We start from the raw sequence: 230,686 nt of genomic DNA, 5'->3' as shown, positions 1-230,686 counted from the left end.
CTCTATCTGTTCTGAAGTTGAAAAATATAACAACATCATCATTTTGAATGGTGGTTACTGGTTGTTCATTCTCATCAACCATAATTATTGGTTTTATGAATTCGTCAGTTACACCTTCATTATAACTTTTTTGAATACTTTCTTCGGCATTTTTTGATAACGAGCCTTCCGCTTTGGTAAGAGCGTTATAAGCAAGTTGAACTCTTTCCCAACGTTTGTCACGATCCATTGCGTAGTAGCGACCTGTTATTGAAGCCAATTTACCCGTAGTCTGATTCATATGATCTTCAATAGACTTGATAAAAAACTTCCCAGACTTAGGGTCGCAATCTCGACCATCAGTAAAGGCATGAAGAAACACATTTTCCAATCCGTAATTATTAGCAGCAGATAATAATCCTTTTAAATGATTTATATGTGAGTGAATTCCACCATCAGATACAAGACCAAGGAAATGCACATTTTTACCGTTTGCTTTGGCGTATTCAAAAGCATTTAATAATTCTTGTTCTTGAGCCAAAGTACCTTCGGTAACTGCTTTGTTGATCTTTGCTAAGTTTTGGTAAACAATTCTACCTGCACCTAAATTCATATGACCAACTTCCGAATTTCCCATTTGCCCTTCAGGAAGACCAACATGTTCTCCATCAGTTCTTAATTCCGCATTTGGAAATTTTTCATATAACGAATTTATAAAAGGTGTTTTAGCATTATAGATGGCAGAAACTTTTGGGTCTTGAGTAATTCCCCAACCATCAAGAATCATTAAAATTACTTTTTTGTTCATTTGTATAAAATTGAAGCGTAAAAGTACTAAAGATTTTTGGTGATCCCTTAAAAAATAACGAAACCGATTAAGCATTTCAGTGATTGAATTTGCTAATTGGTTTTCAATATTATACTCGTTTAAGAATTAATATTTAGTAAATAATCTTTGAGGTTTGTGTTTTCATCTAAGTTCATTTTCTTTTTAATTCTGTAACGGGCTGATTGAACGGATCTTGGGTCGATATGTAAGATGTTTGCTATTTCTTTAGTTTGTAAACGAAGTTTAATGAAAATACAATGCCTTAACTCGATATCGGATAAATTAGGATATAATGATTTTAATTTATCAAGGTATCCTGAGTGAATGGCATCGAAATGATTTTTTAGACTGCTCCAGTTTTCACTAGTATCTAAATTAAAATCAATATTCCCGATAATTTTTTGAATTTCTTTATTTACAATGGAGAGACTTTTGTTTTGGATGCTAAACCCTAACTCCTTTTTTATTTCCTTTAAAAAGTTCTTATTGTTAATTGAGTTTAACGAGATGTCCATAATTTCAGCATCTTTAAATTGATTCTGTTTTTCAAGAATGTCGTTCTTAGTGTTTGCTGCCGTTAATTTTTTACGATTTAAAATAAGAGCATATGCTAATACAGAGGTAAGAGAAAGAAATATGAAAAGAAGAAAAATCAAATATACACTATGACTGTTTTTTTCTTGTTTCATAAGTTCATATTGAAATTCTTTTTTCTCTAATTCATGTTTATAACTAAGGTTTTTTAGTCTTAAATCTAGGGTTGAATTTTTGATTGAGCGTTCTTTAATAAGAGTAGGGAGAGCTTCTTGAGTATTCAGTCCAAACAATTCCAAATTAAATATAAGGTCTTCTGATTTTTCTGTCCCTTGATGAACAGAAGCACTAATGATATTTTCACCTCTTCGTAAATCTTCAGGAGTGATGAAAATAGTGTGTAAAAAAGCTTCTGATTGCCCAGAAACTATGAGTCCACTTGCTTTGGTATCATGATGAATTTTACCGATTGGCATATCTTTCCTGAATATTTCTTTCCCATTTAAATACAAAACAATTCCATCATCTTTTTCAATATTTACTTGATACAAAACAAAATCGTGTGGATTGTCTATTTGAAAACCTTTAGAAAAATAGGCAGTGATTCTTTTATTATCAGGGTCTTTTCCAAAATCAATTACAGTTGTTACCGCTTTATCGCCATAGCCAAGTCCTGAAATTCCTTTTTTCCAGGTAGAGGTAATACGACTAGAATTTATCCAACCATTTTTTGGGGGAATCGCTTTATCGTAAAAACGCCATTCATCTCCTGACTTTATTATTTTTTCTTGTGAGAAAATGGGATTATTTAAACAAAAAAAAGATAAAATTAAGAATAATTTAAAATTGACGTATTTCTGGGTCATAGTAGCGCAATGTTTAATGTTTCCTAGTGTTTTCGGCAAATATAGTAGGTTAATCTATTAGTTTTTGTTAAATGTAGTAGCGAAATAGTAGTATGAATTGTTATTTTTTTCTTAATGGATTCTCACTTTAGCAGTCATTAATTAATTTACACATATATGAGAAAAAAAATCCTACTACTATGGATGTTATTTGTGGGGATAACACAATTAACATTTGCCCAGTCGGGTAATATTTCTGGTACGGTTGTCGAAAAGGGGGCAGGACCTTTACCAGGGGTAAGTATTTTGGTGAAGGGGACACAACGTGGAACCGAAACTGATTTTGATGGTAAATATATCATCAAAGCAAATAAAGGAGATGTTTTACAGTTTACTTATATGGGGTTTGCCTCTGTAGAGAAAACTGTAGGGAGTACATCTACAATTGATGTTACTATGACTGAAGATGCAAATATGCTGAACGAAGTAGTTGTAGTGGCGTTTGGAACAACTACAAAAGAGGAGTTTACTGGATCAGCAAGTATCGTTGGGGCTGAAGATTTAGCGACAAGGGTAGCTACTTCACCAATTGCAGCGATAGAAGGTAAAGCAACTGGAGTTCAGTTTTTATCTGGATCTGGAGCGCCTGGTTCTTCTCCAAGTGTTGTAATTAGAGGTGTGGGTACGTTAAATGGTTCTACTGATCCTTTATACATTGTTGACGGAATTCAATTCGAGGGAGGGTTAAGTTTACTTAACCAAGATGACATTGAATCTATGACAGTTTTAAAAGATGCTGCTTCTACTTCATTATATGGATCACGTGCAGCAAATGGTGTAATTATTATTACAACGAAATCTGGAAAGAAAGGTAGATTACAAGTAAATGCATCAACACAATATGGTATTATTACAAGAGCTATCGATACTTATGAAACTGTAGGGGCAGGTAATTATTATGAATTAATGTGGGAAGCGTATAAAAACTCACTTACTGTAGCAAACCCAGAACAAGTTGCTGCTGAAACAATTTATAATAGATTAGGATACAATCCTTTCAATGTGCCAAATGATCAAATTGTTGGTGTAGATGGAAGATTAAATCCAAACGCAAGAATTAAGTACCAAAGTTTAGATTGGTTTAAAGAATTAGAGAGAACAGGTTCTCGTGTAAATCACTCTTTAAGTATTGCTGGAGGAGGAGAGAATCACAAAGTATTCTTCTCAAGTTCGTACTTAGAAGAAAAAGGATATGTAATTGAAAGTAATTTTGAACGTATTACAAACAGATTAAATGCAGATTTCGATGTTGCTGATTGGTTAAAAGTTGGAGGGAATGTAGGTATGACATTGACTAAGTCTAGTGGGCCTGGAAGTACTGGTACTTCAATAGCTAATCCTTTTAATTGGATTCAAGATTTAGCACCAATTTATCCTGTATACTTAGAAGATAGTAATGGTAATTTTGTGTTAGATTCGAATGGTCAACGTCAATATGATTTAGGTGAAGGGCATCCTGATTTGAATTTAGGGACAAGACCTTATAATCCTGGAAGACATGGGATTGCCGAGTTAATTTTAGATGATGTTAGTAGAAAAAGAAATAATTTAAGTTTTAGACAATATGCTGAGGTTAAATTACTTGAAGGTCTAACAGCTAAGGTTACTTATGGTCAGGATATTCAAGATTATATCTTCAAGAATTATGATAATCATATTGTAGGAGACGGTCAGCCTACTGGTCGTTTAAGAGAAGATAGAACAAGAAGAACTGTTGAAAATTTTAATCAGATATTAACTTTTGATAGAAAGTTTGATTTACATAAATTCAATGTGGTTCTAGGGCATGAAAGCTTTGATAGACATTTTACTCAGTTAGATGGTAGAGCAAATACGCAAACAGCAACAGGTATTTATGAGTTTGCTAATTTCTCTGCAGGAGATAACGTAGATGGGTTTAGTACAGATAGAAGATTAGAAGGTTATTTTGGAAGGCTTAATTATAGCTTCGATGATAGATATTATTTAAGTGGATCTTTTAGACGTGATGGAACATCAGTGTTTAGTTCTGACGTTAGATGGGGGAACTTTTTCTCACTAGGAGGGTCTTGGCGTATTGATCAAGAAAACTTTATGAGTGATGTTTCTTTTATCAATAACTTAAAGTTAAGAGCGTCATATGGAGAGGTTGGAAATGATGACTTAAATAACTTTTATATTTATCAGGCATTATACGAAATCATACCGAATGCAGGTAACCCTGGTATCTTTTGGGCGAGTACAGGTAATGAGCAGTTAACTTGGGAAAATCAAGTAAGCTGGGATGTTGCTTTAGATTTTGGGTTATTTGATAATACCCTTGAGGGAAGTGTTGAATTCTACAGAAAAACATCTAAAGATTTATTATTTAATAAGCCAATACCTTTTTCAGAAGGTTTAAATGAAGCACCTCAAAACGTTGGTGATATTTATAATCAAGGTTTAGAAGTGAGCTTAACAGGTCATTTCTTTAAGCAAAATGAATTTAATTGGGATGTTACTATTCAGGCTTCTACTTTTAAAAATGAAATTACTGCTTTAGATAGTCCAGTAACAAATGGAACTAAACGTTGGGAAGTTGGAAGATCTAGATATGATTATTTTATTCATCATTATGCGGGAGTTGATCCTGATAATGGAGATGCTTTATATTATATGTTTGAGGAGGATTTAGATTCAGGTCAAATGGTCCCAGTTAAAAATGATGATGGAAGTCACAAGACTACCAACGACTTTCAAGCGGCTAACAGAGCCTTCACGGGAGATTCGAGTATTCCTGATTTAATTGGATCTGTTCAGAATAGATTGAGCTATAAAGGATTTGGCCTTGACTTTTTAATAACCTTCGGAATTGGAGGAAAAGCGTTAGATAACGGATATTCTAATTTAATGAGTTCGACTGGATATGGTAATGCATTGCATGTTGATGCAAATAATGCGTGGAGAAACCCAGGAGATATCACAGATGTTCCAAGGTTAGAAATTGGAAATCCAAATCAAACTGTTTGGAATTCTACAAGGTTCTTAACAGATGCATCTTACTGGACATTAAGAAACGTGAATCTTTCATATGATTTAGACGCAGAGTTAACTGATAAATTAGGTGTTAACAGATTAAGGCTATTTATGTCTGGAGAAAACTTATTCGTAAGTGCAAAAAGGAGAGGAATGAATCCTCAACAAACTTTATCAGGAGTTCAGTCAGGTAATACTTTCAATCCAAATAGAGTAGTATCGTTTGGGGTAAACCTTGCTTTTTAGGAACTAATTATTAAAACAAAACAACGAAATTATGTTACGAAAAATAAGTGCAGTAATTTTAATGTGTTCACTATTGGTTAATGTTTCATGTAGTGAAGACTTTTTAGATACAAAGCCAACAGACTCTATTTCAGATAAAGATGCATTCGCCAGTGTAGAGAATATGTTTTTGGTACTAAATGGGTTGCATAGACAAATGTTCGCGCAATCACCATTAGATGGAGCTTCTGGTAGTAGAGCTGGTCAACAATATTTTCAGCCAATGTTTGATGTGTATTGTGGAGATTTAATTCACTCGTCTCGAGGGAATGGCTGGATGAGATCTGGTTTACAATGGTTGGATCATACCAATGCTAATACAACTACGGTTAGAAACCTTTGGTATCAACGTTATCATTTTATAGCTGCAGCAAATAATTTGATTAATAAAACAGCTGAAAATGGATTTCCAGAAGGTGACGCCGATGTTGCAAATATTTTAGGTCAGGCCTATGCTTATAGAGCTTGGGCGTATCATCAGTTGGTAACAACGTATGCTAAAGGATATTTAATTGGTAATCCTTCTACAGATTTAGGAGTGCCTTTATTATTAGAAGCGGGTGCACCTTATACAAGTGAACCAAGATCGACTGTTGAGGTTATTTATGATCAGATTGAAGAGGATATTAATAAATCAATAGCTTATTTTCAAAATGCTTCAGCACCTCACGACAAGTCACATTTATCTTTAAATGCTGCTTATGGTATTAAGGCGAGAGTAGCTCTTTCAAAAGGAGATTGGGCGATTGCCGCAGATGCTGCTGCAAGAGCTAGAGATGGTTTTCCAATTATGAGTGAAGCTGCATGGAAGTCAGGTTTCAACACTGTTGAACTTTCAGAAGTTATTTGGGGAGGACGAGTAATTGATGCAGAAACTACTTATTATCGTTCATACTTCTATTACATATGTCCTACTTTTAACGGAAGTCAAAACAGAAGTAATCCAAAGACAGTAAATATTGAAAGATTCAACCAAATACCTGCTACTGATTATCGTAAGGAAGCTTTCCTTCCTTTGGCACCAAATACAAACAGTGCAGCTTCAAATGGTCAAGGAGGAAGTTATTTAACAGATCCTAATTATGACAATGCAACTGATTTTAATCAGGCAAAAGCTGATATTATTGCTCGTTATGGTATGACTTCACGTCACAATACACATCCATACATGCATGTGAAGTTTTTACAAAAGAATCCAGGTACAATTGATCCAGATGATGTAATTTATATGCGTTCTTCTGAAATGTATTTAATTGAAGCAGAAGCAAAAGCAATGTTAGGTGATATTGCAGGAGCTCAAGAGGCGCTGAGACCATTAGGAGAAGCTCGTGATAGTGCTTATGACGTGACTGCATTCAATACTCAAGATAGTTTTATTGAGCACATAAAATTCCAACGTTATGTAGAGCTTTACGGAGAAGGGTTTAGCTGGCATGACCATATTCGTTGGGATGTTGGAATCGATTTAACAAATTCTGGAGCGGCACAAGTACTATATCAAAATGGATTTATTCAAGGAAAACCATCGGTTAACGATGCTTGGATTTGGAAAATCCCACAAGCTGAAATAGATGCTAACCCAAATATTTCTGAAGCAGATCAAAACTAGATTTCATTATATATTGTAATTATTTATCGATGCTAGAAGTTTTTTTAGCATCGATTTTTTTTAAAAGAAATACAAGTATAGCATTGCAACACTTACCATTGAAATAACAATAAAAGCGAGCGCATTTTGAATTCTATTTTCTCTACGCATTTTCTCACGAATCCTTAATAACTGCTTTCTTGTAGCTTTTTTTGTAAAGTGTAAAGGTTTGTGTTTGTTATTGAGATATTTTTCGAGTTTTTCAAAAACAACTTTACGTTTTCTTTTATTATTCTTTAATGTAGCAATCATTGAAGCTGCTCCTCCCATAGCGTTTAATTTTAGAGTTAATACTTATTAGTCGCTTAGGTTGAAATATTGTTACATTAAATAAATTTTACCGAGTCTTAATTTTTGTAGAAGCCGATAAAGTAAATGGCTAGAATAAAGAAAGTAACAAAGAATACCGTTTTTAAGATGAAATTTCGTTTGTTTTCCTTTTTAATTGGTTTTCTTTTCTTTACTAATACATTTTTTCTACATATTACAGATGTGCTACTTAATCCCCAAAATATTGACTTGTTATTAATAGAGACACCTATAAACCCTGATTTGTGTAAGGGGATCTAGGGTGCTGTAAATCATGGTTTTTACTGATGAGTTTTTAACGTTTTTGGAGATTGAAATTAGCTTTTGATTTATATTTTTAACATAATTATTTTAAACCGGTTAAAATAATTTTCTCTAGAATTAATTTCGGGAGACGTCTTATTCGTTTACGTAAATAGCGAGTGAAAACTTTAATTAAATTAACTATTTATGAATTTTTTTTCAAAAAACGCATTAATCGTATGCATGATTGGTGCTCTGATGGTTGGTTCTATACACCTTAACTCAGAGCAAATTACCACAGGACAAGTAAAAGAATTAAATGTTCAAACTACGAACATGGAGGTTGCTGAAAAGGCAGGAACTCCTTTCTTAATGTTAACTTTTAGAATGGGAATGGCTGCTTATCGCTATTACCAGTGGCAAGGTGAAATTCCTTATCATAAGGAAGACAATGCATATATTGCCATGAATGAAGAAATTAAAAAAGAACTTATAGATGAAAGACTAGCGATGCTAGACTAAAAGTTTTAAGGGAGGTGTTTTAACACCTCTCTTTATCGCTTTAATCAAGTAATTTTATCAATCTTGTATGAAAAAAATATATTACTACTTCTTACTACTGGTGTTTTCTTCTTATTGGTTAATAACTTTTTTTTTCAATGCACCTGATAATTATATAAAAATTCAGTTTTTTCAGGAAGGGGATGTTTTTAGTAAGTTTTTTTATCAGAAATGGGGTTTTTTTGCTCCCCCACCTCAATTCAATGAAAAGTTATATTGTTTAGTTTTAAATAAAAAGGACAGCACAAAAGTTAAATCTTTTGAATTAATGCAATCAATCATAGAAGAAAAGGTGGCACGAGCTCCATTTAACAATAAAGCTGATATTTTAGATTATATACTTTCAAATTCGTGTATATCCATTAATAATCAAATAGTAGAGTTAAAGGAAAGGGTAGAGTATTTAGAAAAGAAAAAAAGGCTAGAGGTTCATGAAAAGGATAGTATTATAAACCGTGGTTTGGAAGTAACTTCTTATTACAAAGTCTTGAAGAATTATGTTCAGGAAGTTGCTAGAAAAAATAAGGTAAACAAAGAAGATTACTTGGTTTCTTTTATGATAACGAATATCCCAATTCCTAAGTTTGTTGATCGTAACAAGGATAGTGTTCATGTTGAGGAGTCTTTAGTTTATAGGAGTAAACCTTTTGATATTTAGGGCTCATAGTTCAAACTACACTTTATTTTTCAAAATATTTTTTTCATGACTTTAAAAAAAAGAATAGATAACCTAATAGGAAGGTTATCTGATAATCATAATTTTTCGTTTTATTCGAGCGTATTAAGAATTTTCGTGTGTTTTTATCTAGCGAAAGATATTATACTAAACAGTCAATTTCATGTAGCCTTGTTTAAAGGAGGAGATCATTTAATGCAAAGAGAAGCTCCTTGGCTTGGGCTTTTAGGGATATCAAATCAATTAATATCTGATAATATAGGTGTTTTTAATATTATATATTTGCTGTTAATTGTATTCCTATTCTTTGGGGTAGGAAAAAACTTTGTAGCTCTTTTACTGTTTTTCTTTTTAGATGCTTCTCAATCACTTACATCTGTTATTCTAAATGGAGGCGATAACTATTTGAAGTTTATTCTGCTTTATCTTGTTTTTATGAATTCTTATGAATATTTCTCCATTAGTAAACAACGTTTTAAATCTTCGGAAATAAACAAGTTAAATACTTTTTTGTCGAATTTGGCAGGATATTCTATATGTATTCATTTGTGTTTGATATATTTTGTTTCTGCAATGCATAAAATTCATACAGATGTATGGTTTAATGGGGTGGCTACTTACTATACGTTTTCTTCCGAACGATTTGGTGGTACAAATACAATTAATCAATGGATGTCAAAAAATGGTTTTATAGTCACTTTAACAACCTACGGAACAATTATTGTCGAGTTGTTTTATCCAGTGCTAGTTTGGTTTAAGGAAACCAAGCTGATCTTTATATTTTCAGCTATTTCTTTACATCTAGGTATTGCAATTATAATGATGTTATATGATTTTCAAATTTTATTTATTGTTGTTCAGGGAATGTTCATTAGCAATGAATTTTGGCTTTCAAAAATAAAAGTACTTAAAGAGAAAAAGTGGGTGCAAAAGTTGTTTAATTCTAAAAAAGAAACACCTGTGATACCGACCGAATAATGGTTTATAAAAATAGGTCTTATGAAAGTTGTCTTATTCGATGGAGTGTGTAATTTGTGTAACACTACAATTACTTATATAATAAAAAGAGATATAGAAAATAAATTCAAATTCGCATCATTGCAATCTAAATACGCTAACGAAAAGACAAAAAATCGTTTTGTTAATGAGTTGTCAACTATTGTGCTAATCGATGATGAAAAAGAATATGTTAAGTCAACAGCTGTCTTAAGAATATTTAAAGAGTTGAAAGGCTATAAATGGGTGAGAATACTTCTATTTGTACCAGTTCCAATAAGAGATTTTTTTTATAAGCTTGTAGCTTCAAATCGATATACTTTATTCGGGAAACGGAAAAGTTGTATGATGCCTTCGAAAGAATTGAATGAAAAATTTATCAATTAAAAAAACCAGAACAATACTAGTTCTGGTTTTTTTAAAGTTTTATTTATACTTTCTTATCGCCTCTTGAATCTTTTCAATTCTATTTTCAGGATCCGGGTGGGTACTTTGGAATTCTGGAACTCTATTAGGTCCTGCCGCCGCTTTTAATATTTCCATTACATTAATTAAATAATTCGGATTATAACCAGCTTCTAACATTAAGCGAACTCCTAACTCATCACTTTCTAACTCATCGCCTCTACCATTTTTTAAAAGTGTTTGTTGGCCAATACTGTTAGCAAGAGATCCTAAATCAGCACCAACAGAAGCTCCCATGGTAAGTAGTTTCCAGAAATTGGCTTCTGTTATTCGTTCATTTGAATGTTTTCCTAAGACATGTCCAATTTCATGCCCTAGCACACCAGCAAGCATATCTTCATTCAATCGTCCAGATTGATCTGTTAATTTTGAAAATAACGCATAAGTGATAAAAATTTGCCCTCCTGGTAGCGCAAAAGCATTAATAGCTCTATCGTCTCTTAATAAATGAAAGTCGTATTGATATCCTGACCTTTTCGCTATAGAGTTATTAACCAACCTTTGACCAATTTTGTCAACAATTTCTTGGTATCGATTATCGGGAAATAAACCACCATGTTGTTGCGCCATTGATGGAGCCTGTTGAAGTCCAATGGCAATTTCTTGCTTTGGAGTTAAACTTATCGATTGGGTTTTTCCAGTATATGGGTTTTCTGTTTGTTGACTGCACTTTCGCAAATAGGCAAAGGCAACTATAACTAAGCCTATTAGTAAGCGAACTTTAAATCCACCTCGTCTCATTTTGTTTTGATTTTTTGTCAGTATTTAAAGATACGAAATATAGTTTTTTAACGAATATCAATTTTTTGTGAAATATAAAAAACTTAACTTTACGAAGTTTAAATAGCTATATATGAGTACTCACTTTGAATTGAATGAGGTAACAGAAAAATTACCCAAACATTTACATAAATTTATTGTTCAGCAACCTTATGATGAATATACAGCACAGAATCAGTCAGTATGGCGTTATGTGATGAGAATGAATGTGGATTATTTAAGTAGAGTGGCACATAATTCGTATTTAAATGGGTTGGATAAAACAGGAATTTCAGTAGAAAGTATTCCTAGAATGGCTGGAATGAATCGAATATTAAAAGAGATTGGCTGGGCAGCAGTTTCTGTTGATGGTTTTATACCTCCAAATGCTTTTATGGAGTTTCAAGCCTACAACGTTTTAGTAATTGCTTCCGATATGAGAACTATAGATCATATTGAATATACGCCAGCGCCCGATATTATTCATGAAGCAGCTGGACACGCACCAATTATTGCCAACCCTGAATATGCAGAATACTTGAGAAGGTTTGGAGAAATTGGAGCCAAGGCGATTTCATCTGCCAAGGATTATGAAATGTACGAAGCAATTCGATTACTATCTATTTTAAAAGAAAACCCGAATTCTACAACAAAGGAAATTAACGAAGCTCAAGAGAAAGTAGAGTGGTTGCAAAATAACTTGGGAGAGCTTTCGGAAATGGCTAAAATTCGTAATCTACATTGGTGGACTGTAGAGTATGGGTTAATTGGAACAGTAGAAGAACCTAAGATTTATGGAGCAGGATTACTGTCTTCAATAGGAGAGAGTAAGTGGTGTATGCAAGATCAAGTAAAAAAGCTTCCATATACTATAGAAGCAGCTGATGTAAGCTTTGATATTACCAAGCCACAACCTCAGTTATTTGTAACACCTGATTTTGCTCACTTAAGTTTAGTATTGGAGGAGTTTGCTAATAAAATGGGAATTCGTAGTGGAGGATTAAAAGGAGTTGAAAAACTAATTGATTCCGGAAATTTAGGAACAATTGAACTAAGTACAGGAATTCAAATTTCGGGAACGTTTAGCAATGTAATTTCGGACGATAAAAACCGTCCAATATATATACAAACTACCGGACCAACGGCTTTGTCAAATAGAGATAAGGAGCTAATTGGTCATGGAATTAACTATCATGCTGAAGGTTTTGGTAGTCCAGTAGGGAAATTAAAAGGAATTAATATTCCAATAGAAAATATGAGCCCAAGAGATTTAGAGGCTTATGGTATTTATGAAGGTGAAAAAGTAACTCTTGAGTTTGAAGGTAATATTAGAGTTGAAGGTGAAGTAATTACTGGAACAAGAGATTTGAGAGGTAAAATATTACTGATATCTTTTAAAAATTGTAAAGTAACACACGGTGATACCGTATTGTTTCATCCAGATTGGGGAATCTATGATATGGCTGTAGGTGTAGAGGTAGTATCGGCTTTTGCTGGACCTGCAGATGTTAACTCATTTGGAGATTTAGGACAAGTCTCAGAAACAAAAACTCATAAGATTGAATACTCTGATTCAGATAAGGAATTATATGCTTTGTATGCAAGGGTTAGGGAGATAAGAGAAAATGAGACTGTTTCAGAAAGTAAAATTGAAACAATTTTTAATAGGTTAAAATCGGAATTTAAAAACGATTGGCTTTTACCACTGGAGTTATTGGAACTGGCTTTAGAAAATGATTATACAATAAAGATAGAATTGGCAGCTTATCTTGAAATACTGAAAAGTAACAAAAGCTACCAAACATTAATTGAAAACGGCTTAAATTTGCTTGAAAATTTCCAACGAGCCTAAAATGAGATTATTTAATTTATTTAGAAAGAAAAATATGAGTAACGAAATTAAAGAATATTTAGAAAAAGGAGCAGTTGTTTTGGATGTAAGAACAATACCAGAGTGGAATGAAGGTCATTCTGATGGTGCCAAACACATCGTTTTAGATACCATTCCTAATAATGTTGAAGAAATTAAATCATGGAATAAGCCAGTAATTGCAGTTTGTAGAAGTGGAGCAAGAAGTGGTCAGGCAACTGAATTTTTAAATGGGCACGGTGTTGATGTTATTAATGGAGGTCCTTGGCAAAATGTAGATCAATATTTATAAAAATATTTTTTTGAAGTAAAAGGTCGTCTAAAATTATTTTAGACGACCTTTTTTATTGTTTGAAGTTTTTAAAATTGAGGAATACACTCGAATCCGACACCATTGAAATTACATAATCCTGGTTCTTGGTATTTTCCAAAAATATTATTGAAGAAAACAGTGCATTCTTGCCCATGATATTCACATGGAGTAGAGTATGAGCTTCCACCATTAACATTTTTTTGTTCTTTTTTGGTTAATGTCTGAACATCATTTAGATTTAAAATTTTTTTTAGCATAGTTTAAATGTAGTTTGGTTAAATAAAAATTCTTAATAGATAGGTTGGCATAACCCGTTCTGTAAACAAATACCTTCCTGTTCAATGGTTTCATTGATTGGAGGGCCAAATACAAGCACAGCAACGCAATAGTCACCAGCTCGCCTACAGTTTCGATCAGGATTAAAGTCATGTCCTCCATTAATTTTTTGCAGATCTTGCTTCGATAACTTTCTAGCTTTCGTTGCATTCAAAACTTTTTTTAACATAGTAGTTAAGATTTAGATTTATTAAAAATAATTTGGTTGAAGATAATGAATGGGAGTCGAAATGTCAATTATTTAACATTTTTCTAGAAGAGTTTTGCGTTTTTAAGTGGATTGATTTATAACTTATATAGCAGTTCCGCCAGAACTCTGTCTATTGACATAATCTAGTTAGTGTCAATATTCTTTTAGATGAATAAAGTTAATGAGCTTTCGATTCTTTATTAAAAGAAACATGAGGTAGTTTTCCCTGAAGCGCTTTTATTTTTTGTTCTAACTTCTTTAAAAAGGCTTTATGTTCTTCAGAATTAGGATTAAATGGTCTGTGGGACAATCCTCTTTGAATATTTTCAACAGTATTCATAATGGTCTTGATGTCTTCAGAAATCCAAGCATTTTTAAAGCGTTCCCATATATAATTGACGGCAACTGTATTAGGATGAATCATGTCTTCTTTATAAAAGCGGTAATCTCTGAGTTCATCCATCATAATTTCATAAGAAGGGAAATAATGGATGTTCTTTCTTTCGTCAACGACTTCATGAATTGCCGCAGTTAAATGCGATTTACTTCGTTGATTTTCCACAAAACCATCTTTTAAGTGTCTAACAGGCGATACAGTAAAAATAATCGAAGCATCATATTTTACCGATCTTATTAAAGAAACAAGTGCATCTAAACTTTTGGTAATATCGTTTATAGATAAAATTTCTTTCAAGAATTTTTTTTGAGGAATCTTATGACAATTTGCTACGATTTGATCTATCTCAATGAATCGATATACCCACGCTGTTCCGAGAGTAATAATAATATGAGAAGCATTTTTTAAGGTATTGTGGGTTAAGGAAACAGATTGGTTTAAATTCTCAAGAAGTGTCTCTTTTGACGGAGAGCTCAATTTAGAATGACTATCAAAAGAGTGCCATTGTTCATTATGAAAAAACAGCTCATCTTCTTCGTATTTCTTTTCATTTATTGAATTAAGTACAAGTCGTTCGATAGCCTTGGGTTGAAATAAAATACCAAAAGGATTTTGAACCGTTTGAAATTTAAAATAAGAAAGTTTATCTCCTATATTTTCAGAGAAACACGAACCTAACAATAACAACTTTGATTGATAAGTGATAGGATTGTACTGTTGTTGTTTTAGAGGTATTTGTGTTTGTAGAATCATATTTAATAACGTGTAATAATGAACAAGAAAAATGTAAATATAAAAAAGGTTCAAAGAAATAATTCTTTGAACCTTTTTTGTATATCTAATTTGAATCTCTTTTTACAGATATTCAACTGCTTTTTCCAATGCTTTAGGAATTCCTCCTGGGTTTTTACCTCCTGCTGTAGCAAAGAAGTTTTGACCACCTCCACCACCGTGAATTAGTTTTCCTAACTCTCTTACAACTTTACCAGCGTCATAACCACGATCGTTAGCTAAATCTTTAGAAATATAGCAAGTTAACATAGCTTTTTCTTTTGATGGAGCTGTAGCAAACAGCAAGAATAAATTGTTCATTTCTCCTCCCAATTCAAAAGATAAGGTTTTAATTCCGTTAGGGTCTAAATCAACCTGAGTCGCTAAGAATTGAACTCCATTTACCTCTTTCAATTGATTTTTAATATCACCTTTTAAATTTTTCGCTTTATCTTTTAAAAGCTGCTCAATTTGCTTTTTAAGGTTGGTGTTTTCATCCTGTAAAGAACTAATTGATTTTACAATGTCCTTAGGGTTTTTTAATTGTTGTTTTATATCGTTATAGGTACGTTCTACATCTTCAAAATAATCTCCAACCGCAACGTTTGTAATGGCTTCAATCCTTCTAATTCCTGCAGCAACGGCTCCTTCGGATTTAATTTTGAAATACCAAATGTCACCAGTTTGTTGCACATGAGTTCCACCACATAGTTCCATTGACTTTCCGAAACGAATGGTACGAACGCTGTCACCATATTTTTCACCAAATAAGGCAATAGCTCCTTCTTCTAATGCTTGCTCCATTGGAATACCTCTTTTTTCTTCTAAAGAAAGGTTTTCACGGATACGAGCATTCACAAACTCCTCAATTTCTTGCAATTGATCTTTATCTACTTTAGAAAAGTGAGAGAAATCAAAGCGTAGGTATTTATGGTTTACCAAGGATCCTTTTTGTTCAACATGATCTCCTAAAACAGCTCGTAACGCTTGGTGTAGTAAATGCGTAGCCGAGTGATTACTTGCAGATAATCTTCTAAACTCATCGTTTACTACTGCCTTAAAAGTCTCGTTTAAATCTTTTGGAAGGTGTTTAGTAAAATGAATAATTACATTATTTTCTTTTTTAGTATCCGTAATATAAATAACATCACCATTACTAGCTTCTAATGCACCTTTGTCTCCAACTTGTCCTCCTCCTTCAGGATAGAATGGCGTTAAGTTGAATACTAATTGGTATTGATCGCCATCTTTTTTAGTGGTAACCTTTCTATAGCGAGTAATCTTTACGTTCGAAGTTAAGGTGTCATAACCAACAAATTCCTCAACATCATCTTCTCTTAATACAATCCAATCTCCAGTTTCACTAGCTGAAGCAGCTCTTGAACGATCTTTTTGCTTCTTTAATTCTGCATTAAAGCTTTCAACATCTACATCAAAACCTTTTTCTCGAGCAATCAATTCTGTTAAGTCTGAAGGGAAACCAAAAGTATCGTATAATTCGAATGCTTTCTTACCTGATACGGTTTTACCTTCAGTAGTTTCAATAACTCTATCTAATAACAATAATCCTTGATCCAAAGTTCTCAAGAAAGATTGCTCTTCTTCCTTAATTACATTGTGAACTAAAGTACTTTGCTTTTTAATTTCAGGAAAAGCATCTCCCATTTGATGAGATAGCGTTTCTACCAATTTATAAATGAAAGCTTCTTTTTTATTTAAGAAAGTGAATCCATAACGAATTGCTCTTCTTAAAATTCTTCTGATAACATATCCAGCTCCATTATTACTCGGTAATTGTCCATCAGCAATTGCAAAAGAAACTGCTCTAACATGATCTGCAATTACACGAATAGCAACATCAACTTTTTCATCTTTACCATAAGTTACTCCGGTAATCGTTTCTATTTCTCTAATTAAAGGAGTAAAAACATCAGTATCGTAATTCGATTGAACATTTTGCAATACCATACATAAACGCTCAAATCCCATTCCTGTATCAATATGTTTTGAAGGAAGCTCTTCTAAGGAACCATCAGCTTTACGATTATATTGCATAAATACTAGGTTCCAAATTTCAACAACTTGAGGGTGATCTTCGTTAACTAATGATTTTCCATCAACTTTGGCTTTTTCTTCCTCAGATCTAATATCAACATGGATTTCCGAACATGGACCACAAGGGCCTTGCTCTCCCATTTCCCAGAAATTATCTTTTTTATTACCCATTAAAATACGATCCTCCGGAATAATAGCTTTCCAGAAATCATAGGCTTCTTGATCCATTTTAGTACCGTCTTTTTCATCCCCTTCAAAAACGGTAACATATAAAATGTTCTTATCAATTTTATAAACTTCAGTCAGAAGTTCCCATGCCCAAGCAATGGCTTCTTTTTTAAAGTAATCACCAAAACTCCAGTTACCAAGCATTTCAAACATGGTATGGTGATACGTATCGTAACCAACTTCTTCCAAATCGTTGTGCTTACCTGAAACACGTAAACATTTTTGAGAGTCAGAAATTCTATTGTTTTTTGGGGTGGCGTTGCCTAAAAAGAATTCTTTAAACGGAGCCATACCTGAGTTTGTAAACATCAGTGTAGGATCATTTTTCAATACCATTGGCGCCGAAGGAACTATGTCATGTTGTTTTGACTTAAAAAAATCTAAGAATTTAGTTCTTATTTCTTGTGATTTCATACCACTACCCATATCTTAAAATTGTTAATTTTTGTCTAAAAAACTCCTAAAAAAATGAAGTTTTAAAACATTTTGTAAATTTGTGGGTTACCAATTTATAACCCCCTTAAAAATGTTGCTCTTTAAAGAGCACAAAAATAGTATATTTAGCATTATGGCGAAAGTAAAATATTATTATGATCCGGACACACTTTCCTATAGGAAAATAGAGAAAAGAACGAGTGAAAAATATAAACAAGCTTTCCTAGTAACCTCTGGAGTTTTTTTAATAGCTTTTTTAGGCTTTATTGGCTTCAGTCAGTTTTTACTTACCCCGAAAGAACGATCACAAAAAAGAGAACTTGAAAATTTAAAATTGCATTACGAACTTCTATCAAAAAGAATGGAAGAAAGTTCTCAAGTTTTAACAGAACTACAAGAAAGAGATAATAATATTTATAGAACTTATTTTGAAGCAACTCCAATAGCCGATGAACAGAGAAAAGCAGGTTTTGGAGGGGTAAATAGATATAAACACCTAGATGGTTTTGAAAATAGCAATATGATTAAGAATGCCACAAAGCAACTTGATGTTTTGTCGAAACAGATGGTTGTGCAATCGAAATCTTTGGATGATATTGTTGCATTGGCAAAAGAAAAAGAAAAGATGTTAGCATCAATTCCAGCGATTCAACCCGTTAAAAATGAAGATTTAACTCGTATGGCTTCTGGATATGGAATGCGTTTGCACCCTATATTAAAGTCTTGGCGTATGCATAACGGAATGGATTTTACTGCTCCTTCTGGAACACCAATTTTTGCTTCTGGAAATGGAAAAATAATTAGAGCAGAAAGAAGTGCTACTTTTGGAAATGTTGTGTATATTGATCACGGATATGGCTACAAAACAATTTATGCTCACATGAGTAAAATTGTTGGGAAAAAAGGTCGAAAAGTGAAAAGAGGTGATTTAATAGGCTATGTTGGGAATACTGGGCGTTCAGCCGCTCCTCACTTACATTATGAGGTGCATAAAAACAACCGACCTGTAAATCCGATATATTACTATTACGGAGACTTAACTCCTGAAGAGTTTATAGCCATGCAAAAAGCCTCTCAACAAAAAGGACAATCGTATGATTAACCAATAAAAATGCATGTAGATTTACCTGACAAAAGATATTATAAAATTGGAGAAGTAGCTGAAGCCTTTGGCGTCAATACTTCTCTAATTCGTTTTTGGGAGAAAGAGTTTGATGTAATCAAGCCCAAAAAGAATGCAAAAGGAAATAGATTGTTTACTAAAGATGATATCGAAAATTTTAAATTGATATTTAATTTAGTTAAAGAAAGAGGTTTTACCTTAGATGGAGCAAAGCAAAAACTAAGGAAAAACCCAGAGAAAGTAGTAAGCAATCACGAAATTATTAGTAGATTAGAAGCTGTGAAAGCGGAGCTGATCAAAATAAAAAATCAATTGTAAACACAAAAAATCAAATATCATGAAAAAATGGTTGCTACCTATTGTTGTTGGAGGAATTATCATTTTGTGGTCTATATCAGGTTACAACTCAATAGTAGGTTTAAGAAATAATGCAGAAACAGCTTGGTCAAAAGTGGAAAGTTCTTATCAAAGAAGAAATGATTTAATAGGAAACTTGGTGAAAACGGTTCAAGGGGCTGCAGATTTTGAAAAATCGACCTTAACAGAAGTGATTAATGCTAGAGCAAAAGCAACTCAGACAACAATTAATGCTGGAGATATTACTCCTGATAAAATAGCGCAGTTTCAACAAGCACAACAAGGTTTGACTGGTGCTTTGTCTAAGTTATTAGTTTCGGTAGAACGTTATCCAGAGTTAAAGGCAAACCAAAACTTTTTAGAATTACAAAGTCAATTGGAAGGAACTGAAAATCGTATTAATGTTGCGAGAGACAGGTATAATGATGAGGTGAATAAATATGATACGAAAATAGATAAGTTCCCAGGAGTATTGTTAGCTGGTATTTTTGGTTTTGATCAAATGCCGAGATATAAATCTGATCCTGGAGCTGAAAAAGCACCGAATGTTGACTTTAAATTTTAAGGTGCATGTCAAAAGTTGAAGATTTTCTTTCAGCAAAAGAAGAACAAGAAATAGTTCAGGCCATTAGGCAAGCAGAACAAAATACCTCTGGAGAAATCAGGGTACATATTGAGGCAACGTCAAAGTTGCCTCATTATTTAAGAGTTCAGGAAGTCTTTCAAACTTTAGAGATGTATAAAACACGAGAGCAGAATGGAGTCCTGTTTTATGTTGCCGTAGAGGATCGAACATTTGTTGTATATGGAGATGAAGGAATTAATAAAGTTGTTCCTGAGAACTTCTGGGATGCAACAAAAGAGGTAATGCAAGAAAAGTTCCAACAAGGCAATTTTAAACAAGGAATCATCAATGGTGTTTTGAAAGCAGGAGAAGAGCTAAAAGCTCACTTTCCTAGACAAATTGATGATGAGGACGAATTGTCAAATGAAATATCTAAAGCTTAAAAAAATTGAAAAAGACTATTCCTATTTTAATTCTTTTATATTCACTTTTTAGTGTTTTTGATGTCTTTTCTCAAGGTTTTGAAATTCCAAAGAAACCAAAGTTTCAGACAAGTGTGTACGATTATATTAAGTTGCTAACACCGCATGAAAAGACGTCACTTGAAGAAAAGCTGATAAAGTATTCAGATACAACATCTACTCAAATTGTGATTGCTACAATTAATTCAACAGAAGGTGAAGATATTGGTTATTTGGCCACAAACTGGGCGCATGAATGGGGAATAGGTCAGGAAAAAGAAGATAATGGTGTGTTTATCTTATTAGCAAAGAATGATAGGAAAATTACCATTAGAACAGGTTATGGGGTAGAGCATTTATTGACAGATTATACTTCAAGACAAATCATAGAATATGATATATTACCTTATTTTAAACAAGGAAATTACTACGCAGGTTTAAATAAAGGGGTAGAGGCTATTTTTAGAGTACTTCAAGGAGAATATAAAGGAACTCGCCAAGATTCAGGTCCTATATTTGATTCAGGTTGGATTATCTTTTTCATTATTCTGATTATCTTTTTTATCATCACTTCAAATGGTAATAAAAATAATAGAGGAGGAGGTAGAAGGTACCGTGATTCAGGAGGAAGTGTTTTTGATACCATAATTCTTAGTAACTCTGGACGCGGCGGCTTTGGCGGTGGTGGCTTCGGTGGAGGTTCTTCTTCTGGCGGCGGCGGCTTCGGTGGTGGTTTCGGCGGCGGCGGCTTTGGCGGCGGCGGCGCTACTGGAGGATGGTAAAAGAAAATACTGCTAAAAAATCAATTACCATTTGCGAAAAAGTAAGCGGTGCTTGGAATAAGTCATTTCAACTTACTAAAGAAAAACACAATTTCTAATCAACTGGGTTCAACCTAAAGTCAACTGCAATACACTAAAAGAAGTGGTAAAATACTCGCCTTTAATTTATAATTTTAGGTTTTGAAATAAAGTCGTTAGTACCAATATAAAACGCCCAGTTTAAACATAATAATTGGCCAAAAAATGGACCTAAGTAATAAGTGTTTGATTTTTGTTTTTGCGTTATTTGCTAAAAATCAATTGTTTACGTTTGTTTTTTTTGTTATTTTTGCAATCTAAAATAGATTAAGGCTTACGAAAATAAATTAGGGGAACGTTTCGTGAGATTGTGATTAACTATATTCTAATACCTACTTTTTAAATCAATTCACAAACTGAACACTTACTTTTTTAGTTAAGCCTTGATAACTAAAACCCAAAAATTATGATACGGACTATGTTAATAGTTGTCGTTACTTTTTTAACGACAATTAGTTTAGCACAAAATGTGCATAAACCGAGTAAATTAGTCGCTCAAAAAAAATCTTCAGGAAATACTTTTCAAAGTGTTCAGCTATTTTCAATCACTCAAAACAAAAATAATTTTAAAGAGCCCAAAGGGTTGAAAGATTATACGTTGCTAGAGGTTAATCATGGGAAAATGCGTGCAATGAAAAATAGCTTTCCAGAGACCTTAAATTTGACAATTCCTGGTCAAAAAACACCATTATCTTTAGATTTAGTAAAAGTATCTATAAAGACGGATGATCATTCCGCTACAGATATGCCTTCTAAAAAAGTTCTTGATAACAGTGAAAGTGCTCACTATCGAGGAATAGTTAAGGGAAACCCGAAATCCTTGGTAGCCATTAGCTTTTATGAAGGGAAAGTTTCTGGTTTAATTAGTATTGACGGAGCCCATGGTAATTTGGTGATCGGACCTTTATCAGGTAGCAAAAAGCATATCTTATATAAAGATGAAGAGCTTAGTTATTTATATGAATATAGTTGTAAGATGAAAGAGGAGATAGCTAAGGGATATACCTTTGATGAGGTTTCTAAAGATCCTACAAAGGTATCAAGAGCAGCAGGAAAATGTGTTAGAGTTTTTATTGATATATGTACTGATGTAGTTAATAACAAAGGAGGAGCTGGTCCAGCTACTAATTATATTGAGGCTTTATTTAATCAAGTTTCGGTTTTATATGCAAATGATGATATCTCTGTTAAATTATCAGGAACAAAAGCTTGGACCTCAAATCAACCTTTTAATAACAATAACTTAGATAGTTATATTAGTTATAGAAATAGAAATGGATTAAATGGAGATGTAGGGCATATGGTTAATTACTCGTACCAAGGAGGATTAGCAGGTGGTATTGGAACTCTTTGTAATTCATCAAGAAATTATGCTGTTGATGGTATTCAAGGATCTTTTCAAAACGTACCTACGTACTCATTTGACGTGTTTTTAATTTCGCATGAATTAGGTCACAATGTTGGATCTAGACATACACACGCTTGTGTATGGAATGGTAATAATACGGCTATTGATGGTTGTGCTGGACGTACAGAAGGAGGTTGTTCTCTTCCAGGAAACCCTTCTGGAGGTGGTACAATTATGAGTTATTGTCCAAATACGAGTGTTGGAGTTAATTTCAACTTAGGGTTTGGTCCTCAACCTAGAAATGTAATTCGAAATTATATCGCCAATTCCAGCTGTTTGGGAACTTGTGATGGTGGAGGTGGAGGCGACTGTGGTCCTGGAGACGCTGTCTCAGTAACATTTACTAATAATACTGATTGTACGTTAGAATACTCTGTGTCTAATTCTGTACAAGTAACTTTAAGTGCAGGAAATTCAACAACCAGAAACACCACAGTAGGAACTCAATGGACGGTTAAAACAACTTCTGGGCAGACCAAAGATAACTTTACCATAAGCTGTGATACTACGACTTATAGTAGCTCAGGAAGCTGTAGTAACGGAGGCGGCGGTTCCTGTGATGGTGTTCCTCAATATAATTCGAATGTGTATTATTATCCAGGAGATCGAGTGGTTTATAATGGTTATTTGTATGAACTTACTTATAATAATGGGTGGGTTAATTTAGGACCTTGTTCGCAGCCAGCAGATCCTTGTGAAGGAGTTGCTCCTTATAGTCCTTATGTTACGTATTACCCAGGAGATTTTGTAGTGTATAATGGTTATTTATATGAGTTAACCTACTACGATGGATGGGTAAATCGAGGAGCTTGTGGAGGTCGTTTCGAGTCGTTTAGCTCATTAAAAATACCGAAGGAGTTTAGTTTTTCAGTATACCCTGTTCCAACGAAAGATGTAATTACTGTGGAGATAGCTAATATCAAATCAAATGTATCTAACATGGTTGTTACAGATATCAACGGAAGAAGGTTAGAAACAATTGAATTAAAGAAAACTCCAGATAACTCTGTTAAGCAGCCAATCAATGTCGGTAAATATTCAAAAGGAGTTTACTTTATTGAACTTGTATTGGACGATAGAAAAGTAACGCGTAAAATTATTATCGAATAATTTTTTAAGAAATACATAGTTTTCTTTTAAAGGTGTTAGAATAAAATTTAAGAGGTTGCCCTAGGTAACCTCTTTTTTACTACAATATATCTAACATAAAATTATACCTACTCTTAGGGATATTCTGACCTTCGTTAATCGGCTAGTTTTGAAAATAATATTAATCTAAAATGACTAGTCATGATTAAAAATATAAAACTACAGTTGTTTATTTTGATAAGTTGTTCTTGTTTATTTCAGGGATGTATGATACACAAGTTGAAGGTAAACAGATCGGAAAAGAACTTTTATGGTATTAAGAAATTACTTTCTGATAATAATAGAGTAGAGGTATTTGTAACCCATGGTATGGGAATAAATAGCTTGGATTTTGCTGATGATTTGGTAAAAGGAATTACAAAACAAGAAAATTTTCACTTATCAAAAGATACCACATATCACTTAAAATATAGTAAACGTAGAGTAATTACGTATAACAAACAGGATAAACAGTTAACATTTACAATTCATGGATGGTACCCAGCAACTGGAGCCAAGTTTATATTACATTTTATAGATATCGTTTCCGACCGATTAGAAACCATGGGACAATTCAAATCATCTATGATGAATCAATCTGTTTCAGATGTGATTATGTATCAGGGTAATTATAGAGATATTATACGTAAAGAAATGAGGAGTACTCTTCAAAGTATGTTGTCAAATAAAGAAGAAACATCTATTGTCGCAATTACCGAAAGTTTAGGCTCGAAAATGTTTATTGAAACTATTAATGAAAGTGTCAGTAATGGTGAACGTTGGGCTGCTAAATGGAAAGAATCGATAGCTTCAATTTTTATGTTGTCAAATCAACTACCCTTATTGTATATGGGAGATCTAAAACCACTCGAAAATATAGATAAAGAAGGGTTTGCTTTCAATAGAAAAAGTAAGGCGTTACAGGGTAAAATAACTCAAAACATATACAAGCCTCTATTTGAATTTATGTCTGATACAAGCGGAACGCGGGGTGAGAAACCTCAGTTAGTGGCTATTTCCGATCCTAATGATTTATTGTCATACCCAGTGCCTGAAAATGTTTTTTATACATCGATGTATAACGTTAACAACGTTTTTGTGAGTGTTGCTGACAAAGGCTACTCATGGCCTTTTGGGAAACCTAGAATTGTAAACCCCGTTAAAGCTCACTTAAACTATCAAAAAAATCCATTGGTAATAAACTATATTCTAAATGGGAACACAAATAAGTAACAATAAAAGTTTTTAAATATGAGTATTAATGAGCGTGGGAATAATATTCCTATAGAACAATCTGAAGGAGCTGATGTTAATGGTACAGGATGTGGGTATAACTTAACGGCAAATCAACGGTTTGAATTGATAAAAGAAGGTTTTTTGTTGGAAGATTCTAATAATCTTGGTTTTAACTTTTTCTCAAAGCTAAACTATGTTTACAACGATAAGATTTATGCGAAACATTATAACGGAGAAATCTGGAGAATTGTTTACCTCGGGCAGCCAGCTGTTATAAAGCATTACGTAGGGAAGCAATATACATGTGGCGGAGCCTATGGTTATCCATTAGATGCTGGGGGAGGATACCTGAAACATGTGAAATTAGGGAGTGTGAAATTTTTAAATAATTACACACCATAATAATCAATAGGAAGAGTATTGATGAAAAGTTTCTTCTTTGAAAATAGATGAGAATTATGATTCAGTTAATGATTATTATCTCAAGAATAGAGATATGTATAAAAGGTTAAAATGTCATAGCTTTATATAGTTTATTTTGCATTTATTGCAAAAAAAAGAGGCGTTTATAGTTAAAAGTATGTCGTTTAGGATATTTTTTATTGTAAAAAGAAATTACTTTATTACATTAGCTACGATTAAAAAATTACTTTACTCAACCTACTATACCCAATAACCAAGCGTAGTATACACCAATACTACTTAAGAAGCCACAATTTTCGAGTTGTGGCTTCGTTTTGCTAAAACGTTTTCATTTTTTTCTGAAAATTGTAAAAAATGCAAAAAAATATTTATTATCGATATCTTGAATTATGAATAAAAAAACCCGTAATAAAAATTACGGGTTACTAACCAAACTTACATAAAAACTACTCTTTGTAGAGTACTAATTATATTTTCGAAGTTGGACGAAGTTTCCAACTCTATTTCTTATTTATAAAATCCATAACCTATCTATTTCAATTTAATATATAGTTATTTCTATAATTATATTGAAAGTTACTTTTTCTTTAAAAATGCAGTTTGAAAAAATTCGAACTTAGCAAATAGCTAGTCAAACAATTTTTTTACCAAATTAACTTATTAACAAAGCTAACCAATACATTCCCATAGCAGGCGCAAGATACGGGGAATTCTTCGCTTGAAAAAAAAATAATTGTTAAAAAAAAAAGAATGGATTACGGTTATCCGTAAAAGAATTTGTAATCAAATAGTTATATTTACCCTGTACAATTATTTAGGGGAAATTTTAATTGTCAAAGGCTACTCCTGCTATATTCTTCCATATAGCAGGCTGTAGTCAACTTTTAGAGGGGGCGACAACAAGAAAAATAGACACTTGTCTTGTTAAGAATGATTAAATAGAATCTTCTTATATGGTGTTTCTTGATGTAAAATATGGACTATTAGTATAACACAGTAAATGTTTTACGTTGCCCCCTGAGAACTTTATAAACACTGTCTTTTTCTTTTCTTATGCACAATAATTTTATATAATTTTATGTTTTGATGTTTTAATCATTATGTAATGAAGAAGTATACTTTAATTTTACTTATTATTCCATTTTATCTTGGATGCACGAATTATGGCAAACTAAAATTGATAGCTAAGTTACCGAGTAATTTAGAGGAAGTGTCAGGTGTTGAAAAATCTAACAAATCGGATATTTTATGGATGCATAACGATAGTGGAAATAAATCCAAAGTTTTTGCAATAGACTTTTTTGGCAAGAAGGTTGGGGAAATTAGATTAAAGCAGAAAAATAAAGACTGGGAAGACATTACTTCTGATGATGAAGGGAATTTATATATAGCTGATTTTGGTAATAATGATAATAAGAGGAAGAATTTGGTTATTTATAAAATAGCACAATACAAGTTAAATAAAGAAGAGGAAATAGAAGCTGAAGAAATAGCATTTTCATACCCAGATCAGGAGAAGTTTCCCCCTAAAAAGAAGGACAGATTTTTTGATGCGGAATCGATTTTCTATAATAATGGTTATTTGTACATTTTTACAAAAAGTAGGGTAAAGAATCGATATGGAGAAACAACTTTATATAAGGTAAGAGCAACTCCAGGAGAACATACGGCGATTCTTATAGGTAAATTTAATACTTGTGATGACGATTTGAGCTGTTGGATAACAGCAGCTGATATTTCTCCAGACAAATCCAAGGTAGCTTTATTAAACCATAACACCGTTTTTGTATTTAGTAATTTTGAAGGAGATAATTTTTTTGAAGGAAAACTTACGAAATATAATTTAGGGCATACATCTCAAAAGGAAGGCATGACTTTTGATGACAATAATACTTTATATATTGTCGATGAGAGATCTCATGGAAGCGGAGGGAATTTATATGAATTTAGCCTGAACTAAAAATTCGTACAATAGTAAAGCCCATCCAATTATTAAAAATAAGCCTCCAAGGGGTGTTATAGGACCAAGAAATTTTAGTTTTTTCTCTATAGAATCGGATAATACTAATCCATATATGCTAAAAGAAAAAAGGAAAATTCCGAGGACGAAACTTATAAGAATAAATGGGCTAAGGTTGGTAAGATTAAAACCAATAACAAGGAGTACGATGGCGTGGTACATTTGATATTTTACTCCTGTTTCAAAAGATTTTAATTGATCTGAATTTAATCTTTTCTTTAAAGCGTGAGCACCAAAAGCCCCGAAAATAACAGCCAGCATTCCAAAAATGGCACCAAATAATAAAATAATATGATTCATCATTTTTTTAACAAAAAAACGAAAACTTAATGTGTTATTCTAAATTTTTACACATTACTTTTTAATATAATTTTATACAGAATATTAAAAGTAGAATTTGCAACAATTTAACTTTGGTTAACAGATAATTAAATGTAATTTTACAATAGAAAACAAGAACCTCTTTTTTTACATGTATTCAATAATACCTGAAAATTACTCGGAATTTTTATTTTGGGTAAAGGAAAGGACAGAATCTTTTTGGACTGGAAATCAAAAAGATGAAGCCTCTCACATAGTATGCGATGACTGGCTTAAAGGCGCAAAATGGGTCGGAATGACCGACGAAGAAATTGAAAGGACCGAAGAAACTTATAATATAAGATTTACTGATTCTCATAAGTTGTTTTTGAAAATCTTACATACAATAGATAAGAAACAAATTGTTTCTGAGTATGATTCAAAAGGTAATGAGAAGCAAATTGAAAAATCTTTATTTTTCAATTGGAATACCGATCAAGAAAAAATAGAAAAGTATTTAAAATGGCCAAGTAACATCTTGCTAAAAGGTGTTTTAAATGACACTATATGGCTAGATTCTTGGGGAGAGAAACCAATTTCTGATACTGAAAAAGAGGTTGCCTTTTTTAAGTGGTTTGAGGAACTTCCAAAACTTGTGCCTTTGAATTCTCATAGATTCGCAATTAGCCAACCAATTTCTTCTGAGAATCCAATTTTGTCAATACAAGGATTAAATACCATTGTTTATGGTAGAAATATGCGTCACTATTTGTTGAGCGAGCTAGAAGAACATTTAGGCTTACTGAAGTACGTATATGATGAAGATGAGGAAGCTTGGCATGAAGAACCAACAGAACAACTACTTCAAATTCACAAAAAAGAATTTGATTTGTTAAAGGGAACTGAAATACCAGGTTGGGAAGAGTTTTTGGTTTCGAACGGTTTTAATGATTATCTTGAGATTACAAAAAAGGTAATAGAATAGAATAAAAAAAAGCTCTATGTAACATAGAGCTTTTTTTATTTTTAAAAGTTGAATCCGACACTAAAAGAAACCCTATCTTCATTAGAGTTTCCTTGGAAATATGAGAAGTTTAGTGTAAAAGCATCAATAGCACTTATCCAAAATGAACCTCCGTAGCTTGTGTGCCAAACTGTGTTTTTTGACTCAAGTGGACTCCAAACCCTTCCATAATCAAATCCAGCGGTTATACCTGTTTTTAGTGGTAGAAATGTTGATTTTATCTCTCCAAATCGCAAACGTAAATCATTACTATGATAAAAGCTTTCTTTACCTGTAAATCGTTGACGATTAAAACCTCTTAAGCTTTTATCGCCGCCTAAAGTTGCAGCTTGATAGAATTCAAAGCGATTGCCAATATTAATTTGAGTTCCTATTTCCGAAGCAAATACGAGAGATCGGTTACTCACTAAGTTTTGGTAAACAGCTAATGAGCTTTTGAAGTAACCAAAGCGTCTGTCAAAATCATCAATTTTCGACTTTGCTCCAATAGCCATATCAAAGTTCATACCTTTTGTAGGGAAACTAATATCATCAACACGATTATGCCCAACACCAATTTCTCCACCAACAAAGTAATTCGTATCAAAAATATTAATGGCACTCTGATTGAATCCTGTAATATTTCTATTTGGTGTATTTTGTACTTCAACACCTTCAATAGAAGAGCTTAGTCGAAGTGTATTCCCTCCTCTAAAACGTCTTAAGAGAGAAGGAGAAAAGTACAATTCACTTCGTTTAACACGATAATAATCTAAATTGAAGTTTTGGTCGAAAACAGTTTGATTTCCCCAACCAAAAAAGTTGATAGCATAATTATCACTAGTAGCTCTGGCATTCAAAACTAAATTCCAGTTTCCTACAACTTCATTGAACTCACCATTGTATTCAAAATCATATCCTTGAATAGCCGAGTAATAATTTGCAGATAAAGTGTGTTGGCTAGAAAAAGGTGTTTTCTTAAAACCTTGTCGAGTATAAGTTAAAGTTGCTCCAAAGAAAAATCCATCGTCAGGGTTGCTACCAAGATTAGGGAAAACCAATGTTGTATTGTTGTTAATATCTCTATGATTATAAGTGTTTCTGAAGTAATTATCAGAACGTAAATCGGCAGTTTCTTTACTTTTATTAACCGTATTCTTTTTAGACTTATAATCGTAAATTTTGGTTTTCTTACTCCATCCAGCAACTGAAGATTCATCAGTGTAGGTGTCATTATCTTGCCCTCCAATTAAACGAATAAGAATTCCATTTTTTACTTTTCCTTTTATGTTAAATGTATCATCACCATTTAAACCATACAACTGGATTTCTTTAGTTTCCTTAGTGGAAAAAGTACGTTTATAAATAGTATCTTTTTTTCGAGTTACAGTGATTAATGTTTCGTTATCATTTAATCTATCAATAACGAAAACATCTTTTTTATCAGTACCTACAATATATACTGTTTTTGCTTGTCTCTTATAGTATCTTTTCGCTATTTCTTTAAGTTTGTCTCTACGAGATTTAATCTTAGCAATAGTTTCCTTTCCATCAATATCGTAAACTTTCTTTGGTAATTGCTTTATTGAGGCTTCAATAACTTCATCTGTTAAGTGTTTTTGAATGTAATCTGCTTGAGCTAACCAATCGTTAAGAGTTAACTGATTTAAAAATTCAGCATCAAAGAAACGAGGGTAATTATTATACCATTTCATATCTTTAATATCATAGTCAAAACTTTGCATGTTTTTAACTAAAGGAACAAATTGTTTTACCAAAGGAATCATAACTCCATCAAACTTAGAAAGCGGTTGATCTCTATCTCTAGGAATTGGTCTATAATATGTTTTACCAGTTTCGGTTTTGAAAGAAGCCCAACGCCATTGATCCTCATGCCTATCCCAATCTCCAATAACCATATCGAATAGACGTGAACGTATCGCCCATTCTTGATCAATATAATGTTTTCCATTTTTTCTAATTTTTTCCAATACATCGAAAGTGCTAATAATCTTTTCAGAATTACCAAAACTATCAACATCATCGCGATTTCCAGCAGGGCGTTCTTCTAATAAATACAATCCACCTCCGAAAATATCGTTATAATCTCCTAAAACAGGTTGTTTAGGCATATAATAAAGCTTCGGATTGGTATAGTAAATATTTACACTTTTAGCCATATCAGGAATGATAAAAGCAGCGTAAGGATGTGACATTGTGAAAATATCTTGAACTACATCAATAAGGAAAGTACCTTTTAAAACGCCTCCCATAATACGACTTCCATCTTTCAACATAGAACGTAAAACATACTGTTTTCCATCTGGATTTTCAAGACGCAAAGAGTTGGTTTGATTTCCTCCTCCTCGACGTATAGGTTTTAAACCACCAAATGTTTTGTTGAGGTCGAGAACTGGTACTTGAATTTCTTTACCATACTTTTCTCTATGTAAATCTCCCCACATGAATTTATGAAATCCACTAACGTCCGTTTTTTCTGGAGCATAAATTGAAGCGGTTACAAACTCTTTGTGTTCGTTGTATTCTGAAAAATCGAAAGCAAGCTCGGAAGATGGGGTTTTTGGACTAATAATTTCTTTGCTAAACAAAAGTTTGTTTTGATCTTTATCATTGGCAGCATAGTATTCAATTGCAGCTGAGCCATCTTTAAAGAAGTTCAGTTTTGCATATCCATGATTTCCATAAGTAAATTGTGCTCCATAACCCGCTAAAGCTGGAGATTGCTTCGAACCAGAACCACTAATAACTTGCTTAAACCCGTCATTTTCGATATACTGTAAATTATGCTCATGCCCTCCAACAAAAACAATGTTGTTTTTGAAATCATCAGCAATAAGTTCAATGTCTTGAACAAACTCATGATAACTTTTATTAAAATTATCTGTTTGAATACCCACATGAGAACGTAAAGCATTTTTAAATGTTCCTAATACTGGAATTGGAGTCATGTGATCTTTAAAAGAAAAGCTACCACCATGAGGACCATTACTATATAAAGGATGGTGCATTGCCACCACAACATTTTTGTAACGATTCTTTTTAAATAATCCCCATAACTCATCGATGAATCGCTCACGGGTTCTTATTTCACAATTTTCATTTATTGTTGGATGATTATTCCAATCGGTTAAGAACCATTTAGAATCAATGATGATTAGTGTTAGATTGTCATTAATGTTTATTTTGTCCAATCCACATCCGTTTTCTGGGAGAAAGCTGTTTTTTCCTAGAGCTTTTTCCACCATCTTCTCTTGTCGCTTCAATCCTTTAACACCATTGTTGTACCAGTCATGGTTACCAGGAATAAAAATAGGAGCCCCTTTAAAGTCTTTAACAGCATCTAATTGAATTTGCAAGCGATGTTCAGCTAAAGGTCGTTCAGGGCTGTCTTTTTTAGGCATTCCAATAGGATATATATTATCTCCTAAGAAGATTGCAGTTGATTTCTTATCGGCATTAAGTAACTCTTTTTGAAAATAATTCAAAGAGGTTAAGTTTTTACCCATTTCCGCATTACCAGCATCTCCAATAAGATAAAACGAATGGTCAAGCTCTTTGTTAACTTTAACAGGCTTCGCGTCTTTATTGTCTGCATATTTGGCTTTGTAAGAAGCACATGATGCTATAAATAAAAACAGTAGTATGTATAAGTAATTTTTTCTCATTTTGTTATTTTTCACTATTAATTATAGAGTGATTAATGTATTTGGTAACTATAATTGCTGTAACTATGGTTATATAAAACTGTCCTATGAGTCCTAATAAAATAGCTGCTTTTTGGGCGATAGGAATTGCAGGTATAATTTCACCATAACCAATAGTGAGCAAAGTTATAAAAGAATAATACAATAAACTCTCTGCATGAAATCTAAAATCAGTAGATTGATCAACCAATACACCAGTAAAAGCATGGGAGTGGGTTAGGTCAATTGAAATAAATAAAAAGAATCCTAAGAAGCCAAGAGAAATATAACCTGATATTAGTCCTAGAATAACTTTTCTATCTACTTTTTTCTCTTTCCAAACTTGTTTGATGATGTTCCAAGTAACAATGATATTAATGATAAAGTAAACGAATAATCTTACTAATAAATACTCATCAGTTTGGGCTTTTCTTATAAACATATCACCTCCAAACATTAGCAAGGACACAAAGAATAATCCAGTACAAAACCAAAGTGATTTTTTGTTTTTGGAAATCATTAGAATTCCTGTAAGCGTATTTAAAGAGTATAATATTGGAAGAAAAATATTCTCGAAAATAGCCTTTGGAAATACTAATGATCCAAATAATACTATTATCTGAATAGATAAGTAGAGTTCAAATCGTTGTTTGTATAAGTGTTTGTAAGCTTTGATCATATAGTTGTTAATCGACTTTTTTTAATCGAACAATTTCTTTTTTATCACCATTAAAAAAGTGCAAATTGTTGTTTTTTATTTGATATGAATTTGTCTCAGCGAGAGCTCTAAAAAAAGAGTCTTCAAGTTTCATATTTTGACACATCATTTTAGTACTCATCATTCTTTCGTCGAAATTTAAAGTGTTTCCTGAAAGTTTTTTAATACTTCCATTAAATCTATTACAGGCACCTTTTCCAAATACTCTGTTTTCAGAAAGATTAATTTCCATTTGAGGTCTTTCATTTTCACTTTTGATTGAAATAGGAGTTCCATTTAAATGTGTTAGAACCCAAATATCATTTAGGTTTAACTTTGTATCTGGTGTTTTCGAAATCACTTCAATTAATTTATATTTTTTAGTTGAAGCATCAGCTGGAACCGAGCTCGGATCTAAAGAGGTAACTGATACTTTTAATTTATAAATGTTTCCAGGAACATAGTTGAAACCTTCAATTTCATCGTAAAAAAGAGTCCAATTATCTTTATTTAATTCATTTCCTGTATGAATTTGCATGCATTGCATTGGAGCTACACCTGTACAAGGAACTTTGCTGCTATTTACCCATATGACTTGATGAGAATTTGTTTTGTTTACAGCACAAGCTGTTAGCATTAATGCTCCAATAATTAAAGAAATTATTTTGTTCATATTATTCATCTAAAAGGTTTTTGTTAAAAGTATAATTTTTATAGTTCACCTTAAATAAAATACTGTATAAAGATGGAATAAATAGTAAGGTAATAACTGTACCAAAAAGGAGTCCAACCATAATACTAACAGCCATTCCTTCCCACATTTCACCTCCAGAAAGGTATAATGGTATTAGCCCTAAAACGGTGGTAAAGGTAGCTAGTAGAATAGGCCTGAATCTTTGTAAACATGCAGCAATCACAGAATCTTGATCAGTTTTACCTGAGTTTTGTTCAATTTCCATTCTGTCAATTAGTACAATGGCGTTATTGATTACAATTCCAGCCAAAGAAATAACACCTAAGAAAGGCATGAAACCAAAGGGTTCTCCAAAGGTTAATAAGCCAACCACCACACCAATAATTCCAAGAGGAATTGTTAGTACTACCATTCCCATTTTTCTAAATGAATTAAATTGAATAATAAGTAGTAGTAAAATTATGAATCCGGATAACGGTAAGTATTTGATTACAGATCCCATGCTTTCAGCAGATTGTTCGGCATCACCTCCTAATTCATAAGTGTATCCTTGCGGCCAATTTTGACTAACTTCTTCTAGCCAAGGAGTAACAACAGACATGATGGCACTCGCATTTGCTCCTTCTCTCAATTTTGAAGAAATGTTTACAGTTCTTCTTAAATTAAGACGCTTTATTTTAGAGAATTGCCATTGAGGAACAATATCCGCAACTTGTAATAAGGGAATACTTTTTCCACTTCCTTGAGCAAAAACATGCAATGTTTCCAATGATGCTAATGTTTGTTGTTGACTGTTATTACTACGAAGTAAAATAGGAATAGATTTATTATCCTCTCTATATTCTCCTGTGTTAAAACCATCAAGCACTGTTTGAAGAGAAACTGCAATGTCTTGACTAGAGATACCGGCTTTTTGAGCGCGGTTTTGATCTATCTCTATCAAGAATTTTTTACTTTTTGGTCCCCAATCATCTTTAATATTTTTTGTTCCAGCTACTGAGAAAAGTTTTGCTCTAACTGCTTGGGCAATATCGGCGAGTTGGTCTGGATTTTCTCCAGATATTTTTATTTCTATAGGATCACCTCCACCACCTGCACCAAGAGCACCAACTTTAATATCTGCATTTGGGAAGTTTTGAAAACAATAGGCATCCAGTTTTGTAATCATACTTTTGTTTTCCTCAAAAGAAGAAGTGTTTACTAAAATATGAGCATAACTAGAGTTAGCTTCGTCTTGGGTATAACCAAGATCATATGATTCAGGTCCTTGCCCAATGTAGGAAGACCAATCTACAATTCCCTTTTCATTTTCTTTAGAAGTTTTCAAAGAGTCTAACATAAACTCTTCTATTTGACTTACAATTTCTGAAGTCCTTTCAATTTTGGTTCCTAAAGGTAAGTTAACATCTATAGTAATCATATTCCTATCACTATCAGGAAAGAATACGAATTCTACTTTAGTGAAACCATAAAGTGACAAAAAGAAAGCGATAAAAATAGTGATGATTACTTTCCATTTATTAGATAGCGCAAATAAGATTAGATCTTTATAATAGACTTTAAGAGTGTTAATTGTTTTGTCAATGAAGCTTACTTTTTTCTCTTCGTTGGTATCTACTTTGAAAAATAAAAAGCAGAACATAGTTATCACTGTTAAAGCAATAATCCATGAAGAGAGCAATGCTATGGTGATGACAACGAATATTGGACCAACAATATCCCCCATGGTTGTTGGAGACATGTAAAAGGCTAAGAAGGCGGCCGAAGTAGTTAAAGTGGAAATTAATAGAGGCATCCATAATTCAGAAAAAGCTTCAACAGCGGAATCATATTTACTTGTTCCTTGTTCCATTTTTACCATAATGGTTTCAGCAACCACAATCGCATTATCTACAAGCATTCCTAAAGCCATGATAAGAGCTGCAAGAGTAACTTGGTTTAGCCCCATATTAATAACTCCCATAATCATTAAAGTCATAATAGTTACAATAGGAATTAAACTCGCAATAACAAAACCTGTTCTTATACCTAGAAATATTAGCATAACGGCTAATACAATACCAATTGATTGGAGAAGATTAGAAATAAAGTCATCAATCTTTACATCAATATAGGTGTCTAAAGAAGAAACTCTTGTTAGCTCAAGCCCCACAGGAAGCTTTGCTTCCCATTCATTTACAACTGAGTTTACGGCTTCTCCTAATTTGATAACATTCGCTCCTTTTTTTAAGTTAACATGTAGAGAAATAGCTGTTTTACCATTAACATTTACAATTTGGGTTGAAGGATCTATATATCCTTTTTTTACATCGGTAATAAGTCCTAATTTGACTAATTGGCTACCATTTCCAACGGGAATTAGTAATTCTTTTATGTCATTTACAGAATTGAAATTACCTGTAGGTTCTAGAATAATTCGTTCATTACCCACATTTACTTGACCTCCAGAACTTAGAATATTAGTTGAAGAGATAAATTGTTGTAGTTTAGAAGAAGAAAGTCCGTATTCTTTTAAGCGAGTATTATCAAACTCAATAAAAACTCTTTCATCCTGAACGCCACCCAGGGTAACTTTAGCAGCATCTGGTAGTTTTATAAGATCGTCTTTAATGTCGTCGGCATAGTCTTTTACTTGAGCATATGAAAACCCATCAGAAGTTAATCCTACAACAATACCATAAACATCACCAATTCCGTCGTCATTTAAATTTGGAACGACTCCTTGTGGTAATCCTTGCATGGCATTTAACTTTCTACGCAAACGATCCCATACAGATTGCATGTCTTTTTGTTTTACTTCATCTTTTAAAAACACTGAAACTACTGATAGTCCAGTTCTTGAAGTACTTGTAACATCTTTTAATTCTGGTAATTCCTGTGCTATTTTTTCTATTTTATCACTTACAAGTTGTTCAACTCTTTCTGGACTGGCTCCTGGAAATATAGAAACAACTGTAGCAACACGAACCGTGTAAGGAGGCATACTATCTCTAGAGAGCCCTGAATACATCACAACTCCCATTAAAATAATAGTAGCTAAAACAGTGAATGTAATCCTGTTTTTATCTATTGAAAATTTTGCTAAATTCATTTGATTGGTTCGTTTTAGTTTATTGAAGTTTTATTTCTTGCCCCTCTAATAGTGTTTGTAATCCTGCGGTCGCAATCTTTTGGCCAGCATTGAGTCCAGATTTTATAATAAAACCTTCTGAGGTTAATTCACCAATGGTAACTTGTTGTTTGGTAACAGTATTTTTGTCTCCTTCGTTGATTAGAAATACAAAGTTTCCTTTGCTGTCTTCACCTACTGCATTTGCTGGAACTACTAATTCTTTAACTTCGTCTTTTGATCCATTTCCAAAATGAAAAGTAACATTGGCAGCCATTCCACTTTTAATTTCGTTTGTAGCATTCAATAAAGCGATTCTAACAGGGTATGTAGCTGTATTTGCATCAACAGCAGGAGAAACCTCAGTAACTTTACCTTTAAAGTTTTTACCTTCTAAAGAAGAAAAAGAGATATCTACCTCCATGTTTTCTTTTACTTGATTAATAACACTTTCAGGTAATCCTAAAGAAATTTCCATATCAGTACCGGCGTTTAACGTTGCAATAGTTTGACCAGGACTAACATTTTCATCAATTTCAGCATTAACCGAAGCAATAATTCCATTTTCTGGTGCAATTAAATACCCGAACTTAATTTGTTCTTTTTGTAGTTCTACACTTTGTTTAGCAGAATTATATGAGTTTTTTGCTGAGGTGTATTGGTTCTTTGCTGATTCATAATTGCTTAACGCAACACTCCCTTTTTCGAATAGGGTTTTAGTTCTGTCTAAACTCAACTTTGCCGTGTTCATAGAAGATTCTGCACTGTTAAGTGAAGATAGAGCGCTTTGATAATTCAGTCTAGCTTGAACATTATCTAATGTAGCAAGTTGTTGTCCTTTTCTAACTTTTTGACCAATTTTAATGTTGAATTTTGTGATAATTCCAGAGCTTCTAAAACTCAGTTTAATAATCTTATCAGTACGTGAAGTTCCACTAAATGATTGTGTTTTGTCTCCTCCAAAATAACCTACAGACTTATATAGCACTGGACGAATTAATTTTTTTTCTTGTTGTGCTTCTTTTCCACAAGAAATACATATGATTAAAAGGAAAGAATATGTAAATAGTTGAATTAAATATTTCATTGGTAAATGTTTTAAAAGCTAGTTAATTTTTTGATAATAAATACCCTTGAAAGCGTTGTGTAAATTGATCGTTTTCTGCTTTTGAGTGTAATAAAAAGAAGTATCCAATACTGCGCTCAAGCTGAATGGCATTGCTTAAAAAGTTGTAAACGGCATTTGCTTTTGCCAATTGAGCGTTTAAATAGTTGTTTTGCGCGTCAATCAACTGCACAAAATTAACAGCTCCTTCTTGATACGAGGACTGAATAAGCTCTAAAGATTCTTTAGCTGTTTCCTCAGATACTTTTGATAAGCCTATGTTTGATATTTGATTAATCAAATTAAGAACACCACTTCGAACATTCACCGAAATAGCGAGTTCACTATTTTGTTGGTTATACTCAATTTGCTCTTTCTGAATAATAGCAGTTTGCTTATCAATATTGTTAGTGTTTCTATTAAAAATGGGTAAGGAAACATTCAAACCAACATTATAATTGCTATCAACTAAGTTGAATCCTGGAGGAGGTGTACTACCTTCGCCACTTCGATTAAAAGTATGATTGTATTGCCCTTGAAGTGCAACAGTAGGTAAAAATCGATTGCTTCCACTTAATTTAATCGAACGTTTCGTGGCGTTTAAGTTATAACCGAGTGATTTTAACTCAGGAGCATTCTTTTTGGCTTCTTCAATTAAGAAAGCAATAAAGGGCTCTCGTGTGGTGGGATTATCCAGTAACTCGGTTAGTTGTTGATAATTGTAATCTTTATATATACCTCTATCTAAATATGCGTCATCCACATCAATACGCATTTCTATTGGATTGTTTAACACTTGGTTTAAAGCAATAAATCCTTGCTCTAATTGATTAATAGCTTCTACCATAACTTGAGTGTTTTGAGCTAACTCACTTCGAAATCGTAATACATCAGATTTTCCCGATTGCCCTATTTCAAAATTTTCTTGAGCAATTTGGAGATTTCGTTTGGTGAAGTCTAAGTTTCTTTGCCTTATTTGAGCGTTAGCTTTTAGTATAAGGGTATTGAAATAGGTTTGTGAAGCATTTAAAATAGTGTTAAGTTCTTCAGAATTATAAGATTCTACCTGAGCTTTTTCTAAGTTTTTTTGAATGGTAATATTGGCATTTGCGGCTGGAGAGAACACAGTTTGTTGTAAGGTGAGATTTCCTGAAACAGAAAATTCTGGATTTTGCCCATTACTAACCTGCGCCAATTTAGGATCAATATAGGTTCCGGTAGCTGAAGATGTAAGACTAGGCAAGTAATTACTTTTTGCCGATTTTACATTTTGTTGACTCAGTTCTATGTTCTTTTTATTGGCTAATAAACTTAAGTTTTTACCAGTTACTTGACTCATAACATCCAATAAATTGTATTGTTTTTCAGCCAGAACATTTTTCATTTCCCCAACAAAGTCAGTAGTATTTATCAAACTGTATTTTATAGGTACTCCTATTGCAGTTGCGGTATTGTAGTTTATAGTTAAACGTGGACTTGATTCTATATAAACAGGCATTTCAGAAAGAGGCGTTCCGTTAATGTAATTTTCAACAGTTAAGGCAACACGACGAATAAATTGATCAGAATTATTTTCAGATTGGTTGGTCGCCATAATTCCATTTCGAACATCTTTAATGCTATTAATAGTGAATGAAGGAAGTTTCTTTTCAATTAAAATATTTGACAACTCTTTAACTTCATTATCAGACATAAAGAAACCACCAGCTATATAAACGGCATCAATATCGTTCAAATTTGAAATAATATCGCTGCTGTTTCTATAAGAAATAAGTTTGTAACTCGTGTTAAGTAACTGCATTTCCTTGTCAAGAATCTCTTTAAAAGAAAGCATTTCTACAACTTGTTTTTCAATGATAATCCCTACTTTTTTGAAGTTAGTAAGCTCTTGTAAGCTTTTTAAGTCGGTCAAGTATGATTGTGAGTTAATTAAATAGGTGAAATTCTTGGTGCCAGAAGTCACTTTGGAAAAATCAATAGTATTAAAATCTCGATTAATAGCTCCAAATAAAATAGTTGGTTTTTCATATGATTTCTGTTCTTCAATAATTTTACTATTAACAATACCAAAAGCTAGAATCATATTTACTGATGGCTCGTTTACCAAATTTTGATAATTGTTTTTCGCAGCTTCTAAATTGTAGTTGTTAACTAAAAAGTTTGTGTCTTTAAAAAGGATATTTGCGTCTTCTCCAACAATAGTAACAATCTGTTTTTTTAATTGTTTGAGTAGGGGAGTAACCTCTTCAGTGTAATTGTCCATTAGGATACCAATATTGTAGCTTTTTTTCGTTTGAGCATACGAAATAGAGAGCCACAACACTAGTAAAAGTGTGGGTAGTTTTCTCATTTATTAATGTTTTTTGTTAGAAAAGGACTTCTGAATATTGGGGGAGTATATCAAATGTAAAAAAAAACAATAGAACAAAAAAATGTTCAATATTGTTACATTTTGTGTAATATTATTCTTTGAAACATGTTGAATATTTAGGGTGTATGTTGGGTTTTTCTATTGTATTAATTAATAAAATTTGTTTGATTCAATTCAATATTTACACCAGTAAAGTTTTACTAGCTATTGTGCATATTGTTCATATTCCTCTTGAGTATCGATATCGACCAAGTTAACTTCTGACATTTTGAATATATTATCCGAGAGCTTATTCAATAACTCTTTAGCTCCTTTATCACCAGACATAGTTGTCAAGTACTGATAGTATTTTCTTGGGAAAAGTGCAGGAACCCCTATTCGTTTGCCATAGTTAGAAGCTATTATTTTATTTGGATTACTTTCTGATTTGGAAATAATGTTTTTTAAATAATTTTTAAGAACAAACGGTTGGTCTGCAAGTATTATTAGTGCATTATCGAAATCTTTCGATATTATATAATTAATTCCAGCCGAAATACTACTACTTAAACCTTCTTGATATTGAGCGTTGTAAACAAAGTTTAACTTATGCTCGAAAATACTATCTTCCACTTGTTGTCGATTGGCTCCGGTAACGCATATTACTTCTGTATTTGTAATATTCATAGCTTGCTCTACTGTCCATCCTAACAATGTTGTATGCTTGTAAGGAAGCAGTTGTTTAGCCGTTCCCATTCGGGAAGACATTCCTGCGGCAAGTATGATAATAGCGGTTTTCATATTTATGAATGAATATTACCAATAATTTTCTTTAAAGAAAATACTTCTTTGTTTCTTGTTACGGATAAAATTTCTGCAACGATTGACAAAGCTATTTCCTCAGGAGTAATAGCTCCAATATTTAACCCTGCGGGAGTATGAATTTTATCTAAAAATTCGTCGGATACATCAGGTGTAACTTCAAAAAGTTCATTGAATAACTTTTCTCTCCTCTTTGCTGCACCTAACACACCAATGTATGCTGGATTCGTTTCTTGTAAGCGAACAAGATATCTTAAATCATAAGTGAAATTATGATTCATAATAACAATTGCTGTATGTTGATTAATATGTTTTAATTCAATAAGTTCAGGAGTTTGAGCAATTACTGAGTTAGCTCCAGGAAAATCTTTTAACTGTTTCGGATCTTTTATCGAGGTAACTATATCAACTTGCCAACCAAGTAATGTTCCTTGGCTACAAAGTTTTACGGCATCGTGCTCCCCACCAATAATTAATAGTCTAAAAAGTGGAGATAAATTTTGCTTGAATACATCTGGTAATGAAATATCAATTTCTTTATGCTTGGCAAAAGAAAAGTTTTGCTTACCTAACTTAATAATTGATCCAAAAGAACCTTCTGTTTCATCTCCTAAACTATAATAAGATTCAATTGAAAGGTGATTTCTGTTATTAATGGTATTCACGAATTCAGCAGCAAATTTATTTGAAACATAAAATGGCTCCAACAGAATGTATAAAATACCTTCACATCCTAAGCGATACCTTCCGTCGTAAGCAATTACTTTAGGTTGATTAGAGTCAAAAACAGATTGAGCGCGTCTTTGAACTTCTTTTTCAACACATCCGCCACTCACGGCACCTGTAATGACGCCGTTTGATGCCAATAACATACGAACTCCAGGTTTTCGATAAGATGAGCCATCTAAATGTACAACGGTGGCCAATACATTAGCGATTCCTTGTTGCTGATTTAGTAATGCTTGTTGTATTATATCTTTGAGTTCGTGAGTCATATGAATGGTTAAAAAGTTAGTTCTTTTCTAAAAATAACGATATTTCTATTGCGTAGATAAATTAGGAGTAATCTTTAACAGTATTTTAATTTGATTACTCCTAAAGTACAATCCTAAAACTATCCTTCTAATCTTAAAGGTAAATCTGTTAATCGCTTCCCAGTAATTCTTCTTACAGCATTTCCAATGGCAGCTGCAATTGGTCCCATAGGAGGTTCTCCAACGGGTAAGGGTATGTCTTTTCCTTGTATAAAATGAACATCTATTTCTTTTGGTGAATGTTTCATTAATGCCATATCGTACGGGCCGTATATTGTTGGATAAAGTTCTCCATCTTCAAGTGTCATTTTTTCAAACATTGCAGCACTCATTCCCATAATAATGGATCCTTCACATTGTGCTTTTACTTGATCTGGATTTACAATTAATCCGCAATCGAAGGCACAAACTACTTTATGAACTTTAATCATGTTATTTTCTACAGATACATCAACAACATGAGCGGCAGGAGAGTTACTATCTGTTGAAGCAGCAAATCCCATTGCACGATTACCGTTTACTTTGTCTGAGTAATTCGCTTTATCTGAGGCTAGTTTAATTATGTTTTTAATTCTCAGAGGAAGTTCTTCATCAGTGAGTTGAGCCAATCTAAAATCTATAGGGTTTTTATTTGCTTTAATGGCCATTTCATCAACAAAACTTTCAATGGCAAATGTATTTGCTAGTAAGCCTAAACTTCGCCACCAACTTGTTGCAAAAGGTAATGTTGTATGCCATTGTACCGCTCTATAATTTGGAATGTTGGTATACATTATATTTCCTCCGCGCATAGCTCCAACGTCGGTTCCTAATACGGAATGCAAAGCATTTGGAATAATAATTGAACCAACAGCAACATCACCACTTGCATAATGATGTTCTAAATTTTCTAGTAAACCATTACTATTTAATTTACCCTTTAGAATATGATGTGTTGGAGGTCTGAATAAATCGTGCTGGAATTCTTCTTTTCTACTAAAGATATATTTAACTGGTTTTCCAACTTCTTTTGAAAGCGTAACAGCGTCAATGGCGTGATTCGTATTTAATCTTCTTCCAAAGCCCCCTCCTAGGTAAGTAGGAATAATATTTACTTTCTTCGAATCAATATTAAATGCTTCAGCAACATGTTCTTGTGTTTTTCCGGGTACCTGAGTGGATAGAATAACAGTGATATCATCAGTTGAATAGGAAGCGACCGCCCCGTTAGGCTCAATTTGAGCGTGAGCGCCAATAGGACTCGAAAACTCCATGGTGATCATCTCGGAATCATTTTCTTCAAGTTGATCTCCTTTTTTCTGAGTAATCATTTCATTCCCTTTGCCAACTTTCAGAATATCTCTAATTTCAGCTTCAGTCCATTTATTAGGAATATCCCATTCTATGCTTAATAGATGTTTCGCAGCTAGTGCCTGAGCATAAGATTGTGCAACAATACCTATCCAATTATCATTTCTAACGATTTTAACAACACCATTTGCCGTTTTTGAGTTACTATCGTCAACGTTTTTTATGGTAGCTCCAATAGCACTTGGTCTAACAATAATTCCATATAGCATATCAGGTAGTTCGGCGTCTAAACCAAAAATTGGATCACCAAAAACCTTTGCATCTAAATCAATTCTTTTGATAGGTTTTCCGATAAACTTAAAAGAAGATTCTTTTAAAGGAGGAGTATCTGGAATCTCCCATTTTGTAACTCCTTTGGCGGCTTCAGAATAGGTTATTGCCTTTCCTTCACCTGAAATAATACCATCTTTAGTTTGTAATGAGCTAGCATCGATTCCTAGTTTTTTACCAGCTTCAATTTTGAGCATTTCTTTCATAGTAGCTGATAGCTCTCTTAAAGGTTTCCATAATCCACCAACTGATAAACTACCTCCTGTACTCATACCATCAATAACTCCAGTTTTTGTAGCCGCACCGATGACGTCAATTTGATTAAGAGTTACATCCATTTCCTCGGCAATCATTTGCGCAAAGCTTGTAAAAGATCCTTGTCCCATTTCTACTTTAGGAGAATGAAAAAGCACCTTATTATCTTCAGTGAGTTCGAACCATAGATTTGGTTCAGTCCCGCTTCCCATATACATAGGCGCCATAGTTTCTGTCATCTCTAATACACTTCTCCTTATAGGATTTCTGAAAACATAAGTTCCAACGGCTAATACTCCTAGAGTTCCTAAACCACCACGAACTAAAAATTTGCGACGTGAAATATTTTTACTCATGGCTTTCTGTTTTAGTTTCTGTTGATTGATTGTTTAATTCAGCAGCTCTATGAATGGCTTTTCGCATTCTATAATACGTTGCGCAACGACATATATTAACAATGTTATTGTCAATATCCTCGTCTGTTGGGTTAGGGTTTTGGTTTAATAAAGCCGCAGTGGCCATCATAAAACCAGGTTGACAGTATCCACATTGAGGAACTATTTCATCAATCCAAGCTTGTTGCACTGGATGAGGTTTTTCTTTTGTTCCTAAACCTTCAATTGTTGTAATATTTTTGCCTTCGGCGAATTTTACAGCATATGAGCAAGAACGTACAGCTTCACCATTTACATGAAGAGTACAGGCTCCACATGCCGCTTTTCCGCATCCGAATTTTGTGCCTTTCAGATTTAACAAATCGCGAACAACCCAAAGTAGTGGAGTGTTTGGATCATCTATATCAATTGTTGAAGGTGAATTATTTATGTTAAATGAGATTTTCATCTGTTTGATTTTGTTTTCGTTTACAGTGGTTAGATGTAGTTAGTACGATATTGATGATACCTTACTTTTCTGGTATAATGGCACCGTTTTTAAACCATTTTTTTACGGCTTTTATATATTCATCTTTAGGAACGGGAGGTTGTTCCCTTGGAATTCCATTGGCGTTGACACCAGGAGTCCAAGCCCATAAAACAAGAGCGTGTTCGGTTAAGTGGTGCATTACTTCTTCATGACTTCGGTTGCCATTATTTTCACGATTCAACATTGATTTGGCTATTTCTACTCTTGATAAACCTTCCCAATGCATACTTTGCGGAGCTAAACTCCATTCAGGCGCCCCAGGAACACCAGAGAAGTTGTTGTTCTCATTTTGATGGCAAGTTGTGCATTTTGTTGCTTGGTAGCCCATGTTGTTTTCACCTCGAGTCATTCCGAAATAATGAGGATGACTATCCTCTCCTTGCTTTGGAACATTATCACTCGGGTGACAGTTAACGCAGCGTTTGTGAGTTAAAACATCCATCATCTTATTAAATGCTTCATGAGTTTCCTCATTGTTTATTTTTTTAGCGGAGGAAATTTTACGGTAATCGGTTTTTTTCGCATTAACTGTAGATGCAAATACCAAACCTGTAATCAGAAGTAAAGGAATGATTAGCTGTAAAACGTTTTTTTTCATCTGTTTTGGGTTTTTAAGAGTCAGATGGAACGGATTTTTAAAAGATTTTACTCTTTATATCATATCGGTTTCATGGTTAGTTTTAGTAAGTGAGTACTCACTTACTTTTTAAGGTATAAGAATACAGATAATTACGTATAAATTTAGCTTTTTTTATCATGTTTTTACCGCAGTGGTTGAAATTTAGAAAAATTCTAAATAATAACGGTGTTTTTTTGTGAAATCCGAGGTCATTTTGAGTAAATTTGGAGACTATAATGATATTTTCATCCCCCTGAAAAATATGACGGACAAACAACAAAGAATATTAGAAGTGGCCTTGCAGTTATTTGCTAAAGAAGGTTATAATTCAGTAACAACGGCCAAAATAGCTAAAGAGGCTTGTGTTTCTGAGGGACTTATATTCAAACATTTTAAAAATAAAGAAGGTTTACTAGATACAATCAAACAGTTGCTCAAAGAGAAGCTAGATAAAATAGGTGAGGAACTTGTTTTGATAAAAGACCCAAAAGGAATTTTAAAAAGAGCAATCGAAATAATATTTGAAATTGACAAAAACGATTATGATTGTTGGAGACTGCAGTATCAATTAAAGATGGATCCTAATTTTAATGCGTTCGAAAATAAAAAGCCTTTTATCGATTTACTCACAGGAGTATTTACGAAGTTGGAGTATGAAGATCCAAGTCAGGAAGCTTTTTTGTTTTACTATATTAACGATACCACGTTTTTACAATTATTAGAAGGAAATATTTCAGATAAGGAAAGCTACAAACAATTTTTGTTTAAAAAGTACGATTTAATTTAAGAGTTATATAAGATAATTGAGCTTTGGATTTTATCTGTTGTTCACTCTGATCGTTTTGTAAACGATTATTTCAATTCAGTTTACTCAATATGGCTATTTTGCTTAAATAATAGTCATTTATGAGTTCTATTAGAGCTGATAAATACTCAAAATAGGAAAAGGATACTATTTTTTTGCGAATTAATTAGTTGTTGAGAGCATTTAGTGTTTTTAAGTTTGTATGTTGTTGATAATGTTTTTGTTGTATGTGAAAGTGGTCTTTTTTAATAATTGAAGTTTAGCCTGTTTCTTTAGTTTTTTGTTAATTATTAAAGGTTTTACTAAGAAAAAAGTTCGCATTTAAGACATTTTTTTGCTCTATTTTCCAAAAACAGTACTACAATTATACTTTAGGGGTATTAATAAAGAAGGAATCATTTTCCTTTACATTATAATTCCCTAAAAACAATTATTATGTTATTCGTTTACCTTACATCAAACAAGAAAATTAACATTTACATTCCGAACCCTCAAGAGACTAAATTTTATTTGGATTTTAGTTTGAACTAATTAATTTTCTTAATTAGGTCAAGAATATTTCATTTTGCTTGAATATAGTATAGAGAAAGTATCACTTAAAAACTGCGTAATTTTTAACGGTTAATTCTAAAAAAAGAATACTACTTAAAAAGAGAAGTTTTTAAGTAATACTTTTATTAATGTGTGTTAAGAGCTACAAGATAACATAGAGCAACCTACTTTATTTCTTGCCCATTCTGGTCGTTTGGCAAACCATTTTTGAAACTCCGGTTGCTCATCATATGGCTTTTTAAGTATAGTATATAGTTCATCAATAAGTTTATACTCACCTTTATTAGCTTCATCAATTGCTAATTGTGCCATATAATTTCTTAATACATATTTGGGGTTTATCGTATTCATATATGTCAATCGTTCTGCGTCAGAAGCAGATTCTTGTTGAAGACGTTGTAAATAGAGCGTGAACCAATCTTCCCAGTGTTGTTTTGTTTCTTCTTTAAACTCAATTTCATTGTAGAAAGCTTCCTTAATTTTTTCGATAGCCTCTTCTACATTTTCTGTTTTGTTTATTTGTGCTAGATTTCTGAAGAAAATCGTCATATCCGTTTCAATTAATTGAAGTGTTTCTTCAAGTTTACCTATAATTTCTTTGTCTTTAGAATCCTTCTCTTTTAATCCTAGTTTTGTTCGCATCATTTCCAGGTATTTTTCTTCGTAAAGAGGATTGTATTCTTCTAATAATTTTTGAAGAGGATCTACTTCTTCAACTAGTGGGTAAAGCGCATTGGTTAGTTGAAATAAATTCCATAATCCGATATACGATTGGTTTCCATAGCGATAACGACGATGTTGTGCATCGGTAGTGTTAGGAGTCCAACTTGAATCATATCCTTCTAACCATCCATAAGGGCCATAATCAATGGTAAGCCCTAAGATTGACATATTATCTGTATTCATAACACCATGAACAAAACCAACACGTTGCCAATGAATTATCATATCAATGGTTCTATTTCGAACCTCTTTGAAAAAATCAAGGTACTTATCCTTTCCAGAACTTTTAATCTCAGGATAAAAATTTGAGATTGTATAATCAGCTAATTGTTTTAGTATAGGGTAATTCTTTCTTGCCGAATGTATTTCGAAACTTCCGAAACGAATAAAATTAGGAGCTACACGACATACAATGGCTCCTTTTTCATAAGCGGGATTTCCATTGTATAAAATATCTCTTAAAACTTGATCTCCAGAAAGACTTAACGATAAGGCTCGGGTGGTAGGAATACCGAGGTGATACATGGCTTCACTACACAAGTATTCTCGAATAGAGGAACGTAAAACGGCCAACCCGTCTGCCGATCTTGAATATGGAGTTTCTCCAGCTCCTTTCAATTGAACAGCCCATTGTTTATTGTTGTGATTCACTTCAAACAAATTGATAGCTCGTCCATCACCTAGTTGTCCAGCCCAGTTTCCAAATTGATGCCCACCATAGCACATAGCATAGGGATGGGTATCTTGATAAACTTTATTTCCAGTAAATACATGAAGAAAATCAGGAGAAGAGCTTTCTTCTTTGGAAATTCCTAATTCATCTAACATTTCATCCGAAGCATGTAAAAGCTGTGGTTTTGCTGTTTTCTTAGGAGTAACATATGAAAAACAAGCATCCAAAACTTGTCTTCTTGTGTTTTCCAATTTTTTATCAGCAGGTAATTCTTTACTAAAGGTATTGTTAATCTGGAGTTTCATAAAATCGACAGGTTTGTGTCTTATTACAAAGATACTGAAGAATTATGAGCTTGTATTCGTGTTTAAGAGAAGGTTAGGGAAAATTATACCATGGTTAAATTTTTTATTATTTCCATTTTCGGATTATCTCTTCAAGACCTTTTTTTACTCCTGAGTAATAATTATCTTTTTTAAATTCAGGTATAATGGTATTGTCTATAATCTCAGCACATATTTCATCGGTAAGTATTTTTTCAGTACCAAAACCAGTGGCAATACTTATTTTTCGACAAGGTTTACAAAGTACAATGATAAGTCCGTTATCTTTTTCTTTTGTTCCTACGCCCCAATATCTACCTAGGTCACTAGCAAATTTTTGTAAGTTCTTATAAGGTTCAATAGAACCAACGGTTACAATTACAATTTGATTCGTCGTTTTTATGTTATAATCATGCAAAGTTTTAGTGAGTTCCAATTCTTCTTCATGGTTGAAAATAAAATCATAATCATTAACAATGGTACTGTTTTCTTTGGTTATTCTATATTTTTCTACCGTGTTGAAATCAAATATTCTGTCATCTTTTTGAACTGTAGCAGTTCTACAAAAAGAGAAATTTAAACAGATAAATAGTAATAGTAGGTATTGGATGATTTTCATAGCAAACTATTTTAGAAGTTTTTTTATTATGGATAACAAATATAATTCTTGACATTTTAAAATCTAAACTAACTACATTTTTTCGTTTAAAACTAACTCTTTTACAATCAGTATTGAAATGGTTTTTTGTTGCTAAAAGTTAGCTTCCTTTGAGAAGAAATGTAGCCTGTTGAGTCAATAAATATAACCTTTACTTCAATAACTTATATTAAGATGAAGAATTCAGAATTTTTTGTTTAACCTCTTCTATATAAGTTCTACCAATCACATAGCGCATTCCATCAATTTCAATACTGTTGCCTTCAATAGAATCAACTTTATCTATCGAAATAGTGTACGATCTATGAATTCTAATAAATTTTTTAGCAGGAAGTTGTTCTGTAAAACTACTTAGTGTTTGATGAATAATAAAGCGTTCTGTAGTTGTAGTTATTTTCAGGTAATCTTTTAGAGATTCAATAACGAGAATTTCGTCAAGGTATACCTTTTTCATTTTTTTCTTATTTATTCTTAAGAAAATGAAAGGTCGTTTATTTACAACTGAATGATTTACTTTCTTTTGTGAGAAGCTTTTAAAAATTTTATTGATACATTTCATAAACCTAGGTAAAGAAATTGGTTTAACTAAATAATCAATAACATCTAATTCATACGTTTCTGCAGCAAACTCTTTATAAGCAGTAGTAATAGCAATCATAGGCTTATGTTCTAAACTTTTAATAAAGTTTAAGCCATTTAACATAGGCATATTTATGTCGAGAAAAATAAGGTCAATTTGATGATCCTTCATAAAACTCATAGCTTGAATTCCATTGTTGAAGGTTTTAATAACTTCAATATCGTCAATGGTTTCTAAATATTTAGCAATTACATTTATAGCCAAAGGTTCGTCATCTATAATAATGCATTTAATACTCATCTATACTTTAATTTTTAATTCAACAGTAAATTGTTGATTTGAATCATCAATAGTGAGAGTGTAATCACTTTCTTTATAACCCAGTTCTAGCCTTTTTTTTACATTTTTTAATCCAATACCACCTTTTTTTTCAGGTATTATAGCCTCATTAATATTTTTATTTGGTATGGGATTAGAAATTCGAAAATAAAGAAAATCATCTTGAATTTTAAAGTCAATATCAATTTTAACTTTTTCTATACTTTTATTAGCTCCATGTTTAAATGCATTTTCAATAAACGATAAGAGAAGCATTGGAGTTATAGTTTTATCTTCTATATCGCCAGTAATATTCATATTTATGGTTAAAAAATCGCCATACCTTATTCGTTCTAAATCTAGGTAATTTTGAATGCAAATAATTTCATTCCTCAATTCTTGTCTTTTTTCTTTAGTTTCATATAATAAATACCTCATAAGCTCAGAAAGCTTTAATATTATTTTTGGTGTTTTTTTTGACCCTTCTAAAGACAGAGAGTATATGTTATTTAATGTATTAAAGAAAAAGTGTGGAGAAACCTGACTTCTTAAAAAAAGAAGTTCAGTTTCTAATTGCGACTTTTCCAGATCTGTAGATTTTTTATGTTCCTTAATCCAATCTATTGTACTTTTTATAGCCGTTACAAAAGTGACAACATACAATTCCCCTATCATCATATCAATTATATAATCGGTATTTAAAGAACTAATAGGTTCTGGTCCTTCCGGCCATACATTTTGACTGACTAAATAATAGGTTAGGTTAAATTTTAAGATAACCATGGTAAATATGGCTATAATTATTAATATTATAGACATTAAGTATTTTCGCTTATACACAAATTTGGGCATAATAACATAGATGGTTAAATAGCAGAGAGCCATGTGTATAGGAAATCCGATTAGATTCGTTTTGAATGAATAGGAGAAATCGTCAAAATATCTACCCCATCTATAAGTATTGAACAAAAAATATACTGTCCAGAATATAATGTGATGCTTAAAAGTTATTTTAAAAAATCTTTGAGAGTCCATTTTATCAGCATTATGTATTTATCTTGGTTGCTTTGTTGTTCGTCTAAATTTTAACTATAGACTTTTAGTTTTTGAGAATATTTACTTAGGATTAATAGGTGTTTAATGAAAAATTTAAAAAAATCTAATATATATATTATTTGCTTCTTTTCATTTATTATAGGATTTATTCAATGTAAAAATGAAAAATTAACAACTGTAAGTGAAAGCTACGTAAATCATGTAGATCCTTTTATTGGTACAGGAGGACATGGACATACCTATCCAGGGGCAACTGTTCCTTTTGGTATGCTACAAGTAAGCCCAGATAATGGTATTTCAGGTTGGGACTGGTGCTCTGGTTATCACTATTCTGATTCTTTAACAATAGGGTTTAGCCATTTACATTTAAGTGGAACGGGTATAGGGGATTTAGCTGATATACGATTAATGCCAGTTAATAAAAAGGTAAATATGGCAGCCGAAATTCGTAAAAGAGATGATGTACCTTATAAATCGCGATACTACCATGGTATGGAAAAAGCAATACCTGGATACTATAGTGTTTATCTTAATGATTATAACATTAAGGCGGAGTTAACTTCAAGTCAAAGAACAGCTTTTCACAAGTATACTTATAATGAAAATGATGACCAAACAGTTGTTCTTGATTTAGGATATACTATGAATTGGGATAAAACTTTAAAAGGAAGTATTCGCTTAACTGATAAATATACAGTATCAGGTTATAGATTTAGTAAAGGCTGGGCGAATAATCAAAAAGTCTTTTATAGTATTAAATTTTCAAAACCTATTGTAAACCAAAAAATAATAAAGAATGATTCGTTGGGAGAAACAAGGGCACAGTTGTTTTTTGAAAAACAAAATAGCACAGTACTTCAAGTAAAAGTAGCTCTTTCATCTGTGAGTGTAGAGAATGCAGAAAAGAATATGATGGATACTCCATTGAACTTTGATTTTGAAAGTATAAAAAATAAAGCTCAGGAGACATGGGAAGGAAATTTATCAAGAATAAAAGTTGAAGGAGCAAATGACTCACTCAAGAAAATATTTTATACTTCTCTGTATCATACTCAAGTGAGCCCAGTTACTTTTAGCGATGTATCAGGAGATGTTAGAAAAGAAAATGATAGTATAACTTCAGGTAATGATTTTACAGTATACTCAACGCTATCATTATGGGATACTTTCCGAGCTCAACATCCTCTATTGACAATATTAGAACCTGAAAGAGTAACCGATATGGTGAAATCAATGTTGCTGTATTATGAGGTAAAAAAGGTACTTCCAGTTTGGACTTTATATGGTAACGAAACAAACACTATGACAGGGTATCATTCCATACCAGTAATAGCGGAATCTTATTTGAAAGGAAATAGGAGTTTCGACATTGAAAAGGCCTATGAAGCCATGAAGGTTACAATGATGCAAGATGAAAGAGGGGTGAATTATTACAAAGAGTATGGCTATGTTCCTTATGATTTATTAGATGAATCGGTTACGATTACACTTGAGTACGCTTATAATGATTGGTGTGTAGCGCAAATAGCTAAGGAATTAGGAAAGAATGAAGATTATGAGTTTTTCCTGAACAGATCAAAGGCATATAAGTTTCTTTTTGATAAAGAAACTGGATTTATGAGAGGAAAATCAAAAGATAAAAAAAGTTGGAATACACCTTTTGATCCTAAACATTCTAATCATAGAGAACATACAGATTATACAGAAGGTAATGCATGGCAACATAGTTGGTTTGTTTTACATGATGTTCCCGAACTGATTAAAATGCATGGAGGAGAAAAAAACTTCCAGGAAAAACTAGAACAGTTATTTACCGAGTCATCTGAAATAACTGGTGATAATATTTCTGCTGATATAACGGGACTTATAGGGCAATATGCTCATGGAAATGAGCCAAGTCATCACATAGCATATATGTTTAATTATGCAAAACAACCCTGGCGCACACAATATTGGGTAAGAGAGATTTTAAGAACGCAATACAATACTACTCCAAATGGATTAAGTGGAAATGAGGATTGTGGACAAATGTCGGCTTGGTATGTTTTTAGTGCCATTGGATTATATCCATACAACCCAGCATCAGGTAAATACCAAATAGGTAGCCCAATGTTTAACAAAATAACATTAGATCTGGGAGACTCCAAGGTGTTTACCATTTTAGCTGATAATGCATCTGAAGAAAATATCTATATACAATCAGCTACCTTAAACGGAAAACCATTAAATAGAACTTATATAAATCATGAAGAAATAATAAATGGAGGAGAACTTCATTTCATCATGAGCAACAAACCAAATAAAAACTGGGGTATATAGACATCATTTATGAATACAATTGATATACTTATAATAGTAGCATATGTGCTGTTAACATTAATAGTAGGAATTAGGGTTTCAAAGAAAGCATCAAAAGGTCTAAAGTCTTATTTTTTAGGAGGTAATTCTATCAAGTGGTATTATTTAGGCTTGAGTAATGGTTCAGGAATGTTTGATGTGTCAGGTACTGCATGGATGGTAGGGATCTTGTTTTTATATGGAGTCAAAAGTTTTATGTTTATGTGGCTATGGCCCATATGGAATCAGATTTTTGTAATGATGTTTTTGGCCGTGTGGATAAGGAAGTCAAATATAATGACTGGTTCTGAATGGATTTTAACCAGATTTGGTGATGATAAATCTGGAAGAGCGTCTCATATTATCGTAGCAATTTTTGCTGTCATAGCTACCATAGGGTTTATAGCATATTTTTTTGAAGGAGTAGGTAAGTTCGTTGAAATAATTCTTCCTTGGGATTTTACTTTAGAGTTTGGCAACTTATTGTTATTAACTTCTAGTGAATCTTACGCTCTTATTATAATTGCATTAACAACAATTTATACTGTAAAAGGAGGAATGTTTTCCGTTGTGGCTACGGAAGTACTACAATATTTAATCATGGTTTTGGCGGGAATATTATTAGCTGTTTATGTATTTATAGAAATAGATAGTACACAAATAAACTCCGTTATTTCAACAGAATGGAAAAATATATTATTTGGATGGGAATTAGATAAACACTGGGATGGAAAATACCAAGCATTCAATGATTTAATAGATAAGGAAGGCTATAAAATGTTTGGCGCTTTTATAGGAATGACACTTTTTAAAGGTTTTTTTGCCAGTATAGCTGGACCAACACCAAGTTATGATATGCAACGAATCTTGTCAACTAAAAATGCAAAAGAAGCTGCCTATATGAGTGGGTTTACCAACCTGGTTTTATTTATTCCAAGGTATTTATTAATTGCCAGTATTGTAGTTTTAGCGCTAGTTTTTCTTACTCCTGATATGTTAAAAGATACTGGTTTAAATGGAAGGACATTAGAGATTATTTTACCAAACGTTATTAACTATCATGTACCTGTAGGAATAAAAGGATTATTATTAGCAGGATTGTTAGCTGCGTTCATGTCAACATTTTCCGCTTTTGTTAATGCTGGTCCAGCATATATAGTAAATGATATCTACAAAAAATATATTAACTCAACTGGAAGCGAAAAACATTATATAAAGGTGAGTCATCTTGCTTCTTTTTTAGTGGTTGTTTTAGGGGTGTTTATGGGCTTTTTTGCTAATTCAATTAACTCTTTAACACTTTGGATAACCAGTGCTCTGTTTGGTGGGTATGTAGCTGCCAATTTTCTTAAATGGGTTTGGTGGAGATTTAATGGTTGGGGATATTTTTGGGGAATGTTAGCAGGATTATTAATAGCCTCATTACAGTTTTTACTAGATCAATACAAAGGAACCTTTAGCCAAGGAACACTATTGTTTAAATTAAGTGAACTTCACGCTATTTATGTTTTTCCAATACTCTTTTCATTTTCTTTACTAGGATCATTCTTGGGGACTTTGTTAACGAAACCAACGAATATAGAAACGTTAAAAAATTTCTATAAAACTGTCAGACCTTGGGGAGTATGGAAACCTGTTTACCAGGTGCTAAAAGAAGAAGATGAAAACATTACGATGAATACCAGTTTTTGGGCTGATATGTTAAATTGTGTTATAGGAGTTATTTGGCAATCCAGTATGATTATATTACCAATATATTTTGTTATTCGAGATTATACAATGACTGGAATATCGCTACTAATTTTCCTAGTTACATCGGTAATATTAAAATATAGTTGGTTAGATAAAATTAAAAAGATAACGGTTTAATGATGTTAGAAGAAAATTCAAAAATAAGCAGTATACCTTGGCAAGATAGACCAAAGGGGAGTAACGAAATTATGTGGAGATATTCAAATAATCCCATAATAAAAAGAAACGCTATTCCTTCATCAAATAGTATTTTTAATAGTGCTGTTATCCGTTTTAAGGGCGGATATGCTGGGATCTTTAGATGTGATAACAAATCGGTGCAAATGAATATTCATGCCGGATTTAGTAAAGACGGAATACATTGGAATATTGAGCACGAACCGATTGTAATGGAAGAAGGAAATACTACAATGATAGCATCCGATTATAAGTATGATCCTAGAATAGTTTTAATTGAAGATAAATATTGGATAACCTGGTGCAACGGGTATCATGGACCTACCATTGGTATAGCTTACACTTACGACTTTGAAAAATTTTATCAATGTGAGAATGCCTTTTTACCCTTTAACAGAAATGGGGTTTTATTTCCAAAGAAAATCAATGGAAAATATGCAATGTTAAGCAGACCAAGTGATAATGGTCATACTCCTTTTGGCGATATATATATAAGTTATAGCCCTGATATGAAATATTGGGGAGAGCATCGTTCTGTAATGAAAATTACCAAATTTGAAGATAGTGCCTGGCAATGTACAAAAATAGGTGCTGGTCCAGCTCCAATATTAACAGATGAAGGATGGTTACTTTTTTATCATGGGGTAATAAATACTTGTAATGGCTTTAGGTACTCAATGGGGGCAGCAATTTTGGATGAAAATGATCCGAGTATTGTCAAATACAGATCACAGCCATATTTAATGGCTCCTACCGAGATATATGAACAAGTTGGAGACGTTCCAAATGTTCTTTTTCCATGTGGTATTTTACATGATATAGCTCAAGACAAAGTGGCACTTTATTATGGAGGTGCTGATACGGTAGTAGGAGTTGCTTTTGGGCATATTAGCGAAATAATTGAGTTTGTAAAAAACAATAGTTTATGATAACTAAGTATAAGACATTTTTTATAGGTTTATTTGGAGTTGCTTTTTTAAGCTGTGCTCAAGAAAAAAAAGTTGAGCCCCGTAGCTATGTGGCTTATAAGACTTCAGAAGAAATTATAATTGATGGGTATGCTAATGAAAAATCATGGGAAGAAACTACTTGGACAAAAGAATTCATTGATATAAAAGGCGAAAAGAAAACAAAGTATAAAACCCATGTAAAAATGCTTTGGGATGAGCAATACTATTACATTTTTGCAAAACTCGAAGAGCCTCATGTTTGGGCAGATATTAAAGAGCACGATGCCATTGTTTTTCACAATAATGACTTTGAAGTTTTTCTTGACCCAGAAAATAATAATCATGGGTATTATGAAATTGAAATGAATGCCCTAAATACTGTTTGGGACCTTTTTGTAACAAAACCTTACCGAGAGTTAAAGCAACCAGTATTAAATGATTGGAACGCAACTGGGCTAAAGTCTGCTATTCAAATTAATGGAACACTAAATAATCCAAACGATATAGATAAAGGATGGACCGTGGAGCTAGCAATTCCATGGAAAACTTTTAGAACATCCTATTTTCAAGACAATGTTCCTAGAAATAAATTTTGGCGAGTAAATTTTTCTAGAGTTAACTGGGATTATCAGTTAAATGAAGGAAAGTATGAACGAAAAAAGAATAAAGAAGGAAAACTACTCCATGAATATAACTGGGTTTGGTCGCCGCAAGGAGTGGTTAATATGCATGAACCAGAGAAATGGGGGTATGTGTTCTTTTCAACTGAAAAAATAGGAGCTGATGAAGAATTTGAAATCCCAGATGATGAAAGAATAAAATGGAAGCTGTTTGAAATTTATAGAAAACAGAAAGCCTATTTCAGAAAAAATAAAAAATGGGCTCGCTCCATTGAGGAACTATCACTTGGAAACTTTAAAATAAAAAATCAAACTATACAACCCAAACTAGAAAACCATAGTCTCGGTTATAATGTTATTGTAGAAAGCCCATTTACAGGCAAAAATATAATTATAAGAGAAGATGGTGAATTAATCGTAAAATAACCAATTTCAATGAAAATGTATAAAATAGGTGCTATACTATTATTAATAACTGTTTTTTTAAGTTGTAATAATACTGAAGCAACAAAGAAAGAAAACAAGAGTACAACGGAAAAGAAAACATCTTTTGATTTCGGTGTTTGGATAACAGCTAAAAAAGGAAAAACTAATGAGGCCTATGAAAAGGAGTTCAAAAAGTATAAAGAAGGGGGACTCGATGAAGTTTTAATTAATACGTTAACAGATCCTAAAGAACTTCAAAGATTAGTACCAATAGCAAAAAAGGCGGGACTAAGAGTACATGCATGGATTATGACCATGAACAGACCTGGTGACTCTATAGCATTAAAGCATCCAGAATGGTATGCCGTAAACAAAGAAGGGAAATCTTGCTTTGATTCAAGACCATATGTAGATTATTACCAATGGTTATGTCCGACGAATAAAGAGTCGAGAAATCATATTTTAGGGCTGGTTGAAGGTTTAGCTAAAGTAGAAGGAATAGAAAGTGTACACCTTGATTACATTCGTTATTCTGATATTTTCTTACCCATTGGATTATTACCAAAGTATAATTTGAAGCAGGAAACCGAAATGCCAGAATTTGATTATTGCTATTGTGATGCTTGTGTTTCTAAATTTGAGGAAATACATCATAAAAATCCTAGAGAAAGTAAAAATCCAGCAATTGATATGGAATGGAAAAACTTTAGATTGAATGCAGTAAAAGCTATTGTTGATGATGCTTATAAAATTGTAAAAAAACATAACAAAAAGCTTACCGCAGCAGTTTTTCCCTATCCTGAAATGGCAGATCATATGGTAAGACAACGTTGGGATAAATGGAATATTGACGAAGTATACCCAATGATTTACCATGGTTTTTATAATGAAGAAATAGACTGGATAGCATACGCAACAAAACAAGGAGTGGAAGATTTAAAAGGAAGAAATGTAGGATTGAACACAGCAATCTATATCCCTCCATTCAAATCTGCTGAAGAGTTAACAGAAGCAATGAACTATGCAAAGAATAATGGAGCCAAAGGAGTGGCTTTTTACGAAGGAAATAATTTGACAAAAGAATATTTGTTAGCCATCAAGAATTTTAAAATGAACTTAGAATAAAAAATAGATGCGAGTAGTTGTAGTTATTTTATGTGCACTGTTTTTTTCAAATTGTACAAAAAAGGAAGAAATAGTTCAGCTAAGTAATTATGTGAATCCCTTCATAGGAACTGATGGACCGGGAAATACATATCCTGGAGCTACTGTTCCTTTTGGAATGGTTCAACTGAGCCCGGATATTGGAATATCGGGCTGGGATAGAATTGCAGGATACTTCTACAAAGATTCAATTATTACGGGATTTTCTCATACGCATTTGACCGGAACGGGAGCTGGAGATATGTATGACATTTTAATTATGCCTACAAATAGCCAATTCAAAGGCAGAATAAAAGAAAATAACTACAAACCCTACTCAAGATTTTCTCATAAAAGAGAAAAAGCATCACCTGGTTATTATAGTGTTGATCTTCTCGATTATAATATCAAAGCAGAACTAACAACCACTAAAAGAGTGGGAATTCATAAATATACTTTTCCTGAAGATACGGCCTCTGAAATCCATATTGATTTGGGCTACGCACTAAATTGGGATAGTCCAACAGATACCTATATAAAGGTTGTAGATAACAAAACAATTGAAGGGTACAGGAAATCTTCAGGATGGGCTAAAGATCAACGTATCTATTTTCAAATAAAACTATCAAAAGCTTTTAAAGCCTATAAATTGTATAAAAATGATACGCTGGTTAAAAATGTAGCTCAAGGGAAAAAGGTAAAACTTACGTTAGAATACGCAACGAATGAAAATGAAACAATAGTTTTAAAAACTGGATTGTCTACAGCAAATATTGAAGGGGCTAAACTCTCCGTTGCAAAAGAAGTAGCTACATTTAATTTTGAGGAATATAAAACTAAAGCTGAAAATACTTGGAATAAACAACTTGGTAAAATTCTAGTTTCAACAGATGATGAGGACCAAAAAAAGGTGTTTTATACCATGCTTTATCAAAGTATGTTGGCGCCTACCTTATTAAGTGATTTAAACAATAATTATAAAGGAGCTAATCATAAAGTAATGACAGCGAAAGGCTTTAATAGATATGATACTTTTTCTCTTTGGGATACCTACCGGGCAGCACATCCTTTATATACAATATTGCACCCCGATAAGGTTTCTGATATGATAAACTCATTACTTGCTCATTATAAAGAAACAGGATTGCTACCAGTTTGGTCAATGCAAGGAAATGAAACCAATATGATGATAGGGTATCATGCTGTTCCTGTTATTGTTGATGCCTATTTTAAAGGTATTAAGTTTGACAAAGAACTGGCTTTCCAGGCTTGTAAAAAAAGTGCTTTGGATACTTCGAGGCAAATTGGAGCTTATAGAAAACTAGGGTATGTTCCTATCGATAACCATCATGAAAACTGGTCGGTTTCCAAGACGTTAGAATATGCCTATGATGATTGGTGCATCGCACAGATGGCTAAAGCTTTAGGGAAAAAAGAGGAATATACTTTTTTTTCTAATCATTCTGAAAACTGGAAGAATTTATACGATAAAAACAGCACTTTTTTTAGACCTAAACATGATAATAAAGAATTTTTAGAGAGTTTCACCCCTAAAGAGTATAGCAACTATTATTGTGAAAGCAATGCATGGCAATATTTTTGGTCAGTGCAACACGATATTGAAGGTTTGATAAAATCTGTAGGTGGAGCTGAGAATTTTGAAAGAAAATTGGATTCAATGTTTAGTCTAGATCCTTTGCCCGAAGATAAACTTCCCATTTTTAGTACAGGTATGATTGGGCAGTATGCGCATGGAAATGAACCGAGTCATCACGTGGCATATTTATATAATTATGTGAATAAACCTGAGAAAACCCAAAAACTAATAAAAGAAATATTAACTACTCAGTATAAAAATAAACCAGATGGACATTGTGGAAACGAAGATTGTGGCCAAATGTCTTCATGGTATGTTTTTAGTAGCTTAGGATTTTATCCTGTAAACCCTGCTCAAGGGATATATGCTTTTGGAACTCCACTTTTTAATGAAGCAACAATTCAGTTAAATGAAGGAACAAAATTCACAGTTAAGGTTAAAAATAAAAGTGATAAAAACATTTATATAGATACTGTTGAATTAAATGGTTTGCCCATAAATAGGTATTATATAACACATAATGAAATAATGAAGGGAGGAAGCTTGGTTTTTAAGATGTCAAAAACTCCAAAAGATACAAAAGCAAACATGTTTCCTACATCAAAAATATATTCGGAATGAGTGATAGAAGAAAATTTATAAAAACGGCTGCGTTCGGAACAATGGGGCTAGCAACGGTGTATGCTTGTCAGCAAAAGAAGGAAGAAAAGAAAGATGTTGTAAAAAAAGAACTTAATAAACCTTTAATTATATCTACATGGAAGCACGGTTTACCAGCGGCAGAGAAGGCTTGGGAAACCCTTAATAATGGAGGAGGTGGAATAGACGCTGTTGAAGCTGGTGTTATGATTTCCGAAGCTGATCCTAATGAAAGAAGCGTGGGATATGGAGGACTTCCAGACAGAGAGGGAAAAGTAACACTTGATGCATGTATTATGAACTCTAATAGTGATTGTGGATCTGTTTCGTTTTTACAAGGCATTAAGCATCCAATTTCAGTAGCAAGAAAAGTAATGGAAGAAACTCCTCATGTAATGCTTTCAGGTAAAGGAGCTTTAAACTTTGCATTGTCTAAAGGATTTAAAGAAGAAAACTTACTAACTGAAAAGTCAAAAAAGGATTGGGAGAAATGGTTAGAAAAGTCAAAATACAAACCTGTAATTAACATTGAAAACCATGATACCATTGGAATGCTTTTATTAGATGAAAATGGAGATTTGTTTGGGGCTTGCACCACAAGTGGAGCTGCATGGAAGCTTCATGGAAGAGTAGGAGATTCACCTATAATAGGAGCAGGTTTATTTTTAGATAATGAAGTAGGAGCCGCTGCTGCAACAGGATTAGGGGAAGCAGTTATTAGAACTGCAGGAAGTGCGATGGTAGTTGAACAAATGAGATTAGGAAAATCTCCAGCAGAAGCTTGCAAAGAGATCGTTGAAAGGATTTATAAAAAACATAGAAACCATAAAGATATGGAGTACCTACAAGTAGGATTTATTGCAGTGAATAAAAATGGAGAATACGGAGGGTATAGTTTAAGGTCTGGTTTTGATTTTGCCGTTCATGATAACAAAGGTAGTAGAATGGAAAATGCTGGCTTTAAAATGGAATGGAATTAGTAAGCAAAATATTTATTAAATGTGATTTGTAAAGTGTAAAAAAATGAAACCTATATTATTTAACACAGTACTCTTCTTATTATGCGCCTTATCATCATGTTCAAAGATTGATAAAGTGGAGGTTAAGGAAGTGAATGTTATTCCTTTGTTGAATAAAATACAAAAAGAAGAAGGGAGTTTTGTATTTAATGAAGATACAGAGTTTGTAGTAGTCAAACCAGAAGAAAAGGAGATAGCAGCTATTTTGATTGATAAGTTTCAAACGGTAGCAGGGTTCAATTTGAAAGCAGTAGAAAAAATACCAAATTCAAATTATATTTTATTTAAAGAATCGGGTGAACTAGAGGGGGAAGCCTATAAGATAAATATTACTGAAAGTAATATAGAAATAATGGCAGGAGCGTATAATGGATTTCTTTATGGAGTTCAAACACTACGTCAATTGTTGCCCGTTGAAATCGAGTCAGATAAAAAAGTAGTAGGTGTTAAGTGGCACTTACCCGCTATGAAAATAGAAGACTCCCCAAGATTTAAATGGAGAGGACTGATGCTTGATGTCTCTCGCCATTTTTTTAAGAAAGAATACGTAAAGAAGGTTATAGAAGGTTTATCATTACACAAAATGAATGTTCTTCATTTACATTTGGTTGATGATCAGGGTTGGCGAATGGAAATTGAAAAGTATCCTAAACTTACTGAAGTTGGTGCATGGAGAGTTGATCAGGAAAAACTTCATTGGAATACAAGAAGAGAAGTGAGTCCTAGCGAAAAAGGAACCTATGGAGGTTATTTTACCAAAGATGACTTGAGAGAAATTGTAGCTTATGCTAAGAAGTACGGAATTGAAGTTATCCCAGAAATAGAAATGCCAGCACATGTTTCTAGTGCAGTTGCCTCCTATCCATATTTGGCTTGCGGTGGAAAGCCTATAGGGGTACCTTCAGGCGGAGGGAAGCTTTTTACAGATATCTATTGTGCAGGCAAAGAAAGTACTTTTGTTTTTTTAGAGGAAGTATTGAAAGAAGTGATGGAGGTTTTTCCTTCAAAGTATATTCATATAGGAGGTGATGAGGCTGTTAAAACAAATTGGAAAAGATGTGAGTACTGTGTCAAGAGAATGAAAGATGAAGAGTTGGAAAATGCTGAAGAACTTCAAAGTTATTTTATAAAACGCATCGAAAAATTCCTAAATGATAACGGGAAAAAATTAATTGGTTGGGATGAAATTTTGGAAGGAGGTTTAGCTCCTGATGCTACGGTAATGAGTTGGAGAGGTGTTAAAGGAGGTATAGAGGCAGCAAAACATGGGCACGATGTCGTAATGACACCTGGAACACATTGCTATTTTGATCATTATCAAGGACCTCAAAATGAAGAACCACCGGCTTTTGGGGGGTATACGCCTTTGAGTAAGGTGTATGAGTTTGATCCAGTAGTAGATACAATGACTGAAGATGAAGCGGCTCATGTGTTGGGAGGACAGGCAAACCTGTGGTCAGAATTTATTACAACAACGTCGCATTCAGAATATATGATTTACCCTAGGTTAGCGGCTTTATCAGAAACTTTGTGGAGTGCAAAGAACTCAAAAAAATGGGATGATTTTTCTAAAAGACTTCAAGATATGTTTATAAGATATGATTTTTTAGATATAAATTATTCCAAAAGTTCTTACATAATCACTCCTAAAATGCAAGCGAAATTAGAAGATAAAACAGTTAAGTTGTCTTTACAAAATGAGTATTCAGAGTCAGATATTCGTTTTATTCTAAACAATGACTCAAATGAAGACTGGAAAAAATATGAATCTCCTATTTCCATTAACAATACAACAGCCATAAAGGCGTCTTTATTCAAAGAGAATAAGCAGATAGGGAAGGTTTTTGTTGATACAATTCAGTTTCATAAGGCAGTAAATGCAAAGATCATTTATAAAACTTTATATAGTGATAGTTATAAGGGAAGCGGATCTCATAGCTTAGTTAATATTTTAAGAGGTACTAAAAACTTTCATGATGGAAAATGGCAAGCTTGGCTAGATAAAGATATGGATGTTGTAGTGGATTTAAAAGAGGTTAATGAAGTTAGTGAAGTAACTGTAGGAAGTGTGGAGAATCAAGGACCAGATATTTATTTTCCAACTAAAATAGATGTTTTAATTTCTGTTGATGGTAAAGAATACAAGAAAGTAGGAAGTATATCTAGGCCACATATACCTAATAGTGAAGTTCAACTGAAAGACTTTAGAATTAATTTTAATAAACAAAAGGCAAGGTATATTAGAATAAAGGCACAATGCCATCAAAACAAAATGAAGGGTCGAGGAGCATGGTTGTTTATTGATGAAATTTTAATTGATTAAAAATGAAAGGAATTGTTTTTAAGGCAAGAATTTTAACTTGCTGTTTTATAGTATTAAGTATCTCTGGTTTTTACGGTCAAAAAAGTAAAAAATCGCAAATAGAAAACGACCGATTAGAATGGTTTCGTAATGCCAAGCTAGGAATTTTTATTCATTGGGGAATTTATGGAGTTAATGGAATTTCTGAATCTTGGTCAATGTATCATAAGAAAATATCCTATGAAGACTACATGAAACAAGCCAAAGGGTTTACAGCAAAAAATTATAACCCAGAAAAATGGGCAACATTATTTGAAAAAATAGGAGCAAAATATGCAGTTCTAACAACAAAACACCATGACGGTTTTGCTTTGTGGGATACGAAGTTAAGTAAACTAAACAGTAAAGAAAACTCTCCTGCAAAAAGAGATTTGGTAGGGCCATATGCTGAAGCAATTAGAAACAAAGGGCTGAAAGTAGGCTTGTATTACTCTTTATGCGACTGGTCTCATCCTGATTATAAGGTTGTTTTTCCCAGACCCAATACGAAAGATAAATACCATCAGAAAGGTTTAAATAATGTAGAGAAATGGCAACGATTTGTTCGTTTTTATAAAGGACAATTGAAAGAACTTAGTACAAGATACAACCCAGATTTGTATTGGTTTGATGGAGATTGGGAGAAGTCAAGTGAACAATGGAGAGCTCAATCATTAAAAGATTCACTATTAAAATGGAATCCTAAAGTTATAGTGAATTCGAGGCTAAAAACACATGGAGATTACAGTACTCCCGAACAAGGAGTTCCTATTGTTAGACCCGATGGAGCTTGGGAGTTTTGTATGACCATGAATGATAACTGGGGGTATTTTCCTTCAGATAAAAACTATAAGCCTAATTCGCAAATAATTAGAACTTTTGTTGAAGTAATAGCTTCTGGAGGAAATTTACTTTTAAACATAGGAATGAAACCAGATGGTAGTATACCAGTAGAACAAGAAAGTAAATTAGTTGTTTTAGGAAATTGGATTAAAAAACATCATGATGTTGTTTTTAATAGTGAAGCAGGGATTCCTTATGGCCATTTTTATGGACCAACTCTACTAAATAAAGAGAAGAATAAACTATACTTATGTGTTTTTGATAGTCCCAAGAATTATATTTCTTTAAAAGGAATTCAAAATAAAGTAACATCGATAAAAGTTGTAGGTACCAATGAGCATCTAAAATATACCAGAAATGGAGGAGCCTCATGGAATAACATCCCAGGTATTTTACGTATAAATATACCTAAGCAAGAAAGTTTGGATCCTTATGTTACTATTATAGAAGTTTCGCTGGAAAACAAACTTAAATTATATAGAGGGCATGGTAATGCTGTGGAGTTAAATTGATAAACTAAAAAATAAACAAATGAAAAATTGGGGATACGTGTTGTTTATAATACTGGCGTTAGCATGCAAAGAAAAGGAAGCTGATAAAGAAATTTCAACAGAGAAAAAATATGTAGTTGATTATGTGAACCCTTTAATGGGAACAGATTCTTCTTTTGAATTATCAAATGGAAATACATACCCGGCAATTGCAACACCATGGGGAGTGAATTTTTGGACTCCAATGACTTCAAAAATGGGAGACGGTTGGACTTATAAATATGATGAACATAAGATTAGAGGGATTAAGCAAACCCATCAACCAAGTCCTTGGTTAAACGATTATGGAGCTTTTTCTTTTATGCCAATTACCGGAAGTTTAAAATTTAATGAAGATAAAAGGGCTTCATGGTTTTCTCATAAAGCAGAAACGGCAAAACCTTATTCTTATCAGGTGTATTTAGCCGATTATGATGTAGTGGCAGAGGTAGCACCTACTTCCAGGGCAGCTCATTTCCAATTTACCTTTCCAGATTCAGAAGAGTCATACATTTTATTAGATGCTTTTAACAAAGGGTCAATGGTTAAAATTATACCAGAAGAAAGGAAAATTATTGGATATTGTAAAAACAACCATGGAGGTGTACCCGAAAATTTTAAAAACTATTTTGTAGCCCAGTTTGATAAAGATTTTGAGATAAATCATACTTGGAAAAACGATTGGAAGCTAGTTGAAAATAGTGCATTTCAAGAAGGAAAACATGTAGGAGCAATCATTGGGTTTAAAACAAAGAAAGGTGAAAAAGTACACGTAAAAGTGGCTTCATCATTTATTAGCTTGGAACAGGCAACATTAAATCTGGAACGCGAAATAGGGAACGATAGCTTTGAAGAAACAAAGACAAAAGCTAAGAATTTATGGGAAGAGGAACTGGGCAGAATTCAAATTAAAGATACCAATACAGATAACATAAAAACTTTTTATTCTTGCTTGTATAGAGTATTGTTATTTCCAAGAAGCTTTTATGAGATAAATAAAGAAAATAAAGTTGTTCACTACAGCCCTTACAATGGTAAGATTGAAAATGGGTATATGTTTACAGATAACGGTTTTTGGGATACTTTTAGAGCGGTATTTCCTTTTTTCAACTTAATGTACCCAGAGTTAAATAGTAAAATAATGGAAGGTCTAGCCAATACATATAAAGAGTCTGGATGGCTACCGGAATGGGCAAGTCCTGGACATAGAAATGTAATGGTAGGTTCCAATTCAGCTCCGATTATTGCAGACGCATTTTTGAAAAATGTTAGCATAAAAGAAGTAGATGTTTTGTTTGAAGCCATATTGAAAAACGCAACTACTTCAGAAGGAAGACCAACGTCCAATGGCAAAGTTATTAATTCGGTAGGTAGAGAAGGAGTTGAGTATTACAACAAACTTGGATATGTACCTTATAATGTTGGCATTCATGAAAATGCTGCAAGAACTTTAGAGTATGCTTATGCTGATTTTACTATTGCTGAAATGGCAAAGAAAATAGGGAAGGATTCTGTAGCTAATGAATATTACAAACGATCAATGAATTATAAAAAATTGTTCGATAAAGAAACAAAATGGATGCGAGGTAAAAATGAAGATGGAACCTTTCAAACTCCATTTAATCCCTTAAAATGGGGAGATGCCTTTACTGAAGGTAATAGTTTACATTATACATGGTCGGTTTTTCATGATATAAAAGGCTTAATGAGTTTAATGGGGGGAGAACAAAATTTTGTTGAAAAATTGGATGAAGTTTTTGAGATGCCTCCAAAATTTGACAATTCTTACTACGGATTTACCATACACGAAATTAGAGAAATGCAAATTGTAAATATGGGAAATTATGCACATGGTAATCAACCTATTCAACATATGATTTATCTATATAATTATGCAGGGAAACCATTTAAAACACAAGAGAAAATTAGAGATGTATTAACAAAATTATACACACCAACACCTGACGGTTATTGTGGAGATGAAGATAATGGACAAACTTCTGCATGGTATGTTTTTAGTTCATTAGGTTTTTATCCGGTTACTCCAGGAGTAAATCAATACGTAATTGGAGCACCCTTATTTGAAGAAGCAGAGATAACTCTTCAAAATGGGAAAATATTTACAATTAAGGGGCAAGGTAACTCAAATGAGAATAAATACATACAATCGACGACATTAAATAATAAGAGTTTTGATACCAATTGGATATCTTATTCAACGATTCAAGAAGGAGGAGAGCTAGTTTTTGAAATGGGAGACGTACCAAATCAAAATTGGGGTTCAAGCAATAATGCTCGTCCGTATTCATTAAGTGACAAAAAAGAATAAGATTTTTTAAGATTCAATAATGTCAGTTACCATGCAATAACATTTATTAATAAAGGGAAAAACATTTTGTCAAAACTCTGTTGTTTCCTTGATGTTTTATTTAAGATTAGCGGCAGTTATGTCTAGTGTAAAAAGACTCTATTTATGAATAGAGTTTTAAGTAATATGAAATTTTCACGAATTATGAATAGAAGCAGAACTCTTTATACATTGATATTTTCAATGCTTTTATATTCAACCATCATTTTTTCTCAAGACTATACCAACTATGTCAATCCATTTATAGGTACATCCAATTACGGGGCTACCAACCCAGGAGCAATAGTACCAAGAGGTATGGTTAGTGTTTCTCCTTTTAATGTTGCAGGGAAACAAAATCTACCTTTAGAAAAAGATAGCAGGTGGCTTTCAAATCCATACGTTAAAGAGAATACTTTTTTAACAGGGTTTTCTCATGTAAATTTAAGTGGGGTCGGTTGTCCGGATTTAGGAGTGATTTTAACCATGCCTATTACTGGAAAACTGGAGACCGATTTTAATAAATATGGAAGTAGTTATAAAAATGAAGTAGCCAAGCCTGGTTTTTATAGTGTTGAATTAAATAAATACAAAGTAAAAGTAGCGACGACGGCTACTACTCGTGTTGGAATATCAAAGTACAACTTTCCAAAGGGAGAATCACATATTTTATTAAACTTAGGACTGGGGCTTACAAATGAAGAGGGGGCGTCAGTGAAAATAGTATCTCCAAATGAGATAGAAGGGTATCGTAATGTAGGAGCTTTTTGTTATTATAAACCAAATGAAACGTATCCTGTTTATTTTGTGGCCAGATTTAGTAAACCGGCATCATCATTTGGAGTCTGGAAAAAAACTAAAAAGCAACAGGGAGTAGAAGCGCAATGGATGGGGTACAATGGAAAAAAAAGGTTCTACAAAAACTACTTCAAAGAGGTTGTAGGAGATAGTATTGGTACCTATTTTTCGTATAATTTTGAAAAGCCAGCTTCTGTTGAAGTTAAGATTGGTGTTTCTTATGTGAGTATTGAAAACGCCAGAGAAAATCTGGAAAAAGAAACGGATGGATTAAATTTTAACTCGGTTAAAATTAAAGCTCAACAAGAATGGAATAACCTGTTGTCCAGAATAGCTGTTGAAGGAGGTACAGAAGATGATAAAACTATATTTTATACAGCCTTATACCATACACTAATTCATCCTAATACCTTGAATGATGTTAATGGAGAATACCCTAAAATGGGCACCAGAGAAACTTTAAAAACTACAGGAACACGTTTTACGGTATTTTCGTTTTGGGATACTTATAGAAACCTCCATCAATTGATGTCATTGGTTTATCCTGAACAGCAATCAAATATGGTAAAAAGTATGTTGGCTATTTACAAGGAATCTGGTTGGTTGCCAAAATGGGAGTTAAATGCAACAGAAACTACCACAATGGTTGGTGATCCTGCTGGAATTGTAATTGCAGATACTTATTTAAGAGGAATTCAAGATTTTGATGTGGAGTTGGCTTATGAAGCTATGTTAAAGAGTGCTACTCAAATAGAGAATAACCCTTTAAGACCAGGAATAAAAGATTATTTAGAAAAAGGATATTTAAATACGGGTACTACTAAAAGTGGTTCTGTGTCTACAACTCAAGAATATAATATTGCGGATTTTGCCATTTCTCAATTGGCAAAGGCACTACGTAAGAAAACAGATTACCAAAAATTTAAAAAACGCTCTGTATCATATAGAAACTTTTTAGATAAGAAAATTAAGCTACTTAGACCTAGAAATGCTGATGGTTCCTGGGTTTCACCTTTTGATCCAGAAAGAGGTGCTAATTTTCAGAAGAATCTCGGATTTATAGAAGGAAATTCATGGCAATATACATTCATGGTGTCTCATGATATTAAAGGACTTATTAAAATGATGGGCGGAAAGAATCAATTTATAAATCAATTAGAAAAAGTTTTCAAATTAAATCAATTTGATATGGCCAATGAACCAGATATTGGGTATCCATTTTTATTCAATTATGTAAAAGGAGAAGAGTGGAGAAGTCAAAACAAAGTGAGGTCCTTAGTGAAGGAATACTTTCAGAATAAATCAGGAGGGCTTCCTGGAAATGATGATACAGGTACAATGTCTGCTTGGTTATTATACGCAATGATGGGCATATACCCTATATCACCAGCAGAACCTATTTACACGATTACAACACCAATGTTTGATAAAATCACAATTAAATTAAACCCTAAATACTACAAAAAAGAAAAACTAATAATAACGAGAAAGGGATCTAAAGAAGCAAATATTCATAGCATACAAGTGAATGGGAAAACAGTAAATAATTATTTTATTTCTCATGAGAAGCTGGTCAATGCATCCAATATTAAAATCCAAACAAAACAGTAGAAAATGAAGAGAAAAATAACACTGGTGATAGTACTATTTTTAATTGCTAAAATAACGGCTCAACGAACGCCAGTTAACGTGAATGTTTTTAAAAACAATCTAATAAATTTTAACGGAGATAAAAGCCAAGATATTGAGGAAAAACGCTTACAAAGTGGAAGACTTATTTATAAAAAAGTGGCGATACCTCACTTTAAAAAAGGTACTGATGTAACATTAAAATTGACGGTAAGATCCAATGGTGATAGATGGGATAAGTCTGGTTCATGTTTTGTTATTACAAATCCTGATAACATACATATATTGAATGTTTCTGAAGGGAAATCAAAATTTCCAAAGAAATCATACTTTGGGAAGGAACATGGTGGAGTAAAGTTAACTGAAACATATACACCCGCTCTAGAATTATTGAGGTTTATGACTCCTTTTGGAGTAGGACATTATAGCAATGATAAAGGGAAGCATAGAAAACCTGTTTATATTCCAGTTTGGGAAAAAGAAGTAGTTTGGAAACAAGATATTTCCCATTTACTTAATGCTCTTCAGAAAGAAGTTTATATTGGCGTGTGGATTGATACTTGGACCAAAGAAGGTTATAGCTGTGATCTCGAGCTTAATTTTAGTAATAGACCGCTAAAAACACCTGAAATTTTACCTTTAGTGAACTCCGTATATTATGTAAAAGGTCAGTCTTTACCCGATAATTTTGCCAAAGAAGAACTAAGTATAGAATTTGATTTACCTCATAATTCAAAAAATGTAAAACTATATTATACAACGACTGGTCATGGTGGACATAGTGGAGGGGATGAGTTTATTAAAATAAAAAATAGTGTTTATTTTAATAGGAAAATGGTGTTAGATACTATCCCATGGAGAGATGATTGTGCTTCTTTTAGAAGGTTTAATCCTACTTCAGGAGTTTGGTTAAAAAAGGATTCAGCATCCTATATTGATTTTAAAGCAAAAGCATATAAAGTAAAAGAAATAGAGGAAAGAATAGCGTCTTCTGACTTGTCAAGATCTAATTGGTGCCCAGGATCTTCTGTAGCTCCTTATGTAATTAATTTAGGAATGGTAGAAAAAGGGAAACACACTATTAAAATAGTCATTCCTGCAACTGAAGCTAATGGTGATAAATTGAATCATTGGTTGGTGTCAGCTTATTTAACTTACAATAAAAACTAAATGAATATGAGTTATTTTATAAGAGGTATTTTGCTTTTTACCGTTTTAGGAATGTTTAGTTGTAGTTCAAATGATACAACTTTTACGGTAATGACTTATAATATTCGTTATGACAACCTTGCTGATGGAATTAATAAATGGGATAACAGGAAAGATGAACTTTATAAGCAGGTGCTAAAATACAGCCCAGATATACTTGGTACTCAGGAAGGATTAAATCATCAAATTACATTTTTGGATAAAAGTTTATCAAGTTATAAAAGGATAGGTGTAGGAAGAGAAGATGGGAGAACAAAAGGTGAATATTGTGCAATTTTTTATGACACACTGAAACATAAAGTTGTTAAAGAAGGAACATTTTGGTTATCTGAAAAACCAGAAGAGGTATCTGTAGGTTGGGATGCAGCATTAGAAAGAATATGTACTTATGGTGTTTTTGAAAATCACAATACAAAAAAGAAGATACTCATTATGAATGCCCACTTTGATCACTTAGGGAAAAAATGTAGAGTAGAAAGTGTCAAGTTAATAGAAAATAAAATAAAGAAATTAACAAATAATAAAATACCTGTTGTTTTAATGGGAGATCTAAATGTTTTACCATTTGAAGAACCAATATTAATGTTAAATAAATTTTTAAGAGATTCTAAAAAAGAAGCAACAATAGTTAAAGGAACTGAGGGAACTTTTAATGGGTTTAAAATTGATAATATAGAAGAAAAAAGAATTGATTATGTTTTCGGAAGTCCGAGTTTTAAAACTAAAAGCTATATAACAATAAATGATATGTGTAATGAAAAATATATTTCTGATCACTTTCCTATAATTGTAGAGTATGTTTTAAAACAAAATCATTAAATAGTTAAGAAAAATAAGAAGGCAATGAATTAGAAAGCTTACTAGTTATTTTAACATTCCATTTGTGATTTCAGGTTGTAAATGGAGTTAAGTCAAATTTGAACTCACTTTAAATAATATAGATCAAAGGTTACAGGTAATAATAGTTTATTACCTGTTTTTTTGTCTAACACTTAACGGACTCATTCTGTTACCCTAACAAGATAAACCATTCAAAATGTTAATATTTATAAGCTAACAAGATAGTCTCCAACACCTCGGTAGATTAGTCATACGTCGAAATTATTCATTTGAAAAACACGTTTTTTTCTTCCTTTAAAAATGTTTAACTAAAAATAATTTCACATGATTCAAAAAATACTGAAACTTTTACTTATAGTTTTGGCCTTTACGGCACAAAGTCTATATGCTCAAAAAGTAGTGGTAAAGGGAACGGTCACTGATCAAAATGATGGTAGCCCGCTTCCTGGTGTTAATGTGTTAGAGAGGGGGACTTCAAACGGGGCATTGACAGACATTGATGGTAAATACAGCATTAGTGTTTCATCTAAAAACGCTGTGCTGCAATTTTCTTTTTTGGGATACGAAACTAAGGAGGTATCTATTCAAGGAAAAAGTACACTAAATGTTTCTATTGCAGAAAGCAGTGAAACATTAAACGAAGTAGTTGTAACTGCTTTAGGAATAAAAAGAGAAAGAAAAGCATTAGGATACTCCGTCCAGGAACTTAAAGGGGGAGCGATAGCCGAAACGGGAGAAACTAACATTTCTAATGCATTAACTGGAAAAGTAGCGGGAGTACAAATTCTTAGAGGAAGTAACGGACCTGCAGGATCATCTAAAATCATTTTAAGGGGAAATAATTCACTTACTGGTGATAACCAACCTTTAATTGTAGTGGATGGAATTCCAATGGATAATTTTACAGGGGCATCCAATAATGATTTTTTCAATCCTACTGAAGATTTAGGAAATGGATTGCAAGATTTAAATCCAGAAGATATTGAAAGCATGTCAGTACTAAAAGGAGCTTCGGCTGCTGCTTTGTACGGATCGAGAGCTGGTAATGGAGTAATTTTGATTACCACTAAAACTGGAAAAAAACAAAATGGATTAGGAATTTCTTATTCAGTAACTACAGGAATACAAAATATCTTTATTACTCCAGAGCTACAGAATTCATTTGGGCAAGGAAGTCAGGGAATTTATGATAGAGAAGCAACTTCAAGTTGGGGACCAAGAATTGAAGGTCAAATTCTTGAAAATTGGCAGGGTATAAATGAACCATATGCTGCTCGCGATAATATTAAAAATTATTTCAGAGGAGGAGTTAATCAGACTCATAATCTTTCTTTCCAGCAGCAAGTAAGTGAAGATATGTCTATGTATTCATCGTTAAGTTATGTAGATGATGATAGCAATATTCCAGGAGCAACGTTAGAAAAATTAAACTTGTCGACGAGAGCGGTAGCGAAATTTGGACCAAACAAAAGTTGGACTACTGATATAAAGGTACAATACATAAATACAAAAGCGGAAAACAGACCTTTAAATGGTAATAACTTAAACAATGTTTTTGGGAATATTGTAGGGCTACCGAGAACTGTTGATATTACCAGTTTAAGAGATCATACTGATGAAAATGGAAATATGATTTGGTATTTGCCTAATAGCAACGCAATTAATCCATATTGGGCAGCTGAGAAAAACATGAGAGTTGGAACAAGGGATCGCTTTTTATTAAATGCATCTTTAAAAAACCAAATTAATGATTGGTTAAGTGTTGAACTAAAAGGAGGAGCAGATTTATATACAAACAATACTGAAAGTAAACTTTACGCTGGAAGTCGCTCTAATCCTAATGGTACTTATAGTTTAGGAAAAAATACATTTATAGAAAAGAATTTCAGTGCTTTGGCAGTAGCTTCAAAAGACAACCTATTTGGAAAGTTTGGAGGTACGGTTTCAATTGGAGGAAATTTAATGCATCAAAGAAGGAGCGGTATTCATTCAAGTGCAGGACAATTAGAGGTGCCAGATTTGTTTGAGTTAAACAATGGAGTGAATAGACCTTCAGTAACTCAAAATTTTTCTGAAAAGAAGATAAACTCTGTTTATGGAATGCTTCAGTTAAACTACGATGGTTATTTATTTGTAGATATCACTGGAAGAAACGATTGGTCTTCAGCATTGAGTAAATCTAATAGATCATTCTTTTACCCATCTTTTAGTACTTCTTTAGTTTTTACAGATATGATAAGAAAAAATGGAGGTTCTTTACCAGAATGGTTAAGTTTTGGAAAAATAAGAGGTTCTTATGCTACAGTAGGAAACGATTTAAATCCTTATCAACTTTATAATGTTTATTCTATTGGAAAAGACTCTAATGGAAACACAACTGCAACTACAGGAGATGTTTTGTATAATCCAGATATTAAAAATGAGCTTATAAGATCCTTAGAATTTGGATTTGAAGGACGTTTTTTAAATAACAGAATCGGAGTTGATTTTACATGGTATAAGTCTAATGCCACAAACCAAATATTAGATATAGCTATGGACCCTTTCAGTGGTTTTAGCGCAAGAAAAATTAATGCTGGAGATATTCAAAATAAAGGTTTTGAGTTAACCTTATCAGCGGATATATTTAAAAATGAAGAAGGATTTTCATGGAACTCTAGTTTAAACTACTCTAAAAATGAAAACACGATTGAACGACTTACGGATGATGTTACTCAGTTTAGATTAGGAGGTTTTGATAACCTAGCAATATTAGCAATTGCTGGAGGACAATATGGTGAAATTAGAGGAACAAGATATAGAAGAGTTGATGACCCAAATAGTCAATATAATGGACAAATAATTGTTGATGCGAACGGGTTACCTTCTGGAGTAGAGGATTCTAGTCACACATTAGGATCTCAACAACCAGATGCGTTAATTGGGTTTACTAATAGCTTTTCTTATAAAAATGTTTCTTTTAGCTTTTTAATTGATGCTAGAATTGGTGGCGAAATTTTTTCTGGAACGAACATGGTTTTACAATCATCAGGAAGTGCAGCTAAAACGGTAGTTAATGGAGGAAGAGAAGATATTGTTTTTGGAGGGGTTGTTGAAGATGGAAATGGAGGATATACTCCAAATACAACAGCCGTTTCTCCACAAGTACTATGGGGCGCAATTACATCAAGTTCTGGTAACCTAGGTATTGCTGAAGCTAATATCTATGATGCTACCAATATTCGATTGAGAAACATTAATGTAAGTTATAAACTTCCTCAAAAATGGTTGGCTAAAACGTTCATTAAAAGAGCGAAGCTAGGAGTTTCGGCAAACAATGTTTGGATGATTAAGAGTCATTTGAATGGGGTTGATCCAGAATCCGTGTTTGCCACTGGAACCAATGCAACAGGATTTGAGTATTTGTCATCTCCTACAACACGTACGCTATTTTTTAATGCGTCTATCAATTTTTAAGAATAAAAACTAATAATTATGAAAGTAATAAAAAATAAAGTGTTGCTGTTGTTGGGAGCTTTGTTTCTTTTTTCATGTTCTGATTTTGAAGAAATAAATGTTGACCCCTTGGCAGCATCAGAAGATCAAGTACAAGTAGAGTACTTTATAAATAGATCTATTGGAGGAGCGCAACAAAATCCTCATATTGCTGAAAGAGTATTCGTACTATACTGGAAAGCAGCTGGAAGAATGGATAGAATTAACTCCTTACCAGTAGGGTATTCTAGTGACTCTTGGTCAAGTGATTACTATAATGGTTACGTATCTACTTGGTTAAAAGACGTTACTAATGCGGTTATTATTGCTGACAAGCATATATCTTCAGGTAAAGGAAAGGCATATACCAATAATTTGAAACAAATTGCAAGAATATGGAGAGCCTATATTATGAGTGAAATGACAGATAATTTTGGGCCAATTCCAGTAGAAGGTTTTGAAGGAGAAAATCCAGAATATAACAGTGTTAAAGAAGTATATTATCATATGTTAGAGGAGCTAAAAGAGGCAACAAATGCTATTGATGAATCGGAACCAACAAAACCAAATAGTAATTTAGATCCAGCTTTTGGCTACGATTATTCCAAATGGAAGAAATATGGGAATTCTCTTAGAATGCGATTAGCAATGAGGTTATCCGAAGTCGATGAGACAAAGGCGAGACAGGAATTCGAAGAAGCCGTGACAGGTGGTTATATTGCTACTTTAGGTGAAAATTTCCAAGTACAGGAAGATGGAGGGTGGAATGATTTTACAGGTGTTATGACCAGAGAATGGAACATGCAATATTTGTCTCCAACATTAAATAATTTAATGATTGGTTTAGGTGGAGTGAGATCAGTTGATCAGTTATCCGCTGATAAGCATGGTTATATTAAGCCTTCTGATTATATGGGAGTGAAATATGAAAACCATTTTACAGAATATACCAACAATCCTTCTAAAGGTTTTTGGTTTGATGGATTGTATGATGCCATAGACCCAAGAGCTTATGCCAATTTTGCCATTCCTGGAGATTTTGATAATCCACAATTTAATAGTTATCCATCTTGGAATATCGGACAAACTCATAATACAGTACGATCTTTGTTAAATGATGACGGTACGGTATTAGAAGACATTGACGGAGCATTTACTTGGAATACCTTTTCGATAGGATCTTGGGGAGATACTGGAGCAAAAAACAGATTACGTTATCCTTCAACTACGCCTAGATTGGTAAACAAGTATAGACAAGGAGAAAATAAACGTGTCTTTTTTGCCTCATGGGAATCATATTTCTTAATAGCGGAAGCAGCTGTTAGAGGATGGAATGTTCCTATGAGTGGGAAGGATGCCTATGAAAAAGGAATAATCGAGAGTTTCACATATACTGACGTATCTCAATATGCTGGGGCATATATAAGTTCAACTAGCTATAATAGGGCAGGAACTTCTGTAAGTTGGACACATACAGCTGAACCTCCAGCTACGGTTACTATGAATTATACCGATGGATATACTAATGTTGCAGGTACTTTTGATTTTAGGTATCCAGTAAATACTATCTATAGAAACGGAACTGTTAAAAATGATCTTTTAAACAAGATAATAACCCAAAAGTTTATAGCTCAAACACCTTGGTTACCATTAGAAACTTGGAGTGACCACAGAAGATTAGGCTTGCCATTTTTCGAAAATCCAGCAGTTGAAGATCCCCTAACTAATTTACCAACCTTGACAAGGAGTAATTATTTGACAAATCAAGTAGGTTTTTTCCCACAAAGATTAAAATACCCATCTTCTTTTGAAAATAATGTGCCGAATGGATATTCACAGGCAGTCGGTTTACTTGGAGGAGAAGATTCTGTGTTCACTCCGTTGTGGTGGGCAAAACAAAACTAGTTCAGTGTAATATGGTTAGATTGATTTAATTAGTCCTAAAAGGCTGTCCGAAAGGGCAGTCTTTTTGTTTTCTATGGAAGAGTAAACTATTTGGAAACAAGATTATTCACTTCAAAAGGTCATCATAGATAACATATAGTATTCCAGACATTTTATAGTCTAAGTTACTGGGTGTTGTTTCTCCTAAGCTTAATTCTTCAGCGATTAGCAGTGTGATTGATTTATCATTTTTAAACTGAATTCTTATTCGAGAAGGGATGTAGCCTGTTGAATCAATGTACATGATTTTAAAATCAACAATTGGCAGATTTAAAACATGGATCCATCTTTCCGTAGCATCACAAGTTTTAATTTTATCAGAGGCGATATGTTTATTTGTAGGGTAATGACCTTCTCCGAATTCAAAATACTCTTCGTCTTTCCATGCTAAATGCCACCAAAAATTATTCTTCATCTGAACGTTTATGGAAAAATCAAAACAATCAAAACCATCGCAGTAAAATTCCCGAAAGTGATGATTCACTTCGCGGTATTCAATCTTTTTTACTTTATATCCAATGATATTGGCAATAATTGTATTTTCACTTTTTGGGCGCAACTTTTTACATTAATTGGATAAGTATTTTTCTTTAAATTTTTTCTTTTTCCCTTCTAGAGTTCCTTTTGAGAATTTTTTTCCATTTTTAATGAATAAAACCTCACCGTATTTGCCTCTTTTGATACTGGAATCGACACCAAAGATTTTGTGATGGTATAATTGAACAACTTCCTTATTGGAACAATGCCCAACAACAATATGATCAGAGTTAGTATCATTCAAAATAGAATCAATTTCACTTTCAGGTAAATTATCTCTAAAATATCCTCGATACCAAATAGGTCCGTATTTACCGAAATAAGTAGCATAAAAATCCGTTGCTCTCATTTCCTTTTTACTACGGTCAATTGAATTTCTCATAATTTCATTAACCTTCTCATGATTATATCCATTTGAAATAAATTTTTTAGAAATACCACCATGAACAAAGCTGTTACTATCAATTTTTAAAATGGTAGCTTTTGAACGAAGCCATCTACCTAAAACCGTTTGTTTTCCATACAAACCTTTATAATCAGTTCCTAATAAATCACAAGTTCTTTTATATTTTTTGTTTACATATCGATCGTCTCCAAATAGAACCATATACTCATGATTTCCTAATAAGAAATGTACCTTTCCTTTTTTCTTTTTTGCTTGCTGCTCTAACTTATAAATAAGCCATAACATTTCATTTACTTTTGGACCTCTGTCAAAAATATCACCAACAATAACTAAATGCCCTTTACCAAGTTTCCAGTTTAAGTTCTTATCGACAATTTTGTTGTTCTTTAAAAGCTCTACGGCTAAATCGTATTGACCATGAATGTCGCTTAATGCTACGACCTTTTTTATATTTTTAAAGGTGCTTTTTTCATCTTTAAAACTAAGAGGGTAAGTTCCTTTTGGTAGTTTTTTTATAATGACTTCTCCATCAATAATATTTTTCTCAACGAGTTGATCATTTTCAATAAAAACGTAAGGGCCATCAGTAAGGTTCGTAAAAGCATCTTTCTTTTCAGTTTGTTGAGCAAACAAACTAAGAGTTATAAAAAATAATAACAAGGTCAGATTAAAATATTTCGTCATTTGATAGTTCTTTCTATGTCAGTATCACTGATGTATAAGGTTATAATAAATTTAACGAAGGGATGTTTTCTAAGCTAATATATTAAAACTATTTAAATCTGGTTATGAACAAGGTTCTATATTGATCATATTCTTATAGAGAAAGAGACCTTAAAAATAAAAGGTGTTTATAAAAAGATTTGATGTTCATGGTGTTGAAATTCAAATGATTATTAAAAATGCCAAAGATTAGTTACTTTTACATCTTAAAGGAGATAAATAATGAGTGTTTTTTTAGAGAAAGCTGAGAGCTATGCATTGGACTATTTAAATAATAATTTAGAAAAGAAATTTGTTTACCACAGTATAGCTCACACCCAAAGAGTTGTTGAAAAGGCTAAAGAACTTGGAGAGTCGGAAAAAATAGAAGGAGAAGATTTGGAGGCTTTGATTGTGTCTGCATGGTTTCATGATACTGGGTACTCTAAAAGTTTAACAACTCATGAAGAAGAAAGTGTAGGCATTGCCTCAGAGTTTTTAAAAAAGGAAGGTAAAGAAGATTTAATACCGAAAGTCAGCGAAGCGATCTTAGCAACTCGAATGTCAGCAATTCCTGAAACTTTAGTTGGTAAGGTTTTGAGAGATGCGGATTGTTCTCATTTAGGAAGTAAAAATTATGACGAGTTTTCAGAACTTCTGAGAAAAGAACTAGAGCTTACAAAAAACATTAATTTTTCTGATTCTGAATGGATTGCGAATAACATTAGTTTTTTAAGTTCAGGGCATCAGTTTTATACCAAATCAGCTATAAAGTCTTGGGAAAAACAAAAAGGTAAAAATTTGGCTCAACTGCTTAAGAGTGAAAAGAAGGTGAATCAAGAGCTTTCGAAAATGAAGCAGAAAAAAGAAGAGCTAGCTTTTAAGAAAAATAAAATAGAGTTGCCAGAGAGAGGTATTGAAACAATGTTTAGAGTAGCATTACGAAATCATATTACATTGAGTGATATTGCTGATACTAAAGCTAATATTTTACTTTCCGTAAATGCGATTATTATTTCAATGGCTTTATCAACTCTTATACCGAAACTAGATAACCCTTCAAATTCGTATTTAGTAATACCAAGTATTATTTTCATAGTATTTACTGTAGTTTCAATTGTATTATCAATTTTGGCTACTAGGCCTAATATTACTCAAGGGAAATTTACGAAAGAAGACGTGGCTCAAAAGAAAGTGAATCTTATCTTTTTTGGGAACTTTCATAAAATGAGTCTTTCCGAATTTGAATGGGCAATGGATGAAATGTTGAAGGATAGAGATTACTTGTATGGGTCATTAACAAAGGATTTATATTTTTTAGGGTTGGTATTGAATAGGAAGTACAATATATTAAGAACAACATACACTGTTTTTATGATTGGAATAATTGTAAGTGTTATCGCCTTTGCGGTTGCTTTTTATATTCAGGGACATACAACTCCTATGGGGTAATTGTTTTGTAATTTTTATTTTCAATCTTCCTTTTTATTTTTTTAGAGTCTATTTAAGACTAACTTGTTGATATCCATTAGTCTATAGGTAAATGCATCTCGTCGATCTAACGTGTTGAAACACAGTTAATTTATTTGGGGTTTAATGAAAAAAACTACCTTCCCACTAATTAAATTAACCCCCCCACGTAACATGAAGAAATTAATTTTTACTTTATTTCTTTCTACCTCTATATTTTCTCAAACCGAGGAAGATTACAAGAATACCTTAGACTTTATTAGTAAAGCTTTTAACGAACAAAAATCGGAAGCTATTTTTCAAAAATTTAGTACATCTCTGCAACAAAACCTTCAAGCAGAAGAGCTAAAGAAGAAACTTGACAGTTTACACAAAGACAAAGGAAAAATGTCGAGCTTCGAACTTATCCTTAAGGAAGAGGATTTAAAGAACTTTTTAGTAGAGTTTGAAAATGCCTCAATGTTAATTCTCATTAACTTATCTCCAGAGGGAAAAATTAAAAAGTTCGAAATAAAAGACTACTAACAACCTTATTTACCAACAGAATAAAACACATATCATGAAAAAATCAATAAAAGTAGTGTATACTTTTGTGCTTTTGTTTGTTATACAATTTTCTTTTGCACAAACTGAATACGGAACATTAAGCTTTAATAAGGCAGTAAATATTTCTGGTAAACAAAGAATGCTTACCCAAAGAATGGGAAAAATTTATTTGTATTTATTGAATAATCCTACCGACTATAAAGCGAAAAGAGATATGAAAATAACGCAGATTATTTTTGAGAAACAGAATAATATTTTAGAAAAAAATGCATCATCTAGTTTAACTAAAAGTAAAATTAAAGAAGTAAAAGATACTTGGGTGAAGTATAAGAAATTTCTTAATTCATCTCCTAATAAACAAGACGCTTTAAAAGTTATCAATACAAATTCTACCATATTAAGTTATGCAAACAATGTTGTAAATGCAGTAATTTCAGAATCTAATACGAAGAACAATGCTGCAGATGTAGATGTGGCAGATGAAGACAATGAATTAAAACAAATTATAAATAAATCAGGTAGACAACGAATGTTATCACAGAGATTAGCGTTGTACTATTTTGCCAACAAACCAGATTTAAAATCTTCAAATACTGAAAATAAGCTAAAATCGGTATATAATGAATTAGATACGGCTTTAAGTGATCTGTTAATTTCTAGTTTTAATAACGATAGAATAGATAATGCATTAGGAGCTGTGATGGCGAAATGGGAAGGTATTCAACAAAATAAGCAACGTTTATTTAAACAAGGCTATGGAGATAAAGAAATCTATGATTTGAGTAATGACTTAACAAAGTTATTCAATAGAATAACAAGTTTGTACGAAAAGTTAAAAGTAGAGTAAGGCTGCGAATAATTATAGATTTTATTGATATGTTAAGAAGTTTACGTTTACAAAGCTGGAGCTTACAGTTACTATGGAGTATAGTTACGATTTTCAGTATATCGAATGCGATTGGTCAAGAATTTAAAATTGACGCAGATTATAGAGCTCGAGGCGAATATTCTCATGGTTTTGGTACTTTGATTCAAGAGGAGAGCAGCGGAGCGCTATTTGTTCAGCAAAGAGCTCGTTTAAAGTTTGGATATACCGATAAAAAGTTGTCCGCTTATATGAGTTTTCAAGATGTAAGTGTTTGGGGAGATCATCCTCAAATATCAGCACAAGACGATAATAATAGCTTATCATTAACTCAGGCATGGGTGGAATTTAAAGCTTCAGATTATTGGTCGTTTAAGGGAGGAAGACAAGTTCTTTCATATGATGATCAACGTATTTTTGGAGGCTTAGATTGGGCAATGCAAGGGCGTTTTCATGATGCTTTATTAATAAAACATAAAAAGAATAATTTCCAATTCGATTTAGGATTGGCGTTTAATCAAAATGGTATTTCTAGACAAAATACCTTGTTTGATCCAAATAATACAGGAAACGTACGTGCAGTTTTCGATTACAAAGTAATGGCTTATCTATGGCTGCACAAGGAGTGGAACAATGTTAAAGGAAGTTTCCTGTTTTCAAATAATGCGTATCAGAATTTAAATGGACAGGTTCCAGTGAGTGGTCACGTTCAAAGACAAACTTTTGGAGCTCATGTGAAAATTACACCATCTTCTCATTGGAAGGTTTTAGCCAATTTGTATATGCAAACAGGTGAGTTTGTTGAAGGTGTAGATTTACAGGCATATAACACGTTGCTAGAGGTAAATTATAAGCCAAGAAAAACAACTTTTGGATTGGGTTATGAAATTTTAAGTGGAGATGATGACGGCATGGCTAATGGCGAAATCAGTTCATTTTTTCCAATATTTGGAACCAACCATAAGTTTAATGGATTCATGGATTACTTTTATGTAGGAAACCATGCGAACTCCATTGGTTTAAGAGATTTATATGGTAAAGTTGTGGCAAACTTAGGAGGTAATTCAAATTTATTAGTAAAGGCACATTACTTTTCAGGAGATAAAGAGCTTGCAAATGATAGCTATTTGGGAACTGAGATTGACATTGTATATTCTAAAAAAATACTTCCATATGCCACTTTAAAAATTGGGTATTCACAACTATTTGCAAGTGATACAATGAAATTGTTGAAGAATGTACCTAATGCTGGAAATACTCAGAATTGGGGCTGGGCAATGGTGGTTGTTAAACCAAATTTTTTGACCTGGAAGAAAAAGTAATAGTTTGATTTCGTGTGTTTTAGTATTTAACACGAGTAAGTCTTATCTCATTGAACTTCAGTAACTTGCATTTGAGCGATAGTATGTTTCTGAAGAAAGAATATTTTAATTTATTTTAATTTAAAAATCTAAATTCATGTTTTAACCATAAAGTAAACGACTGTCTTTATTTTTAACCTAAGTAAGGTCTTTCGATTATTCTTTATTTCCCCAAAATCAAAAAAACTAAGTCATGATTTTAAAGAGTAACCTAACCATTTACCTAGCACTTTTTTGCTTGTCCATAAGCGCCCAAGAAAAATTGTGCGAAGAAAAAGAGCACATACAAGATTTGAATACCATTGGTAAGTGTGCTATAGAAAATTTTAAGAAAAACAATAACGATGGATATTTAAAGATTAATACCAGAAATCGAATTGTACGTAGAAATAAAAGTAATAATGACGATCTAGCAAATATTAGAAAGAATATAGCAAAGATTGCTGCGGAAAAAAAAGTGCTAACAATCGGAGAAGTCGATCGATCACCAATATTTGAAAACTGTGATGCTTTTACTCCTAATGAGCAAACATTATGTTTTAAAGAAAAGGTAGCTAAACATATTAAAACAACTTTAACATATCCTTATAACGCATTTAAAGATGGAGTAGAAGATAAAGTGTTGGTTAGCTTTGTTGTAAAAGAGGATGGTAGTATAGCTAATGTGTTGTCAACCAGTTCTAAAAGCAATAAATCTTTAGAACGTGAAGCCAAAAAAGTCATTACTAATCTACCTAAGTTAAGTCCAGCACTTCATAAAGGAAAGGCTATAGAAATGAAGCATGAGGTTTATGTTGATTTTAACTTAAGCCATGAAGGGGCTATCCAAGATAGTTATCAAGTTAAGGACAATGACTCGGAATTGATGATTACGGATTTTATACGATTTGATCAGGTAACGGAAGAACCCGTATTTATAACCTGTTCAAATAATTCAAAAATAGAAAAAGATGGATGCGTAAAAGAAACGATTGTCAATAATATTCTAGATAATTTAGTATACCCTTTTGATGCGGCATCGGAAGGAATACAAGGTAGAGTTTGGGTTCGATTTATTGTTGACAAAGAAGGTTTTGTAAACAATATTTCAACAACTGGACCTAAAAACGGAGAATTATTAGAAAAGGAGGCGGAAAGATTAGTTAGATTATTACCAAAATTTTTACCTGGAAAACTCAACGATCAATACGTGAACGTAGAGTTTTTCATGCCAATAGATTTTGAATTGGAACAATAGATAGAGTAGATACAATGATTAAGCGATCCTTAAAATGTTGATTTAAGGATCGCTTATTTTTTATATTATCTGAAAAATTTAGTTATTTCAATTCGTGTAAAAGTTCATCAAAAGTAATAGTAGTTTCTTTTGAAGTTTCAGAGCCGTAAATCACTTCTACCCTAATTGCTTTTAAACCAGAAACACCTTGAAGGTCTTCTAATTCAAGCATTTCAATATTTCCAAGTAGCTTTTTTGATTGCAGATACTTAATATACTTTAAGTATTCAAGAGCATCTTTATCTTGTGAATAAACAATGGCTATTTTTCCTGGAACGGTTAAACGTTCATTAGTATTTTTTATATGTGATTTGTCAATTCTTTTCTTAATGATTTCATAGCGAATATTATAGGCTCCATCAACATCAAATTGTTTTTCTTCCATTCTAAACTTGATAGCTAATGAATTACTATGAACTAAAATTAAAGAAGCAACTTCCAAATCATGTGATAAAGATTTTCTTGTTTGTTCAGCAAGATTTTCCATCTCACACATAGTTTGTAATTGCCACAAGCGAAGGTTGTATAAGTATAAATTGTCATATTTTTTCTCTTTAGTTAGAGATTGACCTATATACATGTTATACTCAACACCATCTGTTTTATACCTTTCGAAATAATGAGGAAACATGGCTTGTGCTTCTTCTTGTTTCTTGTCTATAAATCTGGCAAGTTTATCATTAATTTTAGTAACACTTTCCTCGTAAGACTTTCGTTTATCGTATACTACTTGAAGGTTTTCATCCAAACTAGTAGTATAATTATTGACAAGAGCTTCAAGCTCTACACTTACTTCTTTAATGTGGTTAAAAACAGGATAAATATCTTTTTTTAAGAAATCTAATATCCCAACTTCATCACCAGCTTTAAGTCCTGTTTCAACATCAAGCAAATATTCTTTTACACGAAAAATTAACTCTTCATAAATAGGAAGGGTTTCGCTTTTACACGCTTCGTTTAATACTTTAATAGCCAATGTAAGTTGTTTGGTTAAATCTTCTTTAATTGCTGTATTTCTAGCAATGGAAGATCCTTTTATATCTATTTGTCCATATAAAGGAAAAACATCTTCAAACACAATCTGCTCAATTTTTGCATCTTCATTTTTGGCATAAATTGCATTCTGATAATTTTCCGCGGCTTCGTAAAAACGCCATTTAACCGATGGATGAATAGAGGTGTAATGTTCTTGAATTGTAGCTTCTAAAATATTCATGAATTCTTCTGAATTCCTCTCTGCAGCGGCTTCAAAAACTGGAATAATATCTTTTAGTTTTTGTTTGTTTACAGAGTTTAATTCATAAGCTCTTGGAGAAGCAATCTCTAAAAGAATCAAATCTTTATTGTTGGAAGTTTTAATAGGAATAAGAATAATGCTTCCAACGTTAATTTTCTTTAAACGCTTATAAAAACGATTCTCCTTCGAGTAGAATCCATATTTTTCGATATCTGAAATAACAACATCTTCGTTTTTACCAAAAAGACTTGAGACAATTAAATCACAAAAGAAATCATTGCATGTTAAAACAGCTCCTTCTTCAATTATAATACTTTCGGATTTTTTTACTCTCGGAGGCTCCGTTTCTATGTTACTAACATCAAATACAGAAAAGCCAACTTGCAAATCTTTTATAGCATAAAAGTCACTAAGGTTTCCTCTCAGTTTGTCAATAATCTTCCCATCATCTTTTTCTAAAAGATTTGTTCTAATTGCCGTGAGTGTTTCATCTGAGGTTACATCAAATAAGTTCATGATGCCAAAACCTTTAAAAATATATGAGTTTGGAGGGAATTTTTCTCTCCAAATATCAATATTATCAAAATTATCTAGCAGTAGTTTAATATCTTCCTCTGTAATCTTTGGAGCATTTTCAGTTGGAATAATTTCCATAAAATCACCATTAAAGGCTACCCTATAATGCTTTGTAATACCAAGGTTTTTATCAGGAATATCAAAATAAAATGGACGTTTTAAATCTACCGGATGATTGTATGTCATGGCCAAAATTAACGTACATGCATGTATATACATTAACTTATCCTCAAAGTTACGTACTTGTAAGGAATAATTATCTCCAGCATTATCAAGTATATTTTTGAAACGTTCTGTGAACTTAAACGATATAAATGAAAAAGGAATGGTTGCTGCCTTTATTTCGTTATTGGTTAAAATTTCTGGAAATAAAGCATCAAGCAATAAACTAATAACTTCTCCATGCTTATTTAAAAGTGAAAAGTCAGTAAAACCATCAATTAATTTAGGATATTTCTTTATTTCTTGAATCATTACTTTAGCTGATTCATGAAAAGGATGATGTTTCATTTCATCACTTCCATACTTCACAAATAAATCAAAAACCTTTTGAAAACTTATATGTAATTGTAACGGAAGCTCAAGACTTTGAGAGTCATTATTTATGTTTCTAATCTCCATTATAGTAGTTTTTTCCCCATGTGCAAATTTACAAAATACTATTGTATAGTCGAAATAGCACCTATTTCCTTGCTAAAAGATACGAAATTTTTAGACGATATTACAACTGCTTGAAAGAATACTATTACTGCAGAAGAGTAAAACAATTAGATTTTCCCAAATTTGCGAAAGGCTTGTACTGTTTGATAAATACCAAATGCAGAAACAACCCTTCCAAAATAATCAATGATTACAGATTTTGCAGTGGGTGTTACCCCTTCAATAAATGAAAACTTATGGGTGGGTACAATGAATTGAAAATAGTACTTCCAATAATCTATTTGATCATAAGAAATGTTCAAATTAACACTGGTCAGATAGAAATGGAATATTAAGGAGGTAGTTATGAATAGAAAAATGACAGCAGAAAACCACCATAAGCCGAAACCATTTGATAAAAAATTTAAGGTTAGAACGGTTAAATCCCCTATATTTTTTAAAAGCCTCCAAAGGTTAGCTTTTGTAAAATTTAGATAAAGATCGTAAAGAAGCTCTCTATAGTAAGAAGCCATTTCTTTATGATGGTATTTTAATGATTCTATTCGATTGTTTTGCTTAAGAAACTGATTTTTTATAATCCTACTTGTTTCACGATTGCATTTTTCAATTTTTGATCCTAAAAAATAAACACCTTTTTCAATAACACTATTTTTCAAATCTATTTTTTTAAATTGGGTATTGTAGAAATACACATTATTTTCGAAGTTGGTGCCAAAAAAAATGGTTTTCCCTTTTTTTATAAAGGAATCGGTTAGGTTCAGTTTTTCTCTAAAGTTTGCCCATTTAAAGTTGAGGTTCGATTTAAAAGAGGTATTCCAAGCATTTACTTTTTTATTGAATATAGCGGCTTCAAAATTCACTGTTTTTTCAAAAGTGGAGTTGTAAAAATTAAACTCTTGATCAAATTTGCAATAAGAAAGATCGAGTTCTTCTTTAAAAAAACAGTTTGATAAATTAATATTTTGTGGATATGATTTTGGAAACGAGGTTGTCGACAGAAACTTAGCTCCTTTAAAATTAGCATTGTTAAAAAAATGCGGAAAGATAGAAACTCCTTGAAAAACTGTTTTGTTAAACGAAACCTCTTCATTAAAATAGCAATTTTCAAACGTAACATTTGATTGGAATATGAGGTTGTCAAAAGCTGTTTTTCGTTCAAATTTAGCTCCTTTAAATGAAACCCTTCTGTCGAATTCCCTTAGAATAAAACTAAAATCTACTTCGAAAGTAAATTCGCAATTCTCGAAATCGAATTTACCGTTTCTGTAATCTGAATAATCTTTTTCAGAGGTATTAATATAAGTTATCAAATCCTCTTTAGAATTAAATTTCTTAAACATCTTTCTTAGCTTAAGTGTTTTATACAAAGATATATGCAATTCTTTAGATATAAAATTCACTAAGAAACATTAACTTGTTTTGCTTACTGAGTGGGATTTAAATGTTCCAATATTTTTGTCGAAATATGTACGATTATTCCTTTTACTAGCCCTCGTCTCGGACAAGTGCTTATTGCATCATACTTTAACCTTTAAAAAGAGAATACTTGTTTCCAAAGCAATATGACTTTCTCGAGAATGTACAATTTCTGCATGTATTACTAAAATATATTCGAATGTACTAAGTTGTGATGGGACTAGAAATAGTATGGGACTAGCGGATGTTTGACTTAAGGTAGTTGAATAAACATCTCAATGATACTTTCATCTAAAAAAAAAATAATTAAAGTTGTTTTTTAGAAAAAAAATGTATTTTTAGACTTAGTTTCTAGATGGTTACATTTGTTGAGGTTTCTAAACTTTGGCAAATCTAATAATCTATTTTATCGTTTCCCTTATGATATAAATCTTAGTTAAGTACACTAAGAGTTTTATGAACAAATTTTAAAAATCAAACTAACTAAAACCAAACTAATTAATCAACTATGATAAAACTTCTTATAGACTAGATTTTTTTACAATTGACTTATTGGCGTTAATCTTTAATAATTTTTATTAATGAAGCTTATTCTGCATGGAAAACTTATTCTGTGTGGAGTTAATTGAACTGAATATTTATTTTGAGATTAAATTGCTTTTTAAAAAGGGATATTGGTCTGTTTTTACAACTTTAAAAGAGCCAAATTTGCTATTAATTGTTTACTAAAATTTTTTAAGTTTTCTTATTAGTTTAAATGAAAAGCTTTATACAATTAAGCTTGTTTAATAATTGGAAAAGGATTCAAATTTAAGTTGTTAAGTAGGTGGAAAATTCATAGTGTTAGTAAGTTTTTAAGGAGGTAGTTAGTGGATAAAATAACAATAGGGGAGTACCTTTTGCAGCGATAACTTATAAATTAAAATTACTTACTCACGTATGGCAATAAATTACACAACACGAAATAACCCGAAAAAAACGGACGATAAACAAGAATTAGGTTTTAAAATTATATTTTTTGCCTTAAACTTTCTGCTAGTCCCGTTTAGCGTTTTAGCAACATATAAAGGATACAAAGGGTTTTTAGGAGAGTATTTAGCAATTGTACTTGCCGCAGCTACAGGATTACTGTTTTTTGGATTGAATCTAATAATCATGCAAAGAAGGCAAAAAGGAATGTCTCATACAAAACAGATATTTGGTTTTTTGTTGCCTTTACTAATCAGTTTTTTTGGAAATTTTGCCTATTTCTACGGAAATCAAATGGAAGGAACATTACTTAATAAAGATTTAACAGCGTATGAAACTACTTTGAGTAGAACTTATCAAGATGCTGTTTCAGAATTGACAAATGGTACAGGTTTGGATGAATTGGAAGCAAAGTTAAAGGCTGAATTAGAGCTTTTAAAAATTCAAATTGAGCAAAAACAATATGGTGGATGTGGAACTGAGTGTATAAAGAAGTGGAATGAAATTATACAACTTTTCCGTGATTATAACACCAAATACAATAATTCTCAAGTAACTAATCTAACGAAGGTTTACGTTAAAACGTATTCCAATTTTGAGTTAACCGCTCTTAACTATTTTAAAGGATTAAAAAGTACCAAAGAGAGCGAAATTAAGAGAAAAATAGGGCAATTAACACCGGTTTATGAGCCTTTAAAGATTGTTGCTGATTCATTGTTAAAACAAGAAAATAAAGTGCAACTTAAATCAGGAGGAGTAGATTTAATAAAAAAAATAAAAGGAGCGAACGATAATATTGGAGCTAAGGCAATGGGATTTTTAAAAGGAACAAACTATTCCTTTACTCCTTTAAATGAATACGAAGGTGTGAATGCTAAGAATATCAAATCTGTGTTGGAAAGTGCATTTATTAAAAAAGATAATACTTCTGCGACGGTATTTTCCATTATTCTAAGTTTGGTTATTGACTTGGCGACCTTAGGTTTTGTGTTTTTGGCTCTGTCTTACAATAAACAAAAAAGAAAAGCTAATACTGGACCGAAAGAATTATAAAATAATCTATAGATAACTAAAAACTTCCGTAATGGCTAAGCAAAAGAGAATACGATTATCGAAGAAGTCGATCGATGAAAAGGATTTTAGTTCGGAAACCAATAATCCATTTCAAGAAGAAAATAACGAGAAAAAATCAGGATTAGACAATAATGCGCCTGAGAATCTTATTGAAACTCATGAGGAATCAAACCCTTTTGGTTTTGAAGAAAGTAATAATTCAAAAGACGAACCAAATCCATTTAAAAGTGAAAGTAGTTCAGATTATGATTCAATGTTTGATTCCGATACAATTGAGGATGAGTTTACGGGGAGTAGCACAATGAATGAGTCTGCCGAAGAAAGTACTCATAATACAGGTCGCAATAGTATATTAGAAATTGATCCAGAAATGACCTACTTTTTTGTTTTTGGAAACTCTACAGCAGGAAAGTCTGCTATGCTTTCTGCGTTGTTGTATCATATGAAAACTTCAGGCTTGGGACAGTTACGATCGTTGAGTTTGGATGTAGATCACCACAGAAGAGGTGATTATATTTTAAATCAAATGATACGAAAAGTACGTAAAGGAGAATTTATAGGAGGAACAAAATTATTGGATACCGATTTTGAATTTCCAACAGAGATCAACCTTGAGTTTCAGCCAAACGGAAAACCATCGATGCCTTTTTGTTTGTTGGAAATGGCAGGAGAAGATTTAAAAGAAATAGAACTAAGAGATGAAGGGAAAATAGGAGGGAAGTTTGATGAGCGCATTGATGCCTATTTACATCATAAAGATTGTAACTTAAAATTTATTTGTGTAGTTGATGTGGATACGCCAGAAAACAGTGAAGATTTAATAGATCAATTTATCAATTACATTTATAAAATAGGAAGGCAAAACGATCCACTTTTATTAAGTATTAATAAATGGGATACCATCAAAGATCAATATGGCAGTGCAAAAGATTATATAAATAAGAAACTGCCCTTGTTAAAGAATCATTTGTTCGATGAAAATCGAGATATGAGCTATATGAAATTTTCGGTTGGAGATGTAGTAAAAGGAGGTGATTTGGAAAGCGATGATACTTACACTTTTAAGCAAGAGAAAGGAGCTGATAAATTACTGAATTGGATGTATTCAATTGCTGAAGGAATTTCATTAGAAGAACCAGAAAAAAAATCCCCTTTTGAATCGATGATTTCAGGGATTAAAAAACTTTTTTCGTCATGAGTGCTATTGGATATGCAGTTTTTGGAACTCCTAAAGGGGTTACATTAGTGTCAAACGGACTTTTTAAGGAGTTATCGTTGGAAAAATCATTGTATTTAAACAATTCACATGTCATACTAAAACAGGTAGGAGAAACCGTACTTTTATTCAGAAGATTGCCATCGAATCTGCAAAAACCGAATCATAGGGATGTTATTATTATTGGTTTGTATGAATTTGCATTACAACACGGGGAAAACAGACCTGGTGCTTTTGTAGGAAGTGCCATCTGTTTTAAAGATAAAGTACCCAACGCCGAAAAGATGATTTCTGGGTTAAAATACTTGTTTTCAAAAGTAAAAGAGCAAGTAGATGAAAACAACCGTTTTAAGAGTATTGATAGCAGTGGATGGAACATTAAATTACCAGATTCAACAAAAGAATTTGGAATGTTTGAAAAGAGTGCTATGATGTACCAACCGCTTTCGGATACTTCAATAAATTATACTATTAAAGTGAATAATTTGTTGAATGAAAGTCCATCAATATTCACGAATTTATGTTTAAATATTGCTTTTCACGATAGTAATCACTGCTATATCACACAATCAAAAGAGGTTTATGAGCAATTAATAACGAAGAGAATGACCCCTGTGGAAGTAGGGCGTTTATTCGACTATAAAACACACAGAGAGTATTACCTTCACCAGATAAACCAACAAACTCAAAAATTAGAAAGTGCCCGAAGAGATACGGAAGTATTAAGGACAAAAGAAAGAAATCTTGAAACTAGCATCAAAAAGATGTCTACGGAAAAAGGGGGATTAGAAAGAGAAATAGCGCAACTACATGCCAAAAGAAGACAAGCGAGTAATGATACCAATATTGCTGAAAAAACACTGATTACCAAAAAGGATGAATTGAGGAAAGTAAGTTTAAATTTAACTACCAAGAAGAATGAATTGAGTAAAGCTGAAAAATCCATAAAAGATACGCTACCAGAGAATCAAAGAAGAATACAAAAGGAAAATGAAGCCTATAAAAAAAGGACAGAACCGATACTAGAAAAAGGAGCTAGTGTTATAAAATCTTTGAAAAAAGCCACTTCTGAAACTTTGGAGAAAGATGAGGTAGTTATTATTGAAGAGTATTTTGAGAAATTACCGAGAAACAAAAAAAGAACCCGTCGTTTGCTAAAAATGATGTTGCTGGCATTAGCTATCCTTTTGGCGGCTATTCTTATGATTATCCCTTATGGAATATCCCTATTGGGAGAGAGAGAAGAGAAAGCGGAACAAATACATAAAGACGATTTAGCATTTAAAAAGGAAATTGATAGTATTTTGAAAAGTAAAGATTTATTAATCAAAGTAGCGCTTTATAAAAAGGATGGAGTGTCTAAAGATGCGTCAAAATTTAAAGAGGTAAGCAAACACTTACTGGCTAATTTTTCTGAAGGAAGGTACAAGAAGGATTCTGATGAACACACATTTATTACTCAATATGATTGGGAGTTTTGGGAGTTTGACTATACAAATAAAGACCTAGCTGAAAAAATTACAACAACTAAACCGACTTTTTATGTAGCAATTAACAAAGAATTAAAACCATTAAAAGTTCAGGCTAATTTTAAATGGAAAGGTAAAGAAAAAATATCTGAGCTATTAGCTACATACATGTATAAAAACAAGAATGATATTTATGAACATTTGAAATCAGAGGTGCTAACTGACACTACACAAATGGAAAAGCATTTTCTATGGCTTATAGAACAATGCAATGGCTCCATTGATACGCTAGAAAGTGGACAGTCTTTAAAACTACCATTTTTTAAAAAATAGAAAGGATAAGAATTTAAGTTAAAAAGAAAAAAGAAATGGGGGAAATCGGATATGCAATATTTAGGATAACCGATGATTTGATGTTAGACTCAAGCGATATGTTCGATGAGTTCAAATTAGAAGATGAGTTAATACCCGACTCATCATTACTTGATTTGAAGTCCGGAGAACGTTTGATTTTTTTTAAAAGAATCAAGGCTGATGGAGGCAGGTTTAATAGTAAAAGAAACGGATATTTAATCGTGCTTTTGGAAAACATTTCGCAGGAGGATGGTCAAATCATTATTGGAAGTGCTGTCTGTTATAAAAACTACGGTGTTTACGAGCAAAAAGTCATAGCTAAGTTATTTTTACTATTAAAAGATTTAAAGAAGAATTTTGATTTTAAGACTCCTGAGAAGAATATGCATTTAGATGTTCTTTTACCAGGGAAACTCCATTCTCAAAATGTATTTCGAGAAACCAAACTGGTTTATAAAGGACATCGAAATTACAAAAACCAGTACAATACGTTACCTATTGAGCAAAAAGACATTCCTCACTATTTACATCTTTTTTGTACTCATGAAAAAATGAGCGATATAGGTTGTTTATTATTCAATGTTACACATTCCAATCGTGTGATAGCCCAATTGAAGGATACAAATTTCTCTGGTATCAATATGCATTTACAATATGACTCAAAAGATATTGACAAGCTAAATCAAGTTTTATCGAAGAAGAATGAACAACTGCAATCAAGGAATAAGAGAATAACAAGAAGAAATCAAATTATAAGTACAATCGCTATACTGTTTTGTTTGTCTTCCATTTTTATGTACATAAACTCTGAAGAAACACCAAATAAAGAGAAAGAGATTTATCCCATAGAAAGGTATTTCTATGTGAACAATAAACATCATCATGTTAATGTACGAAGTATACCTGCTAACAAAGAGGAGGAAACCATACAATCCACACTTTCAGATGGAGATAAAGTAGAGGTGATAGGTGTTGATAAAAACTCACTTTGGCTTAAAATTAAGTACAACAACCAAAATGAAGAAGGCTATATATCTAACAGATATGTAACCAAGGAAATGGCAAAACACCGTTTGCGAAGTGTTCAGAAAACGGCCTATATAAAACAAAACGCTTACCTGTTCAATTTACCTAAATTCAACTCCGATAAATTGACTTCACTATCTAAAGGAAATACAATTTTTATTAAAAATCAAGAACTTAAAAATAATGACTGGTATAGTGTGAGAGTTGATCAAGGTAATAAAACCTATAACGGTTATTTAAACAGCATACACTTTAGTTATAACAAACCAATGAAATATCAAGTATATGATTGAGTTAATTCAAAATACAGGAATTCAATTTATCGAAATACCACTAAGTATAAACGATGATGATAACTTAAGCAGTGAAAAAAGCTTTGCGGAAGAAATTATCTATGACGATGAAGGAAGAGAAGAGTCTGGTTCCATACTTTTTCCATACAAATGGAATGATCGTTATATCGATTTTGACTCCATTAATGCTGAAGCTATTGACAATGATGGAGAGGTGATTGCTGAAGAAATTCGTGAAGATTTTGTAAAGTTTATTGATAAAAAAAATATTTACAAAATCAGGGGAAGAGAATCGCTTGATATTTATGCAGGGCACTGGATTCCGATTCCTTATTTCAGAACTAGAAACGATAAATCAAAACCTTTTCATGCTGGCCCACAAAACTGGTGTCGTATGTGGTTTGGTGAGGTCGATCTAGAAACAAAAAAGAAGGAAAACTGTACCCATAAAGTAGTCTTGGCATTTGATACGAATACAGCAAGTGAAGAGCAGAACGATTATCTAAAACCAAATGAATCTGATGCCACACCATTGGGCAATGTTCGCTTTAAATGTGTTATTAAGGAACGCTTTTTTAGCTCCTTTTACAGTAGAGAAGATATTGATATTTGGTTATCGAATATCTACGATTTAAAGGACTCCAGAGGCAAATATTATTTCCGACATTTTGCTAATTATTTTGTGTTACTCGATATCATTAACAAAGTAAATGGATTTCCTGAAATTGCGTTTTTAACTGGAGAACGAAGCATTGAAACGGGGTTAGTATTGGATATTGGAAATGCAAGAACTTGTGGGTTAGTTGTTGAAACAACGTCACTACAACCAAATAGTCGATTTGATTTTACAACGGCACGAAAAATACAAATTCGAGACTTATCACAGCCACATAAGGTGTATGAAGATCCATTTGAAATGCAAGTGGCTTTTGCAGAAGAAAAGTTTGGAAATGAAGCTAGTGATTTTTTTAGCGATGTTTTTCAATGGCCTAGTTTATTACGAGTAGGAAAAGAGGCAACTCGATTGACGTCGATTTTTGAAAGTGAGGACTCGCAAGCGACTATGAGTAGTCCCAAAAGATATTTATGGGATTATGAGCCAACTAGTATTCCTTGGATTAAAGTAGATAAAGATGGTTATGCAGGGTATGCGCAAACTAAGAACCTTAAAAAGGCGGCACTTTTTGGTATATCGGAATACTTGAACTCGGATGGAACTATTAACACTGATCATTTTCCTGCAACGACAAGTAATTACTCCAGAAGTTCTTTGATGACTATGGGATTGGTTGAAATAATTTTTCAGGTTTTATCGCAGATCAATCATCATGAGTTCAGAAAGAACATGGGGAACTCTTCTTTCCGAAGAATTTTAAAAAATATTGTCATTACCTGCCCGACCGCTATGACAATTCAAGAGCAGTTTTTTTTAAGGCAGTCTTTACAACATGCGGTAGATTTGGTGAAAAACTATGTTAATATTGGTTTGGCTTCGACGGTTGATATTTATCCTAGAGAAAATACGCTTGATTTTGATGATTTTGGAAATGAAACTCATTGGAAATTTGACGAAGCTACCGCATCGCAGATTACCTATTTATATAGTGAACTTATCGATAAATTTAAAGGGAAACACCCCTTGTTTTTTAAGTATAAAGGAAAGAAAAGAGAGGTTAGTGAGTATGAAAACAAGGAAACCATTACCATAGCAAGTGTTGATATTGGAGGAGGAACAACGGATTTAATGATTTGTAATTATCAATATGATGATGAATCGGAAATACCATCGCTAAAACCTACTCCTATTTTTTGGGAAGGTTTTAATATTGCAGGGGACGATATTGTAAAAAGAATTATAGAATTTGTTTTTATTCCAAGTATTGAAAGTCACCTTAAAGAAGCTGGGGGTATTAAGATTATAGAAACTTTGAACTACCTTTTTGGCTATAATATGGGCAATATGCCTGCTTCTCATAAAATATATAGAAAGCAGTTCGCTAATCAAATAGCTACGTATTGTGCTTATACTGCCATTGATCATGTTACTAATAACGAATCCAATCGAAAGAAAACATTGCGAGAAGTATTTCAAAATTATTCAAAACCAAAGAACAACCTAATCCCGTATATTGAAAGCATTGTAAAAAATAGGTGTCAGTTGGAGACGTTCGATTTGATGGATGTTGTAATTGATTTTGACTCGCATCATATCAATTATGCTATTAGCGACGTGATTAAACCTGTTATTCTACAACTAACTAAACTCATTGCTGTTTTTGATTGCGACCTTTTGTTGCTCTCTGGAAAACCAAGTAATTTAGGCATTGTTCGAGAGCTATTTGAAAAATCATTAGTACTGAGTCCTGATAAAATAGTGAACTTTGGAAACTACAAATTTGGTGATTGGTATCCGTTTGCCAATTTTGGAGAAGTAAAAGACCCCAAAACTACAGTATGTGTTGGTGCGTTGATTGCTTTTTTAAGTACGATTAATAAGCTCGATGGATTCACCATTGACCTTAAACAACTGGCAAACATTCAATCAACAGCAAATTATTTAGGTGTACTAGGAACTAATTTTACAGCGATTAAAAATGAAAAGATCATCTTTCGTAAAAATGGTTTTGAAGGAGCGTTTAAATTTTTCGGAACTCCTATAGCCATTGGAATGCGACAATTGTCAGCAGAAGAATGGATTTCAACACCAATGTATGTGTTTGGGTTTAAAGATGACCATCATAAACAACTCTTCTCTAAAGAGGAATATCAATACCCATTTACTGTAAAAATTAGAAGAAGTGAAGAAAATATAGAAGAACTTCTTACCGAAGAAATTGAAATTATCGATAAAAACGGATTAGAAGTAGATGCCGCAGGGTATTTTAATCTACTCTTCAAAACCCTTCCTGACCATCAGGAATACTGGAAAGACAGTGGTTCATTTTTATTAAAAAACTATTCCGATGAGTAAAACAAGAATTAAATTGAAAGGAGGTGCTTTTGCTCCAAAAGACAATACTGAAAAACAACCTAATAAGGATGTGAACGAAGCACAAGAGGTTGTTGAAATAAATACCATCGACTACTTCTTGCAAAAGGATAGAGCAGATTTTACGGAGCAGGATATTTATGACTTTAAAGAAGTTTATCAGAAATATTTGAGAGATGTTTATGAAAAAACACAGAAAATTAATGAGAAGTTATTCAGTTTTTGTAGTGCAAAAGACCTGAAAAAAAATAAAGAAAATGGAAATACTAATACACAAATCCAAGAAAAAAGTATAAGGATTGTTCTTCCTGAAAAGTTTAGGGAACTCAATAGGCTAGCCGAAGAGGTGAAGAATGATTATGGTGAAAAAGGAACGTCATTCTTAAAAATATTGAACACCTCTCTTTTAGAGTTAGATATTGCGTTAACCAATCCACCTGTGAGTATTGATAGTTTTTATAATATGATGAGTAAGATGTTAGAAAACTTGCAAGCATATAATTTGCCACAGCAAAAGTATTTTTACAGAACTATTGCAGATGCTGTCAATCCTTTTTTTGCGGATCATTTTTTTGTGTCTCCAGAAGACGGACATTTTGTAGACATCAACCTTCATAAAATAGTAGAAGGTAAAGGGCAAAGAATTGAGCGGGGGTTGAGCTATATATTATTAGATAAAAATAGTAATCAGGTAATAAAATTTGGAAAGGTAAAAACTATTTGATGATGAGAGACTTTAATGAACAATACAATCAATTAGCAATTAAAGCCGAAAAAGCAGTGGCTCTTTTAGAAAAAGCAGCACAATGGATGCAACAATACAGTGATGCGGTTACCAAAGATTCGAAAGGTAAACTTTTAAATAAAAATAAAAGGAGTTTTCAAAGGATTATCAAAGCCACTGAAAAGAGACCTTCAATTGCTATTTTTGGTCAAAGTCAAGTAGGGAAATCTTTTCTTGTGAGAAGTCTAGCCAAATCACCAAAGACCTTAAAATTGGAAATTGTCGATTCTGTTTCAGAAGAAAGAATTGATTTCTTACAAAAAATAAATCCTCCTGGAGGAAGAGAATCTACAGGAATTGTGACACGATTTTCTGCAAGCAAACCAAAACTGATAAACGAAGCTTATCCGTATAAACTAGAATTATTAAGCCAGTTAGATGTGGCGGCCATTATTATCAATGGATATGTTGAGGATATTGAAGAATATATTAAAGACACTGATAAGGAAGAAATTGTTTCGAAGGTAGAAACTATAAAATCGGAAGTTACTAATGTGTCAGAATTGGGAGTTTCAGAGGATGAAATATATGATTTCAATGAGTACTTAATAACCAATTATAAAGACCATCACCTTATCAAATTATGTAAAAGCATTGATTTTTTTGGAGACTTGGTAGCATTACTTCCAAAACTTCCTTACCATCGCAGATGGGAATTGTTACACTATTTATGGGGAGAGAATGAGTTCTTAACACTTCTTTTTAACCAAATAAGTAAAACACTGTATCAAATTGATTTTTCCAAGGAAGTATATACCACGAGTAAAGCAATTATCAATGGAAAAAAAGACCCTAGATTCAGTGATACAACCAATATTTTAGATGTTGAGCGCGTTAAAGAAATGTTTTTAGAGCCCTCCTTAGAAAAACTAAGCATTTGCAATGCCAATGGAGCTATTTCCAAGGTTGCAATCAGTGAATTGGCATCACTAATTAAGGAGTTACATTTTGAAATTCCTAAAGATTTTGACAATAGCATCGCAACCGAATTTATCAACTATACTGATCTGTTAGATTTTCCGGGTAGTAAAAGCCGTGAAAAAACACCTGAATCTGTATTTAATAATAATAAAGAAAAAGAAAAGCTTTCCGTTTTTGTAAGAGGTAAAGTATCGTATTTATTTTATTTATATAACAGAGATATTGGTATTTCTACTTTGTTATACTGTATGGATAATGAGCCACCGTTGGTGTCAGAATCTCCAAAGTTATTAGATCAATGGATTAATCGCTATATAGGTAACAATCCCGAATCTAGAAAGGCAAATCAACAAAAAGTACTTTCACTTTTAAAAACCAAAGGGGTTGATGTTCAGGTGAGTCATCTTTCACCGCTTTTAGTGGCCATGACTAAGTTTAATGTAGAATTAAGTGGTAAAGGAGGGGCTGAAGTTTTGAACGATCCGGAATCTCATAATTCAAAATGGCATGCTAGATTTCAAGAGAATTTTAGCACCTATATGAGTAAACCTGTACAGGATAAATGGACAGAGAATTGGTTGGGAACATCGGACAGTTTTAAATTTATATTTCCGATTAGAGATCCAGGGTTTTCAGGGACATTTTTTCAAGGTTTTGAACCTGTATTCCAAAAAGAAGAGCGTGTCAGACCTGAAAAAGAAGGTTTATTAAAAGATATGGAGTCCTCGTTTTTAAACTCTTCTGTTGTTGATAAATTTATATTTGAGAAAAAAGAAATATGGGAAGAGTTATTAACTCCAAATAAAACAGGGATTAACTATCTCTGTAAATATTTAGCTCCTTCTTCACATCCAATTAATATGCTTAGTCAACTTCAAAATATGTTAGCGGAAGCTATTAAAAGTACTCACCATATTTTAGAAGATGAGCATTCATCAGGAGATATGGATAAAGAATTAAGAGAAGCTAAAATCAAGGGGGCAAAAGCATTTACGGCGCTGTTGAATCTGAGTAATAATTTTGACAGCCCATTGAGTAGTTATTTAACCCAAATTGTAACTTCTGAAAACGAAATATGGCGATTGTTGTATGAATTCAAGTTTAATAATCAGGAAGGAGACGTTCAAAAACAAATGGACTATTCTGAAATCAGATCTTTTTTTATTAACCTAGGTATTGACCCTAATGGAAAATCAACCGAAGAAGTAAAAGAAGCTTTGTTAGATTTTTATGAGGTAAATGAAGATGATTTGAACGAAATTTTAAAAAGTCAAATCGGAGTTACTGTAAATGAACTTTTATCAAACGATTCAAAAGGAAAATCCTCTAGTGAAATTTTTGCCGATATTGTATTAAGTCACTGGTCTGATAAACTATCTTCTATCGATTTTAGCAATACTTCAAAATTAAGCACAAGCAATGGAGCCGATAATAATATTATTTTTAATTCCATCTTTATAGAAATACTCAAAAGTAAATCGCACTATTTAATTAAAGAAAAGATTAAAGAAATTATTGATCTAGAGTTAAAAGATGGAATCACTAAAGAGAAATTCAATCTAATTTCAAGTTGTATTACCAGTATTTTAAATCGTTATGTTTTTTCAGCTACATGGCTGTTTAGAGAAGAGAATAATAAACCAAAGTTAAGAAATACGGACAAAGCAATTTTTGCTGTTACAGAGACTTTAAAGGGTAGAGATGCCATTGATGAAGTAGTTTTAGAGAACTCATCGAAAAACTATATTTCAGAATTTTCGTTAGGAGTGAAAGAGTTGTTCAAGGAAAATGTAAAAGATAAATATGGAATTGATAACAACTTTAACACCAAAGCGAATGAGGAAATAGGGAATTTAATTGCTGCTATTAACGCTATAGAATAATGTTATGAGTAAGAATGAATTTGAATTTGAAAAATTTGGAAAGTCCAATGCTATTTTGCCATATATTATAGCCGGATTGGCAATTCTTACCGTTGTTTTCCTGTTAAGGCATTGCAATTCACCTAAAGAATATTGGAATGCAGGAATCTCAGATGATAATTATCAAACCCCTATTTTTCCAGACAACCCCAATATGTTGCCGCCCATAGATACTACAAAAATTATCATACCAGATGATCCTTTGCAACGCCCTATTATTTCTAACCTTTTAAATGTTTATTTACAAGATACAACCAATTTAAAAAGTTTTGCAGATAAGGTGATCAACACCTATTCAAATGATTCTATTTTGGTGACCTATTTTGCGGAAGCGTATAAAAGAATTCAATTTCAAATTCCTACAGATCGAAGAGATACTTTAAAAACAAGGATAAAAAATGATTTTAAAGAAGCTAAGTTTGTTTGTTTTGAATCCATTCTTAAGAACTTTAAAACAAAAACGGATCCTGGTTTTAACGATCCAAATTTGCATTGGTTTTACAAGCAAATTGGGTTGTATGATGCTTGGAATACTACAAAAGGGGATTCTTCGGTTACCATAGCGGTTATTGACAATTCATTTGATGTCAACCATAAAGAGTTGGTAAATAGAATAACAGATCCTTGGAATGTGTTTGAGTATTCAAAAGATGTAAAAACCTATGGAAAATTAATACACGGCACTCATGTGGCAGGAACAGCAGTAGGCGAAATAGATAATGGTTTTGGGATTTCAGGTGTTGCACCTCAATGTAAGTTAATGCCCATACAAGTAGCTGATCGAAATGGAAGAATGTCTACCTCTTCTATTTTAGATGGAATTTTTTATGCATTAAAAAATAAAGCAAATGTGATCAATTTGTCTTTAGGTGTCGATTTATCACATTTGGTAGGGAATCTTAACGAGCAAGAACAAGAAGCCGTTGCAGGTTCTATTTATTTAGATGAAGCCGCTATGTGGAATGAGGTATATGAAATAGCCCAAAAAGAAAATGTAGTGATTGTTCAGGCAGCAGGAAATTCTTCTGTAGTTGCAGGCTTAGACCCAATGAAAAGATCGCATTTGATTATTGTTGTTGGGGCTACCAGTAGGCAACAAAAAATAGCAAGCTTTTCAAATTATGGAGATAAGGTAGATGTGTTTGCACCTGGTGTCGAGATTTACAGTAGTATTCCCAACCAACAGTTTAAAACTATGCAGGGCACTTCTATGGCTTCTCCAATAATTAGCGGTTGCGTGGGCTTAATAAAATCAATAGATTCTACAGCATCACCTCTAAAGATTAAGCAATTAATGATGGAAACAGGAATGAAAATTGAAGGCGATTATAGATTTATACAAATTGATGCATTGCTGAAAAAACTCAATTCGTTATGAATACAATAAAAACTTCTAGTTTAGGCGAGATTAAATCCGTGTTTAATGATACAAACAAAAACACACATTATTATAAAATTCTTCAAAAAGTATTAAATGGCAGAGGGTTGCGATTGGAATTTGCAAAACCGATTATTCAAGAAAGTAAGGGGCTTATTATTTGGCAAACAACTTTAGGTAAACCTTATTACAGATTTGATCAATTAGAAGCAGAAAAGAAAGCTTATGTAAGCAATCTCATTCAGAAATCACTAGTAACTATAGCACAAATACTTGATCAAAATACGAATCAAAGTATTTTTGATGATATTATTGAAATTGCCGGTGAACAAGCTGTTTTTTATACCATTGATTCGGAAAATAATATCAGTGTTGTTTTAACGGAATGGGGTTTTACAAAAGATGAACATATAAAAAGTGAAGGTGCTTTAAAGAAATTGTTTTCTACGTCAGTGTTAAAATCATTTATCATCAAATTTGTGTCGAATCTAGGAGAAGTTTTGAGCGATATACCATGTACTATTGTTGAAGAAAATTGTCAAAACGATTATGTGTCTGATGCGGACGGTGTGGTAAAATTAAATAGCCTTGAAAAAGGAAGCTCTGTAAAAGTGTTGAGTGCGAATGATAGTTTTGAAGAAGTGAATTTTGTGGTAGGTACACTTAATGAATATACCATTACTGTCAATAGAAATTTTGATTTGACTTTTCAATTTGTCAACAGTAATGATGAGGCCCTTGTTAACAACAATTTTACGTTTTCATCAAACTATTTTCCGAATAAAATCTTTACAACCGATTCCAATGGGGAGTACGTTGTAATCCACCCTGAAAAAGAGGACGTTTTTAAAATAGAATCGAAAGAAGGGGAGGAGTTACTTTTAGAAAAAATTCCTAATGATAATGAAAGGTATCGAATAGTTTTTGATCCTCCAATAGAACCAATTGTTGAAGAAGAAAAAGAAGTTTTACAAGAAATAGAGGATGATAAAATAGTGTTTGAGTTTTTAAATTGGAGAAGAAAACCAATCAAAAATCAAGCAATCGCTATTTATGGACTTAATGGAAAAACCAATTTTACTACGAATGAAGAAGGAATCGTAGAGGTATCTGAGTTAAAATCTAATATAGACTATTCTATATTTATGAATTACAAAGGAACCGATTGGAAGAAAGACTTTATTCATAAAGGAAAAAACAGGTATACTTTTATTGTAAAAATGAAAAAAGTTCTCTGGTGGTGGATTCCTTTTTTGATTTTTTTTTTGTTACTGTTATTAATTACAACTACGATTGATCATCAGTATACTGTTAAAGATTGGCACACGAAACAACCTATTGAAACGGCACATGTTTTATCTACGGAAGCTGGATATTATACTACTCAAGGATTTCCTCCTATGTTTACCGATAGTTTAGGTGAATTGTCTGTGGATTATGGTAAATTCTCAATTTATAGCCAGATTTTTAAAGGGTTAAATGCAAAAATTAGCGTTCGTAAATATGGATATCAAAGCTTGGATACAACCATCCCTTTAGGTTATTTTAAAACCCAAGAAAGTATTGTGTACCTGAATAAAATGAGAACCACTACTCCTGCTATTCCTAAACCTTCTCCTTGTGGGGGTGGAGAGAATTTTGATGAATCAGGAAGCAAAATAAAGCTCTTTGATCTAGGTAAAAGTAATAGGACATTTTTATTTGAATACTATAACGATACAGCGTTAGATTATATTTATATCTACTGTCAAGGTGGAAGTATTCGAAGCCCTTTGTTTAGCGTTACCACAACTACCGATACGGATTATTTCTCACATTCTACAGAAATTTTTGCCCCCTGTAGGTATATCGTTGTTGAGGTAATTGGTACTACCAATTGGGGGATTAAGGTTAACTGCCCTGAAGAATAATACGATACGAATTTTAGAATAAAAAGACAATTTTTTATTTTTTCATTGTTAATTAGTTTTAATTTTTTGCACCTCACAGATATTCGACACTTATGAGGTGTAATTTGTTAATTACTTAAGAATGTTTTGATATGCTGAGAGTAATTTTTATAATGTATTTATATTAAAAATAAAAATCATGATCTCTAATTTGACCCTTTTTACCTAAACTGTTAAACTTCCAACTGAAACCAAGCATAAAGTATTGCTGTAAAACGGTGCTTTCAGAATCTTCTATATAGTTTTGTGTAGCTCGTCTTCGAACATTATTATTCTGATTTAATAGATCATACGCTTTGAGAGTAATACTACCTTTATCTTTTAAAACTGAATATGAAAGAGTAGAGTTCCAGAACCAAGCAGATTTATTAAAGCCTATTACATCTGGGTTATAACTGTATCTGACATCATTGTTCCATTCTAGTTTTTTTAAGAACGTAGCTCTAGATCTGATATTCAAATTATGACGGGTAAAGTTTTGATTTGTAAAGTTATCTAAATCAAACGTTGTTTTTGAGAGACTAACAGTATATCTAGGCTCAATCATTAAAACTTTATTCCACTCAAGAGTAAAACCAATATTAGGAGAAATAGAAGTAGTTGTCGATTTGTACTTTACATCATTAAAAAAGTTAATATTTCTATTGCCATTTAAATTAACGCCAGTTCTGATATTAATGGTTGTAATTGTATCAATTTTGATCTTTTTACTATAAGAAGCTCCTCCCCATACATTGTAATAACCATCAACATTTTCGAAAGTGGTTGTTCTTTTGAAATTACTGTCAACAACACTTTTTGAAACAACTCTATTGTTCGTTAAATTTCCTCCTGAATAAAAATAAATCCCTGTTCTTTTTTGCCAATCGAATTTATTGAAACTTAGATATAAACTATGCCTTTCAGTTGGTTTCAGGAATGGATTACCTGTAACAATGTTTAGCGGATTACTTACATCTGAAAAAGGGTTTAATTGTCGTATGCTCGGAGCATCACTATCTAAATCATAGTTAATATAAATTCTAGCCTTAGAATCGAATCTATATCTAAAAGTAGAACTCATAATGAACGAACTGAAATCTTTTTTAAAGTTTAGTTCAGGTCTTAACTCATCTTCATTTTCTAAATTTCTGTTAAGTACCCCTGCGTTTATATTAAATCGAAACTTCTTTGATTTATAAGATATTCCAGCAGTAGGAGTTTTAGAAATATCATTTGAAGTAAAATTAGAACTTAGTTCAGTATTGAATAAATCGTATAAACCACTGGTATTGTTAAAGTCAAACGTGCTTTTAATATTTTCTCGCTCAAAATTTCTATAAGCATACTTAGCATCAAAAAATAACTTTTTTGAAATAATTGGATATCGATAGCTAATTCTTGTTTTTAAACTGGTTAAATTATTACTTTGATCACTAAATTGATTTCTTTCAATAACAGAAGGGTCTGTTCCAAAAGTTTCGGCTGTTGAAATAACATAATCTTCCGTATCAGATTTATCAATTTGATTTGTGATAGAAGCTTTTATGAATGAACCACCTCTACCAATTTTTTTTGTAATGTCAATGTCATTTTCAAAGTTTTTCGCTGTAGATGAAGACCTTGAATTTATATTGGATTGATTCATTAATACTCGATTTTCATCAAAAGTTTCTTCGTTGCTTCTATAGGTACCTTCTCTATCATTTAATACAAACCTAGGAGAAACATTTATTAAAAAAGTAGAATCGATTTCAATATCAAATTCAGCATTTATACTGTGGTTATCATTTTCATCGAAGGTAGAAGATGTATTGTTTGAAAAATAACGGCTATCAGGAAGAATATTTTCTCTACTGTTTTTTGAATCGTTATTAGAAGAACTTCCAGAATAGAAATAATTTAAGTTAACATCCAACCCCTTTTTATAGGTGTCTGCATAGGTCATCCCAGCGGTTTTCGATTTTATAATACCACTTCCACCACCGAAACTACGCCCATTAACATTGAATGATCCGTTACCATTAAACCATATATTTCCACCGCCACCGAACATTTTTCTAATTTCTCCAAAACTAAATCCTGGAGAATTAATATTGTTTGTGCTGGCGAGAACACTTATTCGTTGATCATTATCAAAACGATTCACCATAGCGGCTCCTTCGTATCTTTCATCGGTTCCAGCACCGGCAGAAACTCGACCAAACCAACCTTTATTATTTTCTTTTTTTATAGTAAGGTTTATAGTTTTATTCTCTCCATCACCGTTTTCACCGCTGAAAGCTTCAGATTTAGTTTTAGTGTCAGTAACTTGAATTTTTTCAATAATATCTTTAGATAAATTTTTAGTGGTAATGGTTGGGTCATTTCCGAAGAAAGGTTTCCCGTTTACCAAGATTTTATTTACGGGTTTACCATTTACAGTAATTTTTCCCTCTTCATCAACTTCAATTCCTGGTAGTTTTTTTAATAGATCTTCAACGTTCGCATCTTTTTTTGTTTTAAAGGATTTAACATTGAATTCCAAGGTGTCTTTTTTGATGGTTATTGGTGCAGTCGATTTTACAACAACTTCGCTTAAGAGATTATCATTTTCCTTAAGGTTAATAATACCAAGATTAAGGCTTCCTTTTTTTGATAAGTCTAACGTTTTGGAGAAGTTTTTCATTCCTACGAATGATACCAATAGTTTTAAGTCTTTATAAAAAGATTTTCCTTCCAGTGTGAAATTTCCTTTTTCATTTGAAATGGTGTATGATACCACTGAGCTATCTTTTACTCTTTCTAAATACACTGTAGCTGATTCAACAGCTGTTTTATCAGTATCAGTTTGTATTTTCCCAGATATATTGAACGGATATGACTGAGCAAAGGTGATTGCAGAGGTAAACATAGCGATAGCAATGAATATTTTTTTCATAGATCCCTCGTAAATATTTAATATTAGTTTTGTCCGACCTAAACAACGAAAGAAAATTTTAAATGTTTCAAAAAAGCAACAAAAAAATCTTATTACGAAAGTTGGTCTGTGTTTTTGTTTCCAGAACCAAAACTCGTAATAAGATTGTATATCTCTGAGTTAAAGATGTGTTAAAGTTATTTTTGTCTAAAATAAATACTAATTGGAACCCCAGTAAAGCTGTAGTGTTCACGTAATTTATTTTCGACAAAACGTCTGTAAGGATCTCTAATATACTGCGGCAAATTCGCGAAGAAAGCAAACTGAGGAGTTTGCGTTGGTAATTGCATACAGTATTTAATTTTTATAAACTTCCCTTTTGTTGCTGGGGGAGGATTTTGCTGAACAATATCTAACATTGTTTCGTTAAGCTTACTTGTAGGAATACGACGTTTTTTATTTTCGTATATCTCTACCGCAGTTTCAATAGCTTTGAAAATACGTTGCTTTGTTAAGGCTGAAATAAAAATTACAGGAACATCTGTGAATGGAGCAACCTTCTCTTTTATACGACGTTCAAAATCACGCATGGTATTCGTTTCTTTTTCAACCAAATCCCATTTGTTAACCAAAACCACAACACCTTTACGGTTTTTTTCAGCTAACCAAAATATTTTTTCATCCTGACCTTCGAATCCTCTGGTGGCATCAATAACTATAAGAGCAACATCACAGTGTTCAATGGCTCTTACGGCTCTCATTACCGAATAAAATTCAAGATCTTCCTTTACTTTCGATTTTTTTCTAATTCCAGCGGTGTCTACCAAGTTAAACTCAAATCCAAAACGATTGTATTTGGTGTCAATGGTATCACGTGTAGTACCCGCAATATTGGTAACTATATTTCTGTCTTCACCAATTAAAGCATTTATTAAAGAAGACTTTCCAGCATTTGGACGTCCTACAACGGCAAATCTCGGTAATTCATTATCCAAATCTTCGTCTTCTTCTGGATCAGGCATTTCTTCAACAATTGCATCCAATAGCTCTCCTGTTCCACTTCCGTTAATCGAAGAAATTGTATAATAGTCTCCTAAACCTAGGTTGTAGAATTCTACTGCATCTGCATGGCGCATGGCATTGTCAACTTTGTTTACAGCCATAAAAAGTGGCTTTTTTACCTGACGTAAAATTTTAGCCACGGCATCATCCATCGGAGTAATACCTTGCTCAACATCTACTACAAATAAAATGATATCAGCTTCTTCAATAGCAAGTTGAACTTGCTTTCTTATTTCTTCTTCAAAAATATCATCAGACCCAACAACATAACCTCCCGTATCTATCACAGAAAATTCTTTACCATTCCATTCTGATTTTCCATAGTGTCTATCTCTGGTAACACCACTCACAGAATCTACAATGGCTTCACGACGTTTTATTAAACGATTGAATAGTGTAGATTTTCCTACGTTAGGTCTTCCTACTATTGCTATAATATTACTCATTTTGCAAAGGTAGTGTTTCTGTAAAACAAAACAACTATTGAATCATAATCAATAGTTGTTTTATTATCAATATTTTCTGAAGTCCATTTATTTGGAATAGATGTTTAAAGTTGCATCGTCTGGTGCTTCATTTGAAACAATTAAAAGAGTTTTTCCGTTTGGGCTGTCTGCTGCATTTACAACAAGCAATCCTTCTGGTGAAGTATTTCTTAATCTTTGGACAAAAACAGGGTTGTACACATCACGAATATTATAGATTAAAACATCTCCACTTCTTTCCAAACCTATTACCGCATATATATTATCTCCTTCTGCAAAAGTAGTTACAGCTTCGGGCTCTGTACCTTTATCGTCTGATCTTCCTTCTGGATAGTTTCCAAACTCATATAAAGCTTTTATCGTAAATTCATTTCCAGAATCGAAAATTAAATTACCTGTAGTATTCCAAATAGAAAATGAGCGTCCTCCATATCCATAAATTTGATCGATATCTCCGTCATTGTCAGTATCACCATTCGCGGTTGTTACTTTTAAACGACCTAAGTTTTTCTTTTCTTGTAATTCGGCTGCATTAGGATATGCTGTTGGGTCTAAATTTAAATCATCACCTCTCTCTTCTTCTGAATATCCATCATAATCTCTGGCGTCTCCTTCATTCGCGGTTATAATATATCCTATACCATTTACTTCAAAATAATCAATAGCATCTGGTTGATAAAAACTCAAAACAGGCCAAGTATTTAAATTACCTGGAGTATCGTCTTTATCACTTAAATCGAAAAGAATTTCAGAATAGTCTTTTGTACCTAAAGGGTAAATATCAGTAATAACTTTCGAATCAATATCAAGTTTCGCAATACCATTATTCTCTTGTAGGGAAATAAACGCTGTTTTAGAATCTGATGAAACCGTAATATACTCAGGTTCTACATCAGTACTTAAATCAGCACCAGGACCAAAAACTCTGAATCCTTCAGCTTCCAAAGCGGCTTCCTGAGCATTAAAACTATCAAAGACAATTTGAGTAGCCGTTTTCGCTTCTACATCAATTAATGTTATAGAACCTTTTGGATCAATAGTGTAAGCATCATTCGGTTCACCTTCGTTGGCAGATAAAACATACTTTCCATCAGGAGTAAATGTTACCATGTCTGGTAAAGCTCCTGCGGCAATTTCAGCATATGGTGAGGTCAAGTTGTCGGTTTTGAAGATAACAACTTTTCCATTGTCTGTTTTTGTTGGAGCTTCAATGGCAATTGCTAAATATCCATTCTTACAGGCAACACTGTTAACATTCCCTCCGAAAGCGGTTATATCAATTGCAGTTTTAATTTGAGGCAAATTTACATCTGTAATATCAATTACTTCTACTTCTTTAGCTTCTGAGTTGGTAGAAAAAATAGTTTTTGTATTTGGATCAAAAGCAGATATTTCAGTAATTCCATCACCTAAAGCGACTTTAGCCGTAGTTGCAAAGTAGGTTATATCGTTTCCATCTATACCATCATTTCCGTTAGCACCGTCTGCTCCATCGATTCCATTTGTCCCATCAATTCCATCTTGACAGGAAGTAAAGTAAAATAAAGTTCCTAATAGAACTATCCCCCAATTTTTTACATTTTTAAAATTCATAATTCTGTTCGTTGATTAATTTGCTAAAAGTCAATTTTGTAAGTGAATTTAAGGTTAGTTAATTCGAAATTTTTAGTTATGCTTAAAGGTCGTATGTACCGCAGTTTGTTACCAAAGCTTTTCTTTTTGGTTAAACTTTTATTATTGAAAGATTGAAAATGAAAAGTGGAATTTTATTAAGATGCTAATAATTTTTTTAAATTGTAAATCTGAACTAATCAACGACGAAACTATGGATGACAAGCTGTACAATCAAATTTTTTTAAAGCCACGATTTCAAATGGACTTTGAAATGAATGCGAATAACTTATTAAACAAGTTGAAAGATTATATTCGTACAGAAGAACGTTATAAAATGAAAGTTGTTGATCAACATATTGTAATTGATATTCCTGAAAAAGATAATCATTATTGGTCGCCACAATTACAAATAGAAGTTGAAGAGCTAACAGAAAATACTAGTAAACTTAAAGGTTTGTTTGGTCCAAAACCTCAAGTTTGGACCCTTTTCATGTTTATTCATTTTGCAGTGGCAACCGCTTTTTTAATTTTTGCAATTATAGCCTATAGTAACTGGTCATTAAATAAGAGCTATTTTTTTCCTGTTGTGATGTTAATTGCCTTACCGATTTTATGGATACTATTGTATTTCATAGGGAGTATTGGAAAATCAACTGGTGAAAAGCAAATGAATGAACTTAAAAGTTTTATGAAACAGGTTTTAAAGCAATTATAAAATTTTAGTCTTTATAACCAAAGCGTTTTAATTGTCGATCATTAGATCTCCAATTCTTATTCACTTTTACATATAAATCAAGAAAAACCTTTTTATCAAAAAAGTGTTGTAGATCTTTTCTAGCATCTGTTCCAACTCTTTTGATAGCACTACCTTTATGTCCGATAATAATACCCTTTTGAGTATCACGCTCTACCATAATCACAGATCTTATCTTTATAATATTATCTTCCTCTACAAAGCTTTCGGTTTCAACTTCAACAGAGTAAGGAATTTCTTTTTTGTATTGCTGCAATATTTTTTCTCGGATAGTTTCGTTAACGAAAAAACGTTCTGGTTTGTCCGTTAGCTGATCTTTGGGGTAAAAAGGTGGAGCTTCTGGTAGCAGCTCAATTATTTTATAGAAAACAGTTTCAACATTGAATTTTTCTAAAGCAGAAATAATGTATACAAATGAATTGGGAACTTTTTTCTTCCAGTAATCAATTTTTGTTTGAACTTCTTCTTGAGTCGATTTATCAATTTTATTTAATAATAAGATGATAGGAATTTTACTATTCACAATTCTTCTAAAGAAGTCTTCATTTTTTAGTTCTTTTTCTCCAACTTCAACCATGTAAATTAACACATCGGCATCTTCAAAAGCAGATTTTACAAAATCCATCATTGATTCTTGTAGCTCATATGCTGGCTTAATAATTCCAGGAGTATCTGAAAAAACGATTTGGTAATCTTCTCCATTAACAATTCCTAGAATACGATGTCTTGTAGTTTGCGCCTTTGATGTTATGATTGAAAGTTTTTCACCTACCAAGGCATTCATTAAGGTTGATTTTCCAACATTAGGGTTTCCTATAATGTTTACAAATCCTGCTTTGTGTGTCATAGGGCAAAGATACGCGCTTTTTAAAGAAGAAAACGTTTTTTTAATGCGTTGTTATTGTTTAGTTTATCTTTTTTTTAGATAAAATCGTGTATTTAATTTGGGCGAAACAGAGAAAAGTGCCTATATTTGCAGAACAAATCGCGGGATAGAGCAGTAGGCAGCTCGTCGGGCTCATAACCCGAAGGTCACAGGTTCGAGTCCTGTTCCCGCTACTAGTAATAACAAGGCTTCACAGAAATGTGGAGTCTTTTTTAGTTTTACAGGTACAACATAGGTACAACAAATTAAAATTTAAAGGTTTTGAATCTTCAAAAAATGAAGTTGCCCGTTATATTCTCCAATGATGATGGTTTTTTCATCTTCACTAAGTTCAATTGCAGTTATCATTCTTTGATCTCCTAGATTAAACACTGTAATTACTTGACCTAATAAAGTATTCCAGAGGATAATTTCACCTTGATAGGATACTGATACAAATTTAGAACCATCACTAAATATTTTTAATGTTTTAATTTGTCCAGTATGTTTGAGGTATTTTTGTTCAATCTTATTTAGATATATATTCCATAGTAGCATTTCAGATTTATAGGATAAGAGAATAAAGGAGTCCTGGTTAAGTGATATAAACTCAATATTGGTAATATAACCAAGGAGTTTAAATTTCGAAATAATGTTTTTTTGTTTTATATCCCAAACAATAACGGTGTCATTATTATCAGCAGTAGCAAATAATGTAACATCACTAGATATATTTGATGCAGTTATTTTTTTTTGATGTGCCCGTAATGTTTTAATTTTTTCTTTTGTTTCAATATCCCATATATGAATTTTGTTATGGTAAGTCACTATTAACTCCGAATCATTTTTTATATACAAATGACATCCGTATTTAATTTTTTTTCGGTTTGTATATTTGATAGTTTCTTCATGTTTCAATGTATTTAGGTTCCAAAAGCAAATCGTTCCATCCCAACTCATTGAGACAAGTATGTTTTTTAGCTGTGAAACTTTGATTCCATAAATAAATTGAGTGTGCTTTTTGAATATGGTTTCTATACGTTTTAAACTTAAGTTATAAATATAAATTTCATCATTTTCTAATTCTAAATCAGTCGAAGTATAAGCGATATATGTATGATTATTTCTAGAGAAAAATACAATATCATGTATTCCGTTTTCAGCTTCATTAATAGTTGTTGATATTATTCTTTTACCATGGTAAGTTATCTCTTTTAGCGTTTTATCATAACTTCCAGAATATACTAGATTGCCATTTCTTTTTATACAATTAATAGATGTGTTATGATTCAAAGAACTAGCTTGTTTCTGATGCTGTATATTCCAAAAGCTCACACTACTTTTTTCAGTAGAAATAAGAATATCAGCGTTTAAAAATCGAAATTTATTATTTGTGGCAGTGCTTAGAATTTCAGCAGTAACCTCGCCAGTATTTAGATTCCATAATTCTACTTTATTAATAGCATCATCTACAATGGCGTATCGGCTGTTACTAAGTAGTTCCGCTTTTATATATTCTTCTGTAGGCTGTTCTTTGTAGTACTTTTGTGCTTTAAAATCATACCATTTTACAATACCAATACTATAGAAGATTAGAATCGTGTTGATGTTAATTAAAGGAAGTATGGTATTGATATAAGTATTATTATGCGTTTCTTCTAAAATGAATTGATTATGGATTTTATTTATGTGTTGATCTAGTACACAAAAACAACCATCAATATTCCATAAAAAAAAATGATTCGAGTTTTTAGGTATCAGAATCTCTCCATTGTAAAATATCCCTAATGCTAAATGTTTAGATTTAATAAAATGATCTTGTTGTTTTTGATAGTATGTTAGAAATCCTTTTCCTTGTTTAGTGTGTGTGGTAACAACTATTGTATAGGTATCTATAAACTCAAAATCATTTATCGTGTTATCACAAACAAGCACCTGTTTCTGAGAAAAATCTATTGTATTTCTTACAATAAGCTTATTTTTTTGGGTATCATCTACAATAGCCCAATAATTCTGTTTGTTATTAACTCTTATTTTATAGCCACCTTCAAATTGTTTTGCACTTCTTACGATTTGTTGTACTCTTTTGTTTTCTATTAGATTCCAAATAGAAATAAAATCATTATCTAATGTTTCTGTTAAAATTAATAGATGATTATTGGCTAGTTCTTTAATGTTTTTTGGAGTTGCTTTAGATGTTACTTGAAATTCATTAACAATAGCAAAGTCTTCTACATCTATGGTTTTTACATATCCTTTTTCAAAAGCTAGATATAAAAGATTCTGATGTTTTGATACCTCAAAATCACAAATATCTAAATTACCTATTTTTATTGTTCGCTCTATAGTCCCTTGTTGCGAGTCCAAATTAGGTTGCATAGATCTTAACCAAACATTTGTATGCAGAGCAATAATCGTTTCTTTAAGTTTAGCAATATGTGGAGATTTTGTTTCATCCAAGTATCCATATAGTAATGCTGCTAATTGTGAAGGATCATTTTTAAGAATATGACTGATCGCTTTAAACTTTTTGAAAATATAGTTAAGAAGTTTTTCAAGCGGTGTGTTTTTAGGAATGACAGCCAATGAATTTTCAAAATCTTTGAGTAATGCTTCGATTCCTAAGTATTCGATTTTTAACTTCAAATACCTGTAGTTGATTAAAAATGCTCCAACTTTTGAATATGCTTTTTGTTGTAGCTGTTTTTCAACTAAATATTTCAGTGTTTCTTTTTGGTCTTTCACAGAAAGATTGGAAAGGCGTGTGTAAATCTCTTGTTTCACAGATTAATCTTCAAATTCCCAGTCTACTATAATATCTCCCGTCTCATCTTTATCGAAGTCATCAAAGGCTTTTCCCTCCATATGTTTGACGATAACTTTTTTAGCAGTCTCAATATCAAATTCTACAGCTTTAACTAATTCTTGATTATGTAAAAAGTCTAAAAAACTTTTATGATATATGTAGTACTTTGTAGTATTCTCATCATCTATCATTGTATTTAAAAATTGTTTCCAATTATTGATGACTTCAGCAATCTGAAATGACTTTAAGGTTTCGATTTCACTTTTCACACAGTTAGTAAGATATTCTTTATCTATAGGATGTTCATAAGCAGCTAACACATAGATGGTTTTCAGTTTAATCTCTTTCTCTATTTCAGAAACACCTTCCATCATTCTTTCCCAGTGGTCTCTATAATAATTCTGTAAGCCTTTTGGAAACTCACTAATTTCTTTTTGTTGATACCCACCGCCGATAATTTCTCGAATTACATGATTGAGGTACATGAAGTTTCCTTCACTTTTTTCTTCTAGTATATTTATAAAATCTTCTTCGCTTATACTATGATGCTGTAGATAGTTGATAATTTCTTTTTTCTGAGAAGCATTTCTCAAGTACTGTCGTATGTCTTGCATATTTTCAGTACTATCATGTGAAAGATGGTCTATATAAAAATCATTCTCTTTATTTGGAAGTCGAATCTGATTTTCAATATCACGCATGGTTAGCAGAAAGAAGATACCTTCAGGAAGTTGTGAGGGTAAGTAAAGAATATTACTTCTTCTAAAATATTCGAGATTTTTAAGTTCGTCAATACCATCTACTACAATAACGATTTTTCTTTTTATCGTTTCTGTAATCAACATTAATAATTCTATTAGCATGTCTCCATCAAAATGATTGGAAGCTATAAAATCATCAACGTGTAAATTGTAGCGATCATTAAGTTGATTGCACAGTTCATGTATAAAATAAGATGCTGTATTACTACCATTATTTTGATAGTTTATACGATGTATGATTGCATCATTATCATAGGCATATTTAAGCGCTAATGAGGTTTTACCAAGTCCAGGGTTTCCAATAAGATAATAGTACCCTTGTGTGTGATTATTTATAAAGTTGTTTATACGATTAAATACAAAGTTTCTACCTACAAAGTCTTTAGGAATTTGCCGCTGTAAGCGTTCCTTTTTTGAAACAAATGTATTGTACTTTATAAGTATGGCTAATGCTTTAACAGAGTCGATACTTAGACCATCATTTGTTCCGTCTAAGAATTTTGTAATTCGTTGAAAACGACTACGAAACTTGTGGATAATAGCTTGATTAAGATCCTTGTAGTTTTTTAATTCAAAATAATATGTTAGATGGTTTTTTGCAGAAAGCGATAATTCTCGACCTATAATTCTATTAAACGCTTTTCTAATATCATCTTGAGAGGCAGGTTCATTATCTGTTTGAATATAACCTTTATTTCCTTCCAAATAAAAATTTTTGACCTTTTTTCTGTATTGATTTTCATCCATATAAGCACTTATTGGTTTTGTTAAAACGGGGGTATTTGCATTTATCTGCATCATAGATGCATTTTTTGCATTGAACCTAAAATAAACAAAAAAGCTGATACATCTTTGAATTTGAATTCGAAAAGGACATGATTTCATGATCGAATATGAATCTGCTCTTAGTTGCAAATAAGGGTGTAAAATCAGAAAAGAAATATGACAAGATAACAAGAAGTTTTTCCAAAATTCTCAAAGAAGGGAATCAAAACATAAAATTAACAACAAAATCTCTGGAGTAAAAGTAGCTTCAGAGATTTTTTAAAAAAATAAAAATATGCGATTTTTTACAAATTTCAAATATTGGCTTCGTCCTAAAAAAGATCGAGAAGTCTATGACATACTAGATACAGAGCTTTCAGCATGTGTACGAAAAGCAAAGTCCTTAGAAAATGGTTATAGAATTACGGTTGGTATTTCAAAGTTACGTTTGGGAACCTTCGATATCACTAAAAATATAGAAGTATTAAACGCTGCTTGTTGTGATTTAGAAGAAAAAACAGCTAAGAAGTTAGCAGATTACAATCTAGCAGTAGATAAGTTTTTAAAAGTGGATGAAGATTATCACAACCTTATCAAAATGGATACATCAACATCTCAAAAGAAAGAATGTCAAAACAAAAAATAAAAGATCATGAATAATAGATTTCATAAAAAGAGTGTCGCTGAAGATGTACGACTATATGCAGCGATTTTAAAATGGATAGATTGGCTTACAGATGAATATATTAATCCCTTGTTAGGGATTTTAAAAACCAAAGAATTTGAAAAATTTAAAAAGTTTGAAAAGCCAAAACGAGAAAAATTCCAAAAGAACGGACTTTTTCATGCGAATGTTATAGATGCTGTTTTCTTATTATTAGCAGTGATATGTGCTTTGTTTACAGAGGTATTGTTGTCTCAGATTATTTTTGAGAAAGTTATAGGTATTTCGCCTGAAAAAGCAAAATACATGAGTTGGGGTACTACGGCTATACTGTTTACAGGATCAATGCTTATAAAGCCTATGGTAAAAGATTTCTTATGCAAGAAACCAATTGTACCAAGATTTTTCAGAATAGGAATGTTCACCAGCTGTTGTGTTATGTTTATTATGGGGGGATTGAGTTTTTATAACATTGAAAAGAAGAACTACCGAAAGGATATAGTAATACTTAGCCAGAGAATAGAGGAGATAAAAGAAGAATCAGATGGTAATCGAGAAGAATTGGTCGCTTTAGAGAAGAAGATGAAAACCAAAATGGAGAAATTAGATACTACACCTGAATATATTTTGGGTAGCTCTTTTCTAGCATTGTCTTTACTTAGTTTGGTTATGCTTTTCTGTTCGTCATTTCTTAAAGCCGTAACAGTTTTATATGTTCAGGTTTTATGGCTGAAATTCAGTAGTGATTATTATTTTATGCGTATTGAAAAACAGCATGCCTCTTATACTAGTCTTGTATCTAGATTAGAGAATGCTTACGGACTCAGAGCTCCATATTTGAGATTAGTAGGTAGAAAAGCAGTTATAGAATCACTCCAAGCCGCAAATCCTGTTACGAGTGAGTATTTAAAGGCGATTAATACACCATCAGATACACCTCCAAGAAGTTTAAGTAGTCATCATCAAACATTCACACCTTAATTTTTAAAAACGTACAACATGAAAAATGTATTCATTATTCTATTTTTTGTATTGGTAGATACAACAATAGTACGAGCACAAAACACGGTTATGATCTTCGAAGATAAAAGTGTAAGTGTATCATCAGAAGAACATCCAGAACAGAATAGATACAAGAAAAAGCTGATAGAAAAGGCTTGTTCGGGAGCATTGGCAGAAGTAACGGTTTGTTTTTTAAGCGAGCAAACAGCTTCTGCAACAGCAAGAAAAAAGTTCGTATATAAACAACCTTCCTTTAATAGAAGTTACTACTCAGCGGATGAACTGTCCATGCAGCAACAGCTTTTTAAAGGGAAACTGAGACGGTCGAGAAAGCGTTTTGCTAAAAAGGTAATCACATTTATGGATTCTTATCAATCTTCAGCAAGATGGACAGAGATTTTAGCAGCAATAGTTCCAATATCAAGAAACTCGAACCCTAAGAAGCAGATTTTCTTTTTTACCGATGGAATAGAATCTTCAGAATTTAGGCAGATAGACAAACGACCTTTAATCTCGGACAAAGATGCGAAATATGCCGCTTTGATAGATGTAAAAAATCTTCGTAAAAAATACCAGTTACCTCAAAAGTTGTCTGGTGTAGCTAAAATAGAGTTTGTGTTTCCGTTAGATATGGGAATAGGAGAAAACAAACGTACTTCTCAGGCATTTTTGGAAACTTATTGGCGATCTGTTTTTGCTTCGTTTGGAGTAAAAAACGTAGTGTTTAAATCATTGTAGTATGAAAACCGATAACTTAATTATGATAAGCGAAGAGAATTTCTTTGCGTTACTAGAAAAAGTGATTTCATACTTTGAGACACGAGAAGGCAGGGAAAATGAAGAGATTTGGATCGACACAGAAGCGGCAAAGAAGATGTTATCTATAAAATCTGACACTACACTTTTTAAGTTACGCTCAGAAGGAAAGATTGAATTTTCTCAACCAAGTAGGAAGATTATTTTGTATAAGAAAGCTTCTATTATTAAGTATTTAGAAGAAAATAGTTATAAGCCGTATTAGCTATGGGGAAATCAGAAATAACATCGAGTATCAAAAAGCTTCTTTTAGAAAAGTTGGCTTTAAGAAAAGCAAAAACTGTTCGTCGTATTAAGTCATTTCAGCTTGGTTATCGTTGGGGGTTAGTCAATGCTTACGATAAGCAAATGTTAGGAAATTTAATAGAAGAAATTCTCAAGCATGCAAACGACCCAATTATGGTTAAATCTTTTTTAGAAGGTGAACGTCATGCTCGACATGAGAAACCATTAGTAAAAAAAAGTTTGGAACATGAAGAAACGCACAGAAAAAAAGAGGCAGAAAGGATTGAGCAAGAAAAATTAGAGAAAGAGTTGTCTGAGCTTCAAAAAAATCGAGAAGCGAAACAACAACAAAAAGATCAATCTAAAAGCCGTTAGCAAATAGGAAAGGTAGTGAAATCTTACTCCCTTTTTTAAAGAAAATTTATAGAACTATTACCCACTATCTAGAATATAAATATTGCTAGATATGGCATCGCCTATTCTAATTTTTAAGGAATTGGAAATACATGGTATAAGAGTAATCACTTGATTTTTTACACATGAATTTTGACGAATATTTATTACAAATTGGTAAGAGTAGTTGTACACCAGAAAAGCGTATGGAGCTATACAATGCTTGGCGTAGAACCAAACTCAGAAATAACCAAATAGAAAGACGAAAGCATCAAAAAAGAGTTGAACTAAAATTTTCTTTAGAGGATTTTGATAGGTTCAAATCAGATGCAGAAAAATTAAAAACAAGCGTAACCGCTGTACTACAAAATGTAATTACTAAAGGTTATCAAGATCAGGTTCACATGATGGTTTCTCACGAAGTGCTAGAAGCCATACATCTTAAACTATCAGAAATAGCGACAAGTATCAATCAGATACAATTTCATATTGATAATAGAACTAATAATCAGGTTTATTTAGAAGATATAAAAAAGTTAGAAGAACAGTTTTATAAACTAGAAAATCTATATCTGAGTTTTAGTACACCTGTTTCACTTGAACAATTTTTTCGAGAAGAACAACAGAAGAACAATCGTTTCATCGAGTATGTTCAGAGGATACTAGATATAATTAAAAACGAATTATAAGATGTTTATTAAAGAATTAAAAACATCGAATCAGAAGTTTTCTAGACTTATTAATTATTTTCTAGAATCGTATCAGAAAGGAGATCCACAATTGTTTCGAAATACAGGTTTTGCTACTAAACCAAGAGAGCTAACAAAGGTGTTTACGGAGAATTCGAAATTTAAGCATTCGAGAAGTAAGAATCTAAGGCATTGTATTATGAGTTTTACACCCGAAGATAGCGAAAAGTTAGAAGCGAATTCAGGGATTTTATATGATTTGGCAGGTGAATATTTAAGACTTAGAGGGTATGATAAGGCAATGGTGTATGGGGTGCTTCATCGCCCAGATAAGACCAAAAAGAAAAATGAATCCATTAAACACTATCATTGGCATTTTTTAATAAGCGTCAATGAGTATCGAAGTAAAAAAAGTACACGGAATTCTAGAAAGGATTATGAAGCTCAGCAAGTAGCTTTGGAAGAATATCAGTACGAAAAATATCCACATTTACAATCTTTGGTATATACCGATCCAGAACGTACTAAAACTCCGAAAACAAAACGAACTCATAAAGAAGATAACAAGCATTTTATTACTAAAATCTATACTCAAATAGCAGATGAATCAATTAGTTTTTCTGATTTCTGTGAGAGAATAGAAAAGCATGCTGAACTGACTTTGTATACAACAAAGAAAGGGATTGTGAACGGATGTTGGTATAAAGGAAATAAGTATCGTTTTAGAACTTTTTTAGGAGTAGAACGCTATGATATTTTACAAGAATTAGAACAGTTGAAAAAGCTAAGGAAAGAAAAAGAGCAGGAGCGAGGAAAAGCTCGCTAATTATTCATTTTAACAACAATTTTATGTCATTATATAACACATTATTTAATTCAAATAGGAAGCATCAAAAGCTTTATGGGAGCGTTTCTTACATGAAAAATAAAGATTTACGAAAGCTTTTCCATAGAAAACCACAAGGTATTTCTTTAGATGGGATTAAGCATTTAAAGCCTGAATTTAGTAAACTTTCAACATTGGTAATCGCTCAACCAGGATCAGGAAAATCAACCTTAATTAAATCCACAATTTTACAGAAAACAGCTAAATATCCACATTCTTTTTGGGTTATTGATCCGGCATCAGATATTTATCGAGATACTCACAGATGGATTGAATCTCAGTCTATGGATTCGGTGGTCATTAATCTAGATTCAGCTTCAGAATCTGTGAAAATTAACATACTGGAATTTGCTGCAAAAACAACAAATGGTATAGAAGATTTAGCAAGTTTGTTCATGCAAATTCAGTATGAGAAATCTTCAGGAGGAGATCCTTTCTGGAAGGACTCCGCAGAGAATATGTTAGTGGTTTTAATGCGCTGTGTAACTGCTGAAAATCAAAAGGAACTGCCTCGTACATTAAATACGGTATATACACTTTTGAATTGGTTTGGTTCGGCTGAAGAAAAATTAGATCGTTTTGTGATTACTCATCTTAAAAATGACGAGAAAACAAAAGAAGAGTACAAAGCTATGGTAGCCAATAGTAGTGAGAATAGTAAAATGTTACTCAGTGTTGTGAGTACTGCAAAATCAGCTTTAGCAAAGATTGTTAATAATACTACATTGAACGAGATTGTAAGTAGTACAAGCTATGATATTACTTCACTGAGGAAGAAAGCGCAAGGAATTTATATTCAGGTGAGAGAGGATCGCTTGGGGAATTCTGGAGTAAAAGCAATGCTTTCAATTTTAAATAAAATGTTGTTAGGTCAATGTATGGAGCTTCCAAAAAAAGGAGAAGAGCAATTAGATGTACATGCCTATATAGATGAAGCTGGTACTTTCTATTTGCAAAACCTTGATTCTTATATAGTTGTGATGCGTAAGCGAGCAGTTTCTATTATGTTGATTTTTCAAGACTTACATCAACTGGATATGTATGGCAGCTCTCAAAAAAAGGTGATAGCAAGTACTTGTATGAATAAAATCATATTTGGATCTGTCTCCTACGAAACTGCTTCTTGGGCATCTAAATTAGTAGGAAATGATACTAAAGAAGTTTTTGAACGCCCAGTGGGAGTTCCGTTGATTAGTGCGCAAGAATTAAGGGATTTACCAGTGAATTCTTTTTTGTATTTGCATAAGAACAAGGCAAAAATCATGACGATGAGACCTTGGTATAAACAAAGAAAATTAGTGAAAAGATCAAGATTATAAACCTTAAAAAAACAAAGTCATGTTACATCAGATTTTAACATTTATCATCAATTTTTTTATTTACACAATTATATTTTGTTTTTGGATAGCACTAATATGTGCTGCATTTAAAATAAAACCGAATTTAGGATGGTTTACATTTATCTCTCAAAAGATTATTAAACCATTTTTAATCAAAATATGGCAAGTATTACTATATTTTTCTAAAGTGTTTTTAAAATGGTTTGTTTTTATGTTAGAGCATTTTTGGTATTTTCTAATAGAAACTTTACGAAAACTGTTTGAGTTAATTCAAGACCCGAAATCTTAATAAGTAAGCTACTGGTATATTCGGTAGCTTTTTTATGAGAATATTTTGTTTAACTGTATGTGGTTGTTTTTTTAATTTGTTATCTTCGAGTTGATTAACCAAAAAAATAATTAATATGAATAAAATTACCTGCTCATTATTTTTTCTTTTATTACCTGCCTTAATTTTTTGTCAAAATATAGATGATTCCTATATAAATAATACTTCAGGTCAATTTTTAAAAACTGATTTTAAGAATGGGTTTCCTAAAAAAATCAATTCTATAGATGTTATGCCAATTGGATTTTCATTAGCAAGGTTGCCAAATTATATTAAAAATGTAGAAGAAAAAAGCTATATAAAATCAGGAGAAGGAATATCTATGTTAACCATTACAGGTAAGGATATTGGGAGATTAGTTTTTTACACAACTATTTTTGATGAAAAAGATTCGATTTTATTAAAAAATAATAGAATTGATATTGAAAGAAAAGGAGAAGTAACTATAAACTATTATAAAAATGGAGCAATATATAAAACCAAAAAATTAGATTTTTCAGAAGATTTTTATAGGCAATATCATGAATACACTAGAGTTACTGGAGTGAATAAGATTGAAATATTATTTAGGACAAAAGATAATAATATAGGTTATATTGTAGAGAAACTAAAGGTAGCTTTATTGAATAATAATGGTAGAAAACATTATGACGATATTGAAAAAGAAGGAATAGTTTTGAGATCAATCAATAAAGACATAAAAGAACAATTACCTTTATTAAAAAAAATATATAAAGAAAAAATTTCCTTATTAGAGAATAAATATAAGTCATTAAATACGATAGTCACTGTTGGAAGTTTTGAAAAAATGATTCAAATACAATCAGATAATTTGAACCCTTTTAAAATGAAAACTTTTAAAGATTATTACGATAATGAATTATTGCCAAAGGCAAGTAGTGCAGATAAAGCAAATTTAAAAGAAATTCAAAAAGAGTTATCTTCTGGTAATATATTTAATGTAGCGTCTAATTTGGATAATCTTTTTACTGGAGGTAAGTTGTCATCTTTAATAAACTTAGTTGGAGGGATTTTTAATAATGGTTTTTTTAAAAAAAAGAAAAATGGAAAGCGAAACTATATGAAGATTAAAGATAATTTTTATTACACAGATGACAAACTAACAGATAAAGATATAGATTTTGAGATAGTTTCAAATTCTGTTAAAAATGAAATTTTAAGCTTAACAAGAAAGAACAAAACTTATAAAGATTTTGTCACGCTAACATTAAATAGTTATGTGAAAGATAAAAAAAAGTTGATAGAGATAGATGAATTACGTAGCCAATGTACAGTTTTAATAAAAGATACAAACTCAGCTATTGAAGAAATTTATAGACTATTAAAAATAGAAAATAAAGTAGGAGAAAATTTTTCAACAATTGTAGATGATATAAATGATAGTAGTGCTTTCAAGGAAGAAAAATATACTCTAAATGGCTATTTTATTTTTAAACAATCTTCTTTCGATGTAATGAAAAAAATAGATGTTATTTTGGAGTCTAGTTCTAATGTTTTATCTAAAATAAAAGGAAATTATAAAGTATTGTACAATGATTACCCAAAAATAAGAATTAAAGAAATAGATAAAGAAGAATTTAAATTACTAAATCAAAGTTTGATTAATGAATGGAAACTTAAACAAATGGAAATAATAAATCGATATAAGGATGGAGATGATAATTTAAAATCTATTTCGAAGATTTTATCCGATTTTACCTAGAGAATTATATGTTTTTCTAGAAGAGTTGCCTTTGAGTTATGGAGTTTTCTATAACTCTTTTTTTAGTTAAATGGTTTAAATTTCTTTCAATGCTTATTTAAGAAAACCCTTTGTCAAAGCTAATCGTTACGGAAAACCACATGGATTTTCTCTGTAATTCCTCCATGTTATATTTCCGTTTTTACGATTGCTGTAATGCCAAAGAATTATTCATCAAAATAACGGCATTATGAAACATCATACTACAACAGAATTTTTTAACATCGGAGAAATAGAGCTATCGTATAAAAAGCAAATAGAAACTCCTTTTCAAAAAATTACTAGCTCTCAGTCAGCTAATGAATGTATCCGTAAAGTATTTCCTATAAATCAGATAAATTACCGAGAACACATGTGCGCTTTGTATTTAAACAATGATAATAAAGTTCTTGGTTATCAGTTACTAAGTATTGGAGGAATTACGGCTACTTTGCTGGATGTCCGTATACTTATTCAAGGAGCGTTACTTACGAATTCAGTAGCTTTGATTTTATTCCACAACCACCCTTCTGGTAAGCTAAATCCTTCCAAAGCTGATGTTGAACTTACCAAAAAGGTTTCAAGTTCATTAGGATTGCTTGATTTAAAATTACTCGATCACCTTATTATCACGGAAACCAATTATTATAGCTTTGCAGATGAAGGCATGGTGTAGAAATATCTTACAAAGAAATAAATACCTAGAAAGCAATTGCTTTCTAGGTATTTTCTTTTGGTGGTTTTGATAATCAAAGATATAAGAGAAACCTAGTTCATTATTTAAAATAGATGCTATTAGAAAACTGTTTTACTCGTTTTAAGCGATATGCTCTATATGAGAAAGAAATTACACCAAAATGTACCAAAGAAATCATTAGTGCTACAAGGAAGTTGTTTGCTCATATAGCAACTCAAGAATTAAGAGCAATAACAACAACAGATGTAAGAGACTATCTCTATTTAAAGAAAGAAGAGAGACTTTGGTCGGCGAGAACATTTAGAAATCAACGGCAATATTTGAAGACGTTTTTTGATTATTGTTTGGAAAACCAATTCATCAAAGAAAATCCAGTTTCTAAGATTAATAAACCTAAGTTACCGAAAACACTTCCTCGTTTTTTAACCAAAAATCAACTTCAAAAAATTATACTTCATACTGAAATTTATCCTTGGCGTTATGAAAAGGAAAAAGTTCGAAATAGAGCTCTTATTTATACATTCATACATACAGGAATGCGGTTGAATGAACTTTTAAACCTAAAGATAGAAGATATAAATATGCAGGAAAAGGAAATAGTTGTGAAAAAAGGAAAGGGGAGGAAGGAACGTATTATTCCTATACACAATATTTTGTTTTCAGTGTTGCAATCTTATCTGATTCAGCGTAAGAAAAGTAGTTATCGATCAGAATATTTTTTTGAAAGTTTGCGAGTACCCACTAAAATGACCGCTAAAACAATTCATACAATATGTAGAAAGATTAGTAAGAAATCGGGAGAGTACTTTACACCTCATAATTTAAGACATGCATTTGCAAGGAGTTTGGTGAATGAGGGGGTAGGGTTGTATTTAGTAAAAGAGCTTTTAGGGCATACTAGTATTTCTACTACTGAAATTTATTTAAGTGTAAGTAAAGAATCTCTTAGAAAATCATTTTGTCATGTTGCATTACTGTAAAACTTAAGGGGTGCTTATGAATTTGTTGGTTTAAATGATTGGTAGAGAGAGATAAGTAAATAGTAGTGGTTTTAATATCACTATGCCCCATCATGTTAGATAAGGTGAATAAATCGCAATGTCCTTGTAGCATCAGAGTAGCAAAAGTATGACGCAAAAGATGCGGATATACTCTAAATCCCATGTCCTTTTGAAGTCTTGTAAAAAGACGTTTTAATACAGATTGACTCATTTTTTGATCATATTTAAGAGAAGTAAAAAAGTAAATGGAGCTCTTTTCTTTAATTTCTCTTTGATGAATATATTCTTTGAGAATTTCTTTTAATCTTGGATTTATGGGAATAATACGATCTTTTCCACCTTTACCGTGCACTACCTTTAAAGAAGATTCAAGAAAATGAATATCTGATATTTTTAAATTGAGAAGTTCTGCTTGTCTAATACCAGTAAAAAGAAATGTAGCAATAATAGCTCTCGCTCGGATTCGTTCAAATTTGTACCGAAACTTCGCTACATAAGTCCATTCAATAAGTTTAATAGCATCATCTTTAGGAATATAGTTTGGCAGACGTTTCGGAGCTTTAGGCTTAGGAATATTTTCTACTGGATTTTCGGAAATATACTGTTGATCCAGACAAAACTTAAAAAAGTTGTTGAGGGCTTGCAAACAGTTTTTAATGGTTTTGGCACTCCAATGATTATTGATTTTTTTTTCGGTGATGTATCGTTCTACAAGTGCTCTGTTTACTTGGTTTGGGTTGTGAATATTTGTATGATTAGCAAAGGCTTTAAATACATAAAATTCCTTTTTTAAGGTTTGCTTAGAAAGCCCCTTAAAGGTAAAGGAATAATCTTGATATTGTTGGTGTATAAGAAGGATAGAATTCATGATTTTAGTGGTACTCGGGTTTTACCCGATGGGTATTAAGCCAATTTTTCACTAAACTAAAATCCTCTTATGCCTTTCTACGAAAGGTGATTGGTTGCGGAGGCAGGATTTGAACCTGCGACCTTCGGGTTATGAGAACGCCCCCGAAACCATTAATGTTAATTTTTGGCTTGTTTAAGCGATAATTGGATGCTTTGAGGTAATTGACGTTTCTTTTCACGACGCACCTCGGGCACAGTCTCATTCTATCCCGATTTATTGAGTTTGTCAAATCGATTTTATAGAAATCTTTTATTAGTCTTACACTTTTTTCATTCTTCATAACAAAGAATCGGTACATACATTCCCAAGCTATCTCTTTCAGCTTTTTAAAAGATCAAATGTTTGCCTCTTTTCAAGAGTGTCCTTTTGACTTTTAAGCTTTCTAGATGTGTCGCTGGATGTATTTAACCTTAATTCTTTTTATTATGAATGCATCAAAATCAATTCGAAAACAATTACAAGAGATAGCAGATAGTTCAAATACTATTAAAGCTTTTGTAGCTCAAGAAGCACTCAATTACACCTCTGATAATGTTATCAGCTTCTTTCAAGATCTAGCACAACATGGTTGTATTTGTGGGATGGTTCCATCACTTGTATATTATGCAGATACCGAAGCATTTTTTGATAATTATTATGAAGAAATCTTAGATATTAAATCTGAATTTGAAGAAGCTACAGGAACACCGCTAAAAATTCCACATCAGGTTAAAAATTACCTTTCTTGGTTTGCTTTTGAGCAAGTAGCGTATCAGCTAACAATTGAATTAGGACTTGAAATATAGTCCTTGCATTTTTATAGAGAGCACTTTTAAAGTACATCCTTTTTGCCATTCCTCATTTTCCGTGTTGCCATAATTCAAAATTCAATAAAACATAGATAGCGTTTAAAAACTGTTATCAGCGGATACAAACCCATGCAAGATAAGTTGCTTCGTCCAACGCTTCTACAAGACCAAGCCTTTCAGGTTGTCGAACATTTTTCTCTGAAAAATAACCGCCCAAGCCTTGTCTATTCCAAGGCTCGCAACTGCTATAAGCATTGTGTTTGATACCGCTTTGATATAACAGGTATCACCACAAAAATTTATGTTTAATTTAAAATTTTAGAATTATGGCAACAGCAATTGCAAAACAAAACGGAACAGCAAAAAAAGAAACTACAACTACTAAAAAAGCTGTTCAAGAAAAACTAGCTAAAGAAGCTACAGGACAAAAAACAAGTCCTGTAGTTAAAGAGCAGCCAAAACCCGTTCAGCCAATTGTAAAACCGATTATCAATTTAGATGACCGAATGCAAAAGTTTGAGCAATTAAAAGGTTTAGCACACCAACGAGAACGATTATCCACCACACTTACCGAGTTAAATCGTTTTAAGTACAATCAGTCAGATTCTGCGAGCTTTTATATGAAAGATAGCCAAGGATTAGAGTTTAAAACTACCAATACTAACCTAATTCAGTTGGTTACTAATCATTTAAAAAACACATTAGAGAATCGTAAATCTGAAATTGAGAAGCAATTAATAGCTTTTGAGTTATAATTGTAAAAAATCTCAATTTCAAGAACCTCGTTTCTCTTTTGAAATGAGGTTTCTCTTTTTTATCGGTAGAGAGTATACTAAAATCTTTATATTTGAGGTTGAATTTTTAAAAGACAAATTATAAGAAAGTAATTTTTAACATACATATAAGCGTTTAAAACGTGTACTATTTCTCTAGCTAAAATCGGCAAAATTTAAGAAGAAGGAATTAGTCTGCGAAGTACACCTATTTGGGTGTGTTCCGATATTCTATTTCAGTTCTTCGAGGCGTTTGCCGATGCCCAGCTAGCTGACTTGGTGAGGTTCACGCCTTTTTTATGCTTCAATTTTTTATTTATCTATTAGCTAATCTGCTTTTCTAGAACCTCAAAAAGCAACAATTTTTTAAATATGAAAAAATATACAATTGTATTATTGTTGTTATGTTTCTTTTCGGTAGCAACAAATGGACAAAAAAGAAAGAGGCTTGAATTCGATAAAAAAGAAGTCAGAGAACTTGAAAAAAGGGCTCTTGTAAATGATGTCACAGCCTATCTAAGCCTTGCTTTTCATTATAAGAACAAGGGATTTAACAATGGTGAAACCCATATTTTTCAAGAGAATTTGAAGAAGGCAGAAAAGTATTTAGAGAAAGCAATACACTATTCTAAACATGCTTATAGTGTAAGTTTTGAGAGACAAAGATATCCGAAAAAGAAAAGAGTTGACAGAAGAACACTTAAAAAGAGATACAGTCGGGCACTTCATGATTTAGGCTTTTTATATAAGCAACTAAAAAAATACACGCTTGCCAAAAAATATTTCGATGAAAGTTCAGAACTTAACTATACTGGTGCTCATTTAAGTTTAGGAGATATGTACTTGTATGGTTATGGGGTGAAAAAGAGTCCTGATATGGCACTTTATTATTATAAAAGAGCCTATAAACAGGCTGAGAAAAGAAGAAAAATGAGACCAGCATCTCGTATTGGGAAAATCTATTTTGAAAAGTTGAAGGACTATAAAAACGCCATAATATGGTATGAAAAAGCCATAGAAAATGGAGGGAAAAGCCCAACTTTGTTTGAAAATATAGAAAAATCTAAATCTTTGATTCAAGAGGAGATAAATGCTGTTAACACGAATCCTATTCTTCAATCTAAAATAGCAGACTATCAAAAGATAAAAAGCAAGACTGAGAAGAGTCTAGCAGCTTTGGAGGAAGCTCTTATTCCTCTCCAAAAAATAAAAGATAGTTATTTCAATCTTATAAAGGAGAGAAAAGATATAATTGAAACAACAAAAAAACAGAATGCTTCTTTAAACAAAAGAAAAAGCGAATTTGAAACCCAAAAAGAATACGATAATCGTAAAAGTAAATACAAAGCTTTCGTAAAAAATAGTACGAATGAAATCGACGCGAAAATACAGGAGGTGCTCAAACCGTATCAATCTCAAGCTCGTAAAAATTATACTGCTGAAAAAGCATTAAAAGATGAGTTTTACACTCATGAAAGAAAAGTAAACGATCAAAAAAACATCTTAGCGAGAATTAAGAAAGGAGCTCCTGAAACTTTACTCTATAAAAATAATTCGATAGTATCTATGGATTATATGGCAGAAGATGAGAAATTTAAAGTTGTTATGGATGTATCATTTTTAGTCCCGAATAGGAGAAAGAAACTAGAAAAAACCTATTACGTAAAAGTACCAAGAGATAAGGCGCAAGGTTTTAAAAATAATACGAGTGATTTTAAATATTTCTACTACCTCGAAGATTTACAAGCGATTATTACACAAGATAACACGTATATTATTGAACCAATTCATACTTGGTATACAAAATTGAATTGTGATAAAGAAGATGAAAAAGCTGTTTTACTCGTAAATAACACACCTGACACAAGGGATATTAAAACCTATTTAGAAAAGTTAATCATTAATAAAGATTCTTTTCTAAAGGGGGCTAAGCGTTTACAAGAATCTTACCTAGATGATTATACAAAAGGAGTACGAGCAGAAATCTCAATAGTTTTTGATGAAAAAGGAAGCTACAAACATACAGTTATTGAATATAAAGTAGGAAATGGATTAGCGAGAATAAATAATGATAGAAGATATGGTGATAAGCAAGGAGGAGCAAAAGGAAGCTTTTTATACAGCATAGATGAGATCATGAAAAAAGAGAGTATTAGATTAGAACCAGCAAGAAAACAATGTGAGCCAAAATATTCTGCTTTTACTTTTGATTATACTATTACGAAAAAGTAGTAAAATCAGAAGCTTTGATTTGAGTTTCAGAAAAACTAAAAATAGAGCACAAAGCTTATCCTTTAATGACTTATAAGAGCAAGGATTTGCCTCTTACGAGTTCCTCTTTGCACTTATCGTCAACAGGATTTTAGCAGTGCTATAATTTTTAATTTTTTTCTTATGAAACTCTTAACAAAAGCATTGCTTAACCGTTTTCAAAAAGTTGGCTCTCAAGCCGAGTCAGATGATCCTATAATCATTGCGAAGTTTTTTAATCCAAGTGGTTCAGGTACTTGGTACGCTACAGAGTTTAATCCAAATGATGCTTGTTTTTTTGGCTATGTTACCGGACTAGGATATGATGAATGGGGTTATTTTTCACTCCATGAACTTAGTGCTGTCAAATGCCCTCCTTTTGGACTTCCTATTGAGCGAGATTTATACTTTGAAGAAGAGCGATTCTCAGAGGTAATAAAAGACTAAATTTTATTCCTTATAGGGTAAATACCCCGAGGCTTGCCTCGTACGAAAAAAAACGTAATCTTTGGGCGTGAGCCCAAGTATTCATCTTCATAAGAGTCATAATGTTTCAATGCTTCTATATCATTTAGTTTGTTCGACAAAATATAGACGTTTTGTTTTGAGTCCAAAAGTAGACTGCATTTTGAGGCAAACATGTCTAGCTATTCAAGATAGATATGAGATTCATTTTTTGGAAATAGGTAGTGATAAGGATCATGTTCATTTTTTACTACAAAGTGTTCCGACTTACAGTCCAACAAAAATAGCTAGAACGATAAAGAGTATAACAGCTAGAGAAATTTTTTCACGAGCACCAGGTGTTAAACGAGCTTTATAGGGCGGTTCATTTTGGGGCAGTGGATTTTATATTAATACAGTTGGACGTCACAGTAATGAGAAAATTATTACCGAGTATGTCAAAAATCAAGGGAAGGAAGAAGAGTATGAAGTTCTATATAAAGATATTCAATTGAAGTTGTTTTAATAATTTAATGCCTCGGGGCTTGCCCCGAGGATTATTTACTTATTAACAAAATTTCTAAAGCTCCTTCGGGAGCTTTTTTGATGTTTGAAATAAAAATTACAGCAATAGAAGTTTTGATGCTATACACATGGTAAATAATCAAAAATTATATTTTATGGATTTACATCAACGATTAGATCAGGCAAAAGAATTATTTGCTCAAGAGTTTCCTAGTTTTTTATCTTTTATCTTCACCGAAATAAGAACCTTACATAAAGCTTCTGAAATGGCATCAGTTCTGGGGGACGAACAAAATAGTAGGTTTTTAGAACAGCAGGCAAAGAAGTTGTCTAATAGCATAGATACTATTGTGAAGCATTATCTAACATCTTCTGTTAGTCTGTTTGATACTAAAGAGGCATAGTTATGGAAGGAAGTAGTCTTACATATTATCAAAAAGGAGGAAACGAAAAGGAGTTATTATTTGCACAAGAATTTCCATATTTCTATCAATTTATTACCAAAGAGATACGAATGTTGGAATTTGCTGCTGATTTGGCTCTAAGTTGTTCCGATGAGGAGGGCTGTGAAAATTTGAATCATGAAGCTCATAAGTTATCAATAGCTCTCGATACACTAACTCAGCGATATTCAATGGATTTATTTGAATGATTTTGCACAGCAAAATATGTTCAAGTAACCATTGTGTAAAACTTAAAAAGTCTCTTCATAAGAAAAGGCTTTTTTTACATTTATATTCGGCATAATTCTTACTGATATCCAGTAACTTTCTTGTGATATCCAGTAGTTTTTTTCTGATATCCAGCAAATTTAATACTGGATATCAATAGCTTTTAAAGTTTTGTGTTTCGTTCTTGGCTTGTGTGAGAAACAGCATGAATAAAGATATTTTGCTCTCTTATTTCGTAATACACGACGTATGAAAATCTTTGTAAATGAGCTATTCGGATATTTTTGTAGATTAATTGGTAGGTCTTGGGAAATATTGAGATAACATCAAGTATTTGGTTAAGGTCATATTTAAAAGAATCAAAAAGAGCTATATCAATTGAATTGTAATACAACTTTATCTCTTTCATATCCTCCCGAGCATCATCTTGAAAGTCTATATAATACATTAGAACATCTCCATAAATTCCTCTCGACTGTATCCTTTCTTGTAACCATTTTTTTCTGCGTTGGCTAAACGTTCTTCTAACATTTTTTTATGATATTCTGGTATTATAAAATCTTTCTTTTGAAATGCTTCTCCATCTAAAAGAGTTATTTCTAGTATAAGTTCCTCTATATTTTTGAAGTGCTTTTTAGAGAATTGTATGTCGCCATCAATCGTAATTTGTACCATGCTTGTAGTCTAAATAATTCTTTGGGGTTTCGCAACAAAAAAAGCTTTGATAACTTTTAAAATATTTAGAGTTTTATAAAGATAGCTTCGCTGAGATTATTTGGCGCATAATTTTTTCGCGCAGGCGATAGCTGACTTTATTTAGGAAGGAGGCTATCGGCAAGTAAGCGTGATACTGGATATCAGAGGGTAAACCTATCTGAATCCAGTCCATCACGCAACTTGTGGGATAGTGCCTATCCTCAACCTACGCTTTTAAAATAGGAAGTGTTTTTTATTGAATTTCAGTAATTTTTTACTGGAATTCAAAATATATCCAGATAAAAAATAAGGAATAGAAAGAACAAAATTCATAAAAAAACATCTTGTCTTTTTTGTTTGGAAAAGTTATCGTGCGAGCGATTTATATTTTTAATTTTTTTCTCCTTATGCGAAACTTTTTTGCAGATTATAAAGGGTTAGTACTGGTACTAGTCATGTTTAGTGTTCTTGGTTTTTCTTTTATAGCGAATGCAAAAAAGCAGAAACCAAGTACTTTGGATTTTGGTACACAAATAGAAAGACTGGCTGAGCAAGTAGAGCGATTGGTGGACTTGATTGGTGGTGAGAAAGAGGAGGTTGTGGTAGAAGGTGCAGAAGGGACGAGTTTGCAAAATGCTACTGGAGTAGTTGATCCGGGGTGTATGGATAATTATCACGAATGGCCACGATCTACGACGAGAAAGGAAAGTGCATCATGGAGTTTGAATAATTTTCCTGTTTTAGGGAATACTCAACGTGCAGATGTAAAAAACCAATTTTTAGATATTAATGGAGATGGTTTAGTTGATTATTTTTACTTTGATAGAAGAAGAAGTCTGTTGAATAGTCGAGAGGTATATTATCAAAATGGATATAGAAGAACACGGTTGAGTCAACCAAGTTTTGTTAGTACTGGAGAATCTGCTTGTGTATTATTAAATACTGGTGATGGCTGGGATATAGCATATCGATGTAAAACAGCAGCAGAATATCTGCCAGAAAATGATGATAATATTGAAGTAGTAGAAAAAGTTTACTACGGAGACTGTGCACAGCTATAGAGGTGTGATTTTTTTAATTTTCTTTAACTTATAAAAACGATGAAAAAATACGGATTTTTTGTTCTTGGGATGGTAGTAGCCGGAGTGTTGAGCTTTGGTGTAGTGGCGAATGCTAAGAAAGACAAAGGTACTGACTTTGGTACGCAGATGGAAAGACTGGCTGAACAAGTAGAGAGGTTAGTAGACCTGATTGGTGGTGAGAAAGATGAGGTTGTGGTAGAAGAAGAAAATAAAGCACTTTCAGGTATAACACTGCAAAGTTCTTTTAATAATAGTATTAATCCTACATGTTTAGATAATTGGGAAGCTTTCCCAAGTTCGAATATTGAAAATAAAAATGCTCCATGGAGCTTAACTTCTATGCCATATCATTACAGTAATTCTCAATTATCTACAATGAGGCAATTTGTGGATATTAATGGGGATGGTTTATTAGATATTATTTATAACAGACAAGGATATGGAATAGGGCAAAATAGAGAATATTATTTACAACACGGAAAGGAGCGAGTGAGAACTGTTCAAACAGGACAAACTTATACAAGTAATAATAGTTGTGTAATGTTAAATAATGGTACTGGTTGGGATGTAGTATATAGATGTAAATCAGTATGGAATTTTAAGGATCGTGTAGGGGATCTTGAAGAAGGAGAGGTTAAATACTACGGAGATTGTGCACAGTTATAGATTCTAGAGAATCGATATTTATTATTTTTTAGATCTATGAAGATACAACACATGTATGTGTGGTTGATGCTTGGGGTATTGGCAGTACCTACCTTTGCCGAAGAAGTACCAGACACACCAATAGAAACAGAAACAACAGCTGAGGTGGTGGAAGAAACACCTACTACAGAAGAACCAGAAGTACAAAATACGGTGCTCTATGATGCGGTGATGAGTTTGTTTGCTGCACCAGTAGCAGAACCAGAACCACCAAAACCGGTAAAGATTGATGCGCTGAATTCTTTGAAAGGAGTGCAGGGGACGTTTGATGTGAGTTTGTTTACAGGGGCGGCAACGTACCACTACCCAATGGCTTTACCAGAGGGAAGAAATGGAATGACCCCGCAATTGGCACTTGCCTATAACAGTAACTATCAAAAATTTGATGGGATGGCTGGATATGGTTGGGAGATACCAGAAAGTGCTATTTTTAGAAGTACTGAGCGAGGAGTGGATAAACTCTATAGCCGAAATGACTTTAGTGCGACGATAGAAGGGCAATATGCTGAGCTGCTAGTAGTAGATGATGCTACGGGGCAGTATGGAGCGAAGAGAGAGGAAAACTTTGTGAAGTATGTATTTTCGAACAATACTTGGACAGCCTGGGATAAGGCGGGAACTCAGTATACGTTTGATGTAACACAAGTAGACCCAGATGATGCGACGAAAGTGTATAAGTGGCTACTGAGTGAGAAAAAAGACCGATATGGAAATACGATTACATATACGTACTACCAAGAAGGTGGGCAGGTGTATCCAGAGACGATTCGGTATACAAATAATGGATCTGATTTGGGGATTTATGAAGTGAAGTTTGCGCGAATGGCGAGACCAGACTATGCCACGTATGCACGAGGGTTTAAAACAGTGGCAAAGTACAACATAGATGCCATTGAGGTTTGGACACACCACAGTGGTACCCCTGAGCTTATAACGACGTATGATTTAGGGTACACTGCCGTAAACAATGCGGTACAACTGCTTACCAGTATTACGCAAAAAGCAGGTGGTGTAAGCTTACCAGCTACGGAGTTTGAGTACTATGACGGAACCGAAAACACACCGCACAAAAAGCGACACTATATGAAGACCATTACAAATTCTTCTGGTGGAGTGCATCAGCTGGAATACAAGTATTCGAGTGCGTACAGAAAGCCAAATGGGGATACGACGAATTGGTTGAGCTTTCCGGTGTATACGTTGCATAAGGTAGGGCAAAAAGCGACCAGTACAGAACCCATGTACACCACCACGTATACCTATGAAGGTGGGCATTCGTACTATGATAATCTAGATGCGTATAAAAAAGAATATGCTGGTTTTCATACCGTAACGGTAGTAGATGCCAGTGGAAATAAACAGAAGGTATACTTCCACCAGAGTGAGAACGCACCAGATAATACGACCAGTAGTACACAAGGAGAATTTGAGGATCATATTGCCAAAAAAGGGAAGATGTACCGAGAAGAATCTTTAGATGCAAATGATACTTTATACCAAGCTAAAATATATAAATGGGAGAAGTCAGCTTTAGCGGATGTCAACCCAGATAAAGACCGATACTTTGTGTTTATGAGTCGAAGTGTAATAGCAGATTATGATGGGCAAAGCACACCAAGAGCTACTGCCAAAACCTATAATTATGATAGTTATGGAAATACTACACAGGAAATAGATTATGGAGAAGTGATACTTACAAATACTTCGGGTGAATTTACAGACACATTGCAGGATAAAATAATTACCAATACCACTTATGCGGTAAATAGTGGTGCGTATATGTATGAATATCCAAGTTCGATAGAGCAATTAGATATAAACAGTACGATGATTGGAAAAACAGAACTGTTTTATGATGCTTTGTCTATTGGAAATATCGGCACAGGTTCACTTACGCAGATGGATGAATATACCAGTGGTAATACAAAAATTACCAAGAAGTATGAATATAACAGTGTAGGACTTCCTACGAAATTTATTGATGGACGTGGGTTTTCTACAACCCTTACGTATGGTTCACATAATCTTTATCCAGTCACGATAACGAATGCCAAAAATCATACTACAAGTATGGAGTATGATATGCGTTTTGGTCAGGCTGAAAGTATTACAGATGCTAATGGAATGATACATCACATAGAACGAGATACTTTTGGACGAGTAATAGCTGAACAATATTCATCGCTCAGTGATGTGAATATTTTGGAAACCCATAAAACATATAGTTATGATTTAGTGAATAAGCCCGTATCGGTAACTCAAAATATAAATCTGCAAAGTGGAATTGATGTAGAGCAAAAAACCTACTTAGATGGTTTTGACAGAACCATTCAAACCCGAACAGAAACAGAAGGAGCAAATAAATACATTGTGAGTAATACCATTTATGATGAACGAGGAAATGTGAAAAAATCTATTCTTCCATTTGAGAGTACAGGAAACACTTTTGAAACCATTAACCAAAACGCTATTGGTACTACTATGGTATATGACCCGATGAATCGAGAGATTCAGATTACAAACCCTATGGGATCAACGCATGTAATCTACAATAAAGAACTGAAAGCTACTACCGATGCAGAAGGAAATCGAAAAGACATCATTACCGATGTGAGAGGAAATATTACGGAGGTGAAAGAGTATCTTGATGGAACGGCACATTCTACGGTGTATACCTATAACCCACTGAGTCAGATGACAAAGATGACGGATAGTCAAGGGAATCAAAAACTTATGACCTACGACCTGCTTGGTCGAAAGCTCAGTGAAACACACTGGCATAAAGTGGGCGATACAACCTTTGGTACAGATAGTTTTGTGTATGATGCTAATGGAAATATTACTCAGAAAACCAATGCGAAAAATGAACAAGTCAATTATGCGTATGATGAACTGAATCGAATCACAGTAGAAAATTATATAGGTCAAAATGGAATCGAAGCCAGTCATAGCTATGACAGTGGAACGTATGGAATTGGAAGACTTGCCCAGACGGTAACCCCTGCGGTAACAAAATCATATAAGTATAATGTGCTTGGAAGAATTACTGAAAATAAAAAGACGATTGACGGACAAGATTTTGTACTTGGGTTTACTTACGATAAAGCAGGCAATCCAATTACGATTACGTACCCAGATACAACAGTAGTGACGAATACTTATAACAATGCGGGACAAATAGAAACAGTTGTTGCAGGAAGTGAGGATGTAATTACAAATGTAGATTATAATCCTTTAGGAAGTATAACCAAAATCAATTTTGCTAATGGTATCGAGACAAACAATACCTATTTAGCAATTAAGATGTATAGGCTTACTGAAAAAAATACGACAGATGGAATAAGTAATCTACAAAATTTAGCATATGGATATGATAGTGTTGGGAATATTACGCAGATAGTAGATAGCAGTAATACTGATACTGCAAAAACTACAAATTATACCTACGATGATTTGTACCGGCTTACACAAGTAGCAGTTACAGGGAGTGCGAATAGTAATGATTACACACGAAACTACACCTATGACAGTATTGGAAATATGCTGACTCGTTCTGATGTAGGTACTTACACTTACGCAGGAAATAATGCAGGAAGTGCCAGTGGTACAAATGCTACTCCCCATGCAGTAACAGATGTAGTAGGAACTGCTTATACCTATGATGATAACGGAAATCTCACTAGTAATGGAACATGGACACATAGTTGGAATTATAACGATACTCTTTCAAGTAGTACGGACGAAACAACTACGGTGAATTACTACTATGACGAGCTAAAAGACAGAGTAAAAAAAGACAATCAGACAAGCGGAAAAACAACGTATTATATAGATAAATACTACGATTTAGAAGACACTACAGGGAAAGTGCATATGTATATTAAGGATGCCAAGGTGGCAACAAAAACTAACAACTAAACGACATGAATACACAAAAGACATATCGGAAAAAGGGTTTGAGTTTGGCGTTGGCACTGGTTATTACATTGCAAATGCCAATGGGAGCTTTTGGAGCAAAAATGAAGTTTGCACCAACCTTTGAAGCATTACCAAAAGGACAACAAACGAACCTTAAAAAACGAGTAAAAGACATACGAAAAGAAAAAGGTGTAAGCTTTGAAGAACGAATCTTGATTGATGAATTTAAAGCGGATAAAAAGGCTTTAAAAGACAAAAGAAAGAAAGAAAAAAGAACTACAAAGCGACTTAGTTTAAATGAGAAAAAAGTAAGAAAATCAGAACTCAAAGCCCAAAAAGAGAAATTACGAGAGATTAATAAAGCAAAGAAAAAATCTTTGGATAAGAAGCTAAAGAAAAAATTAAACGTACAGGAAAGAACATTGCTTAAGGAAGTAGAACCAGTAACACTCTTTGAGCTACAAAATACGCCAAATGATCCAGAATATGGGAATCAGTGGGGGTATCAGTCACTCAATATTAATACGTTCTTTGACGATGTATATAACGGAACAAGTGTAAATCTGAACACGCCAGAGAAAGTAACCGTAGCCGTAATAGATAGTGGAGTAGATTTTAACCATGAAGAATTACAGGGTTCTATGTGGCAAGATGCAAATTGTGTAGATGAAAATAATCAAGCTGTTATAGGCGGATGTATGAATGGAGGATATGATTTTGTTGACTCTGATACTAATCCATATCCAACGGATGGATTGAGTCATGGAACTACAGTAAGTGGAATGGTAAATGCGAATACGAACAATGCCAAAGGTATTTCCAGTATTGGACATAATACAATAGAACTTATGGCATTAAGAGCTTGTTGTGATAGTACAGGGCTTATGAAAAGTAGTGACATTGCAGATGCTATCAACTTTGCCGTAAATAATGGTGTAGATGTAATTAATGCCAGTTTTGGAGGCCCTACATATTCACAAGAAATTTATGATGCTATAGTAAATGCTAGAAATAATAATATTCCAGTAGTGGTTGCTGCTGGAAATTATGCTACGAATAATGATACTGACCCTACCTATCCAGCGAGTTATGATCTAGATAATATTATTGCTGTAGGAAGTACAACGTCTTGGGATCATCTGGCGTACTTTAGTAACTACGGTTTGACGGTAGATATAGCGGCTCCAGGACAAGACATTTGGGGCATCAAGCTAAACAATGTTTATGAGGATATTGATGGTACAAGTTTTTCTGCTCCACAAGTGACGGCTGTTGTAGCACATATGATACGAGCAGGAGTACCGTATAATAGCCTGCAAAGTACCCTGTGGGGCTGGGTAAACAGCCTGCCTGCTTTGGCTGGAAAAACGGAAAATGGACGAACCCTGCGTTTTGAAGCCCCTGCTGTGAGTAGTCCTATTTGTGGAAATCTAGTGGTGGAAGCTCCTGAACAATGTGATGATGGAAATACAGAAAATGGAGATGGGTGTAATAACATTTGTCAGGTTGAGACGGTAGCTCCGATTTGTGGGAACTTATTAGTAGAAACCAATGAGCAATGTGACGATGGAAACACTCAGGGTGGAGACGGATGTAGTAATACTTGTCAGATTGAGACAGTAGCTCCTATTTGTGGGAATAGTATTGTAGAGACTGGAGAACAATGTGATGACGGAAATACAAGCGATGGAGATGGATGTAATGCTATCTGTGGTATTGAGGTAGCCGTTGGAAGTATGTGTGGAAACGGAATTGTAGAAGGTTTTGAGGCCTGTGATGACGGAAACACCACCGATGGAGACGGATGTAGTACTATGTGTTTGGTAGAAAGTACAGGAGGAACAGGACTTAGTGGTGTTACGATTCCTGTGGCGAGTTCCAGTACTGGAAATCTCATATTTCATCACGAAGACCACCTGAGCGGTGGGAATGTAGACACAGATAGTACTGGTGCGGTGGTACAACTACTAGACTATTACCCATTTGGAGATACCAGAATTGATGACAGTGCGAGTAATTATGAAAATGATTACAAGTACACTGGAAAAGAAAAAGACGAAGATACCGGGCTGTATTATTACGAAGCACGATATTATGGTAGTAGTATTGGTCGGTTTGCGAGCCGAGATAACTGGAGTGGAGATATAACAGATCCGCAGACACTAAATAAGTACACCTATGTACGGAATAACCCTGTAAACTATAATGATCCGACAGGAAATGTATTAGATACGGTAGTTGATGCCTTTGATATTGCGACAGGAGTTGTTAAAATGGGTGTAGGTATGGGGTTTGGTATGTACGGAACTCTTACGGGAGACCAAGTAGCTCTTAATGTGGCGAATCAAAATATTAAAGATGGTTCTGTGGGAGCTGCTATTGCTGGTGTAGCATTCTTTATTCCATTTGCTTCGAGTCCTGCAATAAAAGGAGGGGGACATGTAGCTGATAAGGTTTTAGATGTTGGGAAGTATGGAGATGATGTAATAGATACTGTAAAAAATAGTATTTCAAAACTTAATAATAAGCAATTAGATAATTTCAACCGTTTTAAAAAGAAAATTCCAAGTAATGCTAAAGAAAATATTAATATTAGGGATCTCCCAAATAGAGGAAAGGTATTTGAAGCAACTTCTTCTGCTAAGAATATTCCAGGGTCAAAAGCTATTTATCAAAAACAAATAAATCAATCTGGTAAAACTTTACAATATTATAAAACTACCTACGATAAAAATAATAAGATCATACATTCGAAAAATAAAATTCCTAATAAAAAGAAGAATGATTAATACAAGAATAGAGTTATTAAAAAAACTTCTTGAAAACCCTATATCAAGTAGAGATATATTAATAAAATTATCTGATTTTGATTGGGATTCTGAAGAGCTTATTGTTTTACAGAAAGACCATTTAGAGAATTTATTGGATTTATACTTAAAAAAACAAATTGACTTATCTGTTGTAGAAGAATGGACTAATGTTATTGAAGGAAGGGATGATATAGATTATGATAAGTATATAGATGTTATTGACGAATTATCTAATCCAATTTTATACGGAATACCTTCAGAAAAAAGAATAAAAGAAATTCTTGAGAATTTAGAATAAATACAAATTATGGGAATAAAATACATATTAGAACCAGATATATTTTCTTTCTGGTTCTTTTTGAAACCCTATTTAATTTTCTAATTTTATGATGAAAATAAAAAAATAATAATATGGCAATATATGGTGTAGGTGCTTACTACGATACAGATGTAAGTGAAGATTTTATTAATCAGAATCTAGTAGGTGTAGGTTGGAGTGCTACGGAAGCCCCAGAACTACAGGAATATTTTAAAAGCTTAAAAGTAGGTGATATTGTCTACATCAAAGCTGCTCCAATAGGACAAGACATATATGTGAAAGGTATAGGGGTGATTGAAGATAATAGTATTGTAAGTAACCCTTTAGTAACTACAGGCAGAAAGGTAAAATGGATTGATACTTCAAAGTTTACGATTTCTAGACCAAAGGAAAAAAATAATGTACGTTCTAATACTATCTATGAAGAGTTTCATCCAGATGTTTTAAAAGAAATTATCAAACGAATCAACTAAAATATTAGACTAATTGAACTCCAGTGAGAATATTCTGGATATTTTGAACTTATACACTTTTTTGAATCGTTTTTTGAAAATATAAGTAAAAAGAGGAATGAAATAAAAAGCATTCCTCTTACATATTTTATAAATCAATTATCTATCTAGCAATACTATCAGCCATTATAAGTGCGTTATGAGCATTCAGTACTTTGCCTGATTTTGATAGCTTGCTAAATGGGACTAATGAATCGTTGAGTTTTACCTGAAACTCATAAGAAAGTCCACTATTCATAATAATTTCTTTAACTTCTTTTGCGGTTAGATTTGGATAATAAGAATATAAAAGCCCTGCCACACCAGAGGTGATGGCGCAAGAAGTTGAAGTACCTCCTATAATTATTTCATAGTTTTTATCACTAGCAACAGTTGTGTTCATTTTATAGCCAGGAGCAAAAATATCTACATTATTTGCTCCATAATTTGAAAAAGCAGGAACCATAGTCTCATTAGCATTATAATTAATAGCTCCAACTACTAAAAAATTATCGGTAATTTCTTGTTGCTTTTCGAAATCATAATCATTTGGATAGACTTCAAAGCTGTCAACATCTTGGCCGTTGTTTCCCGATGATTTTATAATTAGAACATTATGTTTTTCAGCATATTTAATGGCATCGAATATCCATTGTTTGTGCAATGAAAATTCTTTGCCAAAACTCATATTAATGACTTTTGCACCATTATCCACAGCATAACGAATTGCCAAAGCAATATCTTTGTCATGTTCATCACCAAAGGCAGAAATACAAAGAGGCATAATTCTGATATTATCTGAAATACCTTTTATTCCTATTCCATTTTTTCTGTTTGCTGCCAGCAATCCTGCCATCTTAGTTCCATGATCAAAGAAACCTTCATATGTATCAATAAAAGGACTTCCATACCCTACATCACTTATATTATTTGGGTTATCTCCCATAATAAGTCTATCATTATACTCTGTATTCAATAACTTATTAAGACGTTCATTCGCTTTTAATTGATACTGCTCAATATATTCATTGGTAAATCCGTATTTCATTAATATTTTCATCCATCTTATATGCTTTTGTAATGTCTTATTATCTGGATGAGCTTTTTTTAAGCTATCTAAATCTTCTGTTGAATAATCAGTATGATTAAAAAAAAGAGATAATGTTTTTTGAGCTGCAATTTTTCCTCTATGTTGAGTATTGATATAAGCAGTATCCTTAATTGCATACTTCATTCTCTCATCATAATTTGCTTTAGCTTTTTTGTACGTTTTGTAAATAATTGAATCTGAAATGTTATTATTCGAAAAGTCCTTTGAATATTTCTTTAGGATTCGAGTATATTCATAGTTTACAAACCTTGATATTCTGCCATCGGGGTTTGATATGAAACTCCAACCATTAACATCGTCGATAAAACCGTTTTTGTCATCATCGATGCCGTTATTTGGTATCTCATTTGTATTTGTCCAAATGTTACTGCTTAAATCTTCATGCTTAATATCGATTGGCATATCGATAACAGCAATGATAACTTCTTTTCCTGAACCTAGATAGGGGATAATACTATCATAAGCTCTGTCTAAACTTATACCAGGGAAAGAATCTAGCTCTATATCCTTATGATGCCAAAGATAAAGAAGGCTATCAGTTTTTTTTTGGACAGGGTAGGGATTAGGTGAGTTCTTAACGGATGGAATATCTAAAGGCTTGTTACAGGCGATCAAAAAAATGGTAAATGCTGGTAATAGGATTCTAGTTAATTTCCGCATAATTTTAGAGTATAAAAATACCACTAAAGTATAGATTTTATCCTTAATGGTATTTTGTTTTTTGGTTACTTAATTTAGAACTGTCTGAAAAAGGGGAAGTTTTCAACAGGATTGGTTAAAAATAGTTATAGTGTAAAATATTTTTGTTTTAAGTTTAGAAATATTTACTTTAGCAAAAAAATGATTATGATAAATTGCTATTGTCACATTTATTCTACAGTCATTGTATTTAGTAAACTATAACACTTTTTATTGAGTGTGAATAATATTTGTTGCAACAATAGGTGGAAGCTGAAAAACCTTTAATAGAGTAGGTATTATTTGAAATTTTTATTATGGAAAAATTGAGTTTAGAGAAGTTTTCTGATGTTAAATTAGAATCAAAAAAAATGACTTTTGTTAAAGGAGGAGATTGTACAGGTGGAGGATTCAGTAGATGTACAAATAAGAGGGGGAATGTTTATTTTCTAACATGGGAGTCAGATGATACAAATGGTGAGCTGGCTGGTGTTAGAGTTGTATGGGCATAAGATTAAAAAGTTATTTAAAATTGCAAAAGGCTAATAAAATATTAGCCTTTTTTTAAATTTTTTTTTCATTTTTAATTAAACCAATATTTACTAATTTATGCAATTCAAAAACATCATTAAATTTTATTTAATTCTCCTGCTATGTTCTTGTTCAAAAAGTAACAAAAACATATACACAAATAATTACGATAATTTAATTTTCAAAGCAGAAAATAACATTCTTGATAAAGAGTATTATAAAGCTGAGAATAATTTTATTGAAGCTTTTAGTGATGGGAGGTACTTTTCTACAGATATTAATAATGCATTAATAACATCCTTGAAAACCAAAAATTGGGAAAAGGCATTATTCTATTCATCAAAATTAGTTGAAAGGGGGGTTGGTTTAAGTTTTTTTGAAAAAGAAGTTTTCAATGAATTTAAGAATACGATTCAATGGGGAAAATTCTTACAAAAAGTAGATGTATTACATGAAGTCTATTTAAAAAACATTGACAGGGAGTTGATTGATTCAATTAAAATATTACGTGAAATTGATCAAAGCAAATATTGTTTAATCCCTTCAGGTAGAGTAGAGTTGAAAGATGCATTTAAAAAGACTATTTTTTTGGATTCTCTTTTAAATAAGCTCTTTATTAATAGAGGGTTTCCGTCAGAAAAGTTAATTGGAGTCAGTCTAAAGGGAGATACTATTATTAATTATAAACCAAGTTATTATTCATTACTATGGCATAGCTATCAAGCAAACTCAAGTTTGATGGAAAAGCATTTAAAAAATGCTGTTGTAAATGGAACTTTAAAACAAGATCTTTTTAAACATATTTCAGAGGTAAATAAAATAGAATACGTTGTAATTGATTGTAAGATATACAAAAGTAATTTTGTTGAGAATAATTCTTTTCAGGAAGAACACATAAGAAAAAAAATAGAAGAACACACAAGAAAAAAAATAATTTATAATAATTCAAATAATAAGGATGGTTATATCTTTCATACTCCATTAGCTATTCTAAAAGATTTAAATATTAATAATTTAGAAGGTGATTCTAGTGAAATATTTGAATATATCATTGATTATGAAAAATGTGAGTTATGATTCTAATATATTCGAAACAAAAAGATGAATTTGTAAACGATGTTATTGATTGTTTAATGAACTATTCTTTTTTTAGAATTAGTCAAGGTAATGGTTTTGTGTATGTTGAATCAGTTTTCAAAGCACATTCTGAAAATCATTCGTTGATTAAAAATAAATTTTCAGAGGAGATAGATATTCAAAAGATAACTTCCATTTGGTTTAACGGAGGAGCTATTGATTTAAATGATAGTTATAAAAACAATTCAAGTGAATTAAATCAATTATTATTTCAAAATTTAAATATAATAATAGACGGTGTTTTAGAAGCTAAAAAAATTAAAAAAATTGGAAATACTAAAAACAATAAAAAAACCAACAAAATTTATAATTTATTAGCCGCTAAAAATGTTGGTTTACAAATACCTGAAACTCTAATTACAACCAGTAAGGAAAAATTATTAAGATTTATAAAAACTCATAATAAGTTTCAGTTTATTTGTAAAAGGATCAATGAATCAAGTAACTTTATAGAAAAAAAATATTTATTTGACAATTCTAAAACTTTTTTGTTGACAAAGAATGAATTAGAAAAACTCCCTGATAATTTTGGTCTAAGTTTTTTTCAACAAAGAATAAAAAAAAAGTTTGAAATAAGATCCATCTATTTTGATAATAAATTTTACTCATCTGCAATTTTTGATAATCAAGATAATGTAGATTATCGAGTGAGTTTACAAAATCTTGATAATAAACCACGAATTGTCCCTTATGTACTGCCAAAAAAAATTAAAAAAAAATTAAAATCTTTATTACAAATTCTGAACTATACATATTGCTCAATTGATTTATTATATACCAATGATGGGCGTTATGTTTTTCTTGAGATAAATCCGTGTGGTCAAGTTGGCTACATAAATAGTGCGTGCAATTATTATTTAGAAGAAGAAATTTCAAAATATTTAAAAAATGAATCTAAATGAAAAAAAAATACCCATTAGATATTATTAATTCAAAAAAGATTGATATAGAAAAAGCAACCTTTATAGATGACACCGTTTCTATTAAAAAGTATCAGAATACTAAAAATTCGACATATACTGTGTATAAACCTGTATCAAAGTTATTTAATTTAGAATAATAGATGAAAGATAGTTATTTCGTTTTATTTGCTAATTGTATTCCTGTAAAGGGAAAGAATAGAAGTGTTATTTGTGACTTACATAACCATCAATTAAAATTGATTCCAAATGACTTATATAATATCTTGACTAGGTTGGAAAGGATGTCAATTGATAAGATAAAAAAAAGTTTTAATAATAATTTTGACGAGGTAATAGATGAATATTTTGCTTTCTTAAATAAAAATGATTTTGGATTTTATACAGATGATCCAAAAAAATTCCCAAAATTAAACCTTAAATGGAATACCCCTAGATTAATAACTAATGCTATTATAGATGTTAATGATACATCTAGTCATAATTTTAATAGAATATTTAATCAGCTTGAGAAAGTAACATGTAAGCACCTTCAAATTCGTTTTTTTTGTAATGTATCTTTGACCCAATTAGAAAAAATAAATATTTTATTAAAAAAAATAGAGTCTTGTGTAATATCTGTCGATTTTATATTACCAAATAGTAATAGTTTTAAAATTGAATCAATTAACCAATTAATATTAGATTATCCTAGAATTACATCATTTTTTATTTACAATGCAGATAAAGATCTCAATATAAAGCCAGTTAGGAATTCTTTAAATAGTTTTATTTTTACAAAAGAAAATATTAATGATCATTTATCTTGTGGAGTAATTAATAGTAATTATTTCTCGATAAATGTTAAAAATTTTACTGAGTCAATAAAACACAATTCTTGTTTAAATAAAAAAATTTCTATAGATGTTAACGGAGATATTAAAAACTGTCCATCTATGCCCCAAAGTTTCGGAAACATTAAAAATACAACATTACAGGAAGCGTTAGACCATAGGGATTTTAAAAAATATTGGAATCTGACCAAAGACGTAATTGACGTTTGTAAAGATTGTGAGTTTCGTTATGTCTGTACAGATTGTAGGGCATATAAAGAGAATCCTGAAGATGATTATTCAAAACCTTTAAAATGCGGTTATAGTCCGTATACAAATAAATGGGAAAAATGGAGTGCTAATCCATTAAAAGAAAAAGCGATTAAGTATTATGGGATGCAAGAATTAGCAAGAAACGATGACTAAAAAATTCCCTTATTATAAACAAGCTGACCAAAAAGACTGTGGCCCAACTTGTCTAAAAATAATAGCTAAGTACTTTGGTAAAACTATTTCTATCCAAGAATTAAGAAAATCTACAGAAACTACAAGAACAGGTAGTAATTTATTAGGTTTAAGCGAAGCTTCTGAACAATTGGGTTTTAGAAGTCTTGGTGTTAAGATGCCTCTATTTAGATTACTAGAAGCACCATTACCTTGTATTTTACATTGGAACAAAAACCACTACGCTGTATTATATAAAATTAAAAAAAACATTTTTTATATTTCTGACCCTGCTTATGGTTTATTGAAATACAACAAGAAAGATTTTTTGAAACACTGGATAGGTAATAATGCAGATGAAAATACAAACGAAGGAATTGCATTACTCTTAGAACCTACTCCAAAGTTTTATGACACTAATTTTGATATTGATAAATCAAGTTTCGGATTTAAGTTTTTATCAAGGTATATTTTTAGATATAAGAACTTTCTTTGGCAGTTAGTTGTTGGATTACTCGTTGCTAGTCTATTGCAACTAATTTTTCCTTTTTTAACTCAGAGTATTGTCGATGTTGGGATTAAGAACCAGGATATACATTTTATTTACCTTGTTTTATTTGCCCAACTGACATTATTTATTGGCAGAACTGCTATTGAGGTAATAAGAAGTTGGATATTATTACATCTAAGTACACGAATTAATATATCATTAGTTTCTGATTTTTTTATCAAACTAATGAATTTGCCTATTTCCTTTTTCGATACTAGGATGACAGGTGATATTTTACAAAGAATCAATGATCATAAACGAATCGAACGTATTCTTACCACTTCATCTTTGAACGTGTTGTTTTCGTTTGTAAATCTAGTTGTATTTAGTTTTGTTTTAATTTATTATAACTTTCCTATTTTTACCATTTTTGCAATAGGTAGTTTTTTATATTTCTTATGGATAATCATTTTTTTAAAGAAGCGTAGAGATTTAGATTACAAACGCTTTTCAGAAGTGAGTCAAGAACAATCTAAAGTCATTGAGCTTATTAACGGTATGCAAGAAATTAAACTCCATAATGCAGAAAAGAAAAAACGTTGGGGTTGGGAATTTGTACAAGCGCGTTTATTTAAAGTTTCTATTGAGGGATTAGCTCTGGAACAATATCAAAGTGTTGGCTCTGGTTTTATTAATGAGTTAAAAAATATTTTAATTACCGTATTCTCAGCCAAATTCGTGATTGATGGAGAGATAACTCTCGGTATGATGTTAGCCATAAGTTATATTGTAGGTCAATTAAACTCACCAATAGCGCAATTAATCAATTTCATTAGAGAAGTACAAGATGCTAAAATTTCTTTAGATAGACTCTCTGAAATTCATAATAAAGAGGATGAAGAACCGATAGAAAATGAGAAAATAAGAGATATAGATATAAATGCTGATTTCAATATATCCAATCTTTCGTATCGATATATAGGATCAGATCAAATGGTTTTACAAAATCTAGACTTACATATTCCCGCAAATAGGGTTACTGCTATTGTTGGGGTAAGTGGAAGCGGTAAGACAACCTTAATGAAACTTTTATTGAAGTTTTATGAACCGAATAAAGGGGAAGTTAAATTGGGAAATCATAACTTAAAGAATATATCCCAAAAGAAATGGCGTTCGGAGTGTGGAGTGGTTATGCAAGAGGGATATATTTTTAATGATACGATCGCAAATAACATAGCTGTTGGTGATGATTATATTGATAAGAAAAAATTAGCTCATGCTGTTGATGTTGCTAACATTAAAGAATTTGTTGAAAGTTTGCCACTTTCATATAATACAAAAATAGGTATGGAGGGTGTTGGTTTAAGTACAGGACAAAAACAGCGATTGCTAATTGCTCGATCGGTTTATAAAAATCCAAAATACTTATTTTTTGACGAAGCAACTTCAGCCTTAGATGCAAATAACGAAAAAACTATTATGGAAAAGTTGAATACCTTTTTTGAAAACAAAACAGTTGTTGTTATTGCGCACAGATTAAGCACCGTTAAAAATGCTCATCAAATTGTTGTTTTGGATAAAGGAAAAATAGTTGAAATTGGAAACCATGAACATCTGATTAGAAATAAAGGGAATTACTATCACTTAGTAAAAAATCAACTTGAATTAGGGAAATAAGATGCCAGATAATAATCATTTAGATAATATAGAGCTTAGAAGTGAGGAGGTTCAAGAAATATTAACCAAAGTACCTCATTGGATGATACGCAAAGGGAATACTTTATTTTTTATATTGATACTTCTATTGTTACTCCTTTCTTGGTTAATAAAGTACCCTGATACCATAGCTTCTGAAGTTATTGTAACAACTGAAATTCCACCTCAAAAAGAATTTGCAAAAGTTACAGGTAAGTTTGATACTATTTTTGTTAATGATGGTCAGAGTATTAAAATCAATAAACCAATTGCAATTATTGAAAATACAGCAAACTACAAAGATGTATTTTTCTTAAAATCTATTGTAGATACTGTGAGCTTGAAAAAGAATACTTTTACTTTTCCATTAGAAAAGATTCCAATTTTATTCCTTGGAGATATTGAAAACGTCTATGCTCAATTTGAGAATAATTACATACAGTATTTGTTGAATAAAGAATTACGACCATATTCAAATGAAAGTATCGCAAATAATATAGCGACTTCTGAGCTTCGCAGACGATTAGAGAGTACTCAATCACAAAAAGAAATAAATAAAACAGAATTAGAGTTTAAGAAGAAGGATTTGGATAGGAGTAAAGCTCTGTTTGATAAAGGGGTTATTTCAGCAAAGGAATATGAAGCAAAGCAACTGGAATATTTGCAAGCGGAACGTAATTATCAGAGTATGAACTCTTCCATCTCTCAATTACGCGAATCTCTGGCTAATAGCAGAAAAACATCAAAAGGAACTGAAATTACTCGAATTAGAGAGGAAATGAACCTATTAAAAAATACGATTCAATCATTTAATTTATTGAAAAAAGGTATTTTAGATTGGGAATTGAAGTATGCGTTTATTTCAAAAGTTGAAGGGGAGGTTTCTTATTTAAATTATTGGAATAAAAATCAAACAGTAACGCAGGGAGATTTAGTGTTTACTATTATTCCATCAGAATATTCATCATATATAGCAAAATTAAAAACACCTTCGCAGAACTCAGGAAAGATAAAAATTGGTCAAACTGTTAACGTGATGCTCGATAATTATCCAGATTATGAGTTTGGAGTAATTAAAGGTAAGGTTAAAAATATCTCAGTTATTCCAGATAAAGAAGGGTTTTATACTATTGATGTTACATTACCTGATGAACTTGAAACTTCATATAATAAAAAAATTGAGTTCAAACAAGAAATGAGAGGAACTGCTGAAATCATTACTGAGGATTTACGTTTAATTGATCGATTCTTTTATCAATTGAAGAAGATTGCAGAGAAATAATTGTCCGTTTCTAAACTTTTTTACTAAACCATCTTTTTTAACAAAAAGTTTAGAGGTAAGTCATTAAAAAATATTTGGTTAATTAGTTTATCAGATCGTGCCTCTCCTCAACCTACGCTTTTAAAATTGGAAGATTTTTTGGTGATGTCCAGTAATTTTTTACTGGATGTCAGTGTTGATATGTTTCTTTCAGAAATCAAGAAGCCTTTTTAGCTGTTTAGTTTCACTGTTTACTTAAACAGGCTTGGCTATATTGCTTTAAAAAAATGTCATTTTTCAAACGTAAAAAGTGTTCGTTACACTTAACCTCTAAAGTAACACAAAGTTGTAATTGGTTTGTTATGAGGTTTTATTCTATGGTTAATTTTTTTACATTTGGAGGAAACTAACCAAATAATCATGAAAAAGTCATTACTTAGGCTTCTATTCTTTTTTTTACTGTTTAATGTAAGTGTTTCAAATGCCCAAACCTATACTAATGATAAATATAACAATAGTAATTATACAATACCAGATGGAAATTCAACTAGTGATGCTGGAACAAATGTAAGTTCTGTAACATTTTCTGGACTTCCAAGTAACGCTAAAATTACAAAAGTTACTATTGCTACTAGAGTTCAACATGGAAAGCATTCAGATTTGGCAGCTAGAGTTTCGACCAATTGGAATGGAATATCTTCACCATCTGTAGTAATTTACACAGCAGGTTCTCAAGGTAATAATTCTGGTGCTCTTGAAAAAAGTCGAACAACATCTGCATTTAATGACTTAAATCCTAATCAGACGTTTTATTTTAGGGTATGGGATACAGCAAGTGGGAATACAGGATACATAGATGCTTTTGGTGTTAGAGTAGAATATACTGTGCCTCCAACAGTTAATTCAGTTTCTCCACTATCCGCAAGCACGAATCAAGAAGTAACATTTACCATTAATGGGAATTATCTTACCAGTGGCATGGGGTTTCATGTGGATAATTTAGAAAATATCCAAGAACAAAGTGGAGGTTCTTTAACAAGACGTTATTTCAAAGGGACATTTCAGCAATACTCAGGAACTAAAAATGGAGTCGTAAAAGATGCTCCTAATGGTACTACACTTTTTAATTTCTCTGTAAATGTTTCTACTCCTCATCCAACTGTGAGTTCAGTTTCTCCACTATCCGCAAGCACGAATCAAGAAGTAACATTCACTATTGATGGAAATAACCTAACTAGCGGTATGGGCTTTCATGTGGATAATTTAGATAATATTCAAGAACAAAGTGGAGGAACTTCAACTAAACGATATTTTAAAGGTACATTTCAACAATGGGAAGGAACTAAAAATGGAGTAGTGAAGGATAGTAATGGAACTGAACTGTATAACTTTACAGTAAATGTACAAAACTCAAATTCTCCTCCAACTAACCCGTCTATAAACCCTTTTCCGAGCGGAACAATAGTATATGTTCATGAAGCAATAAATGTTCAAGTAAGAACAGGAACAGATCCTGACGGAGACCAAACCAAAGTACACTTAACAGCTTCTGATTCTGATAGAACAGATAGTAATCCATATATATCTTCATTTGGCAATGGAAATGTTACACATTCTGTGCCTGTTACATTTAATAGTACAGGAGTTAAACAGGTATATGCTACTACTTTTGACGTTCATGGAAATGCGAGTGGGCAAGCCACCAAAGCTGTTACAGTAGTTGAAAGAAATGCTACCTGTAATTTTTCAGATGTCTCAACAACAGATTGGTTTTACAATGCAGTTCAAGACTTATGTGCTAGAAGTTTAATAGACGATGATGGAGAGGCTGAACCACTTGTAAACATAAACAGAGCTGAACTAGCAAAACTTACTTATTTAGCCGTAGGATTAGAAAATAACTCATTAGCAGATAATTTTCATACTCCTATCGTAGACCTACAAGATAGCGCACTTTGGTACTATACATATGCGAAAAATTTACTCTATTTAGAATTCGATGATGGCGTAGCTCCTTTTGATAAAAATGTTAATTTTTACCCATCAGGTGTAATTACTAGAGCACATGTTTTAAAGGTTTTGTTAGAAGCTTGGAATATAGATGAAACAGACAATTCTGGAAGCAATCCATATAGTGATGTAGAGGTTACGCACGAAGCTTATAATTATATCCTTAAAGCGAAAGATCTAGGGATTATTGATAGTACTAGTACTATCAGACCAAATGAAAATGCATTAAGAGCAGAGGTATTTGTAATGCTTTATCGTATGCTTACGGTAAACCCTCAAACAATACCTGATATTACTATTGATGACTTCTTTAAGCAAGGGAATTACACGCCAGAAAATTTAAATAATTTCTCAGCAATACACAGTGGTAATTTTAATCACTATACAAAAACCAGTTTTGGAATAGCGAGTGTAGGAATACCTTTGGTGTTTAGTCATACTTATAATAGTTATTTGTCGGATATGCCAAAGGAACTCATGTATCTTCAACCTTTAGGGAAGATGTGGACACATTCGTTTAATGCTTACATACAAGAGTTTGAAGCTGATCCTGCTTTCCCTGAATATTTTAGAGTAGGTCTCACCTTACCAAATGGAGGATTTCAGTTTTACAAAAAACAAGATCAAAATTATGTTCCTGAAACAGAAGGTATCTATGATGAACTAGAAAAAACAGCTTCTAACGAATTTACACTTACTACGAAAGGGCAAATTGTTTACACGTTCTTAAAAGTAAATACAGATTCTCGATTTTATGTTCTTAAATCCATAACAGACCGAAATAACAACACTCTCACTATTGACTATGAAGATGGAACGCAAGAAATAGATGGAGAGAAACTTATTAGAATTAAAGAAGTAACGGGAACATCAGGAAGAAAACTAACATTTTCCTATTATGTACAATCTGATCGATTGAAAGAAGTTACTGACCCTTTAGGAAGAAAAGCATCTTTTTTATACAACGGAAATAATTATCTCTTTGCATATAAGAATCCAAAAGACCTAATAACGCTATATAATTACGGAACAGGAAAAGAGAAGGATTTACTCAAAACCATCACATTACCGAAAGGGAATGTTATTGCCAGTGATTATGAAAACAAGAAGCTAAAAAGTATAGAAACGAGTGGTGCTGACCCTAAAAAATATACTTATGTTTATGATGATGTTAAAGGGTATATAGATGAAATAATTTCTCCAACTGGAAAAATAACAGAAGTTGATTTTAACGAATATGGAAACCTAACAAACCTAAAAGATGGTACTACCGAGGTTGAAATTAAATATGAAAATACTGACCATATAAACTACCCAACAGAGGTAGCTTACAACACCCAAAAAACTTCCGTCACCTATGATAATAAAGGGAATGTTCTTCAAAGAATGCTACCAGAAGGAGTAACCCAAACGTATGAGTACAATGCGCTTAATGATATTGAAAGGTTTACCGACCCGAAAGGAAATGTATATGAATATGGTTATGATAGTAGAGGAAATGTAACAAGTGTTAAGACACCGAGAGCAACCACTTATTTTACCGTAAATGATAAAGGATTAGTTACCCAAGTAACCAATCCAGAAAATATTTCGGTTGGTTTTGTATACGACGCTTATGGAAATGTGGTTCAGACTAATGCACCAGAAGAAATTACTACCAGTGCAACCTATGATATAGCTAGTCGTTTATTAACCAGTACCAATCCGAAAGGAAATACTATTAGTTATAATTATGATGCGAATGATAATTTATTAAGTGAACTATTTGGTGGTCAAACGACAGCGTATGAATTTGATGCAAATGATAATCTAACAAAGATTATCAACGCAAAAAATAAAGCCACTACCCTGAAATATAACCAAGATGATGATACGCTTGAAGAAATGCAGTTTGGGGATGCTGTAGATAAATATTCTTATGATAGTGATGGATATATTAAAACATATACTAATCCCAAAGGTATCGTTTTTACCTATGAATATTTTGACGATAAAAAATTAAAGAGTGTAAATAGTGGTAGTAACTCAGTTTCTTACACCTATGATAGTCTTGACCGAGTAGAAACGGTTACTAATGAGAACGGAACACTTATTTATACTTATGATGACTTAGATCGTATTACATCGGTAAAAGATTATTATAACAAGACCGTAGAATATAGCTATGATAAAAATAGTAATGTTACGAGTATTACCTATCCAGATGATAAACAGGTAACGTACTCTTATTATTCTGATAACCTCCTAAAAACGGTTACAGACTGGAACGGTCATTCGACCGAATACTTATACAGAGATGATGGTTTACTCACTCAAACCCTTTATCCAAATGGCACAAAATGTACCTTTTTGTATGACGGAGCAGGAAGAATGGTAGCGAAGACTTGGAAAAAGTCTGATGATACCATCATTAACGCTTACAGTTTCCACTTGGATACAATGGGTAACCATACCCAAGAAATTAAAACAGAACCTTTTGGAGTTATTCCTCTAAATACAGAGACACAAAACTACAGCTATACAGATACCAATCGTTTAGAGTCTGTAAATAGTACCACTTTTGATTTTGATGATAATGGAAATAACACCGTAAAAGGAGATACACAATACAGCTACGATATTTATGATAGACTGATTGGAATTTCCAAAACAGGTTATACTGCTGAATACAAGTACGATGCTTATGGTAACCGTCGAGAAAAAACAGTAAATGGAACTACGCAACGCTTTGTATTGGATATTTTAGGACTGAGTAATGTACTGGCAGAAACAGATGAACAAGGCAACTACCAAAATTATTATGTCTATGGATTAGGGTTAGTTTCCAGAATAGATGCAAGCAATACTACACATTATTATCACGATGATTTTAGAGGAAGCACGATTGCTATGACCGATGATAGTGAAGCTATTACCCATAAATATGCGTATGATGATTTTGGAAAAGTAACCCAAATAGAAGAAGCTAATTTTAACCCATACAGATATGTAGGAAAGTATGGGATACAATATGAGGATGAAGACCTTTACTTTATGCGAGCAAGGTATTATAATCCTGATGTTGGTCGCTTTTTAACAGAAGACCCTATATGGGCTACTAACCTCTATCCTTATGCAGGGAATAATCCTGTAATGAATGTTGATGTTAACGGGAAATTTTTTCTACCTGTGTACATAGAAGATTATGAAACTAAAAGGCGTAAAACCAAACCTTCTCCAAAAAAAGTCGATACTACTTTTGAGGCTTTAATTTTGTATTTGTTTGGAGATGGAGAACCTATAGCTTTAGGCAATAATTCAGTTCATAGTTTAATGAATAGTTCTGATTTCAAATATCGTCATAACAGAATTATAAGTGGTAAAACTACAAGTTCGTATGGTGATTTTTCTGTAGACTTAGAATCTGATGTTTATCATATCGGCGAAACTAATGTTAATTATAGTTTTATCTGCTCTAGGAAAGATTGTATAGTAACGTATGATTTATTCGTAAATGATGGTTTTTGGGATCCTGATGAATTTGTTGAATTTATTTATAAAATTACATCACCATACATAAAAATTAAAAATTTAGAACCTGATGGTCTCGGACCTAATCTTGAATTGAAAGTAGGTAAGCCATATAAATATAAATCCGTACAAATAAACGTTCCTTTTTCTAACCCTGGTTATTAAAAATATGGTTAAAATGAAAATAATATTGCTCTTGATTTTACTCTTTCTTACGAGTGCTTATTTGACATTAGATAAGCATTTGTATTTTTACGGGAAGAATGATATTGATGTTTATAATTTTTTACCTTTTAAAATTAAACCTGACTTTAAGACCCAATTTATAATTGATGAGACATTAAATTTTGAAAAGAATTTTCGTCTGAGAGATGAACACGGTTTTTCGATTGTAGCTCCTAAAATGGTTTATATAGTCGATAAAAAGGTGGAAGTATCAAAAATCATAAAATATTGTTTTAATGAAAAAAATATTTTTGTGGTTATAAGAGATTTTCAAGAAAAATTAAAGTATATTTTTTTTGAGTTAAAGAAAGATTACTTTAATGTTAATATAAAAGATGATATATCAAAAGATGAATGGAGAGGTTTACAATGTATACTCATTGAAAATAACTCGGAGCAGATAAAGACAATAGAAGAACTTAGAAATGCTATATACCTTCCCTTTCTCATTTTTATGTTTTTATTCTTGACAGAGATTAAAAACAAACATTTAAGTTAATTAAAGGAGACTATTTTTTGTAGAGATCATTATTAAAGAGTTACAAATTCAGAAAAAACAAGAATAACGTATTTATGAAAAAATATATAATATCCATAGTAATAATAAATAATCTTTTTTTCATACAAAAAAATTATACTCAAACAGTTCATTCCAAAAAATACGACAATTTTAATCGTCTTATAGAGTCGTCAGATGGTACAAATACTATAGTATATACTTATGATGAATTAGGTAATAGAACACAAGAGAGTATAACAGTTACCTTGTCAGTTTCAGAAGAGCAAATTGTGGGTTTAAAATTATACCCAAACCCCACACCAGATAAAGTATTTATTACAGCAAAAACTATTATAGATAAAGTAATAGTTTCTGATATGTCGGGAAAAGTAATAGGTGAATATAAAAACAATCAAAATACCATATCCGTAGATATTTCTAAGTTACCTGTGGGGTTGTATAATCTTGTTATTTATTCTGAGAGGAAGAAACAAGGGGTTAAAGTTGTTAAGCGATAGAAAGTATTTTCTTTTTCTGAGGAAAAATACTTTCAGAAGTGAGGGAAACAGTAATGAAATCATAAAATGGATTTTTATTTTTCTACTTTTGTTTGACTAACTTAAACTTTTCTATAAAAGCATGATTGAAAAAAGAATTAAAGAAATAACCTATCAAGATGTTTGCGAACTTGTATATGTAAAAAAGGTTAGAGAATCAGAAACTCTTGATTACAAGAGAGAATTTAGTTTTAATACAAAAGAATTTGTAAAAGATGTTACCGCTTTTGCCAATAAAAAAGGAGGACAAATTATATTCGGTATTGACGAAAAAGAAATGTCGATAATTGGGGTCTCAGACATTAAAGGGAATATAAAAATTGAAGATTGGATATCTAATACCTTTAATGATTTAATAGTTGATGAATTAAATTATGAAATTATTTTTGTTCCAATCAATGATGATGAACCCCCTCTTTTTATTGTCGTTTTGCATGTCTACGAAAGTGAAATAAAACCACTTTATGTTAATATTAATAAGAAGACTTTATGTTATTTAAGAAAAGGAACTTCTGTTTTTTCTGCTAAGCCAAATGAAATAAAGAGAATGTATGAAGACCGATCTTCAAGACAAGAACCAATAACGAATACCAAATCAAAGTCATCTGTAAAGCAAATAGCAAAAGGACGAGATATTACTCAAATAGGTAATAATGAAGGGACAATAAATATAACTACTAAAAAAGTTAAAAAAGAAAATAAAATTTCACCAAATCCGAATTTTCATATTTCTGGTGAACAAGCTAATCAAATAAAAGAATATATAAACCAAATTGTTGACCTAAATAGTAAAGCAGGAAAACTAAAAGATGATAAAGAAAAAGGAAAGTTTTATGCTAGTACTTGGAATAAATTTAAGAAGAAGTTTGGTGTTACTTCGTATCAATTGTTGCCTATTAATAAGTTTGATGAAGCAAAGAACTGGTTGCAAAGACAATTGGCTATACAAAAGCCAAAACTTAGAAGAACAAACAATGATGAATGGAGGAAAAGAAATTATAAGGCTATTTGGTCTAAATCTAGGGAGCTAAATATGTCTAAAGAACAAATATATCAAATGGCTTTTGAAAGGTTAAAGTTAAAAACACCTATTACATCTCTAAAAGATTTAGGTGAACAAAATTTAGATAAACTATACCGAATAATGATGTCATGAAGATATTATTAGAGTGTTCTATTAAGACGGGTAATGAAATCATTGAAATTTATTTGAAAAGATAATAGAAGAAGGCATTATCGACACTATCCTAAAAAGTCTGTAAGTTCCAAATGGCAGGATTAAGATTGATCTTAATCCTGCTTACAATATAGCTAACAGTTAGTTAAGAATACTTCTAAGTTTCTCATCTTAATATAATTATTCTTCTCTACTCCATTTTTGATTAATAGCCCATTTGGTATGTTGACCTATAATATATAATTTTTCTCTACTTCTTTTATCATAACCTAAATTTTGTATTAGTTCATGATCAGCCCATTTTACATAATCAGAATCACCTTTGCTTTTCAATTCTTTCAGCTCGTTCATTTGCTCAATATTTGGTAGTAGTTCTAATATGTCGTATTGTAAAACTTCATAACAATCCCAACCTTTTGATTTCTTTATTGGGGTTGTTACTCTTCCTTTGAAATTATAATTGATATACGGGAAGTTTTTCTTTGACAATAACTTACCTTTCCCATCAATTAGTTCTTCATAAAATTCACGCCAATGATTTATTTCTCTGTCTTTTCCTTTATTAAACCAATCAATGAAAGAAATAGCTTTATTAGCAGGGATAAATAGAGCAAAATCATCTTTCATGAGAAGTTTTTCTGGGAGTTTTATGTCTTCAGTAGCATTGAATGTGTTTTTTAAAAACTGCTGCGTACCTTCCAATCTTTTGTATTTTCCGCCTACTAGTTGATAGTGACCAAAATTTGTGTTTTTGACTAAAAGATATTGTCCATCTACATTTATAAGATAGAGATATGACATTGAAAATCGTATTTTTTTTCCTTGTACTCTAAGTATAAAAATTTGCCAAGATAATTTTAACCTTTTGAAGTTGCGAATACCATCCTCAAGCACAGTAAAAAAGAATGTAATGAAGAATATGCAACCTGCACCAATAAATTCTGGTCTCAATTCTTCAGCAACAATAAATTTACCTAAAACTATTAGTATTATTGCAGCGATTATTTGAAATACTTTTGATATCATTTTATTTCTGGACTTGGTTCTATGTTACAAATAGCTTCTTTTAAAATTTCGAAAGATAACGGCATATTCGGATATGCCATCGCAACCGCCTCTGGTAAAACTTTTAGTCTAATATCAGAAAAAGAATAGCCAATTGACTTATCTTTTTTCATAGACATTTTAGCTAGTTGCTTAAGTTGTTCACTGGTAATCTCTATGCCATTAAGGCTTTGTGCATATAATTCTTCACATTCATTTTCCGTAGGTCTTTTAAACTCTAAAATAATTGCTGCTCTGCGTAGTATAGCTTCATCAATAAAGTGTAATCTATTTGTTGACATGAAAAGTATTGATCGCCCATTCATTTCTCTTATTTCATCAATTTTTTGTATCAAAGTATTAACTGCCGCTTTTTCTTCTTGATGCATCTGTCCTGTAGCTCTTGTTGTTGCTATTGCATCGGCTTCATCAATTAATAGAAAAGAGAGTTTTCTTTTTCCAGCCTGTTTTTTTAGTTCTGCAAAGGCATCATTTACAAGCTTTCCCATTTCTCCGTGCATACCTTCTCCTCGAACTCTAGTGCTAAGTTTAAGAAAATATCCCTCTCTTTTTAAATCTCGTGTCATTTCATCAGCTATACATGTGGCTGATATTGTTTTACCAGTACCAGCATCACCAGCAAGAATAATTAATGGGTATTTATCTTTTAACTGAGAAACTATTGGTAATTCTACTTTATGATATTTTTTGCTCCATTTAGATAAACTTTCTTGGTCGAGTAAAAGCTTGAGGTTATTGTAAATTCTCTTATATCTATTTTGGAAACCAATCAGATTTTTGGTTTGTTTTTGAATTTCTTTACTTGGTAATTCAATGATATTGTCAAAAATATTTGCCATTATTTAAAGTTTGTTTTTTGAACTTCATAGTTTTTACTCCCGTATAATTGAGCTTCATCTGAAGTTAGGTGATTAAAAGAGATGTCTTCGGATGTTTTTGTCCAAGTGAATTCAAAATCTTTGCTGAAGTTATCTCGTTCTTTCTGTGTTAGAGAATGCCAAAGTTCAGTATAGCTTAGTATTACAGTTAAATATGTGTCTTCGTCAGAAGGCCAATCATAATTTTTGCCAGCTCTATCACCTTCACTAGTTGTACCATTTTCATTAACTCTAAATTTAGCTGCTCTAATTTGATAACCAGTATTTTTTCTTTTTAGGATTATAGTCACACAAGAAAGGTATTTATTCTCTGCTAATTTTAATATGTCTTTACTTAAACTATCAACATAAGGAGGATCCCATTTTCTAGTTCTTCTAGCAATCATTCTGATATCTGCAATACAATTTTCAAACGTCCTACGAATGTCAACAACAGTGTACGTACCTGTATTTGTTCTAATATTGTAACTCATAATTTTATTGAATATTAAAAGTTGGTCCAAAAATGGCTTTCCACTCATCGATAGTGTCACCTTGGTTATTTCTATCTATGGCAAGATTTAAGGTGTCAAATGCTTCGTTCGCTTCCTCTATAATTTCTTTCCATTTTGAATTATCTATCTTCTTAGCAGCATTATTTTCATTATTTGTGTCATCTGCTATATATATTGGAGTATTGTAATTAGGTATACCATTAATGGCTTGTTCAAACTGAATTTCAGGGAATGTTGAGTCACTTAAAAATTGGAAAAACCTAATAATGGCTTCCTCAATATTTGTTTCAACTCCCTTATTAATATCTAAATAAGCTACTATTAATTCAATAGCATAAGAAGATATACCACCTTCATTTTCGTATGGTTTTAATTCTTTATAATTTTTCCACCACTTTAGAGCTCTGATAATTGCAGTATAGCTTGGGTTTGTCTGTCTTAAGTTTAAGGAAAAATCTAAATGATTTTCAACACTTGTAATGTATTTACCTCCTCCACCTCTTTGAGGCTGCCAAACATAACGTTTAGGGTTGTTTATTGGTACTACTGGTACTATATCAACTTCTAAACCAGTACCACTGAAACGTATTTTTATTGATTTTGTATTTCCTTCAGCATCAACATCTCTCGTTATATCTTTGTTAGGGTATATTTTTTCAAGATATTTAATGATATAGTCATGTAACTTTTTTAAATCATTGTGAATGTTTTCATCGCCGGTAACAAATAGTACTAAATCAATATCTATTGGATTATCTCCGGTAGCTTTTAAAATTGTACGCTTTTTCCATGAACCAGCTAATAAGTATTTGGAAACTTTCATACCAGTACTTTCATCATTCTTAATTCTATACTCTAATTTTTCCTTTAGATTATTAATTTGATTACGATATTTTGGCATATCGTCAGTTTGTAGTTTTATTTTTTCTACAAAATGTAATAATTGTTTATTGTTTAATCTCATTAACAAATAATTTTTTAAATTATAGATTGATGTTTACAGACATCATTCATGAACCGTGAAAGGAATTGTTGTATTTTGTAGATAGAGATAGATGTCGGGGGTATTTACTATCACAAAATTGTAAGTGGTTTTCCTTATCAATGAAACCACTTTTAAAGTGCTTTCAGTCAAATATCTAGCACTTTTTATTACGTTGGTGTTACTTTCAACTACCGTACCATTTTTCTTAAAAAAGGTTGAAGAGACATGTTGTCATCGTATTTATGGAGAAATAATATTTTTAACGGTAAATGAAAGATTTTTTAGATTATCGGGAAGAATGAAATGACTAATAGAGTGTTGTCTTTAATTTGTTTTATGGAATCTTACTGATTAAAAAAGCTCTATATGCTATTTATTAAATAATTAAGGACCTAATAATTATGTTATCAGCTCTTGAAACCTTTTCTGTTTTCAGTGATGAGTAGTAAATTTATTTTTTTATAATTAAAGTTGTTAATTTTTAGATCAAAAGTTCTTTTGCCAGAAAGGCATATGAAATTTAGAACTGGTGTTTATTTGTCATGTTTTCAATAGTTTTGTATAGGTGGTTTTTAAGATTTGTTATGAATAGATGAGATTATTTTTATCACAGTAGTTTGTGATATTTTAAAATATCTCTTAAAAGTATAAATATAGCTTCGTACCTTAGTGAAAATTAGAAGAAACAAAAAACTCCATGTTAAAGCTAAAGAAATTACTTGCTTGCTGGCATAAGCTAGAGCATTTTAATCCTGCAATACTACCAAATGAAAATAACCTTACAAAACTAGACTCATATATACTAGAACCATGGTCTGGACAGACAGTTGATTTTTCAAAAAAAGAAACCGTTGTTTATACGATATATTTTGGAGTCCATCCACTAACGACTATAAATGATTTTGTAAGAGACTTTTTTAAAGAACAAGATAATAATCCCAATAAAAGTGAAGATTTGTATTTTTTTGCTTCAATAAAACTTGATGCTTCAGGAATGTATATAAAGAATACGCTCGGTGTTTCTACTCTACCTTGGGCTTTAGGTCAGATTGAAAAAGGTAAATTAAAAACAGATAATTGGTCAGAAAAATTTAAACTTCTTTTAGATGATATTCTTAAAGAGGCTCAGCCTTTTTTTAAAGATGATTCAAAAAATGATGAATATAGTGAAGATATCAAGCAAAGTATAAGTTTAGATAATCTCTTTTCACTTGAAAAACTTCTATTAAATAAAATTGGTTGGTCGGTAAAGTTACCGTCATCTATTTTTATTGAGAAAAATAAAAAGAACTTGAGCAAGCAAGAACAGGATAAAAGAGTCGTCTTTTCACAATCCAATATTATTAATAGTTTTTATTCAGAAGATATTGAAAGAGTAATACATTCTTTCAATGATTTATCTAAGTTTTCGGCAGTAAATAAGTACTTAAAAGGCAACATAAATGATTATGGAGAGCGCATTGATTTACAAAATAATGTTGAGTATATAAGAAAAGTTTTATCGCCTAAAAATTTTCCTGATGCATGTTGGCCAAGTGCTTATTCACTTAATTTAATGCAACAGTTTGCTGTAAATAATATAGTGTCTCAATGCCAAGAGAAAGATTTTACAGAGAATCTTTTTTCGGTGAATGGTCCTCCTGGTACTGGTAAGACTACTCTGTTGAGACATGCTATAGCTGGAATAATCTCAGAACGAGCAAAAAAGTTATCAGAATTTAAAGATCCTAAAGAAGCTTTTATAAGTGGAGGAGAAGTTGAAGTAGACAATTCTAATTTTGTTCATAATATTGTTTACCCCAAAAATATAATTAGTAATGGAGGAATAGTTATTGCATCAAATAATAATGTAGCGGTTCAAAATATTTCTCAAGAGTTGCCCCAAAAAGAAGCAATAAAACCATTTGAGGATGAGATTTCTTACTTTAAATCTGTCGCTGATAATGCTTTACCAGATCAAGATCACTGGGGAGTCTTTTCGGCTATACTCGGTAATAAAAAAAATAAAACTAAATTTATCGATTCCTATTGGGAAAAATGGCATGAAGGGAAGTTAGAGAAAAAAGGGCTACAGGTTTACTTAAAAGAAAATAAATATAGAGGGATTAGAGAATGGAATGATGTAAAGGTTCGATTTAAAAATAAATTGAAGGAAGTTGAACAGGAAAAAGAGCGTTTATATAGAATTGAAAGGTTAAGTGTAAAACAAGATGATTTATTTGATAAACAAGATGTTTTATTAAAAGAATTTGAAGTACTAACAGCTTCTGTAAAAGAATTAAAAAAAGAACATAAAGATATATCCATAAAAATTACAAAATACGAAGGAAGAAAATTAAAAGCATCTGAGAGAATTAAATTTATTAAGTCAACAAAACCTTCTTTTTTCTTATTTTGGTTACAATCTTCTAAAAGAAAAAAATATTATTATGATCTAAATGAAGCTCGTAACAAAGAAAATAATGTTTTAAAAAAAATAACTGAGTTTAAAAAAAGACGAGAAGTTTTTGAAAAAGAGATAGACAAAAAAGAAACCACTCTTGTACAAAAAAACTCAGATATTAAACTTGTCACGAAAGAAGTTAATCTAATTACTTCATCGAAGAACAAATTAAAGCAAAATTACGCAGATAAAGGCTATTGGGACAATATAGATACAAAAGAAGTACAAGATAGTTGTCCTTGGTATTCGGATAAGCTTCAATCGTTACAAATAGATGTTTTTCGTTTATCTCTTGAGTTGAATGAGGTTTTCTTATTAACAGCGAATGCTAATAAAGATATGATCTCAAAAACTTTAACTTGTTTCTTTAGATATTTGAAAGGAGGAGTAAAGCCGACAAAAAAACAAATAGAACAGCTATGGGCTACATTCTTTTTAGTAGTTCCTGTCGTTTCCACAACTTTTGCTTCCGTTTTTCGCATGTTCGAAACAGTTGGAAGTGAAAAGTTACCATGGCTTTTTATAGATGAAGCAGGTCAGGCTACACCACAATCAGCTTTAGGTGCTATTTGGCGTTCTAAAAATGTAGTAGTTGTTGGAGATCCTTTTCAAATAGAACCAGTAAACCTTATCCCAGAGTTAATTGTAAAGAAAATTCGAGAGCATTATGGTTTGTCAGCTAATGAACTAAATGCTTTAATGTCTGTACAAATAGCATCAGACAGAATTAATTCTAAAGGAGTTAATGTCACGGATAGTCAAGGTAATGAGGTTTGGATTGGGGCACCTCTAAAAGTACATAGGCGTTGCATTAATCCTATGTTTGCCATAGCGAATGCTATTGCCTATGACAATAGTATGTATTTAAGTACTCCTAGACCGGATTCCTTACCATTGTTGATAGAAAATTCATTTATTCATACTCAAGGAATTGTTAGTGGTAGGCATTATTGTGTTCGACAAGCAGAAGTAATATGTCAACTTATAAAGAATGAAATTCAAAATCAAGGGGTTTTACCAGATGTATTTGTAATAAGTCCTTTTAAAGAAATTGAAGTTGAATTGAGAAAGTATTTTAAGAAGAATATAGAGTTTCCTTATCAAGGAAAAACTCAAAAAGAAAGCAAAATGGAATTTTCTAAATGGATCGATAAAAGAGTTGGAACGGTTCATACTTTTCAAGGGAAGCAAGCTGATGGAGTTTTCTTTTGCTTAGGATTGGACGAAAGAACTCAAGGAGCGGCTACATGGGCTTCATTTAAGCCGAATATTCTTAATGTAGCCCTGACCAGAGCAAAATATAAATTTGTAGCGGTTGGTGATAAGAATATATGGTTGAATCAACCTTATTTTAAATTATTGAGTAAATTGGAGAACGTACCTGAATTAAATTAGAAAGTTATTACATGATTCAATGGAGTTATAATCCTGTTAAGTCCTAAAAAGTGAAATTGAATTGTTTATCATAGAAGCTATATGGAATTATTAATTGGAGTATTAATAGAAAAGACTAAATCTAAAAGAGCAGATTTTCTGGTGAATATAAAAGATATGGGGACTGTTTTATTCGATGTGAAGTGCCGCAAGAAAATAAGGTTTCATAAAGGTTTCGAAGAATATTTTGCTTTATATATTTCTGAATTAGAGGCTCTTCATAATTTGCAGAAATCGATCTTGATGCCAGTTTGGCTTGCTTTTACGGATAGAGATAAAATAAAAGAGAATGACTCTCATGATTTTTATTTCGTGTCAATATCAACAATTATTAACTATTGGGTTGGGCTCATCGATTACTTTGATAAAGAAGATTATGAAATCACAAAAGTTTTAAGAATACCTAACTCTCTATTGACAAAAATATACGATGAATTCAGAAAGAGAAATATTAATTTTTGTTATCCTTATGAGGTAAGTATGTTTGTCAGTCAAATGATTGAAAAGGATGTTATTGAATACCGACCACAGAAATTTTTAAGATTAATAGGTGAATGATTATTATGATGGGCATAGTTTTATTTACAAGAATATTTCAATTATTCATATGTTAGTTGGAGCTCAATATTATTTGATGTGTTCGTTATTTTTTTATCTTAGTTGGCTGTTAATTAATAAAAAAATAGAAAATATTATAAAGTCCCGAAACCATGGTTTTAAACAGCTAAGAATAGAGTATTATTTATTTTAGTTTGGCTTTTTGTATTAAGTAATTTAAAAATATATGTTAATGAAGTTAGAAGATTTTATTTCTGAAAGTATAATACAAATAATAAATGGAGTTGAAAAAGCGCAAAGGTTTGCTTTAGAGAAGAAAGCTAAAGTAAATCCTAAATCTCTAATTCTGTTAAAAGCTTCTGAAAATTCTTATGTCGATGAATATTCAAATAAGCCTGCACAAAGTATAGATTTTGATATATCAATAACAACTAAAGAAGAAGGGGGAACTTCAGGGAAATTGGGAGTTTTCGTATCTGTATTTAAAGCAGGAGTCGAAGGAAGAGAGGCAATAGAAAATTTCACCTCAAATAAAATTAAATTTTCAGTACCAATAGTACTGCCTTATCAGGAAAAAGAATAATATGAGTAATATAGATTTTAAAATAGGAGATAAGATATTTCATAAGTCAGAATCTCGTGTAACATGGATTATTGAAAGTATAGAGAATGGAGAAGCAACATGTTCGACGGTAATTAAAGAAACTCTTGAACAGAAAAGACAAAAATTTAAGTTAGCATCAATAGAGAAATGTGGGGCAGAAACCTTTCGAATTGGTAGTACCAAAAGGAGAAATAATCATTTTTAGTTAAAGAGTAATGGATTTTTGGAAAGAAGAAAGAGTAGTAAGTTATCTTGTCGAAATAGAAAAATTCTACAAAGATTGTTCAACAGATTTTTTTCCTGGAATTAATCTGTTAAACCAGTTAAATAAACAGGATAAGAGGGAATTGAATAAGAGACTTCATTTAGATAAAATTATTGGATGTGAAAAACGTCTGGTTTTAAATGTATGTATAGAGAATCAGGAGAAAGATAACTTTTCATTTTATTTGATAAGGACATTAGACTTAGATATAGAAGTTAATAATTATGGCAGTTCAAAAAGTACAGTGTTTATAGAACTAGCTAAAAAATACTTTAAAGCAAAAGGCTGGTTTCATTTACAATTATTTAATTTACTTTTTGAGAGGGGCTATGTAATAAAGAAAGAAGATATTAACTTTGTTTTAGAGTTACATAAAGAAATTAAAAAACAATCGGATTTTGATAAATGGGCAATTTTGAGGTTTGCAACGAAATTGAATAATTGGGAGAAGTTTGATATAGCAATGAGGAAAGAGCGTGAGCTTTTTACGATTTTATCTTTAAAAATGGGCAAGCCTATCTACTTTAATTTTCCAAACTTATTGGGTATTTCTAATAATGCTATTCAACATTACAGAGAGAGTGGAGATGTAATTTTGAAGGCAATGGATTATTATAATAGGACATCTCAAATAGAGAAACTAGATTCTAAAAAAGGAACATTCAAGCGTAAAAAACAAGAATATTTCGAAAATAAACCTATTCAAGATAAGGATTTTGAGGAGGTTGTTTTCGATATATTCCCCGAACTAAAATAGATTTTCTAAGAACTCAACACCATATCTAAAGCATCATCAGCTTCCTTATGAATAAAATTCGCCTGATAATTAATAGTTGTTTTTAGATTACTGTGACGATATAGCTTCTGTAATACCTCTGGACTAATACGGTTTTTAGCAATATTCCCAAAAGAATGTCGGCTGATATGATTGCTCAGACTGATTTTTATGTCACACATTTCAGCAATTCTTTTAAGGTGCTTGTTCATAAGACTTGTAGCATTTCTGGTCTTAACAAATATATCTTCTTTGTTGTTTTGGTTTGCTTTTTTTAGGAAAGGAAAAACATAATCGGTTTCAGATTGTTTGTCTTGTTTGTAGAGATTAAGAATAATATTGGCTTTTTCAGGGATTTTAAGACTCACAGGCTTTTCGTTTTTGTTCATTTCGTAGTAAAGGCGACCATCAATAAAATTCATCCATTTAAGCTCAACAACATCCGATATACGAACCCCTGCAAAATAATACGAAAACAAATACACGTTTTTGGTATGCCAAATAGAAGTGTTCGATTCTAGTTCTAAATCTTCAATACTTTTGATTTGCTTGACGTTCAATCCGATCTTATTCCCAGATTGAATATTGATTTTTTCCTTTTCTCCTGCAAACGGATAATGTTTTTCATGTACAACTCCTTCTTTTATAGCTTGATTGTAAAGTGTTCTTATTAGAATCAACTGATTGGTTACTGTACGAGTTTTCTTTTGCTCTAAATGAGAAATACAAAACGTTTTAAAGCCTTCTAAAAAAGGAGTGGTAATATCTTCAAAGAACAGAGAATTATCCTTAGAGAACTTCTTAATTAAGTCCATAGTATGATGCTCATATTTCCTTCCTTTAGAAATGCGTTCTTTTCTTCTCAGTTTTATGTTTTCTCGTGCTTTCAAAATAGGTTCAGAAGGTTTGTGATTTACATATTCTTGAATATTATGCAGTATAGATAATTCAGCTTTAGCGACAGAGAAAGTGCCTTTTAAGTATTTCTTTTTTATCCTCTCTGATGCTAATTTGAAAAATGAAACATTTTTTCCTTTGCGCTTTACCTTTGTGTGAATCTGTTGCGTAGAAAGGTTGCTATTCTGCGTTTCATCATCTAAAACTACTTCATTAGCCTCTGAAATTTTCTTAGAAATGAGGTTATTTAAGCGGGTAGAATTAGGATGAGATTTTTTTACACGACGATTTTGTTCATCCCAATGCTTGAAATCAATATACTGCTTGGTATAAATAAAGGTAGGTTTTCTATTTTTAATGATTCTAACGCAAATTGGGTATAGTCCTTGTTTATTAGGTTTTTTTCTTAAAACAGCGGTAATTGTACTCATAGTTTCTTTGACTTTTCTGAGTATAAATATACAAAATTTGGGTACAACATAGGTACAACAAATTGCGTTTTTATATGGTTTTATTTGTCTTTATTTGAAGTGTTTGAATATTTAAAACATTGAAAATCAATTAAATTAATGTTTTTTGAAATGTAAACGTCAAGGCTCATAACCCGAAGGTCACAGGTTCGAGTCCTGTTCCCGCTACTAGAAAAGCTTCACAATTTGTGAAGCTTTTTTTAGTTTAAAAGGTACAACAAATTACTAGTTTTATAAGTTTTAGGTAAAGAGAATAAATCTGCCTTTCAAGGGGGCAGTAACAGGTTCAATTTTTATCTTTGTAGGTTAAAATCAGGTTTTTGAAGAGGTGTGAAAACTTTTTTGTTCTTGAGTTTCCCGTAAACTCTCCCATTTTATTCGGTTAATAAATACATGTACTTTTACTATTCTTTTAAATCATTAGACATAATTAAAATGGGGTTCGAAAAAATTTTGCATTATGATACAATAAAATTGAATAATATTTCTAATCAAATAGAAGTAGGGAATTGTGAAATTGTAGTTCCCTATGAAAAAATATCTCCCTCTAATTGGGGGAAAGTTTATGAAAAATATGTAGGACAAATTCTAGAAAAAGAAGGGTTTCAAGTAAAATATAATGGATTAAATTTAGGGAAACTAGACGGAGGAATAGATTTAATTGCTGAAAATGATAATCTAATCAATCTTATACAATGTAAATATCTGAAGGGTAAAATAGCAAAAAGTAAAATAGACTGGATTCTATACAGAGCTTCAAACAAATTATTTAAAACTTACAAAATCTCTGAGAAAAAATTAGTATTTACTCTAATTGTTAATAATATTGATATTAATTTTTCTAAAAGGATTCCTAAAAATTTTAAGTTGAAGTTTACTGATATTGAAAAGGTTAAATACCCTTGGTTACAATATTATCTTGATCATAACCATATTCAAGATAAGATTAAACTTGAGTTTCGAGAAGTAAGAATGAATTAGCATCTCATATTGGGAAAATCTATTTTGAAAAATTGAAGAACTATAAGAACGCTATAATATGGTATGAAAAAGCCATAGAAAGTGGAGGGAAAAGCCCAACTTTGTTTGAGAATATAGAAAAATCTAAATCTTTGATTCAAGAAAGGATAAATGCTGTTAGCACGAACCCTATTCTTCAATCTAAAATAGCAGACTATCAAAAGATAAAAAGAAAGACTGAGAAGAGTCTAGAAGCTTTGGAGAAAGCTCTTATTCCTCTACAAAAAATAAAAGATAGTTATTTCAATCTTATAAAGGAGAGAAAAGATATAATTGAAACAACAAAAAAATAGTTTTAAATACTATTTTTCTTTTTATTCACCTTCATAAAAAAAAAACTTCCATAAAACAAAATTAACTAGTTTTATGGAAGAGTTAAATTTCTTCACTTGCAAAAAAATCTATTAAACTGAAAATGAATTATGCGAGTTACTTATCAAATTCTAATTCACTTACTTTTGCTGGCTCATTAATTATGTTCGATAAAACATATGGAGTTTGGTAAATTCCAAATTTTTTCAAATCACCTTCTGAAGGTTGTTGCATACCATGTATATGACTCATTGACCAAATCCCTTTATTCATGGCCATATGTTCAGCTGTTTTCAATGCCGCAATTGATGGATCAATTACAGGTATATGGCAATTAAAAATACCTTGTAAATATGTTTCTACCTCACTAAATGTACCTGTTTCTAAAGTACACCCTAATACAATAGATTCAGCACCTTTATTAACAGCATCTACAGCTGCCTGTTTTATTGCAGCTAAGGTTTTAGTCGGGTCTACAGGAAGCTGATCAGCAGGAATACCCAAAATTTCAAAAGAAACTAAATGATCTCTATAACCATAATTATATACCGTTTCTCTCATTTGATCCTCCCAATAATCCATCCCTATGATAATTGAAAATTTGTTAGAAACATTAACGGCTATCTGACAAGAAGCCTGACAAGGTACTATGACTGCCATATCTCCCGAAATAGTTCTACTATCGATTAAAGCAGGATCATAAAAACAGCCTATTACCATGGCGTCATATTTTTTTTTAGGATTAGCAATACTTCCTAATCGGGCTACTTGTACAATAGGCTCTATTACAAGACCTTCGTAAGGTCTAAATCCCAAATTATCTAAAGTTTTTGGCAAATTAGTTGTTGGTTGAAAACAAGCTACATCCAATGAAGTACTGTCATATTTATACTGTTTTAATGAATCCGCAAAAGATTTGTTGTAATCCGGGTCCGACAATGGATTTAAGTATAAAACTTCAAAGGTTTCTGTTGCTTTTTCATTTTTAAAATTGCTCATAGTTAAGTTATCTAAATAATATCAAACTTACTATAATTATGAAACAGAGTAAAAACTACAGCAATGATTTGACCCTAGCGGTTTCTAATTCAAAAACCAAGTTGTTTACAGGACCTCCAGTGAAAAAAAAAAATTAAATACTTCTTTTGATATTGATAAGAATAATTTAGAAGACATTGCCTGGGGATTCGGGCTTTCGGCTAGTGGTGGAGGTGGTTCATTTTTAGATGGACTACAATTGGTACAAGATATGCTTAATAGTGGTTTTGATTACATAACCGCTTTAGATAAAAACAATGCCCCAGATTATACTTACGCTGGTATTGCAGGAGGTATGGGAGCTCCAACTGCTATTAGTAGCTTACTTGATTTTGCTGTTGCTTGTAAAGCTGCAATTGATGCATTTAATAATGAGTTTTCAAGTAAAGCCATTACGGGAATTTTACCTATAGAATCAGGTCCTGTTAACGGCTTATTAGCAATATATATTGCTTTTAAATACAAATATCGTTTATATGACTGTGACGGTGCAGGTAGAGCGGTACCTTCTTTATCTAACTTACTATATAGCAAACCATTTTCAAATGTAAACTATTCTCCTTCTGCCGCTGCAAGCATGGATGGAAAACAAACCTCGACTAATAATACTTGGACTACTGGTGCCGAAGCAGAAGAAGGTTTAAGACCAACAATTGATAAATTAGGTGGAGCTGTTGGTATTACAGCTTGGGCTTATGATAGCTATAATTTAGCTAACACTGATTTATATACTGGTACTTATAGCAATCATGCTACTATTGGGAAGAATCTAAAAACATATTATACAGATAAAGTAAATCTATATGCTTATTTAGAATCACTAGCACCAAAAAACTCTGAATTTGAAAACCTGCTCTTAGACACTCATCTTGTAGATGTTGTTGAAGAATCTGCTGCAGGTTATGATAAAGGATATATTGTATTTAATAAGGAAGGAGATAATGAATACAGACTCTATTACTTAAACGAAAATATGTTTATTGCTCAATATAATGTAAAAGATAATTCGTATAAATACGTAGCTACTGCTCCAAGTACTATTACCATGTTTATTTATGATTCAAATCCTAATAAAGATTTAGGTTTAGAAGCTGGATATATTCCTTATAACACGGGGGATTTAAAAACTATTAAAACCTTAAAAGGTAATGAAATGATTGTTTCTGTAACTCCTCCAACTTGTTTACTATATGGGAAAGATCAAAAGCAATCATTTGTTAACGTATTAAACTCATACTTTAATGATGATAACTTCTCATTTACAATATCAGACATCATTCCAGCAGATTGTAAGTAAACTTTGTAAAATTAACTAATAATAGACTAAAGCTTTATAACAGGTTTTGTCTTAACTAAAATTAAATCTTTTACAGTAATTTGGGCGAAGGAAGAATCTTGAAGAAACACTCTTCACTAATTTGAAATGTTTATAAGATATACGATTATACTTCTAATCATTTACATATTTTTTCATTTTCAAATAATACCTCTTTCGCCTTTACTAGATTTTTTAACATTGATACTCTTAGATAATTAGGAAAGTTGTAGATCTATTAATCTAGCTATGCAATACACCCTTAATTATTTTAAACTACCTATCGTAACAGCAAAGCAAAATCAGATTTGTCTATTAAAGTGGTTATTTACAAATAAGGTTTAATAACAATATGAATGATAATAATCAAACAATTCAATATCATACCATATAAAAGCATAGCGACTAACTCTGCGTTTATAAAAGGAACCATTAGATATTCGCTTGTAATAAATGAATTTTTAACCAATTAATATAAATTAAATTATGCGAAAAAAAGCAAAAAATGACAACAACGGTTTAGTTCTTGAGAGACCTACTTCAAAAACTAAATCAACTATTGATCCTTTAGTAGGAACAAAATGGGAAAACCAATATAACTCACTTTTAACAATCGTAAGTGTATCTTCCACGGGGCTTATTATAGGGGAATACTCTTCAACTACTGGATCATCAGGGACTTACCCTGTTATAGGGTTCGTGTCACCTGTATCAGCTACTGAAAAAAATAGAACTATCGGAATCACTATTAACTGGAAGTCTTTAGATGAAGGAACTGCCGATCCATCATGGGATTGGGTATCGGCTATGAATGGGCTTTTATATGAGGATGGAAGTAAAATTCAATTTTTACACGGAATGACTTCTTCTTCCCCTTTTTCAGCTGTTCAGGTTTATGAACCTGGAGTTTATACTGAGTCTTTAGAATTTGTTCCATATAAAGGCAATAATTCGAAAGAAGAGTTATCTAAGGAAGATAATGACATAAATGGGCTTAATCATAGAGTACCATCATTCGTTTCGGAAGACCTACCAGGTTATCAAAACAATAATAGTCTATCAATCTTTAAATCTATTTCGAACATACAGATAAACTCAAATAATAATAATGAACTTACAGCATCTGTTGAGGTTCAATTGTCAGTAAATGGTTCAATCAGAACCATTGCAATGCCAGTAGATGGCTTCGGTCAGCCAGTTGTTAAGGAGACTGGTTTAAGAGCTATAACATTTATAGGTCAATATACGAACGAAAACTTCCCAGAGAATTATCAAGTGGTTAACGTTTCTTTTACAGGTTTCATTGACACTAATAATGATGATTTACTAACCTTAGAAACTTTTAAGGCATCAGCACGAACGAATGATAATAAGTACACCAGTGTATCGATTAGCCAAGACACTTTTTCTAAAAAACAATAATTAATCCAAGCTAAAACCTAAAACCTAAAAACTAAAAACTAAAAAATTATGAATCAAAATAAAGAAACAACATTAGTAGCTACAAAAGAATATACCATGACTCTTCAAAAAGGCCCTTATCAAAATAACGGGGCTAACCCTTGGTATACTGAACAAGCACACATTGGACATGGAGAAGGTACTTTTGGTATATTTAAAATTTGTTTCGATACAGGAGCAAGATTCTGTTGGATAACCTCGACACAATGTGATACTGATGCATGTATGTGGTTTAATGTTCCTGAAGGATCTGATCCAGAACATAGAAAACGATTTAGACCACAGAGTGATGATTACTTTGAATGGATTCAAGAATCACCAACAGTTACTATTGATTTTGGACCGTGGGGGAAAATGGAAGCGAACCAAGCAAGCGATAAATTATTTTTAGCTTATGATAGTGGTAGTTACTCTACAGATGGAACCTTAACTGCAAATTTATATTTAGTAACGAATTACGAAGGTCCACAATTCAAAGAATTAAATTGGGAAGGTGGATATGGTATTTCAACAGGAAGAAATTTAGATAAATACGGTTTTCACTTTATTAAAACCATGGTTGATAATGGTAAACTAGCCCCAGGACCAGAAATTTCATTTAACTTCAAAAAATCTACAGAGCCAGATAAAAGTACTGGTACTGTTCATATAGGAACAGAAAACATACCTGACGATGTTGTAAAGGAAAGTGAATTTACACTTCCTGTTACTTCATACAGTGATGATTATAATTACCTTTGGTTAATGCCTTTAGAAGATATTACAGTAGGAGAAGATATTATTACTTTTCGCCCTTCTCCATCGGGTAATGAAAAATACTTTGTGTTAGATTCAGGAGCCTCTCAATTAAAAGGAGACGATTGGGCTATGAACCAAATTTATTCTTTAATTAAAAATGCTCAAAATAGTGGACAACCATTACCAGACATTAAGTTTCATTTTTTTATTAATGGTGAAAAGAAAGTATTAGTCCTTACGGAAAAAGAATATTTAAGCTTTATTGATTTAGGAGAAGATGCAGGTACTACTGTTGTTGATGTTGTTCCATTAGAAGGATTGGGAGGAATTGCATTAGTAGGTTCTTTAATGATGGATCATATTTTTACTAGATATATTTATGATAAAAGCCCAGAAGTTATCGGGACTGAAGTTAAAATATACAATAAAGTAGGAGGACCTGTAATAATTCAAGATGAACAGGCCTAATTATTTTTATTAATAGATTTTCGATAGAAGTTAGCACTTAAGCAAAATAGTAAATCGAAATAATAGAGACTGTAAACTAGACTAAGTTTAGTTTACAGTTTCATTTCTGGTAAAACTAAATCTGCTAACTCATGAATGCTTGTGTCTTCAGTTTTTTTATTTTTATAGAATCTTACATGCAATATTCACATACTTCATATTAGGCTCTATTGTTTCAAAATGAAATTATACATTAAAGTGAATAAAGATGCGAGTAATTAACACACTTTTAGTAAAGAAATTCCACCTCTCCATTAATAATATTGTTATTAACATCAGCAGCAGTGTATTTCCCAATGCGTTTTCCATTCTCTTTAATTAGATTATATACCTTTATGTATATTGATATTCTCTTGATATAAAACACACCATTAATAGTGAAAACTATATTTAATACTTGTCCATTATTTATCAAGTTAATCTCATCGTTTTCTATAAACAATGACTCATCAATACTTTTAATTTTTAAGTGGTATTTTTCAACTTTTAGCTTTAAATCGTAAGTTTCTTTTTGATGGTTTATTTTTAACAAATATTCGCGAGAAATATCATTTAAAATTTGAGCATATGGACTTTTCTTAGAAAATAATAATGGATTCTTTCTTATGACACTATCTACAACGATTCTTTTTTTATTCAATTCCTGACATATAACAGGATCAAAATCTTTGTTTTGAACCTCTTCTTCCATTTTTTGTTTATTATCAAACTTTTTCAATATCATTTTACCTGCAATAGTATTGTCATATTTATCAAAACCAGAATAAGTTCCAATTAAATAATCTCTTTCATGAGGTGCAGATTTACCTATAAAAAAAACAAGCTTTGCTCCCTCATTCTTTTTATTCCCATTAAAAAACTTAGTGTCAATAAAAAGAAACCCTTCATTTTTTGTTATGGTTCCGAAAAAAGTGTAAGTTCCTATTTTCCCATAGTTATCCTCATAGACATAATTTATCTCTATATTTTTCCATTTATTTCGAATAATAACCTCACCTTTATTTAGTCTATTATCTTCACCATAGTAATAGCTAGTGTAATAATAATCTTCGGTAGTAGTAGAATTAATTAGTATTTCAACCTGTTTCTTTTTTTGTTCCTCCGAAATTGAACCTTGAGCAAGAAACTCTTCTAAGTTTCTTAATCCTAAATAATTAAAAAAAACATACCTATACTCATCACTAATTTTAATAAAAGGCTTTCCTGTAAGCGCTTCCCTTTTCTTATTGTATAAGTATTTACCATTAATATAGGCTTTAGCTATTTTTTCAAATTCGTTTTTTAAGTTCGGTTTTTCTGGGGTATAATTTCCAAATCCGAAAACTTCGGTTTCTTTATAATTATCTTGAATCTGATAAGTGTTTGAAAATCTTTCAATAATGTTATTTAACAAAATAGTGAAAATCTCATTTGTTAAAATTAACGACTTACTTACTTTATTATAATTTCCCATGTAATTCCATATTGTTAATTAGGAATTACAAATTTAATACAAAAAAAAAGGAAATAAATAGTAGGAATCGTTTTCAACTTAAATTGGCTCTTGAATATTACTAAACTTTACAAATATGTTTAAGAAACTTATTTTTTTATTTTTTGTATCTCCTTTAGTTATGTTTTCCCAAGAAATATCTGTTAGCGGAATCGTTAATTCTTCAGACGGAGTTTTACCTGGAGTAAATGTGACAATTAAAGGAGCTAATTCTGGTACGATTACTGATGTTGACGGTAATTACACCATCCTAGTAGATAAAGAAGCAATATTGGTGTTTTCATTCATTGGGTATAAAACCAAAGAAGTTAGAGTTTCGGGAAGAAACAATATCAATATAAATTTGGAAGAAGATGCAGCACTTCTTGGTGAGGTAGTTGTTAAAGGATTTACAGATGTTAGAGGTAGAGCAAGAAAACGTATCGAATCTATTCAAGCAATGCCTGAAAGTGTTACTGCGGTTACATCACAACAAATTGAAGTTACTGGGATTGATGATATTGGAAGCTTCTTAACTCAAATTCCTGGAATTTCTTTTGGAGAATCGCAAGACCCAGGTACCGTATTAATAAGTGTAAGAGGTATTCCTCAAATTAGATATGGTCCTTCTCCTATTGCTACAGTAATAGATGGAGTGTATTTGGCATCTGCAGATTTAACGAATCAATCCTTATTCGATATTGATCAAATAGAGGTTATTAAGGGTGCTCAAGGGTTATTTTACGGTAAAAATGCCATTGGAGGTGCGGTAGTAATAACCACTAAACAACCTAAAAATGGTTTTAATGGAAAAGCTCAAGTTGGTTATGGAAATGGTAACGCTTATAAATTACAAACCAATTTTTCTGGTTCAATTAAAAATAATAGATCTTACTATCGTTTAGGAGTAAATTATTCCAACTTTGATGGCTTGATTAATAATACAACTTTAAATGAAAAAGTAGATTTTAGAAGAGACTTAGGTCTGCGTGGAATGTTAAAGTTTCGATTAAGTTCAACGAGCTTACTATCGTTAACAGGACAATACAACAATAGTAAAAGTGGAGCTATAACATTTATTAACAGTAATGAAAATCCAGACTTTGAAGATTTCAACCCAAATAGCTTTGGCGGAAATCCTACCGCCGATTTTTTAGGAGAAGGTTCGTTAAAGTCTACTGTTTTAGCGGCTTCATTTGAAACTTCTTTTAATAGCTTCAAGCTAATGTCTCATACCTCTTACTCAGATGTGAACCTATTTTACGATGGTGATTACCTATCTTTCGCTCCAATAGACAACTACGGACCTATTCCTGCGGCTACACAGGCAATGACCAGAGCTTCAAGAACTCTTAATGAAGAGTTACGCTTGGTATCTACGAACGATAACTCAAAATTAAAATGGAATTTAGGGCTCTTTTATCAAAATATAAGTTCGGACTGGGACACTAGTGCTTTCTTTAATCAAGATACTAATGACTTTAATTATACCAATACAACCGAACAAATCATTACTGCTGATGATAACAAACTCAGTTCTATTGGAGTTTTTGGTTTTATTGAGTATGATCTAACTGAAAAATTTAATATTTCAGCTGGTCTTAGAAACGAATGGGAAACATTAGAGAATACTGAAAACGTAGCAGGAATAACAAGCAAAAGATCATATTCTGCTTTTCAACCTAAAATATCTGCTTCTTATAAAATAGGAAAAGATAATATGATATATACTAGTTATAGCAGAGGTTTTAGAAGTGGGGGTTACAATCCTTTAGAAATTGCTGCTAGTGGAATTAATAAAGAGATTAACCCCGAATTCACCAATAGTTTTGAACTTGGATTAAAAAATAGCTTTTGGAACAATAGGTTTATTTTCAATGTGGCATACTTTAACACTGTATTTGAAGATCAGCAAGTATATAGATTTGGATCTGATGGAGTCAGAACATTTTTAGGAACTATTAATTTCGAAGAATCTAAGTCTTCTGGCTTTGAAATCGATACGAAGTTAAGACTTACAAAACATTTAGATCTTCTTGGAGGGGCATCTTTCATTGATACGGAAATTACGAAGGCTTTTGAAGATTCTGCAATAGGGAATAAAATTCCATTTGCTCCTCAAAGTAGTTATTATATTGGGTTATTTACCAATTTTGAAACTGGAAAAGACTCTAAAATATCCGCTAATGTTAACGTAGAAAATAAAGGAAAAAAATACTGGTTTGCAGATGACTTATATGGTATAGATCAAGAAAGTGTCTTTCAAGATGCCTATACACTTGTTAACACAAAACTAATTTATAGCATTCATGATTTTTCCGTTGGTTTATGGGGGAAAAACATTTTCAACACGCAGTATAATCAAGAATGGTGGCCATTCGGAGTATTTGATGGAGACCCTAATGGCGGTCCTTTGGGTGATATTCGTACTCCTAGCCAACCTACCACTTATGGTGTAGAATTATCATACAAATTTTAAGGAAACAATACTGAAACCATTGAATTTCATTGTTATTATTTGAATTTTTTATTTGTTAATTTTCATGTACTGATTATCAAATATTAATTAAGCCGTTAAATAATTCCTTTAACGGCTTTTAACCAAAAAAACATTATATATTATGAGAGTAGCCACGGATATTGGCGGTACTTTTACAGATCTCGTATGTCTTGAATTTAATAAAAAAGGAGAGCCTATAGGTGTAAAAGTAGCCAAATCAGACACCACACCTTCTAATTTTGAACAAGGTATTTTAAACACTATCTCAAAAGGTGAGGTAAACTTAAAAGAGATAGATTTTTTTGCTCATGGTACTACCGTAGTAATCAATGCTCTTACTGAGCGTAAAGGAGCGAAAACAGCATTAATAACAACAAAAGGTTTTAGAGATGTTTTAGAAATAGCACGTTGCAATAGACCTGATTTATTCAACTTTAATTTTATAAAGCAAAAGCCTTTTGTACCAAGGTATCTTCGTTTTGAAGTCGAAGAAAGAATAGATTACAAAGGAGGAGTTATCAAAGATTTAACTACTTCTTCTTTAAATAAAATTATATATGAATGTAAAAAAGAAAAAGTAGAGGCCATTGCGATCTGTTTATTACATGCCTACAAAAATCCAATTCATGAAATAGAACTCGTAAAACAGATAAAAGAAATAGATTCTTCTATTGAAATCATAGCCTCTCACCAAGTTACAAGAGAGTGGAGAGAATATGAACGTACGAGCTCTACAGTATTGTCTAGCTATGTTTTACCCATTGCAAAAAAATACCTCAATAATTTAGAGGCTAAATTAGCCTCCAAAGGGTTACAAAACAAGCCTTATATTATGCAATCGAATGGTGGAATCACCACTATTAAAGATGTAAAATCTAACCCAATTACTATGGTAGAATCTGGACCTGCCAGTGGTGTTTTTGGTGCAATTGCCTTAGGTAAAGTAATCAATAAGAAAAATTTAATTGTTTTAGACATTGGTGGTACAACTGCTAAATGTGCCTTAGTAGAAAATGGTCAAGTAAAAATAACTACTAATTATAAAATTGAGCACTCCAGAACCGAAGCAGGTTACCCAATTCAAACTCCAGTTATTGATATCGTTGAAATTGGTAATGGAGGAGGTAGCATTGCATGGATTGATGAAGGAGGAAAAATGCACGTTGGACCTAAAAGTGCAGGAGCGATGCCAGGACCAGCTGCCTATGGTAGAAATGGTAAAAATCTAACAACGACAGATGCTAACATAATTACTGGTAGAATTCATCCAGATTATTTTTTAGGTGGTGAATTTAAGCCAGATTATGAAAGTATTGAAAAAGCAGCTAAACCACTCTGCGATGCTTTAAATGGCTCAAAAGAAGATATTGCTAAAGGTATTTTGAGAATTGCTAACTCAAACATGATTAATGCGTTAAAGCTTATTTCCGTTAACAAAGGTTACGATCCTCGAGATTTTACCATGGTGGTTATTGGTGGTGGAGGTGCTATGCACGGTGCAGATTTAGCACGAGAACTTCAAGTAAAAGAGTTAATTATCCCTCCTCATGCTGGTGTATTCTCAGCTTTCGGAATGTTGATGTCGGATATTAGGCGAGACTACTTGCGAACAAATGTGTTAACGCTTACAGATAATGAAAAAAGTACTATTGTGAATACCTTCAACGAAATGAAAAAAGAAGCTATTACTAATTTTGAAGCGGACAATACAGCTTCTGAAAAGGTAAAGTTCACATATTATGCAGATTTAAGATATGCAGGACAAGAACATTATGTTAAAGTTCTCTTGAATAACTTTTCTGAAACAACATCTTTGACTGATATCATTTCTCATTTTCATAATGAACATAAAAAACATTATTCATTTGAACTCGATACAGTTGTAGAATTAGTAAACTTCCATTTGGTTGCCGAAGTAGAAGTAGACAAACCAGATTTTCCTAAAATAAGACCAACAAATAAAAAACTAAAAGATGCCATTTTTGATATAAGACAAGTGGACTTTGATGATTTAGGAGTTCAAGATACAACTTTTTATCATAGAGATTTATTAGAGCCTAATATGAATTTTAAGGGACCTGCTATTATTGCAGAAAAAGCAACAACAACTGTTGTTAGCCCATTACACTCAGTAAATATTGATGTATATGGAAATTTAATTTTAACCCTAGAAAATAACTAATCATGGAAAAATTTACATTAGAAATTATTCAAGATGCCTTAGTAGCTGCTGGAGATGAAATGTTTAAAACATTAGAAAGAACAAGCATGAGTCCAATAATCTATGAGTCGTTGGATTATGCTGTTGGAATTACAGACAAAAAAGGAGAGTTACTTGCTCAGGGAAATGGGGTAACTGCTTTTTTAGCTGCTTTAGACTCTGTAGTAAGAGCTACCTTAGAAAAGTTTTCCGAAGATAACTCTCTTAAAGAAGGGGATATCATTATAGCTAATACTCCTTATGCAGGTGGTGGAACTCACTTATCTGATGTTTCAATAATTTACCCTGTTTTTTACAAAAATGAACTGGTAGCGTTTACCGTAAATAAAGCACATTGGACAGAATTGGGAGGTACTTTTCCTGGGTCTGTATCAACTGTAGCTACAGAAATTTATCAAGAAGGGTTACATTTTCCTTTCATAAAAGTAAAATCTGAAGGTAAATTAAACGATGCTATAATTGATTTAATTAAAGCAAATGTACGATTACCAGATAGCACTTTAGGTGATTTATTTGCCGGTATAGCAGCAGCGGAAGTCGGAGCTAAACGTGTTATTTCCATAATAGATAAATACGGATTAGAAACTTACAAAAAGGCTAAAGATGATTTTTTAGATTATGGAGAACGAATGTGTATCGAAGCTTTAAAAGGTATTCCTAACGGAGTATATGAAGGTGAAACGGCTATAGAAGACAATGGTTTCGGAGAAGGGCCTTTTCCAATTAAAGCAAAAATCACTATAACTGACGAAGAGTTTATAGCCGATTTCAATGGTTCACATCCTCAGGTAAAAGGTGCCACAAATTTAGCCTTTAGCGGTCTGGTAACAGGATGCAGGAGTTTATTTAAAGCCATAACCACACCTCAAATGGATGCAAATGGAGGTGCTTTTCGTCCTATGAAAGTCTTGTGTAAACCAGGAACCATTGTTAGCGCTGAAGCGCCATCCGCGGTATCAGTTTACTATGAAGTGTTAATTACTTCAATTGATTTAATTTGGAAAATTTTGGCTCCTTTAATTCCAGATAAACTACCAGCTGGTCATTTACGTTCAGTTTGCGCTACGTTCATCTCTGGAATTCATCCCGATACGGATCAATTCTATATTCAAGCAGAACCGTTAGCTGGTGGTTGGGGAGCTTCTGCAACACATGATGGAAATAGAGGACAGCTATCATGTGGAAGTGGAGAATCTTATAATATCCCCATCGAAATTCGAGAAATGAGGTATGGTATTCAAGTAGAGCAATATGCTTTTCATAATGAAGGTGGTGGTTATGGAGAGTTTCAAGGAGGAAATGGACAATATGTTGATTACAAAATCACTTCCGATGGAGCCAATGTAACAGGAGCTTTTTTAGGTGAGAAAACAAAAACTTGGGGGATGAACGGAGGTCATGACGGTTCATACAATTACTTTATGATTATTAGAAAAGATGGATCAAAACAAAGGTATAATTTGGGAACCAATATCGCTCTTGAAAAAGGTGATATTGTAAGATGTGTTACAGCAACGGGTGGTGGATATGGTTCTCCTGAAAAAAGATCGAAAAAACAAGTATTGTCAGATGTAAAAAACGGATATATAAGTTTAGAGGAGGCCAAGGTGTTTTATCAGGTTTCCTAGTTCTAAAATGCTCTTTCTTATTAACGTATTGGTGCCATTTATCAATTGTTTAATAATTAGTTAACTCAAGACAAGTTCATAGTTCAATAGATAAGACATGTGTTTATATGTTGTTTGTTGAGTTCAGTTATAGTAATTCAAGCACATTTTGTAGTCAAAATCATTCGAAATTGTTTTAAATATCTAGGGCTATTATTGAAGATTCAAACATATTGGCAGGATATCATTATACACCGATATCCTTAAATATCGTAAATAATAGTCATGTTCTATGAACGAGTCTTGAGCCAAAAGACTATTCAATAACTTTTAAAGTAAAAACTTACTCAAATGAAAATGAATAAAATACCACATTTAAAAATAATGTACTTAAACCCCATAGGATTTGACGCTTACGATCCTTTTTTTGCTGAAATGATCAAAGACAATAAATTTCCAAATACAGAAGTTCATGTGACTTCATTAAATAGCAAAGTAGGTTTAATGGATAACTTAGAGTACAGAACTTACAACGGTTTAATTTCTTCAGAATTAATAAAAGCTACCAGACAAGCTTCAATAGAAGGTTTTGATGCTTTAATTATCGGCTGCTTCTATGATCCACACTTACTTAGTGCTCGTGAAATTTCTGGAGATATGGTTGTTGTTGCGCCTTGTCACTCTTCGGTAGAAATTGCCTTAAAATTATCCAATAAATTTTCAGTTATTATTGGTCAAAAAAAATGGGAAAACGAAATGCATCATGCAATAAAATCATATGGTTATGGCGAACATTTGGCTTCATTTAGAGATGTTGAAATGAACGTTTGTGAATTTCAAAAGAATCATGACATCACAGCTAACAAATTGTTTCAAGCAGCAGAGAAAGCAGTCAATGAAGACTTTGCCGAGTCGATTATTTTAGGGTGTACATGTGAGTTCGGTTTCTATCAAGAAATTCAACAAAAGTTAAATATTCCTGTTATAGATCCTTCTCTAGCAGCCCTAAAACAAGCCGAGCAAGCAGCTCTTCTAAAAAAGAATTACGGTTGGAAACCTTCAAGGAAATGGAGTTCAGAAGCGCCATCTGAAGCTGATATTGCGGAATTTGGATTATTTAAAGAGCCTTTTGAGTTTGGAAATAGAATAATTGTTAACTAGTTAAAAATGGAGCTATCTATTCTCGAATATGCCAAAGGCACCGAATATGATTACTTAAAGGAAATATTCCAAAATATAGAGAGTGGCTATAGTGTGCAATTTGGAACAGGGTGTTTAAAAAAAGGCTTAAAAACTCCTGTTCAAGGTGATTATACCAAACATGACAAACACAAAATAGTTTGCATACTGGAAGGAAAAGTAATTCTAGAGTTAGAAAATGATACAACACAAAAGATCATTCTTTCATCTGGTGATATTTTTAAAATTGAAAAACAAGAGGGACATGCAGCTACCATTTTAGAAAATACCAAACTTATTTACGTGATGTTTGGAGAAACAACTTCTTAAATTAACTGCAATAGCTAAGACAATAGATAAAACTTCGAACCAAAAAATTAAACACTAAAACGACACGACATGGGTAATGGATTTTTTAAAGTACCTAAAGTTAAAAACGAGCCAGTTAAAAACTACGCTCCAAATTCTTTCGAAAAAAAAGAAGTAATGGGAATGTACAAAAGGATGATAAATGAAAAGATTGATATCCCTTTTTACATTGACGGAAAAGAATTCAGAACAGGAAATACGAAAGAAATTAATCCTCCTCACAATCATAAACTTTGTGTGGGTAAATACCACTTAGCTGAGGAGGAACATGTATACTTTGCTATAGAAAAAGCTCTGGAAGCTCGTCAAAAATGGGCTAAAACAAGCTGGGAAGAAAGAGCCTCTATTTTTTTAAAGGCGGCAGATCTCTTAGCTGGTCCTTATCGATATAAGCTCAATGCCGCGACTATGATTGCCCAGTCAAAAAATGTATATCAAGCTGAAATAGATTCAGCATGTGAACTTATCGATTTCTTTCGATTTAATGTTGAGTTTATGACTCAAATTTATAACAATCAACCAATATCTTCTTCTGGAACTTGGAATCGAACCGAGTACAGACCTCTTGAAGGTTTCGTTTACGCAATTACTCCATTTAATTTTACCGCCATTGCTGGGAATTTACCAACTTCTGCTGCTATGATGGGAAATGTAGTTATATGGAAACCAGCAGCTTCGCAAGTATATTCAGCTCATTTAATCATGGACTTACTTAAAGAGGCGGGGTTACCTGATGGTGTCATCAATATGATCACTGGAAATTCTGGCATGATTTCAGATATTCTGCTTAAAAACCCAAATCTAGCTGGAGTACACTTCACTGGTTCAACCTCTGTTTTTAATGGTTTATGGAAAACTATCGGGAATAACATAGATAACTACAAAACATATCCTAGAATTGTTGGTGAAACTGGAGGAAAAGATTTTATTTGGGCTCATCCTTCAGCAAATTCTAATGAAGTGGCCACAGCAATTTCAAGAGGTGCCTTCGAATATCAAGGTCAAAAATGTAGTGCTGCTTCAAGAGCTTACATACCACAAAGCTTATGGTATGAAATAAAAACCTTGATTATTAAGGATATAAGTTCTTTTAAAATGGGAACTCCTGAAGATACATCCAATTTTATAAATGCTGTTATAGATAAAAAAGCATTTACAAGGTTATCCAAATTTTTAGATCAAGCTAAAAAAGATAAAGAAGCCGAGATAGTTATCGGAGGAAGTTACGATGATTCAATAGGATATTTTATAGAACCAACAGTAATCGTCACCACTAATCCCAAACATAGTGGTATGTGCAAAGAACTTTTTGGACCAATAATAACCATATACATTTATAATGATAACGAATGGAAATCAATACTAGACGTAATTGATTCAACAAGTGAATATGCCTTAACAGGTGCCATATTTAGTAAAAATAGAGATGCCATTAAACTTGCCTCTGAGAAGTTAGAAAACTCGGCGGGTAATTTTTACATAAATGATAAACCAACTGGTGCTGTGGTGGCTCAACAACCTTTTGGTGGAGCACGTGCTTCAGGAACAAACGATAAAGCAGGATCAGTTTGGAATCTTTTGAGGTGGGTAAGCAATAGAACAATAAAAGAAACATTTGTTCCTCCTACAAATTATAGATATCCTTTTTTAGAAGATTAAAATGCAGGGTTTTATTAAGATGCTTAGGTACTGAAACTAGTGCTAGCATCTAACAAAGTCGAAAGAGATTTTCTTTCGACTTTTTTTAGGGGTAATTCTAAATGTTATGTTTTTTCTTTTGAATATCTGTTTAATATCCTAGAAAAATAGGTCTGAATTTTCAATTACCCTTTGCGTTTTACCTTGGTGTGTATTTGATGAGTAGATAAAGTTGCTATTCTGTGTTTCGTCATCTAAAACTACTTCATTAGCCTCTGAAATTAATGATTCTAACACAAATTGGGTATAGTCCTTGTTTATTAGGTTATTTTCTTAAAACAGTGGTAATTGTACTTATAGTTTCTTTGACTTTTCCGAGTATAAACATACAAAATTCGGGTATAATATAGGTACAACAAACTGCGTTTTTATATGGTTCTGTTAGCCTTTATTTGAGATTTAAAAAAATATAAATATTGTTAATCAGTTAAATTAATATTTTTTAAAATAGAAACAATAAGGCTCGTAACCCAAAGGTCACAGGTTCGAGTCCTGTTCCCGCTACTAGAAAAGCTTCACAATTTGTGAGGCTTTTTTTTATTTAGCTTATTACACTATTTTTTTACACTAGAAACTTTGTAGAAAAAAATTAAAGAAAGTGAAATTGCTCACTTTTGATATAAACCTCAAAAAAGGAATACAAAAAGTTTACTCACCTTAAAAGAGTAAAGGGTTAACAGAGTAAATATCCTTATTAGCAGATTAAATTTTTAGGTTAAAATAGAAGCGCCCATTTTTGAGTATTAAAGCTTATAAAATGACACGTATTCTTGTTTTCAATATCTTTTTTTGGATGCCAATAATTTCTTTTGCACAACTATATAGTGGTGTAGTAAAAGATGCTACAACTCAAGAAAGTATTCCATATGCAACCATAGGTCTCTATAAAGAAACAGTCTTAGTAGATGGAACTTCTTCCAATGAAAGAGGGCAATTTCAAATAAAAAATAACAAAGAGGCTACGCATATAGAGGTAAGCTTTATGGGATATGAAATTTACAAAATTCTCATTTCAGAAATTCTAGATTATCAAAACATGAACGTAGTCTTACAGCCATCTAAAAACGAATTAAATGAAGTTGTAGTTCAAGCTGAAAGAACCACGACACAGTTAAAGATAGATAGGAAAATAGTAAACCTAGGAACCGATTTACAACAATCAGGTGCCACTGCATTAGAGGCTTTCGATCAAATTTCAGAAATTCAAACCGATTTAGGAACTGGTAGTCTTTCACTTCGTGGAAGCGGAAATGTACGTTTATTAATCAATGGAAAACCATCGGCTATGAATTCAATGGAATTACTCGATCAGATTCCAGCTTCGAGTATTCAACGTGTCGAAATTATTACTTCGCCATCAGCAAAAAATCAAGCTGATGGTTTATCGGGCATCATTAATATTATTTTTAAAAAAAATATAAATCAAGGTTTAAATCTAAATTTAAATTCATCTGTTGGTACCAAACGTTATCAAGTTGGCTTTGATGGAAACTATAATACTTCAATAGTAAATTTTAGACTGCAAGCATCACATGGAGAAAGGAGAATGGACAGCAAACAATGGATTTATCAAAAATATGCCAATGGAAACACCCGCGATTTTTATGCCCCACATGATTTCAACGGAAAAGTAACGAGAGTAACCTCGGGCTTAGATTTCTTTTTTGATGAAAAAAATGAATTATCGTTTGAGGTAAGTTATACACATGACTTTCATAGTTTTTTTAATGACACCTACTACACAAATGTAACTGGTCGTAATGATTATCTGTATACTCGTAATTCATCACATACACATAAGACTGCTATATACAATGTTAATTACAGAAGAAAGTTCTCGGAAGATGGACATTTTCTAGAACTTGATTATAACGTAAACGATAATAAAAACATTTTACCTGCATCGGATTTTGAAGATGATAGTTTCTTGTTTGATGAAGAACAAAGCAATAAAAATAACTTGCATGCTTTAGCTATTGATTATACGGTGCCTTCTGAAAAAATAACTATTGAGGCTGGAACTTCATGGAACCATAGAAAATTGACAAGTTTTAATAATTTTGTTCCTTCTGGAGGAATAGCTGTAAACGATATTTTTAACTATAAAGAAAACCTGTTAGGAATTTATGGATTAACCAAATTTAAAACAGGAAAACTTAATTGGCAAACGGGGTTACGATATGAATATTTTTCATCAAACTCTGATAATACTATGAATGGCCAAACAACAGATTTAAGTTTTTCAAACCTATTCCCATCTATACATTTATCCTATGAGCTAACTGATAAAAATACTCTTAATACTGGATATAGTAAACGAGTTTCAAGACCTAACTTTAATCATATAAACCCTTTTCGTATGGGGAATCAATATTTTCAATGGAACGCAAACCCTTCTTTAAAACCAGAATTTGCAGATAGTTTTGAAGTTAATTATCAATATGATGGAGAAAAATTAAACTTATCAATAGACACTTTTTATAGGTATAGAACTGACGTGATTCAGTGGCTGCAAGTTATTAATGATGAAGGGGTTCGTATAGTAAGCTTTGATAATGTCGGGAAGCGTAATACTTATGGAATTGAAACTAATACACACTATAAAATTAATTCATTTTGGAATACACAACTTTCGGCAAATTATTACTACTCAAAAGCTAAACAGCCTAATATTACCTGGACCGATTTATATTCTTCAAATATTATACTAAAAAATACATTTAAAATATGTAAAAGTATAACTACAGATATTACATATACTCATGTTCCAAAGCGTCAAGATGTATTTTCTCAGACCCAACCTAGAAATAGATTTGATTTGGCAGCAAGAGCTAATTTTTTAGATAATAGATTGACCGCAAGTTTTCGGATAGTAGATGTGCTTGATAATAATCTTCGAAAAAGAAAATTGGTTTTAACTAATGTAGTTCAGAATGAAACTTGGCGGTTCCAATCGCAAACTTTTGGTTGGATGTTTACCCTAAACTATAAACTTTTTCAAAATCAAGGAAAAACGAGGAATAGAAAACAACGAAACTACAATCATGGCGGTGCCATTGAATAAAGAAAACCTATTATTATGAAAATTAAACTTATTAGAATTACTATAATTAGTTTTACCATTTTCTTCACTAGTTGTGCAGAGACTTCTTTTAAAAAAGAAGAAATAGCACCACAAAATTTAAGCGAATGGAAAACTTTAGATAAAGGGAAAACAATTATCAATGGAGAGGAGCTAATTATAGAAGAAACCGAAGGGTCTAATGGCTATTTTTTAGTTAGCCCAAAAATATATAAAGGAGATATCATTTTAAATTATAAAGTAAAAGCGATGTCAGAGGCATCAGTGATTATTGTTCTTTTTTCAGTATCAGATATAGGAGAAACACTTGAGATGACAATGCCACCAAGAGATGCAAAAGGTACTGATTTTTGGAGATGGCGTACTGCTTTAGAACATTATAATTTAACTTTTAATAATCGAGCTCATAATTTTAAACCATTTTTCTTTAAAAATGAAACACCTTTAAAAAAGGGATTTCATCAAAGGCTATCAGAAAATATTATCGAAACAGAAAAGTGGTACGATGTTGAAGTTGGTAAAAAGCAAAATCGGTTATGGTTTAAATTAAACAACAAAGTTATTTTTGAGCAAGAAGATTGTAATCCATTAGATGGTGGTCGCTTAATGTTTAGAATTAGTGGTTTAAATGGAGATAAGGTGGTTTTTGCGAAAATAGCTATGAAAAATTTAGTCATTTCATATCAATAAAGTTGTAAATTGTAGGTATTGAAAAGTACAGGAAATGCATATCAAAAGTTCATAAAATTTGAACCCTTACTTCATTTGTTTTTATGGAGTATAGTGCTGTTTTATCCTTATATAAAATATTTTGGTAAAGAAGGTGGATACCCAATGTCATTTAACCACGAATTGAACTCTCTGTTTTTTAAAATGACTATTTCGTATTTTTTGTACTTATGGTTTTATCCTAAAAAAAGCAAGTTAAAGTATATCCTAATTGCCATTGTTGTATTTGTAATAAATACACTTTTATACCAATATTTTGATGGTCTTTTTCATACTGAAAAAAAGTATTTATGGAAAAACTATGTAGCAGATTCACTTACTTATATAAGTTTTGGAATAGCCTTTTTTGCATTACATTCTATTAAAAATCTTTATAAAAAACAAGCTAAAATAGATGCTCTCTCGCAACAAAAAAGAGAGGCGGAAATGCAAGCACTAAAAGCTCAGGTAAATCCACATTTTTTGTTTAATACGTTAAATACTATTTATGCAAGTTCTTTGAAAAAAGAAGATAAAACTCCAGAGTTAATTTTAAAATTATCAGATAGCTTTAGATATTTATTACATCATGGACAAAAAGAAAAGGTAACTATAAGACAAGAAATTAATCACCTACAAGATTATATAAACCTACAACAAGCAAGGTTGGCTAAGAAAGTTGATGTAAACTTTACAACTAATATAGATAACAAACAACAAGAGTTAGCGCCACTTTTAGTAATTGCTTTTGTAGAAAATGCGTTTAAATATACAAGCATTTTAAAAGGAGAGAATCACCCAATAAAAATATGTTTAAATTTAGAAAACAAAGTGCTTAAATTTACTTGTGAAAATCCTTTTTCTGAAAAGAATCAAGCACTAGATTTAGAATGGGAAGAAAGTGGCGTAGGAATTAAAAATACACAAAAACGTTTAGAATTATTGTACCCAGATGCTCATGAGTTAACTATAAAAAAAGAAAATAAAAGTTTTAATGTACTATTGAAAATTGAACTATGATACAGTGCTTAATTTTAGAAGACGAAAAATCTGCTCAAGAAGTATTACAAAGTTACATAGATAAAACGCCTTTTGTAAATTGCTTAGGTATTTATGAAAGTGGATTAGATATTCCTGTAAGTCAATTGCAAAAAACAGATGTTTTGTTTTTAGATATTCAACTACCTGAGTTAAACGGGTTATCTTATTTAAAAATTATAACAAACCCACCAAAGGTAATAGTAACAACTGCTTTCCCTGGTTATGCCCTTGAAGCTTTTGAAGAAGCTGCACTCGATTATTTAGTAAAACCTTTTTCCTACGAACGCTTTTTTAAGGCAGTAACTCGAGCAAGAGATCAGTTAACTAACTTTAATACAGAAGCAAACAAACAATTGTTTTTGTATGCAGACAAAACAATATATAAAACTACAGCTGATGATATATTGTATTTAAAGGCTGAGGTTGATTATGTGAAAGTTATACTAAAAGATAAAGAAATTTTAATCCTAGATAGTTTACGAAATTGGGAAGAAAAGTTAAAAGCATTTAATTTTATAAGAACCCACCGTTCATATATAGTAAACCTTGATAAAATAGATAAAGTATCGAGAAATCAAATCCATATTAAATCTGAAGTTATTCCAATAGGAGCAACCTATAAGACTAACTTTTTTAATAGCTTTAAATGAGAAAATTTAAGAAATAAGCATTTCGATTAAGAATAATTTACTCATAAACATTTAGTGTATGAAAAGAAACTTAATACAATTTGCACATTCAAATGGTTTTCCTGCCAAATGTTACAATAGTGTTTTTAGTTCTATTAAAAACGTAGAGATTAACTATGTGGAATTGATGGGACACAATCAGTTTAAATTGAACGGAAATCTTGAGAATCTCGCTTTAGAGTTGATTGATTCAATAAAGAAACGATTCAATGAACCAGTTGTAGGGATAGGTCACTCCACTGGCGGAACACTTATACTTATTGCTGCATCAATGGATTCTAAGCTATTTAAAAAAGTTATTTTAATAGAGCCAATTCTTTATAATCCTTACAAAAGAAAATTAATTTATATGTTAAAGAAATTAGGATTAGGAGATTATATAGGTCCCACAAAGAGAACTTTAAGAAGGAAATCTGTTTTCCAATCTAAAGAAGAAGCTTATAAATATTTTAAAAGTAAAAACTTATTCAAGGACTTTGAAGAACAATGTTTTTCAGATTACATAAAACATGGTTTAAAAAAGACTGAAAATGGTTTTGAATTAACTTTTTCAAAAAAGATAGAATCAGAAATATATCGCTCAACATATACAAAAATGCCAAGCGGAATAAAAGAGTTGAAAGGAACACTTATATATGGAAATAGGAGCAATTTATTTAAGAAGTCAGACGCAAAATGGTGGAAAAGAAGTTTATCAAATTTTGATATCATAGAGCTGAATGAGAATCATTTGTTTCCTTTAGAAAAACCACTTTTAACAGCAAGTATTGTAAATGAAATAATAAATTCAGGATAGCATAAATACCACTTTTTATAATATTACTAAATCTAGACTTAAAACAAAGTATTCTTTTAATCTAGTTATTGATAGAAAAATAAATGGAACAATTATCTTATAGATATATCTACCTAAGTGGGGGCTTTTGAAAATTTCATCACCCAGTAAATGTGAAAAAACTAAATTGTGAAGTATCTATTATAAAATTAACCCTCTAGGAGACTTTTTCTTTTTTATAAAGAGAAGGATTAATATTGGGAGTAAAATTAAGATAGCAACGGTAAAATAAATAGAAGTAGATTTGACTTCAAGAATAATTGTATCGGTCTTACCCGTCAAGGTAAATGCCGCCCAATAAAAAGGAAGAGCTTCAGAAAAATGATGATTTTTGATATAGTTTATTTTCGCTAATTGCAGGGCTTTGGATTTGGATGTTCCTTTTTGCATTTGAGTATAAAACTCTTGTAAAATGGTATTCCCCGCTTTCTCATTTACATACCAAAGAGAAGCGATAACACTTTGAGCACCATCAAAAAAGAAACCTCTAGATAAACTAATAACACCTTCTCCCATAGCCAAGTTACCTGAATTTGTCTCGCAAGCATCTAAAACAACCAATTCGGCTTGATTTTCTAACCCATATAACTCGTGTAAAGGTATTTTATCATCATAAAAGGCAATCCAAGGTTGAGAAATACTATCCAAACCTGCATGTGTGTTTAAATGAATAATTTCATAATCATTTAAATGTTTTATAAAGTTGGTTCTCGTAGCTTGGTCATTTGATAGAACTTTGCTGTTTTTTATTTGAGAAGAGAATTGTATGGTCGATTCAGAACCTGTAAGTTCCGGTAAATTTAAGTGCTTAAATTGACGAGGAATAACTGTAAGTAGCTTCTTATTTGGGGTATTGTTGTTTTGTTTGATTTGATCGAAGAGAGAAAAAGATTGTAGATACACAATTTCAGAAAAGTGAACCAAATAACTCTCGGATAGTGTTGTGTTATTACTGGTTGTTAAAGCCTCAAAGGGGAAAGTTTGTAACCTGTAATCTGGAATAATAGTAAGTTTTCTCTGATTCAGTTTTTCTTTTGCATTAGGAAAAGGGAATAGCGTATTAAAAACAGAAAAACTTAATTCTTGTAAGGCGATTTTTTCTTTTTTGCTTAGAACCGAACTTGTAAAATATTTTTGTAATTGAGCAATGTCCTTCTGAAGTTTGGGAACGTTGGGTATCTCGAAAAAGAGTGTCTCAGTACCGTTATAAAACAGACCGTAACCTTTATTGTTATCAAGGATGTATTCCACAAAGCAGTTATTTTTAGGAGTGACATTTTTCAGGTCAGTGATCTCAACATCCTTTTTAATTTTTACATAATTAGGATAGTGCTGCCTTAAGGAGTCCATAAAACCGAGGTATTTTTCATCGTTTTTTCTAAATGATTGTTTGGCAGAAGAATCATCTGGAGTTTCTTGAAGGTTTTTAAAAGAGTGTAAACGTTTATAGAATAAATTGTATTCTTTCGCAATAGTCGATTTAGGAATGTTTAAGTTAAATTTCGCTTGCTTAGTTTTTATAGACTCTTGCAATAAAAGCGCTTTATTCTTTTCCATAAAATAGAAGGCAAGGTTTGTATCTTTTAGTAAATAACAAACTTCAACAGCTAGCATATAGGTATCAACACCTTTTTCAATCCAAAATAACTTTGATTGTTCACTTGTACTGTCATGTCTAATTAGTGAAACCAGTTTATCAACAAGCATTAATGTTTTCTTCGCATTGTACAGATATACCTTATTGCTTTCTTGCTTATAAGCCTTTACCTGATGGGCTGCTAAATCTATTAAATAAACTAGGACATCCTGACTATAATCCGACTCTTCAATTGTTTTCAATTCTGGGAGATCAAAATTTTCTTCAAGAGTTGTTTTCTTTTTTAAGCTGGTACGAATAGCTTTTTTAAAAAAAGGGATTTTCTTTTTGGCGCTGTCTGTATTTAAATAATATCCCATATTATCATAAACCAAAGCTTTTAATTCATTATTAGTGGTTTCTTGAAGTGTTTTTTCGAAACAAGTATTTGCTTTTTGAAATTTTTGTTGTCTAGAGTAGATAATTCCAATATTCATTAAAGAAGTGTATCCTTCATACTTAAATCCTTTTGAAAGGTAGAAATCTTTTGCTTTCGTATATAATTCTAAAGAGGTATCCAATTCTCCAAAGGCATCAAAGGATACGGCCAAATTATTATACATATCATAGATATGTTTTTTCTTTTTGATACCAGCATTAGCAAATTGTTGTTCTATTATTCGCCAGTGTTCTTTCAGAATATTTAAATCGTTTACTTCTTTATTTTCACGGAAATTATTGGCGTATTTTTGGGCATAGGTTGTAATGATTAATAGTCTTATTCCAAGTTCATATTTCAATTTTCCTAATGATTCTGGATTGCTAAGGGCTTTATTTAAATATAGTAGAGATTTATAGAAGTCGCCTTTAACTCTTTCAATTCTGGATAGATCTTTATAAGCTCTATATATGTGATAACCATTACCAGTGCTTCGTATAATTGTTAAGAGTGTATTATGTCTTTTTTTACTTTCACCTAAATGAAAATAACCTAAAGAGAGAAGATATCGGTAATCATTTAAGGTATTAACGTCCTTTTTCGCTTCTAATTTTTTTAGATTGATAGCTTTTTGACTATAAAAAACAGTGCTATCGATGTGTTCAGTTTTTAAGTATGCACGGGCCATACCAACATAGATTTTATCCAAATCTAAGTTGTTTTCAATGGAGTCTTGTTTCTTTAAAAGATTTTTAAATTGGTTAATTCTGTCTTTAGGTGTCTCAATTTTCTTTATACTATCTATTTGAGTTAAAAGTTTGCTCTGGGCGGATGTAATAGCACAAAATAAAAGGATGATATATATATTGAGTAGTAATCGAAGCATAGGCTTTCGAAGATACAGAAAATAACATAAAAAGACCGAATCTTTAATGATGTAATTCAGTCTTTTATCCTTTAGTTATAGTATATGAGTCTATGGTATTATTACACGCCCATGATGTACATTTTCAGAAGCAAAACCTACAGTAGGAATAGATATATTTAATGCCTCAATGATTGATGGTAATGGAGGAAGAGGAGTTTCTCCGTCAAAAAAAGAAGCGATTCTTAATGTAGCTTTTGAAGCAGCAAAAGAAGTTCCTGCTAACTCGAAATCGGATAAAGTTGTATAACCAGAAGCAAAATAATCAACAGTGGAAATTCCATAGTTGGAATAACTAGCTTTATCTAAATAATAACGATCCGTAGCGGCAATGGCAAGAATATTATCATGCGGATATCCTGATGGATAATGTGTGTAAGAATCATTATTACTATTGTTATTTCCAGCAGAAGCAATTATAATAACATCAGGATGTTCCGTTAACAGGTCAGAAAAGATGCTGTCCTCAAAATCACCAAATCCATCGTCATACCAGCCAAAACTCATGTTTACCACATCGGCATTTGTAAGAGCATGATAGGTTGCGCATAAAACATCGAAATAATTACCGATTCCTGAGGCATCAAACGCTTTTATAGGTAGTATTTGATGGTTAACTCCTCCAATTTTTAACCCTTTATGAATAGTTCTTGTAATAGCCGTACCATGTTTTTCGGGATAATCATCATTCGGATAAGGATCGTTGTTAACATAATCCCAGCCTGATTTAAGTTCTTCATGACTAGGACTGCTTGATTTATGTAAAAAAGGATCTGTGAATTCGGGCATAAAAGATGGATCTATGCCTGTATCTATAATTGCTACAGTAATCCCATTGTTAACATCTTTGATTAAATCAGTATAATCAAGTTCAAGAGTTCTATGTTTACCTGGTTTTGGCGAACTATCTATAACCTTAATTCTTTGAAAATAAAATTGAAAATTGACATTTTTTAAGGGATATAATTCTCCAGTATCATTTCCAGTATCATTTGCACTGGTGTCATTATCAATTACACCTTTTTTAGGTTCAATATTGATAGGTCCTCCAAAATCCCATTTTTCAATGGATTCATCAGGGCAATGTTTACATATTTCAAAAGAAATTACTCCATGTTTTTTTCTTAATTTACTTTTGGTTGCTTCACTTGTTCCATCTACATATTGGACTATAAGTTCAGATTGAGAATATTGTAAAAGATTGTTTTGATAACCAGTATTTTGAGTACTTCGGTTATTTTCTTTTTCTGTATGGTCTAATTCATTTAGTTCGTTGTTGGTACAGCTTAAGAGCACCATTGATAGTAGATAGATTAAGGATGTTTTTCGGATAATTTTCATATTAAATTTTAGATTTTAGATTACACTGTTATATTTACATGAGGAAAAAGATGAAAATCATTACCCATTATTTTAAATGAATAATACAACGAAGCGTTACATAGAGGGGTTGTTAACTTCTGATGAAAGGGTTATAAAGGAAATATACGCCAAATTATATCCTAAGGTAAAAAGATATGTAATTTCTGCGAGAGGTAATGAAGATGATGCATTAGATGTTTTTCATGATTCCTTAATGTACTTTATGACTCAAAAGGATAAAACAGAAAATATCCTTTCTTTTGAGCCCTATTTTTTTACGGTAAGTAAAAATTTATGGAAAAAAAGATTAAAAAGTAGGGTAACAACAAATGAAATGCCGACCCTTGTTGATAAAGAGACAGATTTAAGTTTGTTTGTTTTAGAGCAAACTTGTTTTGATTTATATGTAGAAAAATTCAATCAACTATCCATAAACTGCAAAGAAATTTTAAGTCTTTATTTCAATAATTTGAGTTATGAGGATATTGTAAAAGAGAAAGATTATGCATCAGTTAATACTGTAAGACAACGAGTTTTTAAATGCAGAACGAAGCTGATACAGCTTATAAAGTCAGATAAGAAATATCAAAAAGTTAAGAAATGGAGGTAGAATTAACGGAAGCTTTATTAAAGAAAATTGATGATTATATACAGGGTAACTTAACCACTGAAGATCGTCTTGCCTTCGAGAAAGATATAGAAGAGAGTGACAGCTTGAAAAATGAGGTTCAATTACAAAAAGAGTTGATTATTCTTATAGGAAAAGAAGAATGGGTAAACTTCCGAAATAATGATAAAAATGAGGAATTACAAGCGTTGAGAGAGCAGTTAAGAAGTAAAGCTTTTCAAGATGCTTCGAAAAAAATTAGAGAAATTGGGATTAATGATTATAAAGGGAAAAAGTCTGATAAGAATAAGAAACTTTTTTATAAGATATCCATTGCGGCAACCATATTGGTTTTGATAGGTTTGTTTTTTATGAATCGAAATTCAGGACTTGATTCTTATTATAATGAATATTCTAATTGGAAAACAGAATTACCTTCATTTGTAACAAAGAACGATAATACTAGTATTTTTAATCAAGCTGAAATAGCTTTTAGAAATAAGAATTATAAAGAAGCCTTAAAGTATTTTAATTCCATAAGTAAAGAGGATAGGTTATATCCATATAGTATAATGTACAAAGGAGCTATTTACGAAGTTTTGAATGAAAATGATAAAGCAATAGCAGCTTTTGATCGGTTAATTAATCTTAACGATTTTGAAGAATATTCAAGAGGTTATTGGTATCAATTGTTAGTTTATTTGAAGCTCAACAATAAAGATAAAGTAAAGGAACTTTTGAAGATTATTCTAAAAGATAGTAAAAACTATAAGTACAGAGAAGCTCTTAAGCTGTCCGAAGAAATATAAATTATTCACAAAATAGAAGAATCAAATTCTATTATCTAACAAAAAGGCTTCACAAATTTGAGAAGCCTTTATTGTAATTAGAGTATTCTTTTCTCAAAAATGTATAGTCCATATATTTTGAGTTTATATGGGAACTTTTAATTTATCGTTCTTTATATTTTTCCAAACCAATTTTATGGTCATAGTTTCGACGTTTACTCTCATTAAAATTTACTCCAAATTGAATTACTAAAAAGCAGTGGTTTCCACTTGATTTAAAAAGATAGTTTACTTCTTAATATACAATGTTGTAATTAGGATGTAATTCACGTCAAAAATAGCGTAACTCACGACATTTTTTTGTTTAAAACCTTTGTTGTTAGGTAGTTTTGAGGTATTGCTGCTATTCGCAGTAAAATCAAAAAACTAACGAATATGAGTGAAAAGAAAGTAGATACAGAGGCCCATTTTGGTGATGCTAAATACGATTATAGACAAGTTAAAGTAGGAGATAAAGATGCTCAAGGTGAAGTTATTTTATCCGTTTTCTACACAACAAAAAAGATGATTATTTATAGAACGAAAGGAAATCTAATCGTTTCTTATAGTGATTATTCTGAACGCTTTTCCGTATTAAATGCAAAAAAACAAGAAATTAATAATTTAATCCACTTGTCCGTTCACCAAGAAAGAATGTCTGATATAAAATCAGATAAGGAGAAAGGCTTAGAAGATTTAAGAGCTTTTTATTCACCACAGTTAGCACATGCTTACCAGATGTGTTATTTAGAAAAATATGAAGAGGCAGTTTTAATTGCTGAAAATGTAAGAAAAGGGATTGAAAATAAAATTACATCAAAAGCACAGTATACCTATTTCGAATACTATCTAAAATACCTGAGCTATATATTTATTGCATTAGTTGCTGTTGTTATATGGAGTACTTTTATGAAGTATGAAAACTACGAAATTCACTATTGGTTTGTTTGGCACTTTTACATCGGAATTGCAGGAGTTATAGGTTCTTTTATTTCGGCAAAAGAAAAGGTAGCTAGTAGAACAGTTGACTTTAATATTCCTGTAAAACGCACAATTATAGACGTTAAGTTTAGATTGCTCTTAGGAGGAATCTTTGGAGTGTTAACTGTTTGGCTAGTATACTCGAATATATTAACAGGAATATTTACTACACGTATTTCAGATACCCTCTTTTTAACAGGAAATGCAACTATCTCCGAAATAATTACGGTTTTAATTATCGCAGTTGTTGGTGGATTTAGTGAACGTTTAGTGCCTGATACTTTGGGAATGAAATCTAAAAAAAATATAAACAAAACGGAAGAAAATGACCAACTCGAAAAAGCAGTCGCTGAAGCGGTTGCTAGAGGTCAGCAATAAGTATTAACTATTAAACTATAAAATTATGTCAAAACAAAAACGAAACATCGAAAAGAAATTTTCTAAAGGATTAATTGGAAGAACCATGTTAGATATTCCAAAATTAACTCCAAGAGAGAAAACGGTTCAGGAAATACTTTTAAAATTTATGGAAGACAATGGTCAAGGAGGTTGTCCAGCTTTTTCACCAGATTTTTTATTGCAAAACATCAAACCCCAATTAAAAGAAAAGGGAATTGAACGTGTGGGAAAAAGTGCATTGGAAAGTGTTTTTACAAAATCAGCGGAAATGTTTTACGATAGTAAAAGTACAGGAACAGTGTTTAGGCTACCAAAAGCAAGTGTTAGCTATAAGCTTGAACCAAATTTAGGATTTGAGTTTAATAAAGGAACTATAGGCGGAACATCAATTTCGCCGGGGGAGGGGACAATAAATGTCCTAATGGCTAGTAATTTGAGACTTCCAGTAGAAGTAAATTATGGAGGTATCGTAGAATGGTCATTAACTATAAAGAGTATAGAGTTAGAGAATGGAGTGGTACTAGAATTGAGAAATGAATCTGGGTATTCATATCAGGTAATTAACAATAGTGTAATCAAAGGACGTGGGGCTATCTCAGAAGAATGTTTAGAAACGAACTTGAAAAGTTTATAAAAAGGAAGTCATGAAAAAAATATGTTTAATAATCTTTTTATTGCTTTCAATAGCAATAAAAGCTCAGAATTATGGAACCGATGTTGAAGGGTATAGTACTATCTATACGCCCGGTATAACCCTTGGTTTAGATGTAGTTAATAATCAGCTCGATTTTAATTATTTCGATGTTGTACGTAAAAAGGGCGGAATTAATAGAGCAAACTTTTATGGTATAAGATTGTTAGGTGATGCTAATGATGGTATTGCTAATATTGTGTCTTCAGGTAAAGTAAATGCAGGGGTTAATCTAGATGTGGTTTATGGTTATAAAAGGTTTCGAACCAAAAATAAAAATCAAGTACTTATTAAAGCAAAGGAAAAACAGAAGAATCTTTTGATTGCTCTAAAAACTCCTGATGCCAACGGCTTCAAGCAGTTGATAGAAGATATAAAAAAAGCCGCCATAATTAAATTTATTAATGACTTAAGAAGTTCGTATCAAGGGATAGATCCAGTTGTAGCTGTAAATATAAAAAGCTCAATTGGAAATAAGAAGTGGGAGGATGCGAAGAGAGAGTTAAAGAGTCTTGATAATTATTTTGGAAAAATGGTTCTTACTGAAATAGAATTCTTTGATGATTTAAGATTTAAAACTGGGGCAAAGGGACATGTTTTTCTTGAAAATAAGAATGTTAGAGGAGGGATAATTGAAAAACTCGATGAAAACATTCGTGTAACTTCCTTACCTAATTGGTCTAACGATAAAAGAAATTTAAAAAGATTTGAAGCAAGTATAAAACAAGCCCGTAATCAGTATGATAGTATAACACAACAAATAGCGAAACTCAAGACTAGATCTGAAAGTTCGATCAATCAAAAATTCCTTATGAAAATGGGATTTTTTAAACAAGAATTTAAATACGATTTAAATAATGGCGCTCCTACCTCTAGTGAGCGATTGAAAAATCAGGAATTTACGGGACTTTCGTTTGATATTATATACAATATTCAATGGCGCCATAATTACTTTATGGGGTTTTCTCTAAGAGGGCAACGAGCTAATAACTTTTCATCTTTAGAAATAAAAGAAATCACTTTTGGAGAAGCAGGAACCGAAAATTCAGAAACATTAAATGCTTATGCAGGTCCTTATGATACTTTCAACAGGTATTCTGTAAATAGTGATTTTATGTGGATCAACAAATTGAAAAAAGAAGGTATTTATTTAATTGTAAACCCTTACCTAAGGCACTTTATTTATGAAGGGGCAGATCAGCTTAAAAATAATACGAATATAGGCTTAGGCTTAAATCTTTTTAATAGTTCTGGTAGTAAAATTTTGGGAGGCGCTTTTATTCAAGCAAATGATGTTTTTGGGGTTAATACAAAACAAAGCTTGGGTAAATCAATAGCATTTGGTATAACTGTAAAGGTTGCATTTGAAGGGTTTGATTTTATTGAAAAACCAAAAAGCTAAAGTTATGGGGGTAAAAAAAGTACTTTGTATAGGGATAGATAAATATCATCCACAGGTAACAACAGATGAATTAAAGGGCTGTAAAAATGATGTTCAATTATGGCAAAAGTTGTTAGGAGAACAATTCGGTTTTCAAGTAGAAGAACCCATTTATGATGATTATGCAACATCGGAAGTAATTGAAAAAAGAATGAAGTCTTTTTTACGAAGTTTAAATAAAGAAGACTTAGGCGTAATTTTTTTCTCAGGACATGGTTCAAGGAAATATAGAGAGGGAAATTGTTATGAAACTATTTGTGCCTATGAAAGTAGAATCGAAGGAACTTCTTCTTTACGAAGTTGGATTGATACTTGTAAAAAAAAGGAAGCACGATTGGTTTTTATTGTTGATGCTTGCGAGTCTGGAACTTTAACGGATTTAGGTAGGTTTGGTGAGTTGATTGGAATAACAGAATTAGATCAATGTTGTTTTTATGCTATCTATGGATCTTATGTTAATAAGATCTTACAAGAAGACGGAGTATTCCAAATTAACTTACATAATAAAAATGAAAATGCTCAGTTTGAGGAATTCTTGAAAATGAAAGATCTAAAAATGGATTTTGATTTTACAGTCGAGTCTGCAACTGATTACTTGGCAGCCAACCATAAAAGTGTTGATAGAGTACATTTGAAATATCGATTGGACAATTTAAGCCGAGAGTCCTATAGTTTAGAAGATGTTATTAAACTAACAACAACCAATAGAAAAGTACGATACCATGCATTTGAGGATTCCTGTAATCCCTATCAGGGAAGCAATAATAATATTATTATAAATACTAAGGATGAATATGAAATATTAATTACGGCTTGTCGTGGTAAAGAAAATGCTTACGAAGATTACTTCGATTCGCATAACCAAATAAATGGTGTATTTACGCATTTAGTTATGGAGGTATTAAAGGAAGGAGTAGATATTAGTTATAATGAACTTTGTGCCTTATTGAAAGAGAAATTAAGGACTGATTACAATTATGCTCAGTATAATCAAACTCCACTACTCCAAGGGAATGATAGTTTTAAAAGTCAAAAGATTTTTAGTATTTAAATAAAACAAATAACTTAAAAAAAATAGAAATGCCAACAAAAGGATTTTATAAAATGACGCAAGTAAACGATAATGTTTGCTCAAATATAGTACTTCATAATAGAGAGAGTTTTCAACTCGCACATGCTGAGTTTGATCCAATGATGAGTTTTGTCATTTTGATACTTCTTAAAGAGGGTGAAAAACAGGCAAATGGGATAGTTAAAATGACTAAAATAGGGTTTAGTTTGGTGAATGCATTTTGCAATTTAGAAGAAGATGTATATTACAAATTATCAAGTGTCGAAAAAACAAGTGAAAACGATAAAAGTTTTCATACAGAGATGATTAATTTTACTATCAAAATAGAAAAGTCTAAGATGGCGAGTGATGAAATAGTGTATCTTACAGAAGATGTCTTATTTGAAAGAGATAAGAAAATTGATTTTCATATAAAAGTAAAAAATGAAGATAAAGAAAAGCGAATTCAATGGAATCCAATGCAAAGATCGAAAGATACTGGGGGACATATGTGTAAAGGTAAAGGGGTTTAAATGCCCTAAAAGTTTAGTGTATATGCTCTTCTGTGTAGCCTTACTTTTGTATGGTTGTTATAACAAACCAAAAGAAGAGCATGTACTGCTCATAGAAACTTTAAAAAGAGGAGCCTTAGAAGAAGCAATAGTTTCTATTCATGAAACTCAACAATCACAAGAGATTAAGAGTTTTTTACTTGGATACGTAGATTATTTAAGATACGGATATGATTCCAAAATTCTATTGTCGAAACCACCAAAAAGTATCGAGACATTTCCAAATGCATACAAGGTTATGTACTATTATATGACAGGAGATATAATTTTTGGGCTAAATAAAAAAGTGAAAGCTTATGATTATTATCTAAAAGCTAAAAACTTAGCTAAAAAAGAAAATCAAATATTACAGAATGAAGTTTTTGTAAGGTTTTTGGGTTTTTATCAGAAGAAGTCTCAACATAATTTAGATTTTTTTAAACAATATAAAGAAAGCTATCTACGTCAAGAACATGACGACATAGACACTTATTGGATTGAATATTACACATTATGGTTACGAATTCATGAAGAATGGTTAAGAAAAAAAGAAAACCAAAAAAAAATCCATGAGAAGAGTAGGTTTTTAACTAATATGAACAAAGAAGAATTTGAAACTGCTTTTAAACTCGCACGAAACAATGACTTTTTTACAGCAAGGCTCTATCAGTTAAAAGGAATATATTATAGTTCATTGATTGAGGAACCTAATAAAGCTGATTTAGCCTTTAATAAAGCGAAAGAATTGTTCGACAATAGTAAGTTTTTCTTTTCTAATAAAGAGAGCATTAAGGCAAAGATAAATGTGGCTATTTCCTTAATGAGGAAAAAAGAATATGACAGTGCCGTTTTTACTTTTAAAGAAAGTTTGAAGTCAGCAACACTAAAAAAAGAATTATATGCTAAAGAGCTTATATATAGTAGTTTGTCAAATTGCTATGGAGAGCTTGATAATCAGTCGGATAGTATCTATTATCTGGATAAAAGTGAGCAGATTAAAGATTCTGTAAATCAGTATGTTAATGGGTTGGTTATTGAGAATAAGGAGTATAGGAACCAGATTATAGATGGGGTAGAAGCGAATGAAGTATTAAATCAAAAAAATAAAATGTTATTAATATTTATTATCACCCTGTTATTGATTTCTGCTTTTATTTATCATAACTGGGTGCTTTCAAAAAAAGAAAAGAAGAACTTAGAGATTGAACATGAGCAGACAAAAGAAGAAATAGAATCAATAAAAAAGTTAGTAATTCAGGATAGAATTATCTTAAAGAATAAAGTACATGTTTTATTAGATGAATTAATTTTTATAAAATCAGAAGACCATTATTTAGCATTAAATACAAGTGGTAAAAAAGAGTTTATTAGAGGGAATATTTCAAAAATTATTAAAGAGCTCCCTCCTAATTTTGTTCGATGTCATCGATCTTACATTGTTAATATTAACTCAATAAAACAATATAACAAAGAGTCTTTGTTACTCATTAACAAAGCAATTATACCTGTGTCTCGAAGCTATAAAAAACAATTTGAAAACTTTAAGTAGATACTTTTTTTACTTAGAAAATGATGCATATATTTAAAATTTTATACTCGGACTAACTTTACCTCTAAAACGAAAACGTAGATTCCTTTACCTGAGATAAAAACAGTTCTTTATAAGCCCTTCCCAAAGGAAGTTTTTCTCGATTTACTTTTACATATTGACTTGAATATCCTTGAACATAGTCTTTATTAATTAAAATAGATTTATGTATTCTGATAAAAGCAGAAGGTAATAACTCTCTTAAGTTTGATAAAGATTTACGCACAAAATACTGCTTACCGCAACTACTAAAAAGTTTGATATAGGCTCCATCAGATTTCGCGTGACTAATTGTAGCCAGTGAAATTTGCTGTTGCATTCCTTTATATGAATAACTTAGATAAGAGTTGTTATTTCCAGAATTCAAGATGATTTCTATTTGAGCATAAATAGAATTTGTGGTATATGGAGGAATGATAAAAGTAGTAGGATTCGTTTCCTTTACACTATCAATAACATCTATAGACCCTTGATCCGAGATGTAAATATGCTTAAAGCTGTTTTTTTCTGATAAGTATTTTATCAAGTCGATTCCATCTGTTTTATTCGACTCGTTGAGATATAGATCAACCAAGAGTAAATCATATTTGTTTTCATCTGCAAGCTTTATAGCTTCTACCTCAGAAACAGCTACATCAACATGATAATAAGGTTTTCTTTCTAAGCTTTCTTTTAATCGGTAGGCAGACTCTGTTTTCTTTCTAATTATTAATATTTTCTTTACTTCTGTGTACAACTTTTTCAGTGTTAAATTGTTTGTATTCTATTAAGTAATTACATGAGCGTTTTAACTATGAACTTATAAAATCAAGTTGTTTTCCCATGTAACAATATCTCTTATGGTTAAGCTCGATTACTAAATTATTTAAATACCGAATTCGTTTTTTTTGAAATTCCTTAAGTGTTGGTATTTTGGGTTTAAGTGTTAATTTTTTTGATCTCTCGCGTTTTTTGTTGTTTGTAAACAAAAAGTTGTTGTTGGTGTCATTTATTCTTTAACAGTTTTTTTTTACTATAATTTTGACCTAGCACTACTGATAATTCTTTTGAGTTATTGAGTAGAATTTTCTTTTCGATGATGTAATTTCTATGAAAAGGAAAGCTATTAACTAACCAAACAACATGTATAAAAACAATCCTATTGATTCGGAGCTTATGCTCCTTGATCGTGATATATCTATACCTAAAACCCAAAAAGCTTTTGATGCTACAATTTTGAGGGAAGCCGTTTCTGTGGCAGTCGAAAAATTAAGCAAGAATATTAGCAATACTTCATTAAGAGGATTACAATTAGTTCAACCAAGTCGTTTGGAAGAATTGGTTGAAGAGTATACAAAGAGAACTCATAAAGATGCTAAGGAAGACATAAGCCTTAAAATCTTTGAGGAAATCATTGATTTATATGTTGCCACAGGAATCCCTGTGTATTCAACGGGATATATGGGAAGACAATTTTCAGGAGTGGTTCCCATTGCAGGATTAACAGACTTGCTGACATCAATGATGAGTCAGCCTTCGTCTTTTTATGAATCGGCTCAATTACCTAGTATTGTTGAAAAGGTTATTGCCAATGAGTTTGGAAGTTTATTAGGCTGGAAAAAAGATACCTATGATGTAGTTACCACTTCAGGAGGCTCTTTGGCAAACATAACCGCTTTGTTAACGGCAAGAAACTGTAAAGTTCCAAACTTCTATAACCTACATAGTTCGTCGGAAGGAATTCCTGCGGTGGCTATGAGTTCAGATGTTCATTATTCGGTAAAAAGAGCGGTGGGTATTCTTGGAATAGGAGAAGATCAAATTGTTTCATTACCTGTAAATACCAAAGGTCAGATATGTATGAGTCAGGCCGAGAGTAAACTAGCCGAAGCAGAAGCTAAAGGGCTGTCTGTTTTTTGTTTAGTGGCTTCTGCTGGAACAACTCCAGTAGGAGCAATTGATCTGTTGAACGATTTGGCAGAGCTGTGTAAAAGAAAAAACTATTGGTTACATGTCGATGGAGCACATGCTGGAAGTTTTTTGGTTTCAGACAAACTCAGAGGAAAATTACAAGGAATTGAGCTAGCCGATTCTTTTACCTTAGATGCTCATAAAACTATGTTTTTACCAGCTTCGTGTACCTTATTGTTCTACAAAAACAAAGAAGCTGCTCAACAAACTTTTTATAAAAAAGCAAGCTACATATTCGAACGCGATTCCAATAATTTAGACGGAGGTGAAAAGAGTTTTGAATGTACAAAAAGACCCATGATTATGAATCTTTGGATACCATGGGTATTGTATGGAAGAGAATTCTTTGCTCAAAAACTAGAAGAGCTTTGTGAAACCACAAAACAGGCTTATTATAAATTGAAATTAGAGAAAGACTTTTATCCACTGCACAAGCCAGAAGCCAATATTTTATGCTTCAGGTATTCTCCAGAAAACAGCAATGTGATCAAGGTAAAAGATTTACAATTAGCCATTAGAGATATTATAAAAGAAGATGGAAAGTTCTTTATCTCTAAAGTTGAAATTGAAGGAGAAACAGCTTTAAGAGTGGTGTTTATGAATCATGAAATTACCATGACACATTTCAATGAATTACTAACCGAAATTAAAAGAATAGGGGAAGATCTCGTATCAAACAATAAAAAACTACACTAAATGAGTAAGAAAGTGAAACCAGAAGCTGATTACAAGGCTTTCTTGAAAAAAATATACCCAGCGAGCCAACTAAAACCAAAATCTATTGATCAGGTATTAAAACTGCCTCGATTTTCCGAAAAGTTACATCAGGTAGAGGCACATTATAAAGGCGCTTCTTTCGATTCTTTAGATGTGACGATTCAAGATGAGGTGATCTTATTACGATTACAGCAAATAAAGAATATTTTAGAATTAAACCCACACTGGAAACAACGATTTGAAGATTTTGAAGTAACCAAACCTATCAAAAGTTTTGAAGATTGGCAAAAGTTACCAGTTACAGATAAGGCAACGGCAATTTCTTTTTTCTCTGAGGATAGAAAAGGAATGGTGGTTCCAATTGAAAATGGTGGATTCGAAATTGTAGCCAGTGGAGGAACGAGTACAGGAAAACCTTCGGAAACGGTTTTTTCTTTGAAGGAATTAGAAGATACCTATGATATTTCAGGGAAGTTTATGGCGAATCAATTGTTGAGTCGATTCTTTGATAAAAAAGATAAAGCGCCTTTGGTAACCACAACATATGCCGATTATCAATTGTGGAGTAGTGGAACTATGGTGGGTGGTGTTTTACAAAAAATACCAGGAGCTAATTATGTTGCTGCGGGTCCAATTGATAAAAAAATCTATCATTTAATGATGAATTACGAAGGACCAAAAGTGTTTTTAGGAACGACGGAACAAATTGGGACTCTTTATGAATATGGTGATGGTTTGGAGGAAGAGGCTAAAAATAGCCTTCGTTTGGCTTTGTATTGTAGCGGTTTATTGCCAGCTAAGAAGCAAGCAGAATTGAAATCGTTGTATCCGAATCTTGATATACTGAGTTATTTTTCTGCATCTCAAGCAGAAGCGATAGCCATTCAGTTAGATGTAAATGACAATGCATTAACCACAGTTCCAGGCTTACATTTTGTTGAGATTGTGGATGAAGATGGAAAATGGGTGGAAGAAGGAGAAGAAGGAGAGTTGGTCATTACACGATTGCATTGTAATGAAGCTCCATTAATCCGATTTAAACTAGGAGATAGAGCGATTAGATTGCCATTAAGAAATGAGAAAGAACTAAAAGCATTTCAATTTGAGTTTAGAGGAAGAAGTGGTGATGTAATTCATTTAGATGATCATCAGTTTTCAGCCTTAAATACCTACGAGTATTTAAAAAACGCATTAAAAAATCTATATGCTTTTGATGTTGATTTGATTGCTTCACATGTTCAAATTGTAAATCATAGAAAAGAAAGAAAATTGTCCATTTTACTGGCTTCAGAAAATGCTTTGGTAAATCAACAAATTATAGGAGGAAAACTAGGTGTGTATGGAATGCAATGTTTAGTGAAAGATGCATTGGTAAACTCAATGGGACTGTACAGCAAATCGTCAATCAACTTTGATACTGTCGAAAAGCTAGGCTATCAATTTGAGATAAAGTTCGTAGATATAGACTCACAAGAGATTCATAGAACAACGGTAGGAAAAGTACCATTTTTTAGAGATGTTATTGATTCCAATTTATAAGAAACTGAACGATGGAAGCAACAATTGAACAAAAAGAAATTGTAGAGCCGTATTCGACAATAACAAATGAGTTACAGGCAACATTGGTTGATTATAAAAAGGCATTTGATACCAATTTGTTTGAAGAACAATCGGAACTAATTCTTACAAAAATTGAGAATTATTTAAAGGATAGTAAAAATACCGTAAAGGGTGTTGATGTTCAGAACCCTCATGATTTAATGAAGGAAGTTTTGAGTATCATGAATTCAAGTAAGGATGCTAGCCTCAACGAAAAACTAAGTACTATTGTCGATTTGTATTTAAAAACAGGAGTTCAAGCGAATTCTCCTGGTTATATGGGAAGGCAGTTTTCATCAGTTTTTCCAATAGCAGGTGTTTTCGATTTTATAAGCTCTATGTTAAGTCAGCCCTCATCGTTTTACGAGGCAGCTCAGTTACCCAGTGTTGTAAGAGTTTTTATGGCGAAAGAATTAAACAAGTTTATCAAATATCCAGAAGATGAATTTGATATGGTAACTACCTCAGGAGGTTCTTTGGCAAATTTGACGGCTTTATTATCGGCGAGAAATTACTACTTCCCTGAATTCTGGAAAAAAGGAATTTTAAGTGTAAAACAAGGAGAAGTACCTGCCATTGCAGTAAGTGAAGAAGCTCATTATAGCATTATCCGAACAGTTGAAATGTTGGGGTTGAGTAGACATAATATTATCAAATTACCTACAAATTATAAGAAGCAGGTAGATATTTCACAAGTCGAAACGACATTATCAGAAGCAAAAGAAAACGGATTTAAAGTGTTTTGTATTGTAGCCAATGCAGCAACCACAGCAGTAGGTGCTTTTGATCCGATTGACAAACTAGCCGAGATTGCTGAGGAGCAAGACTGTTGGTTGCATGTTGATGGAGCACATGGTGCTAGTTTTTTGTTATCTGAAAAGCAAAGAGAAAAACTAAAAGGCATTCATAAAGCTGATTCCATTACTTGGGACGCTCATAAAATGATGTTCATTCCCGGAACTTGTAGCATGCTTTTTTATAAAGAAAAGCACAAAAGCAAGCTAGCTTTTCGCCAAAAAGCTAGCTATGTTTTTGAAGCCGAAGAAGACGAGTATACAAAATACGACGGTGCTAAAAAGAACATTGAGTGTACCAAAAGACCCATGATTATGAATTTATGGGGTGTTTGGACCTTTCACGGAGCATCGGTTTTCGAAGAGAAAATAGATTATCTATGTGATCTTACCCAAAGAGCGTATCAAGAACTCAAAAAAGAAGAGGATTTCGAAGTGCTTCATCATCCTGAGGCAAATATGTTGTGTTTTCGATACAAACCTTTACAAGAAGATCATACTCGAATTGCAGATTTTCAATTAAAAATTAGAAATCAACTTAAAGCAAATGGTAATTTCTTTATCTCAAAAGTAAGTCTCGATGGAGAAATAGCTTTAAGAGTGGTGTTTATGAATCATAACACCCAATTAAATCACTTTAAAACCTTACTAGAAGAAATTAAGGTAACGGGAAAAACAATTTTACAAACCTCTTTGAAGTCAGCAATGACTTTATAAAAACATAAGTTAACGATGAGCACGAATACTATTTCTACACCAGATACTTTAGAAAAGGAGGTGTCAACAAAACCAAAGAAAACAATAACCAAAAAAAATAATGATGCGATACATCTTGCAGAGCAGCTAATACCTAAAAAGGAGTTTTTGGTAAAAAGCCCTCAAGAAGTTAAAGAACAACCGCATTTTTATCATAAAATAAAGGAAGTTGAGGAGCTACTTGGAAAGAAGTTTTACGAGTTCGATTTTGATATTCAAGAAGCCATAGTCTTAAGAAGATTGCAACAAATGACCAACAATTTGTTTTTAAATCCTTTTTGGAAAAACAGATTGAAAGAGGCCGGAATCACCGAAGCCCCCAAAAGTTTTGAAGAATGGCAAAACATTCCATTAACAGATAAAGAAACCATGGTTGCCGCTTTTAACGGAAAGCGTGAAGGAATGATCATTCCTTTCAGTGAAGGTGGTTTTGAAATTGTAGCAAGTGGAGGTACTTCATCAGGAATCCCATTAGAAACCGTTTACGAATTAGAAGAACTTCAAGAAACCTACGAAATGGCGGGAGAATTTATGGGGAAGTTTATTACCGATAAATACCTTTCAAAAGAAGGACCAAAATGGATGGCTACAACTTTAGCCGACTACCAAATGTGGAGTAGTGGAACCATGGTAGGAGGTGTGTTGCAGAAAATTCCGAAAGTAAACTTTTTAGGTGCTGGACCTTTAAATACAAAGGTGTTTCAGCATATGATGTCTTACAAAGGAGAAAAAGCCATTATGTCTACTTCCAATGCAATTGCATTATTGGCTGATTTTGGTCGAGGGATGGATGAAGAAAGAAGAAATAGCTTTAAAATTGCCATGTATGGAAGTGGGTTGATGTCAAATAAACAAGAGGAAGCATTAAGAGAGGTATATCCTCAAGTTGAAATTCTCAGTTATTTTGCCGCTACTCAGGCAGAGACAATTGGTTTACAGCTAGACCATGCAAATCAGGCTTTATCAACCGTTCCAGGATTACACTTTGTTGAAATCGTTGATGAAAACGGAAAGTGGGTTAAAGAAGGAGAAGAAGGTGAATTGGTTATAACACGTTTGCATACCAATAAAGTTCCGAATATTCGCTATAAACTAGGAGATCGAGTAGTGCGATTGAAGCGATTGGATACTCCTGAACTGAAAACAGAACAGTTCTTGTTTAAAGGACGAAGTGGTGACGTGATTCATTTAGGAGATTCCCATTTTTCGGCACCAAAAGCTGAAAAGAAACTTTTTTCTACACTAGTAAAAGAAGGCATTCCATTAATAGAACAAGCTATTGAGATTCAATTTTCAAACGATCGAAAATCAAGAAAACTAACCTTGTTAGTTTCGGCGTTAAACGCGAACGAAATCCAAAAGAAGATTGTCGATTTAGGAGAAGAAGCCATTAACAATCTTTTTGTGGAGTCATTAATTCAATCCCTTCCATTGTTTAATACTTGGGAAGCGAACCGAGGTTATATTGAAAAAAGTAAGTATCAATTTTTTGTGAATGTTGTTGAAAAAGGATCGAAAGAAATTTTTAGAACAACTCATGGAAAAACACCATTAATTAGAGATAAATTTTAAACCTGAAAGCTGCATGATACTATCGAAATGGATAGAAGAAATGCATCATTTATACCATTTGGTATTAGAGTATATTTAAACAGAATATGATCTGAAAATTAGTGATTTGTGGTTCTGACGAAACATCGATTGAAGAGTTTATCGAGATAAATAATGAGATGGATGTAAAGTCACGGTTCATAAAGCATTTGTTTTTCAGGAAATAAAGTTTTTAAACATACTCTTAGATTAACTAACCAACAATACTATGTCAAATCAAATTAACATTATGATCATGGTAGATTCTATCAAGGCTTTGTTAGATCAAAGCCTTGAAGGAAACTGCGTAATGGTTGACGATAGCCCTTTTCCGAGCAAGAATCAGGGAGGGTCAAAACTGGTAACGTCTTGCGTACCCTATCAAAAAATACATTGGACTGTAAAAGCGGTTGATGTGCAAACACCCGTAAGTATCAAAGAAATTTCATTTTCATCAAACCCGTCAGAACCTCGAAACAACGACAATGAGAATTTAGATGCTTTGGTATGGACAGGAATTGTGCCTCGAGTTGGAGACCATGCTGTACAATATCATTACAATCTTGTGCTGCAAATTGGTAAAGGAGAAAAGAGTGTATTGGAAATCCAGACACCTGCATTAAAAATTTTACCAGGACATTATTAATCATTAAAAACGGAAATTATGAGTCAACAATTCGGAATTATGGTGATGGTCGATGTGAAAGCGGCTTTAAAAACCAAAAATTTGCAGGAGCATGTGTACCTAATTGGAAACATGAAAGATTTTGGATCTCAAAACGAAGGAACGAATCATTTAGTATCAAAAGTAAATGGAACCTACTGGTATGATGGAAGTCAGGCAGGAGAGGAAGTAATGAACTGGTTAGCAATTGATATTAATGATTTACCAAGATCTGTGCAAAGATCGGCACATACAAAAAGTAAAACCATTGAGTCAGTATTGAGTAAACTTCCTTTACTAGATAGCAAAAATCTAAAAGGAGGAAAGGCAAAAGAAGCCCAAGATGATCAATTAGTAGATTTAACAAATCACTTAAAAAAGAGTACAATGGGTACTACAGGTCTTCATATAAGTACTGATGCTAAAACAGGTCTTCAAACTGAGTGGCCTTTGATAAATACCAAGGGAGAGCTGGTTGAAAAAGTAGCAGGAAATAAAGATGAAATCGTGTATCATCCGCCTATCATAACCAATATTACTGGAGAAGCAGTTGATCTTGGTATTATGTTTCCTGCGCAATATGGATCGCCAAATTTTTCAACAGAAGGGTGGTATTGGTGTGCAACTGTAAATACTGCCCACGAAGGACAGTTCTCGTATACTGTTCATGTGTCCTTATTTGATTTAATAGAAGAAACAAAAAATACACCAGCCTATTGGAAGCCTGTAAACATGTCGTTTGATGCATCCATTCTTATTTCAAGAGATCCAATGAAAAACGGATTCACTGGAGCTGGAGATTCCTATTTACCAATTTAATAACAAGAAACATGAGTATTATAAGTATAAAAGCAATTGTAGATGTTGTTGCTGTATTGTCAAACAACACGCTTGATAAGAACCTATATCTTATGGATAACAATAAGTTAAATGGTTCAAATAATGAAGGAACAGCCAGCTTAGAAACGGCCATTCAAAAAGGCGATGAGCTGGTATGGAGTACTTTTGGTTTGGAAGTGGAATCCTATGTGGAAATAAACACCATCAAAGTAAATAAAACCTATATTACAGAACCCGTAAAATCGTATTACGACGGGACCAACATTCCTTATTGGACGGCTACAGTATTAAAAGCACCTACCAAAAAAATGGGCTATACAATCGATTTTAATGTAGGCGATACAAAAACTGTATTTTCTATTACTAATGGACCAAGTATTAAACCAATCATCAAAAAGAAATAAGGCATGGCAACAAAAGATAGTAAACGATTGGGAGTTGCTAACGGAATTCAATTGAATATTGTTAGTACCATCGATTTAAAAACGATTTATAGAACAAAGTCTTTGGAAGATGCTGTGTATTTAACGGATAACTCTTTTCACAGTGAAAACAAAGGGACACCAGCCTTAGAAACAGTTTGTACCCAAGGACAGGTATTAAACTGGCTGTTGTATCCGGTAAATATGGATGAAATGGTGAATCCGTATATCTACAATCCTTCAGCGAGAATCAGTAATATCGTTTTTCTTCATGAAGATGGGACTGTGGTGAATGAGAAAATCTGTGATAACCTAGAGCCATATGGAACTCAAGAAAAAGGAAGACCTTATTTACAACCACCTATTTTCTATTATTGGGCAGGTGCAGTAAAGGCAAATTTAGCACCTGGAAAATATCGATACCGATTAATCTTTGAAGTAGATAATCCGTATTTACCGGGAGTAAAAAACTATTACAATCTTGATAGCTTAAGTTTAAATGTAGTTCCGTTAACAAGTGAAGGAAAAGAGTTTTCTTAATTCATGCCGACCTGTCAGTTCGAGTGGTTTTTGCAAAGTGTTAACGAAGCAAAAAGTGTATCGAGAACAGATTTAAACTAAAAAATATTGTTCGAGTTTAATCAACGAGAAATAAAAAGCTTCAAAATACAATGTTTCAATTGTTGTTTTTGAAGCTTTTCTTTTTCAGTATGTCATTTCGAAGGAGGCAACGACTGAGAAATCTGATTCCTTATTGGAGTTTTTGGTTAGAGTTCAGCGTCATTCCAAATTTATTTCGGAATCCCATCCTACTTAGAACAATTGTCAATTAACAATGATCACTGATTACTTAAAATTCCAGTTCTGTCATTTCGAAGGAGGCAACGACTGAGAAATCTCTCTGTTGTTTTATAGCTAATGTTTATTCAGATTTCTCCTAAGGTCGAAATGACGTGGAACTCAAAATTCAAAATTGAGAATTAAAAAAGACATCTCGATACAATTTTTCTTCCTGTTTCTCAGAAAAATCACTCGATGTGACAACAAACGAATTGCCCGCTGGATTGCCGCCTTTCTAATGGACTGTCAGTTCGAGTGGTTTTTGCAAAGTGTTAACGAAGCAAAAAGTGTATCGAGAACAGATTTAAACTAAAAAATATTGTTCGAGTTTAATCAACAATAAATAAAAAGCTTCAAAACACAATGTCCAATTGTGTTTTGAAGCTTTTCTTATTATTTAAAATACACAAAAATCAAGGTCCAGCGTCATTCCAAATTTATTTCGGAATCCCATCCTACTTAGAACAATTGTCAATTAACAATTATCAGTGATCACGGATAATTCCAGTTATGTCATTTCGAAGGAGGTAACGACTGAGAAATCTTTTTGCTATTTAATGTACTGATGTTTATTCAGATTTCTCCTAAGGTTGAAATGACGCCGAATTCAACATTCATCATTCAAGATTAAAAATTATTTTACTCAACATTCAACCCCTGTCTTTGTGTAAGGAAATCAAAAGACAAGTCTGACAAACTCTTTCCATTTACTGTAGCATCCCAAGCACCATGACCAGCCCCTTCTAAAGGAACAAGCTCATTATAAATACCTAAAGAATTATAGATACTATTTAGCTCAGTAGCTTCTGAATACGTAGTTGTAGGATTTTGGTCGTTTGTACCATGTGCCAAGAATATTTCTGGATCGTTACTATCATAAGGATCCACATTGTATATCGATCCGAAAAGCTCTAGTTTTACATTAGATCCCCAAAAGTAAACCATACTTTTTACCGTATAACTTTCATTTAGATTCGTCGAAGAAAGGGTAGCATCATCAGTAACAGAAATTTCATCTCTAAAATCATCCTGATCTGAAATACCTAAAGCTACTGTTGAAATTGCCCCCGCAGAAGCACCACCTACGGTAATGAAATCAGGGTTAATATGATACGTGTTTGCATTGGCAACAAGCCATCGAAGAGCCGCTTTAGCATCTCTTTGTGCCATATACATTGCAACACTAGTAGAAACATCGCCAGGAGATGATGCATTTTCTATGGAGAAATTAATCCATTCTTCAGGAGCAAGCCCTTTATAAAATGCCAAAACCTGTTCTTGAGTCATGCCCGAAATATTTCCTAACTCTTCCGTGGTTCTATAATCAATTGAAGCGAATACCCATCCTCTCGATGCAAAGTACTGCGCCATATCTTGAATTTCAGGTTTTGCTTTGGTACCTCCTTGAAATCCACCACCATGAATAAACATATAAACAGGTCTATTGGTATCATTATTATCAGGATAGTAAAGGTCTAATTTTAACGAAATGGAAAAAGGAGCAGTGCTATTTGCATTATGACTCAACCCATTGGCATAGGTAATGTCTTCATCCTTTAAAACGTTATACGACGACGCACTTTTTACAACAGGAACGCCATTCTCAGGGGTAACCGATTCGTTTTTATCGCAAGCCGTAAGTAGTAAGACAGCGAAAATGGTTAGATATGTTATTTTCTTCATGATAAAATGTTTTATTCTGTTTTATGTAGTACGCTTGTATTTTTTGAAACTTTAAAAACCACCAACAAGTAGTGTCAGTGGTTGAATATGTGATTCTTTTTCAGTGATATTATATGCTCATAAGCTCAATGTCGAAAGTATTATTACCCTCTTTTACCTGCAACATGCACTGTAGCTTTTCGTTTACTACGATTTTTAGTATCGTACCAAAAAGTAATTTTTCTAATTTTTCTTTTGTTCCCTTTTAAATCGATCACTCTTGAAGTAGCCCCTCTTTTAAAATGAAACTTTAGCGGAATATTATCTGTACTACCGTTTCCATAAGTTACTAACATTTTTCTCATATTTACCGCACCTCCAGTAACCTTTATTTTTAGTTTTGTAAAGTTACCCTCATTTGCACCCACTACGATAACATCCTTTTCAATTCCCCAGTTCACTTTTTTACTACCTAAATGTATCCAGTCCCTTTTTAAATCGATGTTAGAAGTTGTAAAACTCGATAATCCTACAAAAAGAAAAAGGACCATTGCAATACGTAAAATATTTCTCATTATTAATGATTTTTATGTTATTCAATTGATTAGACCTTAAAAGTTAAAAAAAGTTGTTTTTTTTCTGAAATTTATCGATCAAATGCTTTTAAGTGTTGATTTAGTGTTGTTTGATGAGGTGTTAAACATTGTCAGTGAACAACGATTATTGAGAGCTGAAAACTGAAAAATCACAATTAAAAAAGATACAACATTGATCATTCGAAAAACGTTCATACTAGAAAATCGAACGCTGAGTATTAAATTTTAAGTGTTGACGGAAGTCTTTAAGAAGGATTGGATAAAAATTTTTAGGTTAGCCACTTAAAGCTAAAGTAATACTAAAATTAACCAAAATTAGACAAAAAAGGAATAAAGATTTATACAGTGCAATATTTTAAGTGGCAAACTTTTGTATAATGTTTTTAAGCTTTTTTCTAAGAAAAGACTTCCCTTTTTTAGCCATTGCTTGTTGGAAGTACTTCTTATCTGAGTTGTGATTATGCTGAGGTATTGGACTTGATTTTGGGTAATTATGAAGAGTGATAACAAAAATTACAGATATATTATATAAAAACTTAACTAACAAAACCAATAGATTATGAATAAAACAAAACATTTTATAGGTATAACTATTTTGATGTTATTAACATTAGTTTCATGCAAAGAAACGAAAAACGAAAAGGCAACTGTCAAAGAAGAATTAGCTACCTATGCAAAACAAAAGATTAGTACTAAATGTTTAGCAGATTCGGTATGGTTCGCAACCAATCCAACAACGGGAAAAAGAAAAACGCCTGCACCTAAAGAAGATATTTCCAGCGTTTTTGGAAATAATGAAACCGTATCTAACTGTGACTTTCATCAATGGTCTTGGCAAAAATTTCTTTGGTTAACGAATGATGTTTCAGGAGAACCATTATTTATGAAAAATCTAATTCAAGTAGATAACCAAAATACTCCCGTAGCCGAGGTTGGAAGCAGTAAAATTATTCTTTCTGCTAAAGAAAACCGTCAAGCTACTGGAGATATTCTTAGATCAAATAGTGCTTTTAGCAAGGATAATACCAGTTACGATGTGTATTATTCTATTCATGTAGACAGTACATTGTATAATAGTATTAATAAATATGCTAAAATGGATAAGAACCAATATGTAGATGTTTCTTTTCCTGTAGGAGCTTTAGAATTAAAAGTTGCTTGGGTAGATGCTAAAGCTATTAAAGATACAAGTTCTTATTTTTTAACAAATGCTTCCATAGCAGGAAAAGACACTCAAGTAGCGTTGTTAGGAATGCATGTTGTAGGTATTGTGTATAATCATCCAGAATTTGTTTGGGCTACTTTTGAACATGATGACCTAGTACCTTATTACGATTGGGAAAAAACTACAACCTCAGATATACCAGTTACTTCAGAAACAAATAAATTATTTTTCAATAAGAATGCTACAGCTACTATTGCCAACCTTGCTAGTCATTATAAAGATCCATCAAAAGATAGTTTAAATGTATTTGCAGTAAATAAATATGGAGTTCCTCGTCAAGCTAAAAATACTTTCTTAGATACGAGTCAAAAAGGAGCAGAAAACTATAATAATATTGACGAAATCAACAAAAGTGTTAAATCACAACTTAATGATATTTGGAATAATTATTTTTATAACGGTTCTATTTGGGTTGATACAGAGGGATATAAATACCCAACTGAGCAAGCTCAATTATTAAATACTTTAGGTGATACTTTAAGTAATTCAGCTCCTGGTAAATTAACAAGAGGTTCTGTTGCTGCCTATAATATAACCATGGAAACCTATGAACAATTAGGATTTTCGCCTCCTGCTCATATCTATCAACAATCAGTGGCTACATTGGGTAATTGCTTTTCTTGTCATAGTAGTGATAACTCTCCTTTAACTTTAAGTCATGTGTTTAATGGAGCTGTACTTAAAGCTAAAAATAAAACTAAAGAAGAAACCAAACAAAAACACCTAAATGAAATAGTTGAATTTATAAAGAAACTGAAATAGGTTAGAGCTATGATATGCGATTGATCCGTTAATCGTATTGCTCATTCATTTGATGAAAATCAATATAAATGATTTTTTTGATGAATTTTTAAAACAAGAATAGCAAATTTACTTGTTAAACTTTTATGACTAAAAGACCTAAAATTTAAACAGATTACTTCAAATGAAGGTTGTCCACCTTAAGCCATGCTAGTACTCAACGATGTAGATTGCTAGCAAAGCTGGGTGTGACCAAATACACGAAATCATAAATTGAATAGAATTGAAATATTCAAATCTCCAAAATTTTTGAGAAAATCATAATAGTTTAAGAAGTTACAAATACTAATTATTTTGGACGATCTGATTTTTTAAGTACTTGTCATGAACAAATACTTAAGATGGGATTAAATATTGATTACTTATAACTGATACTTGAGCACTTTTCGAAATAAAATTATGATTCAGATTATAATTCATTTCGAAGAAGGCAACAGCTGAGAAATCTCACTACTGTTTTTATGTTGAAGAATCTGTTTAGATTCCTAATGTCAAAATGACGAGAAACTCAAAATTCAACATTATAATCATTATTCTTACTTGCTAATCTAAAGGCTGGTATGACTTCGGGGACTGTCGAGAGCTTCCCAACCATGCTGGCACGACTTCAGGGAACGCCGAAAGCTACCTGCCCAAGTCAGGAAGAGTTCAGGAATAAAAACCATAAACAATGAGTAATAGTGATCAAAGAATAAATAGCATCATTGATAACAGTACACTGATAATTGAAATTCCAGTTCTGTCATTTCGAAGAAGTTAACGACTGAGAAATCTCATCACTTTTTTATGCACTGATGTTGATGTAGATTTCTCCTAAGGTCGAAATGACGCGGAACTCAAAATTTAAAATTAAAAGGAATTACCGAATCCTTTCCCAGCCTCACTGGCATGACTTCGGGGATTGCCGAGAGCTTCCCAACCACGCTGGCATGACTTCGGGGATTGCCGAGAGCTTCCCAACCACGCTGGCACGACTTCGGGGACTGCCGAAAGCTTCCCAGCCTCGCTGGCACGACTTCGGGGACTGCCGAAAGCTTCCCAGCCACGCTGGCATGACTTTGAGGATTGCCGAAAGCTTCCTGCCCACGTCAGGAAGAGTTCAAGAATAAAAACCATAAACAATGAGTAATAGTGATCAAAGAATAAATAGCATCATTGATAACAGTACACTGATAATTGAAATTCCAGTTCTGTCATTTCGAAGAAGTTAACAACTAAGAAATCTGATTGTTTATTGGAGTTTTTAGTTTAAGTTCAGCGTCATTCCGAATTTATTTCGGAATCCCATCCTACCATGAACAATTGTCAATTAACAATTATCAGTGATCACAGATAATTCGAGTTCTGTCATTTCGAAAGAGGTAACGACTGAGAAATCTCTCTGTTGTTTTACAGCTAATGTTTATTCAAATTTCTCCTAAGGGCTAAATGACGCGGAACTCAAAATTCAACACTTAAAATTTAAAATTAATAATTAAATAAGAGGTGTTTACGGGAAACCGTAAGGAAATTACATTCATTTTTTTTAGGTTAGCAACACAAAGAAAAAGCAAACTAAAAAATTAACGAGATTACTACAAAAGAGATGAAACTATATTATAACGAATAATTTTAGTAATACATCATAAGTACAACTTCAACAACTCTTTCTTAAAAAAAGGATTTCCCTTTTTAGCCGCTGCTTTTTTGTAATAGAATAAAATAATTAACCAAAGGATAGATACATAGAAATATGCGTTTATCATGGAATATACGTAACAAAGATAATAGTTGTGTTATAGGAAATATGACTAGTCGGAAAATATTAAAACTGAATGACATTAATAATATCTTGGATTGGAGTTGATGATAAAAAAGATGGGAAAGAAATTTCATCCATTTACATTGCTTCTGATAGCAGATATACTTGGGGAAGCTCTGAAAAATTTGATAACGGAATCAAGGTTTTTGGCTCCATTAAATTTCCTGAAATATTTGGCTTTTGTGGTGATGTACTATTCCCTTCTATAGTTTTAGGGCAACTTATTCCTCAAATAGACAACGGAATTTTAATTGATGAGTTAAATAATTGTAAATGTAAGAATGAAAAAGTTTTCAAATTCATCTCTTCTTCATTCGAAATGTATCCCAAAAAAATTCTAGGGAACTCGTTTACAATCTTACACGGAACAAGATTTGGTAAAAAGTTTAGGCTCTTTAAAATATCGTACACAGCCATTAATGGATTACAAAACCAAGAAATAGAACTTCCAAGGATTTCAACGAAAGTTTTTACTGGTGGTTCAGGGAGTCAAGAATTTAACAAAAATTGGTTAAAATGGAATGAGGAAAGGCACAATGATTATGGGACAAGTCGTGCAGTTTATCATTGTCTAGACCAAACTTTAAAAAACATAAAAGATAAAAGGACAGGAGGTCTACCTCAAATAGTAGGTTTGTACAGAGTTAAAAATACTCGACTATTTGGAATAATCGAGAGAGGAACTAAATATGTGTACGGAAAAGAAAGTTCAGAGGATATATATTCAACAAAGATTGAATGGCGAAACGAAAATTTTGAAAGAATGAATCCGAATACATTGAAAATATTGGAAGGGGCTCAAAGGCAACCTTCATGAAGAAGCAACTCCCTGGCTCTCCACAAATTTTAGATTAGTGACAATTTGGGGAGGTCGAGGTGGCGGGTAGTTTAACTACTACCTTCAGGGTATTAAGAAAGCTACTGTGGTGTAATTAGATAGCACATCCACAACTAAGTGGAAGGTCCCGGGGCGGAACCGGGCTGCTTTTTAAAACAAATAAAAACGTTTGCCAACAAAACCTTTAAACAATAGCATCCTTTGGGGCGTTAGATACAATTTATGAAACTTATCAGCCAAATAATAAACGAACTAATTGAAAGCGAAAAGTCGATAAATGGTGCTTTACTTAAAACTAAAGTACTGGCTAGTCGAATACAGAATAAAGAGCTATTAGATTGGGTAAACCGAGAACTCAATGGTTATTCGTCTACAAAAGATTTACCAGAATATCGAAAGAATATAACTTCTTATTTAAAAGGAAATTATGTTAATGGAAATGTTAAATATACGAACCAACCAATTCCGACAATTGGACTCGATGAAATTTTCCAAAAAAAACTACAATCAACCGAATTTCAAGATAGCATTACCGCTTTAGAAAATCTAATAAACAAAAATGATTCTTCAACTTTAGCTTCACCTTTGAGAGCAGAAATAGTTGGGATGATTGAAGAAAATTGGATAGAAATGGGGAATCCCTACCTTCAATTAATGAATGTCAGTAAAATAATTTCAAAAAGTGCAATTGTAGAAGTTGTGTCTAAAGTTAGGAATAAACTTTTAGATTTTATGCTTAAAGTTGACGAGGAGTTTGGGGGATTTACAGAAATTAAAGATTTAAAAGAAAAACAAAAAGAAATATCAACTATTATGAACCAAACAATAATTAATACATCTGGAGACGGAAATGTTGTAAATACTGGAGATAAGAATAAAGTAAATGCAAAAATCATTATTGAAAAAGGAAATAAAGATGCTTTGGCTAAACGTTTACAAGAAAATGGAGTTTCAGAACAAGATACAGCTGAATTAATAAAAATTATCGACACGGAAGAACCAAATTCTGAAAATAAAACATTTGGAAAAAAAGTCAATGATTGGACCAAAAAGATGATTGGAAAAGCTGTTGATGGAAGTTGGAATATTGGTTTAGGTGCGGCTGGTAGTCTTTTAGCGGAAGCAATTGGGAAATATTACGGAATTTAAAATTGTGTTTAATAATGTTCCCTACTAGCGCTCGATTATGTCGAGCGCCTTCAATGCTGAGAAAAACCTAATATATTTTCTAATAACTCTTTAAGTTGTAATAATAATGGTTTTGAAGCGATAAAGTAAATTTACTAAGATAAAAACATGATGCTGCAAGCACCCGTCAAGGACGAGCGCTAACAGGAACATCAACTATTGAAAACTAAATTATAATTATGTATTGTTTGAAGCTTGTTTAAAATCAAATACTAGTTTGATGTACGATTTTATATTAGGTAATGCTGTTGTTTATTTTACTATTCAGTATGACCATCAGTTATAGGTGTTTCAGTTGGAGAAACTACATTGTTATTTGGAGTGTCACTAAGACTTGGTTTCAATAAACGGCCAACTATAATACGTTGTTTAATGTCTTTATAATTTCCAGCTTCGTCAGTAATACGGTAAGTTCTGGTAATGGTTTCAGGGTTACTCATTTTATCGCTTACATCTCCAATAAAAGTAACTTTAGATTCCGCGTAACAATTGTCAATAGGATCAACGGTGTATATATCAGCTGGTGGAATATCATTAGTATCGTTAACCATAATATCCGCTAAAGGAATGGCTGTTGGTTTAATAGTATCATGGATAATGATTCTTTGTCTGAGATTAATAAAGTTTCCAGCCTCATCACTCACACGATAAACTCTTGTAATGGTTTGCGGGTTGCTTAGTCCGTCACTGCTATCATTCAAAAAAGTTATCGTAGGAGTTTTTGTACGGTTATCAGTTGCATTCTTTACTACCGAAATATCTGGATCAGGAAGGTAGGTAAAACAACAAATCTTAACATCAGGGAGTTTATCCGCTGTAGGAGGTGTGGTATCTTTAGTAGCCTGGGGGGCAATAGTGTTTATTTCCTCATTAGAGTTGCTAACATCAAATTCTTGAGCTTTGATGTTAGAAGTGTACAAAATATTTAAAAACGTTAGTACGATTAAGTATTTATAAGCTGGCGTATTTTTGGCGCTATTTTTCATAATTAAAACAGTAGTTAGTTCGAGTCAAAATTACTGCTGTACTTAAGATTTAATGTCACTACAAACAGTGTTTTTAGTAGTGTTGTGTACCCCTGTTTTCAGGGGTGGTGTTTTTACCAGTATTGGTATTTTATGTTTTTAGTTTTACTTACACGCTAGCGCTCGCCTTTGACGAGTGCCGTCACAGTTAAGAAAAGTTATCTTGTATTTTATTTAAGAAATGTGTAATGAGCACTCGTCAAAGACGAGCGCCAACCTATGGTAATACAGCATTTGAATTGTAAGTTATTTATCTAAAACTAAATCCTTCATTCAATCGGAAGTTTAATACAATACCATGGGTACTCATTGGATTGTTATCTAGTGCTTGATTATAGTTATAAGCAACTCTGCAATTGTTGGATATTCTAAACCCTGCAAGAAAATTCACTGAAGCATTTGTTCTATATCCTACACCAACTTCAAATTTGTTTTTGTAGTTGATTTTTGTGTTTAGATCTACTTGCATTGGAGCTCCAGAAACATATTTGATAAGCATGCTTGGATTAATCATTATTTCTTTAAATCGAGTTGCAAAAAAACGATATCCTGTTAATAGGTAAAAAGGACTTGAGATGTTCACATTGTCTTCAGATGATAACGAATCTCCTAATAAATTGGGTGCAGAAAACCCAATATAAATTCGCTCTCTGTTATAAAATACTCCAGCTCCTATGGTTGGTACAAGAGCGTTGATGTTTCTGGCAAACTTAGGGTCGTTTTTTATTTCTAACGACAATAAATCTTCACCATAAATAATCATTCCACCCGTTATTCCAAAAGACAATACATGAGGATTATAGTCCCACCAAGTACTACGATCAGAGTTAAAAAACAACTTATAAGAATAAGCTCCGAAGATGTTGGTCATACGGCTAACTCCAATTTGATCGCTATACACGCCACCCCCCAAACCAACATTTTTTGCGTTTGTTGGGGTATTAATGCTCAAACCAATATTTCTAGGACTTCCTTCAATACCATTTAAATGTCCTCGAGCATTTACGATGATGTCGGTACTTTCATAAAAACCTGCATGGGCTGGATTGAATACAACACTGTTATAATTGTAATCGGCGAAAATGGGAGTCTGTTGTCCTAAAATGCTATGTAAAAAACCTGTCGATAGGATTATCGATATAAGTACTATAAATCGTATGTTCATTGCTTAACGTTTTAAAACAAGAAATCCTGTTTGTTCTTTTTGATGTTGTGGATGGTCAATTTTTATTTGAAAGAAATACGTACCTTCTGGAAGTGCATCGGCTCCTAAGCTTCTTTTTTTATTGGCAATTCCTCTAAAAACATTGGAAGAATTGTTATAGTTAGCAATTTCAAAAACCAAATCGCCCCATCTGTTGTAAATCGACACTTTGTTTTCGGGATAATTTTCAATACCAGGAATTTCCCAATACTCATTTATACCATCACCATCAGGAGAAAAACCGTATTTGTCTTTAATTATGTTTACATTTTCTATAGTAATACTGAAGCTACAAGTGCTAGTATTCCCTTTTATATCTGTTGCTTCGAATGTTATGATAGTAGTTCCTATAGGGAATTCAGATCCAGAAGGTAATCCTGCTATTTGATTAATAGTAGCAGTAGAACAATTGTCGATAGCGATAGGAAAATCATAATGTACGATAGCTGTTGATAAACCTCCTTCTGCATTTTGAATAATATCATTTGGACATTGGATCTGAGGTGCTATCGTATCTTGTACAAAAATGGTTTGTGTAACATCAATAAAGTTTCCTGTTTCATCCGTAACGCGATAGGTTCTTGTAATCGTTTCAGGATTATTGGCTCCATCACTTACATCACTAATAAAAGTTACAATTGGATTTGTAGTACAGTTGTCAGCAGCATCAGTTATTATGTTGATATCCGCAGTAGGGATATCATTAGAACAAGTCACCGTTATGTCGGTAGGATTGCTTGCTGTAGGATTGATATTGTCCTGTACAAAGATAGTTTGTGTAACATCAATAAAATTTCCTGTTTCATCTGTAACACGATAGGTTCTTGTAATCGTTTCAGGATTATTAGCGCCATCACTGACATCACCAATAAAAGTTATTGTTGGATTTGAAGTACAGTTATCGGCAGCATCGGTTATTATGCTAATATCTGCCGTAGGAATATCATTAGAACAAGTTACTGATATGTTCGCAGGATTGCTTGCTGTTGGATTTATTGCATCCTGTACTAAGATAGTCTGTGTAACATCAATAAAGTTTCCTGTTTCATCCGTAACACGATAGGTTCTTGTAATCGTTTCAGGATTATTAGCGCCATCACTGACATCACCAATAAAAGTTACGCTTGGATTTGCAGTGCAGTTATCAGCTGCATCAGTTATTATGCTGATATCTGCTGTAGGAACGTCATTAGAGCAAGTTACCGAGATGTTCGTAGGATTGCTTGCCGTTGGATTGATAGTATCCTGTACTATGATTGTTTGTATAACATCAATAAAGTTTCCTGCTTCATCAGTAATACGATAGGTTCGTGTAATCGTTTCAGAACGACTAACACCACCATCACTGATATCACTAACAAAAGTTATGGTTGGATTTGTAGTACAGTTATCAGCGGCATCGCTTACAACAGTAATATCAGGAACAGGAATGTCATCAGAGCAAGTTACTCTTATGGTAGGAGGGTTACTTGCCGTTGGGTTGACATTATCTAGTACGATAATCATTTGTGTAAGATCAATATAATTTCCTGCTTGATCCGTAATACGATAAGTTCTGGTGATAGTTTCTGGATTACTACCACCGTCACTTATCTCACTTACAAAAGTAACCACTGGATTAGCGGTACAGTTATCGGTTGCATCACTTATGATGGTTATATCGGGAGTGGGAATGTCGTCGGAACAAGCAACTGTAATATTGGGAAGGTTACTTGCCATTGGATTTATGGTGTCTTGTACTAAAATTGTTTGCGTAACATCAATATAATTTCCTGCTTGATCCGTAACACGATAGGTTCTAGTAATAGTTTCGGGGTTGCTCGCTCCATTGCTCACATCTCCAACGAAAATCACTGTGGGGTTTAGAGTACAATTATCAGCTTCGTCATTAATAATATTTATGTCTGGAATAGGAATTTCAGAAAAACAAACTACCGTAATGTTTGGAGGGGTACTAGCCGTCGGGTCAACAGTATCCATTACTACGATAGTTTGTGTTAAATCGATATAATTCCCCGCTTGATCTGAAACACGATACGTTCTAGTGATGGTTTCAGGATTTTGAACACCATCACTTACATCACCGATAAATGTTACTGTTGGATTAACAGTACAGTTATCAGCCTCATCAGTAACAACAGTTGTATCGGGAACAGGAATGTTCGAGGAACAAGCTACCGTAATATTTGGAAGGTTACTAGCCGTCGGGTCGACAGTATCCGTTACTACGATAGTTTGTGTTATATCAATAAAGTTTCCAACTTGATCTGTAACACGATAGGTTCTGGTAATGGTTTCAGGATTTTGAAGCCCATCACTTACATCACCAATAAATGTTACTGTAGGATTAACAGTACAGTTATCAGCTTCGTCAGTAACAACAGTTGTATCGGGAACAGGAATATTAGCGGAGCAAGCTACCGAAATATTTGGAAGGTTACTAGCCGTCGGGTCAACAGTATCCATTACTACGATAGTTTGTGTTAAATCGATATAATTCCCTGCTTGATCTGAAACACGATAGGTTCTGGTAATGGTTTCAGGATTTTGAAGCCCATCACTTACATCACCG

177 protein-coding genes, 1 tRNA gene and 1 pseudogene (2 of these 179 running past the window's edge) are annotated in these 230,686 nt (G+C 32.2%); 125 read left to right on the top strand and 54 right to left on the bottom strand.

What is annotated here, in order from left to right:
- Both gpmI and ACKTTV_RS07760 read right to left on the bottom strand, forming a co-directional pair.
- Nucleotides 1–787, bottom strand: the 5' portion of a protein-coding gene (gene gpmI / locus ACKTTV_RS07765; protein ID WP_408030260.1) for a 2,3-bisphosphoglycerate-independent phosphoglycerate mutase. 731 nt of this gene lie to the left of the window's left edge; only the first 787 of its 1,518 coding nucleotides appear in the window; its start codon is at nucleotides 785–787; the stop codon falls past the left edge of the window.
- Nucleotides 788–906: 119 nt separating this feature from the next.
- A complete protein-coding gene (locus tag ACKTTV_RS07760) occupies nucleotides 907–2,208 on the bottom strand; it encodes a helix-turn-helix transcriptional regulator (protein WP_408030259.1) in 1,302 nt (433 codons plus the stop codon).
- A gap of 156 nt (nucleotides 2,209–2,364) precedes the next feature.
- Here ACKTTV_RS07760 and ACKTTV_RS07755 point away from each other — a divergent pair, with 156 nt between their 5' ends.
- Nucleotides 2,365–5,487, top strand: a complete 3,123-nt coding sequence (locus ACKTTV_RS07755; protein WP_408030258.1) for a SusC/RagA family TonB-linked outer membrane protein — start codon at nucleotides 2,365–2,367, stop codon at nucleotides 5,485–5,487.
- Nucleotides 5,488–5,518: 31 nt separating this feature from the next.
- A complete protein-coding gene (locus ACKTTV_RS07750; RefSeq protein ID WP_408030257.1) occupies nucleotides 5,519–7,135 on the top strand; it encodes a RagB/SusD family nutrient uptake outer membrane protein in 1,617 nt (538 codons plus the stop codon).
- A 60-nt stretch (nucleotides 7,136–7,195) separates the two neighbouring features.
- Here the strand turns inward: ACKTTV_RS07750 and ACKTTV_RS07745 are convergent, their stop codons facing one another.
- The gene (locus tag ACKTTV_RS07745) at nucleotides 7,196–7,444 is read right to left on the bottom strand and encodes a hypothetical protein (protein WP_408030256.1); all 249 of its coding nucleotides are present in this window, start codon (nucleotides 7,442–7,444) and stop codon (nucleotides 7,196–7,198) included.
- 489 nt (nucleotides 7,445–7,933) lie between these two features.
- On the opposite strand from ACKTTV_RS07745, the gene ACKTTV_RS07740 reads away from it, so the two are divergent.
- The 4 genes from ACKTTV_RS07740 to ACKTTV_RS07725 all read left to right on the top strand — a co-directional run bounded on the left by ACKTTV_RS07740 (nucleotide 7,934) and on the right by ACKTTV_RS07725 (nucleotide 10,346).
- Nucleotides 7,934–8,248, top strand: a complete 315-nt coding sequence (locus ACKTTV_RS07740; RefSeq protein ID WP_408030255.1) for a hypothetical protein — start codon at nucleotides 7,934–7,936, stop codon at nucleotides 8,246–8,248.
- A 67-nt stretch (nucleotides 8,249–8,315) separates the two neighbouring features.
- A complete protein-coding gene (locus ACKTTV_RS07735; protein WP_408030254.1) occupies nucleotides 8,316–8,945 on the top strand; it encodes a hypothetical protein in 630 nt (209 codons plus the stop codon).
- A 45-nt stretch (nucleotides 8,946–8,990) separates the two neighbouring features.
- Entirely contained in the window at nucleotides 8,991–9,941 is a 951-nt protein-coding gene (locus ACKTTV_RS07730) for a hypothetical protein (RefSeq protein ID WP_408030253.1), read from the top strand.
- A gap of 21 nt (nucleotides 9,942–9,962) precedes the next feature.
- Nucleotides 9,963–10,346: a thiol-disulfide oxidoreductase DCC family protein gene (locus ACKTTV_RS07725; protein WP_408030252.1), complete on the top strand. Its 384-nt coding sequence runs from the start codon at nucleotides 9,963–9,965 to the stop codon at nucleotides 10,344–10,346.
- Nucleotides 10,347–10,385: 39 nt separating this feature from the next.
- On the opposite strand, the gene ACKTTV_RS07720 is transcribed toward ACKTTV_RS07725, so the two are convergent.
- Nucleotides 10,386–11,165, bottom strand: coding sequence for a M48 family metalloprotease (locus ACKTTV_RS07720; RefSeq protein WP_408030251.1), 780 nt, complete (start codon nucleotides 11,163–11,165; stop codon nucleotides 10,386–10,388).
- A 112-nt stretch (nucleotides 11,166–11,277) separates the two neighbouring features.
- On the opposite strand from ACKTTV_RS07720, the gene ACKTTV_RS07715 reads away from it, so the two are divergent.
- Together ACKTTV_RS07715 and ACKTTV_RS07710 are read left to right on the top strand one after the other, a co-directional pair.
- A complete protein-coding gene (locus tag ACKTTV_RS07715) occupies nucleotides 11,278–13,035 on the top strand; it encodes an aromatic amino acid hydroxylase (protein WP_408030250.1) in 1,758 nt (585 codons plus the stop codon).
- Nucleotides 13,036–13,069: 34 nt separating this feature from the next.
- The gene (locus ACKTTV_RS07710) at nucleotides 13,070–13,345 is read left to right on the top strand and encodes a rhodanese-like domain-containing protein (protein ID WP_408030249.1); all 276 of its coding nucleotides are present in this window, start codon (nucleotides 13,070–13,072) and stop codon (nucleotides 13,343–13,345) included.
- Nucleotides 13,346–13,413: 68 nt separating this feature from the next.
- Here ACKTTV_RS07710 and ACKTTV_RS07705 read toward each other — a convergent pair whose 3' ends face one another.
- From ACKTTV_RS07705 to alaS, 4 genes are all read right to left on the bottom strand, one after another.
- Nucleotides 13,414–13,623, bottom strand: a complete 210-nt coding sequence (locus ACKTTV_RS07705) for a hypothetical protein (RefSeq protein ID WP_408030248.1) — start codon at nucleotides 13,621–13,623, stop codon at nucleotides 13,414–13,416.
- 32 nt (nucleotides 13,624–13,655) lie between these two features.
- Complete coding sequence (locus ACKTTV_RS07700) at nucleotides 13,656–13,871, bottom strand: hypothetical protein (protein WP_408030247.1); 216 nt, start codon at nucleotides 13,869–13,871, stop codon at nucleotides 13,656–13,658.
- A gap of 199 nt (nucleotides 13,872–14,070) precedes the next feature.
- Nucleotides 14,071–15,042, bottom strand: a complete 972-nt coding sequence (locus ACKTTV_RS07695) for a GSCFA domain-containing protein (RefSeq protein WP_408030246.1) — start codon at nucleotides 15,040–15,042, stop codon at nucleotides 14,071–14,073.
- A gap of 102 nt (nucleotides 15,043–15,144) precedes the next feature.
- A complete protein-coding gene (alaS, locus tag ACKTTV_RS07690; RefSeq protein ID WP_408030245.1) occupies nucleotides 15,145–17,757 on the bottom strand; it encodes an alanine--tRNA ligase in 2,613 nt (870 codons plus the stop codon).
- 154 nt (nucleotides 17,758–17,911) lie between these two features.
- Between alaS and ACKTTV_RS07685 the strand changes: the two genes are divergently transcribed.
- The 9 genes from ACKTTV_RS07685 to ACKTTV_RS07645 all read left to right on the top strand — a co-directional run bounded on the left by ACKTTV_RS07685 (nucleotide 17,912) and on the right by ACKTTV_RS07645 (nucleotide 27,299).
- On the top strand, nucleotides 17,912–18,880 hold the full coding sequence (locus ACKTTV_RS07685) for a M23 family metallopeptidase (protein ID WP_408030244.1): 969 nt from the start codon (nucleotides 17,912–17,914) through the stop codon (nucleotides 18,878–18,880).
- 9 nt (nucleotides 18,881–18,889) lie between these two features.
- Nucleotides 18,890–19,219: a MerR family transcriptional regulator gene (locus ACKTTV_RS07680; protein WP_408030243.1), complete on the top strand. Its 330-nt coding sequence runs from the start codon at nucleotides 18,890–18,892 to the stop codon at nucleotides 19,217–19,219.
- A 19-nt stretch (nucleotides 19,220–19,238) separates the two neighbouring features.
- Nucleotides 19,239–19,823: a LemA family protein gene (locus tag ACKTTV_RS07675; protein ID WP_408030242.1), complete on the top strand. Its 585-nt coding sequence runs from the start codon at nucleotides 19,239–19,241 to the stop codon at nucleotides 19,821–19,823.
- A gap of 5 nt (nucleotides 19,824–19,828) precedes the next feature.
- Nucleotides 19,829–20,266, top strand: a complete 438-nt coding sequence (locus tag ACKTTV_RS07670; RefSeq protein WP_408030241.1) for a TPM domain-containing protein — start codon at nucleotides 19,829–19,831, stop codon at nucleotides 20,264–20,266.
- A gap of 5 nt (nucleotides 20,267–20,271) precedes the next feature.
- Complete coding sequence (locus ACKTTV_RS07665) at nucleotides 20,272–21,066, top strand: TPM domain-containing protein (protein WP_408030240.1); 795 nt, start codon at nucleotides 20,272–20,274, stop codon at nucleotides 21,064–21,066.
- A 484-nt stretch (nucleotides 21,067–21,550) separates the two neighbouring features.
- On the top strand, nucleotides 21,551–23,662 hold the full coding sequence (locus ACKTTV_RS07660; protein ID WP_408030239.1) for a zinc-dependent metalloprotease: 2,112 nt from the start codon (nucleotides 21,551–21,553) through the stop codon (nucleotides 23,660–23,662).
- Nucleotides 23,663–23,842: 180 nt separating this feature from the next.
- On the top strand, nucleotides 23,843–24,913 hold the full coding sequence (locus tag ACKTTV_RS07655) for a hypothetical protein (RefSeq protein WP_408030238.1): 1,071 nt from the start codon (nucleotides 23,843–23,845) through the stop codon (nucleotides 24,911–24,913).
- An 18-nt stretch (nucleotides 24,914–24,931) separates the two neighbouring features.
- On the top strand, nucleotides 24,932–25,318 hold the full coding sequence (locus ACKTTV_RS07650; RefSeq protein ID WP_408030237.1) for a hypothetical protein: 387 nt from the start codon (nucleotides 24,932–24,934) through the stop codon (nucleotides 25,316–25,318).
- A gap of 1,126 nt (nucleotides 25,319–26,444) precedes the next feature.
- Nucleotides 26,445–27,299, top strand: coding sequence for a hypothetical protein (locus ACKTTV_RS07645; RefSeq protein ID WP_408030236.1), 855 nt, complete (start codon nucleotides 26,445–26,447; stop codon nucleotides 27,297–27,299).
- On the opposite strand, the gene ACKTTV_RS07640 is transcribed toward ACKTTV_RS07645, so the two are convergent.
- On the bottom strand, nucleotides 27,276–27,659 hold the full coding sequence (locus tag ACKTTV_RS07640; RefSeq protein ID WP_408030391.1) for a DUF423 domain-containing protein: 384 nt from the start codon (nucleotides 27,657–27,659) through the stop codon (nucleotides 27,276–27,278). The genes ACKTTV_RS07645 and ACKTTV_RS07640 overlap by 24 nt on opposite strands.
- Before the next feature lie 172 nt (nucleotides 27,660–27,831).
- Between ACKTTV_RS07640 and ACKTTV_RS07635 the strand changes: the two genes are divergently transcribed.
- Entirely contained in the window at nucleotides 27,832–28,644 is an 813-nt protein-coding gene (locus tag ACKTTV_RS07635) for a hypothetical protein (RefSeq protein ID WP_408030235.1), read from the top strand.
- A 41-nt stretch (nucleotides 28,645–28,685) separates the two neighbouring features.
- Here the strand turns inward: ACKTTV_RS07635 and ACKTTV_RS07630 are convergent, their stop codons facing one another.
- From ACKTTV_RS07630 to ACKTTV_RS07580, 11 genes are all read right to left on the bottom strand, one after another.
- Nucleotides 28,686–32,348, bottom strand: a complete 3,663-nt coding sequence (locus ACKTTV_RS07630; RefSeq protein WP_408030234.1) for a ShlB/FhaC/HecB family hemolysin secretion/activation protein — start codon at nucleotides 32,346–32,348, stop codon at nucleotides 28,686–28,688.
- Between the two features lie 4 nt (nucleotides 32,349–32,352).
- Nucleotides 32,353–33,045 carry an ion channel gene (locus ACKTTV_RS07625; protein WP_408030233.1) on the bottom strand — a complete coding sequence of 231 codons (693 nt, stop codon included), beginning with the start codon at nucleotides 33,043–33,045 and terminating at the stop codon, nucleotides 32,353–32,355.
- A gap of 7 nt (nucleotides 33,046–33,052) precedes the next feature.
- On the bottom strand, nucleotides 33,053–33,745 hold the full coding sequence (locus ACKTTV_RS07620) for a DUF4377 domain-containing protein (protein WP_408030232.1): 693 nt from the start codon (nucleotides 33,743–33,745) through the stop codon (nucleotides 33,053–33,055).
- Nucleotides 33,738–36,848 carry an efflux RND transporter permease subunit gene (locus ACKTTV_RS07615; RefSeq protein WP_408030231.1) on the bottom strand — a complete coding sequence of 1,037 codons (3,111 nt, stop codon included), beginning with the start codon at nucleotides 36,846–36,848 and terminating at the stop codon, nucleotides 33,738–33,740. The genes ACKTTV_RS07620 and ACKTTV_RS07615 overlap by 8 nt, the downstream gene beginning before the upstream one ends.
- Nucleotides 36,849–36,867: 19 nt before the next feature.
- A complete protein-coding gene (locus tag ACKTTV_RS07610) occupies nucleotides 36,868–37,953 on the bottom strand; it encodes an efflux RND transporter periplasmic adaptor subunit (protein ID WP_408030230.1) in 1,086 nt (361 codons plus the stop codon).
- Between the two features lie 22 nt (nucleotides 37,954–37,975).
- On the bottom strand, nucleotides 37,976–40,321 hold the full coding sequence (locus tag ACKTTV_RS07605; protein ID WP_408030229.1) for a TolC family protein: 2,346 nt from the start codon (nucleotides 40,319–40,321) through the stop codon (nucleotides 37,976–37,978).
- A gap of 225 nt (nucleotides 40,322–40,546) precedes the next feature.
- Complete coding sequence (locus ACKTTV_RS07600; RefSeq protein WP_408030228.1) at nucleotides 40,547–41,122, bottom strand: nucleotidyltransferase family protein; 576 nt, start codon at nucleotides 41,120–41,122, stop codon at nucleotides 40,547–40,549.
- Nucleotides 41,123–41,124: 2 nt separating this feature from the next.
- Entirely contained in the window at nucleotides 41,125–42,138 is a 1,014-nt protein-coding gene (locus ACKTTV_RS07595) for an XdhC family protein (RefSeq protein WP_408030227.1), read from the bottom strand.
- A gap of 119 nt (nucleotides 42,139–42,257) precedes the next feature.
- The gene (locus ACKTTV_RS07590; protein ID WP_408030226.1) at nucleotides 42,258–44,408 is read right to left on the bottom strand and encodes a xanthine dehydrogenase family protein molybdopterin-binding subunit; all 2,151 of its coding nucleotides are present in this window, start codon (nucleotides 44,406–44,408) and stop codon (nucleotides 42,258–42,260) included.
- The gene (locus ACKTTV_RS07585; RefSeq protein WP_408030225.1) at nucleotides 44,401–44,895 is read right to left on the bottom strand and encodes a (2Fe-2S)-binding protein; all 495 of its coding nucleotides are present in this window, start codon (nucleotides 44,893–44,895) and stop codon (nucleotides 44,401–44,403) included. Before ACKTTV_RS07585 ends, ACKTTV_RS07590 begins: the two co-directional genes overlap by 8 nt.
- Before the next feature lie 61 nt (nucleotides 44,896–44,956).
- Nucleotides 44,957–45,574: a hypothetical protein gene (locus ACKTTV_RS07580; RefSeq protein ID WP_408030224.1), complete on the bottom strand. Its 618-nt coding sequence runs from the start codon at nucleotides 45,572–45,574 to the stop codon at nucleotides 44,957–44,959.
- A 235-nt stretch (nucleotides 45,575–45,809) separates the two neighbouring features.
- Here ACKTTV_RS07580 and ACKTTV_RS07575 point away from each other — a divergent pair, with 235 nt between their 5' ends.
- On the top strand, nucleotides 45,810–46,382 hold the full coding sequence (locus ACKTTV_RS07575; protein WP_408030223.1) for a TetR/AcrR family transcriptional regulator: 573 nt from the start codon (nucleotides 45,810–45,812) through the stop codon (nucleotides 46,380–46,382).
- 705 nt (nucleotides 46,383–47,087) lie between these two features.
- Here the strand turns inward: ACKTTV_RS07575 and ACKTTV_RS07570 are convergent.
- The 4 genes from ACKTTV_RS07570 to ACKTTV_RS07555 all read right to left on the bottom strand — a co-directional run bounded on the left by ACKTTV_RS07570 (nucleotide 47,088) and on the right by ACKTTV_RS07555 (nucleotide 51,046).
- Complete coding sequence (locus ACKTTV_RS07570) at nucleotides 47,088–48,653, bottom strand: protein adenylyltransferase SelO (RefSeq protein WP_408030222.1); 1,566 nt, start codon at nucleotides 48,651–48,653, stop codon at nucleotides 47,088–47,090.
- Nucleotides 48,654–48,759: 106 nt separating this feature from the next.
- Nucleotides 48,760–49,290 (bottom strand): TPM domain-containing protein, encoded by a 531-nt coding sequence (locus ACKTTV_RS07565; protein ID WP_408030221.1) that lies wholly within the window; start codon nucleotides 49,288–49,290, stop codon nucleotides 48,760–48,762.
- Between the two features lie 208 nt (nucleotides 49,291–49,498).
- Nucleotides 49,499–50,209 (bottom strand): LytR/AlgR family response regulator transcription factor, encoded by a 711-nt coding sequence (locus ACKTTV_RS07560; RefSeq protein ID WP_408030220.1) that lies wholly within the window; start codon nucleotides 50,207–50,209, stop codon nucleotides 49,499–49,501.
- A complete protein-coding gene (locus ACKTTV_RS07555; RefSeq protein WP_408030219.1) occupies nucleotides 50,210–51,046 on the bottom strand; it encodes a sensor histidine kinase in 837 nt (278 codons plus the stop codon).
- A gap of 321 nt (nucleotides 51,047–51,367) precedes the next feature.
- Here ACKTTV_RS07555 and ACKTTV_RS07550 point away from each other — a divergent pair, with 321 nt between their 5' ends.
- From ACKTTV_RS07550 to ACKTTV_RS07480, 15 genes are all read left to right on the top strand, one after another.
- Complete coding sequence (locus ACKTTV_RS07550; protein ID WP_408030218.1) at nucleotides 51,368–53,602, top strand: GH92 family glycosyl hydrolase; 2,235 nt, start codon at nucleotides 51,368–51,370, stop codon at nucleotides 53,600–53,602.
- Nucleotides 53,603–53,611: 9 nt separating this feature from the next.
- Entirely contained in the window at nucleotides 53,612–55,489 is a 1,878-nt protein-coding gene (locus ACKTTV_RS07545) for a sodium:solute symporter family protein (RefSeq protein WP_408030217.1), read from the top strand.
- On the top strand, nucleotides 55,489–56,478 hold the full coding sequence (locus tag ACKTTV_RS07540; protein ID WP_408030216.1) for a glycoside hydrolase family 130 protein: 990 nt from the start codon (nucleotides 55,489–55,491) through the stop codon (nucleotides 56,476–56,478). Before ACKTTV_RS07545 ends, ACKTTV_RS07540 begins: the two co-directional genes overlap by 1 nt.
- Nucleotides 56,475–57,545: a carbohydrate-binding family 9-like protein gene (locus tag ACKTTV_RS07535; protein WP_408030215.1), complete on the top strand. Its 1,071-nt coding sequence runs from the start codon at nucleotides 56,475–56,477 to the stop codon at nucleotides 57,543–57,545. Before ACKTTV_RS07540 ends, ACKTTV_RS07535 begins: the two co-directional genes overlap by 4 nt.
- Before the next feature lie 9 nt (nucleotides 57,546–57,554).
- Nucleotides 57,555–58,670, top strand: coding sequence for a family 10 glycosylhydrolase (locus ACKTTV_RS07530; RefSeq protein ID WP_408030214.1), 1,116 nt, complete (start codon nucleotides 57,555–57,557; stop codon nucleotides 58,668–58,670).
- A 7-nt stretch (nucleotides 58,671–58,677) separates the two neighbouring features.
- Nucleotides 58,678–60,906, top strand: a complete 2,229-nt coding sequence (locus ACKTTV_RS07525) for a GH92 family glycosyl hydrolase (protein WP_408030213.1) — start codon at nucleotides 58,678–58,680, stop codon at nucleotides 60,904–60,906.
- Nucleotides 60,903–61,904 (top strand): isoaspartyl peptidase/L-asparaginase family protein, encoded by a 1,002-nt coding sequence (locus tag ACKTTV_RS07520; RefSeq protein WP_408030212.1) that lies wholly within the window; start codon nucleotides 60,903–60,905, stop codon nucleotides 61,902–61,904. The genes ACKTTV_RS07525 and ACKTTV_RS07520 overlap by 4 nt, the downstream gene beginning before the upstream one ends.
- A gap of 43 nt (nucleotides 61,905–61,947) precedes the next feature.
- Nucleotides 61,948–64,266 (top strand): glycoside hydrolase family 20 protein, encoded by a 2,319-nt coding sequence (locus ACKTTV_RS07515; RefSeq protein WP_408030211.1) that lies wholly within the window; start codon nucleotides 61,948–61,950, stop codon nucleotides 64,264–64,266.
- 2 nt (nucleotides 64,267–64,268) lie between these two features.
- The gene (locus tag ACKTTV_RS07510) at nucleotides 64,269–65,639 is read left to right on the top strand and encodes an alpha-L-fucosidase (protein ID WP_408030210.1); all 1,371 of its coding nucleotides are present in this window, start codon (nucleotides 64,269–64,271) and stop codon (nucleotides 65,637–65,639) included.
- Between the two features lie 19 nt (nucleotides 65,640–65,658).
- Nucleotides 65,659–67,986 (top strand): GH92 family glycosyl hydrolase, encoded by a 2,328-nt coding sequence (locus ACKTTV_RS07505; protein WP_408030209.1) that lies wholly within the window; start codon nucleotides 65,659–65,661, stop codon nucleotides 67,984–67,986.
- Between the two features lie 144 nt (nucleotides 67,987–68,130).
- Nucleotides 68,131–70,413, top strand: coding sequence for a GH92 family glycosyl hydrolase (locus tag ACKTTV_RS07500; protein WP_408030208.1), 2,283 nt, complete (start codon nucleotides 68,131–68,133; stop codon nucleotides 70,411–70,413).
- A 3-nt stretch (nucleotides 70,414–70,416) separates the two neighbouring features.
- Nucleotides 70,417–71,601, top strand: a complete 1,185-nt coding sequence (locus ACKTTV_RS07495; protein ID WP_408030207.1) for a PNGase F N-terminal domain-containing protein — start codon at nucleotides 70,417–70,419, stop codon at nucleotides 71,599–71,601.
- Between the two features lie 6 nt (nucleotides 71,602–71,607).
- Entirely contained in the window at nucleotides 71,608–72,459 is an 852-nt protein-coding gene (locus tag ACKTTV_RS07490) for an endonuclease/exonuclease/phosphatase family protein (protein ID WP_408030206.1), read from the top strand.
- A gap of 345 nt (nucleotides 72,460–72,804) precedes the next feature.
- A complete protein-coding gene (locus ACKTTV_RS07485; protein WP_408030205.1) occupies nucleotides 72,805–75,936 on the top strand; it encodes a SusC/RagA family TonB-linked outer membrane protein in 3,132 nt (1,043 codons plus the stop codon).
- Nucleotides 75,937–75,954: 18 nt separating this feature from the next.
- A complete protein-coding gene (locus ACKTTV_RS07480; protein WP_408030204.1) occupies nucleotides 75,955–77,859 on the top strand; it encodes a SusD/RagB family nutrient-binding outer membrane lipoprotein in 1,905 nt (634 codons plus the stop codon).
- Nucleotides 77,860–77,965: 106 nt separating this feature from the next.
- Here ACKTTV_RS07480 and ACKTTV_RS07475 read toward each other — a convergent pair whose 3' ends face one another.
- Together ACKTTV_RS07475 and ACKTTV_RS07470 are read right to left on the bottom strand one after the other, a co-directional pair.
- Nucleotides 77,966–78,313 (bottom strand): hypothetical protein, encoded by a 348-nt coding sequence (locus ACKTTV_RS07475; RefSeq protein WP_408030203.1) that lies wholly within the window; start codon nucleotides 78,311–78,313, stop codon nucleotides 77,966–77,968.
- Nucleotides 78,314–78,466: 153 nt separating this feature from the next.
- Nucleotides 78,467–79,525 (bottom strand): metallophosphoesterase, encoded by a 1,059-nt coding sequence (locus ACKTTV_RS07470; protein WP_408030202.1) that lies wholly within the window; start codon nucleotides 79,523–79,525, stop codon nucleotides 78,467–78,469.
- 261 nt (nucleotides 79,526–79,786) lie between these two features.
- On the opposite strand from ACKTTV_RS07470, the gene ACKTTV_RS07465 reads away from it, so the two are divergent.
- From ACKTTV_RS07465 to ACKTTV_RS07445, 5 genes are all read left to right on the top strand, one after another.
- Complete coding sequence (locus ACKTTV_RS07465; RefSeq protein WP_408030201.1) at nucleotides 79,787–80,995, top strand: Pycsar system effector family protein; 1,209 nt, start codon at nucleotides 79,787–79,789, stop codon at nucleotides 80,993–80,995.
- A gap of 192 nt (nucleotides 80,996–81,187) precedes the next feature.
- Nucleotides 81,188–81,538, top strand: a complete 351-nt coding sequence (locus ACKTTV_RS07460; protein ID WP_408030200.1) for a hypothetical protein — start codon at nucleotides 81,188–81,190, stop codon at nucleotides 81,536–81,538.
- A gap of 34 nt (nucleotides 81,539–81,572) precedes the next feature.
- The gene (locus tag ACKTTV_RS07455; RefSeq protein ID WP_408030199.1) at nucleotides 81,573–82,406 is read left to right on the top strand and encodes a type IV pili methyl-accepting chemotaxis transducer N-terminal domain-containing protein; all 834 of its coding nucleotides are present in this window, start codon (nucleotides 81,573–81,575) and stop codon (nucleotides 82,404–82,406) included.
- Nucleotides 82,407–82,435: 29 nt separating this feature from the next.
- The gene (locus ACKTTV_RS07450; protein WP_408030198.1) at nucleotides 82,436–83,746 is read left to right on the top strand and encodes an alginate export family protein; all 1,311 of its coding nucleotides are present in this window, start codon (nucleotides 82,436–82,438) and stop codon (nucleotides 83,744–83,746) included.
- A 232-nt stretch (nucleotides 83,747–83,978) separates the two neighbouring features.
- Nucleotides 83,979–85,022 carry an energy transducer TonB gene (locus ACKTTV_RS07445; RefSeq protein WP_408030197.1) on the top strand — a complete coding sequence of 348 codons (1,044 nt, stop codon included), beginning with the start codon at nucleotides 83,979–83,981 and terminating at the stop codon, nucleotides 85,020–85,022.
- Nucleotides 85,023–85,104: 82 nt separating this feature from the next.
- Here the strand turns inward: ACKTTV_RS07445 and ACKTTV_RS07440 are convergent, their stop codons facing one another.
- The gene (locus ACKTTV_RS07440; RefSeq protein ID WP_408030196.1) at nucleotides 85,105–87,495 is read right to left on the bottom strand and encodes a GAF domain-containing protein; all 2,391 of its coding nucleotides are present in this window, start codon (nucleotides 87,493–87,495) and stop codon (nucleotides 85,105–85,107) included.
- A gap of 146 nt (nucleotides 87,496–87,641) precedes the next feature.
- The gene (locus tag ACKTTV_RS07435) at nucleotides 87,642–88,874 is read right to left on the bottom strand and encodes a pentapeptide repeat-containing protein (protein ID WP_408030195.1); all 1,233 of its coding nucleotides are present in this window, start codon (nucleotides 88,872–88,874) and stop codon (nucleotides 87,642–87,644) included.
- A 1,015-nt stretch (nucleotides 88,875–89,889) separates the two neighbouring features.
- Between ACKTTV_RS07435 and ACKTTV_RS07430 the strand changes: the two genes are divergently transcribed.
- Genes ACKTTV_RS07430 through ACKTTV_RS07390 form a run of 9 tightly spaced genes read left to right on the top strand, consistent with a single transcriptional unit; the run spans nucleotide 89,890 to nucleotide 105,255 of the window.
- Nucleotides 89,890–90,972, top strand: coding sequence for a hypothetical protein (locus tag ACKTTV_RS07430; RefSeq protein WP_408030194.1), 1,083 nt, complete (start codon nucleotides 89,890–89,892; stop codon nucleotides 90,970–90,972).
- A 31-nt stretch (nucleotides 90,973–91,003) separates the two neighbouring features.
- A complete protein-coding gene (locus ACKTTV_RS07425) occupies nucleotides 91,004–92,191 on the top strand; it encodes a hypothetical protein (protein ID WP_408030193.1) in 1,188 nt (395 codons plus the stop codon).
- Nucleotides 92,188–94,011 (top strand): hypothetical protein, encoded by a 1,824-nt coding sequence (locus ACKTTV_RS07420; protein ID WP_408030192.1) that lies wholly within the window; start codon nucleotides 92,188–92,190, stop codon nucleotides 94,009–94,011. Before ACKTTV_RS07425 ends, ACKTTV_RS07420 begins: the two co-directional genes overlap by 4 nt.
- Before the next feature lie 35 nt (nucleotides 94,012–94,046).
- Nucleotides 94,047–95,351 (top strand): SH3 domain-containing protein, encoded by a 1,305-nt coding sequence (locus ACKTTV_RS07415; RefSeq protein ID WP_408030191.1) that lies wholly within the window; start codon nucleotides 94,047–94,049, stop codon nucleotides 95,349–95,351.
- Nucleotides 95,344–98,322 carry a virulence factor SrfB gene (locus ACKTTV_RS07410; RefSeq protein ID WP_408030190.1) on the top strand — a complete coding sequence of 993 codons (2,979 nt, stop codon included), beginning with the start codon at nucleotides 95,344–95,346 and terminating at the stop codon, nucleotides 98,320–98,322. Before ACKTTV_RS07415 ends, ACKTTV_RS07410 begins: the two co-directional genes overlap by 8 nt.
- A complete protein-coding gene (locus tag ACKTTV_RS07405; RefSeq protein ID WP_408030189.1) occupies nucleotides 98,315–99,064 on the top strand; it encodes a hypothetical protein in 750 nt (249 codons plus the stop codon). The genes ACKTTV_RS07410 and ACKTTV_RS07405 overlap by 8 nt, the downstream gene beginning before the upstream one ends.
- Nucleotides 99,064–101,928 (top strand): virulence factor SrfC family protein, encoded by a 2,865-nt coding sequence (locus tag ACKTTV_RS07400; RefSeq protein ID WP_408030188.1) that lies wholly within the window; start codon nucleotides 99,064–99,066, stop codon nucleotides 101,926–101,928. Before ACKTTV_RS07405 ends, ACKTTV_RS07400 begins: the two co-directional genes overlap by 1 nt.
- Before the next feature lie 4 nt (nucleotides 101,929–101,932).
- The gene (locus tag ACKTTV_RS07395; protein ID WP_408030187.1) at nucleotides 101,933–103,345 is read left to right on the top strand and encodes a S8 family peptidase; all 1,413 of its coding nucleotides are present in this window, start codon (nucleotides 101,933–101,935) and stop codon (nucleotides 103,343–103,345) included.
- A complete protein-coding gene (locus tag ACKTTV_RS07390; RefSeq protein WP_408030186.1) occupies nucleotides 103,342–105,255 on the top strand; it encodes a hypothetical protein in 1,914 nt (637 codons plus the stop codon). Before ACKTTV_RS07395 ends, ACKTTV_RS07390 begins: the two co-directional genes overlap by 4 nt.
- A 163-nt stretch (nucleotides 105,256–105,418) precedes the next feature.
- Here ACKTTV_RS07390 and ACKTTV_RS07385 read toward each other — a convergent pair whose 3' ends face one another.
- The 3 genes from ACKTTV_RS07385 to ACKTTV_RS07375 all read right to left on the bottom strand — a co-directional run bounded on the left by ACKTTV_RS07385 (nucleotide 105,419) and on the right by ACKTTV_RS07375 (nucleotide 111,312).
- Entirely contained in the window at nucleotides 105,419–108,193 is a 2,775-nt protein-coding gene (locus ACKTTV_RS07385) for an outer membrane beta-barrel protein (protein ID WP_408030185.1), read from the bottom strand.
- A gap of 176 nt (nucleotides 108,194–108,369) precedes the next feature.
- Entirely contained in the window at nucleotides 108,370–109,680 is a 1,311-nt protein-coding gene (gene der / locus ACKTTV_RS07380; protein ID WP_408030184.1) for a ribosome biogenesis GTPase Der, read from the bottom strand.
- An 87-nt stretch (nucleotides 109,681–109,767) separates the two neighbouring features.
- Nucleotides 109,768–111,312 (bottom strand): choice-of-anchor I family protein, encoded by a 1,545-nt coding sequence (locus tag ACKTTV_RS07375; RefSeq protein WP_408030183.1) that lies wholly within the window; start codon nucleotides 111,310–111,312, stop codon nucleotides 109,768–109,770.
- Between the two features lie 232 nt (nucleotides 111,313–111,544).
- Between ACKTTV_RS07375 and ACKTTV_RS07370 the strand changes: the two genes are divergently transcribed.
- On the top strand, nucleotides 111,545–112,048 hold the full coding sequence (locus ACKTTV_RS07370) for a GTP-binding protein (RefSeq protein WP_408030182.1): 504 nt from the start codon (nucleotides 111,545–111,547) through the stop codon (nucleotides 112,046–112,048).
- A 4-nt stretch (nucleotides 112,049–112,052) separates the two neighbouring features.
- Here the strand turns inward: ACKTTV_RS07370 and era are convergent, their stop codons facing one another.
- A complete protein-coding gene (gene era, locus ACKTTV_RS07365) occupies nucleotides 112,053–112,934 on the bottom strand; it encodes a GTPase Era (protein WP_408030181.1) in 882 nt (293 codons plus the stop codon).
- Between the two features lie 139 nt (nucleotides 112,935–113,073).
- Here era and ACKTTV_RS07360 point away from each other — a divergent pair.
- A tRNA-Met gene (locus tag ACKTTV_RS07360) sits at nucleotides 113,074–113,146 on the top strand.
- A gap of 79 nt (nucleotides 113,147–113,225) precedes the next feature.
- On the opposite strand, the gene ACKTTV_RS07355 is transcribed toward ACKTTV_RS07360, so the two are convergent.
- Together ACKTTV_RS07355 and ACKTTV_RS07350 are read right to left on the bottom strand one after the other, a co-directional pair.
- The gene (locus ACKTTV_RS07355; RefSeq protein WP_408030180.1) at nucleotides 113,226–115,736 is read right to left on the bottom strand and encodes a WD40 repeat domain-containing protein; all 2,511 of its coding nucleotides are present in this window, start codon (nucleotides 115,734–115,736) and stop codon (nucleotides 113,226–113,228) included.
- A gap of 3 nt (nucleotides 115,737–115,739) precedes the next feature.
- Nucleotides 115,740–117,320, bottom strand: a complete 1,581-nt coding sequence (locus ACKTTV_RS07350) for an AAA family ATPase (RefSeq protein ID WP_408030179.1) — start codon at nucleotides 117,318–117,320, stop codon at nucleotides 115,740–115,742.
- Nucleotides 117,321–117,579: 259 nt separating this feature from the next.
- On the opposite strand from ACKTTV_RS07350, the gene ACKTTV_RS07345 reads away from it, so the two are divergent.
- The 11 genes from ACKTTV_RS07345 (at nucleotide 117,580) to ACKTTV_RS07295 (ending at nucleotide 127,045) form a co-directional block, all read left to right on the top strand.
- Complete coding sequence (locus ACKTTV_RS07345) at nucleotides 117,580–117,930, top strand: hypothetical protein (RefSeq protein ID WP_408030178.1); 351 nt, start codon at nucleotides 117,580–117,582, stop codon at nucleotides 117,928–117,930.
- 6 nt (nucleotides 117,931–117,936) lie between these two features.
- Entirely contained in the window at nucleotides 117,937–118,929 is a 993-nt protein-coding gene (locus tag ACKTTV_RS07340) for a hypothetical protein (protein ID WP_408030177.1), read from the top strand.
- An 18-nt stretch (nucleotides 118,930–118,947) separates the two neighbouring features.
- On the top strand, nucleotides 118,948–119,688 hold the full coding sequence (locus ACKTTV_RS07335) for a hypothetical protein (protein ID WP_408030176.1): 741 nt from the start codon (nucleotides 118,948–118,950) through the stop codon (nucleotides 119,686–119,688).
- A 1-nt stretch (nucleotide 119,689) separates the two neighbouring features.
- Nucleotides 119,690–119,971, top strand: coding sequence for a hypothetical protein (locus ACKTTV_RS07330; RefSeq protein WP_408030175.1), 282 nt, complete (start codon nucleotides 119,690–119,692; stop codon nucleotides 119,969–119,971).
- A 2-nt stretch (nucleotides 119,972–119,973) separates the two neighbouring features.
- Complete coding sequence (locus ACKTTV_RS07325; RefSeq protein WP_408030174.1) at nucleotides 119,974–120,366, top strand: hypothetical protein; 393 nt, start codon at nucleotides 119,974–119,976, stop codon at nucleotides 120,364–120,366.
- A 164-nt stretch (nucleotides 120,367–120,530) separates the two neighbouring features.
- On the top strand, nucleotides 120,531–121,073 hold the full coding sequence (locus ACKTTV_RS07320) for a hypothetical protein (protein ID WP_408030173.1): 543 nt from the start codon (nucleotides 120,531–120,533) through the stop codon (nucleotides 121,071–121,073).
- Nucleotide 121,074: 1 nt separating this feature from the next.
- On the top strand, nucleotides 121,075–121,899 hold the full coding sequence (locus ACKTTV_RS07315; protein WP_408030172.1) for a relaxase/mobilization nuclease domain-containing protein: 825 nt from the start codon (nucleotides 121,075–121,077) through the stop codon (nucleotides 121,897–121,899).
- 23 nt (nucleotides 121,900–121,922) lie between these two features.
- Nucleotides 121,923–123,278 carry a type IV secretory system conjugative DNA transfer family protein gene (locus ACKTTV_RS07310; protein WP_408030171.1) on the top strand — a complete coding sequence of 452 codons (1,356 nt, stop codon included), beginning with the start codon at nucleotides 121,923–121,925 and terminating at the stop codon, nucleotides 123,276–123,278.
- Between the two features lie 425 nt (nucleotides 123,279–123,703).
- Nucleotides 123,704–125,350 (top strand): hypothetical protein, encoded by a 1,647-nt coding sequence (locus tag ACKTTV_RS07305; RefSeq protein WP_408030170.1) that lies wholly within the window; start codon nucleotides 123,704–123,706, stop codon nucleotides 125,348–125,350.
- 229 nt (nucleotides 125,351–125,579) lie between these two features.
- Nucleotides 125,580–126,044: a JAB domain-containing protein gene (locus ACKTTV_RS07300; protein WP_408030169.1), complete on the top strand. Its 465-nt coding sequence runs from the start codon at nucleotides 125,580–125,582 to the stop codon at nucleotides 126,042–126,044.
- A gap of 113 nt (nucleotides 126,045–126,157) precedes the next feature.
- Nucleotides 126,158–127,045, top strand: coding sequence for a tyrosine-type recombinase/integrase (locus tag ACKTTV_RS07295; RefSeq protein ID WP_408030168.1), 888 nt, complete (start codon nucleotides 126,158–126,160; stop codon nucleotides 127,043–127,045).
- Here the strand turns inward: ACKTTV_RS07295 and ACKTTV_RS07290 are convergent.
- Complete coding sequence (locus ACKTTV_RS07290) at nucleotides 127,011–127,934, bottom strand: tyrosine-type recombinase/integrase (RefSeq protein WP_408030167.1); 924 nt, start codon at nucleotides 127,932–127,934, stop codon at nucleotides 127,011–127,013. The genes ACKTTV_RS07295 and ACKTTV_RS07290 overlap by 35 nt on opposite strands.
- Before the next feature lie 467 nt (nucleotides 127,935–128,401).
- Here ACKTTV_RS07290 and ACKTTV_RS07285 point away from each other — a divergent pair, with 467 nt between their 5' ends.
- The 7 genes and pseudogenes from ACKTTV_RS07285 to ACKTTV_RS07255 all read left to right on the top strand — a co-directional run bounded on the left by ACKTTV_RS07285 (nucleotide 128,402) and on the right by ACKTTV_RS07255 (nucleotide 133,408).
- Entirely contained in the window at nucleotides 128,402–128,761 is a 360-nt protein-coding gene (locus ACKTTV_RS07285) for a DUF7222 domain-containing protein (RefSeq protein WP_408030166.1), read from the top strand.
- 329 nt (nucleotides 128,762–129,090) lie between these two features.
- Nucleotides 129,091–129,519, top strand: coding sequence for a hypothetical protein (locus ACKTTV_RS07280; RefSeq protein WP_408030165.1), 429 nt, complete (start codon nucleotides 129,091–129,093; stop codon nucleotides 129,517–129,519).
- Nucleotides 129,520–129,909: 390 nt separating this feature from the next.
- Entirely contained in the window at nucleotides 129,910–131,769 is a 1,860-nt protein-coding gene (locus tag ACKTTV_RS07275; protein WP_408030164.1) for a tetratricopeptide repeat protein, read from the top strand.
- 162 nt (nucleotides 131,770–131,931) lie between these two features.
- Nucleotides 131,932–132,234 (top strand): DUF2958 domain-containing protein, encoded by a 303-nt coding sequence (locus ACKTTV_RS07270; protein ID WP_408030163.1) that lies wholly within the window; start codon nucleotides 131,932–131,934, stop codon nucleotides 132,232–132,234.
- 67 nt (nucleotides 132,235–132,301) lie between these two features.
- A pseudogene (gene tnpA / locus ACKTTV_RS07265) lies at nucleotides 132,302–132,757 on the top strand (IS200/IS605 family transposase).
- Between the two features lie 154 nt (nucleotides 132,758–132,911).
- Complete coding sequence (locus ACKTTV_RS07260) at nucleotides 132,912–133,160, top strand: hypothetical protein (protein WP_408030162.1); 249 nt, start codon at nucleotides 132,912–132,914, stop codon at nucleotides 133,158–133,160.
- A 2-nt stretch (nucleotides 133,161–133,162) separates the two neighbouring features.
- A complete protein-coding gene (locus ACKTTV_RS07255) occupies nucleotides 133,163–133,408 on the top strand; it encodes a hypothetical protein (RefSeq protein ID WP_408030161.1) in 246 nt (81 codons plus the stop codon).
- Between the two features lie 182 nt (nucleotides 133,409–133,590).
- Here ACKTTV_RS07255 and ACKTTV_RS07250 read toward each other — a convergent pair whose 3' ends face one another.
- Both ACKTTV_RS07250 and ACKTTV_RS07245 read right to left on the bottom strand, forming a co-directional pair.
- Complete coding sequence (locus tag ACKTTV_RS07250) at nucleotides 133,591–133,875, bottom strand: type II toxin-antitoxin system RelE/ParE family toxin (protein ID WP_408030160.1); 285 nt, start codon at nucleotides 133,873–133,875, stop codon at nucleotides 133,591–133,593.
- Nucleotides 133,875–134,102 carry a hypothetical protein gene (locus ACKTTV_RS07245; RefSeq protein WP_408030159.1) on the bottom strand — a complete coding sequence of 76 codons (228 nt, stop codon included), beginning with the start codon at nucleotides 134,100–134,102 and terminating at the stop codon, nucleotides 133,875–133,877. Before ACKTTV_RS07245 ends, ACKTTV_RS07250 begins: the two co-directional genes overlap by 1 nt.
- Nucleotides 134,103–134,530: 428 nt before the next feature.
- On the opposite strand from ACKTTV_RS07245, the gene ACKTTV_RS07240 reads away from it, so the two are divergent.
- From ACKTTV_RS07240 to ACKTTV_RS07215, 6 genes are all read left to right on the top strand, one after another.
- The gene (locus tag ACKTTV_RS07240) at nucleotides 134,531–135,184 is read left to right on the top strand and encodes a hypothetical protein (RefSeq protein WP_408030158.1); all 654 of its coding nucleotides are present in this window, start codon (nucleotides 134,531–134,533) and stop codon (nucleotides 135,182–135,184) included.
- Between the two features lie 39 nt (nucleotides 135,185–135,223).
- Nucleotides 135,224–135,871 carry a hypothetical protein gene (locus ACKTTV_RS07235; protein WP_408030157.1) on the top strand — a complete coding sequence of 216 codons (648 nt, stop codon included), beginning with the start codon at nucleotides 135,224–135,226 and terminating at the stop codon, nucleotides 135,869–135,871.
- Between the two features lie 36 nt (nucleotides 135,872–135,907).
- Nucleotides 135,908–139,828: a SpvB/TcaC N-terminal domain-containing protein gene (locus ACKTTV_RS07230; protein WP_408030156.1), complete on the top strand. Its 3,921-nt coding sequence runs from the start codon at nucleotides 135,908–135,910 to the stop codon at nucleotides 139,826–139,828.
- 5 nt (nucleotides 139,829–139,833) lie between these two features.
- The gene (locus ACKTTV_RS07225; RefSeq protein ID WP_408030155.1) at nucleotides 139,834–142,617 is read left to right on the top strand and encodes a S8 family serine peptidase; all 2,784 of its coding nucleotides are present in this window, start codon (nucleotides 139,834–139,836) and stop codon (nucleotides 142,615–142,617) included.
- Nucleotides 142,610–142,936, top strand: a complete 327-nt coding sequence (locus ACKTTV_RS07220) for a hypothetical protein (RefSeq protein ID WP_408030154.1) — start codon at nucleotides 142,610–142,612, stop codon at nucleotides 142,934–142,936. The genes ACKTTV_RS07225 and ACKTTV_RS07220 overlap by 8 nt, the downstream gene beginning before the upstream one ends.
- 113 nt (nucleotides 142,937–143,049) lie before the next feature.
- On the top strand, nucleotides 143,050–143,430 hold the full coding sequence (locus tag ACKTTV_RS07215) for a hypothetical protein (RefSeq protein WP_408030153.1): 381 nt from the start codon (nucleotides 143,050–143,052) through the stop codon (nucleotides 143,428–143,430).
- Nucleotides 143,431–143,572: 142 nt separating this feature from the next.
- Here ACKTTV_RS07215 and ACKTTV_RS07210 read toward each other — a convergent pair whose 3' ends face one another.
- The gene (locus ACKTTV_RS07210; RefSeq protein WP_408030152.1) at nucleotides 143,573–145,219 is read right to left on the bottom strand and encodes a S8 family serine peptidase; all 1,647 of its coding nucleotides are present in this window, start codon (nucleotides 145,217–145,219) and stop codon (nucleotides 143,573–143,575) included.
- A 335-nt stretch (nucleotides 145,220–145,554) separates the two neighbouring features.
- Between ACKTTV_RS07210 and ACKTTV_RS07205 the strand changes: the two genes are divergently transcribed.
- The 11 genes from ACKTTV_RS07205 (at nucleotide 145,555) to ACKTTV_RS07155 (ending at nucleotide 160,484) form a co-directional block, all read left to right on the top strand.
- Nucleotides 145,555–145,749, top strand: coding sequence for a TIGR04149 family rSAM-modified RiPP (locus ACKTTV_RS07205; protein WP_408030151.1), 195 nt, complete (start codon nucleotides 145,555–145,557; stop codon nucleotides 145,747–145,749).
- A 97-nt stretch (nucleotides 145,750–145,846) separates the two neighbouring features.
- A complete protein-coding gene (locus ACKTTV_RS07200) occupies nucleotides 145,847–146,845 on the top strand; it encodes a hypothetical protein (protein WP_408030150.1) in 999 nt (332 codons plus the stop codon).
- A gap of 56 nt (nucleotides 146,846–146,901) precedes the next feature.
- Nucleotides 146,902–147,807, top strand: a complete 906-nt coding sequence (locus ACKTTV_RS07195) for an ATP-grasp domain-containing protein (RefSeq protein ID WP_408030149.1) — start codon at nucleotides 146,902–146,904, stop codon at nucleotides 147,805–147,807.
- Nucleotides 147,804–147,965 (top strand): hypothetical protein, encoded by a 162-nt coding sequence (locus ACKTTV_RS07190; protein ID WP_408030148.1) that lies wholly within the window; start codon nucleotides 147,804–147,806, stop codon nucleotides 147,963–147,965. Before ACKTTV_RS07195 ends, ACKTTV_RS07190 begins: the two co-directional genes overlap by 4 nt.
- 3 nt (nucleotides 147,966–147,968) lie before the next feature.
- Complete coding sequence (gwsS, locus tag ACKTTV_RS07185; protein ID WP_408030147.1) at nucleotides 147,969–149,063, top strand: grasp-with-spasm system SPASM domain peptide maturase; 1,095 nt, start codon at nucleotides 147,969–147,971, stop codon at nucleotides 149,061–149,063.
- Nucleotides 149,056–151,248, top strand: a complete 2,193-nt coding sequence (locus tag ACKTTV_RS07180) for a peptidase domain-containing ABC transporter (RefSeq protein ID WP_408030146.1) — start codon at nucleotides 149,056–149,058, stop codon at nucleotides 151,246–151,248. The genes gwsS and ACKTTV_RS07180 overlap by 8 nt, the downstream gene beginning before the upstream one ends.
- Nucleotide 151,249: 1 nt before the next feature.
- Complete coding sequence (locus ACKTTV_RS07175) at nucleotides 151,250–152,548, top strand: HlyD family secretion protein (RefSeq protein WP_408030145.1); 1,299 nt, start codon at nucleotides 151,250–151,252, stop codon at nucleotides 152,546–152,548.
- A gap of 399 nt (nucleotides 152,549–152,947) precedes the next feature.
- A complete protein-coding gene (locus tag ACKTTV_RS07170) occupies nucleotides 152,948–158,212 on the top strand; it encodes an RHS repeat-associated core domain-containing protein (RefSeq protein ID WP_408030144.1) in 5,265 nt (1,754 codons plus the stop codon).
- 13 nt (nucleotides 158,213–158,225) lie between these two features.
- Complete coding sequence (locus ACKTTV_RS07165) at nucleotides 158,226–158,771, top strand: hypothetical protein (RefSeq protein ID WP_408030143.1); 546 nt, start codon at nucleotides 158,226–158,228, stop codon at nucleotides 158,769–158,771.
- A gap of 74 nt (nucleotides 158,772–158,845) precedes the next feature.
- Complete coding sequence (locus ACKTTV_RS07160) at nucleotides 158,846–159,289, top strand: T9SS type A sorting domain-containing protein (RefSeq protein ID WP_408030142.1); 444 nt, start codon at nucleotides 158,846–158,848, stop codon at nucleotides 159,287–159,289.
- Between the two features lie 121 nt (nucleotides 159,290–159,410).
- The gene (locus ACKTTV_RS07155; protein ID WP_408030141.1) at nucleotides 159,411–160,484 is read left to right on the top strand and encodes an AlbA family DNA-binding domain-containing protein; all 1,074 of its coding nucleotides are present in this window, start codon (nucleotides 159,411–159,413) and stop codon (nucleotides 160,482–160,484) included.
- A 201-nt stretch (nucleotides 160,485–160,685) separates the two neighbouring features.
- Here ACKTTV_RS07155 and ACKTTV_RS07150 read toward each other — a convergent pair whose 3' ends face one another.
- The 4 genes from ACKTTV_RS07150 to ACKTTV_RS07135 are packed head-to-tail and all read right to left on the bottom strand — an operon-like array spanning nucleotide 160,686 to nucleotide 163,906.
- Complete coding sequence (locus ACKTTV_RS07150) at nucleotides 160,686–161,531, bottom strand: SMODS-associated NUDIX domain-containing protein (RefSeq protein WP_408030140.1); 846 nt, start codon at nucleotides 161,529–161,531, stop codon at nucleotides 160,686–160,688.
- Complete coding sequence (locus ACKTTV_RS07145) at nucleotides 161,528–162,409, bottom strand: AAA family ATPase (protein WP_408030139.1); 882 nt, start codon at nucleotides 162,407–162,409, stop codon at nucleotides 161,528–161,530. The genes ACKTTV_RS07150 and ACKTTV_RS07145 overlap by 4 nt, the downstream gene beginning before the upstream one ends.
- A complete protein-coding gene (locus tag ACKTTV_RS07140) occupies nucleotides 162,409–162,921 on the bottom strand; it encodes an HORMA-1 domain-containing protein (RefSeq protein ID WP_408030138.1) in 513 nt (170 codons plus the stop codon). Before ACKTTV_RS07140 ends, ACKTTV_RS07145 begins: the two co-directional genes overlap by 1 nt.
- Before the next feature lie 4 nt (nucleotides 162,922–162,925).
- Entirely contained in the window at nucleotides 162,926–163,906 is a 981-nt protein-coding gene (locus ACKTTV_RS07135) for a CBASS oligonucleotide cyclase (protein ID WP_408030137.1), read from the bottom strand.
- Nucleotides 163,907–164,624: 718 nt separating this feature from the next.
- Here ACKTTV_RS07135 and ACKTTV_RS07130 point away from each other — a divergent pair.
- The 5 genes from ACKTTV_RS07130 to ACKTTV_RS07110 all read left to right on the top strand — a co-directional run bounded on the left by ACKTTV_RS07130 (nucleotide 164,625) and on the right by ACKTTV_RS07110 (nucleotide 169,988).
- The gene (locus tag ACKTTV_RS07130) at nucleotides 164,625–167,765 is read left to right on the top strand and encodes an AAA domain-containing protein (RefSeq protein WP_408030136.1); all 3,141 of its coding nucleotides are present in this window, start codon (nucleotides 164,625–164,627) and stop codon (nucleotides 167,763–167,765) included.
- A gap of 81 nt (nucleotides 167,766–167,846) precedes the next feature.
- Complete coding sequence (locus ACKTTV_RS07125; protein ID WP_408030135.1) at nucleotides 167,847–168,362, top strand: hypothetical protein; 516 nt, start codon at nucleotides 167,847–167,849, stop codon at nucleotides 168,360–168,362.
- A 232-nt stretch (nucleotides 168,363–168,594) separates the two neighbouring features.
- Nucleotides 168,595–168,945 carry a hypothetical protein gene (locus tag ACKTTV_RS07120; RefSeq protein ID WP_408030134.1) on the top strand — a complete coding sequence of 117 codons (351 nt, stop codon included), beginning with the start codon at nucleotides 168,595–168,597 and terminating at the stop codon, nucleotides 168,943–168,945.
- A 1-nt stretch (nucleotide 168,946) separates the two neighbouring features.
- Complete coding sequence (locus ACKTTV_RS07115) at nucleotides 168,947–169,171, top strand: hypothetical protein (RefSeq protein ID WP_408030133.1); 225 nt, start codon at nucleotides 168,947–168,949, stop codon at nucleotides 169,169–169,171.
- Nucleotides 169,172–169,181: 10 nt separating this feature from the next.
- Nucleotides 169,182–169,988: a DUF7829 domain-containing protein gene (locus tag ACKTTV_RS07110; protein WP_408030132.1), complete on the top strand. Its 807-nt coding sequence runs from the start codon at nucleotides 169,182–169,184 to the stop codon at nucleotides 169,986–169,988.
- Nucleotides 169,989–169,993: 5 nt separating this feature from the next.
- Here the strand turns inward: ACKTTV_RS07110 and ACKTTV_RS07105 are convergent, their stop codons facing one another.
- A complete protein-coding gene (locus tag ACKTTV_RS07105; protein ID WP_408030131.1) occupies nucleotides 169,994–171,334 on the bottom strand; it encodes a phage integrase SAM-like domain-containing protein in 1,341 nt (446 codons plus the stop codon).
- Nucleotides 171,335–171,808: 474 nt separating this feature from the next.
- Here ACKTTV_RS07105 and ACKTTV_RS07100 point away from each other — a divergent pair, with 474 nt between their 5' ends.
- A complete protein-coding gene (locus ACKTTV_RS07100) occupies nucleotides 171,809–172,354 on the top strand; it encodes a restriction endonuclease (protein WP_408030130.1) in 546 nt (181 codons plus the stop codon).
- Between the two features lie 32 nt (nucleotides 172,355–172,386).
- Nucleotides 172,387–172,686: a hypothetical protein gene (locus ACKTTV_RS07095; protein ID WP_408030129.1), complete on the top strand. Its 300-nt coding sequence runs from the start codon at nucleotides 172,387–172,389 to the stop codon at nucleotides 172,684–172,686.
- A gap of 136 nt (nucleotides 172,687–172,822) precedes the next feature.
- On the opposite strand, the gene ACKTTV_RS07090 is transcribed toward ACKTTV_RS07095, so the two are convergent.
- Nucleotides 172,823–173,704 (bottom strand): aspartate/glutamate racemase family protein, encoded by an 882-nt coding sequence (locus ACKTTV_RS07090; protein WP_408030128.1) that lies wholly within the window; start codon nucleotides 173,702–173,704, stop codon nucleotides 172,823–172,825.
- A 151-nt stretch (nucleotides 173,705–173,855) separates the two neighbouring features.
- Between ACKTTV_RS07090 and ACKTTV_RS07085 the strand changes: the two genes are divergently transcribed.
- The 3 genes from ACKTTV_RS07085 (at nucleotide 173,856) to ACKTTV_RS07075 (ending at nucleotide 177,725) form a co-directional block, all read left to right on the top strand.
- The gene (locus tag ACKTTV_RS07085) at nucleotides 173,856–175,040 is read left to right on the top strand and encodes an S-methyl thiohydantoin desulfurase domain-containing protein (protein WP_408030390.1); all 1,185 of its coding nucleotides are present in this window, start codon (nucleotides 173,856–173,858) and stop codon (nucleotides 175,038–175,040) included.
- A gap of 504 nt (nucleotides 175,041–175,544) precedes the next feature.
- A complete protein-coding gene (locus ACKTTV_RS07080) occupies nucleotides 175,545–176,480 on the top strand; it encodes an avidin/streptavidin family protein (protein WP_408030127.1) in 936 nt (311 codons plus the stop codon).
- Between the two features lie 48 nt (nucleotides 176,481–176,528).
- Nucleotides 176,529–177,725: a pepsin-like aspartyl protease gene (locus ACKTTV_RS07075; protein ID WP_408030126.1), complete on the top strand. Its 1,197-nt coding sequence runs from the start codon at nucleotides 176,529–176,531 to the stop codon at nucleotides 177,723–177,725.
- A 268-nt stretch (nucleotides 177,726–177,993) separates the two neighbouring features.
- Here the strand turns inward: ACKTTV_RS07075 and ACKTTV_RS07070 are convergent, their stop codons facing one another.
- The gene (locus tag ACKTTV_RS07070) at nucleotides 177,994–179,217 is read right to left on the bottom strand and encodes a hypothetical protein (RefSeq protein ID WP_408030125.1); all 1,224 of its coding nucleotides are present in this window, start codon (nucleotides 179,215–179,217) and stop codon (nucleotides 177,994–177,996) included.
- A 115-nt stretch (nucleotides 179,218–179,332) separates the two neighbouring features.
- Here ACKTTV_RS07070 and ACKTTV_RS07065 point away from each other — a divergent pair, with 115 nt between their 5' ends.
- From ACKTTV_RS07065 to ACKTTV_RS07015, 11 genes are all read left to right on the top strand, one after another.
- Nucleotides 179,333–181,714, top strand: coding sequence for a TonB-dependent receptor (locus tag ACKTTV_RS07065; protein ID WP_408030124.1), 2,382 nt, complete (start codon nucleotides 179,333–179,335; stop codon nucleotides 181,712–181,714).
- 142 nt (nucleotides 181,715–181,856) lie between these two features.
- Entirely contained in the window at nucleotides 181,857–183,917 is a 2,061-nt protein-coding gene (locus ACKTTV_RS07060) for a hydantoinase/oxoprolinase family protein (protein WP_408030123.1), read from the top strand.
- A 2-nt stretch (nucleotides 183,918–183,919) separates the two neighbouring features.
- A complete protein-coding gene (locus ACKTTV_RS07055; protein WP_408030122.1) occupies nucleotides 183,920–185,584 on the top strand; it encodes a hydantoinase B/oxoprolinase family protein in 1,665 nt (554 codons plus the stop codon).
- A gap of 330 nt (nucleotides 185,585–185,914) precedes the next feature.
- Nucleotides 185,915–186,724: an aspartate/glutamate racemase family protein gene (locus ACKTTV_RS07050; RefSeq protein ID WP_408030121.1), complete on the top strand. Its 810-nt coding sequence runs from the start codon at nucleotides 185,915–185,917 to the stop codon at nucleotides 186,722–186,724.
- Between the two features lie 6 nt (nucleotides 186,725–186,730).
- The gene (locus ACKTTV_RS07045; protein ID WP_408030120.1) at nucleotides 186,731–187,072 is read left to right on the top strand and encodes a hypothetical protein; all 342 of its coding nucleotides are present in this window, start codon (nucleotides 186,731–186,733) and stop codon (nucleotides 187,070–187,072) included.
- Between the two features lie 69 nt (nucleotides 187,073–187,141).
- Nucleotides 187,142–188,770 carry an L-glutamate gamma-semialdehyde dehydrogenase gene (gene pruA / locus ACKTTV_RS07040; RefSeq protein WP_408030119.1) on the top strand — a complete coding sequence of 543 codons (1,629 nt, stop codon included), beginning with the start codon at nucleotides 187,142–187,144 and terminating at the stop codon, nucleotides 188,768–188,770.
- 796 nt (nucleotides 188,771–189,566) lie between these two features.
- On the top strand, nucleotides 189,567–191,873 hold the full coding sequence (locus ACKTTV_RS07035; RefSeq protein WP_408030118.1) for a TonB-dependent receptor domain-containing protein: 2,307 nt from the start codon (nucleotides 189,567–189,569) through the stop codon (nucleotides 191,871–191,873).
- Between the two features lie 15 nt (nucleotides 191,874–191,888).
- On the top strand, nucleotides 191,889–192,581 hold the full coding sequence (locus ACKTTV_RS07030) for a hypothetical protein (RefSeq protein WP_408030117.1): 693 nt from the start codon (nucleotides 191,889–191,891) through the stop codon (nucleotides 192,579–192,581).
- Nucleotides 192,582–192,599: 18 nt separating this feature from the next.
- Nucleotides 192,600–193,619, top strand: a complete 1,020-nt coding sequence (locus ACKTTV_RS07025) for a sensor histidine kinase (protein ID WP_408030116.1) — start codon at nucleotides 192,600–192,602, stop codon at nucleotides 193,617–193,619.
- A complete protein-coding gene (locus ACKTTV_RS07020; RefSeq protein ID WP_408030115.1) occupies nucleotides 193,616–194,290 on the top strand; it encodes a LytR/AlgR family response regulator transcription factor in 675 nt (224 codons plus the stop codon). Before ACKTTV_RS07025 ends, ACKTTV_RS07020 begins: the two co-directional genes overlap by 4 nt.
- Before the next feature lie 58 nt (nucleotides 194,291–194,348).
- Nucleotides 194,349–195,125 carry a hypothetical protein gene (locus tag ACKTTV_RS07015; RefSeq protein WP_408030114.1) on the top strand — a complete coding sequence of 259 codons (777 nt, stop codon included), beginning with the start codon at nucleotides 194,349–194,351 and terminating at the stop codon, nucleotides 195,123–195,125.
- A gap of 180 nt (nucleotides 195,126–195,305) precedes the next feature.
- Here ACKTTV_RS07015 and ACKTTV_RS07010 read toward each other — a convergent pair whose 3' ends face one another.
- Together ACKTTV_RS07010 and ACKTTV_RS07005 are read right to left on the bottom strand one after the other, a co-directional pair.
- Nucleotides 195,306–198,065, bottom strand: coding sequence for a CHAT domain-containing protein (locus ACKTTV_RS07010; protein WP_408030113.1), 2,760 nt, complete (start codon nucleotides 198,063–198,065; stop codon nucleotides 195,306–195,308).
- Between the two features lie 90 nt (nucleotides 198,066–198,155).
- Nucleotides 198,156–199,445, bottom strand: a complete 1,290-nt coding sequence (locus ACKTTV_RS07005; protein ID WP_408030112.1) for a S8 family peptidase — start codon at nucleotides 199,443–199,445, stop codon at nucleotides 198,156–198,158.
- A gap of 76 nt (nucleotides 199,446–199,521) precedes the next feature.
- On the opposite strand from ACKTTV_RS07005, the gene ACKTTV_RS07000 reads away from it, so the two are divergent.
- The 8 genes from ACKTTV_RS07000 to ACKTTV_RS06965 all read left to right on the top strand — a co-directional run bounded on the left by ACKTTV_RS07000 (nucleotide 199,522) and on the right by ACKTTV_RS06965 (nucleotide 207,563).
- Nucleotides 199,522–200,076 carry an RNA polymerase sigma factor gene (locus tag ACKTTV_RS07000; protein ID WP_408030111.1) on the top strand — a complete coding sequence of 185 codons (555 nt, stop codon included), beginning with the start codon at nucleotides 199,522–199,524 and terminating at the stop codon, nucleotides 200,074–200,076.
- A complete protein-coding gene (locus ACKTTV_RS06995; protein ID WP_408030110.1) occupies nucleotides 200,067–200,882 on the top strand; it encodes a tetratricopeptide repeat protein in 816 nt (271 codons plus the stop codon). Before ACKTTV_RS07000 ends, ACKTTV_RS06995 begins: the two co-directional genes overlap by 10 nt.
- A 414-nt stretch (nucleotides 200,883–201,296) precedes the next feature.
- Nucleotides 201,297–202,259: a hypothetical protein gene (locus ACKTTV_RS06990; protein WP_408030109.1), complete on the top strand. Its 963-nt coding sequence runs from the start codon at nucleotides 201,297–201,299 to the stop codon at nucleotides 202,257–202,259.
- A gap of 25 nt (nucleotides 202,260–202,284) precedes the next feature.
- Nucleotides 202,285–202,914, top strand: a complete 630-nt coding sequence (locus tag ACKTTV_RS06985) for a hypothetical protein (RefSeq protein WP_408030108.1) — start codon at nucleotides 202,285–202,287, stop codon at nucleotides 202,912–202,914.
- Between the two features lie 10 nt (nucleotides 202,915–202,924).
- The gene (locus tag ACKTTV_RS06980; RefSeq protein ID WP_408030107.1) at nucleotides 202,925–204,373 is read left to right on the top strand and encodes a hypothetical protein; all 1,449 of its coding nucleotides are present in this window, start codon (nucleotides 202,925–202,927) and stop codon (nucleotides 204,371–204,373) included.
- 4 nt (nucleotides 204,374–204,377) lie between these two features.
- Complete coding sequence (locus ACKTTV_RS06975; RefSeq protein WP_408030106.1) at nucleotides 204,378–205,463, top strand: caspase family protein; 1,086 nt, start codon at nucleotides 204,378–204,380, stop codon at nucleotides 205,461–205,463.
- Nucleotides 205,464–205,492: 29 nt separating this feature from the next.
- On the top strand, nucleotides 205,493–205,996 hold the full coding sequence (locus ACKTTV_RS06970; RefSeq protein WP_408030105.1) for a hypothetical protein: 504 nt from the start codon (nucleotides 205,493–205,495) through the stop codon (nucleotides 205,994–205,996).
- A gap of 22 nt (nucleotides 205,997–206,018) precedes the next feature.
- A complete protein-coding gene (locus ACKTTV_RS06965; RefSeq protein ID WP_408030104.1) occupies nucleotides 206,019–207,563 on the top strand; it encodes a LytR/AlgR family response regulator transcription factor in 1,545 nt (514 codons plus the stop codon).
- 64 nt (nucleotides 207,564–207,627) lie between these two features.
- Here ACKTTV_RS06965 and ACKTTV_RS06960 read toward each other — a convergent pair whose 3' ends face one another.
- Nucleotides 207,628–208,338: a response regulator transcription factor gene (locus ACKTTV_RS06960; protein WP_408030103.1), complete on the bottom strand. Its 711-nt coding sequence runs from the start codon at nucleotides 208,336–208,338 to the stop codon at nucleotides 207,628–207,630.
- Nucleotides 208,339–208,724: 386 nt separating this feature from the next.
- On the opposite strand from ACKTTV_RS06960, the gene ACKTTV_RS06955 reads away from it, so the two are divergent.
- The 8 genes from ACKTTV_RS06955 (at nucleotide 208,725) to ACKTTV_RS06920 (ending at nucleotide 217,474) form a co-directional block, all read left to right on the top strand.
- Nucleotides 208,725–210,248, top strand: coding sequence for a pyridoxal phosphate-dependent decarboxylase family protein (locus ACKTTV_RS06955; protein ID WP_408030102.1), 1,524 nt, complete (start codon nucleotides 208,725–208,727; stop codon nucleotides 210,246–210,248).
- Nucleotides 210,249–211,808, top strand: coding sequence for a phenylacetate--CoA ligase family protein (locus tag ACKTTV_RS06950; protein ID WP_408030101.1), 1,560 nt, complete (start codon nucleotides 210,249–210,251; stop codon nucleotides 211,806–211,808).
- 11 nt (nucleotides 211,809–211,819) lie between these two features.
- Entirely contained in the window at nucleotides 211,820–213,379 is a 1,560-nt protein-coding gene (locus ACKTTV_RS06945; protein WP_408030100.1) for a pyridoxal phosphate-dependent decarboxylase family protein, read from the top strand.
- Between the two features lie 15 nt (nucleotides 213,380–213,394).
- Nucleotides 213,395–214,990 (top strand): phenylacetate--CoA ligase family protein, encoded by a 1,596-nt coding sequence (locus ACKTTV_RS06940; protein WP_408030099.1) that lies wholly within the window; start codon nucleotides 213,395–213,397, stop codon nucleotides 214,988–214,990.
- Between the two features lie 247 nt (nucleotides 214,991–215,237).
- The gene (locus tag ACKTTV_RS06935; RefSeq protein ID WP_408030098.1) at nucleotides 215,238–215,654 is read left to right on the top strand and encodes a hypothetical protein; all 417 of its coding nucleotides are present in this window, start codon (nucleotides 215,238–215,240) and stop codon (nucleotides 215,652–215,654) included.
- Between the two features lie 18 nt (nucleotides 215,655–215,672).
- A complete protein-coding gene (locus tag ACKTTV_RS06930; protein WP_408030097.1) occupies nucleotides 215,673–216,491 on the top strand; it encodes a hypothetical protein in 819 nt (272 codons plus the stop codon).
- An 11-nt stretch (nucleotides 216,492–216,502) separates the two neighbouring features.
- A complete protein-coding gene (locus tag ACKTTV_RS06925) occupies nucleotides 216,503–216,916 on the top strand; it encodes a hypothetical protein (RefSeq protein ID WP_408030096.1) in 414 nt (137 codons plus the stop codon).
- A 3-nt stretch (nucleotides 216,917–216,919) separates the two neighbouring features.
- A complete protein-coding gene (locus tag ACKTTV_RS06920; RefSeq protein WP_408030095.1) occupies nucleotides 216,920–217,474 on the top strand; it encodes a hypothetical protein in 555 nt (184 codons plus the stop codon).
- Nucleotides 217,475–218,413: 939 nt separating this feature from the next.
- Here the strand turns inward: ACKTTV_RS06920 and ACKTTV_RS06915 are convergent.
- Nucleotides 218,414–219,457 (bottom strand): alpha/beta hydrolase, encoded by a 1,044-nt coding sequence (locus tag ACKTTV_RS06915; protein ID WP_408030094.1) that lies wholly within the window; start codon nucleotides 219,455–219,457, stop codon nucleotides 218,414–218,416.
- 143 nt (nucleotides 219,458–219,600) lie between these two features.
- Nucleotides 219,601–220,011, bottom strand: a complete 411-nt coding sequence (locus tag ACKTTV_RS06910; RefSeq protein WP_408030093.1) for a DUF2541 family protein — start codon at nucleotides 220,009–220,011, stop codon at nucleotides 219,601–219,603.
- Nucleotides 220,012–220,591: 580 nt separating this feature from the next.
- Here ACKTTV_RS06910 and ACKTTV_RS06905 point away from each other — a divergent pair.
- The 3 genes from ACKTTV_RS06905 (at nucleotide 220,592) to ACKTTV_RS06895 (ending at nucleotide 225,846) form a co-directional block, all read left to right on the top strand.
- A complete protein-coding gene (locus ACKTTV_RS06905) occupies nucleotides 220,592–222,019 on the top strand; it encodes a hypothetical protein (RefSeq protein ID WP_408030092.1) in 1,428 nt (475 codons plus the stop codon).
- A gap of 1,853 nt (nucleotides 222,020–223,872) precedes the next feature.
- Nucleotides 223,873–224,676, top strand: a complete 804-nt coding sequence (locus ACKTTV_RS06900; RefSeq protein ID WP_408030091.1) for a hypothetical protein — start codon at nucleotides 223,873–223,875, stop codon at nucleotides 224,674–224,676.
- A 243-nt stretch (nucleotides 224,677–224,919) separates the two neighbouring features.
- A complete protein-coding gene (locus tag ACKTTV_RS06895; protein ID WP_408030090.1) occupies nucleotides 224,920–225,846 on the top strand; it encodes an AbiTii domain-containing protein in 927 nt (308 codons plus the stop codon).
- Between the two features lie 299 nt (nucleotides 225,847–226,145).
- On the opposite strand, the gene ACKTTV_RS06890 is transcribed toward ACKTTV_RS06895, so the two are convergent.
- From ACKTTV_RS06890 to ACKTTV_RS06875, 4 genes are all read right to left on the bottom strand, one after another.
- Nucleotides 226,146–226,871, bottom strand: coding sequence for a hypothetical protein (locus ACKTTV_RS06890; protein ID WP_408030089.1), 726 nt, complete (start codon nucleotides 226,869–226,871; stop codon nucleotides 226,146–226,148).
- A 289-nt stretch (nucleotides 226,872–227,160) separates the two neighbouring features.
- The gene (locus ACKTTV_RS06885; protein ID WP_408030088.1) at nucleotides 227,161–228,075 is read right to left on the bottom strand and encodes a PorP/SprF family type IX secretion system membrane protein; all 915 of its coding nucleotides are present in this window, start codon (nucleotides 228,073–228,075) and stop codon (nucleotides 227,161–227,163) included.
- Between the two features lie 3 nt (nucleotides 228,076–228,078).
- Nucleotides 228,079–229,620, bottom strand: coding sequence for a T9SS type B sorting domain-containing protein (locus ACKTTV_RS22845; protein WP_456243520.1), 1,542 nt, complete (start codon nucleotides 229,618–229,620; stop codon nucleotides 228,079–228,081).
- 1,060 nt (nucleotides 229,621–230,680) lie between these two features.
- A protein-coding gene (locus tag ACKTTV_RS06875) for an HYR domain-containing protein (protein ID WP_456243519.1) crosses the window boundary here: on the bottom strand, nucleotides 230,681–230,686 show its end. The gene runs 3,387 nt beyond the window's last position; only the last 6 of its 3,393 coding nucleotides appear in the window; the start codon falls outside the window, past its right edge — the gene reads right to left on this strand; the stop codon is at nucleotides 230,681–230,683.

Source organism: Tenacibaculum xiamenense, from assembly GCF_964513065.1.
GTDB lineage: Bacteria > Bacteroidota > Bacteroidia > Flavobacteriales > Flavobacteriaceae > Polaribacter > Polaribacter xiamenense.
Note: the sequence above shows the minus strand (reverse complement) of the source record. Positions and strands in the feature narration are given on the sequence as shown.

What these genes read in the sequence shown, in the direction of transcription:
- ACKTTV_RS07600 (WP_408030228.1), bottom strand. Translation starts at nt 41,122, where the DNA reads ATGAAAACCGCTATTATCATACTTGCCGCAGGAATGTCTTCCCGAATG.
- ACKTTV_RS06980 (WP_408030107.1), top strand. Translation starts at nt 202,925, where the DNA reads ATGAAAAAAATATGTTTAATAATCTTTTTATTGCTTTCAATAGCAATA.
- ACKTTV_RS07635 (WP_408030235.1), top strand. Translation starts at nt 27,832, where the DNA reads ATGTATTCAATAATACCTGAAAATTACTCGGAATTTTTATTTTGGGTA.
- ACKTTV_RS06930 (WP_408030097.1), top strand. Translation starts at nt 215,673, where the DNA reads ATGAGTCAACAATTCGGAATTATGGTGATGGTCGATGTGAAAGCGGCT.
- ACKTTV_RS06945 (WP_408030100.1), top strand. Translation starts at nt 211,820, where the DNA reads ATGGAAGCAACAATTGAACAAAAAGAAATTGTAGAGCCGTATTCGACA.
- ACKTTV_RS07445 (WP_408030197.1), top strand. Translation starts at nt 83,979, where the DNA reads ATGATTTTAAAGAGTAACCTAACCATTTACCTAGCACTTTTTTGCTTG.
- ACKTTV_RS07225 (WP_408030155.1), top strand. Translation starts at nt 139,834, where the DNA reads ATGAATACACAAAAGACATATCGGAAAAAGGGTTTGAGTTTGGCGTTG.
- ACKTTV_RS07170 (WP_408030144.1), top strand. Translation starts at nt 152,948, where the DNA reads ATGAAAAAGTCATTACTTAGGCTTCTATTCTTTTTTTTACTGTTTAAT.
- ACKTTV_RS07420 (WP_408030192.1), top strand. Translation starts at nt 92,188, where the DNA reads ATGAGTGCTATTGGATATGCAGTTTTTGGAACTCCTAAAGGGGTTACA.
- ACKTTV_RS07070 (WP_408030125.1), bottom strand. Translation starts at nt 179,217, where the DNA reads ATGGGAAATTATAATAAAGTAAGTAAGTCGTTAATTTTAACAAATGAG.
- ACKTTV_RS06990 (WP_408030109.1), top strand. Translation starts at nt 201,297, where the DNA reads ATGAGTGAAAAGAAAGTAGATACAGAGGCCCATTTTGGTGATGCTAAA.
- ACKTTV_RS07100 (WP_408030130.1), top strand. Translation starts at nt 171,809, where the DNA reads ATGGGGTTCGAAAAAATTTTGCATTATGATACAATAAAATTGAATAAT.
- ACKTTV_RS07300 (WP_408030169.1), top strand. Translation starts at nt 125,580, where the DNA reads ATGAAACATCATACTACAACAGAATTTTTTAACATCGGAGAAATAGAG.
- ACKTTV_RS07455 (WP_408030199.1), top strand. Translation starts at nt 81,573, where the DNA reads ATGAAAAAATCAATAAAAGTAGTGTATACTTTTGTGCTTTTGTTTGTT.
- ACKTTV_RS07155 (WP_408030141.1), top strand. Translation starts at nt 159,411, where the DNA reads ATGATTGAAAAAAGAATTAAAGAAATAACCTATCAAGATGTTTGCGAA.
- ACKTTV_RS07475 (WP_408030203.1), bottom strand. Translation starts at nt 78,313, where the DNA reads ATGAAGAATAATTTTTGGTGGCATTTAGCATGGAAAGACGAAGAGTAT.
- ACKTTV_RS07190 (WP_408030148.1), top strand. Translation starts at nt 147,804, where the DNA reads ATGAAAAAAAAATACCCATTAGATATTATTAATTCAAAAAAGATTGAT.
- ACKTTV_RS07540 (WP_408030216.1), top strand. Translation starts at nt 55,489, where the DNA reads ATGATGTTAGAAGAAAATTCAAAAATAAGCAGTATACCTTGGCAAGAT.
- ACKTTV_RS07585 (WP_408030225.1), bottom strand. Translation starts at nt 44,895, where the DNA reads ATGAAAATCTCATTTAACATAAATAATTCACCTTCAACAATTGATATA.
- ACKTTV_RS07110 (WP_408030132.1), top strand. Translation starts at nt 169,182, where the DNA reads ATGGATTTTTGGAAAGAAGAAAGAGTAGTAAGTTATCTTGTCGAAATA.
- ACKTTV_RS07280 (WP_408030165.1), top strand. Translation starts at nt 129,091, where the DNA reads ATGGCAACAGCAATTGCAAAACAAAACGGAACAGCAAAAAAAGAAACT.
- ACKTTV_RS07615 (WP_408030231.1), bottom strand. Translation starts at nt 36,848, where the DNA reads ATGAATTTAGCAAAATTTTCAATAGATAAAAACAGGATTACATTCACT.
- ACKTTV_RS07295 (WP_408030168.1), top strand. Translation starts at nt 126,158, where the DNA reads ATGCTATTAGAAAACTGTTTTACTCGTTTTAAGCGATATGCTCTATAT.
- ACKTTV_RS06975 (WP_408030106.1), top strand. Translation starts at nt 204,378, where the DNA reads ATGGGGGTAAAAAAAGTACTTTGTATAGGGATAGATAAATATCATCCA.
- ACKTTV_RS06890 (WP_408030089.1), bottom strand. Translation starts at nt 226,871, where the DNA reads ATGAAAAATAGCGCCAAAAATACGCCAGCTTATAAATACTTAATCGTA.
- ACKTTV_RS06920 (WP_408030095.1), top strand. Translation starts at nt 216,920, where the DNA reads ATGGCAACAAAAGATAGTAAACGATTGGGAGTTGCTAACGGAATTCAA.
- ACKTTV_RS07490 (WP_408030206.1), top strand. Translation starts at nt 71,608, where the DNA reads ATGAGTTATTTTATAAGAGGTATTTTGCTTTTTACCGTTTTAGGAATG.
- ACKTTV_RS07140 (WP_408030138.1), bottom strand. Translation starts at nt 162,921, where the DNA reads ATGAGTTACAATATTAGAACAAATACAGGTACGTACACTGTTGTTGAC.
- ACKTTV_RS07620 (WP_408030232.1), bottom strand. Translation starts at nt 33,745, where the DNA reads ATGAATAATATGAACAAAATAATTTCTTTAATTATTGGAGCATTAATG.
- ACKTTV_RS07260 (WP_408030162.1), top strand. Translation starts at nt 132,912, where the DNA reads ATGGATTTACATCAACGATTAGATCAGGCAAAAGAATTATTTGCTCAA.
- ACKTTV_RS06970 (WP_408030105.1), top strand. Translation starts at nt 205,493, where the DNA reads ATGCCAACAAAAGGATTTTATAAAATGACGCAAGTAAACGATAATGTT.
- ACKTTV_RS06910 (WP_408030093.1), bottom strand. Translation starts at nt 220,011, where the DNA reads ATGAGAAATATTTTACGTATTGCAATGGTCCTTTTTCTTTTTGTAGGA.
- ACKTTV_RS07195 (WP_408030149.1), top strand. Translation starts at nt 146,902, where the DNA reads ATGAACTATTCTTTTTTTAGAATTAGTCAAGGTAATGGTTTTGTGTAT.
- ACKTTV_RS07440 (WP_408030196.1), bottom strand. Translation starts at nt 87,495, where the DNA reads ATGGAGATTAGAAACATAAATAATGACTCTCAAAGTCTTGAGCTTCCG.
- ACKTTV_RS07340 (WP_408030177.1), top strand. Translation starts at nt 117,937, where the DNA reads ATGAATAATAGATTTCATAAAAAGAGTGTCGCTGAAGATGTACGACTA.
- ACKTTV_RS07055 (WP_408030122.1), top strand. Translation starts at nt 183,920, where the DNA reads ATGGAAAAATTTACATTAGAAATTATTCAAGATGCCTTAGTAGCTGCT.
- ACKTTV_RS07005 (WP_408030112.1), bottom strand. Translation starts at nt 199,445, where the DNA reads ATGAAAATTATCCGAAAAACATCCTTAATCTATCTACTATCAATGGTG.
- ACKTTV_RS07430 (WP_408030194.1), top strand. Translation starts at nt 89,890, where the DNA reads ATGGCAATAAATTACACAACACGAAATAACCCGAAAAAAACGGACGAT.
- ACKTTV_RS06895 (WP_408030090.1), top strand. Translation starts at nt 224,920, where the DNA reads ATGAAACTTATCAGCCAAATAATAAACGAACTAATTGAAAGCGAAAAG.
- ACKTTV_RS07625 (WP_408030233.1), bottom strand. Translation starts at nt 33,045, where the DNA reads ATGATCAAAGCTTACAAACACTTATACAAACAACGATTTGAACTCTAC.
- ACKTTV_RS07370 (WP_408030182.1), top strand. Translation starts at nt 111,545, where the DNA reads ATGGATGACAAGCTGTACAATCAAATTTTTTTAAAGCCACGATTTCAA.
- ACKTTV_RS07725 (WP_408030252.1), top strand. Translation starts at nt 9,963, where the DNA reads ATGAAAGTTGTCTTATTCGATGGAGTGTGTAATTTGTGTAACACTACA.
- ACKTTV_RS07065 (WP_408030124.1), top strand. Translation starts at nt 179,333, where the DNA reads ATGTTTAAGAAACTTATTTTTTTATTTTTTGTATCTCCTTTAGTTATG.
- ACKTTV_RS06995 (WP_408030110.1), top strand. Translation starts at nt 200,067, where the DNA reads ATGGAGGTAGAATTAACGGAAGCTTTATTAAAGAAAATTGATGATTAT.
- ACKTTV_RS07545 (WP_408030217.1), top strand. Translation starts at nt 53,612, where the DNA reads ATGAATACAATTGATATACTTATAATAGTAGCATATGTGCTGTTAACA.
- ACKTTV_RS07400 (WP_408030188.1), top strand. Translation starts at nt 99,064, where the DNA reads ATGATGAGAGACTTTAATGAACAATACAATCAATTAGCAATTAAAGCC.
- ACKTTV_RS06950 (WP_408030101.1), top strand. Translation starts at nt 210,249, where the DNA reads ATGAGTAAGAAAGTGAAACCAGAAGCTGATTACAAGGCTTTCTTGAAA.
- ACKTTV_RS07470 (WP_408030202.1), bottom strand. Translation starts at nt 79,525, where the DNA reads ATGACGAAATATTTTAATCTGACCTTGTTATTATTTTTTATAACTCTT.
- ACKTTV_RS07235 (WP_408030157.1), top strand. Translation starts at nt 135,224, where the DNA reads ATGAAAAAATACGGATTTTTTGTTCTTGGGATGGTAGTAGCCGGAGTG.
- ACKTTV_RS07610 (WP_408030230.1), bottom strand. Translation starts at nt 37,953, where the DNA reads ATGAAATATTTAATTCAACTATTTACATATTCTTTCCTTTTAATCATA.
- ACKTTV_RS07520 (WP_408030212.1), top strand. Translation starts at nt 60,903, where the DNA reads ATGAGTGATAGAAGAAAATTTATAAAAACGGCTGCGTTCGGAACAATG.
- ACKTTV_RS06925 (WP_408030096.1), top strand. Translation starts at nt 216,503, where the DNA reads ATGAGTATTATAAGTATAAAAGCAATTGTAGATGTTGTTGCTGTATTG.
- ACKTTV_RS07115 (WP_408030133.1), top strand. Translation starts at nt 168,947, where the DNA reads ATGAGTAATATAGATTTTAAAATAGGAGATAAGATATTTCATAAGTCA.
- ACKTTV_RS07245 (WP_408030159.1), bottom strand. Translation starts at nt 134,102, where the DNA reads ATGGTACAAATTACGATTGATGGCGACATACAATTCTCTAAAAAGCAC.
- pruA (WP_408030119.1), top strand. Translation starts at nt 187,142, where the DNA reads ATGGGTAATGGATTTTTTAAAGTACCTAAAGTTAAAAACGAGCCAGTT.
- ACKTTV_RS07675 (WP_408030242.1), top strand. Translation starts at nt 19,239, where the DNA reads ATGAAAAAATGGTTGCTACCTATTGTTGTTGGAGGAATTATCATTTTG.
- ACKTTV_RS07135 (WP_408030137.1), bottom strand. Translation starts at nt 163,906, where the DNA reads ATGAGATTAAACAATAAACAATTATTACATTTTGTAGAAAAAATAAAA.
- ACKTTV_RS06940 (WP_408030099.1), top strand. Translation starts at nt 213,395, where the DNA reads ATGAGCACGAATACTATTTCTACACCAGATACTTTAGAAAAGGAGGTG.
- ACKTTV_RS06885 (WP_408030088.1), bottom strand. Translation starts at nt 228,075, where the DNA reads ATGAACATACGATTTATAGTACTTATATCGATAATCCTATCGACAGGT.
- ACKTTV_RS06900 (WP_408030091.1), top strand. Translation starts at nt 223,873, where the DNA reads ATGACATTAATAATATCTTGGATTGGAGTTGATGATAAAAAAGATGGG.
- ACKTTV_RS07685 (WP_408030244.1), top strand. Translation starts at nt 17,912, where the DNA reads ATGGCGAAAGTAAAATATTATTATGATCCGGACACACTTTCCTATAGG.
- ACKTTV_RS07710 (WP_408030249.1), top strand. Translation starts at nt 13,070, where the DNA reads ATGAGTAACGAAATTAAAGAATATTTAGAAAAAGGAGCAGTTGTTTTG.
- ACKTTV_RS07015 (WP_408030114.1), top strand. Translation starts at nt 194,349, where the DNA reads ATGAAAAGAAACTTAATACAATTTGCACATTCAAATGGTTTTCCTGCC.
- ACKTTV_RS07045 (WP_408030120.1), top strand. Translation starts at nt 186,731, where the DNA reads ATGGAGCTATCTATTCTCGAATATGCCAAAGGCACCGAATATGATTAC.
- ACKTTV_RS07270 (WP_408030163.1), top strand. Translation starts at nt 131,932, where the DNA reads ATGAAACTCTTAACAAAAGCATTGCTTAACCGTTTTCAAAAAGTTGGC.
- ACKTTV_RS07535 (WP_408030215.1), top strand. Translation starts at nt 56,475, where the DNA reads ATGATAACTAAGTATAAGACATTTTTTATAGGTTTATTTGGAGTTGCT.
- ACKTTV_RS07425 (WP_408030193.1), top strand. Translation starts at nt 91,004, where the DNA reads ATGGCTAAGCAAAAGAGAATACGATTATCGAAGAAGTCGATCGATGAA.
- ACKTTV_RS07510 (WP_408030210.1), top strand. Translation starts at nt 64,269, where the DNA reads ATGAAAGGAATTGTTTTTAAGGCAAGAATTTTAACTTGCTGTTTTATA.
- ACKTTV_RS07390 (WP_408030186.1), top strand. Translation starts at nt 103,342, where the DNA reads ATGAATACAATAAAAACTTCTAGTTTAGGCGAGATTAAATCCGTGTTT.
- gwsS (WP_408030147.1), top strand. Translation starts at nt 147,969, where the DNA reads ATGAAAGATAGTTATTTCGTTTTATTTGCTAATTGTATTCCTGTAAAG.
- ACKTTV_RS07740 (WP_408030255.1), top strand. Translation starts at nt 7,934, where the DNA reads ATGAATTTTTTTTCAAAAAACGCATTAATCGTATGCATGATTGGTGCT.
- ACKTTV_RS07560 (WP_408030220.1), bottom strand. Translation starts at nt 50,209, where the DNA reads ATGAGTATTAAATGCATTATTATAGATGACGAACCTTTGGCTATAAAT.
- ACKTTV_RS07405 (WP_408030189.1), top strand. Translation starts at nt 98,315, where the DNA reads ATGAGTAAAACAAGAATTAAATTGAAAGGAGGTGCTTTTGCTCCAAAA.
- ACKTTV_RS07060 (WP_408030123.1), top strand. Translation starts at nt 181,857, where the DNA reads ATGAGAGTAGCCACGGATATTGGCGGTACTTTTACAGATCTCGTATGT.
- ACKTTV_RS07450 (WP_408030198.1), top strand. Translation starts at nt 82,436, where the DNA reads ATGTTAAGAAGTTTACGTTTACAAAGCTGGAGCTTACAGTTACTATGG.
- ACKTTV_RS06985 (WP_408030108.1), top strand. Translation starts at nt 202,285, where the DNA reads ATGTCAAAACAAAAACGAAACATCGAAAAGAAATTTTCTAAAGGATTA.
- ACKTTV_RS07035 (WP_408030118.1), top strand. Translation starts at nt 189,567, where the DNA reads ATGACACGTATTCTTGTTTTCAATATCTTTTTTTGGATGCCAATAATT.
- ACKTTV_RS07220 (WP_408030154.1), top strand. Translation starts at nt 142,610, where the DNA reads ATGATTAATACAAGAATAGAGTTATTAAAAAAACTTCTTGAAAACCCT.
- ACKTTV_RS07595 (WP_408030227.1), bottom strand. Translation starts at nt 42,138, where the DNA reads ATGACTCACGAACTCAAAGATATAATACAACAAGCATTACTAAATCAG.
- ACKTTV_RS07210 (WP_408030152.1), bottom strand. Translation starts at nt 145,219, where the DNA reads ATGCGGAAATTAACTAGAATCCTATTACCAGCATTTACCATTTTTTTG.
- ACKTTV_RS07230 (WP_408030156.1), top strand. Translation starts at nt 135,908, where the DNA reads ATGAAGATACAACACATGTATGTGTGGTTGATGCTTGGGGTATTGGCA.
- ACKTTV_RS07695 (WP_408030246.1), bottom strand. Translation starts at nt 15,042, where the DNA reads ATGATTCTACAAACACAAATACCTCTAAAACAACAACAGTACAATCCT.
- ACKTTV_RS07715 (WP_408030250.1), top strand. Translation starts at nt 11,278, where the DNA reads ATGAGTACTCACTTTGAATTGAATGAGGTAACAGAAAAATTACCCAAA.
- ACKTTV_RS07555 (WP_408030219.1), bottom strand. Translation starts at nt 51,046, where the DNA reads ATGTCTATAATATTAATAATTATAGCCATATTTACCATGGTTATCTTA.
- ACKTTV_RS07720 (WP_408030251.1), bottom strand. Translation starts at nt 11,165, where the DNA reads ATGAGACGAGGTGGATTTAAAGTTCGCTTACTAATAGGCTTAGTTATA.
- ACKTTV_RS07465 (WP_408030201.1), top strand. Translation starts at nt 79,787, where the DNA reads ATGAGTGTTTTTTTAGAGAAAGCTGAGAGCTATGCATTGGACTATTTA.
- ACKTTV_RS07320 (WP_408030173.1), top strand. Translation starts at nt 120,531, where the DNA reads ATGAATTTTGACGAATATTTATTACAAATTGGTAAGAGTAGTTGTACA.
- ACKTTV_RS07250 (WP_408030160.1), bottom strand. Translation starts at nt 133,875, where the DNA reads ATGTATTATATAGACTTTCAAGATGATGCTCGGGAGGATATGAAAGAG.
- ACKTTV_RS07325 (WP_408030174.1), top strand. Translation starts at nt 119,974, where the DNA reads ATGGGGAAATCAGAAATAACATCGAGTATCAAAAAGCTTCTTTTAGAA.
- ACKTTV_RS07730 (WP_408030253.1), top strand. Translation starts at nt 8,991, where the DNA reads ATGACTTTAAAAAAAAGAATAGATAACCTAATAGGAAGGTTATCTGAT.
- ACKTTV_RS07745 (WP_408030256.1), bottom strand. Translation starts at nt 7,444, where the DNA reads ATGGGAGGAGCAGCTTCAATGATTGCTACATTAAAGAATAATAAAAGA.
- ACKTTV_RS07050 (WP_408030121.1), top strand. Translation starts at nt 185,915, where the DNA reads ATGAAAATGAATAAAATACCACATTTAAAAATAATGTACTTAAACCCC.
- ACKTTV_RS07285 (WP_408030166.1), top strand. Translation starts at nt 128,402, where the DNA reads ATGAATGCATCAAAATCAATTCGAAAACAATTACAAGAGATAGCAGAT.
- ACKTTV_RS07160 (WP_408030142.1), top strand. Translation starts at nt 158,846, where the DNA reads ATGAAAAAATATATAATATCCATAGTAATAATAAATAATCTTTTTTTC.
- ACKTTV_RS07125 (WP_408030135.1), top strand. Translation starts at nt 167,847, where the DNA reads ATGGAATTATTAATTGGAGTATTAATAGAAAAGACTAAATCTAAAAGA.
- ACKTTV_RS07410 (WP_408030190.1), top strand. Translation starts at nt 95,344, where the DNA reads ATGATTGAGTTAATTCAAAATACAGGAATTCAATTTATCGAAATACCA.
- ACKTTV_RS07515 (WP_408030211.1), top strand. Translation starts at nt 61,948, where the DNA reads ATGAAACCTATATTATTTAACACAGTACTCTTCTTATTATGCGCCTTA.
- ACKTTV_RS07180 (WP_408030146.1), top strand. Translation starts at nt 149,056, where the DNA reads ATGACTAAAAAATTCCCTTATTATAAACAAGCTGACCAAAAAGACTGT.
- ACKTTV_RS07130 (WP_408030136.1), top strand. Translation starts at nt 164,625, where the DNA reads ATGTTAAAGCTAAAGAAATTACTTGCTTGCTGGCATAAGCTAGAGCAT.
- ACKTTV_RS07435 (WP_408030195.1), bottom strand. Translation starts at nt 88,874, where the DNA reads ATGTTTAAGAAATTTAATTCTAAAGAGGATTTGATAACTTATATTAAT.
- ACKTTV_RS07010 (WP_408030113.1), bottom strand. Translation starts at nt 198,065, where the DNA reads ATGCTTCGATTACTACTCAATATATATATCATCCTTTTATTTTGTGCT.
- ACKTTV_RS07605 (WP_408030229.1), bottom strand. Translation starts at nt 40,321, where the DNA reads ATGAGAAAACTACCCACACTTTTACTAGTGTTGTGGCTCTCTATTTCG.
- ACKTTV_RS07200 (WP_408030150.1), top strand. Translation starts at nt 145,847, where the DNA reads ATGCAATTCAAAAACATCATTAAATTTTATTTAATTCTCCTGCTATGT.
- alaS (WP_408030245.1), bottom strand. Translation starts at nt 17,757, where the DNA reads ATGAAATCACAAGAAATAAGAACTAAATTCTTAGATTTTTTTAAGTCA.
- ACKTTV_RS07305 (WP_408030170.1), top strand. Translation starts at nt 123,704, where the DNA reads ATGAATAAAATTACCTGCTCATTATTTTTTCTTTTATTACCTGCCTTA.
- ACKTTV_RS07310 (WP_408030171.1), top strand. Translation starts at nt 121,923, where the DNA reads ATGTCATTATATAACACATTATTTAATTCAAATAGGAAGCATCAAAAG.
- ACKTTV_RS07075 (WP_408030126.1), top strand. Translation starts at nt 176,529, where the DNA reads ATGAATCAAAATAAAGAAACAACATTAGTAGCTACAAAAGAATATACC.
- ACKTTV_RS07580 (WP_408030224.1), bottom strand. Translation starts at nt 45,574, where the DNA reads ATGAAAAAAAACGTTTTACAGCTAATCATTCCTTTACTTCTGATTACA.
- ACKTTV_RS07485 (WP_408030205.1), top strand. Translation starts at nt 72,805, where the DNA reads ATGATTCAAAAAATACTGAAACTTTTACTTATAGTTTTGGCCTTTACG.
- ACKTTV_RS07120 (WP_408030134.1), top strand. Translation starts at nt 168,595, where the DNA reads ATGAAGTTAGAAGATTTTATTTCTGAAAGTATAATACAAATAATAAAT.
- ACKTTV_RS07550 (WP_408030218.1), top strand. Translation starts at nt 51,368, where the DNA reads ATGAAAAATTTAAAAAAATCTAATATATATATTATTTGCTTCTTTTCA.
- ACKTTV_RS07525 (WP_408030213.1), top strand. Translation starts at nt 58,678, where the DNA reads ATGCGAGTAGTTGTAGTTATTTTATGTGCACTGTTTTTTTCAAATTGT.
- ACKTTV_RS07570 (WP_408030222.1), bottom strand. Translation starts at nt 48,653, where the DNA reads ATGAAACTCCAGATTAACAATACCTTTAGTAAAGAATTACCTGCTGAT.
- ACKTTV_RS07330 (WP_408030175.1), top strand. Translation starts at nt 119,690, where the DNA reads ATGAAAACCGATAACTTAATTATGATAAGCGAAGAGAATTTCTTTGCG.
- ACKTTV_RS07705 (WP_408030248.1), bottom strand. Translation starts at nt 13,623, where the DNA reads ATGCTAAAAAAAATTTTAAATCTAAATGATGTTCAGACATTAACCAAA.
- ACKTTV_RS07350 (WP_408030179.1), bottom strand. Translation starts at nt 117,320, where the DNA reads ATGATGCAGATAAATGCAAATACCCCCGTTTTAACAAAACCAATAAGT.
- ACKTTV_RS07175 (WP_408030145.1), top strand. Translation starts at nt 151,250, where the DNA reads ATGCCAGATAATAATCATTTAGATAATATAGAGCTTAGAAGTGAGGAG.
- ACKTTV_RS07030 (WP_408030117.1), top strand. Translation starts at nt 191,889, where the DNA reads ATGAAAATTAAACTTATTAGAATTACTATAATTAGTTTTACCATTTTC.
- ACKTTV_RS07375 (WP_408030183.1), bottom strand. Translation starts at nt 111,312, where the DNA reads ATGAATTTTAAAAATGTAAAAAATTGGGGGATAGTTCTATTAGGAACT.
- ACKTTV_RS07395 (WP_408030187.1), top strand. Translation starts at nt 101,933, where the DNA reads ATGAGTAAGAATGAATTTGAATTTGAAAAATTTGGAAAGTCCAATGCT.
- ACKTTV_RS07000 (WP_408030111.1), top strand. Translation starts at nt 199,522, where the DNA reads ATGAATAATACAACGAAGCGTTACATAGAGGGGTTGTTAACTTCTGAT.
- der (WP_408030184.1), bottom strand. Translation starts at nt 109,680, where the DNA reads ATGAGTAATATTATAGCAATAGTAGGAAGACCTAACGTAGGAAAATCT.
- ACKTTV_RS07590 (WP_408030226.1), bottom strand. Translation starts at nt 44,408, where the DNA reads ATGAGTAAAAATATTTCACGTCGCAAATTTTTAGTTCGTGGTGGTTTA.
- era (WP_408030181.1), bottom strand. Translation starts at nt 112,934, where the DNA reads ATGACACACAAAGCAGGATTTGTAAACATTATAGGAAACCCTAATGTT.
- ACKTTV_RS07755 (WP_408030258.1), top strand. Translation starts at nt 2,365, where the DNA reads ATGAGAAAAAAAATCCTACTACTATGGATGTTATTTGTGGGGATAACA.
- ACKTTV_RS07480 (WP_408030204.1), top strand. Translation starts at nt 75,955, where the DNA reads ATGAAAGTAATAAAAAATAAAGTGTTGCTGTTGTTGGGAGCTTTGTTT.
- ACKTTV_RS07105 (WP_408030131.1), bottom strand. Translation starts at nt 171,334, where the DNA reads ATGAGTACAATTACCGCTGTTTTAAGAAAAAAACCTAATAAACAAGGA.
- ACKTTV_RS07660 (WP_408030239.1), top strand. Translation starts at nt 21,551, where the DNA reads ATGATACGGACTATGTTAATAGTTGTCGTTACTTTTTTAACGACAATT.
- ACKTTV_RS07645 (WP_408030236.1), top strand. Translation starts at nt 26,445, where the DNA reads ATGAAGAAGTATACTTTAATTTTACTTATTATTCCATTTTATCTTGGA.
- ACKTTV_RS07415 (WP_408030191.1), top strand. Translation starts at nt 94,047, where the DNA reads ATGGGGGAAATCGGATATGCAATATTTAGGATAACCGATGATTTGATG.
- ACKTTV_RS07290 (WP_408030167.1), bottom strand. Translation starts at nt 127,934, where the DNA reads ATGAATTCTATCCTTCTTATACACCAACAATATCAAGATTATTCCTTT.
- ACKTTV_RS07145 (WP_408030139.1), bottom strand. Translation starts at nt 162,409, where the DNA reads ATGGCAAATATTTTTGACAATATCATTGAATTACCAAGTAAAGAAATT.
- ACKTTV_RS07750 (WP_408030257.1), top strand. Translation starts at nt 5,519, where the DNA reads ATGTTACGAAAAATAAGTGCAGTAATTTTAATGTGTTCACTATTGGTT.
- ACKTTV_RS07315 (WP_408030172.1), top strand. Translation starts at nt 121,075, where the DNA reads ATGTTTATTAAAGAATTAAAAACATCGAATCAGAAGTTTTCTAGACTT.
- ACKTTV_RS07655 (WP_408030238.1), top strand. Translation starts at nt 23,843, where the DNA reads ATGATTAAAAATATAAAACTACAGTTGTTTATTTTGATAAGTTGTTCT.
- ACKTTV_RS07385 (WP_408030185.1), bottom strand. Translation starts at nt 108,193, where the DNA reads ATGAAAAAAATATTCATTGCTATCGCTATGTTTACCTCTGCAATCACC.
- ACKTTV_RS07640 (WP_408030391.1), bottom strand. Translation starts at nt 27,659, where the DNA reads ATGAATCATATTATTTTATTATTTGGTGCCATTTTTGGAATGCTGGCT.
- ACKTTV_RS07090 (WP_408030128.1), bottom strand. Translation starts at nt 173,704, where the DNA reads ATGAGCAATTTTAAAAATGAAAAAGCAACAGAAACCTTTGAAGTTTTA.
- ACKTTV_RS06915 (WP_408030094.1), bottom strand. Translation starts at nt 219,457, where the DNA reads ATGAAGAAAATAACATATCTAACCATTTTCGCTGTCTTACTACTTACG.
- ACKTTV_RS07080 (WP_408030127.1), top strand. Translation starts at nt 175,545, where the DNA reads ATGCGAAAAAAAGCAAAAAATGACAACAACGGTTTAGTTCTTGAGAGA.
- ACKTTV_RS06965 (WP_408030104.1), top strand. Translation starts at nt 206,019, where the DNA reads ATGCTCTTCTGTGTAGCCTTACTTTTGTATGGTTGTTATAACAAACCA.
- ACKTTV_RS07650 (WP_408030237.1), top strand. Translation starts at nt 24,932, where the DNA reads ATGAGTATTAATGAGCGTGGGAATAATATTCCTATAGAACAATCTGAA.
- ACKTTV_RS22845 (WP_456243520.1), bottom strand. Translation starts at nt 229,620, where the DNA reads ATGATTATCGTACTAGATAATGTCAACCCAACGGCAAGTAACCCTCCT.
- ACKTTV_RS07700 (WP_408030247.1), bottom strand. Translation starts at nt 13,871, where the DNA reads ATGTTAAAAAAAGTTTTGAATGCAACGAAAGCTAGAAAGTTATCGAAG.
- ACKTTV_RS07460 (WP_408030200.1), top strand. Translation starts at nt 81,188, where the DNA reads ATGAAGAAATTAATTTTTACTTTATTTCTTTCTACCTCTATATTTTCT.
- ACKTTV_RS07020 (WP_408030115.1), top strand. Translation starts at nt 193,616, where the DNA reads ATGATACAGTGCTTAATTTTAGAAGACGAAAAATCTGCTCAAGAAGTA.
- ACKTTV_RS07530 (WP_408030214.1), top strand. Translation starts at nt 57,555, where the DNA reads ATGAAAATGTATAAAATAGGTGCTATACTATTATTAATAACTGTTTTT.
- ACKTTV_RS07165 (WP_408030143.1), top strand. Translation starts at nt 158,226, where the DNA reads ATGAAAATAATATTGCTCTTGATTTTACTCTTTCTTACGAGTGCTTAT.
- ACKTTV_RS07215 (WP_408030153.1), top strand. Translation starts at nt 143,050, where the DNA reads ATGGCAATATATGGTGTAGGTGCTTACTACGATACAGATGTAAGTGAA.
- ACKTTV_RS07275 (WP_408030164.1), top strand. Translation starts at nt 129,910, where the DNA reads ATGAAAAAATATACAATTGTATTATTGTTGTTATGTTTCTTTTCGGTA.
- ACKTTV_RS07760 (WP_408030259.1), bottom strand. Translation starts at nt 2,208, where the DNA reads ATGACCCAGAAATACGTCAATTTTAAATTATTCTTAATTTTATCTTTT.
- ACKTTV_RS07680 (WP_408030243.1), top strand. Translation starts at nt 18,890, where the DNA reads ATGCATGTAGATTTACCTGACAAAAGATATTATAAAATTGGAGAAGTA.
- ACKTTV_RS07670 (WP_408030241.1), top strand. Translation starts at nt 19,829, where the DNA reads ATGTCAAAAGTTGAAGATTTTCTTTCAGCAAAAGAAGAACAAGAAATA.
- ACKTTV_RS07495 (WP_408030207.1), top strand. Translation starts at nt 70,417, where the DNA reads ATGAAGAGAAAAATAACACTGGTGATAGTACTATTTTTAATTGCTAAA.
- ACKTTV_RS07345 (WP_408030178.1), top strand. Translation starts at nt 117,580, where the DNA reads ATGCGATTTTTTACAAATTTCAAATATTGGCTTCGTCCTAAAAAAGAT.
- ACKTTV_RS07205 (WP_408030151.1), top strand. Translation starts at nt 145,555, where the DNA reads ATGGAAAAATTGAGTTTAGAGAAGTTTTCTGATGTTAAATTAGAATCA.
- ACKTTV_RS07565 (WP_408030221.1), bottom strand. Translation starts at nt 49,290, where the DNA reads ATGAAAATCATCCAATACCTACTATTACTATTTATCTGTTTAAATTTC.
- ACKTTV_RS06905 (WP_408030092.1), top strand. Translation starts at nt 220,592, where the DNA reads ATGAATAAAACAAAACATTTTATAGGTATAACTATTTTGATGTTATTA.
- ACKTTV_RS07255 (WP_408030161.1), top strand. Translation starts at nt 133,163, where the DNA reads ATGGAAGGAAGTAGTCTTACATATTATCAAAAAGGAGGAAACGAAAAG.
- ACKTTV_RS07630 (WP_408030234.1), bottom strand. Translation starts at nt 32,348, where the DNA reads ATGAGAAAAAATTACTTATACATACTACTGTTTTTATTTATAGCATCA.
- ACKTTV_RS06935 (WP_408030098.1), top strand. Translation starts at nt 215,238, where the DNA reads ATGTCAAATCAAATTAACATTATGATCATGGTAGATTCTATCAAGGCT.
- ACKTTV_RS07505 (WP_408030209.1), top strand. Translation starts at nt 65,659, where the DNA reads ATGAAAAATTGGGGATACGTGTTGTTTATAATACTGGCGTTAGCATGC.
- ACKTTV_RS07735 (WP_408030254.1), top strand. Translation starts at nt 8,316, where the DNA reads ATGAAAAAAATATATTACTACTTCTTACTACTGGTGTTTTCTTCTTAT.
- ACKTTV_RS06955 (WP_408030102.1), top strand. Translation starts at nt 208,725, where the DNA reads ATGTATAAAAACAATCCTATTGATTCGGAGCTTATGCTCCTTGATCGT.
- ACKTTV_RS07240 (WP_408030158.1), top strand. Translation starts at nt 134,531, where the DNA reads ATGCGAAACTTTTTTGCAGATTATAAAGGGTTAGTACTGGTACTAGTC.
- ACKTTV_RS07150 (WP_408030140.1), bottom strand. Translation starts at nt 161,531, where the DNA reads ATGATATCAAAAGTATTTCAAATAATCGCTGCAATAATACTAATAGTT.
- ACKTTV_RS07335 (WP_408030176.1), top strand. Translation starts at nt 118,948, where the DNA reads ATGAAAAATGTATTCATTATTCTATTTTTTGTATTGGTAGATACAACA.
- ACKTTV_RS07500 (WP_408030208.1), top strand. Translation starts at nt 68,131, where the DNA reads ATGAATAGAGTTTTAAGTAATATGAAATTTTCACGAATTATGAATAGA.